Genomic DNA, 230,686 nt, shown 5'->3' on the forward strand with positions numbered 1-230,686 from the left:
CCCTGATCCTGGATGACATGCCCTGCATGGACAACGCTACGCTCCGCCGCGGGCGGCCTACGGTTCACTACCAGTATGGCGAACACGTGGCGATTCTGGCGGCGGTGGCGCTGCTCAGTCACGCTTTTTGCGTCATCTCCCGCACGCCTTCGCTGACCCACGAGGCAAAAGCGCGGGCGATTGCTGAGCTCTCTGCCTCCGTGGGGCATATGGGGCTGGTGCAGGGACAATTCCGCGATCTCAATGAGGCTCGCCAGAACCGAAACACCGATGAGATCCTCCTGACCAATGAGCTGAAAACCAGCAGCCTGTTTAACGCCACCCTGCAACTGGCGGCGATTGCGGCCGACGCGCCACCTCCGGTCAGCGAACGGTTGCGCTTTTTTGCCCGCGATCTCGGCCAGGCCTTCCAGCTGATTGATGACCTGACCGATGGCTCCAGTGCCAACGGCAAAGATCCGCATCAGGATAAAGACAAATCGACGCTGGTTGCCGTGCTCGGGGCAGAGAGTGTCTTCCTGCGGCTGCGCGAGCACGTGCGCAGCGCCGATCAGCATATTGCTACCGCCTGTCAGCCGGGAAATACCGCCCGCTACTATGTTCACATCTGGTTTGAAAAACAGCTGACGCTTATCAGCCAGAGCCTGTCATTATCCCTGTCGGAGTGTCAATGAGCAGCCTGTCGCAACGTAAAAGCGATCATCTCGATATCGTCCTTAACAGCACGCCCGGCGTAAAAAAGTGTACCAGCGGCTTTGAAAAATGGCGCTTCGGGCATTGCGCACTGCCCGAACTGCATCTTGATGAGATTGACCTCTCGACCCCGCTGTTTGGCCGAACCCTGAACGCGCCGCTGCTGATAAGCTCCATGACCGGCGGCACCCGCCGGGCGAGCCAGATAAACCAACACCTTGCCACCGCCGCCCAGACGCTGGGGCTGGCGATGGGGGTGGGCTCCCAGCGCGTGGCGCTGGAGAGTGACGCCAGGTATGGCCTGACGCGCGAACTCCGAGCCGTTGCCCCGGACATTGTGCTGATGGCGAACCTCGGCGCGGCGCAAATCGCGGGACCACAGGGGCTGGATTATGCCAAACGGGCCGTCGAGACCCTTGCGGCGGATGCGCTCATCATCCACCTTAACCCCCTGCAGGAGGCGCTGCAGCACGGCGGGGATCGCAACTGGTGCGGCGTCATCGATGCCATCCATCGCACCGTCGAGGCGCTGCATGTGCCGGTGGTGGTCAAAGAGGTGGGCAACGGGATTTCGGTACCGGTGGCCCGCAAGCTGGTCGCGGCAGGTGTGGCGATGCTGGATGTCGCCGGTGCCGGGGGCACCAGCTGGGCGGCGGTTGAGGGCGAACGCGCCGTTAATGCCCACGACCGGGCGGTGGCGATGGCCTTTGCCGACTGGGGGATCCCGACCGCAACGGCGCTCCAGGATCTGCATCAGGCGCTGCCCGATATGCCGCTGGTGGCCTCGGGCGGGATCGCCAACGGCATTGAGGTGGCAAAAGCGATCCGCTTAGGCGCAAGCCTGGTGGGGCAGGCGGCCGGCGTGCTGCAAAGCGCGTTAACCTCCAGCGAGGCGGTTATCGACCATTTTCAGGTGATTATCGACCAGCTGCGCGTCGCCTGCTTCTGCACCGGCAGTGCAAACCTGGCCCAGCTGCGTCAGGCCACGCTGGTGGCGCAAACGTAATGGCGCCAGCATGGGATATCATCTTAGCGGGCGGCGGACTGGCCAACGGGCTGATCGCCTTACGCCTGCGACAGCTACAGCCGGCGCTGCGCGTACTGCTTCTTGAGGCTGACAGTAAGCCTGGCGGGAATCACACCTGGTCTTTTCACGAGGGCGACATTACTCCGGAACAGCATCGCTGGGTTGCCCCGCTGGTGGCTCACCGCTGGCAGGGGTATGACGTCCGCTTTCCGGACCTGAACCGCACCCTTGCCGGGGACTATCTCAGCATCACCTCCGAACGTTTTGCCGAGGTGTTGACCGCGACCTGCGGCGACAATCTGCATACCCGCGTCGCAGTCACCGCGCTCACCCCGACGTCGGTGACGCTTGCTGACGGCACCACGCTCCAGGCCCGGGCGGTCATTGATGGTCGGGGCTACATGGCGGACAGGCATCTTACTACCGGCAGCCAGTCTTTCCTCGGCCAGCAGTGGCGTCTGAGCGAGCCCCATGGCCTGACCCGGCCCATCCTGATGGATGCCACGGTCAATCAGCAGGGCGGGTATCGCTTTGTCTACACGCTGCCGCTTTCCGCCACCGAACTCTTGATCGAAGATACTCACTACGTTGACGCCGCCCGACTGGATGCTGGCGTTGCGCGGCAAAACATCGCCGATTATGCCCGCGAGCAGTGCTGGGCGCTGGCGCATCTTGAGCGCGAAGAGCAGGGCGACCTCCCCATTATGCTGGCGGGCGATTTCCCGGCCTTCTGGCAGGGGCGAGACAAACAGCCCTGCAGCGGCCTGCGCGCCGGGCTGTTTCATGCCACCACCGGCTATTCTCTGCCTCACGCGGTGGCACTGGCCGAGGCTATTGCCGCAAGCGCGGATAGCAGCGCAGCCGCGCTTTTTTCCGTTATCCATCGCTACTCCCTGCGCCAGTGGCGCGAGCAGCGCTTTTTCCGCTCCCTCAACCGCATGCTCTTCCTGGCGGGGGATGCCGATAAGCGCTGGCAGGTGATGCAGCGGTTTTACTCTCTTAACGAAGGGCTGATTGCCCGCTTTTACGCCGGAAACATTACTCTGGCCGATAAAGCGCGGATCCTGGCAGGCAAGCCCCCGGTACCCGTCGGCGAAGCGATGCTCGCCATACTGAAACTCACTCCCCGGATGCGAGCGTTTCACCATGAATAAAACAGTGATTATTGGCGCCGGTTTTGGCGGATTAGCGCTGGCCATTCGGCTACAGGCGCAGGGCATCAACACGCTTCTGCTGGAGCAGCGGGATAAGCCCGGCGGACGCGCTTACGTTTATCACGACGAGGGATTCACCTTTGACGCCGGGCCGACGGTGATAACCGATCCCAGCGCCATCGAAGAGCTCTTTACCCTGGCCGGTAAACGCATGGTCGATTATGTCGAGCTGCTGCCGGTGACCCCGTTCTATCGCCTCTGCTGGGAGACGGGAGAAGTCTTTGATTACGACAACGTGCAGACCCGGCTGGAAGAGCAGATAAGACGATTTAACCCGCGCGATGTAGAGGGCTACCGCAAGTTTCACGCTTATTCGCGGGAGGTGTTTAACGAGGGCTATCTCAAGCTTGGCACGGTGCCGTTCCTCTCTTTTCGCGACATGCTTCGCGCCGGGCCGCAGCTTACCCGCCTTCAGGCCTGGCGCAGCGTCTACAGCATGGTCTCCCGCTTTATCGAGAACGAACAGTTGCGCCAGGCGTTCTCGTTTCATTCCCTGCTTGTGGGGGGCAATCCCTTCGCCACCTCGTCCATTTACACCCTGATCCACGCCCTTGAACGGGAGTGGGGCGTCTGGTTTGCCCGGGGCGGCACCGGGGCGCTGGTGCAGGGGCTGGTGAAGCTCTACCAGGATCTGGGCGGCGAGCTACAGTTGAATGCGGAGGTGACCCGGCTGCAGGCAGACGGCGATCGTATCAGCGCCGTCACGCTAAAAGATGGCCGGACGATCCCGGTCGCGGCGGTGGCCTCCAATGCCGACGTGGTGCATACCTATGAAAAGCTGCTGGGACATCATCCCACAGGGGCGGCGCGCGCGGCCTCGCTTAAGCGCAAACGGATGAGTAACTCCCTGTTTGTGCTCTATTTTGGCCTTAACAAGCAGCACGATCTGGCCCACCACACCGTCTGTTTCGGGCCGCGCTATAAAGCGCTTATCGACGAGATATTTAATAAAAACGCCCTGGCGGAGGATTTTTCCCTCTATCTGCATGCCCCCTGCGTCACCGACCCCTCCCTGGCCCCGCCGGGCTGCGGCAGCTACTACGTGTTAGCGCCTGTGCCGCATCTGGGGACGGCGGATCTCGACTGGGACGTTGAGGGGCCGCGCCTGCGTGACAGGATTTTTGCCTATCTCGAAGCCCACTACATGCCGGGGCTGCGCAGCCAGCTGGTGACCCACCGCATGTTTACCCCGTTTGATTTTCGTGACCAGCTTGGGGCGCATCTGGGCTCCGCCTTTTCGGTGGAACCGATCCTGCGCCAGAGCGCCTGGTTCCGGCCGCACAATCGCGACAGCCGCATCCCCAACCTCTACCTGGTCGGGGCGGGTACCCACCCAGGCGCCGGTATTCCCGGGGTGATCGGCTCGGCCAAAGCAACGGCAGGACTGATGCTGGAGGCGCTTTCCCGATGAACACAACCCTGATGGATCACGCCACCGACACCATCGCCGTGGGGTCAAAAAGTTTTGCCACCGCCGCAAAGCTGTTCGATCCCGCCACCCGGCGTAGCGTGCTGATGCTTTACGCCTGGTGCCGCTACTGCGACGACGTGATCGACGGGCAGGAGCTGGGGTTTAACGTCACTCCTGTAGAGCTCACCCCGGCAGAACAGCGTCTTGAGATGCTCAAACGCCAGACCCTGCGCGCCTGGGAGGGGGGCGAGATGCATGAACCCGCCTTTGCCGCCTTTCAGGAGGTGGCGCTGGGGCACAACATCCCGCTCCAGCTGGCTTACGATCATCTGGATGGCTTTGCCATGGATGTGCGCGAGACCCATTACGAGACCTTCGATGACACCCTGCAATACTGCTATCGCGTGGCGGGGGTGGTGGGGCTGATGATGGCGAGGGTGATGGGCGTGCGCGATGAAGCGGTGCTCGATCGCGCCTGCGATTTAGGCCTGGCGTTTCAGCTGACCAATATCGCCCGGGATATTGTCGAGGATGCCCGGGTTGGTCGATGCTATCTGCCGGCCCGGTGGCTGGCGGAGGCGGACATCGACCCGGCGGCAATGACCTCACCCCAGATGCGCCAACCCCTCGCGGGCATTGCCCAGAGGCTGGTGGCCGAAGCCGAACCTTACTATGCCTCTGCCCGGCAAGGTCTGGCCGGGCTACCGCTGCGATCCGCATGGGCAATTGCCTCGGCGCACGGGGTCTACCGTGAAATTGGCGTGAAGGTGAGCGCGGCGGGTGCCCGCGCCTGGGATAATCGACAGGGCACCAGTTCGGTGGAAAAATCGGGATTACTGCTAAAAGGCGCCTTGCTGGCGCTTACTTCTCGTTTTGCGACGCCGTCGCCGCGTCCGGCTCAGCTCTGGCAGCGTCCTCGCTAGCCGCGCGACGCGCCTTGCGCTGGCGTAACGTCGCCTGCAATTTTTCTACCGGCGGGGCATAGAGAAAACCAAAGGAGACGCAGTCCTCTTTGCCCCGCACCGCATGGTGCAGACGGTGCGCCAGATAGAGACGCTTGAGATAACCTTTGCGCGGGATATAGCGAAACGGCCAGCGCTGATGCACCAGCCCATCATGCACCATAAAGTAGAGCGCGCCGTAGGCCGTCATCCCGGCACCAATCCACTGCAGCGGCCACAGGCCCCACGTTCCCAGTGCAATCAGCACAATCGCCAGCACGGCGAATACCACGGCGTAAAGATCGTTCACCTCAAACCAGCCTGTGCGCGGCTCGTGGTGCGATTCATGCCATCCCCAACCCCAGCCGTGCATGATGTACTTGTGGGAAAGAGCGGCGACGAGTTCCATGGCGGCAACGGTTAAAAGCACGATCATTGTGTTGTACAACGCGAGCATTGGGGCTCCTTGGGCTCGGGAAAATTGATCTGGCTGATTAAGCGTAACACTTATTTGGAGCAAGGGTGGGGGCAAGCAATAAAGGGCTTTGCGAAAGGGCTGGTACAGGGTTTCAGGCAACAAAAAACCCATCAACCTTGAACCAAAACGGCGGGGTTGATGGGCTCCACAAATTGGGGACATCAAAGAAAAGCAGTGGCAATAGTTATGACTGACGTCTGGCAGAAAAGTTCTGCGCATAGCGAAAATTTTTTCGTCATTGCGCAAAAATTTTTTATCCCAGACCCGGCCAGATGATGATGATTAGCGTCCCCGCGAGGGTTAACAATACGTTAGCGATGGCATAGGTGCCCGCGTAGCCCAGCGCCGGAATGTTGCTGCGCGCGGTATCGCTGATGATTTCCATCGCAGGCGCACAGGTTCGCGCCCCCATCATGGCGCCAAACAGCATGGCGCGGTTCATACGCAGCACGTAGGCACCGAACAGGAAACAGATCACCACCGGCACCAGGCTGACGATCAGCCCTGCCACCAGCATCTGCCAGCCCACCGCGCCCAGGCTGTGGCCAATGCCGCTACCTGCGCTTAAGCCGACACCCGCCATAAACACCATCAGGCCAAACTCTTTCACCATGTTCAGCGCCCCCTGGGGGATATAGCCGAAGGTAGGGTGGTTGGCGCGCAGGAAGCCGAGCATGATCCCGGCGAACAGCAGGCCGGCAGCGTTGCCGATGCCAAAGCTGAAATTGCTGAACTGGAAGGTGATCATCCCGATCATCAGGCCGACGATAAAGAATGCGCAGAAGGCGAGCAGGTCGGTCACCTGGCTGTGAATGGAGATAAAGCCGATGCGGTCGGCAACGGTCTTCACGCGGCGCGTGTCGCCGCTCACCTGCAACACGTCGCCTTTGTTCAGCACGATGTTGTCATCGATAGGCATCTCGATCTGGCTGCGGATCACCCGGTTGAGGAAGCAGCCGTGGTCGGTCAGTTTAAGCTGTCCCAGGCGGCGGCCCACGGCGTTGTGGTTTTTCACCACGATCTCTTCGGTGACGATGCGCATGTCCAGCAGGTCGCGGTCGAAGACTTCTTTGCCGTTACGGAAGCTCGGGTCGAGACGGGCGTGCGCATCCGGATAACCCACCAGGGCGATATCGTCCCCCATCTGCAACACCGCGTCGCCGTCCGGGTTCGCCAGAATGCCGTTACGGCGGATGCGTTCGATATAGCAGCCGGTCTGGCGATAAATGCCCAGCTCGCGCAGGTTTTTACCGTCTGCCCAGGCCACCAGCTCCGGGCCGACACGGTAGGCGCGGATCACCGGGAGGTAGACTTTGCGTTTGCTGTCCGTATCCAGACCGCGTTCGCGGGCGATTTGCTGGGCGCTGGTCTGCAGATCCTGATGCTGTAACTTCGGCAGATAGCGAGCCCCCACGATCAGGCTCACCAGACCAATCAGATAGGTCAGGGCATAGCCAAGGCTGAGGTGATCTAACGCCATAGAGAGCTGGGCGTTATCCAGCCCCAGATGGCGCAGCGTATCTCCCGCGCCAACCAGCACCGGCGTGGAGGTCATCGAACCGGCCAGCATGCCCGCCGTCAGGCCGATATCCCAGCCAAACAGTTTGCCTAAGCCTAACGCAATCAGCAGGGCGCTGCCGACCATCACCAGCGCCAGCATCAGGTAATTTTTGCCGTCGCGGAAGAAAATAGAAAAAAAGTTAGGTCCGGCTTCAACACCGACGCAAAAAATAAACAGCATAAAGCCCAGATTAAGGGCATCCGTGTTAATACTGAAATGCTGCTGGCCTAATAATAACGAGACGACTAAAACGCCAATAGAATTACCAAGTTGGATTGATCCCAGGCGTAATTTACCCAGGCACAGGCCCAGCGCCAGTACCACAAATAATAGCAGGATGTAATTCCCGTTTAACAATTCTGCGACGTTTATGTTCACGAAGGATAACTTCTTGTTTACCAGTAAGTGGTTGAAGGGACAGGTGATTTAGGCTACTGTTTTCCCGGTGTTGAGGAGCGCTGCGGCTCCCGGCCGCACACTATAATATATATCGAATAATAATACCAAACTATTACTTTATTTATAACAGACAGCAACATCTGCTCGTGATTGCGTAACGACGCGCCGTTCAGGCATGGAATGCCATATAAACCATCTGATTGTGCGTCCAGTGGACGAAAAATGAATTTGCCCGCGCTGTAGGGGGACGATTTGAATATTAAACGTAACTGGTTTGGGGTGGCTTGCTGTTTTTTACTTTTCACCGGCGTGTGCATCTGCCTGACGTTCAACGTAAGGGGGGCATTTATTGCCGCCGGGCGTCCTGAGCTGGGATTATTGTTCTTCACCTTGCCCGGTGCTGCCGCCAGTTTTGTCTCCCGCGGAGGAGAGGTCATCCGGCCGCTGCTCGGCGCAATACTCGCCGCGCCCCTCTGTCTGGTGGTGATGCGTCTGGTCTTTATCCCTTCACGCACGATTGTGCAGGAGATGGCCTGGCTGTTAAGTGGGGTCTTCTGGTGTGCGTTGGGGGCGCTGTTCTTTCTGTTCGTGCGCCGGGCGCTGGAGAACCGCCGGGCAAGAATAAAAACGCCCTCAGAGTGAGGGCGAGAAAGGCTTACTGGGCAGCAAACAGCCCGAGGTGTGCTTTGGCATAGGCTTCAAAATCGGTAAAGCCGCCGATGTGGGTCTGATCGAGGAAGATCTGCGGTACGGTTTCAACCGGCTTACCGACGGTTTTTTCCAGATCGGCTTTGGTGATGCCTTCGGCATGAATGTCTACGTAGCGGTAGTTAAAATCATCACGCTCGGCGGTCAGTTTTTCTGCCAGATCTTTAGCGCGCACACAGTAAGGGCAGCCTGGACGTCCAAAAATTACTGCAAACATGTTCTCTCTCCTGAAACGAAGCCTGACGGCGAATGACGCTATATTGCCGATAACTATCGGTAATGAAAAGCAGGTTCTGCCTGTTACATTGATACCTCCAGGCTATGTTTCGCCAATTACAGCCGCCTTTTCTTTGCCTATACTGGCGATATTGTCATTAACGCCCGTACAGAGAGACCGCATGACGCCCGTAATTGATCTGCTTCGTTCCCACCGTTCCATTCGCCATTTTACCGATCAACCCATCAGCGATGCCCAGCGTGAGGCCATTCTTGCCGGCGCGCAGGGAACCTCCAGCTCCAGCTTCCTCCAGTGCAGCTCCATCATCCGCATCACCGATCCCGCGATGCGTGAACAGCTGGTGACCCTCACCGGCGGGCAGAAGCACGTGGCCGAGGCGGCGGAATTCTGGGTCTTCTGCGCCGACTTCAACCGCCATCTGCAAATTTGCCCCGAAGCACAGCTGGGACTCGCCGAGCAGCTCCTGTTGGGCGTGGTGGATACCGCAATGCTGGCGCAGAACGCCATGACCGCGGCGGAGTCGCTGGGGCTGGGTGGGGTTTACATTGGCGGCATCCGCAACAGCATTGAGGCGGTGACCGAGCTGCTGCAGCTGCCGAAGCATGTCCTGCCGCTGTTTGGCCTCTGCCTGGGCTGGCCTGCGGATAACCCGGACGTCAAGCCGCGCCTGCCTGCGGCGATGGTGATGCATGAAAACCACTACCAACCGGTCGATAAAGCGGTGCTGGCGCAGTACGACGAGGAGCTGGCGAACTACTACCTCAGCCGCGCGACCAATAACCGCCGCGACACCTGGAGCGACCATATCCGGCGCACCATTATCAAAGAAAATCGTCCGTTTATTCTCGACTATTTGCACAAACAGGGCTGGGCGACGCGATAAGTCCATTCATCCTGCGCCTGCCTGCGTGTATGATACGCAGGCTTTTACCAGATCATGTCTGAGAGGTGCAGGGTGAAAATTGCCATATTGTCCCGGGATGGAACGCTCTGGTCGTGTAAACGCCTGCGTGAAGCGGCGCAGCAGCGCGGCCATCTGGTGGAAATCCTCGATCCGCTGTCCTGCTATATGAATATCAGCCCGGCGGCATCTTCTATTCACTATAAAGGGCGCCAGCTGCCGCATTTTGACGCGGTTATTCCGCGCATTGGCTCGGCTATCACCTTTTATGGCACCGCCGCGCTGCGCCAGTTTGAGCTGCTCGGCAGTTATCCGCTGAATGAATCCGTGGCGATCACCCGGGCGCGTGACAAACTACGCTCCCTGCAACTGCTGGCCCGCCAGGGAATCGACCTGCCGATCACCGGTATTGCCCATTCGCCCGACGACACCCACGATCTGATCGAGATGGTCGGCGGCGCGCCATTGGTGGTTAAACTGGTTGAAGGCACCCAGGGCATTGGCGTGGTGCTGGCCGAAACCCGCCAGGCGGCAGAGAGCGTGGTGGATGCGTTTCGCGGCCTGAACGCGCACATTCTGGTGCAGGAGTACATTAAAGAGGCGAAAGGGCGCGATATTCGCTGCCTGGTGGTGGGCGATGAAGTGGTTGCGTCCATCGAGCGTCAGGCGAAAGAGGGCGATTTTCGCTCTAACCTGCATCGGGGCGGCGTAGCCCGGGTGGTGGAGATCACCCCACGCGAGCGGGAGATGGCCCTGCTGGCCGCCAGAACCCTGGGGCTGGACGTTGCCGGGGTCGATATCTTACGCGCCGACAGAGGGCCGCTGGTGATGGAAGTCAACGCCTCGCCAGGGCTGGAAGGCATTGAGAAAACCACCGGGATTGATATCGCCGGGAAGATGATCGGCTGGATTGAACGCCATGCCACGCCGGAGTTTTGCCTGAAAACGGGCGGATAACTGGCCTGCCGCGCCGTGTGGCCTGGGCCAGGCACTATTTTTTTGAAGGGGTTCCACCGTTATGGATTCACTTGTAGTACCGACACTTGATACGTTACGCCACTGGCTGGACAACATGGGCGTCAGCTTTTTTGAATGCGACACCTGCCAGGCGCTGCACCTGCCGCACATGCAAAACTTTGACGGCGTGTTCGATGCCAAGCTCGATCTGATCAATGACGTCATTCTTTTCTCCGCGCTGGCGGAGGTCAAACCCTCGGCGCTGCTGGCCTTAGCATCGGATTTGTCCGCCATCAATGCCAGTTCTTTGACGGTAAAAGCATTTCTCGATATACAGGATGATAATCTGCCAAAGCTGGTGGTTTGCCAGTCTTTATCCGCGTCCGTTGGGCTGACCTTCCCGCAGTTCGCGGCCTTTATCCAGCAGAGCGAAGAGCAGATCTCTATGGTGATGCTGGAAGCCAGCGCCCATCATCTGCTCTACAACGCCGAAGAGGGCGCTGAGCAGCCTGAATCTGCGGGCAATTTTCTGCACTAAAGCTGTCTGACATTTAGGCAGTCGCTGTTGTGGCGGCTGCATAACACCCGTTTTTCTGCTGACTTTAACCTTTCTTTAAAGAATTATTCACCGCCATCCCGCCAATTCGGCTTATCACATAGATACTTCTTGCATAAAAAATTGTTAAAAGGCGTTTTTTAATCTGAGCTATAGCTACGGAGACAAGCTACAGTTTATTCTTGCGATGCTGTTAAACGCGAGCAGATACAGCCACCTGAGTAACATCTTCTGCTACAGGCGGAGTGATAAATTATGCACGTTTCTTGCATAGGCTAAGAGTGTTCATTTTTAGTGCGTTTGTTAACGTGCTTTCAGAAGGATTAACGCTATGATCGCTTTAAATAAAAAATGGTTATCGGGTCTGGTTGCGGGCGCGCTGATGGCGGTCTCTGCAGGCTCGCTGGCGGCAGAGCAAAAAACGCTGCATATCTACAACTGGTCTGATTATATCGCCCCGGATACGGTGGCCAATTTTGAAAAAGAGACCGGGATTAAAGTCGTCTATGACGTCTTCGATTCTAACGAAGTGCTGGAAGGCAAACTGATGGCGGGCAGCACCGGCTTTGACCTGGTCGTACCGTCAGCCAGCTTCCTGGAACGTCAGCTCTCTGCGGGCGTGTTCCAGCCGCTGGATAAAAGCAAACTGCCGGACTGGAAAAACCTCGACCCTGAGCTGCTGAAGCTTATCGCCAAACACGATCCGGACAATAAATACGCCATGCCGTACATGTGGGCCACCACCGGCATTGGCTATAACGTCGAGAAAGTGAAACAGGTGCTGGGTGCCGATGCGCCGGTAAACAGCTGGGACCTGGTGCTGAAGCCAGAGAACCTCGAGAAGCTGAAAAGCTGCGGCGTGTCGTTCCTTGATGCGCCTGAAGAGATTTTTGCCACCGTCCTGAACTATCTCGGCAAAGATCCCAACAGCACCAAAGCGGATGACTACACCGGTCCGGCCACCGACCTGCTGCTGAAGCTGCGTCCAAATATCCGTTACTTCCACTCCTCCCAGTACATCAACGATCTGGCAAACGGCGATATCTGCGTAGCCATCGGTTGGGCAGGGGACGTGTGGCAGGCGGCGAACCGCGCGAAAGAGGCGAAAAACGGCGTGAATATCGCCTATTCAATCCCGAAAGAGGGGGCAATGGCCTTCTTTGACGTCTTCGCGATGCCAGCCGATGCAAAAAACAAAGAGGAAGCCTATCAGTTCCTGAACTATCTGCTGCGTCCGGAAGTTATCGCCCACATCTCTGACCACGTCTTCTATGCCAACGGCAACAAAGAGGCCACGAAACTTGTCAGCGCTGAAGTGCGTGATAACCCGGGGATCTACCCGCCGGCAGAGGTGCGCGCCAAGATGTTTACCCTGAGCGTGCAGGAGCCGAAAATTGACCGCGTCCGTACCCGGGCGTGGACGAAAGTGAAAAGCGGTAAATAACCGTTCGTCGTAGGCCGGGCAAGCGTAGCGCCCCCGGCAACAGGCGCACCGTTCTGGTGCGCCTGCACCATTTTGATTGATGCCGGAGAGCACCCCGTGAACGACGCGATCCCCCGCCCGCAGGCGAAAACCCGTAAAGCGCTGACCCCGCTGCTGGAAATCCGTAACCTGACCAAATCTTTTGATGGTCAGAATGCCGTGGATGATGTCAGCCTGACTATCTACAAAGGTGAAATTTTTGCTCTGCTTGGCGCATCTGGCTGCGGGAAATCGACCTTGCTGCGCATGCTCGCCGGGTTTGAACAGCCCAGCGCCGGGCAGATTATGCTGGATGGCGTCGACCTCTCCCGGGTGCCGCCCTATCAGCGCCCGATCAATATGATGTTCCAGTCTTATGCCCTCTTTCCGCACATGACCGTGGAGCAGAACATCGCCTTTGGCCTGAAGCAGGACAAACTGCCAAAAGCGGAAATCACCGCCCGCGTGGCCGAAATGCTGAGCCTGGTGCATATGCAGGAGTTTGCGAAGCGCAAGCCGCACCAGCTCTCCGGCGGCCAGCGTCAGCGCGTGGCCCTGGCCCGTAGCCTGGCGAAGCGGCCAAAGCTGCTGCTGCTCGATGAGCCGATGGGGGCGCTGGATAAAAAGCTGCGCGACCGTATGCAGCTGGAAGTGGTGGATATTCTCGAGCGCGTGGGCGTGACCTGCGTGATGGTAACCCACGACCAGGAAGAGGCGATGACCATGGCCGGGCGTATCGCCATCATGAACCGCGGCAAGTTCGTGCAGATTGGCGAGCCGGAAGAGATTTACGAGCACCCGACCACCCGCTACAGCGCCGAATTTATCGGCTCCATGAACGTATTTGAAGGGCTGCTGAAAAGCCGCGAAGAGGACGGGCTGGTGATTGACTCACCGGGGCTGATCCATCCCCTGAAAGTGGCGGCGGACAACTCGGTAGTGGATAACGTGCCGGTCTACGTGGCCCTGCGCCCGGAAAAAATCACCCTCTGCGAAGAGGCGCCCGCGGATGGCTACAACTTTGCCGTGGGGGAGGTGGTGCATATCGCCTACCTCGGCGATCTCTCCATCTACCATGTCCGCCTGAAGAGCGGGCAGATGATCAGTGCGCAATTGCAGAACACCTTCCGCTACCGCAAGGGGTTGCCAACCTGGGGTGACGAAGTGCGTCTGTGCTGGGAAGCCGATAGCTGCGTTGTGCTGACGGTATAAGGAAGGGCGATGAACAAACCTGAACCTGCGACCCGCGTAGCGGCGGGCATTGATACCAGCTGGCTGACCCGTATGCAAATGGCTCACGGGCGTAAGCTGGTGATTGCGCTGCCCTATCTGTGGCTGATCCTGCTGTTTCTGCTGCCGTTCCTGATTGTGTTCAAAATCAGCCTGGCGGAGATGGCGCGGGCGATCCCACCCTACAGCGATCTGCTGGAGTGGGGGGACAGTCAGCTGTCGATCATGCTTAACCTGGGCAACTTCCTGCAGCTGACCGAGGATCCACTCTATTTTGAGGCCTATCTGCAGTCGTTGCAGGTCGCGGCTATCTCGACGATCTGCTGTCTGCTGCTGGCCTATCCGCTGGCGTGGGCGGTGGCGCACAGCAAGCCCTCAACGCGTAATATTCTGCTGCTGCTGGTGATTTTACCCTCGTGGACCTCGTTTCTGATCCGCGTTTATGCCTGGATGGGGATCCTGAAAAACAACGGCGTGCTGAATAACGTTCTGCTCTGGCTCGGGGTTATCGACCAGCCGCTGACCATTCTGCACACCAATCTGGCGGTCTATATCGGCATTGTCTACGCCTATCTGCCGTTTATGGTGCTGCCTATCTACACCGCCCTGACGCGCATCGACTACTCGCTGGTGGAGGCGGCGCTGGATCTCGGTGCCCGTCCGATGAAAACCTTCTTCAGCGTGATAGTGCCGCTGACCAAAGGTGGGATTATCGCCGGGTCGATGCTGGTGTTTATCCCGGCGGTGGGGGAGTTTGTGATCCCGGAACTGCTCGGCGGCCCGGACAGCATCATGATTGGCCGCGTGCTCTGGCAGGAGTTCTTTAATAACCGCGACTGGCCGGTGGCCTCGGCGGTGGCGATCGTGATGTTGCTGCTGTTGATCGTGCCGATCATGTGGTTCCACAAGTACCAGCAGAAACAGATGGGAGATCACGGATGAACAATTTACCGGTAGTGCGCTCTCCGTGGCGGATCCTGATCCTGGTCCTCGGCTTTACCTTCCTCTATGCGCCGATGCTGATGCTGGTGATCTACTCCTTTAACAGCTCGAAGCTGGTGACGGTGTGGGCGGGCTGGTCAACGCGCTGGTACGGCGAGCTGTTCCGCGACGAGGCGATGATGAGCGCCGTGGGCCTGAGCCTGACCATTGCCGCCTGCGCGGCGACGATGGCGGCCATTCTGGGCACGATTGCCGCGGTGGTGATGGTGCGCTTTGGTCGTTTTCGCGGGGCCAACGGCTTCGCCTTTATGATCACTGCCCCGCTGGTGATGCCCGATGTCATCACCGGCCTGTCGCTGCTGCTGCTGTTTGTCGCCATGGGGCATGCCATCGGCTGGCCATCGGATCGTGGCATGCTCACCATCTGGCTGGCCCACGTCACCTTCTGTACCGCCTATGTGGCGGTGGTCATCTCCTCGCGCCTGCGCGAGCTGGACCACTCCATTGAAGAGGCGGCGATGGATCTCGGGGCGACGCCGCTGAAGGTCTTCTTCATCATCACCCTGCCGATGATCATGCCGGCAGTGATCTCCGGCTGGCTGCTGGCCTTTACCCTGTCGCTGGACGACCTGGTGATCGCCAGCTTTGTCTCCGGCCCGGGGGCCACCACGCTGCCGATGCTGGTCTTCTCCAGCGTGCGCATGGGGGTCAACCCGGAGATCAACGCCCTGGCGACGCTGATTCTCGGCGTGGTTGGCATCATCGGGCTGATTGCCTGGTATCTGATGGCGCGGTCTGAAAAACAGCGTCAGCGCGATATCCAGCGTGCAAGACGCGGCTGAAGCTCCTAAAATCTGCAAAGAAGCGAAATTAAGATGCCGCGTTATCGCGGCATCGTTTCATGGAAGACATCACGTTGGGATTTTTCACGAAAACAAGCCGTTCGCATGCCCGTCTGAACGTTCCTGCACTGGTGCAGGTGGCGGCGCTCGCCATTATCATGATCCGCTGCCTCGATGTGTTTATGATTTTCAATACGCTGGGGATGCGCGGGCTGAGCGAATTTGTTCACCGCAGCGTACAGACCTGGAGCCTGACGCTGGTCTTTTTCGCCAGCCTGATGCTGGTCTTTATCGAAATTTACTGCGCTTTTTCGCTGGTGAAAGGGCGTAACTGGGCGCGGATTATCTACCTGCTGACTCAGATCACCGCCACCGGCTATCTGTGGTCCGCCTCGCTGGGTTACGGCTATCCCGAGCTGTTCAGCATCCCTGGCGAGTCAAAGCGCGAGATTTTCCACACTCTGGTGATGCAAAAACTGCCCGACATTCTGGTGCTCGGCCTGCTGTTTGTGCCTGCGGCCAGCCGACGGTTTTTCCGTCTGCAATAACGTGTATAATCGCTGCCCCCAGACGTATTAAGGTTTCGTTATGCAGTGCGCACTCTATGATGCCGGTCGCTGTCGCTCCTGTCAGTGGATAGCGCAGCCGGTCTCTTCACAACTTTCCGCCAAAATGACCGATTTGCAGACGCTGCTCTCTGGCCTGCCGGTGGCGGAGTGGTGCGCGCCGGTCAGCGGGCCGGAACAGGCGTTTCGCAATAAAGCCAAAATGGTAGTCAGCGGCAGCGTCGAAAAACCGCTGCTCGGCATGCTGCACCGCGACGGCACCCCTGTCGATCTGACCGACTGCCCGCTCTATCCGGCCTCGTTCGCGCCGGTCTTTGCCGCCCTGAAACCCTTTATTGCCCGCGCGGGCCTGACGCCCTACAACGTGGAACGCAAGCGCGGCGAGTTAAAGTACATTCTGCTCACCGAAAGCCAGCTTGATGGCGGGATGATGCTGCGCTTTGTGCTGCGCTCTGAGGCCAAGCTGCCCCAGCTGCGCGCGGCGCTGCCGTGGCTAAAGGAACAGCTGCCGCAGCTGAAGGTGATTACCGCCAATATTCAGCCGGTGCATATGGCGATCATGGAAGGGGAAGAGGAGATCTTCCTCACCGACGCTCAGGCGCTGGCAGAGCGTTTTAACGACGTGCCGCTGTGGATCCGCCCGAAGAGCTTCTTCCAGACCAACCCGACCGTGGCAAGCGAGCTGTACGCCACCGCACGCGACTGGGTGCGTGGTCTGCCGGTTAACCATATGTGGGATCTCTTCTGCGGCGTCGGCGGCTTTGGCCTGCACTGCGCCACCCCGCAGATGCAGCTGACCGGGATTGAGATCTCCGCCGAGGCGATCGCCTGTGCCACTCAGTCCGCCGCGGAACTGGGGCTGACGAATCTGCACTTCCAGGCGCTCGATTCGACGCAGTTTGCCACCGGCCAGGGCAACGTGCCGGAGCTGGTGCTGGTAAACCCGCCGCGCCGCGGTATCGGTAGGGCGCTGTGTGACTACCTGAGCCAGATGGCGCCAGAGTTTATTATCTACTCCAGCTGCAACGCCCAGACGATGGCGAAAGACATTCGCGACCTGCCCGGTTACCGGATTGCGCGGGTGCAGCTGTTCGATATGTTCCCGCATACTGCACACTATGAAGTGCTGACGCTATTAGTTAAATCCTGAGACCTTGCCCGGCGGCGCTACGCTTGCACGGGCCTACGGTTTCCCAGGCCGGGTAAGGCGTAGCCGCCACCCGGCGACAATCTTAAACAAAATGTGAACGTTTCCCTCCCCGGAAATCGGGTAAGCTTTAGCAGTTAAGATTCAATAAGGCTGACCGATGAAGCACATCCTGCTGGTGGAGGACGACGGCGATATCGCCGCATTACTGCGCCTCAATTTAGAAGACGAAGGTTACGTGATTACCCATGAAGCGGACGGGGGCAGGGCGCAGCAGCTGCTCGGGCAACCTCACTGGGACGCGGTGATCCTCGATCTGATGCTGCCCAACGTTGACGGGCTGACCCTCTGTAGAACGATCCGCGCCCGGGACCACTACCTGCCGGTGATTATCATCAGCGCCCGCAGCAGCGAAACCGAGCGTATTCTGGGCCTGGAAACCGGGGCCGATGACTATCTGGCTAAACCCTTCTCGGTGCAGGAGCTGGTGGCGCGCATCCGGGCGCTGTTCCGTCGTCAGCAGGCGATGGGGCAGCAAACGTCCGGGCTGATTAATGCCCACGGCCTGACCATCGACCCGCTGGCCCGCAGCGTGCTGCTGCGCGGCGAGGTGGTTGACCTGACGCCGCGCGAGTTCGACTTACTTTACTTTTTTGCCCGCCATCCAGGCGAGGTCTTCTCCCGGCTCGCCCTGCTCGAACAGGTGTGGGGATACCAGCACGAAGGGTACGAGCACACCGTCAACACCCATATCAATCGTCTGCGGGTAAAAATTGAGAAAGATGCCGCCGAGCCGGAGATCATCCGCACCGTCTGGGGTAAAGGCTATCTGTTTGCGGAACGCCCGCTATGATCCGCCGTCTCACCCTGATCTTCATCCTCCTGCTGACAGGCTGTGCGGCGGTGGCCTGCGCGGTGCAGCTCTGGACCAGCATGCAGTATGGCAACGCCATGGTGCAGCGCCTCTCCGGCGGGCTGGCGCAGCACATTGCCCAGCGCGAAACCCTGCTGGATGCACACGGGCAGGTGGATCGCTCCCGTCTCAAGCCGCTGTTCGACAGGCTGATGACCTACAACCCCAGCGTGGAACTCTACATCCTCTCCCCGGACGGGCAGATCCTTGCCGATGCCGCGCCGCCGGGGCATATCAAACGCCAGCGCCTCGCCGTTGCGCCGGTACAGCAGTTCCTGAGCGGCGGGATGATGCCGGTCTACGGCGACGACCCGCGCAGCCTGACGGGAGAGAAGGTCTTTAGCGCCGTGCCGCTGCATCAGGACGGCGTGCTGCGCGGCTATCTCTACATCATTTTGCAGGGTGAAGAGCTGAACGCGCTGGCGGAACAGGCATGGCAGAAAACGCTCTGGAGCACGGTGCTCTGGTCGCTGCTGCTGGTGGCCCTTTTCGGCGCGCTGGCGGGCGGCCTGGTCTGGTACTGGGTGACCCGGCCGGTGAAGCAGTTAACCGACGAGGTGAGCGGCCTGGATCGCGAGAGTATGCACGTCATCAAGCAGCTTGCCACCCAGCCCATACAGACCGCGCCCTCTGATGAAGTGGCCCTGCTGCGCAACACCTTTATCGAACTGGCGCAGCAGATTGCCAGCCAGTGGGATCAGCTGGCCGACAGCGACCGGCAGCGCCGGGAGTTTATCGCCAATATCTCCCACGATCTGCGTACCCCGCTGACCGCGCTGCTGGGCTATCTGGAAACTTTGTCGCTGAAATCGGGTACGCTATCCGCAGAGGAGACGCAGCACTATCTCGCCATTGCCCTGCGTCAGGGGCATAAAGTGCGCCATCTGTCGCAGCAGCTGTTTGAGCTGGCGCGCCTTGAGCACGGCAGCATCAAGCCCCAGCGCGAGCGCTTTGCTATCGGGGAGCTCATCTCCGACGTGGCGCAAAAGTTTGACCTGGCGGTAGAGACGCGCAAGCTGCGGCTGCATATCGACGTGCCGCGCCAGCTGCTGATGATCAACGCCGATCTGTCGATGATCGAGCGGGTGGTCACCAATCTGCTGGATAACGCCATCCGGCATACGCCGCCGGGCGGTGAGATCGGGCTGAAGGTGTGGCTGGAGGGCGAGCAATTGCAGGTGGAAGTCAACGACAGCGGGCCGGGGGTGGATGAACACCTGCGCGCCGATCTCTTTATGCGGCCTTCAGCGCTGAGCCAGCAGGCGTCGCGGGATAATCGCGGCGGGCTGGGGCTGTTGATCGTCAAAAGAATGCTGGAACTGCACGGCGGGGGGATCAGGCTGATGGAGGCGGCGAAAGGGGCGCGTTTTCGCTTCTATGTGCCGTTATAAAAACGCCGGGTGGCGGCTTCGCCTGACCCGGCCTACAAAACCACAAACCGCACCATCCGTAGGCCCGGTAAGGCGTAGCCGCCACCGGGCATCAGACAGCACCATTCGCAGGCCGGGTAAGCATTAGCGCCACCCGGCAAAACAGGCTTACTGCGGGAACCACTGGCCGCTGATTTTCTGATACGTGCCGTCGGCTTTAATCGCTTTCAGGGCACCGTTCAGTTTCTCTACCAGGGCTTTGTTATCCGGACGAACTGCGATGCCCAGGCCGGTGCCGAAGTACTGCGGATCGGTCACTTTATCGGTGGCGGTACCCAGCTGCGGGTTGGTCTTCAGCCACTCGTTCACCACCGCGGTATCGCCAAACACGCCATCAATACGGCCATTTTTCAGGTCGATAATCGCATTCTGGTAGCTGTCATAGGCGACGGTTTTCACTTCCGGGTGCTTATCCTGGAGGTATTTCTGGTGCGTGGTGCCGTTTTCCATGCCGATACGCTTGCCTTTCAGCTGCTCAAAGGAGGTGTACTGGCCTTTTTTGGCAATCACCACCGCGGAGTTGGCGTAGTACGGCTCGGTGAAGGCGACCTGCTTGCTACGCTCCGGCGTGATATCCATGCCGGAGATCACCGCGTCATATTTTTTAAATTTCAGGGACGGGATCAGGCTGTCAAAGGCGTGGTTAGTAAAGGTGCACTCGGCCTGCATCTGCTTGCACAGCGCTTTCGCCAGGTCGATATCAAACCCGACAATCTGGTTGCTGGCATCCAGTGATTCGAACGGTGGATAGGTCGCAGAAACACCGAAGTTGATTTTATCGGCAGCAGAGGCGCCTGCGGCGAAGGTAGCGAGTAAAGCGGCCAGAACTAACTTTTTCATGATGAAGCTCCCGTCTGTCAATCTTGTCATTATGTGCCGTGTCTGCGGCTGGGAGTTACATTGCCACTTAATGAATTTATATGCAATAAAAATGATTAAATATTAATTGAAAAATAAAAAAGACGGGAAGGTTTATGGGCTTCCCGTCTTTCTTAAGTCAAACATATGCAGTTTTAATTGCGGCGTTCGAAGGCGAGGGCTCTGCGTTCAACCAGACGCATCAGCAGCGTCAGCAGGCCGTTGACGATGAGGTAGATAATACCTGCGGCGCCAAACACCATCACATCGTAGGTACGACCGTACAGCAGCTGTCCGTGGCCCATCACCTCCATCAGGGTGATGGTGTAGGCCAGTGACGTACTTTTAAACACCAGCACCACTTCGTTGGAATATGACGAGAGGGCGCGTTTAAAGGCGTAGGGCAGGAGGATCGCCAGCGTATCTTTCTTGCTCATCCCCAGCGCGCCGCAGGACTGCCACTGGCCGTCCGGAATGGCGCGGATCGCACCGTAGAAGAGCTGCGTGGTATAGGCGGCACTGTTCAGCGAGAGGGCGAGCAGGGCGCAGAGCCACGGCTCCGAGAGCAGATGCCACAGCACCGGATATTCCTGCAGCGTGGGGAACTGGCCCGGGCCGTAATAAATCAGGAAGATCTGCACCAGCAGCGGCGTGCCGGTAAACAGGGTGATATAGCCGCGCACAATCCACACCAGCACCGGCGTTTTGAGCGTCAGGATGATGGTAAAAATCAGCGCCAGGATCAGCGCCACGATAATCGAGGCCACCGTCAGCGTCAGGCTGGTATGCAGCCCTTTCATCAGTTCGGGTAAATACTCAAGCATCAGCCTGGTCTCCGTTCAAAACGCGTCGCACGCAGATCAATACGCTTGAGAATGTACTGACTGAGCAACGTGATCACCAGGTAGATGGCCGCCGCCACGATGTACCAGGTAAAAGGCTCCTGAGTACGGGTGGCAATGCTTTTGGTTTGCAGCATCAGGTCGTTAACGCTGATTAAGCTCACCAGCGCGGTATCTTTCAACAGCACCAGCCACTGGTTGCCGAGCCCCGGCAGGGCATGACGCCACATCTGCGGCATCACCAGACGGAAGAAAATGGCGGTTTTCGACAGCCCCAGCGCCTGACCAGACTCCCACTGTCCCACCGGCACCGCTTTCAGCGCGCCGCGCAGGGTTTGCGAGGCATAGGCGGAGTAGAGCAGGGAGAGGGCAATCACACCGCACAGGAACGGGCTGACGTCAAAGTTTTCAATCTGCATCTGAATCGGGATCTGCACCACGCCCAGATTGAGCGTAAAGCCGTCCGACAGCGTCAGCAGCAGCTGCGAGGAGCCAAAGTAAATAAACAGCACCACCAGAATTTCCGGCAGGCCGCGCAGCAGGGTCACCAGTGCTGAGCCGGCCCAGGCGACAGGTCGCCACTTAGCCGACTCCCACACGGCAAAGATCATCGCCAGCACCAGGCCGATGATCAGCGCACAAACGGCAAGGCCGACGGTCATCCCGGCGGCGCTTGCTAATGGAAAAATTTCGTTCATCAGATCTTACTTCTGGAACCATTTGTTGTAGATGGAATCGTAGGTGCCATCTTTCTTCACTTTTTCCAGCGCAGTGTTGAATTTCTGCTGCAGCTCGGTGTTGCCCTGACGAACAGCAATGCCAAGACCGGTGCCGAAGTAGTCTTTATCCGTCACTTTATCGCCCACCGCGGCCAGCTTGTCGTTCGCTTTCAGCCATTCGGTCACCACCGCGTTATCACCAAAGACGGCGTCGATACGGCCATTCTGCAGATCCAGACGGGCGTTCTGGTAGCTGTCGTAAGGCACGGTGGTGATTTCCGGGTGCTTATCCATGATGAATTTCTGGTGGGTGGTGCCGTTCTGCACGCCCACTTTCTTGCCTTTCAGCGCGTCGATAGAGGCATATTTACCCTTCTGACCGATGAACAGGGCGGAGTTCTCATAGTACGGCGTACTGAACAGAACCTGCTTCTCACGTTCCGGGGTGATGTCCATACCGGCCATCACCGCGTCGATACGACGGAATTTCAGGCTTGGGATCAGGCTGTCGAAAGACTGGTTGGAGAAGGTACAGGTGGCGTCGATCTCTTTACACAGGGCGTTGGCCAGATCCACGTCAAAGCCCACAATCTTGTTATTCGCATCCATAGACTCAAACGGAGGGTAGGAGGCTTCCGTGGCAAAACGGATGGTCTGTGCTGCGGTGGCAGAGAGGCTAACGCTGGCAAGCAGCGCGGCAATCACTATTTTTTTCATTGTCGTTCTCTCGGTTCGATTAGTGAGACAGATAATTTCTGAATGCATCGGTCTGCGGCTCGGCAAAGCAGCGCGCATCCCCTTGCTCCACAATATGACCGTTTTCCATATAGACCACACGGCTGGCGGTTTTACGCGCCACTTCCACCTCGTGAGTCACGATCACCTGGGTAATGTTGGTCTCCGCCAGCTCGCGAATGATACTGACGATCTGGGCAGTGATTTCCGGGTCGAGCGCGGCGGTGGGTTCATCAAACAGGAGAACCTGCGGCTCCATCATCAGGGCGCGGGCAATGGCCACACGCTGCTGCTGGCCCCCGGAAAGGTGCAGCGGATAACGGTCGCTGTAGGGCTTCAGGCGCAGACGTTCCAGCAGCTTCTCGGCACGTGCCAGCGCCTGCTCTTTTGACAGGCCCAGCACGCGGCACGGCGCTTCAATCAGGTTCTGCTGCACGGTGAGGTGCGGCCAGAGATTATATTGCTGAAAGACCATGCCGACATTCTGGCGCAGATCGCGGATCGCTTTCTCAGAAGGGGCTTTCGCAAAATTGAAGTGGTTGCCCGCAATATCCAGCGTACCGGAGCGGGGCATTTCAAGCAGATTAAGGACGCGAAGCAGCGAGCTTTTACCCGCGCCGCTGGGACCAAGCAGAACCAGCGTTTCGCCCTCAGGGCAATTCAGGGTGATGTCGAACAGCGCCTGGTGTGCGCCGTAAAAGCAGTTAATGCCGTTTAGTTGAATACTCATCGGGGCAGTCTTTACTCATCCAGGCAATCTATAGCAATTGAGGCCGCAAATAGTACCGTTGACAGAATAGTTATGCAATATAACTGCGTTAAAAGTTAAATATAAACCGTATCCATACCTAAACATAGCACAAAATAGCGGAAGGGCAGGTCGACGAGAATAAATGTCGGCATTCCTCGCGAAATGCCAGACATTTTACGGGGTTTTCCCCTGGTTAACGGTCTGAAACGCGCGCGTTTAGCGGTTTTCAATCGACTGGCGCAGGGTGCCAGCCGGGGCGTGGACAGTGCCGCCCAGGTAGCGCACGTCGTCGATAGCCCAGCACTGACCTTCCCGGATCATCAACACTTCATCCTGCCAGGTCTGGCTACCCTGCGTCAGCTTGACGCGCAGCGGAATATTTCGCGCATCGGTATTCGGGATGGTCGATGCGCTGGAGACTTCTGCTTTTTCAGGCGCGGTGGTGCGGCTGGAGAAAGGATCGTCTTTCAGCAGGTTACGGTGCTGCGGATCGCGGCTGGCATCGCTCAGCAGCTGGGCCAGGCCGTCGCTCAGGTAGGGGCGCAGGGCGGTGAGGTCATTGCTGCGGTGCGTAATGCTGTAGTCATAGAACTGTTGAGCCACGGCATCCGGCCCGCCGGTGATGCAGCTGCCGCTGCGGGTACCGATGTCCTTAAAGGCCGGGGTGACTGGCGTTGTGCAGGCGCTGAGCAGCAGCGCGCAAGGCACTAAAAGCGTCAAAGCAGAATAGCGCATGATGATTTCCTTATTAGGCTGCAATAATTAACTAACCTTTAAATCATAGCGTAACGAGCAGATAATGATTTTGTTCTTAACCGCTTAGGCCCTTAACCGCGCAAAGGAGATCAGGATGCAATTTTCAACCACCCCCACTCTGGAAGGACAACCCATCAGCGAATACTGCGGCGTGGTGACCGGGGAAGCCATACTCGGCGCCAACGTCTTCCGCGACTTTTTTGCCGGCATCCGCGATATCGTGGGTGGCCGCTCCGGCGCCTATGAGAAAGAGCTGCGTAAAGCCCGTGAAATTGCCTTCAGGGAGATGGGCGAGCAGGCGAAGGCGATGGGGGCTGACGCGGTAGTGGGGATCGATATCGATTACGAAACCGTCGGCAAAGATGCCAGCATGCTGATGGTTAGCGTCAGCGGTACGGCGGTGAAAACGCGCCGATGAAGCAGGCTTTTGCACCCCTCCTGCTGGCGCTGCTGCTGGCAGGCTGTGCGGCAGAAAAAGGGATTGTCGAGAAAGGGGCCTATGAGCTGGACACCCGGCGTCAGGCGCAGGCGGCCTATCCGCGTGTTAAGGTGCTGGTTATCCATTACACCGCCGACGATTTTGACAGCTCGCTGGCCACCCTGACCGATAAAAACGTCAGCTCCCACTATTTGATCCCGGCGATCCCGCCCCTGCATAAAGGAAAACCGCGGATCTGGCAGCTGGTGCCGGAGCGGGATCTGGCCTGGCATGCCGGCGTCAGCTTCTGGCGTGGCGCCACGCGTATTAATGACACCTCTATTGGCATTGAGCTGGAAAACCGCGGCTGGCAAAAAATTAACGGCCAGAAACGCTTTGTTCCCTTCGAACCGGCGCAGATCGCTGCCCTGATCCCACTGGCGAAAGATATTATCCAGCGTTACGACATCAAACCCCAGAACGTGGTCGCCCACGCGGACATCGCCCCGCAGCGCAAGGACGATCCCGGTCCGTTGTTCCCCTGGCAGGCGCTGGCGCAGCAGGGGATAGGCGCCTGGCCGGATCCGGCCCGGGTGGCGTTTTATCTGAACGGGCAACCGCCTTATCAACCCGCAGACAGTGCCACACTCCTCAGTTTATTATCTCGCTACGGATATGATGTTCCAGATAATATTTCGCCCGCACAACAAAAGCGCATTATTATGGCTTTTCAGATGCATTTCAGACCGCAATTATGGAATGGTGTTTCTGATAGAGAAACAATTGCTATCGCCGAAGCGTTACTTGAAAAATATGGCCAGGGATAAGCCTCGACTATCACTATTGAGGTAGTTTTCTCTGTATCGACCTTAAGATTAATCTTAGGTTCATTTGTGATTCATTTTTAGTTAATTGACTTAAAATTACCCGAATATAATATGTGCATATAGCTTGCTAACTATTAGGTAGAGCAAATATTATTTGATAGTCATTCTCAGCAAAATTATTTTGAATTATCTGTTGCGACGTTTCTGACGCAGTGGGCTGCTTTATCCATAAAAAAATTAAACAGGCATAATAATGTTAAACGTATACTGTAAAAATAATCGACCGAAAAAGGCGATTGACGCCCTTGTTGCCGCTACGGCGGATTATCCTGAAAAAACATTAAAAAAATGGCAGAAAATTATTACCGCCGATTCACAATATGTTCATGTGATGGTCAGCGGTGAAATCGAAATTCGTCGTAACTCTGACGAGTTAAGTATGTTTACCATGCGTCAGGCCGGATTTTTAGGCATCTCAGCCATCTATAACACCGCCTCCCGCATGTACGGTCTGGTACGCGATACCACCATCATTCGCACCATCAGACGTGATGAATTCGAACGTCTTATTAGCGAGAAAAACCTTTGGCCAGAATTCAGCCAGTACTTAATCTGGTATATCGACATACTGAGCAAGCGCGATGATATTCTGGTGGCCCGCAGTGCTTATTCTATAGTCCGGGAATTCCTCCTCGAAATTAATGACCTGATTGTTCATCAGAATCGTGATATTAACGTATATGACTATATTCAGGAATACACCAGCCTGGCGCGCAGCACCATTATTAAAATTCTCTCAGACCTGAAAAAAGGTCATTACATTGTGGTTGAAAAAGGCAAATTAATAAATATCACCAGCCTGCCTGAACGCTACTGATAACCATTACGAATATCTCCATGGGTTAACGCCTGTGGAGATTTTTTTCGCATCGATGCATCTATTTTTTCTGTTTTTAACGCTGCCGTCTGATTTATCACCCGATTCGTCGTCTCAGAATCATATTGCGTCTCATCAACCGGCGCATCCGGTATCTTTCCCTGCAAATAATCTTGCTGCTGCTCTTTCAGCGCCTCCATAAACCGTTCTTTTAGTGAATCGGCATCTGTTTCTTGCCGGGCGGTATGCGTATCGGGCAACGGTTCACTGGAAATGTCATTGTCCGGAGCCTGCTGCCAGTCTAATGACTTATCCATCATCAACGGATCGTCTGACGGTAGCGGTGGTGCGGCATACTCCGCAGCTTTTGGTTTCGGTTCCGGGAACGGTTTTGAGACATAAACATAATGCATCTCCGAAAGCTGCGTATCCGGTTGCGCCACGCTCACCGGTTTGGGGATCGGCGCCGGATGTCGAAGATTCCAGTAGAGATGGGCGTACAGCCCGGCAATCAAAATGGCCCCCACGCAGCATAAGCAGGCCAAAGTTCGGAAGGCGATCCTATGCAACGCGGGAAGGCGGTAAGAGAACCAGACCGCCTCGCCGGTATTAAAGCTGCGCTGGGCAGCGAGGCATATAGTAGACATTAGTGCGTTTTTCCTTGCGCCAGAACATGCGGTGCGGTGTCAGCGACCGGGGAGAGAACCGTCGGAATAGTGTTATTGGCCCGCATTAGCTGCATCAGCGTCTCTTCCCCCGGCATACCGTCAACGTTCAGCCTTGCCTGGGCCTGAAATTCGCGGGTGCGCTGCACCAGCGTCTGCGTCCAGGTGTGAGCATGGGTTTCGGGTTCATGCAGCGCCTGGCTGAGTTGTGTATCAATCCAGGCCAGATCCTGGCGGCTGCTGGCGGCGCCGACCATATCTTGTCCTGCCGGGGTCAGACGGTGCAATAACGTGTAATTCCCGGTGGCGTGGGCGTTAAACCAGCTGCGCTTCACCTGCCAGGTGCGATTATTCAGCAGCAGATCCAGCGAGTTTGCCCCAACGCGGGCTACCACCGCATAGTTCAGGTGATCGCCGGTTTTCAGTTCACTCACCCACGGATAGCCCTCTTTTTCCAGCGCCTGCAGCGAGGCGTTGCCCTGTTTACAGATGAGATTCACCCGGGCGGCATTCTGGCAAAGCGCCTCGTCCGTTGAGGGATCGTACCCCCACATGGTGTAGAGCTGATGCATGGCGTCCGGCGCATTCACCACCTCTTTATCAAGGGTCGGCAGAACCGGCGCCTGCGGTGTGCGGACTGTCTGTTTCCAGCTTGCCGGAACAGGCAGCGGCACGGGGAGTTTCGCTGTGATGGCGCCCGAGAAATACCATCCGCAGGCGGCAAACAGCACGCTGGCGAACAGGCCGACCGTCGCCAGGGTTTTGCGATGGGTGTTGCGCGGCAGCACTTCACCCGCCGCCAGACGTAAATGGCGTGGCCCCACGCCGGGCGCCCGTTCGGTCCAGGCCGCCAGTAGCGACAGGTGCGCCAGCGCGTTCAGCTGGCTCACCGATCCTCTGGTCAGGGCGTGCATCCGGCGTATGCGGGCAGGGGTAAAGGGGGACGTTTCCGCCCCATGCTCCTGCGATTGCGCCTCAACATAGCGCATCACTTCGCGACAGGTGAGCGGGCGCAAGGTATGGCGGGTATGCACCCGGGACGCCAGCCCAGAGCGCTTCATCAGACGCGCATCCTGATCAGGGGTACCGGTCAGGACCAGCGTCAACGACAGATCGCACTCCTGCGCCCGGGAGAGCAGCATGCCCAGCGCCTCCCAGCCGTTATCGCGCATCGCCTGAACGGCGGAGAGGGTCACGACCATGCCACTCGTTTTGCTGGCTGGGTATTTTTCGTGCCACTGGCGCAGTACCGCGTCAACAGCCTGAATTTTGTTGCTGGCCTCTTTGGTCTGGGCGCTGAGTTTATACAGCAGCCCCTTCGCGCTTAGCTTTGGAAAAGCGTTAACGGCAACCCCGGCGGAGGCGTTCGCCAGTAGGTGTCCGGTGAAGGTGTTGAGCAGTGCCTCGTCATCGCCAAACAGCGCCACAATCCCGGGCACGGTTGATTTCTCTGCCAGCATGCCGAAGACATCCTGATGATAGGCCGCAAAGAAACTGCCGCAGGGGCGGGCTGCGCTCCTGAAGGGGGGGCGGGTAAATTTAAAATGGCTGAGGAACATAACGCTTCACCGATCTATTTCATTGACCAAATGTCACCCGGGAAAGTAAGGGAAGCGCGGTAAAGGGTCAATTTTGCGTGAGGAGAAAAATAACCTGCGTCGACTGACTAACATCGGTTAATTATCTGGTCAATATTTTTCTGTATTATAGTTAGTGGCAAACCCGATGGAGCGGGAGGCACATCATTATTACTATTTCAGAGTTTTCAGGTGCAGCGCCAGGCTGCTAACTTCTGCATTGACTAAAAGGTCACTATTAAAAATGAAAATGCAGCTCTATTCCCGGTTTATTGCGCCATGCGTAATGTTTGTTCTGCTGATATTTAGCGGCCAGCAGGGATATGTCGTATTTAAAGCGTATAAAAAGGCGGCCAATTCCGACCCGAATAAGGCACCCGCGCTTTCCCGCATGCGACAGTCAGAGCAGGACTTTGCCCTTTTCCAGCCAGCGGTTAACCAACCCGTGGCACAGCAGGCGGCAAAAAAGAGCATTTCTGCCGAGGTGGACGGCATCATCAACAGCGACGAAGCGTGGCTCTCCTTCGCCGTTATCAAAACGCCTGTCGGGCAGAAGAGTCTGCGTGAAGGCGACCCGCTGCCCGGTTACAACGATGCCTACATTGATGAAATTAATCCCGATAACGTGGTGGTGAGTTACGAGGGCGAGCGGCAGGTGCTGGCGTTAAAACGCCCTGACTATTTCAAAGGCGACATCAATTCTTCGCCCGCACTGAAGCCTAAAGGCGATGCCGGGGCGGATAATGTCCATCTTGACGATTATCTGGTGCTGAAACCCTATATCGAAAAAGGGCAGCTCGAAGGCTATCAAATCAAGCCCAAAAATGCCTCTTCCTTTTTTAGCGCGAGCGGGCTGGAAAAGGGGGATGTGGTAGTGAAAGTGAATTCCGTCGATATGACGCGAGCGGAGCAGGCAAAAAGTATTATTGCCAGCTGGTCGAAAATGAGAGAAGCGGAAGTCGTAGTCAGACGCCACGCTCACCTTGAAAATATTCGGGTTAATGTATTAACCAATTAACAAGTGTAATGAGATGAAGAAATTTCCCTGGGCATGTCTCGCGCTGACTGCCGCCTCTTTTATTTCCAGTTCGGTGATGGCGGCGAACTTCAGCGCCAGTTTTAAGAACACCGATATTCGAGAATTTATCGATACGGTAGGGCGCAACCTTAATAAAACCATCCTGGTCGATCCCTCCGTGCAGGGCAACGTATCGGTTAAGACCTATAACGTGCTTACGGAAGAGGAATACTATCAGTTCTTCCTGAGCGTGCTGGATCTGTACGGTCTGTCGGTGATCCCGATGGATAACGGCATGGTGAAAGTGGTGCGTTCCACGGTGGCGCGTACCGCGGGCGTGCCGCTGGCGGACAGTCAGCATCCCGGCAAAGGCGATGAGATTATCACTCGCGTGGTGCGGATGGAAAATGTGCCGGTGCGTGAGCTGGCGCCGCTGCTGCGCCAGCTGAACGATGCCTCCGGCATGGGTAACGTGGTCCACTTTGAACCCTCTAACGTGCTGCTGCTGACCGGTAAAGCCTCGGTGGTGAACCGGCTGGTGGATCTGGTCCAGCGGGTCGATCGCTCCGGCATGCAGCGTCGCGAAATCGTACCGCTACGCTATGCCTCAGCCAAAGCGCTCTCCGATATGTTGAACAATCTCAACAACGAAGAGCAAAAAGGGCAGAACGCGCCGCAGCTGGCGACGAAAGTCGTTGCCGATGACGAGACCAACAGCCTGGTGATCAGCGGCTCGGAAGAGGCCCGCGCGCGCACCCGGTCGCTGGTAAGTGAGCTCGATCGGGAGCAGAACAACGAGGGCAATACCCGCGTTTTCTATCTGAAATATGCCAATGCCAGCAAAGTCGTGCCGGTGCTCACCGGCATTGGCGAACAGCTGAAAGACAAAGCGCCAGCGTCAAAAAGCAAAACGGCCTCCGCCAGCAGCGATCTGAATATCACTGCCGACGAGGCCACCAACTCACTGGTGATCACCGCCCAGCCTAACGTGATGAACTCGCTGGAAAAAGTGATCGACAAACTCGACATCCGCCGTCCGCAGGTGCTGGTAGAAGCGATCATTGCCGAAGTGCAGGACGGCAACGGCCTCGACCTTGGCGTGCAGTGGACCGGCAAACATGGCGGCGTGCAGTTTGGTGCCACCGGTCTGCCAATCAGCCAGATCAAGAACGGTACCATGAAAGGGACCAGCTTTACCGGTATGGCGACCGGCTTCTTTAACGGTGATTTTGGCGCGCTGATGACCGCCCTCTCTACTGACGGTAAAAACGACATTCTCTCAACCCCGAGTGTGGTCACCCTGGATAACAAAGAGGCGTCGTTCAACGTGGGTCAGGATGTGCCGGTCCTGTCCGGCTCGCAGACCACCAGCGGCGATAATGTCTTTAACTCGGTGGAGCGTAAGACGGTCGGTACCAAGCTGAAAATTATTCCGCAGATCAACGACGGTGACATCATCCACCTGAAGATTGAGCAGGAAGTTTCCAGCGTGGATGCCAGCGCGACGGAAGATGCCAGCCTCGGTCCAACCTTCAACACCCGTACCATCAATAACGAAGTGATGGTGCACAGTGGGCAGACGGTAGTGCTCGGCGGGTTAATGGAGAACGTCACCAAACAGAATGTCTCGAAAGTGCCGCTGCTGGGGGATCTTCCGCTGGTGGGACAGCTGTTCCGCTACACCTCCCAGGATACCTCGAAACGTAACCTGATGGTCTTTATCCATACCACCGTTCTGCGGGATGACGATAGCTACAGCGCCTCGTCGAAGGAAAAATATGACCAGATCCGCGCGCGCCAGCAGCAGCGCATGGAGGAGAAAAAGCTGGGCATTGTCTCTAACGATGACACAGCGGTGCTACCGGCCTATCCGTCTAAGGGCACTTCCGCCACTCCGGCCCCGCGCAATCCGTTTAAAGGGTAAGGGGGCGGGAGATGGATGAACTCACCAATGCCTTATGCACCAGCAGCTTTGCCAAGGATAACGGCGTCCTCTTTTATCAGGATCAGGTCTTTGTCCGCGATGACGCCCCGGCCTTTGCTCTGCTGGAGATGCGCCGGGTGCTGGCCCGTTCTTTTACGCCGGTTGTCCTGACGCCAGAGGCGTTTGACGAGATGCTGGCCAAAATCTGGCAGCAGAATAGCGGTGTCTCGCAGCAGCTGGTGGATGACATGGATGCCGATATCGATCTGATGGCGCTGACCGAGGAGATCCCGGATAACGAGGATCTGCTGGATAACGACGAAAACTCGCCGGTGATCCGCCTGATCAACGCCATTCTCGGCGAGGCGGTGAAAGACGGTGCCTCGGATATTCATATCGAAACCTTTGAGCGTACCCTGAGCATCCGCTTTCGCGTCGACGGCGTGCTGCGTCCAGTGCTGCAACCGGCGCGCAAGCTGGCGCCGCTGCTGGTGTCCCGTATCAAGGTGATGTCGAAGCTCGATATCGCCGAAAAACGGCTGCCGCAGGATGGGCGTATTTCGCTGCGTATCGGGCGTAAAGCGATCGACGTGCGTGTTTCCACCATCCCCTCGCAGTACGGCGAGCGGGTAGTGATGCGTCTGCTCGATAAAAGCAATCTCAAGCCGGACATTAACAAGCTGGGTCTGATCGACGAAGAGTTACAGCAGCTGAAGGGATTAATTGGCCGTCCGCATGGCATCATTCTGGTCACCGGCCCGACCGGTTCCGGGAAAAGTACCACCCTGTACGCCATTCTTTCGGCGCTGAACGCCCATGAACGCAACATCCTCACCGTTGAAGATCCCATCGAGTATGAGCTGGAAGGGGTGGGGCAAACCCAGGTTAACCCGCGCGTCGACATGACCTTTGCCCGCGGGCTGCGCGCCATACTGCGCCAGGACCCGGACGTGGTGATGATCGGTGAAATCCGTGACGGCGAAACCGCGCAGATTGCGGTGCAGGCGTCTCTCACTGGTCACCTGGTGATGTCCACGCTGCACACCAACAGCGCGGCAGGGGCCATCACCCGCCTGCGCGACATGGGCCTGGAGTCATTTTTAATCGGATCATCGTTGCTGGGTGTCATTGCCCAGCGTCTGGTGCGTCGGCTGTGTGTACACTGCCGGACCACCACTCCGCTGGACGCCAATGAAAAAGCGCTGTTCAGCTTTATGGAGGCGCCGCCGAAAGCGATCTACCGCGCGGTGGGCTGCGAACACTGCCGTCAGAGCGGGTATCAGGGGCGAGCCGGGATCCATGAATTCCTGGTGGTGGACAGCGCGATGCGCCGGGCCATTCACGAAGATAAAGATGAGATGTCCATCGAGACCGAACTCTTCAAACAGGCCTACAGCCTGCGTGAAAACGGCCTGCTGAAGGTGATTTCCGGCGTCACCTCCCTGGAAGAGGTCATGCGCGTCACCGCCGAGCGCGGGGGAGATGAATAATGGCGTGGTATGCGTGGACAGCCACCAGTGCGGCGGGGAAAACCCAGCGCGGCATCCTGCAGGCCGAGGGGCCGAAGCAGGTTCGCCAGACGTTGCGTGAGCAAAAGCTGATGCCGGTGAGCATTACGCCGACCCGCGAACCTGCGACAACCGGTAGCGCGCAGAAGGGGATCAAACTCTCCACCCCGGTGCTGTCGATGTTCACCCGTCAGCTGTCAACTCTGGTGAACGCCGCGCTGCCGCTGGAGAGCGCCCTGAAGGCGATTGCAAAGCAGTCGGAAGATAAAAAGCTGGCGGCGATGGTGACCGGGATCCGCGACAAAGTGGTGGAAGGGCACACGCTGTTTGACGCCTTCAGCCAGTTTCCGCGCACCTTCGACAAACTCTACTGCACCCTGGTGATGGCCGGGGAAAAAACCGGCCATCTCGGGGACGTGCTGGAAAAACTGGCGGAGTACAACGAGCAGCGCCAGAAGATGAAAAGCAAGCTCACCCAGGCGATGGTTTACCCCATCACCCTGACGGTGGTGGCGGTGGCGGTGATCTGCATCCTGCTGGTGGCGGTGGTGCCGCAGGTGATTGAGCAGTTTACCCATATGAAACAGCAACTGCCGATCACCACCCGCACGCTGATCGCGGTGAGTGATTTCCTGCAGGCGTATGGCCTCTATATCGGCGGCGGGCTGGTCACGGCATTTATCGGCTTTAAAAGCTGGCTTAAAAACGCCCGGAACCGCTTTGTCTGGCACCGCTGGCTGGTTAACGCCTCGCCAATCAAAAAACTGGTCTGCGCCATCAACAGCGCGCGCTATATCCGCACCCTCAGTATTTTGCAGGCCAGCAGCGTGCCGCTGCTTGAGGGGATGTATATCGCCATGGACGGGATTGAAAATCTGCACGCCCGCCAGGTGCTGGAACAGGCGGCGGACACCGTGCGCCAGGGAGCCTCGTTATATGCCGCCCTGGAGCAGGCGAGATTATTCCCGCCCACCATGCTGTACATGATTGCCTCCGGCGAAGAGAGCGGCGAGCTGGGTAACCTGATGGATCGCGCGGCCGAAAACCAGGAATCAGCATTACAGCATCGCATCACTTTAACGCTGTCGGTATTTGAACCGGCGCTGGTGGTCTCTATGGCGACCATTGTTCTGTTTATTGTGATGTCAATATTACAACCGCTTCTGCAACTTAATAATATGGTAGGTTAATTATGGCGATGAAACGAAAAAACCTGGCGGGCCAGGCGGGCTTTACTTTGCTCGAATTAATGGTGGTCATTGTTATTCTCGGCGTACTGGCCAGTATGGTGGTGCCGAATTTAATGGGAAATAAAGAGAAAGCGGATATCCAGAAAGCCACCAGCGATATTGTGGCGCTGGAAGGCTCGCTGGATATGTATAAGCTGGATAACCACCGTTATCCCACCACTGAACAGGGCCTGCAGGCGCTGGTCACCAAACCTGAAATCGCGCCAATCCCGAACGGCTACCGCGCCGACGGCTATATTCGCCGCCTGCCGCAGGATCCGTGGGGCAGTGATTACATTCTGGTCAGCCCGGGCGAACATGGCGCCGTTGACGTATTCTCCGCCGGTCCGGACGGCGAAGCCAATACCGCAGACGATATTACCAACTGGTCGCTCGATAAAAAATAATGAACAGGCAACGCGGCTTTACGCTGCTGGAAATTATTCTCGCGCTGGTGATATTCGCCAGCTGCGCCATGATGGTGGTCTCAACAATACCGTCGCGCAACGGCGCGGATATATTTGGTCAGCAATTAAAAGCCGTTGTTGAATATGGTTCCGACCGGGCGGTGATGGACGGAAATATTGTGGGCCTGGTGGTGACGCCGGATAAATATCAGCTGATGACGTTCAATGAAAAAAAGGGTGAACGCCGCTGGGTGCCGTTAGCGCAACGCCGTATCACTACCGGGGGCGACTTCCCTGAAGGGATGCACGTCTCGCTCACCCCGCAGCGTCTGGCCGCCACGCCTGACGCCGAGCCGCAGATCGTCTTTTTGCCGGACGGCGAGATGAGCCGTTTCACCCTGACATTACAGAGTGACGATAAACAACACCATTTCCGCGTGGTGTCGCAGGGCGCGGCACCGGTTACGGTAGAGAACGATGGCTAAACGAAATGCCTCGCAGCGCGGGATGACGCTGCTGGAGGTGATGGTCGCCCTGGTGATCTTCTCCACCGCCGCGCTGGCGTTAATGAACTCTGTCTCCCTGAACGTGCGCTTTACCCACGGTCTGGCGGATACCCTCCAGGCCAGCTGGGTCGCTGAGAATCTGCTCGCCGAAGCGCAGCTGACCAAGAGCGACTTCCCGGATGCAGGGCAGAAGGGGACGGAACTGATGGGCGGGCGCAACTGGAACTGGCGGATGCAGCGGGTGAAGGTTGCCGATAAGCGCTGGGCGGATGAGATCCTGGTCTATGCCGAAGGGGATGAGAGCCAGCCGGTGGTAGCGATGCGGGTACTGCCTCCGGGAGAGAAAAAATGAAGAAACGGCAAAGCCAACGCGGCTTTACGCTGCTGGAGATCATGATTGCGCTGACCATCTTTGCGGTGATCAGCACCCTCGCCTGGCAGATCCTCGACGGCGCGATGCGTACCAGCAATGCCACCGATCGCAACGCGTCCAGGCTCAATCAGATCCAGCGCGCCTGGAGCCTGCTGGAGCGTGATTTTTTTCAGCAGCAGGCCCGGGCACCGCGCAATGAACCCGACGTTTTTCGCCAGGATGATAACGCCATCGAACTGACCACCCTCAACGGGGTGAGCGGGCATGTTCAGCTGGAGCGGGTGCGCTGGCGGTTTGAGGATCACCGGCTGTGGCGCGATGTCTGGCCGACCATCGACAGCCCGGCAGGCGTAAAACCCGAAGTGGTGCCGATTGTCTCTGAGGTGAAATCCGCCCAGTGGCGATTTTTCAGCGGTTCATGGCAGAAGCCCTGGCGAGAGAGCGGGCATCAGCCAGACGGGGTCGAGTTGACCCTGACCATGGAGAGCGGCGACACCTGGCGCTGGGTCTTTACCACCCCAGGCGACATGCCGCAGCCGCAGATCGCCGTGAAAACGGCTGAAAAGCCCGAAGAGGCGAAGCCTGCGTCCGCTCCTGAACAAGCGCCAGCAACGGTACCGGAAAGTCAGCCATGAACAAAATGAATCAAAGCCAGCAGCGGGGCGTTGCGCTGCTGGTGGTGCTAATCCTGCTGGTGATGATGTCGGCCCTGGCGGCCAGAATCAGCCAACAGTTCAGCCGTAATTTACAGAAAACCCACTACCAGGTGAGCCAGCAGCAGCTGCGCTGGGCGATACAGCGCCAGGAGCAGGCGGTGAAGCAGCTGTTGCAGACCGCCGCCAGCGGCGAGAATCCGCTGGAGCCGGACGGTGAGTGGCATCAACCCCTTGAGACACAGGGGGAGTTTTACACGGTGGTGAGCCAGGTTGAGGACGCGCAGGACTGCTTTAACGTCAATAATCTGCTGACCGTGGAGCAGGCGGCAAAGGATCAGGCCACGTCAGCCATACCGGAGAAGTCCCGTAAGCAGCAGACGGTTGAACAACTGCTGGCCGACGCGGGTCTGGATCAGATCACCGCTGAGCAGGTCTATCAACAGCTGGTGGATTACCTGGACGGCGACAGCACCACGGCGAAAGGGGCCGCGGAGAGTGATGCCTGGGCAGGTGTGCAGCCCGCGCGGCTTCCGGCCAACCAGATGATGCGCAACATCAGCGAAATCAGGCTGCTGCCCGCGTTTCCGGCATCGGCCTATGCCAAAGTCAGCGCGCTACTGTGCGCCCTGCCGGATGCCAGCAGCAAGATCAACGTCAATACCCTCAAGCCTGAACAGGCAAAACTGCTGGCGGCGCTGTTTGCGGGAAAACTGAGGGAGGATGACGCCGCCCGGCTGCTCGCGTCGCGCCCGGAAGCGGGATGGGAAAACGTGGAGGCCTTCAGCAAGGCGCTGGAGCAAAACTTCCCCCAGCTGAAAGACGAGTTAACTCAGGTGGCTGAACAGGTAGCCGTCAACAGTCGCTACTTCCGGGTGAACTACACCGGCAACACCGATGATTTAACGCTGCGCGTGGTCAGTCAGCTTCAGGTTAACAGTGAAGCGGGCGAGATCGTAACCTGGCAGCGCCGTTACCGAATGATTGAATAATAAAAGCCGATACCGATGAAAAAGATACTTTTTGTACGTCCCGACAGCCGCGAGGACGGGACCATTGCATGGTGCGAATCCGGGAGCCAGCAGGTCAATACGCTCCACGGCATGGCGGCCCTGTCGACGCTTGCGGACCATCCGCTGGCGTCGCGCGTCTGTCTGCTGTTACCCGCCGGTGAGACGATCTTCCGCCACTTCTCCCTGCCAAAGAAAGGGCTCAGCGCCCAGGCGACGCCATTCTCGTGGATGGCCGAGGAGACGCTGATCGGTGACGTCGATGACCTGCACTGGACGGTGTTGAGCAAAAAAGGAGAGGAAGTGGATGCTGTCGCCATTGAGGGTCGGCGCTTGCGCAACTGGCTCACCCGCTTTGAGCAGGCCGGGCTGAAGGTCGTTCAGGCCCTGCCTGACGCCTGGCTGCTGCCGGTCGTGGAAGGCGGAAGCACGCTGGTTGCGCTGGATGAGAGCTACTGGCTGCGCTTTTCACCGGCCAGCGCCTGTGAAGCCGACGCCTCGCTGCTGCCGCTGCTGATGGCGAAATCTCAGCCGGGGATGGTGCGCTGCTATGGCGAGGCGCCTGCCGGAATTGCGGTGGATGAATCCTTACCCTGGCAGCACCCGTTAGTGCTGATCCAGCCGCAGTGGCAGAACTGCCGGGCCAATGTGCTGCACGGTGAGTTTCATCCCCGCGGCGCCCAGGGCGGTGCCTCCAAAGGCATGAAAGGGGCAATGGTTGCCCTGGCGCTGCTCAGCGTCGGATTGCTGCTGGGGCCGAGACTGGCGATGGCCCTGCTGCTGGTGCACCAGGAAAACCAGCTGCAACAGGAGATCGCCACGGTCTATCAGTATCATTTCCCCAGCCTTCGCCAGCAAAGCAATATTAAGTATCACTTTGGTCAGAACCTGAAGAAGGTTAACAAAGGCGTCTTTCTGCAAATGGCAGATCTGAACAAAGCGAAGCAGGCGGTTCCGGGTATAGAAATTAACCTGCTGGATTATGACGGTGCGCAAAACCGCTGGACGCTCAGCGCCAGCAGCCAGAACAGCGCATCGCTGCAGGCGTTCATTCAGCAGAGCAGTGCGGATTTCAACTTTTCGCTGCAGCCGGTTTCAACGGCCGCGCCCTTTACCGCCATGATCACGGGGAAACACAAATGAAAGAGCGTGTCGCACAGCTTAAAGCGCGGTATCAGAATTACTCTGCCCGTGAAAAGGTGCTGATGAAATTCTGTGCCGCGGCGCTGGGCTGCGCCGTCGTCTATTACGGCGGCATGGTTCCGCTGGATAATATGATTAAAAATAGCCAGTCAACGCTGAAGCGCCAGAGAGATACCCTTAACTGGATGCGTAGCGAAATCGATAAAAACCATCTCCAGGTGCAGCAATTAACAACCGACAATCCGCGTAGCATGGTGGAAAACAGCGCAAAGCAAATAAAGCTGCCGCTAAATGATGTGCGTCAGGAGGGGCAGACGTTATCGTTTATTGTGCCCCGGATGGAGATCAATGAGCTGAAGAACTGGTTGCGCGAAATTAACGCCACCTCAGGGATCAAACTGGAGAAAATAAAGCTGACTCCTGTCGACCACCAGCGTGACGTCAGGGCAGAGATCCAGCTTAGCTGGAAAAAAACGGCATGACGGCTTTCGTCCTGTTCAGAGAGAGCAGCCCGGGCCTGTTCAGCCTGATGAGCGCCGTTTTTGGCGCAATTATCGGCAGCTTTCTCGGCGTGGTAGCAGAGCGGATCCCGCCGATGCTGCTTGAAGATGAGGCCGGGATTAACTTACTCGTTCCGGGCTCGCACTGCCCGGCATGCCAGCATGATTTAGCCTGGTGGCAAAATATCCCACTGGTAAGCTGGTTGGCGCTACGCGGGCGCTGCCACTACTGCGGCAGCGCTATCCCGTTGCGTTTATGGTTACTTGAAGCCTTTACCTTCCTCTTTTTTGGCACCACCGCCTGGTCTATGCCAGACCTTGCCGGGCTCTTTTCCCTCTGGCTGTTGAGCGCCTTTTTGCTGCCGCTCGCCCTCATCGATGGGCGGCATCTGCTGCTGCCGGACTGCCTGACACAACCGCTGCTGTGGGCCGGGCTGCTGGTCCACCTTATCAGCCCGACGCTGCCCCTGCGCGATGCCATTATCGGCGCCGTGGCGGGCTACCTCTCTCTCTGGCTTGTCTACTGGACGTTTCGCCTGATAACCGGTCGCGAAGGTCTGGGTTACGGTGATTTCAAGCTGCTGGCCGCGCTGGGCGCCTGGTGCGGCTGGCAGGCGCTGCCTGATGTACTGTTACTGGCGTCGTTAACCGGCATTGCCGGACATCTCCTCTTTATTAAAGCGGATCAAAAAGCCGCGCACATTCCTTTTGGCCCGGCACTGGCGGCCGGAGGCGTTATTACCTTTATTTTGCAAAATTATTCACTCATCCCCTAATTAAATCTGTCAATTATATTTTGAGATTTTTTCGACAAGGGAAAGAGGTGAGTAATCATTTTTTTGCTAATACTATCTTCGTTATAAACCGCATGTGACGTTAATTTTATAATTAAGATTAACTGAAAATATTAAAAACATTTTAATTCATTATGTATTTAATTTTTTTTAAATCCATGTTGGTTTTATTTCATGTTTAAGGAAGACATGTTTTTTAAAGTTCACGTAGAGTTATTAGGATATGAAAATGAATTTCTTTAAGCCTAAATACCTGGCGCTTTTTGTTGCAGCGGCAACCAGCCCTGTATTTGCAGCCGTTCCAGGTGTGCCATCATTGACCAGCGGCAACGACAAGTTTGCTATTGTTGAAGTTGACCAGGCCGCGCAGGACTATAACTCTCTGGTAAAAGTTCACGATGGCGCAGACGTTAAAGTTGAGTGGAATGTCTGGAGTGGTGATGCTCCAACCTCGGCAAAAGTGCTGCTGGATGGTAAGGAAGTCTGGTCTGGCGCGAGCGGCGCGACAGGCTCCGCCACCTTTAAGGTGAAAAAAGGGGGCCGTTACCAGGAGCAGGTTCAGGTATGTAATGACAGCGGCTGTAGCACCAGCGCCAGCAAACTGATCATTGTGGCGGATACCGACGGTAGCCACCTGCTGCCATTAAACACCACGCTTCATGAGAACAACAAAGCGTTCGCCAAACATACCGATAAAGTGGTTGCGGCCTATTTCCCTGAGTGGGGCGTATACGACCGTAACTTCACCGTGGATAAAATCCCGGTTGCCAACCTGAACCACATTCTTTACGGCTTCATTCCAATTTGCGGTGGCGATGGCATTAACGATAGCGCTAAATCTTCCGGCGCGCTGGAATCCCTGAAACGCGCCTGTGCTGGCCGTCAGGACTACACCGTCGCCATTCATGACCCGTGGGCTGCGCTGCAAAAACCACAGCAAGGTGTGACCGGCTGGGACGAACCGTACAAAGGTAACTACGGCCAGCTGATGGCGATGAAAAAAGCCAATCCAAACCTGAAGATCCTGCCTTCTGTGGGCGGCTGGACCCTGTCCGATCCCTTCTTCCAGATGGACAACAAAGTGCTGCGCGACCGTTTCGTCGGCTCAGTTAAAGAGTTCCTGAAAACCTGGAAAGTGTTTGATGGCGTGGATATCGACTGGGAATTCCCGGGCGGCGGCGGCGAGAATGCCAAACTGGGCAACCCGCAGACCGACAAAGCCACCTATACCGCACTGATGCACGATCTGCGCGCCATGCTGAACGAGCTGTCTGCTGAGACTGGCCGTACTTACGAGCTGACCACCGCTATCGGCGCCGGTAGAGATAAGATTGAAGATGTCGATTACACCACTGCACAGCAGTACATCGACCATATCTTCCTGATGAGCTACGACTACTACGGCGCATGGAGTAACACCGAACTGGGTCACCAGGCGGCGCTGTACGGTGCTTCCTGGAAACCAGATACCAACTACACCACCGATAACGCCGTGAAAGCGATGCTGGACCAGAAAGTACAGCCGGGCAAAATCGTAGTGGGTGCGGCAATGTACGGTCGCGGCTGGACCGGCGTACACGGCTACACCGGCGACAATCCATTCACCGGCACCGCGACTGGCGCAATTCCGGGTACCTGGGAAGCGGGTATCATTGACTACCGCGTGATTGCCAATCAGATGAAAGGCAAGCCAGGCTGGGAGTACAAATATGACAGCGCGGCAGAAGCGCCTTACCTGTTCAACAAAGCCACCGGCGAGCTGGTGAGCTATGACGACGCCCGTTCGGTTGCGGCGAAAGGCAAGTACGTACTGGACAAAAACCTCGGCGGTCTGTTCGCATGGTCTATTGAATCCGATAACGGCGATATCCTGAACGCCATGAACGAAAGCCTGTTGGGCAACGGTTCCTCTTCTGACGAGCCAGCGAACACCAACCACGCGCCTGTGGCGACCGCTGCTGACCAGACCGTGACCGGTCCGGTGACCGTCACGCTGGATGGTTCTGCTTCTTCCGACCAGGATGGCGATGCGCTGACCTACAAGTGGACGCAGATTTCCGGAACCGCGGTGAATATCGCGAACAGCACCTCCGCGAAAGCCACCTTTAGCGTTCCGGCTGTGACCAGCGACCATACCCTGGCCTTCCGTCTGACCGTGACCGATACGAAAGGGCTCTCCAGCACCGTGAACGTCCAGGTCGTCAACAAAGCGCCTAAAGCGAACCAGGCTCCGGTGGTTAACCCAATGCAGGCCGTCACCCTGGAAGCGGGTCAGACGCAGTCCCTGCATGTCCAGGCATCCGATCCAGATGGCGATGCGCTGACCTATAGCTGGAGCGTACCGGCAGAGATGAATGCTACCGGTATCAATACCTCAAGCGTGCGCATCACTGCGCCGGAGGTGACCTCCGAGTCCAGCTACTCCCTGAGCGTAGTGGTCGGCGATGGCAAAGAGAGCGTGCACTCAACCGTGCAGGTTAACGTCACGCCAAAAGCGTCTGAGCCAGCCGATGATGTCACGCCGCCTGCGGATGACGTCACGCCACCAGCTGATGAAGATACTCCTCCGTCCGACGAAGGAGCAACCGGTAGCTGTGATAAGCCTGTCGATGCCAACGCCAGCAAATATGCTGCGTGGAGCAGCAGCAAGGTCTACAACACTGGCGATACCGTTAGCTTCGACCATCTGGTCTGGAAAGCTAAGTACTGGACTCAGGGCAACCAGCCTGGCTTTGGCGAGGGAGCATGGGAACTGGTCAGCAAAGTGAAGTTCAGCTGGCAACCCGAAATGGTTTATAACGGCGGCGACACGACCACTTATGAAGGTTTCGTTTACCGTGCGAAGTGGTGGACCCGTGGTGATAACCCAGCCAACAGCGATGTATGGGTGAAAGAAGGCGCAGCAGCAGACTGCAAATAATCGTCCTTCTCTGAGATGGCGGGCGCGATCTTTGCCCGCCATCAATGACCGCGCTTCACCGCGCGGTCAGTCCATCAGCGTCGGCCAGGTGAAGAGATGAAACGCGTTATTTTTCTGTTGTTGTTAATCAGTCAGGGGGCATTAGCCAACTGCTGGAATTCTGCCGGGAAATATTACCATGTCGATCCCTGGTTATTATTTGCCATTGCGGACGTGGAGTCCGGCCTCAATCCGAACGCGGTCGGTTATAACCACGACGGCTCCCGGGATGTCGGTCTGATGCAAATAAATAGTACGCATTTTGCTGAGCTGGAAAAAAAGGGCATTGATGAATACCGGTTAATAACGGAGCCCTGCACCTCTATTATGGTTGGCGCTTCTATTCTCTCCGGCATGATTAACGTTTACGGCTATAACTGGGAGGCGGTCGGCGCCTATAACGCGGAACTGAAACCGGAGAATTATCCCCAGCGCAGGATTTACGCCAGAAAAGTCTGGGCGAAATATCAAAGAATAAAACGGATGTCGCAGTACCGATAGTCAGTTTTTTTTGAAGAATATCTTACGAGTGTTCTTCAGAAAGAAAAGGTTGCTGTCCCGGATTTATTTATTAAAGGGTTAATACATAAATCGAGTTCGTATTGCTTATTATCGTTTTGAAAAGGAACAACGTAGATGAATAAAAGGACATTGCTGAGCATTCTGGTCGCGGGGGCGTGTGTTGCGCCAGTAATGGCACAGGCAAACATGCTCAAGGCGGAAAGCAGTGAACCCTACACGATAAAAGCCAGCGATCTGGCAAAAAAAGAGCAGGCGTTAACGGATTTTCCGCTGATGAAGTCGGTCAAGGCGACAATCCGCACCCTGGATAACGCCCTGGTGGAGCAGATTGAGCCGGGTAAGGCGACCAATCCAGATAACGTGAAGCGTGTTGAAAGCATTCTGAAGGAGAGCGACTGGGAGTATCTGTTCCCGCTGCGCGCCAAAGAGTACAGCTACAGCAACTTCCTGAAAGCGGTGAGTAAATTCCCGGCGCTGTGCGATACCTACACCGATGGCCGCGACAGCCTGGCGATTTGCCGTAAAGAGCTGGCGACCATGTTTGCACACTTCGCGCAGGAGACCGGCGGGCATGAATCCTGGCGTCCGGAAGCCGAATGGCGTCAGGCGCTGGTATACGTTCGCGAAATGGGCTGGAGCGAAGGCCAGAAGGGCGGCTATAACGGCGAATGCAACCCGGATGTCTGGCAGGGACAGACCTGGCCGTGCGGCAAAGACAAAGACGGCGATTTCCTGAGCTACTTTGGCCGCGGCGCCAAGCAGCTCTCCTACAACTATAACTACGGTCCGTTCTCGGAAGCGATGTTTGGCGACGTCCGCACGCTGCTGGACAAACCGGAGCTGGTTGCCGACACCTGGCTGAACCTGGCGAGCGCCATCTTCTTCTTCGCCTACCCGCAACCGCCGAAGCCGAGCATGCTGCAGGTCATCGACGGCACCTGGCAGCCAAACGATCACGACAAAGCTAACGGCCTGGTACCGGGCTTCGGCGTGACCACCCAGATCATTAACGGCGGCGTGGAATGTGGCGGCCCGACGGAAATTGCCCAGTCGGAAAACCGGATCAAATACTACAAAGAGTTCGCCAACTACCTGAAAGTGCCGGTTCCGGAAAATGAAGTCCTGGGCTGTGCCAACATGAAGCAGTTTGATGAAGGCGGCGCCGGTGCCCTGAAAATTTACTGGGAACAGGACTGGGGATGGAGCGCAGATACGCCGGACGGCAAAACCTACGCCTGTCAGCTGGTGGGTTATCAGACGCCATTCAGCGCCTTTAAAGAGGGCGATTACACCAAGTGCGTGCAGAAGTTCTTTAACGTGAATATCGTCAATGACGATGGCTCTGCGGTTAACCCGAGCGATAATACGCCTGCGGACAATACCCCGGCAGACAATACGCCAGCGGATAATACTCCGGCTGATAACACCCCGGCTGACAATACGCCAGCAGATGAGACGCCAGCTGTGACTAACCATGCGCCGGTTGCGGTCATTTCCGGCCCGGTTGGGGCGGTTGACGCGGGTGCCCAGGTCTCCCTGAGCGCGGAAGGCTCCACTGACGAAGATGGCAACAAACTGACCTACACCTGGCGTTCCCAGGACGGCCAGACCGTCTCCGGTGAAGACAAGGCGGTAGTGACCTTTACTGCGCCTGAGGCGGCAACGGCTCAGCAGATTGAAGTGAGCCTGACCGTCAGCGATGGCGAGCTGAGCGACACCACGACTTACCTGCTGAACGTGAAAGCGAAAGCGCAGACCCCGTCAGGTGACGAAGGCTCAGACACTTACGCGGCGTGGAGCGCCAACAACAAGTACAACGCAGGGGATATCGTGAACAACCACGGTAAACTCTTCCAGTGCAAGCCGTTCCCGTACAGCGGCTGGTGTAACAGCACCCCGGCTTACTATGAACCAGGCGTAGGCCTGGCATGGGCAGACGCCTGGACCGCGCTTTAATAGCAAAACGGCAACCTCAGGGATGCCGTTTTTTTCTCTGCCGCGCGCCGGGCTGTTAGCGATGTAACTTCCCGTGATCCCGCAGCCAGGCCGCGGTGCGCACAATCCCCTCATCCAGCGTCACCAGCGGCTTATAGCCCAGCTCGCTCTCAGCGCGTTGCGTATCGAGGGTAAAATCAAAGTTCAGTTTCGACACCCCGTAGTGCGTCAGCATCGGCTCTTTGGCAGCCTTATTGCCCAGCCGCTCCATGCTGCGGGCAATAATATCCAGCATCGGGTAGGGCACGGAGCGGATCCGGCAGTGAATGTTCAGCTCGTCGATCAGCTTTTGCACAATGCTGCGCAGCGAGCGTGGCTCGCCGTTGGTGATGTTGTATGCCCGGCCGGATGGCAGCCCGTCGCACTCACGCTGGCTGGCCAGCCACATGGCATGAATGGCATTGTCGTAATAGGTCATGTCCACCAGCGCATCCCCGCCGCGCGGCAACAACACGCTGCCGTAGTGGTGCATCATCTGCGCCAGGCGCGGAATAAACACTTTGTCGTGCGGGCCAAACAGGCTCTGCGGACGCAAAATGGTAAAACGGGTATGCGGGTTAGACTGCGCCAGCAGATCGATTACCTCTTCGCTGGCGGCTTTACTGCGGGCAAATTCGCAGGCGAAGCGCGCCGGACGGAAATCTTCCTGGATATCGCGATGGTGGTGATAGTCGAAATAGAGCGACGGCGAGGAGATATGCACGAAGTTGCGCACGCCCCAGGCCACAGCCCACTCACCCAGACGGCGGGTGGCGCGCACGTTTGCCAGGTCGAACGCTTCCTGGGTTCCCCAGGGTGAGGTAAAGCTGGAGCAGTGCCACAGCGTATCGATTCCGGCCAGCATCACTTTTGCCTGGGAAGAGACCAGTTCCGTCAGGTCGGCATGGACAAACTCTGCGCCCATTTTTTGCAGCAATTTACCCATCGCTTCATTACGACCGGTGGCCCGGACGCTGACGCCTTTATTGCGCAAAAACTCCACCGCATTGCGGCCTAAGCCGCTGGTGGCGCCGGTAACCAGTACCTTCATATCGATCCACTGTATTGAAAGAATTTCGTGCGCATTCTTCCGTGAATTACGACTGTATGCAATGGGAAACGTGAAAGATTCAGAGTTTTAATTACTCTTTTTCTCTGTTTTGTTCTGCCAGAAAAACAATACGCCGGGCCATTCCCCGGAAGATAAACAGGTGCGCCGGGATCATCAGCAGCCAGTAGAACAGACCTGGCATGCCGTGCGGATGCCACCAGGCGCGCACGTCCAGCTCCCGGTGGTCGCCTTTGTCCTTGAGCGTAAAGCACAACCGCCCGAGGCCGGGGGCTTTCATGCCAAACAGCAGCGCCAGCTGCTTTTCAGGTTCAACGATAATTACCTTCCAGCTGTCAACGGTATCGCCGGTTTGCAAATATGGCGCGGCCGGACGGCCTTTCGCCAGCTTATGCCCGACGAGCCGATCCATCATCGCCCGGGTTTGCCACAGCGCGTTGCCAAAGAAGTAGCGCTCTTTACCGCCGATCTGGTTCACCACTTCCCACAGGGCGCTGAGGCTGGCGGTGGTTTTCACCGTGCATCCGGCCTGTTTCGGGTAGTAACCATATTCCGGACGCCAGCGGGCGAACGCCTGGGCGTCGTAGCCCCAGTCGCTGGAGTTCACCAGCTTCTCCTCTTCTTTCAGCGTGTTACGAACCGCGTCATCGAAGGGGATCAGCGTTTGCGGGATCAGGTTGCGCAGCGCGCGATCGTCCGCCAGCAGATCGTGTTTCAGACCCTGGATTAACGCTTTGGCAATGGTCGGCGGCACGGAGGTAATCACATTTAAAAACCACACTGAGATCCAGCGGGTCGGGAAAGGAATGGGGATCAGCGGGCGACGACGGCCACTTACCCGCATAAAATGTTCAAACTGCTGCTGATAGCTCAACACCTCGGGTCCGGCGGCCTCCAGCACCCGGTGCTGCGTGGCCGGGTGGTTGAGGAGCTCCACCATATAGTGCAGCAGGTTCTCCAGCGCAATCGGCGTGGTGCGGGAGCGGACCCAGCGCGGCGGGGTCAGCACCGGCAGGTTATAGACCATATCGCGCATCACTTCGAAGGCGGCAGAACCGGCGCCAACGATGATCCCGGCCCGCAGTTCGGTAAGCGGGATCCCGGCGCTGCACAGAATATCGGCGGTAAGTTGCCGGGCGCGCAGATGGTCGGACTGCTCATGCGCCGGTGCCTGTAACGAACTGAGAAAGATAATCTGCTTAACCGGGTGTTCCAGCAGCACGTCGCGCACGTTCATCGCCACCTGGCGCTCGTGGGCGATAAAGTCACCCCCTTCGCCCATGCTGTGTACCAGATAGTAAAGGGTATCCACCCCCTCCAGCAGCGCCGCCAGCGTCTGCGGCCAGTTGAGGTCGATAGCATGGCAGGTGACGTGGGGCAGGGCCTGCTTTTGCAGACGCTCAATGCTGCGTGCCGCAGCCCGTACCTGATGCCCGTGTGCGCTCAGGGCGGCCACCAGATGTTGACCGATATACCCGCTGGCACCCAGCACCAGAATACGTTGCGGCACGTGGACTCCTTAGCGCTGCAAAAATGCCTGCCAGTGGGCAACCACTTCTGTCAGCTGCTCGCGGTTAACGTCGAGATGCATCACCAGACGCAGCACCGGCGAGGCGTTAATCAGCACGCCGCGCGCCTTCATAAACTCGCCTAATGCTGCGGCATGTTCCTCTCCGACGCGGACAAAGAGCATGTTGGTGTCGTGACGCATCACGTCGGCGCCGATCTCGCGCAGCTGCGCAGCCATCCACGCGGCGTTGTCGTGATCGTCCTTCAGGCGGGCTACGTTATTTTTCAGGGCGTACAGACCCGCCGCGGCGAGGATCCCGGCCTGGCGCATGCCGCCGCCGGTCATTTTGCGCCAGCGGTTGGCGCGCTTGATGTAGTCGGCGTTGCCCACCAGCAGGGAGCCCACCGGCGTGCCCAGCCCTTTGGAGAGACAAATGGTGAACGAGTCGCAATATTGCGTAATCGCTTTCAGCTCACAGCCATACTCCACCACAGCGTTGAAGATGCGCGCGCCGTCGACGTGCAGCCCCAGTTTACGCTCGCGGGTAAACTCCCACGCCGCTTTCAGGTAGTCGCGCGGCAGCACTTTGCCGTTATGGGTGTTTTCGAGGCTGAGCAGTCTGGTGCGGGCGAAGTGAATGTCGTCGGCTTTGATTTTAGCCGCCACCTTGTCCAGCGGCAGGGTGCCGTCTGCGGCGGCATCGATCGGCTGGGGCTGAATGCTGCCGAGCACCGCTGCGCCGCCCGCTTCGTACAGGTAGTTATGCGCTCCCTGGCCGACGATATACTCTTCGCCGCGCTCGCAGTGGCTGAGCAGGGCCACCAGGTTCGCCTGGGTGCCGGTGGGCAGGAACAGGGCGGCCTCGTGGCCGCTCAGTTCGGCGGCATAGCGCTGAAGTTCGTTAACGGTGGGGTCATCGCCATAGACGTCGTCCCCGACCGGCGCGGCCAGCATCTCCTTGAGCATGGCCTGCGTCGGGCGGGTTACGGTATCGCTACGTAAATCAATCATTTCACATCCCTATAGTTTAAAAGGTGATGTGAAATGTTTTACCTGAGCCAGTTGGTTTTTGCCAGCTCCAAAACTTCGTCACCGCGGCCACTGATAATGGCGCGCAGCATATAGAGACTAAAGCCCTTCGCCTGTTCCAGTTTGATCTGCGGCGGAATAGCCAGCTCCTCTTTGGCCACCACCACATCCACCAGCACCGGGCCGTCGGTGGCAAAGGCGCGCTGCAAGGCCTCATCCACCTCTGAGGCTTTCTCCACGCGAATACCGGTGATACCGCAGGCTTCGGCGATGGCGGCGAAGTTGGTGTCGTGCAGATCCGTACCGTCGGTCAGATAGCCGCCCGCTTTCATCTCCATCGCCACAAAGCCCAGCACGCTGTTGTTAAAGACGATGATTTTGATCGGCAGTTTCATCTGCGCCACTGAAAGGAAGTCGCCCATCAGCATGCTGAAGCCGCCGTCGCCGCACATCGCCACCACCTGACGGTCCGGCGCGGTGGCTTTCGCCCCCAGCGCCTGCGGCATGGCGTTGGCCATTGAGCCGTGGTTAAACGACCCCAGCAGGCGGCGCTTGCCGTTCATTTTCAGGTAACGCGCCGCCCAGACGGTGGGGGTACCTACGTCGCAGGTAAAGATGGCATCCTCGTCGGCGTAACGACTGATCTGCTGGGCCAGATACTGCGGGTGCAGCGCTTTATCGCTGGGTTTCGCCTTGTCATCCAGCCCTTTGCGGGCATCGCGATAATCGCTCAGGGCTTTATCCAGGAAGGTGCGATCGGTCTTCTCCTCCAGCAGCGGCATGAGTGCGCTCAGGGTCGCCTTGATGTCGCCCACCAGCGCCATATCCACTTTGCTGTGCGCCCCGATGCTGGCGGGGTTAATGTCGATCTGGATAATTTTGGCGTCGGTGGGGTAAAACGCGCGATAGGGGAACTGGGTCCCGAGCAGCACCAGGGTGTCGGCATTCATCATGGTGTGGAACCCGGAGGAGAAGCCAATTAGCCCGGTCATCCCCACGTCGTAGGGGCTATCGTATTCTACATGCTCTTTCCCGCGCAGGGCGTGAACAATCGGCGCCTTCAGGGTGCCGGCAAATTCCAGCAGTTCCTCGTGGGCTCCGGCGCAGCCGCTGCCGCACATCAGGGCGATGTTGCTGGAGTAGCGCAGCAGCTGGGCCAGTTTTTTCAGCTCCGCGTGGGCGGGCGTCACCACCGGCTGGGGCGCAGGATACCAGTGGGTGCTGGCACTTTCCGGCGCAGCCTGCAGCGCCACGTCGCCTGGCAGCACAATCACCGAAACGCCGCGCTTCAGAATGGCGTTGCGCATCGCCAGGGCCAGCACCTGGGGGATCTGCTCAGGGGAGGAGACCAGTTCACAGTAGTGGCTGCATTCACGGAACAGCTCCTGCGGATGCGTCTCCTGAAAATAGCCGCTGCCGATCTCGCTCGACGGAATGTGCGCGGCGATAGCCAGCACCGGGACATGATTACGGTGACAATCAAACAGACCGTTGATCAGGTGCAGGTTGCCAGGCCCGCACGAGCCCGCACAGACCGCCAGCTCTCCGGTCAGTTGGGCTTCGGCCCCGGCGGCGAACGCGGCGACCTCCTCATGGCGGGTCGGCATCCATTCGATGGTGCCCATTCGGTTCAGGCTGTCGCTCAGACCGTTGAGGGAATCCCCGGTAACACCCCAGATCCGTTTTACCCCGGCCTGTTCCAGCATTTTCGCAATATAGTTCGCCACGGTTTGTTTCATGGTAGTCCATCTCCTGAATGTGATAACGCTTTCAAGCTTAGATGAAACTGACCGGCATGCCCGCGGAATCCCCCTTATTAATAGTTGCTTTCACTGTGCAACATTTCGTCATATTGTGGTAGGAGTTTAGTTAAAAATGGAGTTAATTCAGATGGTTAAATCATTGTTACTTGCTGTTAATGAAACGCTAACGCACGAAGATTTCGGCAGATTGTTGCTGCGGCTGGCGGTGGGGGGATTGATGCTGTTTCATGGCCTGCATAAGGCTATCGACGGGGTCGGGGGGATTGCAGGCATGCTGGTGGCAAAAGGGCTGCCGGGCTTTATCGCCTGGGGCGTGCTGATGGGTGAAGTGGTGGCGCCGATCCTGATTATTCTCGGCATTCTCACCCGTCCGGCGGCGCTGATATTAGCGTTCACCATGGTGGTGGCGTGGCTGATGGTAGGCACCGGGAAAACCTTCGCGCTGGATGCGGTAGGGGCATGGGCGATTGAGAGTCTGGTCTATTTCTTTGTGGGGGCGCTGGCGGTGGCATTTTTGGGGGCAGGGCGGTTTGCGGTGGTCAGCGATCCGGCGTGGAAGTAATTCCTCTGCGGCGGTAATGCCGGGCGGCACTGCGTTTGCCCGGCCTACGGTTCGCGCTCTTTTGTAGGCCCGGCAAGCGTAGCGCCACCGGGCGTTTTTTCAGGCCAGCACCAGATCCCCCTGCGGATGGCAGGAGCAGGCCAGCACATAGCCTTCCGCCACTTCGGCATCCGTCAGCGTCATGGTGCTGGTAACGGTATAGTTCCCGTCCACCACTTTTGTTTTACAGCAGCCGCACACGCCTGCACGACAGGCAGCCACCACCGGCACGTTATTGCTCTCCAGCGCCTCCAGCAGCGTGCTGCCCACGCGGCCAAAGAAGGTTTGCGCAGGCTGCAGTTTGGTGATCTTCAACCCGTGGGTGGCGGCTTCCGCGACCGGGGTAAAGAACTGCTCTTTAAAGAAGCGGGTCACGCCCAGGGCCTTCACCTCTTCTTCAACGATTGCCATATAGGGCGCCGGACCACAGGTCATCACCGTGCGGGAGGCGATATCCGGTACGCTTTGCAGCAGTTCGCGACTCAGGCGACCGGCGACAAACCCCTCTGTGGCGTTGTTTTCCGCCACCAGGGTAACCGGGTAGTGACGCCATTCGTCTGCAAAAATGACATCCTGCGGCGAGCGCACGCTGAAGATCACCGCCACGTCAGCCTGCGGGCGATTCTTCGCCAGCCAGCGCCGCATCGACATCACCGGCGTGACGCCGCAGCCGGCGGCCAGCAGCAGGAATTTGTCGTCCGGCTTATCGTCGCAGGTAAAATCTCCCTGCGCGTCAGAGAGCCAGATATAATCCCCACGCTTCACCTCACCTGTCAGCCACTGTGAGCCCGCCCCCTCATCAATGCGACGAACCGTCAGCGTAATGTACTCGCTGATGCCCGGCGTCGAGGAGATCGTGTACGCCCGCAGCGTCTCTGCGGAGTGACGCACGCTGACCAGCGCATACTGCCCGGCACGGTAAGGATAATAGTCGTGACACAGCAGCGAAATCGTCCAGACATCCGGCGTTTCCTGATGGATGTGGTGAACCTGCATCCGCCATGGGCACTGATGGGTTGGCATCGTCATACTTTTACTCCTTACGCGCTCAGCAGTTGCTTCATATCTTCTTCAACGGTGGTCACGGAACGCAGACCGAACTTCTCGTTGAGAACCGCCAGCAGATCCGGGGTAAAGAAGCCAGGCGCCGTCGGGCCGGTGACGATATTTTTCACGCCCAGCGAGAGCAGGGTCAGCAGGATCACAATCGCTTTCTGCTCGAACCAGGAGAGCACCAGCGACAGCGGCAGATCGTTTACGCCGCAGCCCAGTTTTTCCGCCAGGGTGACCGCGAGGATGATGGCTGAGTAGGCATCGTTACACTGACCGGCATCGATCAGGCGCGGCAGCCCTTCGATATCGCCGAACTCCAGCTTGTTGAAGCGGTACTTACCGCAGGCCAGGGTCAGGATGAGGCAGTCGTCCGGCACGCTGGTGGCGAAGTCGGTGAAGTAGTTACGTTCCCCGCGCGCGCCGTCGCAGCCGCCCACCAGGAAGATGTGACGCAGTTTTTCGCGGCTCACCAGGTCAATCAGGGAATCCGCCGCACCCAGCAGGGTCTGGCGACCGAAACCGACGGTGATCAGGTGCGGAATTTCGCTGTAGGGGAAGCCCGCCATCTGCTGGGCCTGGGCAATCATCGGACCAAAATCGTCGCCTTCGAGGTGGCTCACGCCCGGCCAGCCGACGATGCTGCGGGTCCAGATGCGGTCATCGTAGGCACCCACCGTCGGGTCGATGATGCAGTTCGAGGTCATCACGATAGGGCCCGGGAAGCGGGCAAACTCCACCTGCTGATTCTGCCAGCCGCTGCCGTAGTTCCCGATCAGATGTTTGAATTTACGCAGTTCCGGGTAGCCGTGGGCGGGCAGCATCTCACCGTGGGTGTAGACGTTAACGCCGGTGCCGTCGGTCTGCTCCAGCAGGTTGTAGAGATCTTTCAGGTCATGACCGGAGATCAGGATGCATTTGCCTTCGGTCGCTTTGACGTTGACCTGCGTCGGGGTTGGGTGGCCATATTTGGTGGTTTCACCGGCATCCAGGATGCTCATCACTTTGAAGTTCATCTGGCCGATCTCCATGGAACACTCCAGCAGGGCGTTCATGTCTGAAGGCCAGGTACCGAGCCACGCCATAATTTTGTGGTACTGGGCGTAGATGTCGTTGTCGTACTGATCCAGAACGTGGGCGTGCTCCATATAGGCCGCGGCACCTTTCAGGCCATACAGGCAGAGCAGACGCAGGCCGAGAATGTTCTCGCCAATCGCCGCTTTGTCTTTGTTCGGGGTAAATTCAGCCGCCTGGCGCTGCAGATCGCCGAGGTCGTCGCTGACCAGTTGCAGGTCACCCATCGGGTTATCGACCTGAGCGCTGGCATCCACATTCAGGCACTGCGCTTTGAGGGCTTCACGCAGGGCGATGGCTTCGCGGGCGTAGCCCACAATGCGCGGGGAGTCGAAGTTCACGTTAGTCAGGGTAGAGAAAAACGCGCGCGGGGCGAAGTGATCAACGTAGTGGTCGATAATGCCATATTCCCGGGCTTTAACTGCCCAGGCGGATAAACCCTGCAGGGAGGCGATCAGTAAATCCTGCAGATCGGAGGTTTCTGCGGTTTTACCGCACATGCCCTGTGCGTAAGAGCAGCCGTTGCCAGCTGGGGTACGGATGGTTTGTTCACATTGCACACAAAACATAATCACACCTGTTAAAGTTATATTTGATATACATGTTTAAGATTATGCCTGTGGCGATACGGTGGGAAGCGCTTTCTGCCACAAAGTAGAGGGATATTGATTTAGCGCAATTTTGGCGGCAGCAGGCTACCGCCAAAGAAGTATCAGGCTGAGAAGAACGCCATCATGACGGGCACCAGCAGGCTTAAAATAAAGCCGTGAACGATGGCGGCAGGTACCATCTCCAGCCCGCCCGAGCGTTGCAGCACCGGCAGGGTGAAATCCATCGAGGTGGCACCGCACAGCCCCAGCGCCGTGGAACGACTGCGGCGCACCAGACCGGGGATCAGCATGATGGCGATCAGCTCGCGCCCCAGATCGTTAAAGAAGGCGGCGCTGCCAATGACCGGACCGAAAGACTCGGTTAACAGAATGCCGGAAAGCGAGTACCAGCCAAAACCGGAGGCCATCGCCAGGGCGGTATTCAGCGGCAGGTCGAGAATAAAGGCGTTAATCACCCCGCCAATCAGCGAACTGCCCACCACCACCACCGCCACTATCATGCCGCGACGGTTGAGAACGATCTGTTTTAGGGTCATGCCATTATTTCGCAGCTGAATACCAATAAGGAACAGCAGGAAGATCAGGGTATATTCACTGGCCTCGGTGGCGTGTTGTAAAAAAGAGAATCCTGTCAGCCCCAGCAGAAAACCGAGCACCACCACGCCGCATAATTTTAATGACTCCAGCGCCATGGCAATGCGTGAAGGCAATTTTTCCTGATGGTGATGATTTTTCCACGGAATAGCGCGCTCCAGCCAGAACAGGGCCGCGATATTACAGAGCAAAATAACGGCCATCGTAATAATGGAGTAGTGCAGGATAGAGAGCAGATTGGTGGCAAGATTATCGAGGAAGGCGAGGCTGATCCCCATAAAAAAGAGAATGACGTAGACAATTCCGCTCAAAAGTCGGTTGATCAGTTTTAACGCTGACAGCTGATGAAGAGGAATGAGATAGCCCACGATCAGTGGGAGCAGAATGATTAAGAGTCCTGAAAACATGAACAACCGGTCCTGTATATGAGTGGCGCTGTGACACTACCCAATTCAGACGGTTCAGTAAAGGTGAAAACAGTGCCGGGCGGCGCTTCGCTTGCCCGGCCTACGAAATGCTGTCCCGTAGGCCGGGTAAGGCGAAGCCATCACCCGGCGCCACAACGCGCGCACGCTTAATCGCGTTTTTCCAGCAGGGTGCGGTACAGCACGCCGCCAATAATACCGCCGATAATCGGCATCACCCAGAACAGCCACAGCTGTTGCAGCGCCCAGCCGCCCTGGAAGATGGCTACCGCTGTGCTGCGCGCCGGGTTAACAGAGGTGTTGGTCACCGGAATGCTGATCAGGTGGATCAGGGTCAGCGCCAGGCCAATCGCAATCGGCGCGAAACCGGCCGGGGCGTGCTTGTCCGTTGCGCCGTGGATCACCAGCAGGAAGCCCGCAGTCAGCACAATTTCAATCACGATGGCAGAGAGCATGGAGAAACCGCCCGGGGAGTGTTCGCCAAAGCCGTTTGAGGCAAAGCCGCTGGCCGCAGCATCAAAGCCCGCTTTACCGCTGGCAATAACATACAAAATAGCGGCAGCAATAATTCCACCAATGACCTGGGCAATAATATAGCCAGCAACCTCTTTTGCCGGAAAACGGCCGCCGGCCCACAATCCTAATGTTACCGCCGGGTTAAAGTGACCGCCGGAAATATGCCCCACGGCATACGCCATCGTTAAAACCGTTAAACCAAAGGCCAGCGAAACGCCGACAAAACCAATTCCCAGTTCCGGGAACCCTGCTGCCCGGACGGCGCTACCGCAGCCACCAAATACCAACCAGAATGTCCCAAAACATTCCGCTGCTAATTTTCTGAACATAACCACCTCAAAGAAAAAATGAGCGCAATCCTGCGCCATTGTTATTTATCGCCAAAACAAGCGACGATTTTTAAAACGCCACTATTCTAAAAATGAATATTCCCTCTCACCAGTTAAATAAATACGGTAAGTTTGATGTAGGGCAATGTGTTGCGCTTCCTTGCTAAATTATGGCGAGTAAAGCAGAGTTACATTTTCGGCAGCAAGAGTATGCGGCGGAAATCGTTATTACAAATGAAACTGTCTGGTTAAATTCTTAATTTTCCCTTCTGGCAATCATTATTCCGCCGACGATGGAGTGTCCGTCCGGGCCCGCTGGCGTTATACTCCTGATAACTTAAAGGAAAAAGTTCATTTCTCCCGGAGGGTACATGTTGCTAGAGCGTGTGGAAATCGTGGGGTTTCGCGGCATTAACCGTCTGTCGCTGATGCTTGAGCACAACAACGTGCTGATCGGAGAAAACGCCTGGGGTAAATCGAGCCTGCTGGACGCCCTGACGTTGCTGCTATCGCCGGAATCCAGTCTGTACCATTTTGTCCGGGAAGATTTCTGGTTCCCCCCCGGGGATCTGCAGGGGCGTGAACACCATCTGCATATTATCCTTACCTTTCGTGAAAGCGAGCCGGGGCGCCATCGCGTTCGCCGCTATCGTCCTCTTGCCGATTGCTGGGTGCCCTGTGATGATGGCTATCGGCGCATTTTTTATCGTCTGGAGGGTGAGCTTGCCACTGATGACAGTATGCTGACCCTGCGCGGTTTTCTCGATACTGACGGCCAGGTCCTGCCGCTGGAGGATATCGACGAGCGGGCGCGCCATCTGGTCCGTCTGATGCCGGTGCTGCGCCTGCGTGATGCCCGCTTTATGCGCCGCATTCGCAACGGTACCGTCCCCGACATGCCTGATGTGGAGGTCACCGCCCGGGAGCTGGACTATCTGGCCCGGGAACTGGTCGCCCGCCCGCAAAACCTGACCGACGGCCAGATCCGCCAGGGGCTGTCGGCAATGGTACAGCTGCTGGAGCACTACTTCTCCGAACAGGGCACCTCCCCGGTGCGCAACCGGCTGATGCGGCGGCGCTCCCATGACGAGCAACGCAGCTGGCGTTATCTCGATATCATCAACCGGATGATCGACCGTCCCGGCGGCCGCTCGCACCGGGTGATCCTGCTGGGGCTCTTCTCCACGTTGTTGCAGGCCAAAGGCACCGTCCGGCTGGACCGGGATGCCCGTCCGCTGCTGCTGGTGGAAGATCCCGAGACGCGCCTGCACCCAATCATGCTCTCGGTGGCCTGGCACCTGCTGAATCTGCTGCCGTTGCAGCGCATCACCACCACCAACTCCGGCGAACTGCTGTCGCTAACCCCGGTCGAGCACGTCTGCCGTCTGGTGCGTGAGTCGTCGCGCGTCTCGGCTTACCGCCTGGGTCCGGGGGGCATGAATGCGGAAGACAGTCGCCGTATCGCCTTCCATATTCGCTTCAACCGCGCCTCCTCGCTGTTTGCCCGCTGCTGGCTGCTGGTGGAAGGGGAGACCGAAACCTGGGTGATTAACGAGCTGGCCCGTCAGTGTGGGCACCACTTTGATGCCGAGGGCATCAAAGTAATCGAGTTTGCCCAGTCGGGCCTGAAACCGCTGATTAAATTTGCCCGGCGGATGGGCATCGAATGGCATGTGCTGGTGGATGGTGACGAAGCGGGTAAGAAATATGCCGCGACCGTGCGCGGGCTGATCAATAACGATCGGGAGGAGGAGCGCGAGCACCTGACGGCGCTGCCCGCCATGGACATGGAACACTTCATGTACCGGCAGGGCTTTGCCGATGTCTTTCACCGGGTGGCGATGATCCCGGACGACGTCCCGATGAACATGCGACGGGTGATCATGAAGGCCATTCACCGTTCCTCGAAACCCGATCTGGCGATTGAGGTGGCGATGGAGGCTGGTCGTCGCGGCGTGGAGGCGGTGCCCACGCTGTTACGGAAGATGTTCTCCCGCGTGCTGTGGCTGGCACGCGGGAGGGCGGACTAGCGGCGGGTCGCCTGGTTGACCTGATCGATCAGGCTGTCCAGCAGGGTAAACCGGCGGCGGTACTCGGCGCGTTTTTTGCTGGCGATCTCCTCCATCGGTTTGCGCGGCATGGCGAGCGGCAGCCTGAAGTTGCCCTCGCTGTCGCGCTCCCCGCCCAGCGACAGCCAGAAACTGTCGTAGTCGGCCAGCAGTTTCCCCTCTTTTTTCTTGCGATAGCGCCAGCTGCGATAAATATGGGTGCTGTTGCTGACGGCGATAATCTGCTCCACGGCCAGGGCGCTGCCGAGCGTCATGGCGGCTTCCACCAGCAAACGTTTCGGGAACAGGCCGTGACAGGCTTTGGTGGCGCTCTGAATCGCCTCGTGCGGCACAAAGGCTTTTGCCCCCTGCATCCCGCCGATAAACAGCGTCGGGGTGCCATTAACCTGACACAGCGTAAAGGTCATCTCCGCCAGCACCGTCTGCTGTTCGTCGCAAAACGCCAGCGTCGCTTCGCCCTCTTTATCGAGGAAGGCATCAGCGCACAGACGCAGGGTAAAGGCGCGATCGTCTTTCCCGGTCAGGGTCAGTAACGTGACCCCCTCCCGGGAGAGATAGCCGTTCATCAGCGCGGCCGGGAGCCGGCTCTGCAGGGTCTGATAGTGCCAGTTCAGCGCCTGGAGCGTTTGCTGGCGATTCATCGCCACCGAGAGCCACGGGCGATGCAGGCGGCAGGGCAGTCCCGGCTGGGCCTGTAACAGTTGCAGCAGTTGCGGCTGTTTTGTCAGGCTTGCCAGCAGACGTGCAGTGCTGAACGGCGTCATCAGCGAGCGCAGCATAAACTTGCGGCGATAGGCCGGATTACGCCAGGCAAGGCCGGGGGTTAATGTCCCGGAGGCCAGATGCTGAAATAGCTGCCAGGCTGATTTAGGTTGCTGCTGATGTGAATAAGATGACTCTGCGATGGAGGACATAATAGATCCCGGTCTTGTTGCCAGGCCTTTATTTCAGCAGGGGTTTTATCAACCTCTCCTCAACAACTTTCACGCGCCACGAAAAGCAGGGGTTTCGTTGAGGCGCGGTTTAGTTAGAATCAACAGTTATGTAAGCCGGAATTGCTATTTGGAATATTTATGAACTTAAAGGGAAAGCGCAGGAAGCTGTTTCTGCTGCTGGTGCTGATTGTACTGGTGGGTGGATTCTGGCTGTGGCGGGTGCTAAACGCACCGGTGCCGCAATATCAGACATTGATTGTCCGTCCGGGCGAGTTGCAGCAGAGCGTGCTGGCGACCGGCAAACTGGACGCGCTACGCAAGGTTGACGTGGGTGCCCAGGTCAGCGGCCAGTTGAAGACCCTATCGGTGGAGATTGGCGACAAGGTGAAAAAAGGGCAACTGCTGGGGGTTATCGACCCGGAGCAGGCCGAAAACCAGATCAAAGAGGTGGAAGCGACGCTGATGGAGCTGCGCGCCCAGCGCAGCCAGGCGGAAGCGGAGCGTAAGCTCGCCCAGGTGACCCTGAACCGTCAGCGGCAGCTGGCGACCACCCAGGCGATCTCGCAGCAGGATCTGGATACCTCGACCACCGAGCTGGCGGTGAAGCAGGCGCAGATTGGCACCATCGATGCGCAGATCAAACGCAACCAGGCCTCGCTGGACAGTGCCAAAACTAACCTCGAGTACACCCGCATCGTTGCGCCGATGGCCGGGGAAGTGACGCAGATTACGACCCTGCAGGGACAGACGGTTATCGCCGCCCAGCAGGCGCCGAACATCCTGACCCTGGCGGATATGGGTACCATGCTGGTGAAGGCGCAGGTTTCGGAAGCGGATGTGATCCACCTGAAGCCGGGGCAAAAAGCCTGGTTTACCGTGCTGGGGGACCCGCAAACCCGCTATGAAGGGGTGCTGAAGGATATTCTCCCGACGCCGGAGAAGGTCAACGACGCCATTTTCTATCACGCCCGGTTTGAAGTCCCCAACCCGCAGGGGGTGTTGCGCCTGGACATGACCGCCCAGGTGCATATTCAGCTCTCCGGGGTGAAAAACGTGCTGACCATTCCGCTGGCGGCGCTGGGCCAACCGGTAGGAGATAACCGCTATAACGTGAAGGTGCTGCGTAACGGTGAAATCCGCGAGCGTGAGGTGAGCCTCGGCTCGCGCAACGACACCGATGTGGTGGTGGTGAAAGGGCTGGAAGAGGGTGAAGAGGTGGTCATCAGCGAGAGCCAGCCGGGGGCGGCGAAATGACCGCCCTGCTGGAGCTGAATGATATCCGCCGCAGCTACCCCTCTGGCGACGGGCCGGTGGAGGTGCTGAAGGGCATCACCCTGCAGGTAGAGGCGGGGGAGATGGTGGCGATTGTCGGGGCGTCAGGCTCCGGTAAATCGACGCTGATGAATATTCTTGGCTGTCTGGATAAACCTACCAGCGGCACCTATCGCGTGGCGGGCACCGACGTCGCCACGCTGGACAGCGACGCGCTGGCCAAACTGCGTCGGGAACATTTCGGCTTTATCTTCCAGCGTTACCATCTGCTTTCGCATCTGAGCGCGGCGCAAAACGTCGAGGTGCCCGCGGTCTATGCTGGCGTAGAGCGCAAAAAACGCCTTGAGCGGGCGCAGGCGCTGCTTACCCGGCTGGGGCTGGGGGAGCGGGTGGATTATCAGCCGTCGCAGCTTTCCGGCGGCCAGCAGCAGCGGGTGAGTATCGCCCGGGCGCTGATGAACGGCGGGCAGGTGATCCTGGCGGATGAACCGACCGGGGCGCTGGACAGCCACTCCGGGGAAGAGGTGATGGCAATCCTGCACCAGCTGCGGGATCAGGGGCACACGGTGATTATTGTCACCCACGATCCGGAGGTGGCCTCCCAGGCCGGACGCATTGTCGAGATCCGCAACGGCGAGCTGGTCAGTAATCCGCCGCCCGCCCTCAATGCTACCCGGCGTCAGGAGGTGGCGTTACCGCCGCCGTCGGGCTGGCGGCAGTTTGCCAGCAGCTTTCGCGAAGCGCTGACCATGGCCTGGCTGGCGATGGCCGCCAACAAAATGCGCACCCTGCTGACCATGCTCGGCATTATCATCGGCATCGCCTCGGTGGTGTCGATTGTGGTGGTGGGCGACGCGGCCAAACAGCTGGTGCTGTCGGATATCCGCTCCATCGGCACCAATACCATTGACGTCTATCCCGGCAAAGATTTTGGCGATGACGAGCCGCAGTACCAGCAGGCGCTGAAGTATGACGATCTCACGGCCATTCAGAAGCAGCCGTGGGTTAACTCCGCTACCCCGGCGGTGTCCCAGAGCCTGCGTCTGCGCTATGCCAATATCGATGTGGCGGCCAGCGCCAACGGCGTCAGCGGCGACTATTTCAACGTCTACGGTATGACCTTCAGCGAAGGGGGCACCTTCAATGCAGAGCAGCTGGCAGGGCGGGCGCAGGTGGTGGTGCTCGACAGCAACGCCCGGCGACAGCTGTTCCCCAATAAAGCGAAGGTGGTGGGCGAGATCGTGCTGGTGGGGAATATGCCCGCAACGGTGATTGGCGTGGCGGAGGAGAAGCAGTCGATGTTTGGCAGCAGCAAGATTTTGCGCGTCTGGCTGCCTTACACCACCATCTCCGGGCGCATTATGGGGCAGTCGTGGCTTAACTCCATCACCGTCCGGGTGAAAGAGGGTTACGACAGCGCCCAGGCAGAGCAACAGCTTGAGCGCCTGTTGACCCTGCGCCACGGGAAGAAAGATTTCTTCACCTGGAACATGGACGGGCTCTTGAAAACGGCAGAAAAGACCACACGTACTCTTCAGCTCTTCCTCACGCTGGTGGCGATCATCTCCCTGCTGGTCGGGGGGATCGGGGTAATGAATATCATGCTGGTGTCGGTGACGGAGCGGACGCGTGAAATCGGCATCAGGATGGCGGTGGGCGCCCGGGCCAGCGATGTGCTGCAACAGTTTTTGATTGAAGCGGTGCTGGTCTGTCTGGTGGGCGGCGCGCTGGGGATTACGCTCTCGCTGCTCATCGCCTTTACGCTGCAGCTGTTTTTACCCGGCTGGGAAATTGGTTTTTCACCGATGGCGCTGCTAACTGCCTTCCTCTGTTCTACCTTTACCGGGGTACTGTTTGGCTGGTTGCCGGCCAGAAACGCCGCGCGATTAGATCCGGTGGATGCGTTAGCCCGGGAGTGAATCTGTTGCCGGGTGGCGGCTACGCCTTACCCGGCCTACGAAATCCGTAGGCCCGCGCAAGCGCAGCGCCGCCGGGCAGCAGACCGCACGGCAGCCCACAAATAAAAATGCCAGCGCGTCGGGCTGGCATTTTGAGTGCGGGGTGTACACAATGAAACAGAGGGCTATGCCACCACTTCTGCTTCGATGGGCACAATAACGCTGGCATGATTGCCTTTTGGCCCAAGGTGTACATCGAACCGGACGGCCTGCCCGGCTTTCAGCGTTCTGTATCCATCCATCTGAATGGTGGAGTAATGTGCGAAAATGTCTTCGCCGCCGCCTTCAGGGCAGATAAAACCAAACCCTTTGGCGTTGTTGAACCACTTAACTGTACCCGTTTCCATGCTTCGACATCCTTCGTAAATCTTATTGAGTTAGATGTAATGAACCGGTGGTGAAGTGGGGGCTGTTCAAAACCTCGCCAACTCACGCCTGTTCAATTTAGATAAACCAAAGGGATCGTCAAGCCTTTGCCGGGTAAGGAAGGTGAAAAATGCGTCAAAATTTGAAGCAGTTAACGCTATTGAACGGTATTGTGACAGACATCGCGGATGGCAATAATAGATATAGGTTATCTGACATCTAAGGTAGATTCAGGTTATGTATAGCCCCCCGTCAGCATCACTGAGACACGCGACCGGAGACCGTAAACGAAGATGACGACTGACAATGGGTAAGACGAACGACTGGCTCGATTTCGATAAGTTGGCGGAAGATGAAGTGCGCGACGCGCTAAAACCGCCATCTATGTATAAAGTTATGTTAATGAACGATGATTACACGCCGATGGAATTTGTTATTGACGTGCTACAAAAGTTCTTTTCTTATGATGTTGAACGTGCAACGCAACTGATGCTTACGGTTCACTATCATGGCAAAGCCATCTGCGGTGTCTATACCGCTGAAGTCGCCGAAACCAAGGTGGCAATGGTGAACCAGTATGCAAGGGAGAACGAGCATCCGTTGCTGTGTACGCTGGAAAAAGCCTGAATAAGGCAATGAAAATTGGGGGAGGTGCCTATGCTCAATCAAGAACTGGAACTCAGTTTAAACATGGCTTTCGCCAGAGCGCGTGAGCACCGACATGAGTTCATGACGGTCGAGCACCTGCTGCTTGCACTGCTCAGTAACCCATCCGCCCGCGAAGCGCTTGAAGCCTGCTCCGTGGATCTGGTGGCGCTGCGTCAGGAACTTGAAGCCTTCATCGAACAGACCACACCTGTACTGCCCGTCAGTGAAGAGGAGCGCGACACGCAGCCGACGCTCAGCTTCCAGCGTGTACTCCAGCGTGCGGTATTTCACGTCCAGTCCTCCGGACGTAGCGAAGTCACCGGTGCAAACGTGCTGGTTGCCATCTTCAGCGAGCAGGAGTCGCAAGCCGCCTACCTGCTGCGCAAACACGAAGTCAGCCGCCTCGATGTGGTGAACTTTATCTCTCACGGAACGCGAAAAGACGAATCGAATCCGTCTTCGGATTCCAGCCATCAGGTCAACAGCGAAGAGCAGGCAGGCGGGGAGGAACGTATGGAAAACTTCACCACCAATCTTAACCAGCTTGCCCGTGTTGGCGGTATCGACCCGCTGATAGGCCGCGATAAAGAGCTGGAACGGGCGATTCAGGTGCTGTGCCGCCGCCGCAAGAATAACCCACTGCTGGTGGGGGAGTCTGGCGTCGGTAAAACCGCCATTGCCGAAGGGCTGGCCTGGCGCATCGTGCAGGGCGACGTCCCGGAAGTGATCGCCGACTGCACCATCTATTCGCTGGATATCGGTTCCCTGTTGGCCGGCACCAAATACCGCGGTGATTTTGAAAAACGTTTCAAAGCGCTGCTGAAACAGCTGGAGCAGGATACCAACAGCATCCTGTTTATCGACGAGATCCATACCATCATCGGCGCCGGTGCGGCATCGGGTGGTCAGGTGGATGCCGCTAACCTGATTAAACCGCTGCTCTCCAGCGGTAAGATCCGGGTAATAGGTTCAACCACCTATCAGGAGTTCAGCAATATTTTCGAAAAAGATCGTGCCCTGGCGCGTCGCTTCCAGAAAATCGATATTACTGAACCGTCGGTAGAAGAAACGGTGCAGATCATCAACGGCCTGAAGCCGAAGTACGAGGCGCACCATGATGTGCGTTATACCGCGAAAGCGGTGCGTGCGGCGGTGGAGCTGGCGGTGAAATACATTAACGATCGCCACCTGCCGGATAAAGCGATTGATGTGATCGACGAAGCGGGCGCGCGTGCGCGTCTGATGCCGGTCAGCAAGCGTAAGAAAACGGTCAACGTGGCGGATATCGAATCCGTGGTGGCCCGCATCGCGCGTATCCCTGAGAAGAGTGTTTCTCAGAGCGACCGCGATACGCTGAAAAACCTTGGCGATCGCCTGAAAATGCTGGTCTTTGGGCAGGATAAAGCCATTGAGGCCTTAACCGAAGCCATTAAGATGGCCCGCGCCGGGCTGGGGCATGAGCACAAACCTGTCGGTTCTTTCCTGTTCGCCGGCCCGACCGGGGTGGGGAAAACCGAGGTGACGGTTCAGCTCTCCAAAGCGCTGGGCATAGAGCTACTGCGCTTCGATATGTCCGAGTATATGGAGCGCCACACCGTCAGCCGTCTGATCGGTGCGCCTCCAGGCTATGTGGGCTTTGACCAGGGCGGCCTGCTCACCGACGCGGTGATCAAGCATCCGCACGCGGTACTGCTGCTCGATGAGATCGAGAAAGCGCACCCGGACGTGTTCAACATCCTGCTGCAGGTGATGGATAACGGGACGCTGACCGATAACAACGGGCGCAAGGCGGACTTCCGCAACGTGGTGCTGGTGATGACCACCAACGCCGGGGTGCGTGAAACCGAGCGTAAATCCATCGGCCTGATCCACCAGGATAACAGCACCGATGCGATGGAAGAGATCAAGAAGGTCTTTACGCCGGAGTTCCGTAACCGTCTGGACAACATTATCTGGTTCGATCATCTCTCTACCGAGGTGATTCATCAGGTGGTGGATAAGTTCATCGTCGAGCTGCAGGTTCAGCTGGATCAGAAAGGGGTCTCTCTGGAAGTGAGCCAGGAAGCCCGCAACTGGCTGGCAGAGAAAGGCTACGATCGTGCGATGGGTGCCCGTCCGATGGCGCGTGTGATTCAGGACAACCTGAAGAAACCGTTGGCTAACGAGCTGCTGTTTGGTTCGCTTGTGGACGGCGGCCAGGTGACAGTGGCACTGGATCAGGCGAAGAATGAGCTGACGTATGATTTCCAGAGTGCGGCGAAACATAAGCCGGAGGCGGCTCACTAACGCTGTTATGTGATGATAAAAACCGGGCAAATGCCCGGTTTTTTTATGGTTTTTTAGTCGTTGTAGGCCCGTGCAAGCGCAGCGCCGCCGGGCGATGCACGGTGGGTGAGAACATGTGGCGGCTGTGATGGTTCCGTTCACCTTGCGTTCGCTGCTTCTCTGTAAACCACGTCACCGGTGAACGTGTCAGGGGGGCTCGCCGCCGCCCCCTGACCACCCCGGCTCCCGGCCAGGAAAATCGCCGCTTCGCGGTCCCCTCGGCTTTTTCCCTTCGGCTTTCGGGTCGGGGGCGATCCTACATCCATGTAGGTCGCCCCCTCTCGGCGCGTCCATGCGCCTCGCCCCGGCCTGCGGTCAACGCCTCAGCGATTTTCAGCCGGACCAGGGTGCCGCTGTGAGTAGAGGGTCTGTCTCTGGCTTTTGTGTTGCTGTAGGGGGGATGAAAATTTTGCGAGGCGTTATCCATAATTTAATTATGGGTATTGCTGGATAAAACCACAGTAATAGAATGGCGATGCACCTGCAAAATCAGGTGCCAGGATTGGCGTCCTGAACAAACTTCGGAAATGGTGTTGCATGCGCAACATTAGCGGTTTCGTTCACTCTTTTGAAAGCTGCGGATATAATCCGCATGCTCAGATTATGGTGGGCTGGGCCAGGGCTTCTTTGAAGCGCCGATTTTCCGAGGGTAGTCGGTACGCCAACCTGGTTCAGTCCACCGCCTGAGTTGGCGTTCGGGTGGTCAGCAAAAAATTACTTTCGGAGATTATGATTATGGATAATAACACCATCACCCAGCTTTACAGCGAACTCGAACTGTCTACCCCCGATCTCTCCACCCTTGCCGCGCGCTGCAACCTGCTCACCGAAATCCTGGTCGATTGCGACTCGCTGCCGCAAACGCAGCCTGTCTGCCGCTGCCTGGCGGCCTACCTTGATGCATTCAGCGCTGAGCTGGCAAAATCCATGACCGACTTTCGCGTGCTGGATGAGAACGATATCCCGCCCGTGCACAAACAGGAGTGGCTGCTGGACAGCACCGAAGCCCAGTGCGATTACTGCCGGGCCTTAAACCATGTGCTGCTGGTGTCGCATTTCGACCGCGAGATGCTCCCGCACCTTACCGGGCTGCTGCATGATATTGCGCATACCATGCTGGCGGATCTGACCGTAGTGCGTATCCACTGATACGGGCGGGGCATAAAAAAAGGCCGGGATAACCCGGCCTTTATTATTCTTTGTACGCCATTGCAGGCGAAATACTCTTAGCGACTACGGAAGACAATGCGGCCTTTGCTCAGGTCGTACGGGGTCAGCTCAACAGTCACTTTGTCGCCCGTCAGAATACGGATATAGTTCTTACGCATTTTACCGGAGATATGCGCGGTAACGACGTGACCGTTTTCCAGTTCTACGCGAAACATGGTGTTAGGCAACGTTTCCAGAACGGTACCCTGCATTTCAATATTGTCTTCTTTGGCCATCTAATCCTCTGGGGTATCACTACCAAGTTTTGAACCGGCAAGATAATGCCGAAATTCCTCAATTAAGTAAAGATTTGTGCGTTTAAAACGCAACAAAGCAGTTTCAGCGTATTGCCCGGACGTCACGGTTCAACCGTACGAAAAGCGCATACGTAAAGGGGAGGTGGCAGGATAAACGATAGGGCGTTATCGGATGCGAACTATTCCCAAACGGCGGCGGGGCAACAGGCAGAACCTACTCTGCGGCAGAATTATAGCACCTTGAGGAAAAATATGCGGAAAACATTTATCCCTGAGGCGTAAATAACGTCGTCGGCACCCAGAAATTTTGCGGTAATTTTTGCATGCGCAGGGTCGCCAGCTGCGCCAGATATTCATGACGCGAGATCTCCACGACACCCAGAGAGGCGGTATGTTCGTTCAGCACCTGGCAGTCAACTAACTTGCCGCCGCTGCGGGCAAAGCGTTCGCAGAAGACCAGCAACGCGGTTTTCGAGGCGTTAACCGCGCGGCTGAACATCGACTCGCCGCAAAACAGCGTGCCCTGCGCCACGCCGTACATGCCGCCCACCAGTTCATCCTTATCATCCCATACCTCAATCGAATGGGCGTAGCCCAGCTCGTGCAGGCGATGGTAGGCGACGATCACCTCGGGCGTGATCCAGGTTCCTTCAAAGCGATCGCTGGCGCAGCCCTCGATCACCTGACCAAACGCATGGTTGAGGGTGACGCGATAAGGGGAGCGAGCGTGAAAACGCTTCATGCTGCGGCTGATATGAAACTCCGCAGGCCAGAGAACGGCGCGGGGGTCGGGCGACCACCATAAGATGGGATCGCCGGGAGAGAACCACGGAAAAATCCCCCGCTGGTAGGCCATCAGTAAACGCGACGGACTCAGATCGCCGCCCAGGGCCAGCAAACCATTAGGTTCACGCAGCGCCCCTTCCGGAGAAGGGAACGCAAGAGAGTGACGAGAGAGCTGGACCAGGCGCATGACAACAAAACTCCAGTACGCAAAGTGGGGATCGGTTCAAATATAGACTACAGACGTTGTTTGAACTGGTAGTAGCGGCCCTGTTTTGCCAACAGTTCAGCGTGATTACCTTGCTCAATAATTTGTCCGTTGTCCATCACAATAATTTGATCGAAATCCGCCAGGCCGCGCAGACGGTGCGTCACCATCAGCACGGTTTTGTCCTGCATCTCTTTTTTCAGTAAATCAAGGATTTGCCGCTCGGTAGTGGCGTCCAGCCCTTCGGTTGGTTCATCCAGCAGCATCAGCGGCGCATTGTGAAGCAGCGCACGCGCAATGGCCAGGCGGCGCAGCTCGCCGCCGGATAACTGACGGCCGCCTTCGCCAAGCCAGCTGTTGAGCCCTTCATCTTCCAGTAGCTTGTGCAGACCTACTTTTTCCAGCATCCCGCGTAATGCTTCATCGGCAGCGCCGGGCGCGGCTAACAGCAGGTTATCGCGCAGGGTGGCGCTGAAAAGATGAACCCGCTGGGGCACCACGCTTACCGTTTTGCGCAGCGCAGTCTCGCTCATCTGCACCAGAGGCGTGTCGTTAAACAGGATCTGACCCTGCGCCGGGTCCCATGCTCTGGTCAGCAGCTGCAGCAGTGTCGATTTACCGCAGCCTGTGCGACCCAGCACCGCCACATGGGCGCCCGCGGGGATCGTCAGGTTAATGTGGTCCAGCGCGGGCTGCGCCTGACCTTCATAGGCAAAACTGACATCCGAAAGGCACAGGGCCAGCTGCTCAGGGACCGCTGATGCGGTCGTACTGAACTGCACTTCCGGCTGCTGGCCGGTAATTTGGGTGATACGCAGCGCGGAGGCCACCACCTGGCCCAGGTGCTGAAAGGCACCGGTCACCGGCGCCAGGGCTTCAAACGCCGCCAGCGCACAGAAGACAAACAGGGCGATTAACGGGCCTGGCTGCGCGTTATCGCCCACGCCGCCGGAAGCCATCCACAGCATCGCCATGACTGCGCCTCCGCCAATTAACAGCATCAGCGCCTGGGAGAGGGCCGTGAGTTCCGACTGCTTGCGCTGGGCTTCGTGCCAGTTCAGCTCGGTATTTTCCATCTGCACGCGGTAGCGGCGGCTGGCACCAAAGATCGTCAGCTCCGCTTGACCCTGTAGCCAGCCCGTCAGCTGCTGGCGATACTCGCCCCGCAGACGCGTCAGCTTTTCACCGGTCGGTTTTCCGGCGCGGTAAAACAGCGGGGGTAAGATAAAGAGCGTTGCGAGCATGATCCCGCCGAGCACCAGCGCAATGTGAACGTCCAGCAGGCACAGCCCCAGGGTTACCACCACAATGACCACCAGGGCGCCCACCAGCGGAGAGATCACGCGCAAATAGAGGTGATCGAGGGTATCCACGTCGGCGACGACGCGGTTAAGCAGTTCCCCCTGGCGATAGCGTGCCAGTCCGGCAGGGGAGAGGGGGAGCAGCTTGCTGAAGGTGGTAACGCGCAGGTGTTGCAGCACGCGGAAGGTCGCGTCATGGCTGACCAGACGTTCAAAGTAGCGCCCGGCGGTACGGGTGATGGCCGTACCGCGCACCCCGGCGGCGGGCAACATATAGTTGAAGCTGTAGAGCCCGGCAAAACCGGCGACCGCCGAGGCAGAGAGGAACCAGCCGGAGAGCGTCAACAGGCCGATACTCGCCAGCAGGGTGACGATCGCCAGCACCACGCCCAGCGTCAACATCCATTTGTGGCGCATATAAAGCGCCAGATAAGGCAGTAAAGCGCGCATCAAATCTCCTCCTGACGGTTTGCCAGCAGGGCCGCAAACGGCCCCTGTGCCGCCGCGAGCGTGGCGTAATCGCCCTGCTCAACAAGCTGACCATTGTCCATGACCCAGATCTGATCCCACCGGGAGATGCCCTCCAGCTGGTGCGTCACCATCAGCGTGGTTTGCTGCTGCGAGGCGGCATCCAGCGCCAGCATCACGCGCTGTTCACTGTGCGCATCCAGGCTGGCGGCAGGCTCATCCAGAAGTAAAAGCTGACACGGGTTAAGCAGGGCGCGGGCCACGGCAATGCGCTGCGCCTGGCCGACGGAAAGCCCCGCCGACTGATCGCCCACCACCGTGTCCACGCCGTTCGGCAGCAGGGGCAGGAATTCGCTAACCCAGGCACGGTCGAGCACCGACTGCAGCTCCTCTTCGCTGGCATCCGGGCGCGCCAGCAGCACGTTTTCCCGCAGCGTGGCCGCAGGGAGCTGCGGGTTCTGTCCTACCCAGCTTAAGTGGGTGCGCCACTCGTCAGGATCGAGCGCTGAGAGCTCGGCCTGGTTGATCCGCAGCGAGCCGCTGTAGGCCATAAAGCCAGATAATGCATTCAGCAGGGAGCTTTTACCGGAGCCGCTGGTGCCAACCAGCACCACGCGCTGGCCTGCCGCGAGGGTGAAGGTTAATGGCCCCACCAGCACCTTACCTTCCGGCGACAGTACGCAGAAATTCTCTGCTTCAATACTGACTGGTCGGGTGGTGTTCAGGGTCACGTCGCCACGCTGCGGATGAGCCAGCGGCGTTTCAAGGAAGGTTTTCAGGCTGTCGGCGGCGCCCACGGCCTGCGCTTTCGCATGATAGAAAGTGCCCAGATCGCGCAGCGGCTGGAAAAATTCCGGCGCCAGAATTAACGCCAGAAAGCCTGCAAAAAGGGTCACGGCGGTACCGTAATGACCGAAATCAAGGGCGCCCAGGTAGGAGAAACCGAAGTAGACGGCAACCAGCGCAATCGACAGTGAGGTGAAGAACTCCAGCACCCCGGAGGATAAAAATGCCAGGCGTAACACTTCCATGGTGCGCTGACGGAAATCCTGGGAGGCGTGGCGGATGTTGTCGGTTTCGGCTTCACCGCGACCAAAAATACGCAGCGTTTCCATGCCGCGCAGACGGTCAAGGAAGTGGCCGCTGAGACGTCCGAGCGCCAGGAAATTGCGGCGGTTGGCGTCGGCAGCCCCCATACCGACCATCGCCATAAAGAGCGGGATCAGCGGGGCGGTACCCAGCAGGATCAGCGCGGCGACCCAGTTATAAGGAAAAATCGCGAGCACGATCAGCAGGGGAACGAAAGCCGCCAGCGCCATCTGGGGCAGATAGCGGGCGTAGTAGTCGTGCATGTCATCGATCTGTTCGAGGATCAGCGTCGCCCAGCTTCCGGCGGGCTTGCCCTGGATCCAGGCAGGTCCGGCCTCCTGTAGCCTGTCCAGCACCTGGCGGCGAATTTCATAGCGAATGTTCTGCCCGGCGTGGAAGCCCACGCGCTCGCGCAACCAGACCACCCAGGCACGCAGAATAAAGACCAGAATCAACACAATGAAAGGCAGTAACAGCGCCTCGCGCGGGATATTTTCCATAATCATATGGTTAAGAATGCGGGCCAGAAGCCATGCCTGGCCGACAATCAACAGTCCGCTGATAAACCCTAAAAGACGGGAAATATTCAGCCAGCGGCGGGAAATAACGCTTTGCTTTTTCAGCCAGCGAGTTAACTCTTGTTGACGGGTTTTTTCCATTGCGTGCTTTGCAGGTGATGTTATTAGGTATTGGGCACGGCAATGTTACAACGCAGAGACGATAAAGGCGACTTATCGCCGCCTTTTTTACGTTTGTTGCTGATTTGTAAAAATTATTTACTCTGATCGGCCAGTCCGTCGAGATATCGTTCTGCATCCAGCGCGGCCATACAACCGGTGCCCGCAGAGGTGATCGCCTGACGATAAATGTGGTCCATCACGTCGCCCGCAGCGAACACGCCCGGGATGCTGGTCTGGGTAGCGTTGCCGTGAATACCTGACTGCACTTTGATGTAGCCGTTCTCCAGCTCAAGCTGGCCGTCGAAGATAGCGGTGTTCGGGCTGTGGCCGATGGCAACAAACAGACCTGCCACTTCCAGCGTTTCAACGTTGTCGGTGTTCTGGGTGTCACGGATACGCAGGCCCGCCACGCCCATCTGATCGCCGGTCACTTCTTCCAGCGTGCGGTGGGTGTGCAGCACGATGTTGCCGCTGGCCACTTTGTCCATCAGACGTTTGATCAGGATCTTTTCCGCGCGGAAAGTATCACGGCGGTGAATGAGGTGCACTTCAGAGGCGATATTCGCCAGATAGAGTGCCTCTTCAACCGCGGTATTGCCGCCGCCGATGACCGCCACCTTCTGGTTGCGATAGAAGAAACCGTCGCAGGTTGCACAGGCAGATACGCCGCGACCTTTGAACTCCTCTTCAGAAGGCAGACCCAGATAGCGGGCAGAGGCGCCGGTAGCGATGATCAGCGCGTCGCAGGTGTACTCCGCGTTGTCACCGGTCAGGCGGAACGGACGGTTTTGCAGATCGACCTTGTTGATGTGGTCAAAAATGATTTCGGTATCAAATTTGGCGGCATGCTCGTGCATGCGCTCCATCAGCAGCGGCCCGGTCAGGCCTTCAGGATCGCCTGGCCAGTTTTCTACTTCGGTGGTGGTGGTCAGCTGACCGCCTTTTTCCATGCCCGTAATCAGTACCGGTTGCAGGTTAGCGCGTGCAGCGTAGACCGCTGCGGTGTATCCCGCAGGTCCAGAACCAAGAATTAGCAGCTTACTGTGTTTGGCCGTGCCCATGAGATCCTCATTGTTGTTGGCAGACATTTTCCTGGATTGTAGGGAATTTGTTGGCGTAAAAAAAGGGCGCAGCGATTTTGTTAACGATGTGTGTGATAGAAAGGGCCAATCAACGAGAGGTAAGAAAAGGTGATTTTATAACAATAATCATAGGTAATCGGTCGAAACGACGGCGATAAAATGAGGATTAATCGCCGGACGTAATGAATATCCGGCATGTTGTACTAAAAATCGATGTTTTGCTTTGACAATCCCCTGCGCTTTTGCGAAAACATTCAAGGAAGAAAAAAAATGGTCTTTGTGTAACGCATAGTCATGCACAAAATCACCATTTTTACCGGGTCAGCGAAATCTACGCATGGTGTGGACAGATGCCATACGTGATGTTGATGGCCGCCTCTGGGCAACGGTCTTCATACCACATAACCCCAATCGGATCGCGCAAACTATAAAACAGGCGATGCGATTAACCGCGGGGAAAGACTCTGAACAGTGAAGTGCACAGGGTCCTGGCAGGAGTTAGGGAAGGAATACAGAGAGACAATAATAATGGTAGATAGCAAGAAGCGCCCTGGCAAAGATCTCGACCGCATCGATCGTAACATTCTTAATGAACTGCAAAAGGATGGGCGTATTTCCAACGTCGAGCTTTCAAAACGTGTGGGACTTTCCCCGACGCCATGCCTTGAGCGTGTGCGCCGACTGGAAAGACAGGGTTTTATTCAGGGCTATACAGCGCTGCTGAACCCGCATTATCTGGATGCCTCACTTCTGGTATTTGTTGAGATTACTCTGAATCGTGGTGCGCCGGATGTGTTTGAGCAATTTAATGCCGCCGTACAAAAACTTGAAGAAATTCAAGAGTGTCATCTGGTTTCCGGGGATTTCGACTACCTGTTGAAAACCCGCGTGCCTGATATGTCCGCCTACCGTAAGCTGCTGGGCGAAACCCTGCTGCGACTGCCTGGTGTGAACGACACCCGTACCTATGTGGTAATGGAAGAAGTCAAACAGAGCAATCGTCTGGTTATTAAGACGCGCTAATACGGAACAGGTGCAATATCAGCGTACTTTGATTACACTCCTGGTAATCCATACAGCAACAGTGTCGGGCTCCCCGGCACTGTTGTCCGTTTAGCACTCAGGCAGGAATTGCCTGATACCTGGAGAGCCTTTCTTGAGCCAGGAATATACTGAAGACAAAGAAGTCAATTTAACCAAGCTTAGCAGTGGGCGCCGACTCCTTGAGGCGTTACTGATCCTTGTTGCCCTTTTTGCCGTCTGGTTGATGGCAGCCTTACTCAGTTTCAACCCCTCCGATCCCAGCTGGTCACAAACCGCATGGCATGAGCCTATCCATAATTTAGGCGGCGTACCGGGGGCATGGCTGGCGGACACGCTGTTCTTTATCTTTGGCATAATGGCGTACACCCTTCCCGTCATTATTATTGGCGGCTGCTGGTTTGCCTGGCGCCATCGCCAGAACGATGACTACATCGACTATTTTGCTGTCTCGCTGCGCCTGATTGGTGCGCTGGCTTTAATCCTCACCTCCTGCGGCCTGGCGGCGATTAATGCCGACGACATCTGGTATTTTGCCTCCGGCGGCGTGATTGGCAGCCTGCTGAGCACCGCGCTACAGCCGATGCTGCACAGCAGCGGTGGTACTCTGGCGCTGCTCTGCGTCTGGGGGGCGGGGCTGACGCTGTTTACCGGCTGGTCCTGGGTCACCATCGCCGAGAAAATCGGCAGCGTGATCCTCAATATCCTGACCTTTGCCAGCAACCGTACCCGTCGCGACGATACCTGGGTTAACGACGAAGAGTACGAAGATGATTACGAAGACGCGGAGCCGAGCGCTGAGCGTCGTGAATCTCGCCGCGCCCGCATTATGCGCGGGGCGCTGGCGCGCCGTAAGCGTGTGGCAGAGAAATTCGCCAATCCATTAGGCCGCAAAACCGATGCGGCATTGTTCTCCGGCAAACGGATGGATGACGAAGAAGAGGTGGCTTATAGTGCCCGTGGTGTTGCCGCCGATCCGGATGATGTGTTGTTCTCCGGTAATCGTGCGCTGCCGTCCGATTATGATGAGTTCGATCCGCTGCTCAACGGTCACTCAGTAGCTGAGCCCCTTGCTGCCGCTGCCGCCGCAACCACGGCAACCCAGGCCTTTGCTGCGCCGGTTGAACCGGTCACTCCGACGCCTTCTGTGCCAGAGATGCCGCTGCAGCAACATGCGGTTGAATGGCAAGCGGAACCTGCATCGCCGATCCCTGCGCCGGAGCCGGAACCGTATGTCGCCGCGGCACCGCAGGAGTGGCAACCGCCTTATCAGCCTGAACCTGTCTATGCGCAGCCGCAGTATGAGCCGCCGCAGCAGCCTGCCTATCAGCCTGAACCTGTTTATCAGCCTGAAACTGTTTATCAGCCAGAGCCGGTCTATCAGCCGGAGCCTGTTATCACCCCGCCGGTTGTCGAAGAGCCGCCGGTTGAAGAGGTGAAACCGTCCCGTCCGCCGCTTTACTATTTCGAAGAGGTGGAAGAAAAACGTGCCCGGGAACGCGAGCAGCTTGCGGCCTGGTATCAGCCGGTGCCCGAGGCGGCACAAGAGCCAGCCCCGATTAAGGCCGCTGAAACCCCGACGATTCCGGTTCCCGCTGTGGAACCCGCCTCCGCCGTTGCACCTGTTGCCGCAAGCGTGCAGCAGGCAACAAGCGCAGGCGCCGCGGCGGCCAGCGCTGCCGCGCCGTTATTCAGCCTGGCAACCGGCGGCGCACCGCGTCCGCAGGTAAAAGAGGGGATTGGTCCGCAGTTACCGCGCCCTAATCGCGTACGTGTTCCGACCCGCCGTGAACTGGCCTCGTATGGCATCAAGCTGCCTTCCCAACGAATGGCCGAAGAGAAAGCGCGTGAAGCCGGACGTCAGCCGTATGATGAACACTACGACGACGAGGCCGATGAAATGCAGCAGCAGGAGGAGCTGGCCCGCCAGTTCGCTCAGCAGCAACAGCAGCGGTATGGTGGTGATGAGCATCAGGTCCAGCCACAGTCCTTTGAAACGCAGGATGACGAAGATAGTGCCGCCGAAGCGGAGCTGGCTCGCCAGTTCGCCGCCACGCAGCAGCAGCGTTATTCCGGTGAGCAACCGACAGGGGCTAATCCGTTCTCGCTGGCGGACTTTGAATTCTCGCCAATGAAAGATCTGGTGGATGATACGCCGAGTGAGCCGCTGTTCACGCCGGGCGTGATGCCGGAAGCCGAGCCGCCGCGTCAGGCGGTTACGCCGCCACAGCCGCAGCAGCCCGTTCAGCCACAACATGTTGCACAACCGCAGCAGCCAGTTCAGCCGCAGCAGTATGCACAACCGCAGCAGCCTGTTCAGCCGCAGCAGTATGCACAACCGCAGCAGCCTGTTCAGCCGCAGCAGTATGCACAGCCTCAACAGTCCGTGCAGCCGCAGCAGCCTGTACAGCCTCAGCAGTATGCGCAGCCGCAACAGCCGGTGCAGCCACAGCAGCCAGCCGCTCAGCCTCAGCAGAGCCTGATCCATCCGCTGTTGATGCGCAATGGCGACAGCCGCCCACTGCAAAAGCCAACCACGCCGCTGCCGTCGCTGGATCTGTTAACGCCGCCGCCAACGGAAGTCGAGCCGGTCGATACCTTTGCCCTGGAGCAGATGGCTCGTCTGGTTGAGGCGCGTCTGGCCGACTTCCGTATTAAAGCGGATGTGGTGAACTATTCTCCTGGGCCGGTGATCACCCGCTTCGAGCTGAACCTGGCGCCGGGTGTTAAAGCCGCGCGTATTTCCAATCTCTCCCGTGACCTGGCGCGTTCGCTGTCGACCGTGGCTGTGCGCGTGGTTGAGGTGATCCCAGGCAAACCCTATGTCGGTCTGGAGCTGCCGAACAAAAAACGCCAGACCGTTTACCTGCGTGAAGTGCTTGATAACGCCAAGTTCCGCGATAACCCGTCGCCACTGAGCGTGGTGCTGGGTAAAGACATCGCGGGTGAGCCGGTGGTGGCCGATCTGGCTAAAATGCCGCACCTGCTGGTGGCGGGTACCACCGGTTCCGGTAAATCTGTCGGCGTTAACGCCATGATCCTCAGCATGCTCTATAAAGCGCAGCCGGAAGATGTGCGTTTCATCATGATCGACCCGAAAATGCTGGAGCTGTCGGTCTACGAAGGCATCCCGCATCTGCTGACCGAAGTCGTGACCGACATGAAAGATGCTGCCAATGCCCTGCGCTGGAGCGTCAACGAGATGGAGCGTCGTTACAAGCTGATGTCTGCGCTGGGCGTGCGTAACCTCGCCGGGTATAACGAGATCATCGCCGAAGCGGCGAAAATGGGCCGTCCAATTCCGGATCCGTACTGGAAACCGGGCGACAGTATGGACGCCGAACATCCGGTGCTGGAAAAACTGCCGTATATCGTGGTGCTGGTGGATGAATTTGCTGACCTGATGATGACCGTCGGCAAGAAAGTGGAAGAGCTCATCGCCCGCCTGGCGCAAAAAGCCCGTGCGGCAGGGATCCATCTGGTGCTGGCGACCCAGCGTCCGTCGGTGGATGTGATCACCGGCCTGATTAAAGCTAACATCCCGACCCGTATCGCCTTTACCGTGTCGAGTAAAATCGACTCCCGTACCATCCTTGACCAGGGGGGCGCGGAATCGCTGCTCGGTATGGGGGATATGCTCTATTCCGGGCCGAACTCGACTTCGCCGGTGCGTGTTCACGGGGCGTTTGTTCGTGACCAGGAAGTGCATGCCGTGGTGCAGGACTGGAAAGCGCGCGGTCGCCCGCAATATGTCGAAGGCATTACCTCTGACAGCGAAAGCGAAGGCGGCGGCGGTGGCGGCTTTGACGGCGGCGAAGAGCTGGATCCGCTATTCGATCAGGCTGTTAACTTCGTTACCGAGAAACGTAAAGCCTCTATCTCCGGCGTACAACGCCAGTTCCGCATCGGCTATAACCGGGCGGCGCGCATTATTGAGCAGATGGAAGCGCAGGGCATCGTCAGCGAGCAGGGACATAACGGCAACCGTGAAGTGCTGGCCCCGCCACCGTTTGAATAACGGCCTCGATTGCAAAGATGGGTAAAGCTGCAAAAATTAAGCATTTTCTTCTGTCGCCTGCCTGCGGGCAGGTCCAGAATAGTGACAGAAACCCCCATTTCGGGAAGACGCTTTGTAAGGATAAACAATGAAAAAAATCGCAATCACCTGTGCATTACTCACTGGCTTTGTGGCAAGTAGCGTCTGGGCTGATGCCGCCAGCGACCTGAAAAGCCGCCTGGATAAAGTGAGCAGCTTCCATGCCAGCTTCACGCAGAAAGTGACTGACGGCAGCGGCAACGCGGTGCAGGAAGGCCAGGGTGACTTGTGGGTTAAACGTCCGAATCTCTTTAACTGGCATATGACCCAGCCGGACGAAAGTATCCTTGTCTCCGACGGTAAAACCCTGTGGTTCTTTAACCCGTTTGTTGAGCAGGCCACCGCCACCTGGCTGAATGATGCCACCAGCAACACGCCGTTTATGCTGATCGCCCGTAACCAGTCCAGCGACTGGCAGCAGTACAACATCAAACAGAGCGGCGATGAGTTTGTGCTGACCCCGAAAGGCAGCACGGGCAACCTGAAACAGTTCACCATCAACGTGAGCAGCAACGGCACCATCAATCAATTCAGCGCCGTGGAGCAGGACGATCAGCGCAGCAGCTATCAGCTGAAATCCCAGCAGAACGGTGCCGTCGATGCATCGAAATTCACCTTTACCCCGCCGAAGGGCGTAACGGTGGACGATCAACGTAATAAGTAAGAGGCGTGAGTGAGCAACCTGTCGCTCGATTTTTCAGATAATGCGTTTCAACCTCTGGCCGCCCGTATGCGGCCAGAAAATTTAGCGCAGTATATCGGTCAGCAGCATCTGCTGGCCGCGGGCAAGCCCTTGCCACGCGCGATTGAGGCCGGGCATCTGCACTCGATGATCCTCTGGGGGCCACCGGGCACCGGTAAAACGACCCTGGCGGAAGTGATCGCCCGCTATGCTGATGCAGATGTCGAGCGCATCTCCGCCGTCACCTCCGGCGTGAAAGAGATCCGCGAAGCCATCGAACGGGCGCGGCAGAACCGCAATGCCGGACGCCGCACGATCCTGTTTGTTGACGAAGTCCACCGCTTCAATAAAAGCCAGCAGGATGCCTTCCTGCCGCATATTGAAGACGGCACCATCACCTTTATCGGCGCCACCACGGAAAACCCCTCGTTTGAACTGAACTCGGCGCTGCTGTCCCGCGCCCGTGTCTATCTGCTGAAATCGTTAACCACCGATGATATCGAGCAGGTGCTGACGCAGGCGATGACCGACAAGGCCCGGGGCTACGGCGGCCAGGATATCGTGCTGCCTGACGAGACGCGTCGCGCCATTGCCGAGCTGGTTAACGGTGATGCGCGCCGGGCGCTGAATACCCTGGAGATGATGGCCGATATGGCCGAAACCGACGACAGCGGCAAGCGGGTATTGCTCCCGGCGCTGCTGACCGAAATCGCCGGTGAACGTAGCGCGCGTTTTGATAATAAAGGCGATCGTTTTTACGATCTGATCTCGGCGCTACACAAATCAGTGCGCGGCAGTGCGCCCGATGCCGCGCTTTACTGGTATGCGCGCATTATCACTGCCGGAGGCGATCCGCTGTATGTCGCCCGCCGCTGTCTGGCGATTGCCTCCGAAGATGTCGGTAACGCCGATCCGCGCGCCATGCAGGTGGCACTTTCCGCCTGGGACTGCTTTACCCGTGTCGGACCTGCCGAAGGCGAACGCGCCATTGCCCAGGCCATTGTCTATCTGGCCTGCGCACCCAAAAGTAATGCTGTCTATACCGCCTTCAAAGCGGCGATGTCCGATGCCCGCGAACGTCCTGATTACGATGTTCCAGTCCATCTGCGCAACGCGCCGACCAAACTGATGAAAGAGATGGGTTACGGTGAGGCGTATCGCTATGCCCACGACGAGCCCAACGCCTACGCCGCCGGGGAGGAGTATTTCCCGCAGGAAATGGCACAAACACGCTACTATCACCCGACAAACAGAGGCCTTGAGGGTAAGATTGGCGAAAAGCTCGCCTGGCTTGCCGGACAGGATCAAAATAGCCCTATAAAACGCTACCGTTAGGGCTATCGTTGCGGTAATGTTGGCAATTGTATCCTTGTGACCGCAGGCTGTGGTCACATTTCCTATTTTAATTCGATAAGCACAGGATAAGCATGCTCGATCCCAATCTGCTGCGTAATGAGCCAGACGCAGTCGCTGAAAAACTGGCACGCCGGGGCTATAAACTGGATGTAGATAAGCTGCGCGCTCTTGAAGAGCGTCGTAAAGTTCTGCAGGTACAAACAGAAAACTTGCAGGCAGAGCGTAACTCTCGATCGAAATCCATCGGCCAGGCGAAAGCGCGCGGGGAAGACATTGAGCCATTACGCCTGGAAGTGAACAAGCTGGGTGAAGAACTGGATCAGGCGAAAGCCGAGCTGGACGTTCTTCAGGCCGAAATTCGTGAAATCGCGCTGGCGATCCCGAATACCCCTGACGACAGTGTTCCTGTCGGTAAAGACGAAAACGACAACGTCGAAGTGAAACGCTGGGGCACGCCTCGCGAGTTCGACTTCGAGGTTCGCGATCACGTTACGCTGGGCGAAATGCACGCGGGGCTCGATTTTGCCGCTGCCGTTAAGCTGACCGGTTCCCGCTTTGTGGTGATGAAAGGTCAGATAGCCCATCTGCACCGCGCGCTGGCCCAGTTCATGCTGGATCTGCACACCGAGCAGCACGGCTACAGCGAAACCTACGTACCGTATCTGGTGAACCACGATACGCTGTATGGTACCGGCCAGCTGCCGAAATTTGCCGGCGATCTGTTCCACACCCGTCCACTGGATGAAGAAGCCGACAGCAGCAACTACGCGCTGATCCCAACGGCAGAAGTGCCGCTGACCAACCTTGTGCGCGATGAGATCATCGACGAAGACGATCTGCCGATCAAACTGACGGCGCACTCTCCATGCTTCCGTTCTGAAGCGGGCTCTTATGGCCGTGATACCCGCGGTCTGATCCGTATGCACCAGTTCGACAAAGTCGAAATGGTGCAGATCGTGCGTCCGGAAGAGTCCATGGCGGCGCTGGAAGAGATGACCGGTCACGCGGAAAAAGTGCTGGAGCTGCTGGGTCTGCCGTACCGCCGCGTGGCGCTGTGTACCGGTGACATGGGCTTTGGCGCCTGCAAAACCTTCGACCTCGAAGTGTGGGTACCGGCGCAGGGAACCTACCGTGAAATCTCCTCCTGCTCTAACGTAGGCGATTTCCAGGCGCGCCGCATGCAGGCTCGCTGCCGCAGCAAATCCGACAAGAAAACCCGTCTGGTGCACACCCTGAACGGCTCCGGTCTGGCAGTGGGACGTACGCTGGTCGCGGTGCTGGAAAACTACCAGCAGGCGGACGGCCGTATCGAAATTCCTGAAGTGCTGCGTCCGTATATGAAAGGCCAGCAGTACATCGGTTAAATTGTTTTTAAGTAAAAAGCGCCTGCGGGCGCTTTTTTTATGCCCCGGTTTTGATGTCAGGCAATATCCCCTCCCTCTAAAGTAGTAATACTTTCCAAACAGTTGGTTAGCGTAAACGTCTGCTAACGCACGGTATCTTTATATAAAAAACTATATAGCGGTTGTTACCGCACCTTTGAACTTTGTGAGCAATCAAAGTGAGAGTCTATGAAAATGAAAACGCCTGAAGCTCTGCTGGCTGCTGAGGTGAGTCGACGTGGATTGATGAAAACCACGGCGATTGGCGGCCTGGCTGTTGCCAGTAGCGCATTCACATTGCCTTTTTCACGTCTGGCATCGGCTGCACAAGCCACTGAGACCGTTAAACCTGATGAGAAAGTGGTCTGGAGCGCCTGCACGGTAAACTGCGGCAGCCGCTGTCCACTGCGCATGCATGTCGTTGACGGTGAAATTAAATATGTTGAGACCGACAATACCGGGGACGATAACTACGAAGGATTACATCAGGTTCGCGCCTGCCTGCGCGGCCGCTCAATGCGCCGTCGTGTCTATAACCCGGATCGCCTGAAGCAGCCGATGAAGCGCGTGGGTAAACGCGGCGAAGGCAAGTTCGAACCCATCAGCTGGGAAGAGGCCTTTAACACCATCGCCGGTACGATGCAGCGTCTGATTAAAGATTACGGTAACGAATCTATCTATCTGAACTACGGCACCGGCACCCTCGGCGGCACCATGACCCGCTCCTGGCCGCCGGGAAAAACCCTGATCGCCCGTCTGATGAACTGCTGCGGGGGATACCTTAACCATTACGGTGACTACTCAACCGCACAAATTGCCGCTGGCCTGAACTACACCTATGGCGGGTGGGCAGATGGCAACAGCCCGTCGGATATCGAAAACAGCAAGCTGGTGGTCCTGTTCGGCAATAACCCTGGCGAAACGCGCATGAGCGGCGGCGGGGTAACGTACTACGTCGAACAGGCGCGGGAAAAATCGCAAGCCCGGATGATCGTCATTGACCCGCGCTATACCGACACCGGGGCAGGGCGCGAAGATGAGTGGATCCCCATCCGTCCTGGCACCGATGCAGCGCTGATCTCTGCCCTGGCGTGGGTGATGATCACTGAAAACCTCGTCGACCAGCCTTTCCTCGACAAATATTGCGTCGGCTACGACGAAAAAACGCTGCCGGAAGGGGCACCGGCGAACGGCCACTATAAAGCCTATATTCTCGGCCAGGGCAATGACGGCATCGCCAAAACCCCGGCCTGGGCCGCGGCCATCACCGGCATTCCCGAGGCGCGCATCATTAAACTGGCACGTGAAATTGCCGGGGCGAAGCCTGCCTTTATCTCTCAGGGCTGGGGGCCGCAGCGTCATGCGAATGGCGAACTGGTCTCCCGCGCTATCGCCATGCTGGCCATTTTGACCGGCAATGTGGGGATTAACGGTGGCAACAGCGGCGCGCGTGAAGGCTCATATTCACTGCCCTTTGTACGCATGCCGACCCTGGAAAACCCGGTTAAGACCAGCATCTCAATGTTTATGTGGACCGATGCCATCGAGCGCGGCCCGGAAATGACCGCCACCCGTGATGGGGTACGCGGCAAAGATAAACTCGACGTGCCAATTAAAATGGTCTGGAACTACGCCGGGAACTGCCTGATCAACCAGCATTCGCAGATCAACCGTACCCATGAGATCCTGCAGGATGATAAAAAATGCGAGCTGATTGTGGTGGTGGACTGCCATATGACTTCCTCGGCGAAGTATGCCGACATTTTGCTGCCAGACTGCACCGCCTCTGAACAGATGGATTTCGCCCTTGATGCCTCCTGCGGCAATATGTCGTATGTGATTTTTGCGGACCAGGCGATCAAACCGCGCTTCGGCTGCAAAACCATCTATGAGATGACCACAGAGCTGGCGAAACGTATGGGCGTTGAGCAACAGTTCACCGAGGGACGCACCCAGGAAGGGTGGATGCGCCACCTGTACGAGCAGTCCCGTGAGGCCATCCCGGAGTTGCCGTCATTTGATGAATTCCGCCAGCAAGGCATGTTCAAAAAGCGTGACCCGGAAGGGCACCACGTGGCGTATAAAGCCTTCCGTGCCGATCCTGTTGCCAATCCGCTGACCACCCCGTCAGGCAAAATTGAGATCTATTCCGCTGAACTGGCGCAGATTGCCGCGACGTGGGAGCTTGAGAAAGACGATGTGATCGATCCACTCCCGGTTTACAGCCCGGGCTTCGAAAACTACGACGATCCGCAGGTCAAATCCTTCCCGCTGCAGTTGACCGGCTTCCACTACAAGGCGCGTACGCACTCTACCTACGGTAACGTTGATGTCCTTAAGGCGGCCTGCCGTCAGGAGATGTGGATCAATCCGCTGGATGCTAAGGCCCGCGGGATCGCCAACGGCGACCGGGTACGGATCTTTAACAGTCGTGGCGAAGTGCACATTGAAGCCAAAGTGACGCCGCGTATTCTGCCGGGCGTCGTCGCGCTAGGTGAAGGCGCCTGGTACAACCCGGACGCCAACCGCGTCGATCAGGCTGGCTGCATTAACGTGCTCACCACGCAACGCCCGTCGCCGCTGGCGAAAGGCAATCCGTCTCACAGTAACCTTGTTCAGGTTGAAAAGGCGTAAGGAGTAGCCGATGACCACTCAGTATGGATTTTTTTATTGATTCCAGCCGCTGCACCGGGTGTAAAACCTGCGAGCTGGCCTGTAAAGACTATAAGGATCTGACGCCGGATGTCAGCTTCCGCCGCATCTACGAGTACGCAGGCGGTGACTGGCAGGAGGACAACGGCGTCTGGCATCAGAACGTCTTTGCCTACTATCTCTCTATTGCCTGCAACCACTGCGAAGATCCCGCCTGTACCAAGGTGTGCCCGAGCGGCGCGATGCACAAGCGCGACGACGGTTTTGTCGTGGTGAATGAAGATGTCTGCATCGGCTGTCGTTACTGCCATATGGCCTGCCCATACGGCGCACCGCAGTACAACGCCGCCAAAGGCCATATGACCAAGTGCGACGGCTGCCATGACCGCGTGGCGGAAGGCAAAAAGCCAATTTGCGTGGAGTCCTGCCCGCTACGGGCGCTGGATTTCGGTCCGATTGCCGAGCTGCGCCAGAAGTACGGCAAGCTGGCTGCGGTCGCGCCGCTGCCGTCTGCGCACTTTACGAAGCCGAGTATCGTCATTAAACCCAATGCCAACAGCCGACCAACGGGTGATACCACCGGCTATCTGGCCAATCCAAAGGAGGTGTGAGATGGGAAGCGGATGGCATGAATGGCCGTTAATGATTTTTACCGTCTTAGGACAGTGCGTGGCGGGCGGTTTTATTGTGCTCGCGCTGGCGCTGTTAAAAGGTGATCTGAAGGCTGAACAACAGCAGCGTCTGGTGCTGAGTATGTTTGGCCTGTGGGTGCTGATGGGCATCGGCTTTATCGCCTCCACGCTGCACCTGGGCTCGCCGATGCGCGCGTTCAACTCCCTCAACCGTGTGGGGGCCTCATCCCTCAGCAATGAGATTGCCAGCGGGGCGATCTTCTTTGCTGTTGGTGGTCTGGGCTGGCTGCTGGCCGCGATGAAGAAGCTGCCTGCCGGGCTGCGCAGCCTGTGGCTGATTGTTACTATGGTGCTGGGCGTGGTGTTCGTCTGGATGATGGTTCGGGTCTATAACACGATCGACACCGTGCCGACCTGGTACAGCGTCTGGACCCCAATGAGCTTCTTCCTGACGATGTTTATCGGCGGGCCTCTGCTGGGTTTCCTGCTGCTGCGCGTGGCGGGTGTGGATGGCTGGGCCATGCGTTTGCTGCCCGTCGTCTCCCTGCTGGCGCTGGTGGTGAGCGCCATCGTTGCCCTGATGCAGGGGGCGGAACTCGCAACCATCAGCAGCTCCATTCAGCAGGCGTCAGCCCTCGTGCCGGATTACGGCTCGCTGATGGCCTGGCGCGTGGTGCTGTTAGCGGTCGCGCTGGCCTGCTGGATTGTACCGCAGCTTAAAGGCTATCAACCTGCGTTACCGATATTGTCGCTGGCATTTGTGCTGGTGCTGGCGGGCGAATTACTGGGGCGCGGCGTCTTTTACGGTCTGCATATGACTGTTGGGATGGCTGTCGCCAGTTAACGCTGATTTTTGTTATATAAAGCCGGGACATAGTGCCCGGTTTTTTTATTTTCGATCATGAAATTTTTCTTCTGTCGTTTGGCTTTAAGTTTGTCGGTACATAAATAAAAACAAACACATAACTATTATTGATAGCCACCATTCCATTAGCAGGATGAGTTTTTTCAATCGACAGGGACCTTATCGTGCTTGCGGCTCAAGAGGGTGGATTGACTTTGTTTTTGCCAGTGGCATGATGCGCACGAAATCTGAACTTCCTCACGGTTTTTAATCCATGTCGACCTATACCCGGCCAGTGCTCCTGTTGCTCTGTGGCCTGCTTTTGCTGACCCTCGCGATCGCGGTGTTAAACACGCTCGTCCCGCTGTGGCTCGCCCATGAAAATCTACCGACCTGGCAGGTTGGCATGGTCAGCTCGTCCTTTTTTACCGGCAACCTGCTGGGAACATTAATGACGGGAAGCCTGATCAAACGCTTTGGCTTTAACCGCAGCTACTATCTGGCGTCGCTTATTTTTGCTGCCGGCTGTGCCGGGCTGGGGCTGATGGTGGGCTTCTGGAGCTGGATGGTCTGGCGCTTTATTGCCGGCGTAGGCTGCGCCATGATCTGGGTGGTCGTGGAAAGCGCCCTGATGTGCAGCGGTACCTCCCGCAACCGCGGTCGCCTGCTGGCGGCCTATATGATGGTCTATTATGTCGGGACCGTGCTGGGCCAGTTGATGGTCAGCAAGCTTCCGACCGACCTGATGAGCGTCCTGCCGTGGGTGACGGGCATGGTGCTGGCCGCGATTCTGCCGCTGCTCTTTACGCGCATTGTGAACCAGAGCAGCGAGCATCAGGAAGCGACCCACGTCTGGCCGATGCTGAGACTGCGCCAGGCGCGTCTGGGCGTTAATGGCTGCATCATCTCCGGGATTGTGCTGGGTTCGCTGTATGGTCTGATGCCGCTCTATCTCAACCATCAGGGGGTCAGTGATTCCGGGATCGGTTTCTGGATGGCGGTGATGGTCAGCGCCGGGATTGTCGGGCAATGGCCGGTGGGGCGTCTTGCCGACCGCTTCGGGCGTCTGCTGGTGCTGCGCGTACAGGTCTTCGTGGTGATCATGGGGTGCTTTGCCATGCTCAGTAATGCCGCCATGGCGCCTGCACTGTTTATTCTGGGCGCGGCTGGCTTTACCCTCTATCCGGTGGCGATGGCCTGGGCCTGTGAAAAAGTGGAGCATCATCAGCTGGTGGCGATGAACCAGGCGCTGCTGCTGAGTTACACCATCGGCAGTTTGCTGGGCCCGACCTTTACTGCCATGCTGATGCAGAACTATTCTGACAATCTGCTGTTTATAATGATCGCCAGCGTGTCGTTTATTTATCTCTTAATGTTGCTGCGCAAGGCGGGCGAACACCCGACGCCAGTGGCGCATGCCTGAACAAATAAAAGCCTGTCGATGACAGGCTTTTTTGTCTTTGTCACATCTAAGAGTTTTACGCATTGTTTGTTTATCATGCCAGGCGATAATTCAGAGGCGTTCTTCCACTAAAAGGCAGCGATTATGTCTACTCGTCGTTTTACCACTACCGCGCTGGCAGTAGTGTTGTCTTTATCATTTGCAACTGCACCTGTTATGGCTAATCCAGGCAATGGGAATGGAAATGGCCACGGCAATGGCGGCGGGCAAGGTAATAGCGGTAATCATGGTAACGGAAATTCCGGGAAGGGGAATTCCGATAATCATGGTAATAAACAAAATAACGGTAACCACACTTCCGGCAAATCCAATAAAAGCGTAAGAGAGGATGTGGATGCACGTGTCAGTTACGATCATGCCCGTCATCTGGCACTGAACTATGGCTTAACAGGTTATGACTCACTGCCGCCGGGGATTGCGAAAAACCTCGCCCGCGGTAAACCTCTGCCGCCGGGAATTGCGAAAAAGAGTGTACCGGCTTCAATGTTAGGTCAATTGCCTTCTTACCCTGGTTATGAATGGCGGGTAGTCGGCAAGGATCTGGTGTTAATTGCGCTGAGTACGGCAATTGTGACGACCATTATTAATGGTGTCTTTGACTAATAAATAGAACGCCCGGTAAAAACCGGGCGTTTTGCTAATACATGACCTTGTGACCGTACTGCTCCAGAATGCCTTTTACGCGTTCCATGGTCTCTTTCTTCGGCGGCTTCACGCCATCAAGTTTGTATTCTTCGCCCATCGCCACCCATTTATGCTTGCCCAGCTCGTGATACGGCAGCAATTCAATTTTCTCGACATTGCCCATATCACGCGTGAACCCACCCAGACGGTGGGCAGAGTCATCATCATCTGACCAGCCTGGAACGACGACATAACGGATCCAGGTTTTAATGCCTTTGGCGGAGATGTATTTTGCGAACTCCAGAGTGCGATGGTTCGAGACCCCCACCAGGTTCTGGTGAATTTCATCGTTCATCTGCTTGAGATCGAGCATCACCAGATCGGTCACTTCCAGCAGTTCGTCGATCACCGGATCGTAGCGACGGACAAAGCCATTGGTATCCAGACAGGTATGAATACCCTCTTTACGGCAGGCGCGGAACCAGTCGCGCACAAACTCGGCCTGCAGGATCGCTTCCCCGCCAGATGCGGTTACGCCGCCGCCAGAGGCGTTCATAAAGTGGCGATAGGTCACCACTTCTTTCATTAATTCTTCAACGGTGACCTCTTTGCCGCCGTGGGTATCCCATGTATCGCGGTTATGGCAATACATGCAGCGCATCAGGCAGCCCTGGAAGAAGGTAATAAAACGGATGCCCGGGCCATCGACGGTACCACAGGACTCAAAGGAGTGGATGCGACCAATAGTTGACATTGCGGTGATATCTCCAGGTTCGGCCCTTCCGGGGCCTGTGTATGTGCACAACTCGTTGGCTGTGTCGAGTCTGTTTTGGCTGTTATCCATTTATTATAGATAGCGGGCAAAAGAGACTGCGGAGCGGGGGGTGTTAAAAAGGCCCCACTTGCGTGGAGCCTTTATTGTACGCCTATTACTGCGCGATTTCAGTCAAATCCACTTACATGGACTGAGTGAAAGTACGGGTAATAACGTCTTTCTGCTGCTCTTTAGTCAGCGAGTTAAAACGTACTGCGTAGCCAGATACACGGATGGTCAGCTGCGGATATTTTTCCGGGTGTTCCATCGCATCGAGCAGCATTTCACGGTTCATAACGTTCACGTTCAGGTGCTGACCACCTTCGATGGACGCTTCATGATGGAAGTAACCGTCCATCAGACCCGCGAGGTTGGTTTTACGCACTTCGTCATCTTTACCCAGCGCATTTGGAACGATAGAGAAGGTGTAAGAGATACCATCTTTAGCGTAAGCAAACGGCAGTTTTGCAACGGAGGTCAGAGAGGCAACAGCACCTTTCTGGTCACGGCCGTGCATTGGGTTAGCACCTGGTCCGAATGGCGCGCCAGCACGACGACCGTCTGGGGTGTTACCGGTTTTCTTACCATACACAACGTTAGAGGTGATGGTCAGAACAGACTGAGTCGGGATAGCGTTACGGTAAGTAGTGAGTTTCTGAATTTTCTTCATGAAACGTTCTACCAGGTCAACCGCCATGTCATCAACGCGAGCGTCGTTGTTACCAAACTGCGGATATTCGCCTTCGATTTCGAAGTCGATAGCCAGACCGTCTTCGTCACGAATTGGTTTAACTTTCGCATATTTGATAGCAGACAGGGAGTCAGCCGCAACGGACAGGCCTGCGATACCACATGCCATGGTGCGCACGACGTCACGGTCATGCAGCGCCATCAGAGAGGCTTCGTAGCTGTACTTGTCGTGCATGTAGTGAATGACGTTCAGCGCGGTGACATACTGTTTAGCCAGCCAGTCCATGAAGTGATCCATGCGATCCATGACTTCGTCATAGTTCAGCACGTCGCCTTTGATCGGCTCAGACTTAGGACCAACCTGCATTTTTAGTTTTTCATCAACGCCGCCGTTGATTGCGTACAGCATGGTTTTCGCCAGGTTTGCACGCGCACCGAAGAACTGCATTTGTTTACCAACAACCATTGGGCTTACGCAGCAAGCGATAGCGTAGTCATCGTTGTTGAAGTCAGGACGCATCAGATCATCGTTCTCATACTGCAGAGAAGAGGTGTCGATGGAGACTTTAGCGGCGAATTTCTTGAAATTCAGCGGCAGTTTTTCAGACCACAGAACGGTGATGTTCGGCTCCGGAGACGGCCCCATGGTGTACAGGGTGTTCAGGAAGCGGAAGCTGTTTTTGGTTACCAGAGTACGGCCATCTACGCCCATACCACCGATGGATTCCGTTGCCCAGATTGGGTCACCAGAGAACAGCTCATCATATTCTGGGGTACGCAGAAAGCGAACCATACGCAGTTTCATGACCAGGTGGTCAATCATTTCCTGAGCGTCTTGTTCGTTGATTTTGCCTGCTTTCAGGTCACGTTCGATGTATGCATCCAGGAAGGTGGATACACGACCGAAGGACATTGCTGCACCGTTCTGAGACTTAACCGCAGCCAGGTAACCGAAGTAGGTCCACTGGATCGCTTCCTGAGCGTTGGTTGCAGGGCCGGAGATATCGCAACCGTATTTCGCTGCCATCTCTTTGATCTGACCCAGCGCGCGGTGCTGTTCAGCAATCTCTTCACGCAGACGGATAGTGGCTTCCAGGTTTACGCCATTTTCCAGGTCGGACTGCAGAGACTGGAACTGGGCGTATTTGTCTTTCATCAGGAAGTCGATACCGTACAGCGCAACGCGACGGTAGTCACCGATGATACGGCCACGGCCATAGGCATCTGGCAGGCCGGTCAGGACGCCAGATTTACGGCAGTTCAGGATGTCTTTGGTATAAACGTCAAACACGCCCTGGTTGTGGGTTTTGCGGTATTCGGTGAAGATTTTTTTCAGCATTGGGTCCAGCTCGCGATTGTACGCTTTGCAGGAACCTTCAACCATTTTAATACCACCGAACGGGATAATCGCACGTTTCAGTGGCGCTTCAGTTTGCAGACCAACAATCTTCTCGAGGGACTTGTTGATATAACCCGCGTCGTGAGAAGTGATGGTGGACGCGATGGAGGTGTCGAAATCAACAGGCGCGTGAGTGCGGTTTTCCTGCTTAACGCCTTCCATAACGCTATCCCACAGGGCAGTGGTTGCGTCGGTGGCACCGGCCAGGAAGGATTCGTCACCTTCATATGGGGTGTAGTTTTTCTGGATGAAGTCACGAACGTTGACTTCATTCTGCCAATCACCTTTGGCAAAACCTTCCCATGCTGTGGCTAACTTTTCATTAAGTTCGGACATGTAACACCTACCTTCTTAAGTGGATTTTTTATTTACTGCCTGAGACAACCGTTAATGATGGTTATCGCCACGCAGGTAAATGACCCAGTATGTCAACCCAACCAGCAGACCACCGCCGATAATGTTCCCGATTGTGACCGGGATCAGGTTATCAGTAATGAAGTTCATAACGGTCAGGTGAGAGAAATTCTCCGGGCTTGAACCAACTGCGGTCCAGAACTCCGGGCTGGCAAAGTCACGGATTACGATACCGAAAGGGATCATAAACATGTTTGCAATGCTGTGTTCAAAGCCGCTGGCAACGAACATGGCGACAGGCAGAACCATGATCATCGCTTTATCCATCAGGCTGCGACCGGAGTAACTCATCCAGACCGCCAGGCAGACCATCAGGTTCGCCAGGATGCCAAGGGCAACGGCTTCAATAAATGTATGGTGCATTTTATGGTCGGCGGTTTGCAGGACATTCAGGCCCCAGCCGCCGTTGGCTGTCATATACTCCCCGGACAACCACATCAACAGAACAAAGAGTAGGGCACCAATCAGGTTACCGATATAAACGTTGATCCAGTTTTTGGCCAGTTGACCCCAGGTGATTCTGCCGCTGGCTTTCGCCACGACGATAAGCACCGTCGAGGTAAAGAGATCGGCGCCGCAAATGACGCAGAGAATCAGGCCCAGCGAGAAACAGATGCCACCAATCAGCTTGGCAATACCGTAAGGCATCGCGGCGGTACCGGTGGTCGCAGTGATATAGAAAACGAAGGCGATGGAGATGAACACGCCGGCGGTAATCGCCAAGAAGAACGTCGTCATCGGTTGTTTCGTTGCTTTATAGACACCCGCTTCTTCGGCAACTTTTGCCATTGCAGCTGGGAGTAAAAGATCAAAAGGGTTGTCAGCTTTCACACTAACTCTCTCTTTATTAAGTCGGCGACGAGATACTAACAAAGCATTATAGAAGAGAAATTGATGTAGATCATATCTCGCCTGGCTTATAGGCCCGCAAAGTGCGTGGTTTTACAGCAAATACGGAGTAAGTTTTTGATTATCCTGATAAAAATAAATTTTAAAAGTTACAAAATGAGTTGATTTTTTTCTCCTGACGCTTACTCCGACAGTTAATTAAAATGGAGTATTTCATATAAAAAGTAACAATAACTGTCAGGCCGCTATTATTATAGCTACCAATATTTAACTTAATTATTACAACCAAAGATTTATTACCGTAAAAATAAAACGGGGCAATAAAATTGCCCCGTAATATAACGTAGGTGATTGTATTCGCCTACTGTTTGTAATGGTATGTAACGTTATTTAGCCCAGTACGCGCTTTTTGCTTTCTGCAATTTCTCATAGGCTTTCAGCAAGGACTGGTGCGCAGGGAAGGCTTTCAGATCGCTGTCCACCGCCTGCAAGCCATAGAACGGCGCTTCGCCGCTCAGGGCCGCGCTGGCATTCTCTACCGCTTCGGCGCCGTACATACGGGTAAAGGCATTGAGGTACTGCAGCGGCTGACGCTCTTCTTCCTGCGCCAGCAACAGCAGGGTCTGCAGGCAACGGTAGTAGTTTGCACGCTCCGCGCTGAATACCGAGGCGTTGAACTCGATGGTCCATTCGGTCCAGATCAGCGCCTGTTCCAGATCGCCGCCTGCCAGCGCCAGCATCGCCTTCAGCTCGCCAATACGCAGGGTATACCAGCCGTTGTCTTTGCCCGTCGCCAGCCCCAGCAGCTCGCGTACGCGGGTGAAGTCGTCATGACCTTCGTCGTCCAGCTGGGTAATAAGGTTCAGGTAGTCCTCTTTCTCCCATGCGCTCTCCGGCAGCGCCAGCAGGGTTTCGCGCAGATGGCTGCCCATGCTGTTATTGGCCAGCCACAGATCTTCTACCGGATAGATGTCGGACATGCCCGGCACCAGAATACGGCAGGCGTAGACGCCCAGATGTTCATAATCGGCGATGTACACTTCCTGCCCTTCGGCAGTGAAGATAGCCATCAGCGTGGCGAACTCTTCTTCTGTGGTGCCGGAGAAGCTCCAGTCAACAAACGGATAATCCGCGTCCTGCTTAAACAGATCCCAGGAGATAGAGCCGCTGGAGTCGATGAAGTGCGTTTCCAGGTTGGCATGTTCCGCCACTTCTTCGTCATCAAACGTCGGCGGAGTGAAGACATCGAGATCTTTCAGGCTACGGCCCTGCAGCAGTTCCGTGACGGTACGCTCCAGCGCTACGCCAAAGTCCGGGTGCGCCCCGAAGGAGGCGAAGCAGGTGCCGTTCGCCGGGTTGAACAGCACCACGCAGATAACCGGATACTTCCCGCCCAGCGAGCCGTCATAGGCGAAGATTGGGAAACCTTCTGCTTCCAGTTTGGCAATGGACTCCACCACGCCCGGGTAGCGGGCCAGCACATCAGCCGGGATCTCCGGCAGGCTGATAGATTCCGCGATAATGCGGTTTTTAATATGGCGCTCAAAGACTTCGGACAGACCCTGAACACGCGCTTCGTTGCGGGTGTTACCGGCTGACATGCCGTTGGAGACATACAGGTTGCCGACGATGTTCATCGGAATATAGACGGTTTGCTCATCAGACTGGCGGGTAAACGGCAGGGCGCAGATACCGCGATCTTCATTACCTGACTGCAAATCAACCAGCATGCTGGCGGTCAGTTGATTCTCCAGATCGTAAAACGCACGCAGGCGATCGTCGAGGATCCCTTCCGGCAGTTCGTCATCTTCGGTCAGCGGGAACCATTTTTCATTTGGATAGTGAACAAACGGGCCATTCGCCACGGTCTCGCCCAGCCAGAAATCGGCAAAGAAATAGTTAGTGGACAGACGTTCAAAATACTCACCCAGCGCAGAGGCCAGCGCCGCTTTTTTGGTTGCACCTTTGCCATTGGTAAAGCACAGCGCGCACTCTTTATCGCGAATATGCACAGACCAGACGTGGGGAACCGGGTTGAGCCAGGAGGCCTCTTCGATGTTAAAGCCCAGGTCGGTCAGTTTTTGCTGGAAGCGAGCGATGGAATCTTCCAGGGCGGCGTCTTTGCCGGGGATAAACGTTTGAGTCATGGGGATCACTTATATCGTACGGAAAGCGCGCAATGATACGGGTTTTGCATGACAGGCGCTATCTCCCCGGCGGTTTCGGCGAAAATAAAAGGCTGGGCTATGCTTATATTCAGTAACCTACTGTAAAGGAATATAAAAAATGAAAGCATTCGATCTTCAACGAATGGCCTTTGATAAAGTACCCGTTGAGTTTTTAGGCGAGGTCGCGCTGCGAAGTCTCTACACCTTTGTACTGGTTTTCCTGTTCCTCAAACTTACCGGACGACGCGGCGTGCGCCAGATGTCGCTCTTCGAAGTGTTAATCATTCTGACCCTGGGGTCGGCGGCGGGGGACGTGGCATTTTATGACGATGTGCCGATGATTCCCGTCTTTGTTGTTTTCATCACCCTGGCGTTGCTCTACCGGCTGGTGATGTGGCTGATGTCGAAAAGTGAAAAGCTGGAAGACCTGCTTGAGGGCAAACCGGTCGCCATTGTCGAAGAGGGCAAGCTGGCCTGGGAAAAAGTAAAGCGCGCCAACATGACCGAGTTTGAGTTCTTTATGGAACTGCGGGTGAGCGGCGTCGAACAGCTTGGGCAGGTTAAGCTTGCCATTATGGAGACCAACGGGCAGATAAGCGTTTACTTTTATGACGATGAGCAGGTCAAGCCCGGGCTGTGCATATTGCCGGATGAATTTGTGGAACGTTTTATGACGATACCGGAAGTCGGCGAATATGCCTGTCGGCGTTGCGGTCATGTTCAGACTCTACAGGCCGGGGCGCATCAATTATGTCCACTTTGTACGAATCCGGAATGGACGAAGGTTAGCTGGGCCAAACGCATCACCTGACAGCAATTTTGTCGGTTTTGTGACAGCCCGCTGGCAGAATGTATTGTGTGATGGCGGGCACATTTTCCGGGGCATGAGTTTTAGACATTGCGGCGCGTGTCACTGAATGATAAAACCGATATCCACAGTTATTACTTATGGCTTTATAGCGTGGTGAGGGGAAATGGCTCAGGTCTTTAATTTTAGTTCAGGTCCGGCAATGTTACCGGCGGATGTGCTCAAACAGGCTCAACAGGAGCTGTGCGACTGGAACGGTCTTGGCACGTCGGTAATGGAAGTCAGTCACCGTGGTAAAGAGTTTATTCAGGTGGCGGAAGAGGCAGAAGCAGATTTTCGTTTCCTGCTGAATATCCCCTCAAATTACAAAGTATTATTCTGTCACGGCGGCGGTCGCGGTCAGTTCGCCGGTATTCCGCTGAACCTGCTGGGCGACAAAACCACCGCCGACTATGTTGATGCCGGTTACTGGGCTGCCAGCGCGGTAAAAGAAGCGCACAAATACTGCTCTCCGAACGTGATTGATGCCAAAGTCACCGTTGACGGCTTACGCGCGGTAAAACCGATGAGCGAATGGCAGCTCTCCCGCGATGCGGCCTATCTGCACTACTGCCCAAATGAAACCATCGACGGCATCGCCATCCACGAAGAGCCAAACTTTGGCGAGGATGTGGTCGTCACGGCGGACTTCTCCTCCACCATTCTCTCTTCGCCGCTGGATGTCAGCCGCTACGGCGTGATCTACGCTGGCGCGCAGAAAAACATCGGCCCGGCCGGCCTGACCCTGGTGATCGTGCGCGAAGATCTGCTGGGTAAAGCGCACAAATCCTGCCCGTCGATTCTGGACTACAGCGTGCTGAACGATAACGACTCCATGTTCAACACCCCGCCGACCTTTGCCTGGTATCTCTCTGGCCTGGTCTTTAAATGGCTGAAAAACAACGGCGGCGTGGCGCAGATGGATAAGATCAATCAGCAGAAATCTGAGCTGCTCTACAGCGTCATCGACGGCAGCGACTTCTATCGCAACGACGTCGCCAAAGCGAACCGTTCCCGCATGAACGTGCCGTTCCAGCTGGCCGACAGCAATCTCGATAAGCTGTTCCTCGAAGAGTCCTTCGCTGCTGGTCTGCATGCGCTGAAAGGTCACCGCGTGGTTGGCGGCATGCGCGCCTCCATCTATAACGCCATGCCGCTCGAAGGCGTTAAGGCGTTGACCGACTTCATGACTGACTTCGAACGTCGCCACGGTTAATCACGCCCCTGTTCACCCCCGTAGCCTCGCTGCGGGGTTTTTATTATGTTGAATTGAGACTTAAATTTCATGGAATCCCTGACGTTACACCCTATCGCGCGGGTAGATGGCACCATTAATCTGCCTGGTTCAAAAAGTGTCTCGAACCGCGCCTTGCTGCTGGCTGCGCTGGCAAACGGCACCACTGTTCTCACTAACCTGCTGGACAGCGATGACGTTCGCCATATGCTTAATGCGCTGAAAGCGTTGGGAGTCCACTATACCCTGTCTGCGGATCGTACCCGTTGTGAAGTGACGGGCAATGCCGGTGCGCTGCACTCCGCCGACGCGCTGGAGCTCTTCCTCGGCAACGCCGGCACGGCTATGCGCCCGCTGGCGGCAGCCCTGTGTCTGGGCAGTAATGACATCGTGCTGACGGGCGAGCCGCGCATGAAAGAGCGCCCGATTGGTCATCTGGTTGATGCGCTGCGTCAGGGCGGCGCGCAGATTGACTATCTGGAGCAGGAAAACTATCCGCCGCTGCGTCTGCGTGGAGGTTTTACCGGCGGTGAAGTGGCGGTGGACGGCAGCGTTTCCAGCCAGTTCCTGACCGCGTTGTTGATGACCGCACCGCTGGCGCCACAAAACACCACTATCACCATTAAAGGCGAGCTGGTTTCCAAACCCTATATCGATATCACGCTGCACCTGATGAAGACCTTTGGCGTTGAGGTGGAAAACCACAGTTACCAGCGTTTCGTGGTGCGCGGCGGGCAGCAGTACCAGACACCGGGCAATTACCTGGTAGAAGGCGATGCCTCGTCGGCCTCTTACTTCCTGGCGGCGGGTGCCATTAAAGGCGGTACCGTTAAAGTGACCGGTATTGGTCGCAACAGCGTGCAGGGCGACATTCGCTTTGCTGATGTGCTGGAGAAGATGGGCGCCGTGGTGACCTGGGGCGATGACTACATCTCCTGCACCCGCGGGGAGCTGAACGCCATTGATATGGACATGAACCACATTCCTGACGCGGCGATGACCATTGCCACAGCGGCGCTGTTTGCCAAAGGCACCACCACGCTGCGCAACATCTACAACTGGCGTGTGAAAGAGACTGATCGCCTGTTTGCCATGGCAACCGAGCTGCGTAAAGTGGGTGCGGAAGTGGAAGAGGGCGAGGACTATATCCGCGTAACGCCTCCGGCCAGGCTACAGGCGGCGGAAATTGGCACCTATAACGATCACCGTATGGCGATGTGCTTCTCGCTGGTGGCGCTCTCCGATACGCCGGTCACCATCCTTGACCCGAAATGTACCGCGAAAACGTTCCCCGACTACTTCGAACAGCTGGCGCGTATTAGCACTTCTGCATGATATCGCGACGCCGCATCACCTGATGCGGCGTTTCCTTACGCTTCCTGACATCATCATCGTCCATTTCTTCTACACTCAGCTTCAAACATTTCGTAATTTGCACGCAAAGGTAACAGTTGTGCACGTTGACGCGTATAATGCGCGGCGTTTACACATCGGTATGCCTAAATTAAGGAGAAAAAGATGACGGCAATTGCCCCGGTAATCACCATTGACGGGCCGAGTGGCGCAGGTAAAGGCACGCTATGCAAAGCCATGGCGGAAGCACTGCAATGGCATCTTTTAGATTCGGGCGCAATCTATCGTGTGCTGGCGCTGGCTGCCTTGCATCATCATGTCGATGTCGCCTCTGAAGAGGCGCTGGTGCCGCTGGCCGCCCATCTGGATGTACGTTTCATCTCCACCAACGGCAACCTGGAAGTGATCCTTGAAGGGGAAGATGTCAGCGCTGAGATCCGCACCCAGGAAGTGGCGAACGCTGCCTCTCAGGTCGCGGCTTTCCCACGCGTACGCGAGGCGCTTTTACGTCGCCAGCGCGCGTTCCGCGACGCCCCGGGCCTGATCGCTGACGGACGCGACATGGGAACCGTGGTTTTCCCTGATGCGCCGGTGAAAATTTTCCTTGACGCTTCCTCGGAGGAGCGCGCGCAGCGCCGTATGCTGCAGTTGCAGGAAAAGGGCTTTAGTGTTAACTTTGAACGTCTTTTGTCTGAGATAAAAGAGCGTGACGATCGCGACCGTAATCGCGCCGTTGCACCGCTTGTTCCCGCAGATGATGCATTAGTTCTGGATTCTACCAGTTTAACTATTGAGCAAGTGATTGAAAAAGCGCTACAATATGCGCGCCAGAAATTGGCTCTCGCGTAATCGCGACCGATTTAGCAGTACCCCCGCTGCAATGGATTGACGGCGGGTATGTGAAACAACCCCATCCGGCACGGAGCCAGGTGGACGTTAATATTAACCTGAAGATTAAACATGACTGAATCTTTTGCTCAACTGTTTGAAGAATCCTTAAAAGAAATCGAAACCCGTCCGGGTTCCATCGTTCGTGGCGTTGTTGTTGCTATCGACAAAGATATCGTACTGGTTGACGCCGGTCTGAAATCTGAGTCTGCCATCCCGGCAGAGCAGTTCAAAAACGCCCAGGGCGAGCTGGAAATCCAGGTTGGTGACGAAGTTGACGTTGCTCTGGATGCAGTAGAAGACGGCTTCGGTGAAACCCTGCTGTCCCGTGAGAAAGCTAAACGTCACGAAGCTTGGATCACGCTGGAAAAAGCTTACGAAGAAGCTGAAACTGTGGTCGGTGTTATCAACGGCAAAGTTAAAGGCGGCTTCACTGTTGAGCTGAATGGTATTCGTGCGTTCCTGCCAGGTTCACTGGTAGACGTTCGTCCAGTTCGTGACACCCTGCACCTGGAAGGCAAAGAGCTTGAGTTCAAAGTAATCAAGCTGGACCAGAAGCGTAACAACGTTGTTGTTTCCCGTCGTGCCGTTATCGAATCCGAAAACAGCGCAGAACGCGATCAGCTGCTGGAAAACCTGCAGGAAGGCATGGAAGTCAAAGGTATCGTTAAGAACCTCACTGACTACGGCGCATTCGTTGACCTGGGCGGCGTTGATGGCCTGCTGCACATCACCGACATGGCGTGGAAACGCGTTAAGCACCCAAGCGAAATCGTGAACGTGGGCGACGAAATCACTGTTAAAGTGCTGAAGTTCGACCGCGAGCGTACTCGTGTATCCCTCGGCCTGAAACAGCTGGGCGAAGATCCATGGGTAGCTATCGCTAAACGTTACCCAGAAGGTACTAAACTGACTGGTCGCGTTACCAACCTGACCGACTACGGCTGCTTCGTTGAAATCGAAGAAGGCGTTGAAGGCCTGGTTCACGTTTCCGAAATGGACTGGACCAACAAAAACATCCACCCATCCAAAGTTGTTAACGTTGGTGATGTAGTGGAAGTTATGGTTCTGGATATCGACGAAGAACGTCGTCGTATCTCCCTGGGCCTGAAGCAGTGCAAAAACAACCCATGGCAGCAGTTCGCGGAAACCCACAACAAGGGCGACCGTGTTGAAGGTAAAATCAAGTCTATCACTGACTTCGGTATCTTCATCGGCCTGGACGGCGGCATCGACGGCCTGGTTCACCTGTCTGACATCTCCTGGAACGTTGCAGGCGAAGAAGCAGTACGTGAATACAAAAAAGGCGACGAAATCGCAGCAGTTGTTCTGCAGGTTGACGCAGAGCGTGAGCGTATCTCCCTGGGCGTTAAACAGCTCGCAGAAGATCCGTTCAACAACTGGGTTGCACTGAACAAGAAAGGCGCAATCGTAAACGGTAAAGTGACTGCAGTTGACGCGAAAGGCGCAACCGTAGAGCTGGCTGACGGCGTTGAAGGTTACCTGCGCGCTTCTGAAGCTTCACGTGACCGCGTTGAAGATGCAACTCTGGTTCTGAGCGTAGGCGACGACGTTGAAGCTAAATTCACCGGCGTTGATCGTAAGAACCGTGCAATCAGCCTGTCTGTTCGTGCTAAAGACGAAGCTGATGAGAAAGATGCAATCGCAACTGTTAACAAACAGGAAGATGCAAACTTCTCTAACAACGCAATGGCTGAAGCTTTCAAAGCAGCTAAAGGCGAATAAGTTACTCGTAGAGTGACTTGACAGATTGCAGAATTCGTCCTGTAATCAATAACAAAGGGCGGCTACGGCCGCCCTTGTTTAAGCTGTTTAGCTAATTGGTTTGAAGGAACCGGAGGAATCATGACCAAGTCAGAATTGATTGAAAGACTTGCCAGCCAGCAATCGCATATACCTGCGAAAGCAGTGGAAGATGCCGTAAAAGAGATGCTGGAGCATATGGCTACCACTCTTGCACAGGGCGAGCGCATTGAAATCCGCGGTTTCGGTAGTTTTTCTCTGCACTATCGTGCTCCACGTACCGGGCGTAACCCGAAGACTGGTGACAAAGTAGAGCTGGAAGGTAAATACGTTCCGCACTTTAAGCCGGGTAAAGAGCTGCGCGATCGCGCCAATATTTACGGCAACTGAGTTTCGCCTGCGGGCAAAACTGAGTGACCACAAGAAAAGCACCTGCGGGTGCTTTTTTTGTTTTTCTCCTTTTTATCCGGAAGCTACGCCGCAAATTGCACGGCTTTTTGCTGCATGCCGTCGATTTATGCCAGCCTGCGTCGCAACCGCCTGATTTCACACCTGACAGACGTAACGTCTGAACGCACACTGCCCTGACACAGGGAGGTGTAAATGCGTTTAACGTCGTTAGCGACATGTCTGATCCTGGCTATCCTGCCGCTTCTGTGGCTGCCCGCTCTGCCAGCGCTGCCGTTTATCCAGGCCATAGCGGTTGCCGGATTTCTGCTCGCCTTAATTCGTCATAACGTGGCCCGCTACAGTGGTTTCTGGCTGCTCTTCTTCGCCTGGGGAGCGCTGGCCGCGCAAAGTGCGGTCTGGCCAATGCAGCATCTGACCCGGGGTCCGCAGAAAGCGGAGATAGAGATCGTAGCGGTTGAAAACGACGCGGCCTATCGGGCCCGTATTACCCAGCTCAACGGCAAAGCGATGGTGCCAGTAGTAGGCGTCACGCTGTATGGCAACACGCTGCCGCAACCGGGCTGCGCCGGGCAGCGGTGGTCGATGACCTTATCGTTACGCGCCGTTCATGGGCAACTCAACGATGGCGGGTTCGATTCCCAGCGCTATGCCCTGGCACAGCATCAGCCCCTGACCGGGCGTTTTACCCATGCCGATGTAACAGATGCTCGCTGTAGCTTACGCGCCCGCTATCTCACCTCGCTGATGGCCACACTTTCTCCCTATACCCAGGGGCCGGTTCTGCTGGGGCTGGGGATGGGAGAGCGGCTGGCGGTAACGCCAGAGATAAAAAATCTGATGCGGGAAACCGGCACCGGGCATCTGATGGCGATCTCGGGTTTGCACATAGCCCTGGCGGCGTCGGTTGTCTGGCTGCTGGTGCGGGGCATACAGTTTTTCATTCCGGGGCGTTGGGTAAGCTGGCGAGCCCCGCTGGTGGCAGGGTTCTGCTTTGCCGCCTTTTACGCCTGGCTTACCGGAATGCAGCCTCCTGCGTTGCGTACCGTCGTCTCACTGGGCGCTTGCCTGGCGTTGCAATTGAGCGGTCGTCTCTGGTCGCCCTGGCAGGTATGGCGCGTCTGCATTGCTGCCATTTTACTGGCCGATCCGCTGGCCGTGCTGTCGCACAGTCTTTTACTGTCCGCTTTTGCCGTGGCGGTGCTGATTTTCTGGTATCAGTGGGTGCCTGCTCCGCGCTTTTCTGGCCCGTGGGTCGTCAGGGCCGTGGTTAGCTTGCTGCACCTGCAGCTTGGCATGCTGTTGCTGTTGCTGCCGGTACAGATTGTCGTCTTCCATGGTTTCAGCCTCTCTTCACTGGTCGCGAATCTGGTGGCGGTGCCGCTGGTAACCTTTATTTCGGTGCCGTTGATCTTATTGGGAATGGGGCTGCATCTCTGGAGGTGGCCGGGGGCGGAAAATATGGTCTGGACGCTGGCGGATGGCTCACTGTCGCTGCTGTTCAGATTTTTAACCGCGCTGCCTGACGGTTGGATCCCGGTCGATAAACGCTGGCTGTGGCTGACCCTGCTGCCCTGGGCCGCCATTGTCGCCTGGCGTCTGCGCGGGGCGCGTACCTGTCCGGTGGTCTGTGTCTCGGCACTGGTGCTGGCAAGTAGTCCGCTATGGCGGGCTGATAAAACCGAGGGCTGGGCGGTGCATATGCTGGATGTCGGACAGGGGCTGGCAATGGTGATCGAGCGGCAGGGGAGAGCGATCCTTTATGACACCGGCCCCGCCTGGACGGGCGGGGACAGTGCGCAACAGCTGATCATTCCCTGGTTACGGTGGCACCATTTACGCCCGGAGGGGGTGATTATCAGCCACGAACACCTCGACCATATCGGCGGGCTGGTATCGCTACGTAAGGCGTGGCCGTCTATGTGGATAAGAAGCCCGCTGCGCTGGGCCGGGCATGGCCCGTGTGTGCGCGGAGAGCGCTGGCAGTGGCGAGGGCTGACCTTCAGCGCACACTGGCCCCTCGCCAACAAACCGCAGCGCGGCAATAACGGTTCCTGCGTGGTTAAAGTTGAGGACGGTACCCATAGCGTGTTGTTAACCTGCGATATTGAAGCGAAGGGAGAAAAAGCGATGCTCAGTCGTCACTGGCAATATCTTGCGTCTACACTTATCCAGGTGCCGCACCATGGCAGTAATACCTCCTCGTCACTCCCTCTGGTGCAGCGCGTGGGTGGGCAGATCGCTCTGGTGTCTGCCTCCCGCTATAACGCGTGGCGACTGCCTTCGTTTAAAGTGGCTCGCCGCTACCAAAAGGAGGGGTATCGCTGGCTAACAACACCCCGACTGGGACAACTTACCGTTTCTTTTTCGCAACATGGCTGGCAAATCCATAGCTTACGGGATCAAATTTTGCCCCGTTGGTATCATCAGTGGTTTGGCGCGCCCGGAGATAACGGGTAGAATATGCGGCTATTTCAACAAATGCTGGTTTTTTGAATGCATAACGACAAAGATCTCTCCACGTGGCAGACCTTCCGCCGACTCTGGCCGGTGATTGCACCCTTCAGAACGGGCCTAATCGTGGCGGGCGTAGCGTTAATCCTCAACGCAGCCAGCGATACCTTCATGTTATCGCTCCTCAAACCGTTACTGGACGACGGTTTTGGTAAAACGGATCGCTCAGTGTTGCTATGGATGCCGCTGGTGGTTATCGGCCTGATGATTTTACGCGGCATCACCAGCTATATCTCCAGCTACTGCCTCTCCTGGGTTTCGGGCAAAGTGGTGATGACCATGCGCCGCCGCCTGTTCAGCCATATGATGGGCATGCCGGTCGCGTTTTTTGACAAGCAGTCGACCGGCACTCTGCTGTCGCGCATTACTTACGACTCCGAGCAGGTGGCTTCCTCCTCCTCCAGCGCGCTGATCACCGTTGTGCGTGAAGGGGCGTCGATTATTGGTCTGTTCGCCCTGATGTTCTGGTACAGCTGGCAGCTGTCGCTGATCCTGATTGTGCTGGCGCCGATTGTGTCGATTGCGATCCGCGTCGTCTCGAAGCGTTTCCGCAGCATCAGTAAGAACATGCAGAACACGATGGGGCAGGTGACCACCAGCGCCGAGCAGATGCTGAAAGGCCACAAAGAGGTGCTGATTTTTGGCGGCCAGGAGCTCGAAACCAAGCGCTTCGATAAGGTCAGCAATAAGATGCGTCTGCAGGGGATGAAGATGGTGTCTGCTTCTTCCATCTCCGATCCGATCATTCAGCTTATCGCCTCCCTGGCGCTGGCGTTTGTGCTCTATGCCGCCAGCTTCCCGAGCGTGATGGAAACCCTCACCGCCGGTACCATTACCGTGGTCTTCTCGTCGATGATTGCCCTGATGCGCCCGCTGAAATCGTTAACCAACGTTAACGCCCAGTTCCAGCGCGGGATGGCAGCCTGCCAGACGCTGTTTGCGATCCTTGATTCCGAACAGGAAAAAGACGAAGGCAAACGCGTGATTGAGCGCTCAACCGGCGACGTGGAGTTCCGCAATGTGACCTTTACCTATCCGGGTCGTGATACGCCTGCTCTGCGCAATATCAATCTGAAAATTCCGGCAGGCAAGACCGTGGCCCTGGTGGGCCGTTCTGGCTCGGGTAAATCGACCATCGCCAGCCTGATCACCCGCTTCTACGATATTGATGAGGGTGAGATCCTGATTGATGGCCACGATCTGCGCGAGTACACCCTGCGGTCGCTGCGTAATCAGGTCGCGCTGGTCTCCCAGAATGTGCACCTGTTCAACGACACCGTGGCTAATAACATCGCCTATGCCCGGAATGAAGAGTACAGCCGTGAGCAGATCGAAGCGGCGGCGCGGATGGCCTACGCCATGGACTTCATCAATAAGATGGATAACGGCCTGGATACCATTATCGGTGAAAACGGTGTCCTGCTCTCCGGCGGTCAGCGCCAGCGTATCGCTATTGCGCGCGCGCTGCTGCGTGACAGCCCAATCCTGATCCTCGATGAAGCCACCTCGGCGCTGGATACCGAGTCCGAACGCGCTATCCAGTCTGCGCTGGATGAGCTGCAGAAGAACCGTACCTCACTGGTGATTGCCCACCGCCTGTCGACGATTGAAAAAGCCGACGAAATCGTGGTGGTGGAAGATGGCTACATCGTCGAACGGGGCAGCCACGCCGACCTGCTGGCGCACCAGGGCGTATATGCTCAGCTTCATAAAATGCAGTTTGGCGAATGATCGCTCGTATCTGGTCCGGTGAGTCTCCGCTCTGGCGGTTGCTGTTGCCGCTCTCCTGGCTGTATGGCCTGGTCAGCGGCCTGATCCGCCTGAGTTATAAAGTGGGGCTCAAACGGGCCTGGCGCGCGCCGGTGCCGGTGGTGGTGGTAGGCAATCTCACCGCTGGCGGTAACGGTAAAACGCCGGTGGTGATCTGGCTGGTGGAACAACTGACAAAACGCGGGATTCGCGTGGGGGTCGTCTCCCGGGGATATGGCGGCAAGGCGGAGCGCTATCCGTTGCTGCTGACCGCGCAAACCACCACGGCGCAAGCGGGGGATGAACCGGTGCTAATCTTTCAGCGTACCGGAGTGCCGGTAGCGGTTTCGCCGGTGCGCAGCGAGGCGGTGCAGGCTCTGCTGAACCAGACGGATGTCCAGATCGTGATTACTGACGACGGACTACAGCACTACGCGCTGGCCCGGGATAAAGAGATCGTGGTGATTGATGGCGTCCGCCGCTTTGGTAACGGCTGGTGGTTACCTGCCGGACCGATGCGCGAGCGCGCGTCGCGTTTGCGGTCCGTGGATGCGGTTATCGTCAATGGTGGTACGGCGCAGGCGGGGGAGATACCGATGCAGCTGCACCCAGGACTTGCCGTGAATCTTCTGACCGGCGAACGGCGCGACGTTGCTGAGCTTAACTATCTGGTGGCGATGGCCGGTATCGGTCATCCTCCGCGCTTTTTCTCTACCCTCGAAGCCTGCGGCGCAAAACTTCAGCGTAGCGTGCCGCTGGCCGACCACCAGGCGCTGAGCCTGGAGCAGGTTGCGGCGTTTACTGGGCCTGGTCAGACGTTGATCATGACCGAAAAAGATGCGGTGAAATGCCGCGCCTTTGCCCGGGATAACTGGTGGTATTTACCGGTTGATGCCCAACTGCAGGGTGAACAGCCTGAACAACTGCTCCAGGCGCTTATCGCCCTTGCTGGGCAGGTAAAAGAGGTTTCGCCCGCGCACTAACTGACAGGAAAAGGCATGGCTTTACCGCAACTCACGCTTTCAGCCGCACGTCATCTGCATCTTGCCGCCCAGGGGCTTTTGAAAAAGCCCCGTCGTCGCGCCCGACCCGCCGATATTCTTACCACCATCAAGCGCATGTCGCTGCTCCAGATCGACACCATCAATATCGTCGCCCGCAGTCCTTACCTGGTGCTCTTCAGCCGTCTCGGCCCCTATTCACCCGACTGGCTGGATAACGCCCTGCGTCAGGGAGAGTTGATGGAGTACTGGGCGCACGAGGCGTGTTTCCTGCCGCGCAGCGACTTTGCGCTGGTGCGTCACAGAATGCTCGCGCCCGATAAAATGGGCTGGAAATATAGTCAGGCCTGGATGCAGGAACATGCGGATGAAATAGAAAAGCTTATCGCCCATATTCAGGAGAAAGGCCCTGTCCGTTCCGCCGATTTTGAACATCCCCACAAAGGAACGAGCGGATGGTGGGAGTGGAAGCCGCATAAACGCCATCTTGAGGGATTATTCACCGCTGGCAAGGTGATGGTGGTCGAAAGGCGTAACTTTCAGCGCGTTTACGATCTCACGCATCGGGTGATGCCCCAGTGGGATGACAGCCGGGATATGCTGACCCAGGCGGCGGCAGAGGCCATAATGCTGGAAAACAGCGCCCGCAGCTTAGGCATTTTCCGCCCCCAGTGGTTGGCCGACTATTACCGCCTGCGTCAGCCCGCGTTGGCTCCCTTGCTTGAGCGCTGGCAGGCGCAGCAGCAGGTGGTCCGCGTCGAGGTGGAGACGCTGGGGGAGATGTGGCTGCATGCCGATCTGCTGCCTTTGCTTAACGAAGCGCAGGAAGGGAAGCTCACCGCAACCCATAGCGCCGTTCTCTCACCCTTCGATCCGGTGGTCTGGGATCGCAAGCGTGCGGAACAGCTCTTTAACTTCAGCTACCGGCTGGAGTGTTATACCCCGGCGCCGAAACGCCAGTACGGCTATTTCGTTCTGCCGCTGTTGCATAGAGGGCAACTGGTAGGGCGGATGGATGCCAGGATGGACCGCAAAACCGGCGAGCTACAGGTTATCGCCCTTTATCTTGAAGAGGGTGTTCGGATAAGCGTCGCGCTGGAGAAAGGGCTCGCCACGGCAATCAGTGATTTTGCGGGCTGGCAGGGGGCGACACGCATCGCGCTGGGCCATCTTCCTGACGGACTTTTTCACGCCTGTCGAACGGGCTGGGAAATAGACGCGGTCTGAAAAAGGAATATGGTAAACTTTACCGATTATTGATACGGAGGAACTATGGATCACCGTTTACTGGAAATTATTGCCTGCCCGGTGTGCAACGGCAAACTCTACTACAGCCAGGATAAGCAGGAGCTGATTTGCAAAGTGGATAGCCTTGCCTTCCCTCTGCGCGACGGCATTCCCGTCCTGCTGGAAACCGAAGCCCGCGCCCTGGCGCCAGAAGAGAGCAAACCATGAGTTTTGTTGTCATTATTCCGGCGCGCTTTGCCTCCACGCGTCTGCCGGGTAAACCGCTGGTCGATATCAACGGCAAGCCGATGATCGTGCATGTGCTTGAACGTGCCCGTGAGTCCGGCGCGGAGCGGATCATTGTCGCCACCGATCATGAAGAGGTGGCGCGTGCGGTCGAAGCGGCGGGCGGCGAAGTCTGCATGACCCGCGCCGATCACCAGTCCGGCACTGAGCGCCTGGCCGAAGTGGTGGAAAAATGCGGTTTCAGCGACGACACGGTGATTGTTAACGTCCAGGGCGATGAGCCGATGATCCCGGCGGTCATTATTCGTCAGGTGGCGGAAAACCTGGCCCAGCGTCAGGTGGGTATGGCGACGCTGGCCGTGCCGGTTCATAGCGCAGAAGAGGCATTCAACCCTAATGCGGTGAAGGTGGTACTGGACGCTGAAGGCTATGCGCTCTATTTCTCCCGCGCCACCATCCCCTGGGATCGCGATCGCTTTGCCGAATCCCGGGATAACATTGGTGACGGCATCCTGCGTCATCTGGGTATTTATGGCTATCGTGCAGGCTTTATCCGCCGTTATGTCAACTGGCAGCCGAGCCCGCTGGAGAACATCGAAATGCTCGAGCAGCTGCGCGTGCTGTGGTACGGCGAAAAGATCCACGTCGCTGTCGCGCATAAGGTCCCGGGCACAGGCGTCGATACGCCAGAAGATCTGGCCCGCGTTCGCGCTGAACTTCGCTAATCCCCGCCATCCCCTCTTTTGAGGGGATTTTTTTGTCTCAATTTTCTGAATTTCTGCTACAGAATCTTCTCATGAGGGTGACATCCGCCTGCCAGACGCTCATTATAAAAGCAGTAGTCTTAATGGGGGTAATCTCAAATGGAACAGCTGCGAGCCGAACTCAGCCATCTGCTGGGTGAAAAACTGAGCCGTCTGGAATGTGTGCATGAAAAGGCGGATACCACGCTATGGTCGCTGTACGACAGCCAGGGAAACCCCATGCCGTTACTGGCGCGAAGCTTCTCTTCACCGGATGTGGCCCGACAGCTGGCGTGGAAAATCTCCATGCTGGCCCGCAGCGGCACGGTAAGAATGCCGACCGTTTATGGCGTGATGACCCACGAAGAACATCCGGGCCCGGATGTCCTGCTGATTGAGCGTCTGCGCGGTGTCCCGGTGGAAGCGCCAGCCCGCACGCCTGAACGCTGGGAGCAGCTAAAAGATCAGATAGTTGAAGCGCTGCTGGCCTGGCACCGGCTGGACAGCGGAGGGCTGGTCGGCTCGGTGGACAGCACCCAGGAAAATCTCTGGCCCCTCTGGTACCGCCAGCGGGTCGAGGTGCTGTGGGGGACGCTAAACCAGTATCACAACACCGGCCTGACCATGCAGGATAAACGGATCCTGTTTCGTACCCGCGAGTGCCTGCCCACCCTGTTTGAAGGATTCAATGACAACAGCGTGCTGATCCACGGTAATTTTACGCTGCGCAGTATGCTCAAAGATCCCCGCAGCGATCAGCTGCTGGCGATGGTCGGGCCCGGCGTGATGCTGTGGGCCCCCCGGGAGTATGAACTGTTTCGCCTGAGCGAGAGCGGGCAGGCGGAGGATTTACTCTGGCACTACCTGCGGCGCGCGCCGGTCTCAGAGTCGTTCCTCTGGCGGCGCTGGCTCTATACGCTGTGGGACGAAGTGGCGCAGCTGGTGAATACCGGGCATTTTAGCCGCGCCAACTTCGATCTGGCCTCGAAATCACTGCTTCCCTGGCTCGCCTGACAGGCCCTTCAGCCACTGCCAGACGCGCCCAAGCGTTTCATAGCCCACGCGATCGCTGTGCATCAGCCATACCGGGGACGGAATGATCCGTTCCCAGGGGTTAAGCGGGGCGCTAATCGCCAGCTGGTTCGCGGGCGCGGGTAGAGGATGGAGACCCTGGCGTTCAAAGAAGATCATCGCCCGCGGTAAATGAGAGGCTGAGGTCACCAGCAGGAACGGCGCATCGCCTATCGCCTGCTTCACCGCGGCGGCTTCCTCTTCGGTATCCTTTGGACTGTCGAGAGTGATGATCGCCTCGCGCGGCACGCCCAGCGACTGCGCCACGCGCGCGCCCGCTTCGGCGGTACTCACCGGATTGCTTTGTGCTGCCGCCCCGGTGAAGATCATCTTCGACCCGGGATTTGCCAGCCACAGCCGCATGCCTTCATTGAGGCGCGGCAGGCTGTTATTGATCAGATTGGAGCTGGGAGCCCATTGTGGATCCCAGGTGTAGCCCCCGCCGAGCACCACGATGTACTTAACCTTCTCATTTCCCTGCCAGGTGGGGTATTTGTCTTCGACCGGGCGTAACAGCCCATCCGCGACCGGCTGCAGGCTCAGCAGCGTCAGCGCCAGCCAGCCTGCCGTAACCAAAATTTTGCCGCTTTTCTGATGGCGGCTGAACCATAGCAACCCCAGCCCCAGTGCGATACACAGCAGAAGAAGAGGGAGGGGAAGCATCATGCCGCCAATATATTTTTTTAGGGTGAAAAGCATCCTTTCTGGCTCCTTTTTTAACCATATAGCTGATGATTGTCAGCGATATTACACCAGAGAGGTTCATTCTCCGCCCGGCTGTGACAAAATAGCGGTTTTGTTGTGAGTGGGTGGAGCTCTCCCAATGCGGGATCGCAATTTTGATGACATCGCGGAAAAGTTTGCCCGCAATATTTACGGCACGACTAAAGGCCGTCTGCGGCAGACGATCCTCTGGCAGGATCTGGACATCCTGCTGGATGGGTTTGGCGACAAGAAACTGCGTGTCCTCGACGCTGGCGGCGGTGAAGGCCAGACGGCGATAAAAATGGCTGAGCGTGGGCACCACGTTATCCTCTGCGATCTCTCCGCTGAAATGATCGCCCGCGCTGAACAGGCCGCGGTGGAGAAAGGTGTGAGCGATAACATGCAATTTATACATTGTGCCGCTCAGGAGATTGCTCAACATTTGGAAAGCCCGGTTGATCTGATATTGTCTCATGCGGTGCTGGAATGGGTAGCCGAACCCCAGGCGCTGCTGAAGACGCTCTGGTCGATACTGCGCCCCGGCGGCGCGCTGTCGCTGATGTTTTACAACGCTAACGGCCTGTTAATGCGTAATGTGCTGGTGGGTAATTTCGGTTATGTACAGCAGGGTATGTACAAGAAGAAACGCCGTACGCTGTCACCGGACTTTCCGCGCGACCCGCAGCAGGTTTATGGCTGGCTGGAAACTTCCGGCTGGCAGATTACCGGGAAAACCGGCATCAGGGTGTTTCATGATTATCTGCGTGATAAACAGAAGCAGCATGAGTGCTTTGACGCCCTGACAGAATTAGAGACGCGGTACTGTCGCCAGGAGCCTTATATTAGCCTTGGCCGCTACATTCACGTCACCGCGCGCAAGCCGCAGAGCAAGGATAACTTATGAGTGAATTTTCCCAGACAGTCCCCGAACTGGTTGCCTGGGCCCGAAAAAACGATTTCTCCCTCTCGCTGCCGGTAGACAGACTCTCTTTTCTGCTGGCGGTCGCCACGCTGAACAGCGAACGGCTGGATGGAGAAATGAGCGAGGGCGAACTGGTGGATGCGTTCCGCCATGTCAGTGATGCGTTTGAGCAAACCAGCGAAACCATTAATGTGCGTGCCAATAACGCGATTAACGATATGGTGCGTCAACGTCTGCTGAACCGCTTTACCAGCGAGCTGGCAGAAGGGAATGCCATCTATCGTCTGACGCCACTGGGCATCGGCATTACCGACTACTACATTCGCCAGCGCGAATTCTCGACCCTGCGCCTCTCGATGCAGCTCTCCATTGTGGCGGGCGAACTGAAGCGTGCAGCCGATGCCGCAGATGAGGGCGGTGACGAGTTCCACTGGCACCGTAACGTCTATGCGCCGCTGAAATATTCAGTAGCCGAGATTTTCGACAGCATCGATTTGACGCAGCGCATCATGGATGAGCAGCAGCAGCTGGTGAAGGACGACATCGCCCAGCTTCTGAACAAAGACTGGCGGGCGGCAATCTCCAGCTGTGAAATGCTGCTGTCAGAAACCTCCGGCACCCTGCGTGAACTGCAGGATACGCTGGAGGCTGCGGGCGACAAGCTGCAGGCCAACCTGCTGCGCATTCAGGATGCCACCCTGGCCCAGGACAATCTGCATTTTGTCGATCGCCTGGTCTTCGATCTGCAGAGCAAGCTGGACCGTATTATCAGCTGGGGCCAGCAGGCGATTGACCTGTGGATCGGCTATGACCGCCACGTGCATAAATTTATCCGAACCGCTATCGATATGGATAAAAACCGCGTGTTTGCCCAGCGTCTGCGCCAGTCGGTACAGACCTATTTCGATGCCCCGTGGGCGCTGACCTACGCAAGCGCTGACCGCCTGCTCGATATGCGTGACGAAGAGATGAGCCTGCGCGACGAAGAGGTCACCGGCGAGCTGCCAGCCGATCTGGAATATGAAGAGTTTAACGAAATACGGGAACAGCTTGCCGCGATGATCGAGGAGCAACTGGCGATCTTCAAAACCAAAAACAAACCACTCGATCTCGGTCTGGTGGTGCGCGACTACCTCGCACAATACCCGCGTGCCCGCCATTTCGATATCGCCCGCATCGTGGTCGATCAGGCGGTACGCCTGGGCGTCGCGCAAGCAGATTTCACCGGCCTGCCGCCGAAGTGGCAGCCGATCAACGATTACGGAGCCAAGGTACAGGCGCATGTCATTGACAAATATTGAACACGTGATGCCAGTTAAGCTGGCCCAGGCGCTGGCAAATCCGATCTTTCCGGCGCTGGACAGCCAGCTGCGTGCCGGTCGTCACATTGGTCTCGACGAGCTGGATAATCACGCTTTTTTAATGGATTTTCAGGAGTACCTGGAAGAGTTTTACGCCCGCTATAACGTGGAGCTGATCCGCGCGCCGGAGGGGTTCTTCTATCTGCGCCCGCGCTCCACCACGCTTATCCCGCGCTCGGTGCTCTCCGAGCTGGACATGATGGTCGGCAAAATTCTCTGCTATCTCTACCTCAGCCCGGAGCGTCTGGCGAACGAAGGCATCTTCACCCAGCAGGAGCTCTATGACGAGCTGATGACCCTGGCGGACGAAGGCAAGCTGCTGAAGCTGGTAAACAACCGCTCCACCGGCTCGGACGTGGACCGTCAGAAGTTACAGGAAAAAGTGCGCTCCTCCCTGAACCGTCTGCGCCGTCTGGGGATGGTGTGGTTTATGGGCCATGACAGCAGCAAATTCCGCATCACTGAATCTGTGTTCCGCTTCGGTGCCGACGTGCGCGTGGGCGATGACGCCCGCGAAGCGCAGCTGCGCATGATCCGTGATGGCGAAGCGATGCCGGTGGAAAACCATCTGCAGCTCAATGACGAGCATGAAGACAATCAGCCGGATAGCGGGGAGGAAGAATAATGATTGAACGCGGTAAATTTCGCTCACTGACGCTGGTTAACTGGAACGGTTTCTTTGCCCGCACCTTTGATCTCGATGAGCTGGTGACCACGCTCTCGGGCGGTAACGGGGCAGGGAAATCCACCACCATGGCGGCCTTCGTCACGGCGCTGATCCCGGACTTAACCCTGCTGCACTTCCGTAACACCACCGAAGCTGGCGCGACCAGCGGTTCCCGCGATAAGGGTCTGCACGGTAAGCTGAAGGCGGGTGTCTGTTACTCCGTGCTGGACGTGATCAACTCCCGCCATCAGCGCGTGGTGGTTGGCGTCCGCTTGCAGCAGGTCGCCGGTCGCGACCGTAAAGTGGATATCAAACCGTTCGCCATTCAGGGGCTGCCAACCTCCGTTCAGCCCACCGCGCTATTGACGGAAACCCTGAACGAACGCCAGGCGCGCGTACTGACGCTGCAGGAGCTGAAAGACAAGCTGGAAGCCATCGAAGGCGTGCAGTTTAAGCAGTTCAACTCCATCACCGAATACCACTCGCTGATGTTCGATCTGGGCATCGTCGCCCGTCGTCTGCGCTCTGCCTCGGACCGCAGTAAATATTATCGTCTGATCGAAGCCTCGCTCTACGGCGGGATCTCCAGCGCCATTACCCGCTCCCTGCGTGATTACCTGTTACCGGAAAACAGCGGTGTGCGTAAGGCGTTCCAGGACATGGAAGCGGCGCTGCGTGAAAACCGTATGACGCTGGAAGCCATTCGCGTCACGCAGTCTGACCGTGACCTGTTCAAGCACCTGATCAGCGAAGCCACCAACTATGTGGCGGCGGACTACATGCGCCACGCCAACGAGCGCCGCATTCATCTCGATCAGGCTCTCGAGTATCGCCGTGAGCTCTTCACCTCCCGCCAGCAGCTGGCCTCTGAGCAGTACAAGCACGTCGAGATGGCCCGCGAGCTGTCCGAGCATAACGGGGCAGAAGGGGATCTGGAGGCCGACTATCAGGCCGCCAGCGATCACCTGAACCTGGTGCAGACCGCGCTGCGTCAGCAGGAAAAAATCGAGCGCTACGAAGCGGATCTCGATGAACTGCAAATTCGTCTGGAAGAGCAGAACGAAGTGGTGGCGGAAGCTGCCGACAAGCAGGAAGAGAACGAAGCCCGGGCCGAAGCCGCCGAGCTGGAAGTGGATGAGCTGAAAAGCCAGCTTGCTGACTATCAGCAGGCGCTCGACGTCCAGCAAACCCGCGCCATTCAGTACAATCAGGCGTTGCAGGCGCTGGAACGTGCAAAAGCGCTTTGCCACCTGCCGGACCTGACGCCAGAGAGCGCGGATCAGTGGCTGGAGACTTTCCAGGCCAAAGAGCAGGAAGCTACAGAAAAACTGCTGAATCTCGAGCAGAAAATGAGCGTGGCGCAAACTGCGCACAGCCAGTTTGAACAGGCATACCAGCTGGTGGCCGCGATTAACGGCCCGCTGGCGCGCGCCGAAGCGTGGGAAGTGGCCCGCGAGCTGCTGCGTGATGGCGTTAACCAGCGCCACCTGGCGGAACAGGTTCAGCCGCTGCGTATGCGCCTGAACGAGCTGGAGCAGCGCCTGCGTGAACAGCAGGAGGCGGAACGCCTGCTGGCTGAGTTCTGCAAGCGTCAGGGTAAACGGGTCGATATTGACGATCTGGAAAGCCTGCATCAGGAGCTGGAAGCCCGTATCGCGTCGCTGTCCGACAGCGTATCCAGTGCCAGTGAACAGCGTATGGCGCTGCGTCAGGAGATGGAGCAGCTACAGTCGCGTATTCAGACGCTGATGCAGCGCGCCCCAGTCTGGCTGGCCGCCCAGAGCAGCCTCAGCCAGCTCAGCGAGCAGTGTGGCGAAACCTTCGAATCCAGCCAGGAGGTCACGGAGTATCTGCAGCAGCTGCTGGAGCGTGAACGCGAAGCAATTGTTGAACGTGACGAAGTGGGTGCGCGTAAGCGCGCCGTCGACGACGAAATCGAACGTTTAAGCCAGCCGGGTGGTGCGGAAGATGCCCGTCTGAACACCCTTGCAGAGCGTTTTGGCGGCGTGCTGCTGTCAGAGATTTATGACGACGTCAGCCTGGAAGATGCCCCGTACTACTCGGCGCTGTATGGTCCATCCCGCCACGCGATTGTGGTGCCGGATCTGTCGCTGATCGCGGACCAGCTCGAAGGGCTGGAAGATTGCCCGGAAGATCTCTATCTGATCGAAGGGGATCCGCAGTCGTTCGATGACAGCGTCTTTGGCGTCGACGAGCTGGAAAAAGCGGTGGTGGTGAAAATCGCCGATCGCCAGTGGCGCTATTCGCGCTTCCCGGCGCTGCCGCTGTTTGGCCGCGCGGCCCGTGAAAGCCGTATTGAGAGCCTGCATACCGAGCGTGAAGCGCTGTCAGAACGTTTTGCGACGCTCTCGTTCGACGTGCAAAAAACCCAGCGTCTGCACCAGGCGTTCAGCCGCTTTATCGGCAGCCATCTGGCCGTGGCCTTTGAGGCCGATCCGGAAGCCGAGATCCGCAAGTTCACCACCCGTCGTACCGAGCTTGAACGCGCGATTTCAGCCCACGAAAATGATAACCAGCAGAGCCGCCTCCAGTTCGAGCAGGCTAAAGAGGGCGTCGCTGCCCTTAACCGCATTCTGCCGCGCCTGAACCTGCTGGCAGATGACACCCTCGCCGATCGGGTGGATGAGATCCAGGAGCGTCTCGACGAAGCGCAGGAAGCCGCGCGCTTTGTCCAGCAGTACGGCAATCAGCTGGCGAAGCTGGAGCCGATGGTCTCAGTGCTGCAGAGCGACCCGGAACAGTTCGAACAGCTGAAAGAAGATTATGCCTGGTCCCAGCAGGTCCAGCGCGAAGCGCGTCAGCAGGCGTTTGCCCTGACCGAAGTTTCCCAGCGCCGGGCGCACTTCAGCTACTCCGACTCGGCGGAGATGCTGAACGGCAACAGCGACCTGAACGAGAAGCTGCGCCAGCGTCTGGAGCAGGCGGAAATGGAGCGTACCCGCGCCCGTGAGGCGATGCGTAGCCATGCCGCGCAGCTGAACCAGTACAATCAGGTGCTGGCGTCGCTGAAAAGCTCGTTTGATACCAAGAAAGAGCTGCTGACCGACCTGCATAAAGAGCTGCAGGATATCGGCGTGCGGGCCGACAGCGGGGCGGAGGAGCGGGCGCGCATTCGTCGCGACGAACTCCATGCCCAGCTCAGCAATAACCGTGCCCGCCGCAACCAGCTGGAAAAAGCGCTCACCTTCTGTGAAGCGGAGATGGACAACCTGACCCGCCGTCTGCGCAAGCTGGAACGTGACTACCACGAGAAGCGCGAGCAGGTGGTGACCGCCAAAGCGGGCTGGTGCGCCGTGATGCGAATGGTGAAAGACAATGGTGTTGAACGCCGTCTGCACCGCCGCGAGCTGGCCTATCTCTCCGGCGATGAGCTGCGTTCTATGTCGGATAAGGCGCTGGGTGCGCTGCGTCTGGCGGTGGCGGATAACGAACACCTGCGCGATGTGCTGCGCATGTCGGAAGATCCGAAGCGCCCTGAGCGCAAAATTCAGTTCTTCGTGGCGGTCTATCAGCACCTGCGCGAGCGTATTCGCCAGGATATTATTCGCACCGATGACCCGGTTGAAGCCATTGAACAGATGGAGATTGAACTGGGCCGTCTGACGGAAGAGCTGACCTCACGTGAGCAGAAGCTGGCGATCAGCTCCCGCAGCGTGGCCAATATCATCCGTAAGACGATCCAGCGCGAGCAGAACCGTATTCGTCAGTTGAACCAGGGGCTGCAGAGCGTCTCCTTCGGTCAGGTTAACAGCGTGCGGCTGAACGTCAACGTGCGTGAAGCCCACGCCACGCTGCTTGACGTGCTGGCCGAGCAGCACGAGCAGCATCAGGATCTGTTCAACAGCAACCGCCTGACCTTCTCCGAAGCGCTGGCGAAGCTGTATCAGCGTCTGAACCCGCAGATCGACATGGGCCAGCGCACGCCGCAGACCATCGGTGAGGAGCTGCTGGACTACCGTAACTATCTCGAGATGGAAGTGGAAGTTAACCGTGGTTCTGACGGCTGGCTGCGCGCGGAATCGGGCGCCCTGTCGACCGGGGAAGCGATCGGTACCGGGATGTCGATTCTGGTGATGGTGGTCCAGAGCTGGGAAGATGAATCCCGCCGTCTGCGCGGCAAGGATATCTCTCCATGCCGCCTGCTGTTCCTTGATGAGGCGGCGCGTCTGGATGCCCGTTCGATCGCCACGCTGTTTGAGCTGTGCGATCGTCTGGATATGCAGCTGATTATCGCGGCGCCGGAAAATATCAGTCCGGAGAAAGGCACCACCTATAAACTGGTGCGTAAGGTCTATCAGAACAGCGAGCATGTCCACGTTGTGGGTCTGCGCGGCTTTGCCCCGCAGCCGCCTGAGTCCTTGCCCGGAACGGCTGACGCCTCCTGAGGAATCTGAAAATTAGCGATGGCGGCCCCCGGGCCGCCTTTTTTTATTCCTTGAGCTTGTACTGGCGGCTGCGTTAACTTTAAACTTCTTTACATAAGGTAAGGCTGGTGCCGGTCTGCCTTTCTATAATGAAGTGAAGCCCCGGTGATGAGGGCGTGACGTATAGCAAACAGGGGGCAAGGGATGTTGCTGAATAATATGTATGGTCGTCAGCTGTCGGCACTCAGTTTGTGTTTGACGGTGTTAGTTGCTCCGCTGTTTAGTGCGCGGGCGGATGAGCCCGAGCTGGTTCCTGTCGATAGCTCCGCCACGGTGGGCGCGCAACCGACTGCGCTGTCCCAGCCGCTTGAACAATCGCCTGCCACCGCCATAATGGCCGGTATCCGGCCGCTGCCTGCGGATATCAATGCAGAGCAACGCCGTCAGGAATTGCTTGCGGCGCTGCCTGCCGGCTACACCCCGGCCTATCTCAATCAACTTACGCTGCTGTATGCCGCGCGTGACATGAAGCCGATGTGGGACGATCGTGAAGCCGTGCGCGCGTTCCAGCAGCAGCTGGCTGAAGTCGCCATCGCCGGATTTCAGCCGCAGTTTACTGCCTGGGTCGAGTTGCTGACCCAGCCTGCCGTCACCGGAATGGCGCGTGACGTGGTGCTATCGGATGCGATGATGGGCTATCTGCAGTTTGTGGCGGGGATCCCGGTCAACGGCAACCGCTGGCTCTACAGCAATAAGCCTTACAAGCTGGCGACACCGCCGCTGTCGGTGATTAACCAGTGGCAGCTGGCGCTGGATAACGGCACGGTGCCGCACTTCATTGCCGGGCTGGCCCCGACGCATCCGCAATATGCTGTGATGCACCAGTCGCTGCTGGAGCTGGTGGCTGACACGCAGCCCTGGCCCCAGATCCAGAGTACCGCTAAGCTGAGCCCGGGGCAGTGGAGCAGCGACGTACCCGCGTTGCGAGAAATCCTCAAACGTTCCGGCGTGATTGACGGCGGGCCGAAAATTGCCCTGCCGGGTGACGATCCGCAAAGCGTGGTCGTCAGTCCATCGGCTCCGTCTGTCGAAAAGAAGAAGTCTGTTTCCAGCAAGCCGGCCTCCTATGACCGCAGCCTGGTTGAAGCGGTAAAAGCCTTCCAGACCAGCCAGGGGCTGGGCGCTGATGGCGTTATCGGCCAGGCGACGCGTGAGGCGCTAAACATGACTCCTGCGCAGCGTGCCGGGGTGCTGGCGTTGAATATCCAGCGCCTGCGTTTGTTGCCCGGAACACTCTCGACGGGCATCATGGTGAATATCCCGGCCTTTTCGCTGGTCTATTACCAGAATGGCAGCGAAGTGCTGGCCTCCCGCGTGATTGTGGGCCGCCCGGATCGTAAAACGCCGATGATGAGTAGCGCGCTGAATAATGTGGTGGTTAACCCGCCGTGGAATGTGCCGCCGACGCTGGCGCGCAAAGATATTTTGCCGAAGGTGTGGAATGACCCGGGTTATCTTGAACGCCATAACTATACCGTGCTGCGCGGCTGGAACAGTAAAGAGCCGATAGATCCGTGGCAAGTCGACTGGGCGACCATCACGCCGGCGAATTTACCCTTCCGTTTCCAGCAGGCACCGGGTGCACACAACTCGCTGGGTCGGTATAAATTCAATATGCCAAGCTCGGATGCCATCTATCTGCACGATACGCCGAACCACAACCTGTTCCAGAAAGATGCGCGTGCGCTCAGCTCCGGTTGTGTGCGCGTCAATAAAGCGTCAGAACTGGCAAATATGTTGTTACAGGATGCAGGCTGGAACGACACACGTATCTCGGATGCGCTGAAGCAGGGTGACACGCGATATGTGAATATCCGCCAGAATATTCCGGTTAATCTGTACTATCTTACCGCCTTCGTCGGCAAAGACGGTCGAACGCAGTACCGTACAGATATTTACAATTATGATGAGACTGCCCGGTCCAACACACAAATTCTGCCCAAAGCAGAGCAATTGATCAGATAAATGAAGAAGTTCGGAAAATTCCGGTAGTCTAAGTGGGAAAATAAACGGGGTCTTGCGGTTGCAAGCCCCGTCTTTCCTGGGTTGTGGTGCCTTGACGATGACAGGTTTGCCCGGTAATGTGCCCTTCGTGCGCTGTAAAGCATCTATACGATAACATTGACCTGTAGACCTGATTACCATGGACAAATTCGACGCTAATCGCCGTAAGTTGTTGGCGTTAGGTGGCATTGCGCTGGGCGCGGCCATCTTACCTACGCCATCATTTGCCACGCTCTCTACCCCTCGACCACGTATTTTGACGCTTAATAACCTGCACACAGGTGAGTCAATCAAAGCTGAGTTTTTTGACGGTCGGGGCTATATTCAGGATGAATTAGCCAGGCTGAATCACTTTTTCCGTGATTTCCGCGCCAATAAAGTAAAAACCATCGATCCGGGATTATTTGACCAGCTTTACCGCCTGCAGGGTTTGCTTGGCACCCGCAAACCGGTACAGCTCATTTCCGGCTATCGCTCCCTTGATACCAATAATGAATTGCGTGCCCACAGCCGCGGTGTAGCCAAAAAGAGCTATCACACCAAAGGGCAGGCGATGGATTTTCATATTGAAGGCATTTCGTTAGCCAATGTTCGCAAAGCTGCGTTATCTATGCGCGCAGGTGGTGTAGGATATTACCCACGTAGCAACTTTGTGCATATTGATACCGGGCCATTGCGGCACTGGTAATAACAAATCAGGAGCAGTATGAACTATCGTATTATTCCGGTCACCGCCTTCTCCCAGAACTGTTCGCTTATCTGGTGTGAACAAACCAAACTGGCAGCCCTGGTCGATCCCGGTGGCGATGCAGAGAAGATCAAACAGGAAGTCGCTGCCGCTGGCGTGACCTTAATGCAGATCCTGTTGACCCACGGCCATCTCGATCACGTGGGGGCGGCGGCTGAACTGGCACAGCATTATGGCGTGCCGGTGATTGGCCCGGAAAAAGAAGATGAGTTCTGGCTGCAGGGATTGCCGGCGCAAAGCCGCATGTTTGGCCTTGATGAATGTCTTCCTCTGACGCCGGATCGCTGGCTGAATGAGGGCGAGAGCGTCAACGTGGGCAATGTGACATTACAGGTCTTGCATTGTCCAGGGCATACTCCAGGCCATATTGTTTTCTTTGATGACCAGTCGCGCCTGCTGATTTCCGGTGATGTGATCTTTAAAGGCGGCGTAGGGCGCAGTGATTTCCCCCGGGGCGATCACGGCCAGCTGATCCGCTCGATCAAAGAGAAGTTATTACCGCTGGGCGACGATGTGACCTTTATTTCAGGTCATGGCCCGATGTCTACCCTGGGATACGAACGGCTGCACAACCCATTCCTGCAGGATGAACTGCCGGTCTGGTAATCACAATTAAAAAAGCCTGCTTTAAGCAGGCTTTTTTAATTGCCCGGTGGCGCTACGCTTACCGGGCCTACACGTAGGCCGGGCAAACGCAGTGCGCCCGGCTTAGCGTTTTTACAGCACTGCGACAATCGCTTCGCACAGTGGCGCCATGTTATCCGGCGTCATCCCCGCCACGTTAACACGACCTGATGCCACCGCATAGACGCCAAACTCTTCGCGCAGACGCAGAACCTGCTCTTTGGTCAGGCCGCTGAATGAGAACATGCCATTCTGTTTGATGATAAAGCTGAAGTCGCGATCAGCCCCTTTTTCTGCCAGGGTGTTCACAAACAGCTGACGCATGCGCTGAATACGCTGACGCATGTCGTTCAGTTCCTGCTCCCAGATAGCGCGCAGGGCGTCATTACTGAGGATAGTCGCCACTACAGACGCACCGTGAGCCGGCGGGTTAGAGTAGTTAGCACGAATAACGGATTTCATCTGGCTGAACGCACGGTCAACGGTCTGCTCATCAGACGCCACCAGCGTACAGGCACCAACGCGCTCATTGTAGAGGCCGAAGTTCTTGGAGTAAGAGCTGGCAACAATCAGCTCTTTATGGACTGCTGCGAAAGCGCGCAGGCCTTCTGCATCTTCTTCCAGACCACGGGCAAAGCCCTGATACGCGAAGTCGAACAGCGGCAGCCAGCCTTTTTCTACGGAGAGTTTCGCCAGCTGTTCCCACTGCTCCAGCGTCGGATCAATGCCGGTTGGGTTATGGCAGCAGCCGTGGAACAGCACCACATCGCCCGCCTGCGCTTCGCTCAGGCTGGCCAGCAGGCCGTCGAAGTCCAGAGAGTGGTTGGCCGCGTCGTAGTAAGCATATTCACGCACTTCCAGACCCGCAGAGTTAAAGACGCTCTTGTGGTTCGGCCAGCTCGGATTGCTCACCCAGACGGTTTTTACGCTGGTGTTTTTGGCAAGGAAATCCGCTGCCACGCGCAGTGCGCCAGTACCGCCAGGGGTCTGTGCCGTGCGGGCACGTTTATCGCTGACAATCGCGCTGCCTTTGCCGAAGAGCAGTTCCTGGGTGCAACGACCAAATTCCGGAATACCGTCGATGCCGAGGTAGTTTTTGGTATTTTCATTTTCCAGCAGATACTGCTCAGCTTTTTTTACGCTGGTCAGTACCGGGGTCTTGCCGGTCTCATCTTTATAGACACCAATACCCAGGTTAATTTTCCCGGGGCGGTCATCGGCACGAAACAGATCGGCCAGGCCCAGAATAGGGTCGGCAGGGGCGGCGGTAATGTTCTCAAACATGACGAAGTTCCATTGTGGTTACGGAAGTGAAATCCGCTATCAGGTTAACGATAGTTCTACAAAATGCCAACCGTTTGCTACAAAAAGCGTGCGGCTTTTCAAAAGTCGCCATTTTTTGCTTTCAGGCATAAAAAAACAGGGCCGAAGCCCTGTTTTTTAGACATATAACAAAGTGGTGTACTGATTAGAACTGGTAAACGATACCTACACCCGCCTGGTCGTCGGTAGACAGGCCAGTTGCTTCGGTGTAGTTGTTGTCGTCCAGCAGGTTGAAGCGGTACGCAGCGTACACGTTCATGTTCTTGTTGAAGTAGTACCAGGTACCCACTTCTACGTATTTCACCAGGTCAGCATCGCCGCCGGAGAAACCGTTACGACCAGTCAGATCTTTACCTTTGGACTGTACGTAACCCACGGATGGACGCAGACCGAAGTCGAACTGGTACTGAACCACAGCTTCAACGTTCTGAGTCTTGTTCGCGAACTCGCCGTCGTTTTCACGGGTCATGTTCTGAGATTCGCCGTACATTACTGCTGCGTACAGGTTGTTTGCATCATATTTCAGGGAGGTTGCCCAGCCTTCAGCACGTTCGCCTTTATTGTCTGCACTCTGCGCAGTAGAGCGGTCAGAGTTAGAGTAGGCTGCGGTTACGTTGAAGCCTTCAGCGAAGTCATAGCCCAGAGAGTAGCTGCCGCCGTCGCCGTTCTGACGGCTGATGGTGTGGCCAGACTCGTTTTTACCCTGATACTGCAGACCTACTGCCAGGCCGTCAACCAGACCGAAGAAGTCAGAGTTACGGTAGGTAGCCAGACCGGTGCTACGTGCGGTCATGAAGTTGTCGGTTGCCGCCAGGGAGTCACCGCCCCAGATAACGAACATATCGGTAGAAGCCAGCGCATCGTAGAACACGCCGTAGTTACGACCGTAGTCGAATGAACCGTAGTCACCAGCTTTCAGGCCTGCGAATGCCAGACGGGTCTTGGTGCCCTGAGCGCCTTCCTGGGAAGAAGCGTCCATGTTGTATTCCCACTGACCGTAACCGGCCAGCTGGTCATTAATCTGAGTTTCACCTTTGAAGCCGATACGCGCATAGGTGGTATCACCGTTGTTGGTGTCACCGTTGGTGGTCCAGATGTGCTCACCTACAGCTTTACCGTAGAAGTCCAGCTTGTTAGCGTTTTTGTTATAGATTTCTGCTGCGTTAGCTGCACCGGCTGCCAGCAGGGCAGGGATAACCACTGCCAGGATATTGCGCTTCATCATTATTTATTACCCTCATTGGTTTTTTTATGACACTCGCCACTGCCGTCAATAAATTCTGTCAATAAATATTTCCGGAACTATTGATGAGAGTTTGGTGTCTTTATGTGTCTGACAGGCAACTTTCCATTCAAATAGCGGTTTCGCTAGCCTGAAAGTGCTACAAACATAAAAAATCGGTTACAATAAGAAAATATGTGTAACTAAATGTGAATTTTAAGGAACTTTGTGAGGCACCTCAAAGTTCAGAGTTGAATGGCTAAATTTAAAGCTTCACATATTCTATCTATATGAATTGCTTATCTTAATTTCAGATAATGACTTTTTTTATGATCCGAAGCATTAGCGAACAATTTTTCTTATTTCTGGAGATGGACGTCTGGATAGCCGGGAGTTTGTGCGAAAAATGTGCTAATGCTTAAGAAAGATATTAGGCGCAATAAGAATAGGGTTTATTTTTTATTCAAAGATGTTTCATGGAAATAAAGCGTAACACTGTAGAGGATCTGGCGGGGTTGCGCTTTAAAGATGCTGACTTTCAACTGACACAAGTTGACACGGCAGGATAAAATAATGGCCAGCATAGCTGGCCATTGAGTATTACGGGATTAGAACGTTGCGCTGCGCGGAGTACGCGGGAAAGGAATAACATCACGCACGTTCTGAACACCGGTGACATAGGCAATCAGACGCTCAAAGCCGAGCCCGAAACCGGAGTGCGGCACGGTGCCATAGCGACGTAAATCGCGATACCACCAGTAGTCCTCTTTGTTGAGGCCCATTTCAGCCATACGCGCATCCAGCACATCCAGACGCTCTTCACGCTGAGAACCCCCGATGATTTCACCGATGCCCGGCGCCAGCACGTCCATCGCGGCAACGGTTTTGCCATCTTCGTTAAGGCGCATATAGAACGCCTTAATGTCTTTCGGATAGTTTTTAACTACTACTGGCGCCTTGAAGTGTTTCTCGGCCAGGTAACGTTCATGCTCGGAAGCCAGATCAACGCCCCAGTAAACCGGGTTCTCGAACTTCTCACCGCATTTCTCGAGGATCGCGACGGCATCGGTGTAATCCACCTGCGCAAAGTCAGCAGAGACGAAACGCTCCAGACGGGCAATCGCATCGCTGTCGACGCGCTCGGCGAAGAATTTCATGTCGTCTGCACGCTCGGTGAGCACGGCCTTGAAGACATACTTCAGCATCGCTTCTGCCAGGCCCGCAACATCATTGAGATCGGCGAAGGCCACTTCTGGCTCCAGCATCCAGAATTCTGCCAGGTGGCGGCTGGTGTTGGAGTTTTCAGCACGGAAGGTCGGGCCGAAAGTGTAGATCTTAGACAGCGCACAGGCGTAGGTTTCGCCGTTCAGCTGGCCAGACACGGTCAGGAAGGCCTCTTTACCAAAGAAATCTTTGTCGTAATCCACTTTGCCTTCTGGCGTGCGCGGCAGGTTTTCCATATCCAGCGTGGAGACGCGGAACATCTCGCCTGCGCCTTCGGTATCAGAGGCGGTGATAAGCGGCGTGGAGACCCAGAAGAAACCCTGCTCGTCGAAGAAGCGGTGCAGCGCCTGTGCAAGCGTATGACGAACGCGGGCCACGGCACCAATCATGTTGGTACGCGGGCGCAGGTGAGCCACTTCGCGCAGATACTCGATGCTGTGGCGTTTTGCCGCCATCGGGTAGGTATCTGGATCTTCAACCCAGCCGGTCACTTCAATGGAGGTGGCCTGCAGTTCATAGCTCTGACCCTGGCCCTGAGAAGCCACGATTTTACCGGTGACGACAACGGAGCAACCCGTGGTCAGACGCAGCACTTCCTGATTGTAATTGGGCAGAGAATTATTAATTACGGCCTGTACAGGATCAAAGCAGGAACCGTCATAGACGGCGAGGAATGAAAAGCCAGCTTTTGAATCTCGGCGGGTACGCACCCATCCGCGCACGGTGACTTCGCTGTCAACGGCTACGCGGCCCTGGAGTACGTCGGCTACAGGCACAACGCTCATAATAGTCTCTCTATGTTGTCCAAAAATAAAATCTGTATCCCCCTAAACAGGGGGATATCTATGTTACCTGGCATCCGCCATCAGACAAGCAGATTTCGCAATCATAAGAGAAGAAATAGGAAATAAATAAGAGAAGGGAGCGCGGCAGGCTCCCCGAAGAGATTAGCTGGCGATTTTTACCTGAGGCAGGTCGAACGCTTTGCGCAGTGCCCGCACGAAGGCTTTGTCATGACAAATGGTTTTGCCCGGGCTGTCGGAGAGCTTCGCCACCGGCTTGCCGTTACATTCCACCAGCTTAATCACGATATTCAGCGGTTTTACCTGCGGAATATCGCAGGTCAGACGGGTGCCGATCCCAAAGGCCAGATTTACGCGCGAGGAGAAGTGTCGGTACAGGCCTACCGCTTTTGGCAGGTCGAGATTATCTGAGAAGACCAGCACTTTGCTCATCGGGTCGATGCCCAGCTTTTGATAATGGGCAATCGCTTTCTCACCCCACTCCAGCGGATCCCCGGAGTCATGGCGTAGCCCCTGATAGGCGTTGGCGAACTCAGGCCCGAAATCGCGCAGGAAGGCGTCCATGGTAATACAGTCGGTTAAGGCGATGCCGAGCTGCGCCGGATACTCTGTAAGCCAGGCGGCCAGCGCCGCACGCTGGCTGGTCGCCAGCTCCGGACTGATCTGCTGATGCGCCTGGAACCACTCGTGCGCCTGGGTGCCCATTGGGGTCAGGTTCAGACGGCGGGCCAGATCGTAATTGCTGGTGCCGACAAACCACGGCTCCTGCTGCAAACGCTCGACAATGGCCTGTTGCACCTCGCGGGAGAAACGGCGACGGGTGCCAAAATCCATCAGACGGAAACGCGACATATCCAGCGAGTCGGTCAGCCGGGCAAAATCAACCAGCTTCTGTTCCAGCGTCGTCAGAGCCAGCTCAACGCTCGCCTCCGGTGAACGGAAGCGGTGCACCAGCTCGCTGATTACCGCCAGCAGGGGCACTTCCCACATGATCACTTCCCGCCACGGACCTTCAAGGCGAATATGTAGCTTGCCATTATCGTTGCTGATGTTGACCTGTTTCGGGTCGTAGCGGAAATTGCGCAGCCACTGAAGGTAATCTTCTTTAAAGAAGGGCAGGCTGGAAAGCCACTGGAATTCATCATCCTGCAGACGAAGATGCTGCATTGCGTCGACTTGCTCACGGATGGCGTCAGCATAGATCCCCAGCAAATCGTCACCACGGCAGCGGAATTCAGCCGCGACCTGTACGTCGTGGTATTGGTGGAAAACGGCTTGCTGCATATGCAGTTTGTACGCGTCGGTATCCAGCAGCGTATGCAGAACAGGAGAAGCGAATTGAGTCATAGGTGCGCAGTAGCATCCTCTCACGGGAGCGTTTAGTACAATAAACGACTAATGAAACCGCTGGAGTATACCTTGTTTAGCGATTTATTGAACCCCGATCACACCATAAGCCTGGTTCAGGGTCGAGAGCATTTCGTGCCGCGTGTTATAAAAATGTAGCAAATAGAGTGTTTGTGACTGAAAAGATGAACATTCTGCATAGCGCGATTTAGACAACAGGAATAGACTGGTTCGTTATTCGACAAACGATGCAAAAGGTTTTCTATGACACAACAGCCTCAAGCCAAATACCGCCACGACTACCGTGCGCCGGATTACCTGATTAGCGATATCGATCTGACTTTTGACCTGGATGCCACAAAAACCGTTGTGACGGCGGTAAGCCAGGTGACGCGTCACAACGCCACGGCGGTGCCGCTGCGTCTTGACGGCGAAGACCTGACCTTAGTGTCGGTGCAGGTAAATGACACCCCATGGACCGACTATAAAGAAGAAGATAACCAGCTGGTGCTGGATAACCTGCCGGAACGTTTTACGTTACGCATCGTTAACGAGATTAGCCCGGCGTCTAACACCGCACTGGAGGGGTTATACCAGTCGGGCGTGGCGCTCTGCACCCAGTGTGAAGCTGAAGGTTTCCGTCACATCACCTGGTATCTTGACCGCCCGGATGTACTGGCCCGCTTTACCACCAAAATCATCGCCGATAAAGCCACCTATCCGTTCCTGCTCTCCAACGGCAACCGCGTGGGCGAGGGCGAGCTGGAAAATGGCCGTCACTGGGTGCAGTGGCAGGATCCGTTCCCGAAACCGTGCTACCTGTTTGCGCTGGTGGCGGGTGATTTTGACGTTCTGCGCGACACCTTCACCACCCGTTCAGGCCGTGAAGTGGCGCTGGAGCTGTTTGTCGATCGCGGCAACCTCGACCGCGCCCCGTGGGCGATGACCTCGCTTATCAACTCCATGAAGTGGGATGAAGAGCGTTTCGGTCTCGAGTATGACCTCAACATCTATATGATCGTCGCCGTCGACTTCTTCAATATGGGTGCGATGGAGAACAAGGGCCTCAACGTCTTTAACTCCAAATATGTGCTGGCGCGTACCGATACCGCCACCGATAAAGACTACCTCGATATCGAGCGCGTCATCGGCCACGAGTATTTCCATAACTGGACCGGCAACCGTGTCACCTGCCGTGACTGGTTCCAGCTGAGCCTGAAAGAGGGCTTAACCGTCTTCCGCGATCAGGAGTTCAGCTCCGATCTCGGCTCGCGGGCGGTGAACCGCATCAATAACGTGCGCACCATGCGCGGCCTGCAGTTTGCCGAAGACGCCAGCCCAATGGCGCACCCGATCCGCCCGGATAAAGTGATTGAGATGAACAACTTCTACACCCTGACGGTGTATGAAAAGGGTTCTGAAATTATTCGTATGATCCACACCCTTCTGGGCGAAGAGAATTTCCAGAAAGGGATGCAGCTCTATTTCGAACGCCATGACGGCAGCGCCGCCACCTGCGACGATTTCGTTCAGGCGATGGAAGATGCCTCTAACATCGATCTCTCTCACTTCCGCCGCTGGTACAGCCAGGCCGGTACGCCGATCGTGACCGTTAAAGACGACTACAACCCGGAAACCGAGCAGTACACCCTGACCATCAGCCAGCGCACGCCGCCAACGGCTGAACAGGAAGAGAAGCATCCGCTGCATATTCCGTTCGCCATTGAGCTGTACGATAACGAAGGCAAGGTGATCCCGCTGCAAAAAGGCGGCCATCCGGTGCATAACGTATTGAACGTGACTCAGGCCGAGCAGACCTTCATCTTTGATAACGTCTATTTCCAGCCGGTACCTGCGCTGCTGTGCGAATTCTCCGCGCCGGTTAAGCTGGAGTACAAGTGGAGCGATCAGCAGCTGACCTTCCTGATGCGTCATGCACGCAATGACTTCTCCCGCTGGGATGCGGCGCAGAGCCTGCTGGCGACCTATATCAAGCTGAACGTCAATCGTCATCAGCAGGGGCAGCCGCTGTCGGTACCGGCGCATGTTGCCGACGCCTTCCGCGCCATTCTGTTAGATGAGAAGATCGATCCGGCGCTGGCGGCTGAAATCCTTACCCTGCCGTCGGTAAACGAAATCGCCGAGCTGTTTGAGATTATCGATCCGATCGCTATCGCGACGGTGCGTGAGGCCCTGACCCGTACCCTGGCAACCGAGCTGGCGGATGAGTTCCTGGCGGTCTACAACCACCACAAACTGGACGCCTATCGGGTTGAGCATGCCGATATTGGCAAACGCTCACTGCGTAACACCTGCCTGCGCTACCTGGCATTTGGGGAGACGGCGCTCGCCGATGAACTGGTCAGCAAGCAGTATCACACGGCCGACAACATGACCGATGCGCTGGCTGCGCTGGCTGCCAGCGTTGCCGCAGAGCTGCCGTGCCGTGATGCCCTGATGCAGGAATATGACGACAAATGGCATCAGGATGGTCTGGTAATGGACAAGTGGTTCATTCTGCAGTCCACCAGCCCGGCGGCGGATGTGGTGAACAAGGTGCGCAGCCTGCTCAATCACCGTTCGTTCACTCTCAGCAACCCGAACCGCGTCCGTTCCCTGATTGGCGCCTTTGCCAGCAGCAACCCGGCCGCCTTCCATGCGGAAGATGGCAGCGGCTACCAGTTTATGGTGGAGATGCTGACCGAGCTCAACAGCCGTAACCCGCAGGTAGCGTCGCGTCTGATTGAGCCGCTGATCCGTCTGAAACGCTACGATGAGAAGCGTCAGGCGAAGATGCGTGCCGCGCTGGAGCAGCTGAAAGGGCTGGAGAACCTCTCCGGCGATCTCTACGAGAAGATCAGCAAGGCGCTGGCCTGACAGAAAGCCGGGTCCGGCCTGGGTTCTGTTTTGTAGGCCGGGTAAGGCGAAGCCGCCACCCGGCAGTGCTGTGCGGCCTGATGCCCGGTGGCGCTACGCTTACCGGGCCTACGGTTACCCTCCCTCTCCCTGTGGGAGAGGGTCAGGGTGAGGGCATCAGGCATTAGCCGTAATCAACTGCCGCTCCGTTACCCCACGCTTCATCACCCGATCCAGGACCTCCGCTTCCAGCTCCGCCAGCCGTGCCGAACCCACCCGGCGAGGGCGAGGAAGGTCAATCGTCAGATCCAGCCCAATCTTGCCCTCCTCAATGAGCAGTACCCGGTCCGCCATGGCCACGGCTTCGCTCACATCGTGGGTCACCAACAGCACCGTAAAGCCGTGCTCCTGCCATAACGAGACGATAAGCTCCTGCATCTCAATCCGCGTCAGGGCGTCCAGCGCCCCCAGCGGCTCATCCAGCAGCAACAGCCCCGGGCGATGGATCAGCGCTCTGGCCAGCGCCACGCGCTGTTTCTGTCCCCCTGACAGGGCGGCAGGCCACTCCCCGGCGCGATTGTCCAGCCCGACGGCGACCAGCGCCTGTAATGCCTGCGCTTTCCAGTCGCCTTTCAGCCCCAACCCCACGTTATCGATTACCGGTTTCCACGGCAGCAGTCGGGCATCCTGGAACATCATCCGGGTATCGTCCTGGATCTCCGCCAGCGGGGTGTTCCCGGCCAGCAGTTCGCCGCTGTTTGGCGCTTCCAGCCCGGCCAACAGGCGCAGCAGGGTGCTTTTGCCACCGCCGCTGCGGCCCACCACCGCCACGAATTGCCCGGCGGGAATATGCAGCTCCAGTTCGTTCAGAATGGTGTTTTCGCCGTAGCGTTTGGTCACGCCATTGAGCAACAGCGGCGTCCCCTGGTTTAAGCGAGCTGTATTCATGCATGTGCCTCCTTTATCGCGTAGGCCGGATTCCAGCGCAGCCAGCGGCGTTCCAGCCACTGGGCGCTGACATCCGCCAGTTTGCCGAGCAGGGCGTAGAGAACGATGGCCACCACGACCACGTCGGTCTGCAGGAATTCGCGGGCGTTCATCGCCAGGTAGCCGATACCCGAGTTGGCGGAGATGGTTTCCGCCACAATTAACGTCAGCCACATCAGACCGAGGGCGAAGCGCACGCCGACCATAATGGAGGGGAGGGCGCCCGGCAGGATAACCTGGATAAACAGGGCGAAGCCGGACAAACCGTAGCTGCGCGCCATCTCCACCAGCCCGCGATCGATATTACGGATGCCGTGCCAGGTGTTGATATAGACCGGGAAGAGCGTGCCGAGGGCGACGAGAAAAATCTTCGCCGTCTCATCGATACCAAACCAGAGGATCACCAGCGGGATCAGCGCCAGATGTGGCACGTTGCGCAGCATCTGAATCGAGGTGTCCAGCAGACGCTCACCCCAGCGGGAGAGGCCGCTGATCAGCCCCAGCGTCAGGCCAATCGACCCGCCAATGGAAAAACCAATCACCGCGCGCCAGGCGCTGATCGCCAGATGCTGCCACAGCTCGCCGCTGGCGCTCAGCGACCAGAACGCCTCCACAACGCCCTCCGGCGACGGCAGGATGCGGCTGGAGAGCCAGCCCACGGAGGAGGCCAGTTGCCAGATAAGCACAATGCCTGCGGGAAGCAGCCAGGGTGCAATGCGCAGCAGCCATTTTCGGGAAGAATGAGCCATGCGTTCTCCTTAGCTCTGGGCGACTTTACGCGGAATAAATTCGTTGGCGACCGCTTCGCCCTGCTGCAACAGCTGCTGCGGCTGCGAGATCTCCGGAATGGCGACATCCAGATGCGGGAACAGCAGTTCACCCACCTTGTACGCCTCCTCCAGATGCGGATAACCGGAGAGAATAAAGCTGTCGATACCGAGGTCAGCGTACTCATTAATGCGCGCCGCCACGGTCGGGCCATCCCCCACCAGGGCGGTACCTGCGCCGCCGCGCACCAGGCCGACGCCCGCCCACAGGTTCGGGCTGATCTCCAGATTCTCTCTTTTACCGTTGTGCAGGGAGGCCATTCGGTGTTGCCCCACGGAGTCGGTGCGGGCAAAGGCGGCCTGCGCTTTGGCAATGGTGTCATCGTCCAGATGCGAAATCAGGCGGTCGGCGGCCTGCCACGCCTCTTCAGTGGTTTCGCGCACAATCACATGCAGACGAATACCGAAGCGGACTTTACGACCCAACGCCGCGGCTTTGGCGCGCACCTGTTCGATTTTCTCTTTTACCAGCGCCGGCGGCTCGCCCCAGGTGAGGTAGAGATCCACCTGCTCGGCGGCCAGATCCTGGGCAACGTCCGATGAACCGCCAAAATAGAGCGGTGGACGCGGCTGCTGGATCGGCGGGAAGTAGAGTTTCGCGTCACGCACATGGATATGCTTGCCCTCGAAGGTGACGTTCTCCCCCTCCAGCAGACGACGCCAGACCTGAGTGAATTCCGCGGAGGCTTCGTACCGCGCGGTGTGATCCAAAAAGACGCCATCTCCCGCCAGCTCCTGCGGATCGCTGCCGGTCACCAGGTTAAACAGGGCGCGGCCATTCGACAGACGGTCGAGGGTCGCGGCCTGGCGTGCGGCCACCGTCGGGGAGGTCACACTGGGACGCAGGGCCACCAGAAACTTCAGGCGTTGGGTCACCGGGATCATCGACGCCGCCACCAGCCACGCATCCTCGCAGGAACGACCTGTCGGGATCAGCACCCCGGTAAAACCAATCCGATCGGCGGCCTGGGCGATCTGCTGGAGATAAGCATGATCCACCGGACGAGCACCCTCGTCGGTGCCAAGGTAATGACCGTCGCCGTGGGTAGGTAAAAACCAGAACAGATTCAGACTCATGATTTATCTCCTTTCGAGGCAGTGGGCTGCCAGATGCGGTCGCGAATAACGATTTTTTTCGGTACCAGATGGTTGTCGTAAAACAGGTCGGCGGTTTGCTGCTGTAACACGGCGATTTTCGCATCCACCGGTTTGATGACGGTTGGCGGGCGATGGTCAAGGTAGGTAGCAATGACCGGCTCCGGCAGACCCATCGATTTTGCCAGCAGGGCGATACTGGCCTGACGCTGGCTCTGGGTGAGGGCGTCCGCTTCGCTAAAGGTATCCAGCACGCCCTGAATAAAGGCACCGTTCTTCTCGGCATAGGGGCGTGCGGCAAGGTAGAAAGAGCCGGTCTGTTTCAGGGTTTCGCCATCTTTCAGTACTCTCACACCCCCCTGCAGCAGCACCGCAGAGTAGTAAGGGTCCCAGATAGCCCAGGCATCGACATTCTGTTGCTGGAAAGCGGCGCGGGCATCCGACGGGGAGAGGTAGACCGGCTGAATATCCTGAAAGGTCAGGCCAGCCTGCTGGAGCGCGCGCAGTAAAAGGTTGTGGGAGCTGGAGCCTTTCTGGAAAGCCACTTTGTGGCCTTTCAGATCCGCCACGCTCTTAATCGGGCTATTTTCAGGCACCAGGATCACTTCGGCTTTCGGTTTTGGCGGCTCAACGCCGACGTAAAGCAGATCCGCGCCGGCGGCCTGGGCGAAAATTGGCGGGATATCGCCCGTGCTGCCGAGATCGATACTGCCTACGTTCAGCGCCTCCAGCATCTGCGGGCCGGCCGGGAACTCGACCCAGGAGAATTTGGTGTCCGGGTAGCGTTTTTCCAGCAGCTGATGGCTTTTCGCCAGCACCATACTGACGCTGCCTTTCTGATAGCCAATACGCAGATTGTCGGGTGCGGGCTCAGCGCCATGCGCCAGGGCGGAGAGAGCCACCAGACCTGCCAGACTCAGGCGTGCGAGGGATTTAAACATGGGCGACTCCTTTCTGAAGACCAAAGGCTGGAACCTGCACGTCGCGGCGATGCAGCGCCTGCCAGAAGGTCTCCAGCGCGCTGTCGAGGCGGGTTTGCAGGTTTGGGGTAAAGTGCGGCTTGTGCTGGTAATCGATGACCTGAGAATCATCGGCAAAGACGCCGTGCAGGATCTCCTGGGCTTTCAGGGCGTTGAGCACCGGTTTCAGGGCGTAATCCACCGCCAGCAGGTGGGCCACAGTGCCGCCCGTCGCCAGCGGCAGGACGACTTTGCCCTCTAACGCGCGCTCCGGCAGCAGATCCAGCAGGGTTTTCAGGGCACCGGAGAACGAGGCTTTATAGATCGGCGTGGCGACGATCAGCCCATCGGCCTCTTTTAACTGTTCATTCAGCGCCTTCAGCGCAGGGCTGTCGAAGCGGGCATAGAGCAGATCTTCCGGGGCAAAATTTTGTAGATTCCAGTGGAACACCTCCACATCCAGAGAGGTAAGCTGCTCCCGGGCGTACTCCAGCAGTGCGCTGGAGCGGGAAGGGAATCGCGGACTGCCGGCCAACGTAATGACGCGCATAGATGCTCCTTATAACCAATTATTCGCTTTTATCTAACATTGATAACATTTGTTGGCAGTGTGGCACCGCTGGCTTATTCCGCTAAATGATTTATCCGCAAGATAAATGCCGAAAATTGAATAAAGGAGGAGTGAAAAGTAAACGATTGCGCGGCACGGGGCTTTTTTTGCCTCAGGTCAATTCCCTTTCCCGCTGCGATCGCAGATAATACGCCCCCGGTTTGCACACCGGGAATCCAGGAGAGTTCATGTACTACCCCTTCGTTCGTAAAGCCCTTTTCCAGCTCGATCCTGAGCGCGCTCATGAATTAACATTCCAGCAGTTACGCCGTATTACGGGAACCCCGCTCGAAGCGCTGGTGCGCCAGAAAGTGATGGATAAGCCGGTCACCTGTATGGGGTTAACCTTTAAAAACCCATTGGGTCTGGCGGCAGGGCTGGATAAAAATGGCGAGTGCATTGATGCACTGGGTGCGATGGGCTTCGGCTCCATCGAAATTGGTACCGTCACACCGCGTCCGCAACCGGGTAACGACAAGCCACGCCTGTTCCGCCTGGTAGAAGCCGAGGGGCTGATTAACCGCATGGGGTTTAATAATCTCGGTGTCGATCATCTCGTTGAAAATGTGAAAAAGGCCCATTTCGACGGTGTATTAGGCATTAATATCGGCAAAAATAAAGACACGCCGGTCGAGCAGGGCAAAGATGACTACCTGATCTGCATGGAGAAAGTCTACGCTTATGCCGGATATATTGCGGTGAATATCTCCTCGCCTAACACGCCAGGTCTGCGTACCCTGCAATACGGCGAAGCGCTGGACGACTTATTAACCGCCATCAAAAATAAGCAAAATGAACTCCAGGCGACGCACCATAAATATGTGCCGGTCGCCGTTAAAATTGCGCCGGATCTGAGTGAAGAAGAGCTGATTCAGGTGGCCGACAGTTTAGTTCGTCATAATATTGATGGTGTTATCGCTACCAATACCACGCTCGACCGCACTTTAGTTCAGGGGATGAAGCACTGCGATGAAATGGGTGGCTTGAGCGGACGCCCGGTGCAGTTAAAAAGCACCGAAATAATTCGTCGTCTGTCGCAGGAATTAAATGGCCGCTTACCGATTATTGGGGTTGGCGGGATTGATTCAGTCATCGCCGCCCGTGAAAAAATGGCTGCTGGCGCTTCGCTTGTTCAGATATATTCCGGCTTTATTTTTAAAGGTCCGCCGCTGATTAAAGAAATCGTTAATCACCTCTAACCTTTTAGCATGACTGACAACCAGGGCTTTATTTCCAGCTCTGGTTGTTTTATATTCCCGGACTGTTGCTTTATTAGACATAGTAGTCTTTGATTACTGAGGTTAAAAAAACGAAGCGGCAATAAGGACTTTCTTACGACAGGACGTTTCGGGCACGGGAGAGACAGATGCGAATTAAACCTGACGATAACTGGCGCTGGTATTTCTGCGAAGAGCACGATCGTATGATGCTCGATCTGGCCAATGGTATGCTGTTTCGTTCGCGTTTTGCCCGCCGGATGTTAACCCCGGACGCCTTTGCCGATACCGGTTTTTGCGTCGATGATGCCGCACTCTATTTCTCTTTTGAAGAGAAGTGCCGTGACCTGGAACTGTCGAAAGAGCAGCGTGCTGAACTGGTGCTCAATGCGCTGGTGGCGATCCGCTTCCTCAAACCCCAGATGCCAAAAAGCTGGCACTTTCTCGCCCACGGTGAACGCTGGACGCCGGTTATCGGTGATGCCGCCTGTGTCAGCCTGAGCGAAAATGGTGAGCAGGTGAATTTGCTGGTGGTGGAGCCGGGCGACAACGCTGCGCTCTGTTTACTGGCGCAGCCCGCGGTGACCATTGCCGGGCGCACCATGCAGTTGGGCGACCCGATTAAAGTGATGAATGACAGGCTGAAACCGCAACCGGTCAGCTTCAGCCTGGAACAGGCCGTTTAAGCCTCGAGTTGTAACGACGTTTTCGGTACGCAGCTACAGCACAGGATTGTGCCGTCGCTGCCAATGGCCGATTTCTTCAGCGCGCTCACTTCCCCCTCAACCAGCGTAATGCGACAGCATCCGCAAATCCCCGCACGGCAGGAGTAGGGCACGCGAATCCCGGCCTGTTCAAGCTGCTCCAGCAACACCTGCTGATTGTTACCGCGAATGGTCTGCCCCTGCCACTGGATGGTCACCGCCGTTGCAGGCTGCACTTCCACGTCGCTGGCCTCTTCTTCGGCGCCTGCACCGTAGAGACGGCCCGGGGCGGTCGAGAGGATCTCCACCTCGTCGCCCACGCGGATCACTCCGCTGGAGCGCGGGATCAGGTTCTGGCCGAAATCGACATCACCATTATCCTGCGCGGTGCGGAAAGATTGCAGGGTTTTTAGCGGTTCGCCAGCCGGGTGTTTCTGCCCTTTCTCCGGGCTGACGGTGGTAAAGATGCAGCGGCTGCAGGGTTTCACCACGTCAAAAATGACCTCGCCGATGCGGATCACTTTCCAGGTGTCCTCTTCCCAGGCGGCAGCGCCTGTCACCACCAGGTTCGGGCGGAACTGCTCCATCTGCACGCTGGCCGGGCAGCGCTGTTGCAGGTCGCGCAGCGAGGCTTCGTTTGTGAGCAGATACGGGAATCCGTCGGCAAAAGAGAGCGGCACCGCGGCAAACTTAGCCACGCGTCGCGTCAGCTCCGGCCCAACCCAGCGGAGCTGAACCGGGCGGGAAAAGAATTCGCTCAGCCAGCGGTTGATCGCGTCCGGGGCGATACGGGCGGTAAAGTGGTTGCCCCAGACTTCGGTGGGCGCATCCGCTGGCGCAAAATCGCTGAAACGGACGATACTACTGGAACCATCCGGCGCAGTCAGATGGAGACCATCCTGAACCGGCGCCGGGATGAAGCGAACCATTTGCGGGAACTGGCGTGCGGTAATAAATGTGCCATCCAGCTCTGTGACCATAAAAATGCGATCAAAGGCAAAACCGCTGACATCGGCAAGGGCATGCGTGAGCCCAATACCGCGCATGGATTTAACCGGATGAATGAAAAGCCTGGATAACGTCGCCACGGCGCAGCCCTCAAATGAAAATAAGCCCTCAACTTTATGACATAGAGCCCAGATTGGCTATAATGCGCAGCAATTTTCTTAGAGTAAAAGTGACGATATGAATTCTCTGTTTGCCAGTACGGCCCGTGGGCTGGAAGAGCTGTTAAAAACTGAACTGGAAAATCTGGGCGCGCAAGAGTGCCAGGTGGTTCAGGGTGGTGTCCATTTTCAGGGCGACACGCGGCTTATTTACCAGAGCCTGATGTGGAGCCGCCTGGCCTCACGCATCATGTTGCCGATGAGAGAGTGCAAGGTTTATAGCGATCTCGATCTTTATATTGGCGTGCAGACTATCGACTGGACAGAGATTTTTGCCCCAGGCGCCACTTTTGCCGTGCACTTCAGCGGCCTGAACGATGAGATCCGTAACAGCCAGTACGGGGCGCTGAAGGTCAAAGATGCCATCGTCGACTGTTTCACGCGCAAAAATCTGGAGCGTCCGAACGTCGATCGTGAAAATCCGGACCTGCGCATCAACGTTCGCCTGAATAAAGAAGTTGCCAGCATTGCGCTGGATCTGTGTGGCGAAGGCCTGCACCAGCGCGGCTACCGCGATCGTGCCGGTATTGCGCCGATCAAAGAGAACCTGGCGGCCGCCATCGTGATGCGTTCCGGCTGGCTGCCGGGTACGCCGTTGCTCGATCCGATGTGTGGTTCCGGTACCCTGCTTATCGAAGCGGCGATGCTGGCAACCGACCGCGCGCCTGGCCTGCATCGCGGCGCGTGGGGCTTTAAGGGCTGGGCTCAGCACGACGAGGCCATCTGGCAGGAGGTAAAAGCCGAAGCCCAGACGCGCGCACGTGCCGGGCTGGCAGCCTATGAATCCCGCTTCTATGGTTCTGACAGCGACGCCCGCGTCATTGAACGCGCGCGCAGCAACGCCCGCCGCGCCGGGATCGGCGAGCTGATCGCCTTTGAGGTTAAAGACGTTTCCCAGCTCACCAATCCGCTGCCAAAAGGCCCGTACGGCACGGTAATCAGCAACCCGCCTTACGGCGAACGTCTGGACAGCGAGCCTGCGCTGATTGCCCTGCATAGCCTGCTGGGGCGCACCATGAAGGATCTGTTTGGCGGCTGGAACCTCTCTTTGTTCAGCGCCTCCCCTGAGCTGTTGAGCTGCCTGCAACTGCGCGCCGAGCGCCAGTTCAAGGCCAAAAACGGTCCGCTGGACTGTGTGCAGAAAAATTACCATCTGGCCGAGAAAGAGGCGGACAGCAAACCTGCCACCATCGCGGAAGATTACGCCAACCGCCTGCGCAAGAACCTGAAGAAATTTGAAAAATGGGCGAAGCAGGAAGGCATTGAATGTTATCGCCTGTATGACGCCGATCTGCCGGAATACAACGTGGCGGTCGATCGCTACGCCGACTGGGTGGTTGTGCAGGAGTATGCCCCGCCTAAAACCGTCGATCCGCAGAAAGCCCGTCAGCGTATGCTTGATATTATTGCCGCGACCATCAGCGTGCTGAATATTGCGCCAAACAAACTGATCCTTAAAACCCGTGAGCGTCAGAAGGGTAAAAACCAGTATGAGAAGATGAACAGCAAGGGCGAGTTTATCGAAGTAGGCGAATACAACGCGCGCCTGTGGGTGAACCTCACCGACTATCTCGATACCGGGCTGTTCCTCGACCACCGCATTGCCCGCCGCATGCTGGGCCAGATGAGTAAAGGTAAAGACTTCCTGAACCTCTTCTCCTATACCGGCAGCGCCAGCGTACATGCCGGCCTGGGCGGTGCGCGTACCACTACCACCGTGGATATGTCCCGCACCTATCTGGAGTGGGCGGAGCGCAACCTGCGCCTTAACGGCCTGACCGGCCGCGCGCACCGCCTGTTGCAGGCTGACGTGCTGGGCTGGCTGCGTGAAACCGAAGAGCAGTTCGATCTGATCTTTATCGATCCGCCGACCTTCTCTAACTCCAAACGCATGGAAGAGTCTTTCGATGTCCAGCGCGACCATATTGCGCTGATGAAAGATCTCAAACGTATGCTGCGTAAAGGCGGCACGATCATGTTCTCGAACAACAAACGCGGTTTCCGCATGGATCATGAAGGGCTGGAAAAGCTGGGGCTGAAAGCACAAGAGATCAGTCAAAAAACCCTGTCCCAGGATTTTGCCCGTAACCGTCAGATCCATAACTGCTGGCTGATTACCGCGGTCTGAAAGGAAAAGTAAATGTCATTAATTAGTATGCATGGGGCGTGGCTGTCGTTCAGCGACGCGCCGCTTCTCGATAATGCTGAGCTGCATATCGAAGATAACGAACGTGTCTGTCTGGTGGGGCGTAATGGCGCCGGAAAATCGACGCTGATGAAGATCCTCAACCGCGAGCAGGGGCTGGATGACGGGCGCATTATTTACGAACAGGATCTGGTTGTGGCGCGTCTGCAGCAGGATCCGCCGCGCAACGTTCAGGGCAGCGTCTACGATTTTGTCGCCGAAGGCATCGAAGAGCAGGCCGAATACCTGAAGCGCTACCACGAGATCTCACATCTGGTGATGACCGATCCCAGCACCAAAAACCTGAATGAGATGGCGCGCCTGCAGGAGCTGCTGGATCATCATGGCCTGTGGCAGCTGGAAAACCGCATCAACGAAGTGCTGGCGCAGTTAGGTCTGGAAGCGGACATGCCGCTGGCCTCTCTTTCTGGCGGCTGGCTGCGTAAGGCGGCGCTGGGCCGGGCGCTGGTCAGCGGGCCGAAAGTGCTGCTGCTTGATGAGCCGACCAACCACCTGGATATCGAAACCATTGACTGGCTGGAAGGGTTCCTGAAAACCTTCAACGGCACCATCATCTTCATCTCTCATGACCGTTCGTTTATCCGCAATATGGCGACCCGTATTGTCGATCTCGATCGCGGCAAGCTGGTGACCTATCCGGGGGATTACGACACCTATCTGCTGGAAAAAGAGGAAAACCTGCGGGTAGAGGAGCTGCAAAATGCAGAGTTCGACCGCAAGCTGGCGCAGGAAGAGGTGTGGATCCGTCAGGGCATTAAAGCGCGTCGTACCCGTAATGAAGGCCGCGTCCGTGCCCTGAAAGCGATGCGCCGCGAGCGCAGCGAACGCCGCGAGGTGATGGGCAGCGCGAAGATGCAGGTCGAAGAGGCGAGCCGTTCAGGCAAAATCGTCTTTGAGATGGAGAACGTCAACTACCAGGTCGACGGCAAGGTGCTGGTGAAGGACTTCTCCGCCCAGGTGCAGCGCGGCGACAAAATCGCCCTTATCGGCCCGAACGGCTGCGGTAAGACCACGCTGCTGAAGCTGATGCTGGATCAACTTAAGGCAGATAGCGGCCGCATCCACTGCGGTACCAAGCTCGAAGTGGCGTACTTCGACCAGCACCGCGCTGAGCTGGATCCGGATAAAACGGTGATGGACAACCTCGCCGAAGGCAAGCAGGAAGTGATGGTGAACGGTAAGCCGCGCCACGTGCTGGGCTATCTGCAGGACTTCCTGTTCCATCCAAAACGGGCGATGACCCCGGTGCGCGCCCTCTCTGGTGGGGAGCGTAACCGCCTGTTACTGGCGCGTTTGTTCCTGAAACCCAGCAACCTGCTTATTCTTGACGAACCGACCAACGATCTTGACGTTGAAACGCTGGAACTTCTGGAAGAACTGATTGATAGTTATCAGGGAACTGTGATGCTGGTCAGCCACGATCGTCAGTTCGTGGATAACACCGTCACCGAATGCTGGATCTTCGAAGGCCAGGGGCGAATTGGTCAGTATGTGGGCGGTTATCACGATGCCCGTGGGCAGCAGGCACAATCGCAGGCGACAAAACAGTCAAAAGCGAAGGTGGAAGCGGAAGTTGCTGTTCCAAAAGCAGAAAATAGCAAACGCACCACGGCCAAATTAAGCTATAACCTTCAGCGCGAACTGGAAGGCTTGCCGCAGCGTCTGGAAGAGCTCGAAGCCAGTCTGGAAAGTTTGCAGGCTCAGGTGGCAGACGCGTCATTCTTCAGCCAGCCGCATGACTATACTCAAAAAGTTCTGGCCGATATGGCCCAGGCTGAGCAGGCGCTGGAAGAGGCATTTGAACGCTGGGAATATCTTGAGGCTCTGAAAAACGGCGCATAAGTTAAACATGGAGCCAGTATGTGTGAACATCACCATGCCGACCGGCATATTTTATGCTCACAGTGCGATATGCTCGTGGCGCTTCCGGTGCTCGAGCATGGCCACAAAGCGGCATGCCCGCGCTGCGGGACAACGCTGACAACAGAGTGGGATGCGCCGCGGCAGCGTCCTACTGCTTATGCCATTGCTGCGTTGTTTATGCTCTTTCTCTCCAATCTTTTCCCCTTTATTAATATGAAGGTGGGGGGGATCACCAGCGAAGTCCATTTGCTGGAGATACCCCGCGTGATGTTCTCAGAGAATTACGCCAGTCTGGGAACATTCTTTTTACTTTTCGTCCAGATCGTTCCGGCGTTTTGCCTGGTGGTTATCTTACTGCTCGTGAACCGGGCGCATATGCCCGGAGCACTGAAAATCAGGCTGGCGCGGATCCTGTTCCAGTTGAAAAGCTGGGGGATGGCGGAGATTTTCTTAGCCGGTATTCTGGTGAGCTTTGTTAAGCTGATGGCCTACGGCGATATCGGCATTGGCAGCAGTTTTATTCCCTGGTGCCTGTTCTGTATCCTGCAACTACGCGCGTTTCAGTGCGTGGATCGCCGTTGGGCATGGGACGATATCGCTCCTGCGCCCGTATTGCCGCAAACGCTGCAACCCGGTGTGCCGGGAATCAACCAAAATTTGCGCTTATGCGCCTGCTGCACAGCGATCCTTCCTGCCGACCAGTATGTCTGCCCACGTTGCGCAACAAAAGGGCATGTGCGGCGTAAAAACAGTCTTCAGTGGACCATGGCACTGCTTATTACCTCCATGATCCTCTATCTCCCGGCCAACATTCTGCCGATTATGATTACCGACCTGCTGGGCGATAGAATGCCATCGACTATCATGGCCGGGGTTGTACTGCTATGGAGTGAAGGCTCCTATCCGGTTGCGCTGGTGATCTTTATCGCCAGTATTATGGTTCCCACGCTCAAAATGATTGCGATTGCCTGGCTCTGCTGGGATGCCAAAGGACACGGCAAGCGTGACAGCGAGCGGATGCATCTGATCTATGAAGTCGTAGAGTTTGTCGGGCGCTGGTCAATGATTGACGTCTTTGTGATTGCCGTCCTCTCTGCGCTGGTGCGTATAGGCGGATTAATGAGTATCTATCCCGCCATCGGAGCGGTGATGTTTGCATTGGTCGTGATTATGACCATGTTTGCGGCCATGACTTTCGACCCTCGGTTATCCTGGGATCGTGAGTCAGCGTCGAGCCATGAGGATGAATAAAAGCATGGAAAAGAGAAGCGGAGAGGCGAAAGTGCAGAAGGTCAGAAACTGGTCGCCGGTGTGGATTTTCCCCATCGTGACTGCCCTGATCGGTGCCTGGATCTTGTTTTATCATTACAGCCATCAGGGTCCGGAAGTGACGTTAATCACCACCAACGCCGAGGGCATTGAGGGCGGTAAAACCACCATCAAAAGCCGCAGCGTGGATGTGGGGGTCGTCGAAAGCGCGACCCTGACTGACGACCTGACACACGTAGAGATCAAAGCCCGTCTCCACGCTGGCATGGAGAAGCTGCTACACGGCGACTCGGTGTTCTGGGTGGTGAAACCGCAGGTGGGCCGTGAAGGCATCAGCGGTCTGGGTACGTTGTTATCCGGGGCATATATTGAACTGCAACCGGGCAAAAAGGGCGTCCAGCCAGCGGAATATCAACTTCTGGACTCACCGCCGCTGGCGCCACCCGATGCGAAGGGGATCCGCGTCATCCTCGACAGTAAAAAAGCGGGCCAGCTGAGTCCGGGCGATCCGGTATTGTTCCGCGGTTATCGCGTGGGTTCCGTTGAAACCAGCACGTTTGACACCCAAAAACGCACCATCAGTTACCAGCTGTTTATCAATGCGCCTAACGATCGCCTGGTGACCAGCAACGTGCGTTTCTGGAAAGACAGCGGTATCGCCGTGGACTTAACCTCAGCCGGTATGCGCGTCGAAATGGGCTCACTCTCTACGCTCTTCGGCGGTGGCGTCAGTTTTGACGTGCCGGAAGGGCTGGATCAGGGCCAGCCGGTGGCGCAGCACACGGCATTCAAGCTCTATGACGATCAGAGAAGCATTCAGGATTCGCTCTATACCGACCATATCGACTACCTGATGTTCTTCAAAGATTCTGTCCGCGGTCTGCAGCCGGGCGCGCCGGTTGAATTCCGCGGTATCCGTCTCGGAACCGTCGCTAAGGTGCCGTTCTTTGCGCCGGGTATGCGCCAGGTGCTGGATGATGACTACCGTATTCCGGTGCTGATCCGCATTGAGCCGGAGCGTCTGATTAATCAGGTTGGCGATACGCCGGACATTGCTCAGCATATCGACGGGCTGATGAAGCGCGGCCTGCGCGGCTCGCTCAAAACCGGTAATCTGGTGACCGGGGCGCTGTATGTGGATATGGACTTCTTCCCGAAAGAGCCGCCGCTAAAAGCGATCCGCGAGTTTGGCGGGTATAAAATTATCCCGACCGTTAGTGGTGGCCTGGCGCAGATCCAACAGCGTCTGATGGAAACGCTGGATAAGATCAACAACCTGCCGCTCAATCCGATGATTCAGCAGGCCACCAACACGCTTAGTGAAAGCCAGGCGACGATGCGCCGACTGCAGGCCACGCTGGATAATCTCAACAAGCTCACCGCCAGCCAGTCGATGCAGCAGCTGCCGCAGGACATGCAGAAGACGCTGCGTGAACTGAACCGCAGTATGCAGGGCTTCCAGCCGGGCTCCGCGGCATATAACAAGATGGTGGCGGATATGCAGCGCCTCGATCAGGTTCTGCGTGAGCTCCAGCCGGTACTGAAAACGCTGAATACCAAGAGCAATGCGCTGGTATTCGAAGCAAAAGAGAAAAAGGACCCTGAGCCGAAGGGGGCTAAGTAATGAAAAAATGGCTAATCATCACCGCAGTGGCGCTTCTGACCGCCTGTAGCGCATCAGAGAACAAGAGCTATTATCAGCTGCCGCTGGCAGCGCAGGCGGGCGGGCAAACGACGGCCAGCCAGGGGAACCGCCTGCTGTGGGTCGAACAGGTAGCGGTCCCTGATTATCTCGCCGGTAATGGCGTGGTCTATCAGACCAGCGATGTACAGTACGTCATCGCCAGCAACAATCTATGGGCCAGCCCGCTGGATCAGCAGCTGCGTAACACGCTGGTCGCCAACCTTGGCAGCCAACTGCCGGGATGGGTGGTAGCCTCGCAGCCGCTGGGAAGCGACCAGGATACGCTTAACGTCAATGTCACTGGCTTCCACGGGCGCTATGATGGCAGGGTGATCGTCAGCGGGGAGTGGCTGCTGAACCATCAGGGTCAGCTGATCAAACGACCTTTCCATCTGGAGCTGATCCAGCAGAAAGATGGTTACGATGAGATGGTAAAAGTGCTGGCCCAGGGCTGGGCGCAGGAGTCTGCCAGCATTGCGAGAGAGATCTCCCGACTGCCATAAGTAAAATTCATCGCACGGAGCCGCACTTAGCTTGATGCTAATTGCGGCTTTTTTTTCGTTTGCCCCTCAGGCGGTTACTTGTGCCGTGTCACAATTTTTGTACAAATGAACTTTTGTGTAGCTCACATTTATGACACTGGCGTGAATTTTGCGCATTGACGCTCGGCGGTAATCAGGGTATTCGTTATCTGTGATTGCACATTTTGTAATCACTGTTTTCTTTTCCACCAGATCAAATAATGAGGGAAACGAGGCATGAAGAGACAGAAACGAGATCGCCTTGAAAGGGCTCATCAACGTGGTTATCAGGCTGGCATCGCCGGACGTTCAAAAGAAATGTGTCCCTATCAGACCTTGAATCAGAGGTCACAATGGTTAGGGGGCTGGCGAGAAGCCATCGGAGACAGGGCAGTACTTGCTTGATAGCGTCTCTTTAAAAAAAGAAACCTCCGCACTGCGGAGGTTTCGCCTTTATATGCTCTGGTAAAAGCAACAATCAGAATGCGGAGGTGTCCTGGAACAGACCCACTTTCAGGTCGTTCGCGGTGTAGATCAGACGCCCGTCGACCAGCACTTCGCCATCCGCCAGGCCCATAATCAGGCGACGGTTAACAATGCGTTTGAAGTGAATACGGTAGGTAACTTTTTTCGCGGTCGGCAGAACCTGACCGGTGAATTTCACTTCACCCACGCCCAGCGCGCGGCCTTTGCCTTCGCCACCCAGCCAGCCGAGGTAGAAGCCAACCAGCTGCCACATCGCGTCCAGACCCAGGCAGCCTGGCATCACCGGATCGCCAATAAAGTGGCAACCAAAGAACCACAGGTCCGGGTTGATATCGAGCTCTGCTTCTACGTAACCCTTATCGAAGTTGCCGCCGGTTTCCGTCATCTTCACGACACGGTCCATCATCAGCATGTTCGGGGCCGGTAACTGCGGGCCTTTCGCGCCAAACAGTTCACCGCGACCAGAGGCAAGAAGATCTTCTTTTGTATAGGATTCGCGTTTATCTACCATGTTCTCAGTATGCCTTATTTTAGTGAAGGACGCAGGATAGCTAACACGTGTACGCTGAACAAGTCCGATCAGTTTGGCGTGAACCAGTTCAACCAGCGTAACGGCCAAGGATAACGGTGGCGCGCTTCCTGTTGCGTTGCCTGCGCAATTCGTTCCTGGATAGTCTGCATCAGTGTGGTTTGCCCCTCGGCGTCCCACTCCAGGTTTGTCAGTAAGGGTAGCGCATCTGTAATGTCTTCGATGGCCCAGAGGCTGAATTGTTCCTCTTCTACCGCCTTCAGCAGTTCCTGACTGAGGCTGAGATGACGCACGTTCGGAAGAGGAATGATCACACCCTGTTTACCGCTCAGCCCACGCTGCTGGCAAACGGTAAAGAAGCCCTCGATCTTCTCATTCAGACCGCCGACCGGCTGCGCGCGACCAAACTGGTCCACGGAACCGGTGATCGCAATGCTCTGATTCACCGGCACATCGGCCAGGGCGCTGATGAGGGCACACAGCTCTGCCATCGACGCACTGTCGCCATCCACTTCGCTGTAGGACTGCTCGAAGGTCAGCGAGGCGGTGAAGGGGATCTGCTGCTCGAGCTGCAGTTCCGACATCAGGAAGGCCTGCATGATCATCATGCCCTTGGCGTGAATATTCCCGCCCAGCTCGGCTTTGCGTTCGACATCGATAAACTCACCGTCGCCGATATGCACGACGCAGCTGATACGCGACGGCTCGCCAAAGGCGCGCGGGTGGCCAGGGAATTCAATTACCGACAGAGCGTTGATCTGCCCGACGCGTTCGCCTTCGGTTTCAACCAGGATCTGCTCAAGCAGGATCTCATCCTGCATGCGATCGGCAAGATAGCCTTCACGCCATTCGCGCTGCACCAGCATCTGGGAGAGCTGTTCGCCGGTGACCGTATCGTCTTCGGTCATGGCTGCGGCTTCACGCAGCTGTTTGCCAAGCCAGAGAGGACAAAGCGGCAGAGTCTCCTGATCGCCGGTATAGCGGACCGCTTCGCGGATCAGCACCGGCCAGGCATCGGCAGCAGGCGTTGGCAGCTGCGCACGCTGGCAGACGGCGTAAACCCACTGCAGCCATTGCTGCATATCTTCAGCATCCGCAATCTGGGTACTCTCTTCAAACTCGCTGTAGACCACCTGGTCGGCCAGTTCGGGTTCCATCTCCTGGAAATCCGCCAGCGCTTCGCGATCGCCGATGAGCACCACTTTCAGGGTGAGCGGCATAGAGGGCACAGCGACCGGAAGAGGGCGCGACTCGTCGTAGGCCACCCAATCGAAGCGCTGCTGGCTAACGCTGTTTTTCAGGCGCATCCACAGAAGCGGCTGAGCAAGCAGCGTGCGCAGGGAGATAACCAGCACGCCGCCGTTTGCCTGATGAACCAGACCGGGGTGCAGGGTAAGTTCACCGTTAAACTGGCGCAGACAGCCGAACAGCTGCTCTGCTTCTGTCCAGCCCGCCTGGACGATGTTGCCGGTGACAGCAAAACGGCTATCGGGTACGGTGGCGGGTTCAAAGGTAACGGTATGCCCATCGATGCGGTACTCACCACCAAAGACCGTTCCGGCTTCTGGCTGCAGCTGCCGCATGGCATCTGCCAGAAGATTCAGATACTCCACTTCGTCTGGCGCTTTCAACAACATGAATGGTGAGGTAGCCCATGGGCTTAACACCTGCTCCAGCGCGTAATGCAAACGGGGCTGAGTGTCGCTGAGGATGTATTCGTCTTCTTTCGCGAGATCTGGCTGTGCAAACAGTTCCTGATAACTGTCGGTATCCGGAACAAGGTCACGCCATGCAAGTTTCGTAATGGTCAAAGTTGATGTTTTTTAGTCAGAAGTAAAACGATGGAGTATACCGTAAGGCGCAGGCTCTGCACATGAGGGAATCGGGGTTTCCGGGCAGGAATGCGTCACCGCGTGTCACAGGATATGATTTCTTTTCAGCAGATTGCTAAAAAACTGATATTCTGAACACAGTTACACGGTCACACTGAGATCGCAATGAAATATCAACAACTGGAAAATCTCGAAAGCGGCTGGAAATGGAAGTATCTGGTCAAAAAACACCGTGAAGGGGAGTTGATCACCTGCTACCTCGAAGCCAGTGCTGCAAAAGAAGCTGTAGATTTATTGCTGACCCTCGAAAATGAACCCATTCTGGTCAATGGCTGGATTGAAAAGCATATTAATCCTGCCTTACTGAACCGAATGAAGCAGACTATCCGTGCGCGGCGCAAACGGCACTTTAATGCTGAGCATCAACATACCCGTAAAAAGTCGATTGATCTGGAGTTCATGGTCTGGCAGCGTCTGGCCGGGCTCGCCCAGCGACGGGGGAAAACCTTGTCAGAAACCATCGTACAGCTGATTGAAGATGCGGAACATAAAGAGAAGTACGCCAGTCAGATGTCGACCCTGAAAACCGATCTCCAGGCGCTGCTGGCCGGTAAAAAGTAGCGTTTTACTTTATTCAGGCAATAAAAAACCCCGCAACATGGCGGGGTTTTTTGTCAGACGATAACTTATGCCGCTGGCTGAGTTACAACGTCTTTGATGCCTTTAACTTCGATCTCTACGCGACGATCTGGAGCCAGGCAGTCGATCAGTGCAGCGCGAGCTTTCACGTTGTCACAGGTAGAACCGGTAACTGGGTTAGATTCGCCCATACCACGTGGGGAGATCTTGTTAGCCGGGATACCTTTAGAGATCAGGTAGTCAACAACGGACTGAGCACGTTTCTCAGACAGACCCTGGTTGTAAGCGTCAGAACCGATACGGTCGGTGAAGCCCAGAACCACTACGGAACCATCTTTAGGATCCAGGTTGCTCAGCTGGGTGTACAGCTGATCCAGTGCCTGCTGACCTTCTGGTTTCAGGGTTGCTTTGTTGAAGTTGAACAGAACGTCAGACTTCAGAGTGAAGTGCTTGGTCTGTACTTCTGGAGCCGGTGCTGGAGCTGGAGCAACGATTGGCGCTGCTTCTTCCTGCTGGCCGAAACGGTAGGAAACACCCACACTCAGCATGCCGTTGTCTGGACGAACACCAACGGTGTTGCCGTCGCCGATGTTGTTAACCCACTGGTATTCCAGACGGGTAGCAACGTCACGGGTCATAGCCCACTCAACGCCACCAGCGAATACTGGGGAGACGCCGGTGTCATGGTCGTCGCCAGCGATGCTGTTGCTGGAGTCTGCACGCCATACCATGCCGCCCAGACGGGTGTAGATGTCTACAGCGTCATTTACTGGGTAGCCCAGTTTAGCAGTCAGCTGAACGCCCTGAGCTTTGAATGCGCCGTTAACGTTGTCGCCTTTGTAAGGCATACGGCCCAGCCAGTCGTAACCCATTTCGAAGCCAACGTACGGGTTAACCTGATAACCACCGAACGCGCCTGCGCCCAGCTGGCTTTCATGAGTTGGACCGTCGTTGTTCAGAGCGTCGTTATACCAACCAGTGTCATGGAACTGAGACCAGCCCAGTTTACCACCAGCGTACCAGGTATTATCTTTCGGAGCGGCCTGCGCTACGGTAGCGAAACCAGCCAGTGCCACTGCAATCGCGATAGCTGTCTTTTTCATTTTTTGCGCCTCGTTATCATCCAAAAATCGCCATGAGAATCTCAATGAGAGTCACGGTTAAATCCTTCACCGGGGGGCGGGGACAAAGAGTAAACCTACCGATATCTTCGGCTTAGGCCGAGCACCCCTGGCGATGTAAAGTCTACAACGTACCTGAAAACTTACAAGTGTGAACTCTGTCAGGCATATGAAAAAAAAAGTTTTGTATACACAATATTTAACATTTATTGCGCAATTTAAGGCGTGCTAAAATGAAGAAAGCCGCGGCAGACAAGACTTTTCGCGGCTTTTTTATAGAGAACCAACGGCGTACAGAGGGCGCAAAAAAAATTCCAGGAATACTCTTATTTTTACTTAATGATACAAATTGGAGTGAATTTTTAGCCCAGAAAGGTGTCCGTTGCCCAGAGCATTCATTCGAATGGGACGCATTATGAAGCCGAGCGCATTACCTTCTTCGGCGGCTTCAGCCAGACGATGTTGCTCCGTTTCCGTCAACTCGTGCGTAAACCAACCGATCACGACGCTGTAATTTCCGGTACGTAACGCCCTCACCATTGAATCTACAGTATGGCATGGATCCATCTGGCTTATCTGCATCACTTTTGTGAGCGGCAAGCCGGCGGACTGCACCCATTCCCGGCTCAATTTCTGCTGCGGCGTAAGCCACAGCTGCCAGCGCGACTGCTGACCAAGCTGCTGTAACAGTGGCAGCAATAACAGCTGCGTCATCATGGGCTGGTCTTCACGGTAGAGCACTTCACTAATCAGCCCGGTGGAAACAGGCGCAGTGGAATTCAGCGCGCTTTTACCTGCGGTAGAAGAGAAAGTAGTTGAACGGTTTGCATAGCCTGAAGAGTACATAATCAATCCAGCCCTGTAGTTACTGTATGGATATACAGTAACCCCTGTGCGACTAAAGATCAACCTCATTTTCGGAAAGCTCCTCGCAAATTTGGTTTGTAATTCAGTCGTATTGAAAAATCAGCTTGCCGTTCAATCATAAGTTACCTATTTTTTGGCTAACGGATCCGTTAACAAGCGACTTCATCATTACTCCATGATTTAAAAGGGAAATATCATGAAAAAGTTATCGTATGAACGGATCTATCAATCAGCAGAATACCTGTCTCCTCTGGGCGAGGTTCAGTATCGTGCCCTGTTTGGCGGTTACACTCTGGCGGTAGATGACACGGTATTTGCCATGGTGTCGGAAGGGGAGTTATACCTGCGGGCCTATGAAGAGAGTGCACCCTACTGCGTAAAGCATGCCTCGTCTTTCCTGACGCTGGTGAAGCGGGGGCGGCCGGTGTTGTTAAACTATTTTCGCGTCGATGAAGGACTCTGGCAGGATCGCGAAACGCTTCTGCAGCTCTCGTCGTTTGCGCTGGAGGCGGCGCGGCGGGAGCGCTGCGAACGCTACAAGCGCGAGAGGCTGAAAGATTTACCCAATCTCACCTTTCAGCTGGAGATCCTGCTCTATGAAGCGGGCATCACCAATGAAGAGGCATTACGTGAGCTGGGAGCAGAACAGTGCTGGCTGAAGATCAGAGCGCTGAACAAGCACCTCAGTTACAAGGTGCTGTTTGCGCTGGAAGGGGCGATCACCGGGCTCCACGTCGCTGCGCTCCCGGAAGTCAGACGCCAGGAGCTGGTGGAGTGGTACAAAAAGCTGCCGGTTGAGACGCCCGTCACTCCGGCAGTTGATTAACGTGCTGTTGTAGATGGCAAATTTCTGGCAGCAACGCGATGAGCAGACCAATCTGCTGCAGCACCAGAGGCGCCTTGCTCTCTGCGCCTGGCTCAATATGTGAAATGCGTTGCGCCAGTTCGCTTAGCGCCTGTTGAACACGAGGCTCATCCGCCGGACGTTGATGAAGCGCATCATCAACATAGCAGACCGCATCGTCGAGCAACCCCAGGATTGCGGGGTTGTTGAGCCGCTCGCGGTGTGCGCCCAACGCGGCGATGTAGCTGGTAAAAGTATGGTTCAGGCACAGCAAACGGAATGCGATTTCACGAGTTTCTGCGGTTGCCCGCGGCTCCGTGGACATATTCGACACCACAGAAGCCAGCTCCGCGTCGCGGTTATAGGCGTCACGCCGGGCTATACGGTACGCCAGACGGTTATCGCGCCCCTGGTGATACTGCTCAAGGATGGCATCGAGATAACGGCAGTTAGCATTCATCGCCTGATCCAGCACCCGAGGCAGATTACGGAACCGCCAGTCTGGCCAGATGAAACTCACTGCAGCCCAGGCAATGGCGCAGCCAATTAACGTATCAATGACGCGCGGCAAAGCTACCTCAAAGCCTTCCCCAAGCAGGTTAAAGCAGAGCAGCACCAGCAGGGTGATAAACATGGTGGCGTGGGCATATTGCACATTGCGAAACGCAAAAAACAGCACGCCGGTGATCACAATTAAGATCAGCTGGCCTTCCAGCGAAGGGACAAAGTAAAGGATGGGTAACCCGACAGCGACCCCTACCAGGGTGCCGAGAATACGCAGCGCCAGCCGATGGCGGGTGGCGTTGTAGTTGGGCTGACAGACAAAGAGGCTGGTAAGCAAAATCCAGTAGCCGTGATTAAGCCCGGTTATCTGTATAAAAGCATAACCAATACAGAGCACCAGCGACATCCTCACCGCATGGCGAAACAGCGCCGATTCCGGAGAAAAATGACGACTTAAACGCAGCCAGATATCGCTAAACCCATGCAGACTGTCATCCGCAAGCTGGTTATTCACATCATTACCGGGTGTTGCCAGCGCCTGCTCAGATTCGATGGTGGCGAGCTGGGCATCTATGGCGCGTAAGTTATTTAACAGAAAACCCAGCGCTTTCATCTGCTCAGCAGAGGTGCCGCTGGCCTGAACGCGGTCGAGCGCTGCATCCAGGTGGGTAAACGCCCGTTCAAATCGCGGATCGTGCTGATAAGGGGTGCGCAGCAGAATGGAGCGCGACAGCTGCTGGCAGGCTTGCGACTGCATGGACAACAGACGCTGGAAGCGGAACATCACGTCGCTGTAGCGAAACTTTTCGCGCAGATCGGCGTACTGAATATGCGATGAGCTGGCGCGCTCGTGGATATCCTGCGCCACAAAGTAATAATGTAAGGTTCGGCGGGTGCCGCGCTGACCGCGATCGCCGCGTAAACGGGTGAGTAACGATGCTTTGGTCTGGTTTAGTGTGGTCACCAGTTGCCCGTTCGCCAGGGCCAGATCGTACAGCGGTGCCTGGCCATCATCTTCAATATCCGGATCGAAGAGCCGGGACTTTAATTCCAGATAGTGGGCCAGCTGCTCATAGCTGCGGGCCAGATTATCCTGCAACGGGCGAATGGGAAAAATAAGATGCCCGGCGAGCGTCAGCAGGTTATACCAGACCGCGCCCAGCAACAGCAGCACCGGCTGTTGATACCACTGGTCATACAGCGACACCCCCAGCATGGTATAGATGGCAATAAGCAGCGCGCCAAAGGCGATGGTGGCGTAGCGCTGGCCCAGCCCACCCAGCAGAATAAAGACGCTGGTGGAGAGCGTCAGCCCAATCGCGAAAAACCATGGCCACGGGAAGAGCAGCTCAACCGATGCAGAGGCGATAAAAAAGCAGATCAGGGTGATAACCAGATTGCGCAGCCGACCGGTAAGGCGATCGTCCAGGTCGGCCAGCGCACCGGCAACCACCCCCAGCGTCAGCGGGATGGTCAGCTTTACTTCGCCCAGCCACCAGGGCAGGGCGGTGCTGCCACACAGGGCAATAAAGATCCGGGCATTGTAGAGCCAGGCGCTGTTCAGGGTGTAGCGGCGAAGCAGGGGGCTTAGCATGGGCGCGCGGAGTCCTTGTTACGGAAAACGACGGCGGGCGTTGGCTTCCCGCGCGGCGCGGGCCACTTCCACCGGCACAACCCGGCGTCCGACCGGCCATAGAGCGATGGCGGCAATTTTGAAATTGGCGATCCCGACGGGGATGCCAATCAGGGTCAGGCACTGGGCGATCCCCGCCGCAATATGCATCACACACAGCCACCAGCCGAAAAAGATCAGCCACAGAATATTGAGCAGCGTTCCGCCGGTGTTCATCAGCGTACTTTTACTGTCAGGCTCCAGTTCATCCACGTGAACCGCTTCGTTACCGTAAGGCACCAGCGAGAGTTTGGTGATTTCCCAGCAGGAGCGCGTCAGCGGCAGGGTGAAGATCAGCACCACGCTGACCAGCGTCGCCAGCAGCCAGGAGAGGGTAGTGACAAAACCACCCAGCACAAAATTCAAAATATTCAGAACGGTACGCATAAAACCTCAATTCTTGCCGTAATGTTGAAGCCCTGCTGATTGTAACGTTTTTTTGCGCTGGAGCACCTGAAAACTGGCAGTTAAACTGTTATGCAATTATTCACGTCGTGGATCAGGCTGGACATGGAACTGAAAGCAACATCGTTAGGCAAGCGCCTGGCACAACATCCGTACGACAAAGTCGTTCTGCTCAACGCCGGGGTCAAGGTCTCAGGCGAACGTCATGAATATCTCATCCCTTTCAACCAGCTATTGGCCATTCACTGCAAACGCGGCCTGGTCTGGGGGGAGCTGGAGTTTGTTCTGCCCGATGAAAAAGTGGTCCGTCTGCATGGCACCGAGTGGGCGGAAACCCAGCGTTTTCACCACCATCTGAACACGCTCTGGCAGCAGTGGAGTGCTGAAATGAGTGAGGTGGCGGCGCAGGTCCTGCAAAACGCGCTGAATGACATTGCCGCAACAAATGAGCAAAACAGCTGGCTGACGCGGGAAAAAACGCTCGGTTTGCAGCAAAAAATTCGCCAGGCGTTACAGGCCTTGCCATTGTCCGTCTCACGGCTCGACGAGTTTGATAACTGCCGGGAAGCCTGGCGTCAGTGTCAGGCCTGGCTGGAAGACATTGACCAGAGCAGGCTGGCGCACAATCAGGCGTGGACCGACGCCATGCTCAGCCAGTATGCCGACTTTTTTGCCGGTATTGAGTCTTCCCCCCTCAATCCGGCCCAGGCCCGGGCGGTGGTCAATGGCGAGTCGTCGCTGCTGGTGCTGGCCGGTGCCGGTAGTGGCAAAACCTCGGTGCTGGTGGCCAGGGCAGGCTGGCTGCTGACCCGCAATGAAGCCTCTGCCGATCAGATTTTACTCCTGGCCTTTGGCCGTAAGGCGGCCCAGGAGATGGATGAGCGGATCGAGGCGCGGCTGCATACCCGCGACATTACCGCCCGAACCTTCCACTCCCTTGCCCTGCACATCATTCAGCAGGGGAGTAAAAAGGTGCCCGTGGTCAGCGAGCTTGAAAATGACACCGCGGCGCGGCAGAAGCTATTTATCGATGCCTGGCAGCAGCAGTGTAGCGAGAAAAAAGCGCAGGCCAAAGGCTGGCGCCAGTGGCTGGAAGAGGAGCTGAACTGGGACGTGCCGGAGGGCAGTTTCTGGCAAAACGAGAAGCTGGCGCGCCGACTGGCACCCCGGCTCGATCGCTGGGTAAGCCTGATGCGCATGCACGGTGGCGCTCAGGCAGAGATGATTGCCGGCGCCCCTGAAGAGGTGCAGGCGCTGTTTTCAAAGCGGGTGAAGTTGATGGCACCGCTGCTTAAGGCGTGGAAAGCTGCCCTGAAAGCAGAAAACGCCGTTGATTTTTCCGGCCTGATTCATCAGGCGATCGTTATTCTGGAAAAAGGTCGTTTTATCAGCCCCTGGAAACACATACTGGTGGATGAGTTTCAGGATATCTCCCCTCAGCGTGCGGCGCTGCTGGCGGCGCTGCGGGCACAGAACAAGCACACCACTCTGTTCGCCGTGGGGGACGACTGGCAGGCGATCTATCGCTTCAGCGGCGCGCAGCTGTCGCTGACTACCGCGTTTCATCACTACTTTGGCGAAGGCGATCGCTGCGATCTCGACACGACTTACCGGTTCAATAACCGGATCGGTGAGATTGCCAACCGCTTTATCCAACAGAACCCGCATCAGCTGGCAAAACCGCTGAACAGCCTCTCGGCAGGGGACAAAAAAGCGGTCACGCTGCTGGCAGACGATCAGCTTGATGCCCTGTTGGATAAGCTCAGCGGTTACGCCAGACCGGAGGAGCGCATTCTGGTGCTGGCGCGCTATCACCATCTCAAGCCCGCCAGCCTGGAGAAAGCCGCGACCCGCTGGCCAAAGTTGCAGCTGGATTTTATGACCATCCACGCCAGCAAGGGGCAGCAGGCGGACTATGTCATCGTCGTGGGGTTACAGGAAGGAAGCGACGGTTTCCCGGCGCCTGCGCGCGAATCGGTCATGGAGCAGGCTCTGCTGCCTGTGACTGAAGACTTTCCCGATGCCGAAGAGCGGCGATTGTTATATGTGGCGATGACCCGCGCCCGCCACCGGGTCTGGTTGCTGTTCAATAAACAGCAGCCGTCACGCTTTGTGGAGATGTTGAAAAACATCGATGTGCCGGTGGCACGGAAACCGTAGGCCGGGTAAGGCGAAGCCGCCACCCGGCAGGGCGGGCATTTACTTCAGACGTTCAGCCAGATAGCGCTGATAATCCGGGATCAGGATCTCCACCGGCGAGTTGAACTGTGGGGATTCGATAATAAAGTCCGCCGTCGACAGGTTAGTGGCGACCGGAATATTCCACACCGTTGCCAGACGCAACAGAGCTTTTACGTCCGGATCGTGCGGTACTGCATTGAGCGGGTCCCAGAAGAAGATCAGCACATCAATCTTTCCTTCCGAAATCTGGGCGCCCACCTGCTGATCGCCCCCCATAGGGCCGCTCAGCATGGCATTCACCTGCAGCCCGGTCTCACGATGGATCAGGTTGCCGGTTGTTCCGGTGGCCGAAAGCTGATGTTGTCCCAGCAGGGATTTATGGCGCTGAACCCAGTTGAGCAGCATCTGTTTGCAGTGATCGTGCGCGACAAGGGCGATATGTTTGCGTTCCGGCAGTGTGCGGGTTGTGAGTTCCATAGTCTCTATCCGTTAGTTAACTGGCTACAGATTACTGGAAGCACCTGACGCTGCAAGAGAAAGGGATAAAAAATGCGGCTCAGGACGAGGGTTGTTGCTTCGCCCATTGCAGGAAACGGCTTCGGGTCTCGGGATCGGCCTGGGCAAACCAGTATTTCAGGCGCTGCTCCGTCATGCTCTGGGATTGCGGTGGCGGCATATCCAGTTCAGACACGCCGGACAAGAGCGTGCTGTCATCCGCCATGGTGGTAGAAAACTGCGGTATCGAGGCGCTCTGCCCGGCTTTGTTATAGCGCTCGGTATCGTACTCGTAATTGACGCCGTTCGGCGTATTGGTGATCGCCAGAATATCCAGCTTGACCGGAATCGGGGTCGCGTCACCATCCAGCAATTCGATTTGCGGTGATTTATCAAAAAGTTGTGACTCTTTTTCTGTTTCCAGCCGCGGAAGGCTAAAATTAACCTGACTGATCCGCTGGGTGTTAAAGCTGGCGACCAGAGGAGGGGAGATATAGATGCGCTCCTCGTGATTGCCAAGGCGAATGGTTTTTTCTACCCGGAAGACAATCTGATGCGGACCGTTGTCGAGCTCTATGCTATCGGCGCCGCGCAGCAGGGAACTGGAGACTTTTTTGCCATCAAGTACCAGCAGGTCGATGTCTGTAGAGAGCCGCAGCGTTGTGGCGAAAACGCAAACCGGCATGAGCAGCGCAAACAGACTCCAGGCAATGCCGGTTTTCATAGAGAGCCCTCTTAAAAGACATGCGTCTTGAATAATGTATCAAAATTTTTCGTTAATCATATTTACTAACATATAGACAGGGTCCGGCAATTTGCCCTCATACAGACGTATGGGATGAGAAGATACTTAACGGCGTTGATACCCGGTTTGAACGAGCCAGGAGGAGATAAATGAAAGAGAACAACATAGCTGACATCCTTACCACCACCCGAACCATTGCGTTGGTAGGGGCGAGTGATAAGCCCGATCGCCCAAGTTATCGGGTGATGAAATACCTGCTCGACCAGGGCTACCACGTGATCCCGGTATCACCAAAAGTGGCAGGTAAAACATTGCTGGGCCAGCAGGGATACGGCACCCTGGCGGAAGTCCCGGAAAAAATCGATATGGTGGATGTGTTCCGCAACTCTGAAGCGGCCTGGGGGGTGGCGCAGGAAGCCATTGCGGTCGGGGCGAAAACGTTGTGGCTACAGCTCGGGGTAATCAATGAACAGGCGGCGGTGTTGGCACGGGATGCAGGCCTGAATGTGGTGATGGATCGCTGCCCGGCCATTGAGATCCCACGTCTCGGGATGGCGAAGTAATAAAAAACCCGGTCAGCCGTGGGCTACCGGGTTTTCATTAGTTACGCAGGCGCGGCGCCTGCAACTGTTTGCGGATCGTTTGCGCCAGTTCATCCATCGATGGCTGTTCAGGATGTTCATCCTGCTGTTCGCTACTTAACTGGGCTTCGGCAAGATAGGTATGCACGGCCTGGCCATCGTCATCTTCCATCACCACGTGGTACCAGGGCGCGGCGCGGAGTTCTGCATTCACCGCCAGCTCATCCACTGACGGCTCGTCGAGAGAATATTCCGGGTCGATATCCACGACCACACCCAGATAACCTAACAGGGAATGGCGGACCTGCTGGCCGATACCGAATTTGCTGGCATTCATAGTCACCTCCCGGGAAACGTTACTTACACTATAGGTGTGGGCAACATTCCACTTTTCAAGTTACATGATGCGACAGGCAAATCCTTTCAGATACAGCCCTTCCGGATAGGTAGCGATCACCGGATGATCGGCCGCCTGACGGAACTGCTCTATAAATTGTACATCACGACCAGCATCTACAGCGGCATCCGCGATAATTTTCTGGAATAATTCGGTGGTCATCAGGCCGGAACAGGAGAAGGTCAGCAACACTCCGCCCGGGTTAAGCAGCTGGATGGCGAGCATATTAATGTCTTTATACCCACGGCAGGCGCCCATCAGCTGGTTTTTATTTTCCACGAACTTCGGCGGATCCATGACGATCACGTCAAACGTCTCGCCCTGGTCGCGGTATTTGCGCAGCAGCTTAAAGACGTCATCGCGCACAAACTCAGCTTTACTGAGATCCAGCTTGTTCAGCTCGACGTTCTGCTTCGCCACGTCCAGCGCTTCCTGGGACGTATCCACGCTCACCACCTGACGACATCCGCCCATCAGCGCCGAAACCGCAAAACCGCCGGTATAGGAGAAGCAGTTCAGCACGCGCTTGTCGGCAACGTACTGGCGTGTTGCCAGACGGCTGTCGCGCTGATCGAGGTAGTAACCGGTTTTGTGGCCGCCCTGAATATCCACCAGCAGTTTCATGCCGTGCTCTTCGATAGGCAGCAGGGCAGGTGGCAGTTCGCCCGTTACCGGACCCTGGGTCAGTTCCATGCCCTCTTTTTTACGCACCGCGACGTCGCTGCGATCGTAAATGGCACACTCAGGGAACAGCGTCAGCAGCGCGCTGATTAACGCCGCGCGTTGATACTCCGCCCCCGCGCTTAGCAGCTGCAGCACCAGGAAATTGCCAAAACGGTCGATGGTCACGCCTGGCAGACCGTCGGATTCACCGGCGATCAGACGATAGCTGTCCAGCCCGTCGCGTTTTGCCAGCCAGTCGCGCCACTGCTGCGCCTGCTGCAGGCGACGGACAAAGAAGTCGATATCGATGGATTCATCTTTATCAAACGTCCAGACGCGCGCCCGGATCTGGGACGCAGGCGAGTATGCGCCGCGCGCTAACCATTTACCCTGGTGGTCAACGATATCGATGGTTTCACCGAGGCTGGCTTTGCCTTCCATACAGGCAACTGCACCGGAGAAGACCCAGGGATGGCGGCGCAGCAATGATTTCTCGCGCCCTTTGGCTAACACTAAACGTACACTCATAATTTTCTGTTCTGTCGATTCCAGGGAAATGGCGCGTAGAGTAGCACAGATGGTCAGTGGCAATCATCTGCGGACACTATTGAGCGTTTCGGCACATTTTAAAATCGCTCAGGCACATTATGAATTCGTCGTGAGCTTTACAGTGAGGTTTCCGGTTCAGCAAAAGGAAACCACAATGAAAAAGCACATTGCCATCGCCGTCATTACGCTGGCGACAATCAGTTTTACTGCGTCTGCGGCGTTGCCGTTTAGTCTCAGCAGTCAGGATATCGCCGATGGCCACCCCTTAACGCAACAGCAGGTTTTTACTGGCTTTGGCTGCAAGGGAGGAAATGCCTCGCCACAGCTGGCCTGGCAGCATCCCCCGGCTGGCACAAAAAGTTTTGCCATCACGGCCTACGATCCAGCCGCCCCCACGGGCAGCGGCTGGTGGCACTGGACCCTGGTCAATCTTCCCGCTCACACGCTGAGCCTGCCCGCTGGCGCCGGAAAAACGGACAGCGATAAATTACCCGCAGGGGCGGTGCAGGGGCGGAACGATTTCGGGTATGCTGGCTTTGGTGGGGCGTGTCCGCCGGAAGGGGATAAACCGCACCCCTATCAGTTCACCGTCTGGGCGCTGAATGTGGATAAACTGCCAATCGACAGTAATGCCAGCGGCGCGCTGGTCGGTTTCATGCTCAACAGCCATGTACTGGTTAAAGCGCAATTAACCGCAACATACGCACGATAAAAGGTGGTCCGGTGCAGGATTTTCATTTTCAACATAATCATCTGACAGCGGCTGAGGTCAATGCCAGCAAGATGCATCGCCTGCACCACGTAAAGCTTTTTTACCCGGCCATTTGCCATATTACACACGGCAGCAAGGTGATTATTCAGGATGAGCGGCGCTTAGTGGCGACGCCGGATGAGCTAATCATTATTCCGGCGAATACCCCAATGGAGATCATTAATCAGCCCGCGCAGGAGCTGTTTCATTCCGATCTGCTGCTGTTATCCCCCGACATTATCGCCGAGTTTAAAACGCGCTACCTGCAATCCTGGCCGCGCGCCAGAACGGACTCGTTGTGTGCTCCGCTCAGCGAAGGGCTGGTCTTTATGTGGAGCAATCTGCTGCATGCGGTGCGGCACGGTTTTCCGGAAGAGCTGCAAAAGCATCAGGCCTTCGGGCTCCTGCTGGCGCTGCTGCATGATGGGGTGGCAGGGCCGCTGCTTATCGAGAGAAATATCAATCTTACCGAGCAGGTACGGCATTTCATCATGGTGTCGCCCGGTAAGGCATGGACCGCGCAGGAGATCGCCAGCCGTCTGGCCGTAAGCGTACCCACCTTGCGCCGACGCTTACGGGAAGAGTCGCAAAGTTTTCGCCAGATTGTGGAGGAGGTACGCATGGCGGTAGCGCTCTCGCAGCTACAGTCGACCCGCCTGCCCATCGGCGAGATCGCCATGCAGTGCGGGTACCTGTCCAGCTCGCGTTTCACGGCCCGTTTCCGCCAGCATTACGGCTGTTTGCCCAAAACGCTACGCTAAACCTGGAGCCATAATTTGCTATTCTTTGGGTTCAGGTCAGGCATGGATAAGGGGAGGGAGTATGGCAAATGTCTGCATCATCGCGTGGATTCACGGCACGGTTCAGGGTGTGGGCTTTCGTTACAGCACGCAGCGAGAAGCCACGGAGCTGGGGCTGACCGGTTACGCGCGTAATATGGATGACGGAAGCGTCGAAGTGGTGGCCTGCGGCGAGGCGGAACAGGTCGATAAACTGCTCGCCTGGCTTAAGGCGGGCGGGCCGCGCATTGCACGGGTTGAAAAGGTTCTGTCAGAACCGCATCAACCCGGCCGGGAATACGTGAACTTCGGTATTCGCTATTAAATGCACTTCACGGGCTTAGGCAGACCGGCGATTTTGGTTGCCTGTTTTGCCGGGCCTTTCGGGAACAGACGATAGAGGTAGCGGCTGTTGCCTTTCTCCTCGCCATACTTATTGGCCATCGCTTTCACCAGCATGCGGATGGCGGGAGAGGTGTTAAATTCCAGATAGAATTCGCGCACAAAGCGCACCACTTCCCAGTGCTCTGGCGTCAGGGCAATAGACTCTTTTTCGGCGATAATCGCCGCCAGCCCTTCGCTCCACTGGCTGGTCTCTTTCAGATAGCCTTCGCTATCGGTCTCAATCTCTTTACCTTCAAAGTTCAGCATAATCATCACGGAATTATCGAAAACCGCGACAGTTTACCAAAAAAGAAAGCCCCGCATAAGCGGGGCTGGTTATAGAGCACTGTCGGTTAATCGCGGCTGGCGAAGCCCAGGATGCTCAACAGGCTGACGAAGATGTTGTACAGCGATACATACAGGCTCACGGTAGCGCGGATGTAGTTCGTCTCACCGCCATGAATGATGTTGCTGGTTTCCATCAGGATCGCCCCGGAGGAGATCAGGATGAACACGGCGCTGATAGCCAGGTGCAGAGCTGGCAGCTGCAGGAAGATGTTCGCCACCATACCGATCAGCACCACCACGATGCCCGCCATCAGCATACCGCCAAGGAAAGACACGTCCTTGCGGGTGGTCAGCACATAGGCAGAACAGCAGAAGAAGACCAGTGCTGTCCCCCCCAGCGCCAGGCCGATCAGATCGCCCATACCGGCAGACAGGTAGGTGTTAAGCATTGGCCCCAGGATGTAGCCCAGGAAACCGGTGAAGGCGAACGCCGACAAAATACCTACCGGCTTGTTAGCCGTTTTGTAGGTCAGGAACATCAGACCATACATACCGACCAGGGTCAGGATCAGCCCCGGCGATGGCAGCATCAGTACGGTGCTGGCGGTGGCCGTCAGCGCGGAGAAGGCCAGCGTCAGGCTGAGCATAAAGTAGGTATTGCGCAGCACCTTGTGGGTGCTGAGCAGCGATGTGCGGTCGCGTGAAGAACTAATAATACGATCCATGAGTCACTCTCTTATGACAGATGTAATTGACGGCAAGAATAGAAAACGACGCGCCGGTTATAAAATGGTTTTACCCATCTTTACTCAGCATCTTAGGTATTGAGGTAGCATGAAATGTTTCGCAATGCGCTCAATGCAGCACGAACCCCGGTTTGTCAGGATTAATCAGATCAAGCTCTTATAGGTCACTGAAATATATTGCCTTATTCCAGCCCCAGCGCTAAGAGTTATTTTGCATCGTCAAAACTAAACTATAAGGCGAAGGACATGAAACCCTCATCACAAGCAACATTTACCCTCTCTTTACTGACGGCAGGCATCCTGTGCGCAAGCACAACGGCGTTCGCCGCCAGTGTACCGGCAGGAACAGAGCTGGCAGAGAAGCAGGAACTGGTCAGGAATAATGGCAATGAGCCGGCATCGCTCGATCCGCATAAAGTCGAAAGCGATGTCGAATTCAATATTATCAGCGATATATTCGACGGGCTGGTAAGCGTCTCGCCGCAAGGTGAGATCCAGCCGCGGCTGGCCGAGAAATGGGAGAACAAAGACAACACCGTCTGGACCTTCCATCTCCGTCCGGGGATTACCTGGAGTGACGGTACAGCGATTACTGCCCAGGACGTAGTCTGGAGCTGGCAGCGGCTGGTGGACCCCAAAACCGTCTCGCCGTATGCCAGCTTCCCAGGCAACATGCATATGGTCAACGCCACCGATATCGCCGAGGGGAAAAAAGCCCCTGATACCCTGGGGGTGAAGGCGCTGAACGACACCACTCTGGAAGTGACGCTGGATCAGCCCAACGCGGCATTTCTTGCCATGCTGGCGCACCCGTCGCTGGTGCCGGTGGATAAGGTCCTGATTGGTCGCTACGGCGATAAATGGTCCAGGCCGGAGCACTTTGTTGGCAGCGGGGCCTATACCCTCAAGCAGTGGGTGGTCAACGAGCGGATCGTCGCCGAGCGCAACCCGCGCTACTGGGACAATGCCCATACGGTGATCAACAAGGTGACTTATCTGCCCATCACCTCCGAAGCCGCCGACGTGAACCGCTACAGGGCGGGTGAAATCGATATCGCTTATACGCTGCCTATCAACCAGTTCGCGCAGCTGCAAAAAACGCTGGGCAAAGAGGTGGATGTTTCCCCGCAGCTGGCAACCTACTACTACCAGTTCAATACCTCCCGGCCGCCGTTTAACGATCCGCGCGTGCGCAAGGCGCTGAACCTGGCGCTGGATAAAGAGATTATTGCCGGGAAGGTGCTGGGGCAGGGGCAACGTCCGGCCTGGGTGATTAGCCAGCCGGATATCGGCGGGGTGAAACTGAAAAATCCGGATTACGCCAGCTGGCCGATGGATAAACGCATCGCCGAAGCGAAAAAACTGCTGAACGAAGCAGGCTTTAACGACGGCCACCCGCTCAGCTTTAATCTCCTGTATAACACCTCGGAGTCACACCAGCGGATTGCCATTGCCGTCAGCTCGATGTGGAAGAAAAACCTCGGCGTGGAGGCGAAGCTGCAAAACCAGGAGTGGAAAACGATGCTGGACACCATGCATACCCACAACTTTGACGCGGTGCGCTACGCCTGGATCGCCGATTTCGACGATGCGGCGACTTTCCTGAATAACTTCCGTACCGGTGACAGTCAGAACACCAGCCAGTACAGTAATGCGGCCTATGACGAGGCGCTGGCTAATGCCGCGAAGGCGAAAACCACCGCCGAGCGCGGGGCATTTTACCAGCAGGCCGAAGATCTGCTGGCGCGGGATGTCCCGGCTATTCCGGTCTATCACTACGTGCGCACCCATCTGGTGAAGCCGTGGGTGGGCGGATTTACGCCGGATAAGCTGGGGTACTACTTCACCAAAGATATGTATGTCAAAAAACACTGAGCAGTCAGCGCGTGATTTTGTGCTGATAAAATGGTCAGGGTGTTGGCTATTCAACCGATTAACCGCATTTTGACTATTTTTCAGGCGAACGATCGCGGGCACGCTTTACAGGGCGCAAGGAGCTGTTTATAGTTCGCCTCATTCTGGAAGTGTGGCCGAGCGGTTGAAGGCACCGGTCTTGAAAACCGGCGACCCGAAAGGGTTCCAGAGTTCGAATCTCTGCGCTTCCGCCAGATTAGATAAGCCCTGCGATAGCAATATCGCGGGGCTTTTTCTTTTGTCGTTTTACCTGTCCGATGACATTATGTCAGCCAACTAAAGACCCGATCTCAATAAATTAAACCCAGTAATCACAAGGAGATAATCCGATGACAATGTCATCAGCACCTGCATAAGCAGCGTAAATTTGCTAACCTCAAAGAGGTGATTCCTCACATCCGGATTAATGGAATAGATAAAATATGAGTGAAAATAACACCATCCCCCAGAAGTCTGAAAGCAAGATTAACAAAGCGGTATTCTATACATCTGCTTTGTTAATTTTCCTTCTCGTTGCTTTTGCAGCGATTTTTCCTGACGTAGCTGACAAAAATTTTAAACTGCTACAGCAGCAAATATTCACCAACGCCAGCTGGTTCTACATCCTGGCGGTCGCGCTGATCTTACTCAGCGTGACCTTCCTGGGGTTGTCGCGCTACGGCGATATCAAACTTGGCCCCGATCATGCCCAGCCCGATTTCAGCTATCACTCCTGGTTTGCCATGCTCTTTTCAGCGGGTATGGGGATCGGCCTGATGTTCTTCGGCGTGGCCGAGCCGGTTATGCACTATCTCTCTCCACCGGTAGGTACGCCCGAGACCGTCACCGCCGCGAAAGAGGCGATGCGGCTGACCTTCTTCCACTGGGGGCTTCATGCATGGGCTATCTACGCCATTGTGGCGCTAATCCTGGCCTTTTTCAGCTACCGGCACGGCCTGCCTCTGACGTTGCGCTCGGCGCTTTATCCCATTATTGGCGACAAAATTCATGGTCCGATAGGCCATGCCGTTGATATTTTTGCCGTTATCGGTACCGTTTTTGGGGTGGCGACCTCGCTGGGTTATGGCGTGCTGCAGGTGAACGCCGGGCTCAATCATCTCTTCGGGGTGCCCATCAACGAAACGGTGCAGGTTATCCTGATCGTGGTCATCACCGGGCTCGCGACAATTTCCGTGGTCTCCGGGCTAGACAAAGGCATTCGTATCCTGTCCGAGCTTAACCTGGGGCTGGCGTTACTGCTGCTGGCGCTGGTACTGTGCCTGGGGCCCACCGTGCTGCTGCTGAAATCCTTCGTGGAAAACACCGGCGGCTATCTCTCCGAGCTGGTGAGTAAGACGTTCAACCTTTACGCCTACGAGCCAAAATCCAGCAACTGGCTGGGTGGCTGGACGCTGCTCTACTGGGGCTGGTGGCTCTCCTGGTCACCGTTTGTCGGGATGTTTATCGCCCGCGTCTCCCGCGGCAGAACCATCCGTGAATTCGTCACCGGCGTGCTATTTGTTCCCGCGGGCTTCACGCTGATGTGGATGACCGTCTTCGGCAACAGCGCGATCAATCTCATCATGCGCGAGGGGGCAACCGATCTGGCGAATACGGTGCAGCAGGACGTTGCGCTGGCGCTCTTCAACTTCCTTGAGCACTTCCCGTTCTCGTCTGTGCTGTCGTTTATCGCCATGGCGATGGTCATCGTCTTCTTTGTCACCTCGGCCGACTCCGGGGCGATGGTGGTGGATACGCTGGCATCCGGCGGCGAGGCCAATACTCCCGTCTGGCAGCGCATTTTCTGGGCCGCGCTGATGGGCGTGGTGGCGATTGCGCTGCTGCTCGCGGGTGGGTTAAGCGCGCTGCAAACCGTCACCATCGCCAGCGCGTTACCGTTTTCCATCATCCTGCTGATTTCCATCTACGGGCTGCTCAAAGCGCTGCGTCGGGATTTAACCAAACGCGAGAGCCTGAGCATGGCGACCATTGCGCCGACCGCGGCCCGCAATCCTATTCCGTGGCAGCGTCGTTTACGCAACATTGCCTATCTGCCAAAACGATCGCTGGTGAAACGCTTTATGGACGAAGTCATCAAACCGGCGATGATCCTCGTGCAGGAGGAGTTGAGCAAGCAGGGCACGGTGAGCCGAATCAGCGATGCCTCCGACGATCGTATTCGTCTTGAGGTGGACTTAGGCAACGAACTGAACTTCCTCTATGAGGTGAGGCTGCGGGGCTATAACTCTCCGACCTTTGCCCTGTCGGCGATAGACAACGACGAACAGCAGGCGGAGCAACACCGATACTATCGTGCGGAAGTCTACCTCAAAGAAGGGGGACAGAATTACGACGTGATGAGCTGGAACCAGGAGCAGCTGATCAACGATATTCTCGACCAGTACGAAAAGCATCTGCACTTCCTGCATCTGGTTCGTTAACATCATTATGCCGCCTCCTCAGGCGGCATTTTTTATGCCCAACTACGCGGCTATGCCGTGTTTGCACGCCCCCTTTAAAATCCTTCTTCTATACTCAGTTACGTTTAGTGATCTATGCCGCTGTTTTTCTTACTGCCTGAGTTTTTCGCTATTGCCCATGCAAGTCGCAGCCGCATAAATCCACGAGCCTGAATTATTGGTTAATTTTGTTTTGATAGGGGGAGTTCCTGGTATGTTACATTCTCAATCCTCCCGCGCTGGCACGATATTGCTGCTGCTGGCTGCGGTCATTGGCGTCGCGGTGGCGTTATACGCCTGGCTGACGCCTCTTACCGGCGTTACCGATACCATCGGTGCGCTGGGCGTCGCCATTGCCAGCGCGGTACTGGCGGTACTGACCTTGATGTTACGTGCCGCATCTGGTCGTGGGGCGCGTATCTTTCTGGTTATCGTCACCCTCGTGGTACTCATTGGTATTGGGTTCGCCGCCGCGCTGCTGCACCAGTACATCATTACTGCAGCGATGGTGGTCGGCCTGATTGGTCTGATTATGCTGAGCAGCAAGCCCGTTCACCACAATACCCGCGTCAGAGCCTGAGGAGTCCCACCCGTGTATAACGATAAACACTACCCCTTTATGAAAGTCAGCATGACGGCGCTGGCGCTGCTGATCGCGCCACTCTCTGTGCAGGCGCAGGAGAAAGCCACTGAGGCCTCTCAGGGAACGCAAGAAGAGCTCAACGTGGATGCAGCGGATCAGCAGGCGCCGGGAACCACCAAAACCACCGATGAAGCCTCTACCGGGCAGAGTGAGGGACAAAAAGTGGCTTCGGCTGAGCAACCAGCGACCCCGCTGGTGCCCTCTGCCGCCACCTGGGACAGCTTCCACGGACAGCTTAACGCGCAGAAATACAGCCCGTTGACCCAGATCACGGCGGAGAACGTCGGTAAATTGACCAAAATCTGGGAGTTCCATACCGGCGACGTGTCGGATGGTAAAGGCGACACCCCTGCAACCGTCTGGTCAGCAACGCCCATTTTTGCTAACGAGACGCTCTATATCGGTACCCCTTTCGATCGCCTGATTGCGCTGGATCCGGGCACCGGGAAAGAGAAGTGGCACTACGACACGAAGTCTTCGCGTAAAGCGCTAACCCAGCCGGTGCTGAAAAACCGCGGCGTCTCCTACTGGCAGGCCAAAGAGCCGGTCGCCGGTGAAGCCTGTCAGAAGATCGTCTATATGGGCACCGTGGACGGCAAGCTCTTTGCGCTGGATGCCGATTCAGGCAAACCCTGTACCGGTTTTGCGGACAACGGCGTGCTGGATGTGAATCAGTGGAACACCGTTAACGCCAAATTCCCGCTCTCCATCCTGCAACCGCCAACGGTGGTGGGTAACCACCTGCTGGTGGGCTGGGCCGGCAAAGACTGGGCTTATGCCGAAGCACCTCCGGGCACCGTATTTTCTATCAATGCCCAGACCGGCGAGCGGGAATGGTCCTTCGAGGCGATCCCGGAAGAGATTCGCCAGCGCACCGGGACGGCCAACGTCTGGACGCACATGTCTGCCGACGAGGCCAACGGCCTGGTTTATCTGCCGGTCTCCTCTCCGTCGCCTAACTACTGGGGCGGTAACCGTGTAGATGCGATCCCGCTTGGCACCTCGACAACCGCGCTGGATATCAATACCGGTAAAGTGGTCTGGTCCCGCCAGTGGGTGCATCACGACGTGTGGGATTACGATATCAACTCCGCGCCAACGCTGATGGATATCACCGTAGACGGCAAGCAGATCCCGGCTCTGGTTCAGGCCACCAAGCAGGGCTTCCTGTTTGTGGTTAACCGCCTGACGGGGGAGGACGTCTGGCCTATCGAGGAGCGTCCGGTGCCGCAGGGCGACGGTTCAGTGCAGGGGGAAAAACTTTCGCCAACCCAGCCGTTCCCGACCAAACCTGCGCCGCTGCTCGATCAGTCGAAAAAGCCGGAGATCTGGAAGCTGGCCGATATGGTGGGTGCCGGTCAATGTTCCCGCCTGTGGGATAACCTGACCTATGAGGGGATGTACACACCGCCTACCGCCAAAGGCGAGGGGGCGCTGACCTATCCGGACAGCGCCGGTGGCGTGCAGTGGGGCGGGGTGGCGTTCGATCCGAATAAGCAGATCGCTATCGTCAACACCTCGCATATCGTGCAGTACGTGAAGCTCTACAGCCGCGAAGATTACGATAAAGCCGATAAAACTGCCGGTAACGAGAGCGGCTTTGCACCGCAGGAAGGCGCGCCTTACGGCATGCGTCTGCTGGTGGCCAATAACTGGCTGGGCATGCCGTGCTGGAAACCACCGTTTGGTGAGATCGTCGCGCTGGATATGCATACGGGTGACGTGAAGTGGCGTCGTCCGGTTGGCGCCTCGCAGCAGTACGGCTTCTTTATGCCGGAAAGCTGGGGCTCCCCAACCATCGGCGGACCGGCTATCACCGCGGGTGGCGTGATCTTCATCGGTGCCTCTATGGACGCCAAAGTACGCGCTTATTCCGTGGAAAGCGGTGAAGAGCTATGGTCCGATCAGGTTGAAGCCCCGGCTGTGGCGAACCCGTCGGTCTATGAGTACAAAGGGCGTCAGTATGTGGCGTTTGTCGCGGGCGGGAATACGATCCTGAAGGATCAGGTAGGCGACCAGGTTGTCGTTTACGCCCTGCCTGAATAATTCCTCGACGCGCAATGTCATCATAATGGGGCCTGCGGGCCCCTTTTTATATTCACTGCTCGCTCAATCTGGGCACTGACTCGCCAGCCATTGTCCGACAATGGGCCATAATGTTTCCGCACAGCGCGTGCGGAAAAACCCCATATGCCCCACGCCGGGCAGGCAAAATCCGCATGACGGATCTCGCGGCGGTCGATTTTTGCGTTTTTGACCGGCTCTATCAGGCGCGTAATGGCCTCAGGATTAGCCCACGGATCGTCGTCAAACCCCATAACCATCAGAGGGAGCCTGACCTCAGCCGCTCTTCGACGCGCATCCCAGTCAGGATCGTCGTAGAAGTAACCCGGCATGGCGCTCCAGCGCCCCCACTGCCGCATGACAGGCGCCGGTAAATCTTCTCCCAGCCCGAGGCGTTTTGCCGGCATATAACCAAATATACGGCAGAGGAGTGGACCGAGAACGCGCAGCAAGCACCAGACGCGCACTTTTTCCGCCGTCTGTTTTATGGAGCGGGTCACCCCGGCGTGGGATGCCACAATGACCGCAGCCTGAAGATGCCGGGTAGCCGTCGACAGCAGAACGGCGTGCCCACCCACGCTGTGCCCAACAGCCAGCAGGCTAAGATCGGGGAAACGTGACCTGGCCCAGGCCGTAATGCAGCCCACATCCTGTTCGATCCAGTCTGACATGGAGACATTGCAGCTGCGGAGCATCCCCGACGTTGAACGACCTGTACCCCGAAAGTCATAGGTCAGGACGCTGAATCCATACTCGTAAAGATACTCAGCAAAACGCTGATAAAATTCCTGCACAACCGCTGTCGCGGGGTGAAGGATAACCAGCGCGCGGGCATCTTCTCTCTCCCAAAGCGTGGCAGCGAGAGAGTCGCCTTCATTTAGCGGTATCATCATTGAATGCATAGGTAAACCTTGGTTGAGTGGTCATACCAGTTATGAATTAAAGACAATAGCCGCTTCTGATGTGTCTGGCGATTTTTTCTTGTCTGGAATTTGACGGTTGTCAGCAGAAGATGATGCGTGCGGGGTTGTACAAAAGGCGAACACATTCAATTTCCTGAATTTTTTGCTTTACATAACCACCAGAGATGTTTATAGTGCGCCTCACTCTGGAAGCGTGGCCGAGCGGTTGAAGGCACCGGTCTTGAAAACCGGCGACCCGAAAGGGTTCTAGAGTTCGAATCTCTACGCTTCCGCCAAATTTAAAAACCCTGCGATAGCAATATCGCAGGGTTTTTTGCTTTTGTGCTTTTTCAGCAAAAGTTGACGTCTTCTGCGCAACTTATTTCCCTGGTTGAAGGTAAGCGCTGTCATAAATTTTATCGATACGTGATTTTGCCACTAACATCATTTTCATCGAAACATGATTGATCTAACATAAAATTATCTACTCTGCGGACGTGAGGCGAAGTGCTACATTGAATGATAAAAAGAAAAGCACCATCAAAGATGTCGCTGCTTTAGCCGAAGTATCAATCGGTGTTGTCTCCCGTGTATTGAATCCCGGAACCGGTTCAGTTTCCGAACGTACCCGGCAGCGGATTATCGCTGCCATGCAAACCCTAAGTTACACCCCGCAGAGCGCCGCGCGTGAACTCAAGACAAACCTGAACAATACCATCGGCTTGGTTGTGGCCGACATCAGTAACGACTTTTTCTCTGAAATTTCGGATCTCATTGTACGGCGCGCTCGCGAAATGGCGATGAACGTCATCCTGGTCACGACGCAGGAAGATCCCTTGCTTGAGCGGGAAAGCCTGGAAATGTTGATGCAAAAGCGGGTCAAAGCCATCATCGCAACGCCGACAAGCGCTAATAAGGATATGTGGCAATCGATCAGTAACATGGGGATAGCGATCGTGTTTATCGATCGCTATCTGGAGGATTTTACAGGCGCCAGTGTTATTGGGTTTAACAATGAAACCTCTGCTCGCCAGGCGACCTCTTATCTGGTCGAGCAAGGCCATCGGCGTATTGGGTGGATAAGTGGGCCCCTCAATACATCCACTTCTTTGCAAAGACTGGAAGGTTACAAGAAAGGTCTGCAGGCGCAGGGAATTGAATGTAATAAACAGCTTATCGCAGTGAAGAATTTTCGCGATCCACTCGCCAGCCAGTCGCTTGATGAATTGCTGTCGCTTGCAGATCCACCGACAGCAATCATTATTGGCAATACGTCAATCGCACCGGTCATCATGTCGCGGATCCGCGAGCTAAAATTGGCTGTGCCCGATGACCTTTCCGTCATCGTTTATCATGACAGTCACTGGAGTCGTCTACTGAGCCCGTCCATTAGCGTTATAAAACATCCCCTTGAAGAACTGGCCAGTAAAGCACTGTTGAGTTTATCCAGTGAACAGCAAAAACCCTGCGAACTGGATAGCATATTAGTTAAAAGAGAAAGTGTTTCCAGGATTAAATAGCCACATTATTTAAACGCTGAATTTGCTTAATAATGGCGCAATGATCCAGGTCACCCTCTCCGGCATCAATCATCTGGCTGAAGAGTTGATTCACTGTTTCTGTTAACGGTAGGGTCAAATTAAGCTGCTTCGCCAGTGCTACAGCACTGCGCGTGTCTTTAAGCTGCCACTTTGCAGCGCCCCGAGCTTTAAAGTCCCCTTTAACCATGCGTTCGCCCTGGTGTTGCAACAATGTGGAATCTGCAAACCCGCCTAGTAGGGCTTCGCGCACTTTTTCTGGATCGGCACCGCCGCGTTGCGCGAGAGTAAAAGCTTCTGACAATAAACTTAAGGTTCCGGCGACAATAATCTGGTTTGCAAGTTTGGTGAGCTGACCGGCTCCAACTTCTCCGACATGCGTGACTTTCCCCAGGTGTGATAGCAAAGGACGAAGGCTATCAATGAGCTGCCTGTTTCCTCCCGCCATTAAGGATAATGAACCTTTCTCTGCGCCTGTTGTTCCGCCGGAAACAGGGAGATCGACATAGTGGGCCTGAACACTATGGGCCTTACGCGCTTGTTCAACCACAATGTCCGGCGACAGGGTACTCATCATGAGGATGATTGTATCTGGACCAATGTACTGAAGTGAGTCGTGATTGAATATCACCTCATCGCACGCTGTTGCATCACTTAACAAACAGATGATGAGCTCACTGTCAGCCAGTAACTGCGAAGCAGATTGTTCGATCTTTACGCCAGCGCTTGCCAGTTGCAGCGCTTTTTCTTGCGACCTGTTCCACACCGTGACCGAATATCCGGCAGCGACAAGTCGACGCGCCACTGGTTGTCCCATCAACCCCGTACCCAACAAGCCAATACGCATTTCGCTTTTCATTTGTCCTCCTGATATACCCGCAACAGTAGCCGTTGCGGGTATCACCCTGTTTATAATCCCGCAAGATTGACCATTTGCTTGCGCAATTCGACGATATCCAGATTGTTGTCAAAATGAACATCGGAGAAACGAATCGCCTTATCTTTTGCGACATCCTTCACCAGTCGGACATGATGGGCCAGCCCCATTGGCAAAAAATCTTGTGCCACACTGATGCTGGCTGGCAAGGCATTGGCCCAGACAGTAAACCCGCCTTCACCATCCAGCATCTCACCCGCTTTGAGATCGCGTTTTGCCGTTGCAACCGCATCGCCCCGGAAACTTAATGCTGTCCCGGTAGCTTCTCCTCGTAATACCGCGGAGAGAATACTGATGCTGGTTTCCAGACCAATCAGATGGAAAGGGCGCCACATCGACGCGTACCAGCCGCTTGGGTCGGTCAGTAATCCGTACTGTTTGAAACAGGCCCGGCTGTATTCATCCCGGGCTTTAAATGTCACGAAAACGCCGTAGCGGATATTGTTAAGCACCTCACGTCCGTCAGGCTCCTGACTGGCTGCGATATCCACAAGCCCACTGCGACCCAGGCGCCCGCCATCAGATGCCGGTGAGAAGACCCGCGCCAGGTCATGCACCCCGGCAGGGGGAAATTCCAGTCCGTTATCGGGACAGTCTAATCCGGTTGCGTTGGCGACAGCCGCCATCTCAATGGCCGCTTTAGTACCATCGGTAAACGAGTTGTACATTTTTGGGTTAAAGTCCCCGGCAGCAACTTCTTCGTCAGACCAGCCAAAGAATCCCCAGACGGTATCCGGTGTGGAGTAGCGGTATCGCGGTTCGTAATTCATCCCTTTACCTGCGGCAACGATTTCAAAGCCACAGGCTTTAGCCCAGTCAACCAGTTCACAAATGATCGCCGGTTGATCACCATAAGCCATGCTGTAAATCACCCCGTTCTGGCGCGCACGTTCCGCTATCAAAGGCCCGCACAACACGTCGGCTTCCACATTTACCATCACCACGTGTTTTCCATTTTCGACCGCATGGAGAGCGTGACGAGTGCCGGCCAGAGGATGTCCCGTCGCTTCAACTATGCAATGGATTTGCTCACACCGGATCAGCTGTTCTGCATCCTCAACGACGCAGGTTGTGCCTTCGCGTAAAGCTGCTTCGATGTTATGCGCCTGATACTGCGATTCTGGCCATCCCACACGCGCCAGGGCATCACGGGCTTTCGGGACATCCAGGTCTGCAACGGCCACCACATGCAGCCCTTCCAGGTGTCGCAGTTGGGCAAGTACCATCGAACCAAATTTGCCGGCGCCGATAATGCCCACACGAACAGGCTGTGCTGAACCCGATTTTGCGGCACAGGCACGCTCAGCTAACAATGCTGCTAAGTTCATTTTCTTCTCCTTTAAGGGGGATGGATTAACGCCAGCCAGCAATCTGACGGCGATTTCTGCTCATGAGATAAATCAGCAACGGCGAGAACAAAACCAGGACAGCTAACAGATAGAGACCGCTCTGTGATTTACCGGAAATCGAGATAACGAGGCCAACCAGGAAGGGCCCGAAGAACCCACCAATATTGCCAATTGAGTTAATCAGTGCCATGCCACCGGCACAGCCTCGGCTGGTAAGAAAGGATGCTGGAAGGGTATAAAACGTCGGCACGCATGACAGCATACCCACCGTCGAAAGCGTTAACCCCACCATGGATATCACGGGTGAGTCGCTGATAGCGGCGACCACAAATCCGACAGAAAAGAGCAGCGATGGAAGAATAAAATGCCAGGTTCGCTCATTGGTTTTATCAGAGTGATTCGACCACCAACACATCACCACCGCGCCTGCGATATAGGGAATCGTACCCAGCATGCCGACAACAGTATCAGAGTAATCGAAGCGCTTGATAAACTGCGGCATCCAGAAACCGAGGCCTGTGAGACCAATGACGGTAAAGAAATAGGCCATCCCCAGCAGCCAGACTCGTCGGTCTTTGATCATTTCCCTGAAACCGGAGTGTCCGGCGGACAAGGTCGCCTGTTGGTCTTTTTCCATCAGGTCCTGATAAGCCTGACGCTCTTCGGGTTTAAGCCAGGACGCTTTGGACGGTTTATCGGTAAGATAAAGAAAAACCACAACGGATAAGATGACAGGCGGGCAGCCTTCAATTAAAAATAGCCACTGCCAACTCTCCAGCCCCCCAACATTATGGAAATTATCGAGAATATAACCCGAGATCGGATTGGCGATAATAGCAGCCAGCGGAACACCCAAATAGTAAATGGAGAAGACCTTAGCCAGCTCCCTTTTGGGAAACCAGGTTGTGAGATAGAAAACAATACCTGGCGCCAGTCCCGCCTCGGCCACGCCCAGTAAAAAGCGCAGGATACTAAGCGTCACCACGCCTTGTGCAAACGCCATCGCCATGGAAATAATGCCCCATGTGATCATGATTCGGGCTAACCAGAAGCGTGCACCGTATCGTTCCAGCAGCACATTGCTGGGAATTTCAAACAGAATATAACCGAAGGAGAATATCCCCACAGCAAATCCAAAATGTTCAGGCGTTAACCCCAGGGATTGATTCATGGTTAACGCGGCCATGCCGATATTTGAGCGATCTATAAACGCAAGCAGATACATCAGCAGTATCAGGGGCATCAGCCGAAATTTGGCTTTTTTTATCGCCCCCCTTGCCAGCGATGAAATTTCTGTTTGGCCTGGCTCAGGCGTAACACTCACACCGGCCAGCGTACTATCGAACTCTTCTACGTGTTTCATGATGTATCCCAGTAGCGTTTAACCCACTGAAAATCACGGAAAATGCATGAATACCGCGACAGTTTTATGAAAAAGTAAAACGTTTTACTTTTTCAAGAGTTTTACGACTGATACAGAAACAGTCAAGAGATGCGCGGGGAAAGTTAATAAATTGTGACTAGGTTAACGAGTTGTAAATGATCATGCTTTCAGACGGGGAAGGATACCCGTGATGCCACGGGTATCCGAAACATCAGGACTTAAACAGGTTCTTCAGGGTGTGCGGCTGGCAACGAAGATACTGTTCCGGCGCATGGACCTGGGCGCCCAGCGCCGCTGCCGCATGCCATGGCCAGCGCGGGTTATAGAGTGCGCCGCGGGCGATGGCAATAAAATCAGCATCCCCGCTGGCTACGATGGATTCCGCATGCTCGGGCTCGGTAATTAATCCCACCGCCACCACCGGAATATTTACCGCAGCTTTCACCGCCCTTGCCAGCGGCACCTGATAGCCCGGATAGACCTCAATCTTCTGATCCGGATGCAGACCGCCGCTGGAGACATGGATCACGTCAACGCCACGCGCTTCCAGCATTCTGGAGAACTCGACCGCTTCTTCAAGGTTAAATCCGCCTTCCACCCAGTCCGTCCCGGAGATACGCACGCTGATGGCTCTCTCCGCCGGGAAGGCTTCCCGCACCGCGTCGACAATTTCCAGTGGGAACCGGGCTCTGTTTTCCAGCGAACCGCCGTAATTATCCGTGCGCTGATTAGAGAGCGGCGATAAAAACTGATGGAGCAGATAGCCGTGGGCGGCGTGGATCTGGATCAGATCGATATTCAGTCTGGCAGCACGTTTTGCGGCCTCAGCGAACTGGTTGCGGATTTCGGCTAAGCCCTCGCTGTCGAGAGCGGTTGGCGGGACATAGCCCTCGTTGTAAGGCACTGCAGAAGGGGCTAACGTCTGCCAGCCCCCTTGCTGGTCGGGTGGGATTTGCTGCCCCCGATGATCCCACGGCTTGTGCGTTGACGCTTTTCTGCCCGCGTGGGCCAGCTGGATGCCAACAGGAATATCTGACCACTTACGCAGGGTATCCAGCACCCGGCCCATCGCTTCCTCGGTTTTGTCATCGTAGAGCCCGACGTCAGCGTAGGTAATGCGGCCTTCCGGGGAGACGGCTGCCGCCTCAATGGTAAGCAGACCCGCACCGGAAAGGGCCAGTTGCCCCAGATGAAGGGTATGCCAGTCATTCATGCAGCCCTCTTCGGCAGAATACTGACACATGGGGGCGATCACGATGCGATTGTCGAGTTCAAGATTGCGGATACGTAACGGTGTAAACAGCTTGGGTTGAGACATACATGTCACTCCAGATTGCAGCGTTAGAAACAGGGGAGGGCGATTTTTACCCTTATATATTCATCAACATAACGCAGAGATAACGATAACTGAACCTGCCGTTTATGCAAAAGTCCGCTGCGTCAGACGCAACGCTTTAATGATTACGCTATTCACTTTGCGACGTTGCTGAAAGATGCGCCATCAGAAAATCGACAATCACTTTCACTTTTTTGCTGTTCCTGCGGGTGGGGTGTGCCGTGAGTATGTGGCGGGAGGCGCGATGCGCGCCGTGACATGGGCGGCTTTATTGTTGCTCCAGATAATGGCAGTAAAACATGGTGCGGGCTTTATTTAAAAACCTGTCCAGAGCATTCGAAATAAAACTTCAGTTGTCTGTATAGGTATTTTAAAGTAAACATTAATATTCGATTTTTGTTTATTGGTTCGTTATAAGATTTATCTTAATATTAATTTCACTGCTAGTTTTCCTCATGGGTATAATTGCAAAGGTAGCCAATTTATAGGGCTGAATGTTATTTTTATGTGGCCATTTCTCACCATGATAGTGCAATAAAATACAAAAATATTAAGATTAATCAATGATATCAATGTTGACATGTCAACATTGCCGGGACGGCTAGTTTGCGCAGCAGATCCCCGGTTGTTTTTTAGGGTGACGGGAAATATTATTTTCTGTGCGTAGGTGTATTAAACGCATTTTATTATTTTATAAAGGGCGATTAATCAGGAGAGTAATGCATTCTGGTTAACCAGTAGCGGCATTCTGTTTAAAGGGAAACGCAGAAGGGATGAATATCATGACCGAAGGGCATCGGTCCACCTCATCATGAATAACAAGTAAAGTTGAGCGTAATAATGAAAGATCAAATTCGCGTAGCTGCAATTCTGGCGGGCGCGCTGGCCTCTGGTGCCGCATTTTCTAATAATATGACCACGAATCCGGGTGCTGCCGCGGGTACGCAAAACACCGGCGGGATCGTGGAGTTCAGCGGTGAAATCGTCGACGCCTCCTGCAATATCACTACCAAAAGCAAAGACGTGCAGGTTGACCTGGGGAAATGGGGCGCAAGCTATTTCACCGCAGCAGGCACCGAAACGACTAAAACCCCTTTCAAAATTGAGGTAGATAACTGTCCGGCATCGGTGACGACGGTTGCCGTGCTGTTCGATGGTCAAAAAGATGCCCTTGATGCCACCCTGCTGGCGGTGGCCGGTGGAGCGAAAGGTGTGGGTATTAAATTGTATAACAACGGCGCTTCCAGCTCTCAGGTTGCCCTGGGGACGGTTTCAGCGAGCGTTCCGGTAGCCTCCGGTAAAGCCACGGTGCCCTTTTTTGCCGACTACGTCTCCACGGAGAAGACCGTCACCCCGGGTGCGGCTAATGGCGTTGCAAACTTCCTGATGGTTTATAACTGATCCCCGCATGAGCAGGCCCTGCGCCTGTTCATTTTCTTTTTTGTCCAATGGTATCTGCACGATGAAACAGCTTCTTGCCGCTGTGATGACCGCTTTTCTTCTGGTCTGCGCCACCGCTCAGGCCGGGGTAGTGATGGGCGGAACCCGCGTGATCTATGAGGAAGGGAAACGCGAAGCCACCATTACGGTGACGAACATGGATACCCGTGTTCCCTACCTGGTGCAGTCGTGGGTTGAAAACCAGGCCGCAGACGATAAACGCCCGGTGCCTTTTGTGGTTACGCCGCCGCTCTTTCGCCTCGATCCTGAGCAGGAGAACGTCCTGCGGATCAGCTTCACCGGGGGCGCATTGCCTACAGACCGGGAGTCAGTGTACTGGCTGTGCGTGAAAAACATCGCCCCGACGCAAAAAGCGGCGTCCAACAAGCTCCAGATCAACGTGAAATCGAAGTTCAAGCTCTTCTGGCGGCCAAAAGGGCTGGGCGAGGCCAAAGACGCCTGGCAGAAGCTGACCTTTACCCGGCAGGGTAACCGGCTGGTGGCCCATAACCCGACGCCGTTTTATGTCTCCCTCTACAGCCTGACGGTCGGCGGAAAAGCGATCCCCGAACCGGGCATGATCGCGCCTAAGAGCAGCCAGATATGGACGGGGGTCGGCACCGGGCAGGTGACGTGGCGCGCCATTAACGACTCTGGCGGTATCACTGACGCCGCGCAGCAGTAACCGGGGGCGAGGGTGAAAACGAACACTTCACGCCGCGACGGTGCGTTACTGCTGGCAACGCTCCCCACTGCGCTGTTGATGATCTCGAGGCCCGGGGTGGTGCGGGCAGAAGATTACTTCGATCCGGCGGCGCTGGAACTGAGCTCTGCGCAGCAAAAAACCGCCGATCTGCACTATTTTGCCACCGCAGGCGGGCAGCAGCCCGGCACCTGGCCGGTCACCATCTGGGTCAATGACCAGCAGGTCAGCGAGGGGAATATCACCTTCGTGGAGGAGAATGGTACCCTTGTGCCAGTGCTGACGGCGGCCCAGCTGGCGGAATATGGCGTCAACGTTAGCGCGTTCTCCTCATTTGAACGCCTGCACGACGGGGAAACCTTCACCCGTATCGGCCAGTACATCCCGGATGCCAGCAGCCGGTTCGACTTCCCGACCCAGCGGCTGAACCTGAGTATTCCCCAGGCGGCAATGAACGTTCAGCGCGAGGGGTATATTGATCCCGCACGCTGGGATGAGGGGATACCGGCGGTGTTTGTCGACTACACGCTCTCCGGCGCGCAAACCGGGCAATCCACCCATAACGGGCGCTCCACCTTCCTCAACCTGCGCAGCGGGGTGAACCTCGGGCCGTGGCGGCTGCGCAACACCTCGTCCATGCAGTACGACTCCACCCGGCGCTGGCAGTCGCTCAGTACATACCTGCAACGGGACGTCGCCCCGCTGAAAAGCCAGCTGCGGATTGGGGATACCTACACCAGCGGGGAGGTGTTTGACAGCGTGCAGTTTCGCGGCGTCCAGCTGATGTCAAATGAAGAGATGCTCCCGGACAGCCTGCGCGGTTTTGCTCCGGTGATCCGCGGCGTCGCCCACAGTAACGCCAAAGTGACCATCTCCCAGCATGGCTATGTGATCTACGAAACCTACGTCTCCCCGGGGGCGTTTGCCATTAAGGATCTCTATCCGACCGCGCAGAGCGGCGACCTGGAGGTCAACGTGAAGGAGAGCGACGGTTCGGAGCGCACCTTTACCCAGCCGTTCTCGTCCGTGCCGTTTATGCTGCGGGAGGAGCGGGTAAAATACAGCCTCAGCGCCGGGCGATTTCACCCAGGCCACGATGAGAGCCGCACCCCGGCGTTTATCCAGAGCACGCTGTTTTACGGTTTACCGGCAGCCTTTACCCTGTCTGGCGGCACGCAACTGGCCGATGATTATTACGCGCTGGCCCTCGGGGTGGGGCATAGCTTAGGGAAGCTGGGCTCGCTGGGTACCGACGTGACGCTGGCAGACACCACAACCCCCTCCGGCAAGCGCTACCGCGGCCACTCCCTGCGGGCGCAGTATCAGAAAAGTTTTGCCCGGGCGGGCACCTCGTTCAGCCTCGCCAGCTACCGCTACTCCTCCAGCGGGTTTTACGACTTCAGTGAGGCGATGAGGCTGGAGCAACGTTACGGGCTGGTGGATAACAAACGCACCCGGGAAGAGGTTGCCATCAGCCAGACCCTCGGCGAGGTGGGTAACCTGTCGTTGTCCGCTTACGTTCAGGATTACTGGCACAACCAGAGCAGCGACAAAACGCTCCATGCCGGCTTTTACAGCGCCTGGAAAGGGATCTCCTGGGGGCTGGGCTACTACTATACCCAGTCCAGCGGACACAATAATCCCGATCGCTCCTGGTCCTTCAATATCACCATTCCGCTGGGTGGTTCGCTTGCCAGCAGTTCAGTGAGCTACACCACCTCGTCGGATAATCGCGGCTATACCTCGCACCAGGTGTCGATGTATGGCTCGGTGCCGAAGAGCCCGAATCTTTACTACGCCGTGCAGCAGGGCTACGCCAGCCAGGGGCAGGGGAGTAACAGCGGCGCATCCCTCGACTACCACGGCGGCTATGGGCAGGCGCAGCTGGGTTACCGACACGATCGCGACAGCAGCCAGCTCACCTGGGGAGCGTCGGGCTCCATCGTTGCGCACCCGCATGGCATCACATTGGGGCAGAGTCTGGGGGACAGCTTTGCCATCGTGCGTGCGCCGGGGGCGATCAACGTGGCTGTTCAGAACGGCAGCAACGTTCATACCGACTGGCGGGGTTACGCGGTGGTGCCTGCGCTGACGGCCTGGCACAAAAACGTCATTACCCTTGATACCGAATCGATGACCAGCGACACCGACGTAGAACAGTTCGGCGCGACGGTGATCCCCGGCGGTGGGGCGGTGGTCGAGGCAAACTTCCGGACCCATATCGGCCATCGCGTGCTGTTTACCCTGCATGACCGTTCGGGGCCAGTGCCGTTTGGCGCCAGCGCCCAGCTGGCAGGCGATCGCAATGCCGCCACCGGCATGGTGGCCGACGGCGGAATGGTCTACCTGAGCGGTATTCCGGATACCGGCACCCTGGAGGTGAACTGGAATGACAAAGGGGAAGCCCACCGCTGCACGCTGCCTTTCCACATCGCCGCCGACCAGCCGGATGCGGTGAAGCGTATCGAGGCAGCCTGTTTATCACAATGAGGATATTAACCATGCGGTTAGTCTGTTTACTTATGACGGTCGCCGGGCTGTTCAGCCCTGGCGTATGGGCGGCAGCCTGCAATGGCGATACCGGCCAGATGACCATCAACGTTCAGAACATCAAGTATCTCCCTTCGCTGCGTAACAACACCCAGATGACCAGCATCATGGCCGACAGCGGCAGCGGGTTTCGTTTTAGCTGCGATCAGGAGGCCCGGCAGGCCGGGGCAATAGCGGTGAAATATGAACAGGAGCGCACCGGGAATGAGACCTTTATCAATGGCCGAATGGTGTTTGAGTCGGCCATTCCGGGTATCGGCTATGCCCTGGGCTTCCAGTGTAGCGGCGGGCCGATCCACTACCTGGACGGCTCCGGTATGCATGAGACGCAGGTCTGTAACAGCAGCGAAAACCCCGCGCTGCTGCACCAGGAACATATCGTGGTGAAGGCGTTTATCACCTTCTTTAAAACCGGTGACGTCAGCCTCGTCAGCGGCAACCACGCCAACGCTTCGCCGTTGGGGGCGGTCGGTAAACTCTATGTCGATATTCCCGGCTCAGGCACAACCGGCACGCCCATCAGCGCCGACCTGACGGCGATGAACGTGGATATCGGCGCGGTGGGCAGTTGTAATGTCACCACCCCGACCATTTTTGTCGATTTAGGCAAGGTTAACCGCGCCGATTTTAAAGGGGTGGGGCAGACGGCGGGGACGGCGAAGAGATTGACCATTCCGGTCTATTGTTCGCAGCCAGCGCAGATCAAAATTGGCTTTTTTGGCACGCCAGCCGCCACCGGCATCACCGATACGCTGGCCATTACCCCGTCGCCGTCGAGCGCCAGCGGCGTGGGGGTCAGGCTGAGCTACGGCAATAATGGCGCCAGTGCGCCGGTCGCGGGCACTGCCCTGCACATCAACGAGGCCGGAAACCTGCCGGGTCTGGGACAGGTGACCGCGACAAATGCCGCCAGCGCCCAGCCTTTCCACTTTGTTGCCCAGCTGGTACAGACTGACCCGACCGTGACGGCGGGGTGGGCAAACACCACTGCCACCTTTGCGCTGGAGTATAACTAGCCTTCTGCGAACGGGCGTCGGTTCACGCGTGCCCGTTTTACATCTTCCCGTCAGGCCTGCAAAATAGCGCTCTCACTTTTCGCTAAAGATCATAACGATGAAAAAATCCCTGCTCTGTATGCTCCTCGTTTGCCTGTCTGGTTCCGCTCTCGCCGCCACCCCGGAGGAGGCGCTGGTCGCGGAGGCGGTGAACCCCACCATGACCGCGTTGATGCACGACCAGTCGATCCCAGGCATGGCCGTTGCGGTCATCTATAAGGGCCAGACCTATTTCTTCACTCAAGGGCTGGCGGATGTCGCCGGGAAAAAGCCCGTCACCCGGCAAACCTTGTTTGAGCTGGGCTCGGTGAGCAAAACCTTTACCGGGGTGCTCGGCGGCGATGCGGTGGCGCGCGGGGAGATTGCCCTCAACGATCCGGCCAGCAACTACTGGCCCGCGCTGTCAGGCAAGCAGTGGCAGGGCATCAGCCTCCTCCATCTGGCGACCTACACCGCAGGGGGACTCCCGCTCCAGGTGCCGGAGAGCGTGACCGATGCCGCAGCGCTGCAAACGTACTATCAGACCTGGCAGCCAGCATGGACGCCGGGTACTAAACGCCTCTACGCCAATGCCAGCATCGGCCTGTTCGGCGCCCTGGCGGTCAAGCCCTCAAAGATGAGTTTCGAGCAGGCGCTCACCCGCCGGGTGCTGGAACCGCTGAAGCTGAGCCACACCTGGGTAACCGTACCGGCAAGCGAACAAGCGAACTATGCCTGGGGTTACCGGGACGGTAAGGCGGTGCACGTCTCGCCAGGGATGCTCGATGCCGAAGCCTACGGGGTAAAAACCTCCATCGTGGATATGGCAGGCTGGCTACAGGCCAACCTGCAACCGGACAGCATTAAAGACGCATCGCTGAAAAAAGGGGTGGAGATTGCCCAGTCACGCTACTGGCAGGTAGGCGAGATGTATCAGGGGCTGGGCTGGGAGATGCTCAACTGGCCGGTCTCCTCCCGGACGCTGGAGCAGGGGGCGGATAATAAATATGCCCTGGCTGCCCACGATGCCACGGCTATCGCGCCTCCACAGCCGCCGGTGCAAGCCTCATGGGTACATAAAACCGGCTCGACCGGCGGATTTGGCAGCTACATCGCCTTTATCCCGGAGAAGAACCTCGGCATTGTGATGCTGGCGAATAAAAGTTACCCCAACAGCGAGCGGGTCAAGGCTGCGTACCGCATTCTTGCAGCATTACAGTAAGGTTTATGCCCTGAAAGGCCCGGCAAGCGTAGCGCTGCCGGGCCTGTAAAGTGGCAGAAACAAACTTCAACAGGTAAACGCCATCTCCTTTGCCAGCAGGAACGGACGCAGATAACCCACGGTATTCGACAGCGGGATCACCTCATCCGCCAGATTGATATTTAACACCTCGCGAATGTATGCCCGGCGGCTGGCAATCCGCGCCCACAGTTCCGGGTACGCCGCCTGAATTTTCTCCTGCAAGGCCTGGTCCGCCAGAGCGACGCTCTCCTCAGCGCTCACGCCGGTATAGCCGGAAACAGAGGGGATGATATCGAGTTGCAGGATCATGCCGCTTTTTAGCGTCTCGGCAGAGCCCGGGTAGATGGGGGAGGACATCCACTCCTCGTCGGCGCTAAGGTGCCCGGGATTAAGATGCCAGCCATACTGCGCTTTATTGAGCACCTGTTCGATATGGGCATACAGCTCGCCGCCCGGCATGCCGATTTTAATCTGCTCAAGCCAGCTGGCGATGGCGGCAAAATAGGGTTTCGCCACCCGATCCAGATAATCTTTCTGGCCGTCCGGCAGCTCGCTCTCGTCAGCAATCACAAATCCGGTCCGGCTGGACAGCCCACCCTTAAACCCGGTGGTCAGCGACAGCGGCTGCCCGCGCACCAGCTTTTTATAGGTGGGGTAAAAGTTTGCCTTCTCAAAGCGCTGCCCGGCGGCGGCAATGGTCACCACCGTCTGATACTGCCCCTCTGCCGCCAGCCGCGCCCCCAGCTCGGTTTCGCGGATCCCCGGCTCCACTGCGTTCATGGCGTTCAGGATGCAGGTCGAGGCCAGGTTCGCGCCATATTCATAATGCGCGATTTCATTCTCGTTGTTGGTGATGCGGGCGCCGTTTTCGCCGCCGATAAACAGGTGTGTGGCGTTCTCAAGCGACGCATCGGTGCTGTTTTTCAGCGCCTCGACGATAAAATAAGGGAGATCGAAAAGCTGCCTGTTATCCGCTCCGGCTGCGGTAAACATCTTCCAGCCCACCACCCCGATTCGGTCATATGCATGCAGACCCGCTTCGCGAAACAGCGACTCCAGCGAGGTTTCATTATCCATCGGCTGATTGGGCAGCGAGAAATACGGGCAGTGTTTGAGGGTAACCGGAATGCGGGAATGGCGGGCCATCTTGAGATTTTCATTGCCGAGGATCGCCGTCGCCGCGCCGCTCTTTTCCAGAATCAGCAGACCCTCCTCAAAGCGCGGCACAAACCCGGTCAGATACTCAAAGTTGCTGCCGTGTTCTTTGTCGGCATAGATCACCAGGGCATCATAGCCCGCCTCGTTGATGCGGGCCAGCACCCTGTTTTTGCGCTCAAGCAGGGTGGCATCGGTAAGCAATACCGGAGCCACATCGGTGAAAGTACGCGGAGCAGGAATGGTCTGCAGCTGGATCATGATTTCTCTCGTCATCAGAAGGCGGGTCAGGCGCTTTTTTGCGCATGAACCCGCACGGTGGAGGCAGGCGCGTTCATCAGCTTATTTGCCGGACGCACCGGGCGACGCACCAGCTCCCCCTGGCAGTTAGGGCAGCGATGATTAAGGTGGGTGTCGGCGCAGGTCGCGCAGAAGGTGCACTCAAAGGAGCAGATCCGCGCGTCCAGATCATCAGGAGGCAGGTCACGATCGCACCATTCGCAGTTCGGGCGGAGTTCAAGCATGGTTCTTATCCTGTTGGGTTAGTGGCCTTTTTTTACTATGCCAGAGAGTAAAAAAAGCCGCGACAGCATAATAGTAACGTGACGCGGGGAGCGTTAACTCCCCTGTTGCACGCTTCTGAAATCGTCAGGGGTATCGATATCAACAATAATTTCCGGGCGATCGAGGGCCACGCACTGGTGTTTACCCTCCATCAGGGCCTGGCGCATGCTGCGGATAGCCGGACGGGAGATCGCCTGTTGCAGGCTGCCGCGATCAATCAAAACAGGGTGGCCGGGCGTACCGTGATAGTACGGCAGGATCGCCCCCCCGGTGCGTAATGCCCAAAGTTGGCGGTAAATCTCCCCGTCCAGGCAGGGCAGATCGCCGGGGGTAATAAAACAGTAATCCGTGCTCACCGCCCGGGCACCGGTTATCACCGAACTGACCAGTCCGTTTTCATAATCGGGATTATGAACCAGGGTGACATTTTCCCGGTGCTGATATCGCGCCTGTAGCTCCTGGGCGCGAAAACCGGTGACGAGAATAATGCGCGAGCAAAACTGCAGGGCGTTGTTGATACTGGCATCCAGAAGGGTTCCCTCGCGCCAGGGTAACATCATTTTCCACGTCCCCATGCGGGAGGAGAGTCCTGCGGCAGTAATAATACAGTCGACCGGCATTGTCTTATCCCTTTATCAACGTGAGAGAAGGTAAAGAGAAAATATACCGCAAATTTCGGGATTTAACGCGCTGACCGTCGCCTGCTAAAACGCCCCTCTGAGCCAGAGGGGCGATCCGCGCAATCCTCAGCGCGTCAGGTAGCGGGGGGCGGGTACGCCGGTGCGGGCGCTGGCAAACAGCGCCAGGCGCGCCTCTTCGTAGCGCGTCCACAGGGTTTCATCGTGCATCGGCGGGATAGTGATCAGCTCACCCTGGTCGAGCCCCGCCAGCGCCGCATCCACCATATTGTCGGTGGTCATCACCGACCCGGCGGGCAGATCGTCGGCGCTGATGCCGGACAGCTCCCAAATCTCCGTGGCCGTGGCTGCGGGCAATACCGCCTGGATACGCACCTGGCTGTCGGCAAACTCCTCCTGTAATCCGCGCGTAAAATTCAGCACCCAGGCTTTGGTGGCGCTGTAGAGCGCGCTGCCCGCCCGGGCATGGATCGACAGTACCGAGGCGATATTAATCAGGGTACCGCGGTTGTTTTGCGCCAGACGCGGCAGCAGGGCATAAGTGAGACGCATCAGCGCCGTGGTGTTGAGCATATTGATCGCCTGATGCTGCGCCACATCTCCCGCGAGGAACGGCGCCATCTGCGCAGTACCGGCATTGTTGATCAGGGTGTCGATAGCGGCGTTGTTGCGCAACATCTCTTCCACGGCGCGGATCCCGCTTTCATCGGTAAGATCCGCCGTCAGGGGGGTGACCTTTACCCCATAGCGCTGCCTGAGCTGTTCCGCCAGCGCCAGCAGACGCGCCTCCCGGCGGGCCACCAGCACCAGATCGTAACCGCGAGCGGCGAGACGGTCGGCGTAGACCGCGCCAATGCCGGAAGATGCGCCTGTAATTAAAGCTGTTGAACGTTGCGTAGTCATTGTCGTACCTCGTAATGGGAGATAGTGGTTTTAATATGAAACTAAATAAACTGTGCGCCATTTGGTTTTATTATGCAACCAAGTCAGCGAATTTTTTTGATCCCTGCGTTGGGCGGTGGAGATGCGCGTCCGCAAAAGTGCGGTTTTACAGTAAAGTAAATAGACAAACTCACGATCCCACCGTCGGTCCGGAACGGTCTCTCTCAGGAAGGGTATGAAAAAGCTGTTGCTGGTTCTCTTTGTCTTAACTGCATTTGCAGCGAACTCCATTCTTTGCCGCGTAGCCCTGAAGAATGGCCATGCCGATCCTGAAACCTTCAGCATGCTGAGATTACTGGGGGGAGCGGCAGTGCTGTTTGTCTGGCATCTGGCGCGGGGAAGGCTGCAAGAGATACGCTGGAAAATTATCGACGCCCTGCTGTTGTGCGCCTATGTCCTGTTTTTCTCGCTGGCGTATGTTCAGCTCAATACGGCGACAGGCGCATTGCTGCTGTTTGGCGCAGTCCAGGTCTGTATGATCGGCTGGAGCGTGGTAAAAGGCGAGAGACTGAGCGGCTATAAGGCCTGCGGGATACTCATTGCCGTAGGGGGCATTATTACATTACTGCTTCCTGGGGCGGCCGCGCCTCCGCTTGCGGCGGCCATTACGATGGTAGCCTCTGGCTTCGCGTGGGGCGCCTATTCGCTGCGCGGCAAAAATATCCAGGCTGCGGCGGGAACAACGAGCGGTAATTTCATCCTCAGCCTGCCGGTTATTCTCCTCCTGAGCCTGGTACGACAGACGCCAGTCCATATTGACGCCAGCGGCATTATCCTGGCCCTGCTTTCCGGCGGGCTGGCATCTGGCGTTGCCTACGTGCTCTGGTATGCCCTGGTCACCACGCTCTCTTCAGCAACCGCCAGCACCCTGCAGCTGAGCGTTCCGTGTATCGCGGCGGCAGGCGGCGTGTTATTTCTTGGTGAGGTACCGGATCTGCGGATGTTGCTTTGCACGCTGGCGGTGCTGGCCGGAATAGCACTGGTTATCGCCGCTGATAACAAGAAGCGGCAGCAGCCGGAAAAAAACGGTTTCTGAACGGGAAGGAGGTCATCATTCTCCCGCTGTCATCTCGCTTCTACTGAGCAGGGATAAAAAATAAAACCTTTATATTCTTGTGTGTTTAATTGCATTATATAAGTGGGTAGATTATTTTTTGTACAGATTCAATAAAATTTGCTCTAAATGAAATAAATGTACAGACTTTAGTTAATCATTTTTATAAGAAGGAAAATTTAACTTATTGATTTTAATGATTTATTGTATAAACGGTTTTGTTGCTGCAATAATAGGCAAGGAGCATATATTAATAGCACGTTAACTAAATTATAATTCTTTCATATCCGGCAGATAGGTGAGGTTAGTATGCGGTTTATTGTCATGTTCTTAAGCGTTGTGGTTGCCACCCATGCCTGGGCAGGTGAACTGCCCAAACCCGCCGGTAAAGCCCTTTTAACCCTGTCCGGTAATATACAAAATACAAACGAAGACGGGAAAGCCGTTTTCGATGTCGCCAGCCTTGAGAAACTCGGGATGGTCAGTTTCCAGACTACTTCACCCTGGTATAATGGGCGCACAACCTTTACGGGCGTGCCGCTGCAAAAGCTTATGGATTACGTTGGGGCAAAAGGCACCGTTGCTAAGGTCATTGCGCTCAATGACTACACCACCGTTATCCCGCTCAGTGATTTTAAAAAATACAACGTTATCCTTGCCTTGAAAGTCAACGGTGAATACATGCGTATCCGTGACAAAGGCCCGTTATTCATTGTGTATCCCTATGACAGTCTGCACGAACTGAATAATCAAATTTATTATTCACGATCGGCATGGCAGGTCAGCAAAATGAATATTGAGTAGGAGTTCAGAAGCGCAACATGAACAGGATACTGGCGGGCATCATTTTTTTCCTTTTTATCTCTACGGGATATATCTCTTTCCTTGTGCACGAGAGGCAACAAGAGTTACAAAAACTGACGCACTATACGGACTCATGGTCCGCAGCTCAGCTGGTATCAGAATTTTATCGATTCGAATCAACGCTCGGTCTTTACGCCAACGGTATTGACGCTTTGACGATTGACGACGTGCGCCTGCGTCTTGACATTATGCTCAGCCAGAGCGGTTTAATGAAAGAAGGTGATTTGGGGCGCTATATTGCCAGCAATAAAGCGCACCATGAACTGGCGGTAAATATAGAAAATATTCTCAAAGATCTGGACGCTAACCTTGAGAAAATGGACCGTCCAGCGCTCCAGACCTACCTGATTAAAATGCACCTGCTTGATGCCCCCTTAAGCCGCCTGTCATCCAGTGCGTTAGACAATGATATTAACTCGATCAATAAAGCTAATCTCAAAATACAAACGTTATATTATATTTATTCAGCGGCTTCTCTACTGTTAATCATTTTGAGTGCCATTCTTGGCGTGCTGATATTCTTCCAGAACAGAAATATTCTGACGGCGCATCTTCAGGTCAAAAGCCTTGCTGAAGAGCTGCAAAAATCTAAGGAGAAACTGCAAATCCAGAATACACGGCTGGAATATGACGTTTACCATGACTCGTTGACAGGCATGAATAACCGCCAGTTTTTCTGGGAAAATATAAAGAAAATCATTCAGGTGGCGGAAAAAAATAATGAATCTGTGACCGTCATGCTGTTTGATCTGGACCGCTTCAAGGAGATCAATGATACCTACGGTCATGATGTTGGCGATATGCTGCTGCGCCAGATCTCCGAACGCCTGATTGCCATGAGCCTGACGACCGATACCCTTTATCGCTTAGGCGGGGATGAGTTTGCCTTTCTCTCGAGCGGTTTGACAGAGAGTAGCGCCGTTTCGCGCGCGCAAAAAATATGTGCTTCTATCAACCAGCCGTACACCATTTATAACACCATCATTAATATCGCCACCTGTGTCGGCATTGTTATCTCGGACACGGAGCGCCGCTCCGACTTTCTCTATAAATTTGCCGATCTGGCCCTGTTTGAAGCCAAAAAAGAGGGCCCCGGACAGATAAAAGTCTTCCGGCCGATCATGTTACAAAAGCTGCAGGAGAGCAGAACCCTTGAGCACGATCTGGCGATGGCCTTAGCGAATAAAGAATTCGTGGTTTATTATCAGCCCATTGTCGATTCGTTCAGCCGGGAAATTTACAGCTATGAAGCCCTTGTTCGCTGGGTGCATCCATTAAAGGGGCTTCTGTCGCCGGACAGCTTTATTCCCGTTGCGGAAAAGACAGGCATGATTAATGAGCTGGGAAGGTCGGTGCTTGAACTCGCCTGCCGGGAAGCGGCGACCTGGGCGGTTCCGGCAAAAATCTCGGTAAATGTTTCGCCTATCCAGCTCAGCAGCAAAGCCTTTGCCGGCATCGTGCTCTCCATTCTCGAAGAGACAGGGCTTGCGGCCGATCGTCTGGAGCTGGAGGTGACGGAATCCTCTCTCTTTACCGATAACGATACTCCGCTCAATACCCTCAACACGCTCAGAGCCCGTGGCGTGCAAATCTCCATTGATGATTTTGGTACGGGGTATTCTTCCCTTTCGCGGCTGAGCAAGCTCGCCTTCGATAAAATTAAAATCGATAAATCCTTTGTCCATTCGATCTCTGACCAGGATGATGCCCTGACCATCATCAAACTGATTACCGGGATGGCGAAGTCCCTTAATATGAAGGCGGTTGCCGAAGGGGTCGAAACGCAGGAACAGCTGGAAAGTCTCCAGGCGCTGGGTTGCGATCTCGCGCAGGGTTATCTGTTTGGTAAACCGCAGCCGGGAATCGATGGCAGGATCCGCAACGGATAAATCGCGTGGCCGGATGAAGGCGTGGTGAAAAAAGAAAAAAACATAAATGCCCGTCAGGGCATTTATGTTTTAAAAAGCGATTAATGGAAGAACAGTGCAATCAGGATAATGATTGGAATAGGTACGCCTAAAAAGAAGAGTAATAGTGAGCGCATTTTAAACCTCCTGCTTAATTAAGAATTATAAATCACGTTGACGACCACCGAAGGTCGCACACAGGCTGGCAACGAAAGCACCGGCCAGCAGCGCAATAAATGTCCAGAGCATCAGATAGCTTGTGGTTTTACGTGCGGCATCAGCAGCTTGCTGCGCTTTCTCCTTCGTTTCTTTTAATTTAGCCTGGGCTTTGTCATAGGTGGTTTGTACACGCTGTTCAGCTTCTTGCTGACTGATACCGGTCTTTTGTGCAATCAGTTGGGCGACATACTGACGATCTTCCGGCGGTAAGGTACCGGTGGAAATGCTGTTGGCAAAAATACCGGTCACTTCACTTACCTGCGCAGGCGTTAATGGCTCAGCAGGTGCGGCTGGCGTGGCGGGAGCAGGTGCAGCGGTTGGATCAGCAGGATCGGTAGCACCGTTTGCCGGTGTGGCAGGGTTACTGGCCCTGAACATCGAATTCACAAAATAGTCCATGGATGAACCCGGCGCCTCAGACGAACTGTTCGCCATACCCGCCGCGCCAGCTGCTGTGGCCGTCGCAGCCCCGCCGGCAACGGTACCCACGACTTTAGCGCCGCCACCAATAAGGGCGCCCACGGTGCTTGTAAACAGCGCCGCAGAAACCAGTGCAGCGACAGCCCAGGTTAAAAACCCGTGGGCAGTATCGCGGAAGTAGACTTCATCGGTACGGGTATCGACCCATTTGGTACGCAGTCGCCCGGCTAAATAGCCGCCCATGCCAGACGCCACGATTTGCGTGAACGTCAGCCAGGCGATGGCAGCAATGCCCACCGTGCCGGCGTCGAGCCCGCGGTTTTCCCAGGGTGAAATCGTTGTCAGGCCCAGCCCGGTGCCCAGCATTAGCAAAATTAACGACAGGGATGCCGCTGCCGCTGCGCCGGCAAAGATGGCGCCCCATGATACGGCACTGCTGTTCGTCGTGGGCAGGGGCAGCCGCGAATCGGGATAGGTTGTGTTAACCGTGGCGTGTTCATGAATGTGAGTCATAGCTGTTGTCCTTTAATTAATCTTTGCGTTCGGAACCAGGAACTGATTGAAAAACAGGAAACATTATCAACGTGAACGTTTAAGCCCTTCAGGGACCGGATGATGTCATTTATAACGAGGAAGGCTGTAAAACTGACCGAAATAAAAAACAAAAATCAACGATCTAAGAATAGTTGATAATTTTGCGCCGGACGGCTTTTCAGATTTAAAAATCCGTTACCGCTTCGGATAACGGATTTTATAATAAGTCTTGTCGTCGTCAGGCGCGTCAAAATAAAGGCAACAGAATTAGGCTACGCCGGTACCGCCGTCAGAGCACCAGACCTGACCGGAAGCATAGGAACACTCTTCAGATGCCAGCAGAACATACAGCGGTGCAATCTCCACGGGCTGACCCGGTCTGCCCAGCGGCGTATCTGCCCCGAACTGCTGCACCTTCTCCTGCGGCTGACCACCGCTTGACTGCAACGGCGTCCAGTAAGGGCCCGGCGCCACGGCATTCACGCGGATCCCTTTCGGCCCAAGCTGTTTTGCCAGTGATTTGGTAAACGCCACGTTACAGGCTTTGGTCTGGGCGTAATCGAGCAGGATTTCGCTGGGCTTAAAGGCCTGAACCGAAGAGGTATTGATAATCACCGCGCCTTCCGTCAGGTGACGCAGGGCGGCGCGGGTGATCCAGAAGGGGGCATAAACGTTGGTTTTGAAGGTCGCGTCGAAAGCGGCGGTGGTCAGATCTTCAATGGATTCGCAGAACTGCTGTCTACCCGCATTGTTGACTAGAATATCGAGCCCGCCGAGCTCCGTCACGGCGCGCTCAACCAGTGTCTCACAGAACGACTCCACCCGAATATCACCCGGGATCGCGACAGCTTTGCGTCCTTCCGCCTGAATCAGGGCAATAACGGCTGCCGCATCGGACTCCTCTTCCGGCAGATAGCCTATGGCCACGTCTGCCCCTTCACGGGCGTAGGCAATCGCCACCGCGCGACCAATCCCGGAATCGCCGCCGGTAATCAGCGCTTTTTTACCAGAAAGTCTGCCCGAGCCGGTATAACTCGTCTCGCCATGATCGGGGATTGGCTTCATCTCTGACGCCAGTCCGGGCATTTGCTGCGGCTGTTCCACAAACGGGGGTTGTGGGTAGTTTTTTGAAGTGGTGTTTCCTGATGTCATCCCGACCTCCTTTATCAATGAATTTAAAGCGTAGCCACTGTGACGGAACGCACCTTTCTGGAAGGGATAATTCAGATTATTCTTCTTCTGGATATATTTTTGATTTTATCTTCACTTTGTAAGGCTATTAAACACGCGCCCCCTTTTTTGGCTGCAAGCATGAGGGCGGATGAGATTATTTCTGCTGTCGTTTACGGGTAATACCGGAAATGAAGCGTCTGAGATGTTTTTTAGGTGAGCGCCTGCGTGTGGCGTTGATTTTTGCCGGATCGACGACGACCTTATTCGCTTCCGGGAGGATCGGCTTTTGGCTGCCCGAGCGATATTGCCAGAGGGCGCCTGAATCGCCATGAATAAACAACGCGCATGACAGGAGGAGGGGAAATAAGATCTTCTTCATCGTCTTTAGCCTCTCTCCTGAACGAGCATGCAAGCAGGGCAGAGTTTCCGGCGATCCTCTGCCCGCTGTGCTACCTTATTTCTCTATCATCTGGATAATCTGATCCCGGTTGATCGCATGTTCATTTCCCGCGATATCTTCATAAGTAATGAGGCCATTATCATCATCAACTTCGGGTTTGCCGTGAGTAATAATCATCTCACCATTTTTCTTCTGTAAAACATAATCGCTTGAACATCCGGCGACGGTGAGGCTCAATAGCACCAGGCTAATGACAGCCACAACTTTCTTCATTACAACTCCTTATTTACTCAAGCCTGTCACAGGCACAATGATGCCGCACGCTAGGGAAGGTGCGAACAAGTTCCTGATATGAGATCATCATATTCATCCGGAGCGCATCCCAGAGGGACATCATGAGCCATCAACTCACCTTCGCCGATAGTGAATTCAGCACTAAGCGCCGTCAGACCCGAAAAGAGATTTTCCTCTCCCGCATGGAGCAGATTCTGCCATGGCAGAATATGACCGCTGTCATCGAGCCGTTTTATCCCAAGGCGGGCAATGGCCGACGGCCCTATCCGCTGGAGACCATGCTGCGTATTCACTGCATGCAGCATTGGTACAACCTGAGCGACGGTGCCATGGAAGATGCCCTGTACGAAATCGCCTCCATGCGCCTGTTTGCCCGATTATCCCTGGATAGCGCCCTGCCGGATCGCACCACCATCATGAATTTCCGCCACCTGCTCGAGCAGCATCAACTGGCCCGTCAATTGTTCAAGACCATCAATCGCTGGCTGGCCGAAGCAGGCGTCATGATGACCCAAGGCACTTTGGTGGATGCCACCATCATTGAGGCACCCAGCTCTACCAAGAACAAAGAGCAGCAACGCGATCCGGAGATGCATCAGACCAAGAAAGGCAATCAGTGGCACTTTGGCATGAAGGCCCACATTGGTGTCGATGCCAAGAGTGGCCTGACCCACAGCCTAGTCACCACCGCGGCCAACGAGCATGACCTCAATCAGCTGGGTAATCTGCTTCATGGAGAGGAGCAATTTGTCTCAGCCGATGCCGGCTACCAAGGAGCGCCACAGCGCGAGGAGCTGGCCGAGGTGGATGTGGACTGGCTGATCGCCGAGCGTCCCGGCAAGGTAAAAACCTTGAAGCAGCATCCGCGCAAGAACAAAACGGCCATCAACATCGAATACATGAAAGCCAGCATCCGTGCCAAGGTGGAGCACCCGTTTCGCATCATCAAGCGGCAGTTCGGCTTCGTGAAAGCCAGATACAAGGGGCTGCTGAAAAACGATAACCAACTGGCGATGTTATTCACCCTGGCCAACCTGTTTCGGGTGGACCAAATGATACGTCAGTGGGAGAGATCTCAGTAAAAACCGGAAATAACGCCAGAAATGGTGGAAAAAATAGCCTAAATAGGCTGATTCGATGTGTTTGCGGGAAAAAAATCGGCCCAGATCCGCGAAATTTTAATCAGCGAGTCAGCTTGGGAAGAAATGACCTGCTTATTCGCACCTTCCCTAGTTAAATTGCGTCAGAAGCAGTGCAGCATAAATCACGAACATGAAAAAGAGCGTACCGATAACGACGCGGCGTTCGAGAACCAAACTATTTTTTTCAGAACTCTTTTCTGGTTTATTTAACATGATTACCTCTTTTCGTTAGCCCACCATTACCCCTGAAACCCTTACCGGTAGGTTATATTTGTGGGTATGTTGTAAGAAGTTTTCTACTTGTGCAGCAGAGTCGTTCCATTCGTAGGCCTTATTAAGTAAGGCATATTTCCCGGTGCCAAAACGATGGTAGGGAAGTAATTCGATAAATTTGAACGCAGGACGGTGCCAGGTCAGGGAATGTATCAGCATGAACAATTTTTCAGCCTGTTCGGGGCTATCGTTAAAGTCTGGAATAACGGGGATACGGATAACGATCTGTCGATCTCCCTGCAATAATCTTTCAAGGTTACGCAGGATGATCTTATTACTCACCCCGGTATAGCGTTTATGCTGCTCGTCATCGGCGCTTTTCAGGTCAAAGAGAATCAGATCGCAAACCGATGCGATCTGTTTTACGGCGCGCCAAGGGGCGTACCCGGCGGTTTCAATTGCCGTGTGAATATCCTCTGCGCTAATTTTTTGCATGAGTTGTCTGGCAAACTCGGGCTGAGTGCACACTTCACCCCCGCTGAGGGTGATGCCGCCCCCGGATTGACGAAACCAGGTTTCATCCGCCATGACGCGGTTAAAAACGGCCTCTGAGGTCAGTTTTTCCCCTGTCACATTAAGTGCACCAGCCGGGCAGCTCTCTTCGCATCGCCTGCAACCCTGACACTGACGCGAGCGATCAAGCGTGTGCACACCGTCCACCCAACGATGTACGCCGGCTGGGCAGTGCAGGGCACATTTTCCACAGTGAAGGCAGCGCTCAGCATGCCAGAAGATCTCGCAGCCAGGGTTGAGCCCTTCCGGGTTGGCGCACCAGCGGCAGCGCATCTGGCAGCCTTTCAGAAACACAACGCTGCGAATACCCGGTCCGTCATGCAGCGAAAACCGCTGAATATGTGTTATCCAGCCGGATGCCGGCTCAGAAGCGACGTTGAGTGGTTCGGCTGATGATCTCATCCTGCACCTCTTTACTTAATTCAACGAAAAAGGCGCTGTATCCTGCGACACGGATCATCAGGTTGCGGTACTCCGCCGGGTTTTGCTGCGCCTTCAGCAGCGTTTCATCATCCAGGTAGCTGAACTGCAACTGGGCATTTCCCAGGATACTGGCTGTCCGCAGCAGATGGATAAGGCTGTTTTGCCCTTCCGGCGTTTCCAGCATGCCGTACATAAGCTTGATGTTATGGACCATGCCGATATCCATCTCTTCAACATTGATTCGGCTGACCGAGTTGATGATCGCGGTGGGGCCCAGATAATCTGTCTGCTGGGCAGGGCTTATTCCATCCGCCAGCGGCTTGCCCGCAAGGCGACCGGATGGAAGGGCGCCGGTTATTAGCCCAAACGGCGTATTGTTCGAGATGGAGAGCGTGCCGAATGCAAAAGGTGCATACAGCATCCGATACTGACGATGCTCCTTTTCCAGAAAGTGCACGCTTTCACGGGCCATCTCATCCACGTCGGCAATGTCGTTACCGTATTTCGGCACCCGCAGGCATGCAGTAAGGAGCGCCTCATAACCGACAAAATTATGGTCGAGCGCGTCAACAAGCTCTTGCAGCGTGAAGCGGGAGGTTTCAAATACCAGCCTCCTGATGACCATCAGAGAGTTCACGAAGTTGGCAAGCCCCGTCCAGATAAGACCCGGCCCCGCATTCAGAAACGCGCCGCCCTGGGTGACATCCTTCGCGGTGGCCATACAGCCCTCGATGAGGCTCGACATCAGCGGTTTTCTGGCATGATCCGCATGCAGTTTTTGTACGATGAGCGTGACCTGCGCGGCCTTTCTGACCATAGCGGATAACTGGGCCATAACCGCACGTTTGACATCTTCATAGCAGTGGAACTGCGACACCTCGCCGGTGCGGGGGCCTGTCTGCTTCCCGGCGCGCGAGCGGCCGTTATGCAGCGCCATCTCGATCGCTGCGGTGAAGGTGGTATAACCCACCGAGGTCCACTGGTACATTTTCCCTGCTTTCTGTGGCTCGACGCAGCCCATCAGACAGTAGTCCCGGGCATCTTCATAGCTGAACCCTTTATGCAGCATCATGCGAATATGCGCATCATCGAAATGGCACGCCGGAAACCCCATTCCGCCGCGCACCACATCCACCACCTTGCGCACAAAGGACTGCGGCGACTGATTGTGAATTCGCACGGCCAGGCCCGGTTGATAAATTTTTAATCGCGCGGAGCAGTCCATAATGAGCAGCGTGAGCGGATTGGTGGCATCGCCGCCTTCACGCTTCTGCCCGCCGACCACGAGGTTGATAAAGGGCTGATACCCGGCGAAGTACATCGCCGTCGATTCGCTGCAAATCCACAGGGTTTCCGCCATCTTGATCAGCCAGCAGCAAAGCAGCTCTTCAGCCTGGGCATGCGTTAAGGTTCCGTCCCTGAGCTCGCGCTCCAGCAACGGCCAGAGATATTGATCGACGCGGCCAAGGGAGATCCCGGTCTGATTCTCTTCCAGCATAAACAGCGAATGCACGAACCAGATAGCCTGCAGGGCATCGTAAAAATGCTGCGGAGGATGTTCAGGGACACGCTCGCAAATCGTGGCAATCTGCAGCAGTTCTTCCCGGCGAAGGGGGCGGGTCTCGGCTCCGGCCAGCTGGCGCAGATAACGCGCATAGCGCCGGGTGTAAGCCATCACGCCGTCACAGGCGTGCTGCACGGCGGTATAAAAATTAAACGCCTCGATGCCGTCGGAGGTAGCGGGATCGAGGGCGGCCAGGTGCGCGGCTGCCTCATCCCGTATTCCCTTTATCCCTTTGGTCAGCAGAATATTGTCGTAGCCCGGGCAAGCGTCACCGCCGCCGTTTTGGGTTTTAATCGTGACGTCGCATATCGCATCGTCATGACACCACTCCCACAGCCCGACGGTTTTTAGCTGCGTCTCCGCCATCTCATCCAGAGAGCGGCCTTGCCAGTAAGGAAATACCTCTTCCCGCAGGAGACGTTTCGTCTCGTCGTCAATCTGGTAAGGATCCTGGGCCCGGAAAGGGAGGTTATCCAGCTCGTCGGCCACCCAGCGCCAGTTTATTTCCGGCGAAACTTCACCCCCGCGCGCGCCGCCCGCAGGGTGGCTGACGATAAGCTCGTTTTCGGCGACATATAAAGGCGCGTTCTCGCAGGCATGACGAAACGCTAACGCCCTGAGCAGAATATTATCCATTCCCGGATTGGCCTGATAAACCCGGGTGACGCTGACAGCCCGATGGGCAGAAATAAAGGGCTTCGCCTGTAAAAAGGCGTCGCGCAGCCGTTCCACACGCGATGGAAGGGGTTTGCTATTCATACTGTCGATCCTTTAAAACGCAATCACGATGAGTCCGGCGACGATGCAGCCGATCCCCACCTTTTCCAGGGCGCTGCTGCGCAGTTGATAAAAGATGCTGCTCAGGAGTGAAATCATCACAATGCCGGTTCCTGACCAGGCCGCTTAGGCGACAACCGGTGAAATCCAGCCCATCAGCATCGACAGGGCAAAAAAGGCTGTCGCGTAACAGATCAGGCAGAGAACCGTTATCAGCGTATTTTTGAATGTATTGGTTTGCGGCAGCATTAAGGTGGCAATCACTTCCATTGAGACGGAAATAAAAAGCCAGAAAAAGCCAAATAAAATATTAACCATTTAAAACCACACTGTTATCTTTTTTGTTTGATAGCAAGGTTGAGAATTAATGTGCCAATAATAACCATGCACACACCTATCCACGAATCCTGTGTCAGGGTGAAATCAAAGTAACGGGTTTGTATAAAGGTAATACTAATGATCCCGACCGCAGACCAGATAGCATAGGCCACACCTATATGAATCCGCCTCAGGGCGAGAGATAAAAAATAGTAGCTAACGCCATAACAGATAATGGCCAGTACGCCAGCGGAGATAATTTTAAAACTGTCAGAAAGCGATAATAATGTTGTCGCGACGATTTCAATGGATACGGCAGCAATAAGCGCAGTAACGCACCTGGTTAAAGTCATTGGATTATCCTTGGTTATAAGTCACCAATAGTGTTTGGTTCAGGTAACAGGATGCCGGGCAGAATTTAATCCGCTTATTCTATTCTCGGTGAATTAAATGAATACTTTTAAATAGCTCTGTTTAAATAATAAATATCCCCTCAAGGACCAGACAGGCCTCGCCCGTCAGCGTCACGCGGCCCGTATCGTTAATATGGCAGATCAACTCTCCTTTACGGCTGCCGCCCTGTTGTGCATGGAGCGTTTTTTTCGCCAGCTTATCGCTCCACAGCGGGGCCAGAAAGGTATGCGCCGAGCCGGTAACGGGATCTTCATTGACGCCCACCTGGGGCCCAAACCAGCGGGAGCGAAAATCAAACTGACGAGAAGGCGCCGTCACGACCACGCCGCGGGTGTTGAATTTCGCCAGGGCGGTGAAATCTGGCGTTAAGCCGTCGAGTTGCGCTTCGTCATCCATGACCACGATCAGATCGGAGGCCTGCCAGATTTCAGTCGCCCCGGCAACGATGCCAAGTGCTGACAAAAGCCCGTCCGGGGCCGCAATCCTGCGGGGGGTGACGAGGGGAAAATCCATCGAGAATTTTCCATTATCCGAGGTAACGGTCAGCTCACCGCTGCGGGTGGAAAAACGAACCGTCTTGCCCGACTCTTCATGGCGCAGAAGCACACTGGCTGCGGCAAGCGTCGCATGACCGCAAAGGTCGACTTCAACGGCAGGGGTAAACCAGCGAAGGGCGTAATCGTGGCCCTGCTTAACAACAAACGCCGTTTCGGAGAGATTATTCTCGCTGGCTATACGCTGTAACAGCGCATCCTCCGGCCACGCTTCCAGCAGACAAACCGCTGCGGGATTACCCGTAAACGGCCCCTGAGAGAAAGCATCCACCTGGTAAAAAGGAATGCGTTGCGGATAACTATTTTTCATTCATCACCTCAAGATCGTTATAAACCGTATAACGTGTCACACCCAGCGCCTGGGCCGCATGTTGCACGCCCCCCCTCATTTTAAAAATGCCTTTATCGCGCATCTCCGCAACGATTTTAAGGCGTTGCGTTTTCTGAATTTTCTTTCCGGTAACGGTATGTTTTTCAATAATTTCCTGAATTGATTGCTCAACAAGGCCACCCAGGTTGAGATCGGCTGCATCCGTTTCGGCAGGCGCGGTGGCCATGATGATGTCGAGACTTTTGCGAATGTGTTCATACGGCGAGGTGTCGACATTAATGCAGAAAGCCATCAGCGGATGGCCGTCATCGCTGTAGTAGATGGTGGAGGCGCTGTTGAGGATCTTCTCCGAGGCGGTCACGGTTTTATAATCTTTAACCGTCAAGGACTTACGTCCCTCGTTTTTACCGAGCAACAGGGCAAATCCCTTATCTTTCTCGGGGCCAGATAACAGGTGGTCGCCTTTACGTCTGCCGCTGACATGCCCGTTAATGATTTTGACAATCGAGCATTCGGGCGTGGTGAGATTGTGTAAAACGGCTTCCTGATTGGCGGAGAGCGTACCCGCCAGCGCCTCCATGGCGGCTTCCAGTGGCCCGGAAATTAGCTCAATCTGTTCTGCATATTCTGACTTCATCATTTTTCCTTCGTCTGGGTCATTGTCAGGGCCACGAGTTTACCATTTGCCACCCGAACCTTCGCCTCTGTAGGGGAGAATGGGCTGGCAGTCTTAAATTATACTCATAATGTTTAATTATCAACAAAAAGTTGATTTATGGTTTTTGCAGGGGTAAATTCACCGCCACTGATGGCGGGCTTCCTTCCCGGGAGCCTCTGAAAAGTGGGAACTAGTATGAAAATCATTGGACTGATAGCGTTAGCGGGTATCCTGACGGCGTGCAGTGTTATCCATCCCTTTGGTGATGCGACGGTGTATCAGGTCTATTCGGTCTCTTCTCACCCGGGGCTGGTGGGGCGCTACCACTGTATGCGGGATGCCTTGTCGGCAGAGGGCTATGGCGTTGAGGTGATTTATCCTGAGGCGGATACCCCTAACTTTTTTGATATCAGCAAAGCGCAGCAGCGGATCGCTCAGGTAGATATGTACCATGTGCGCGGGTCAGAAGAGATCAATATCACGCTCATAGCCGGGGCAAAAACAGATCTCCGTACCCTGGATGACATCATGCAACCCTGTGTAAGAGGGTAATAAGCTGAGGGAAACGCTAATAATGATGGGGCAATATGTTAGGATAAATAATCAGGCGCGAATAAGAGAGAGGGAGAGGCATGATAAGAAAAAACAGGATCGTTGTGGAATATTCATTATCAGCACTGGAACGTACTAAAGCGGGCAAGCTCATCAACGATCATAAAAAAGAACACCTCAAACCTTACGGTTCTCTTTTTCTCATTCATAAGGCTGCGGTCTCTGTTTTAGCGGTGGCGGCCTTATTTAATTTTATCACCCTGTTGCAGTTAAGCCTGCAAACTGCCCCCGACGGTGATTTTCTCGCCAGAGCAAAAATGTTCAGTATCGCGCTGCTCGTGCTGTTTGGCGTCGGGTTGGCGCTGTTCAAACTCTATGATGTAGTTATGAATAAGGTCATGCAAAAGCAGCAGCAGGCTGAGCAGGAAGACGAGGAGACTTTACAGAAAGTGAAGCTCAACCGCTTCTTTATTGAAATTATCACTAACACCGCCAGCGTTAAAATCTATTGGGAAAAAGTGAAGGAAAGCTACAGAAAAGGGGGTTTTATTTTTATCCATATGCGGAGTGATAATTGTGTGGTGATACCCGAGAGAGTATTTGCCTCAGCAAACGAAGCCGCGGACGTGTTTGACTTTATCAACGCGCAGATAGCGCAAAATAGATAATCGATGACAACCCAACAGCAGTTCAGCTTTGCCACCCGCCCGCTGGTGCCTTTTGCCCATGATTACACCCATGGCGAAACGGAGCCCTGGCACAGCCATAGCTGCGCCCAGCTTCTGCATACCCTCAGCGGAGTGGTGCGGGTAGAGACCGGGCAGGGGATCTGGATTGTACCGCCGGGGCGAGGCGTCTGGCTGCCTGCCGGGACGCAGCACCGGCTGCTGATCACCGGTGACGTGGCGGCCCGGACGCTCTTTATCGATCCCTTCGCCCGGGCGGATTTACCCTCAGTCTGCCAGGTTGTGCAAATCTCCACCCTGCTGCGCGAGCTGATCGTCGCCTCGCTGCAACTGCCGGAAAGCTACGCCGCGGGCAGCCGGGCGGAGCGCATTTACGAGCTGATCCTCGATGAAATCAGGGGGATCGGCGTGCTGCCGTTTAACCTGCCGGAACCCCAGGCCCCCGCGCTGCTGGCCCTGTGCCGCCAGATCCAGGCCGAGCCGGGAACAAAATGGACGACGGCGCTGGCAGCAAAAACGCTCAATATTAGTGAACGCACCCTGCTGCGGCACTTTCGCCAGCAGACCGGGCTGGCCTTCAGCGAATGGTTGCGCCGGGCGCGGCTGATGGAGGCGCTGAACCGCCTCGCGCAGGGGCAATCGGTGCTACGGGTGGCGCTGGACCTCGGTTATGAGAGTCACAGCGCCTTTAGCGCCATGTTCCGCCGCACGCTCGGCGTGGCGCCGAGCGACTACTTCCCGCCCGAGGCGCTCTCCGGCAACGCATTCAGCAAAGCCTGAAGCGACGCCCGGGAAACATCGTTGTCGATGCCCGTTCCCCAGCGGCTGGCTCCCTGCTTAAAGCTGCAGCGGATATAGGCCGCCGAGCGGCTTTCGCTGCACCTGCCGAGGGTATGCTCGTGATAATCCTCAATGGCGAAGGCCAGATGAAAACTGGCTTTTATCGCGCTGGCGGCGGCAGAGAGCAGGCCGTTGCCGTTCCCCTCCAGGATCACAATCCCGTCGACGGTCTGGACGCGGGCCCACAGCAGCAGCCCGCCGTCGGCCTGGCTTTCGGTTCGGTAATCCAGCAGCTGCCGTGGGGCGTGCTGATGCGGCCCATACAGCTCGCGATAAAGCTGCCACAACGCACTTAGCGTCATCTCGGTACCTTCCCGATCGGTGTGCGCCTGAACGTGGCGGCTAAAGTCCTGTTGCAGGGCCCGGGGCAGCGCCAGGCCATGATTTTGCTCCAGCATCCACGCCGCGCCGCTTTTGCCGGACTGACTGTTAACGCGGATCACCGCCTCATAGCTACAGCCGATATCTTCCGGATCCACCGGGAGATAGGGCATCTCCCAGCGCGGGGAGAGGGACTGTTCCCGGGCGTGAAACCCTTTTTTAATGGCATCCTGATGCGAGCCAGAGAAGGCGGTAAAGGCCAGCTTACCGGCGTAAGGATGGCGGGGATGCACCGGCAGCTGGTTGCACTGTTCCACAAGTTCCACCACCTGCTTCATATCGCTGAAATCGAGCTGCGGCGAAATCCCCTGGCTGTAGAGATTCATCGCCAGGGTCACCAGACAGACGTTCCCGGTGCGCTCCCCGTTACCGAACAGGCAACCTTCCACCCGGTCGGCACCCGCCAGCAGGGCGAGCTCGGCGCTGGCAACGCCGCTGCCGCGATCGTTATGGGGATGGACGCTGATGCAGACCTCGCTCCGACGGGAGAAGTGGCGGCAGAAATACTCGATCTGATCGGCATAGACGTTGGGGGTGTTGACCTCCACCGTGGCAGGCAGGTTGACGATCATGGGCCGTTCGGCAGAGGGTTCCCAGACATCCGCCACCGCCTCGCAGATGTGCAGGGCAAACTCCGGTTCGGTAAAGCAGAAGGTTTCCGGCGAATACTCATAGGTCCAGCGCGTCTGCGGGTTGGTCTCGCACAGCGCACGTATCTGCCGCGTGGCGCTGACCGCCAGCTGGACAATCTCCTCCTGGCTCTGGCGAAAGACCAGCTGGCGGAACAGCGGCGCAGTGGCGTTATAGAGATGCACCGTGGCGCGTTTTGCCCCGTCGAGGGAAGCGAAGGTGCGCTCAATCAGATCGCTGCGGGCCTGGGTAAGCACCTGAATGGTGACATCATCCGGGATGCGCTGCTCCTCAATCAGCTGGCGGACAAACTGGAAGTCCGTTTCGGAGGCGGAGGGGAACGCCACCTCAATCTCCTTGAAGCCGCATTTGATCAACTGCTCCCAGAAGCGCAGCTTGCGGGGGATATCCATCGGTTCGGCCAGCGCCTGGTTGCCGTCGCGCAGGTCGGTTGAGAGCCAGCGCGGGGCGTGGGTCAGCCTCTTATCAGGCCACTGACGGTCGGGTAACGAAATGGGGGCATAGGCCACGTACTTTTGCGAAGGGTTGCGCAACATAGGGGTTCTCCAGGTGATGTTCTGTTTTTATCCTGGCGAAGAACGGAGCAGGGTACTGGCGCAAAACTGACAACCTGTGGCGAGGATCCGCCATTTATTTCACTCCGAGCAGAGCCTGCTCCATCAGTTGCGCCAGCAGGGCCTGCGCCCGTGGTTCTGCCTCGCTGCCGTGCTGTTCGAGGGTGATCCCCAGCCTGCCCGGCGTGGGCAGCACGCTTCCCGCCGCCCGCAGGCTGGCAGGCATCCCGATCCGGGTCCGCAGCGTCACGCCGAGCCCGGCCTGCACCGCCGCCCAGATCCCGCTCAGGCTGTGGCTGACAAAGACCACCCGCCAGGGGATGCCCGCCCGGTTCAGGCAGTCGATGGCGTGGGTGCGCATCAGGCAGGGGGTGTCGAACATCACCAGCGGCAGGGGCTCGCCCCGGGCAAGCAGGGAACGGATCTCCATCTCCGGAGGCTGGATCCACACCATCTGGCTCTGGCCGATCGACCGTCCCTTGCGTGGCTCGCTCTCGTTCTGCCACAGCAGCACCATATCCAGGGCGTGATCGTCAAAGGCGTTGAGCAGCGCCCGGTTGCGATCCACTCTGGCAACGATCCGCACTCCCGGATGGTGGCGTCTGAATTCGCCCAGAATGCCCGGCATCAGCGACTCACCAAAATCCTCCTGCATGCCGATGCGGATCTCCGCCTGCAGCAGCTCGCCTTTCAGCGCAAACTGCACCTCGTCATTCAGCGCCAGCATGCGGCGGGCGTAGCTCATGACGATCTCTCCGTTGCGGGTCAGCGTCAGGCCACGGCCCTTTTTCATCACCAGCTCTGCACCGCACTGCTGCTCCAGCTTTTTGAGCTGGGCGCTCACCGCCGAGGTGGAGCGGCAGAGATGGGTGGCGGCCAGGGCAAAGCTGCCGCACTCAATGCCGGTGACAAAACTGCGCAGCGCATCGAGGTCGAGCGTCGGAGGGAGCTTGTTCATAAATGTCCTGAAATACGGGATGGTGGTGCAAATATAATTTGATTTTCAGGATGAAACTATGGGGCCAGAATCGCCTTACTGTCAATGCGGAGAGAACATCATGGCCACATCCCTTACTTCTGAAACCCTGAGCCGCGTCGCGCCGAAACTGGCCGAGCTGAGCAAGGAGGTGCTGTTCAATGACATCTGGAAACGCGACGCGCTCTCCCCGCGGGATCGCAGCCTCATCACCCTGGGCGCGCTGACGGCGCTGGGGCGTGTACAGCAACTGCCCTGGCATATCGACTTTGCCCAGCAAAACGGCCTGACCCGGGAGGAAATTACCGAAGTGTTCACCCACCTGGCGTTCTACGCCGGCTGGCCTGCGGCGGTCTCCGCCCTCGGCTGCCTGGAAGAGGAGTAACCCGATGCCCTTTACACGTGTCTCCCTGCGGCCGGGGTACAGCGACGCGCAGATAGCGCAGATCTCCGACCTCCTCCAGCAGAGCCTGGAGGCAGAATTCGCGGTTCCGCCGGGGGACCGCTTCCAGATTTTTGAGGAGATCCCGGCCACGCGGCACCTGTTCGATCGCCACTATAAAAGCGGCGGGCGCAGCGACAAATTTATTCAGTTTCACATTCTGGCGGGCAAGCCCCGCACCGCTGCGCAAAAGCAAAATCTCTGCCGCAGGCTGTGTGAAGAGCTGCACAGGACGCTGGCTATTCACCCGGATGACGTCATGGTGATGATCCAGTTCAATACCGCCTAAGAGTGGAGCTTTAGTCGGGGAAGGATGCTGTCTGAGGAGGGGTTATGATCGTTATGCAATATCGCTTCACGCTGCCAGCCGACTACGATATGACCATTATTGATCGGCGTATTGCGGAGCATGGCGCGAAGCTGAACGGCTTTCCCGGCCTGCTGTTTAAGGCATTCCTTGTTGCCAGACGCGATGCCGCTTTTAGCGTGGAAAACCGCTATGCGCCGCTCTACGTCTGGAAGAGTGCCGCCGGGATGACGCAGTTTTTACAGAGCCCCGGTTTTCGCAGGTTGACGGAGGATTTTGGCTGGCCGCAGATCGACACCTGGCTGGCGCTGCGCCTGCCGGCTGTGGCTGAGGTGAAAAGTGCCGCCTGGCTATCGATTGCCCGCGAGACGATCCCCGCGCACAGCGACCTGTCGGCACTGCAACTGCATGCCCCGCTTTGCGGGTGGGATGTCAGCCGCTGGCAACTGTTGCAGGTAAATTTTGGCGAGACGCCGCAGGAGGGGAGGGAGAATTACCGGGTTGCGTATGTGGCGAGTGAGGACATACGTTAAGCCCTCCACCGTTGATCAGGCTTAACTCTTGATACAAGGTGTCCGGCGAACCGGGCACCTGTTTTTTTCCTTTCAAGGCTCGCTATTTCGGATGGACATAAAAGAATAGATGCTAAGGCGCTGGACGCTGGAAGGGCAAAATGCCGGTTACATATGGGATTTGCCCAGGATGGAGCGGCCTCAAAAGCATTCAAACAATGCCCATCTATCCAGGATAATAGAATTCGATTCTGATGCCGCTCGGTTCGTAACACATCATATGCATTGATGGCCCCTCCCGGATTAAAGTGGGTTCAAATTCGATTTCAATCTGATTCGCCTTTAACAGGTCAACAAGCCTGAACAGATCCACTTTATTTTCGACCCGTAAAGCTAAGTGATGAAGTCCGACATTGGTTTTACGATTAAATGTAATGGGCTCATCGGTTTGTGTTTTCCATAGCGTGATGGTCAGCGCATCATCTCTTACGAAGATAGCGGGATAATCTTCACGTCGTTTCACTTCCTCCCAGCCCAATATATTGGTAAAAAACGCAGCGCTTTCTTCAAGCTTAGATACGGCTAAGCCGATATGTTGCACACCAGCAGTAACAGCCATCGTTGTGTTCTCCAGAGAAAGTGTTTTAGCCAACGCTTACATCACCCATCGGTGAAGAGGTCTGGCGGATGTGGCGGTCAAGGAAGACCCGAATATCAGACCCTATCTCTCTGGCGTGCGTTTCAAGGGCAAAGTGGCCCGTGTCGTAGAAGCGGATTTCCGCGTCTGGCAGATCGCGTTTCCAGGCTTCAGCGCCCGCCGCCATGAAAAAGGGATCGTGTTTACCCCACACGGCCAATAAGGGGGGCTGATGCTGACGAAAATAGTGCTGAAACAGAGGATACATCTTCACGTTTGAGGCGTAATCCAGTAACAGGTCAAGCTGAATCTCGGCATTACCAGGCCGTAATACCTGCATTCCTTCAAGGGAATAACCATCGGGTGAAACCAGGCTTTGATCGGCAACACCTTCCAGATATTGCCATTTGATTGAAGCCGGGGTCGGAAACTCACGCAGCGCATGCCGGTTTTCAGGCGTGGGCTCGCGCCAGTATCTCTGAATGGGTTCCCAGGCCTCGCCCAGGCCCTCTTCGTAGGCATTGCCATTCTGGGAAATAAGCGCTGTCACACGCTCCGGATGGGCTAATGCCAGCCGCCATCCGACAGGGGCACCGTAGTCATGAACCATCAGCGCATAGCGGTTGAGATTAAGTGCTTCGGTAAACCGGTCAATGGTTTCCGCGAGCTGGTCAAAGGTATAAGCGTATTCACCGCGCGCTGGCGCCTCGGTAAAACCGAAGGCCGGCAAATCTGGCGCGATTAAGTGATAACGATCCGCCAGCTGGGCAAAAAGATCCCGAAACATAAATGATGAGCCCGCGAAGCCGTGAAGTAACAACAATACAGGCGATGCCGGATCGCCGGCCTCACGGTAGAAAACGTTAACATCACCTGCCTGTTTATAGCGGTAATGCACCGGCGTAGCGGGAGCAGATAAATCCGTAGTGGAAGAGATCATGATAAGCCTCATGTAACCTTTAAAGTGGTTATTTGAAGGTTACATGTAAATTTGGTAACCTGTCAAAATGATTTTATGAGTTACGGAGCGGTATGGAATTTAAACCACCTTCTTCTCAGCCCCTCTTCCTGGCTGACAACCTTGCGCTGGATTTTATTAACAGTGAATACGGGACAGGGGATGAACGGCACGACTGTTTTGAAGACGATACCCGCGTCATCGACTGGCTGGTGATAGCGGGGCTTGTGCCGAAAGGTACTAAGGCACCTGATGGGCTCGTGGCGGAAGCCCGGCAGCTGCGCGATGCCGCCAGGGCAGTCGTGCATGCCGCGATGAAGTCCGTTGCGGCTGACCTGACGGTGATTAACCACGTACTCCAGGCGGGGCGTCCTGAGACGACTCTGCAGTGGGACAAAGAGACGCAGCGATACCGGATTACTGTTCGGCCGGAGGTGCTCAGCCCCGCAGGCCTGCTCTGGCCTGTTGCGGATGCGTTGGTGAAACTCATCGCTGACGATAAGTTTGAATACGTGCGGCAATGTGAAGCGCATAACTGTATTTTGCTGTTTCATGATTTGAGTAAATCCCATCGCCGCCGCTGGTGCAGTATGGCGACGTGCGGCAATCGCATGAAGGTAGCGGCATTCCGGAACAGGAAAAATTCGTAGCGATTCTGGACGAAAAGAGAATTGACTGAGGAGAACGATCGTTCTACCATTACTCTATGAACAAAAATACGACTGACACACGAGAAAAAATCCTCGCGTCCGCTGAAGAACTCATTTACCAGAACGGCATCCATGCCACCGGTATGGACCTTCTGGTGAAGACCTCAGGTGTGGCCCGGAAAAGCATCTATCGCTATTTCGCGAACAAAGACGAAGTGGCGGCTGCCGCGCTGAACGCGCGGGATGTCCGCTGGATGGAGTGGTTCAGGAGCGAGTGCGACAAAGGGGACACGCCGCAGGAACGTATCCTGAATATGTTCACCGTGCTTAAAGGCTGGTTTGAGTCGGAAGGATACCGCGGGTGTGCATTCATCAATACCGCCGGGGAAGTGGGGGACAGTGCCGATCCCATCCGGCAGATTGCCAGGCTGCATAAACAGAAAATACTGGATTACGCTCTTGAGCTAACCGGGCAACTGAATATTGAGCACGCTTCAGCCCTGGCAAGGCAATTGCTGTTATTGATTGAAGGCGCTATAACCGTATCACGCGTCATGGGCGAATACAGCGCCGCCGATGATGCAAAAGATATTGCTCAGTTATTACTGAAACAGGTCTCGTAAAAGAGACCTGAACTCACAGGGAAACAGACACTGAAACAGAAATAATTCATCCTCATACCTTTCACACTTATATTCTGTTTTTATGAACAGGATATAAAATTTCATAAAATATCTCCTCCCTTGTCGGATATTAATTCCCGACGCTATTCCCTGCCGCCTTTTTTCTATTCTGACCGGGTGCGATTTTCGTACCTCAAAGGCCATAAAATTAAGATGCTATAATCATATCCTATTGTATATAAAAGTATTTTGTCGGCTTGCTTGTAAGGGGACGGTAAAATAATTATATCGATAATGACATTTTTTATTTTTTTAATCATTTTACAGACTCGCGCTTGACGAGGTAGAACGATCGTTCTACCATGAATGCATGGACAACAAGAACCCTCTGGTAAATGGATATTGGCGCGACGGCATTTTGCAAAACTGCCATGAATGAAAAGGACGTTAAATAACAGGGGAATTAGTCTATATGTCTATATCGAAAAGGCGTTTTAACCCTCTCTGCCAATTTACAGGAGTCTTAACCATGTCTGATGCACAAATTCGCCCTCCACTGCCTCCGTTTACGCTTGAATCAGCCATTGAAAAAGTCAGGCTTGCTGAAGATGGCTGGAATAGCCGCGACGCTGAAAAAGTCGCGCTGGCCTATTCTCTGGATACCAAATGGCGTAATCGCGCAGAATTTGCGAATAATCGCGAAGAAGCCAAAGGCTTCCTTGAGCGCAAATGGAAAAAAGAACTTGAGTATCGCCTGATTAAAGAATTATGGGCATTTGGCGGCAACCGCATTGCCGTCCGTTACGCTTATGAATGGCGCGATGATTCCGGTAACTGGTTCCGCTCTTATGGAAATGAGAACTGGGAATTTGGCGAAGATGGCCTGATGCAGCGCCGTTTCGCCTGTATCAACGATATGCCTATCAAGGAAAGCGAACGTAAATTCCACTGGCCGCTGGGGCGTCGTCCTGACGATCATCCGGGGTTATCGGAACTGGGTCTTTAACGTCCCGATTGATTCCGCAATGCCCGGCGACTCTCCTGTCGGGCATTTGTGTTGTTTCTCTCACGTTATTTCGTCTGCGGATACTTCGCCACCACCTCACCTGGCTCCAGCTCCCGCCCATCGCTCGCCACCATCGTGAGCTTGCGTAGCGGCTGGCGATCCCGCGCGTCCACCAGCACCGTACCGGTATCCCCCTCGGCAAACAGGTGTTCATTTCCCCACTGGGAGAGCGCCAGCAGCACGGTTTGCAGCTCGCGGCCTTTTGCGGTCAGCACATACTCCTGCCAGGCGCTGCCGTCGGAGGCGGGTTGCAGCGTCAGTATGCCTTCGTCCACCAGTAGCTTTAGTCGGGTCGCCAGCATGTTTTTGGCGATGCCGAGGCTTTTCTGAAACTCACCAAAACGCGTTATGCCGCTCAGGGCATCACGCACAATCAGCAGGGACCACCAGTCGCCGATAATATCCAGCGAGCGGGCGACAGGGCAGGGGCTCTCTTCGAGGCGGGTACGTTTCACGGTCTCTCCTTATCAGCGGTAAGTTTAATTATAAAACCAATTACCCCGGCGCACAAAGCAAGCTGTCACTTTGCGGGCAGGCTCCAGGTAATTCGTCACAGATCTGTCACACTGTTAACGACAATAAACAGGTGAGGAATTAGGGATGAGAAAAGCACTAATCGCTGTCGCCGTGGCGGGCACCATCGGGCTCTCTGGCGGCGTTCAGGCGCAAACCGCGCCGGAAGGGTATCAGCTGGAACAGGTTCTAATCATGAGCCGTCATAACCTGCGTGCGCCGCTGGCCAATAACGGCAGCGTGCTGGAACAGTCGACCCCGGAAAAATGGCCAGAGTGGGATGTGCCTGGCGGGCAGCTCACCACCAAAGGTGGGGTGCTGGAAGTCTACATGGGGCACTACATGCGTGAATGGCTGGCAGAGCAGGGGCTGGTGACCGCCGGGGAGTGTCCGGCAGCGAACAGCGTCTATGCCTATGCCAACAGTCTGCAACGCACGGTGGCGACCGCGCAGTTCTTCATTACCGGCGCGTTCCCGGGGTGCGATGTGCCGGTGCACCATCAGGAACAGATGGGCACCATGGACCCCACGTTTAACCCGGTGATCACCGACAACTCCCCGGAATTCCGCGAAAAAGCGCTACAGGCGATGAACAAAGAACGTCAGGGGATGCAGCTTGACGAGAGCTACAAACTGCTGGAGCAGATGACCGACTACAAACAGTCTCCGTCCTGCAAAGAGAAACAGGTCTGCTCCCTGACGGACGCGAAAGACACCTACAGCGCCGAGTACCAGAAAGAGCCTGGGGTATCCGGTCCGCTGAAGGTGGGTAACTCGCTGGTGGACGCCTTCACGTTGCAGTATTACGAAGGCTTCCCGCTGGATCAGGTGGCGTGGGGCGAGATCAAAACCGACCAGCAGTGGCGGGTGCTCTCTCAGCTAAAAAATGGCTATCAGGATTCGCTTTTTACCTCGGCAGAGGTGGCGCGTAACGTGGCGAAACCGCTGGTGAAATATATCGATAACGCGCTGGTCACCGACCGGACGAAAGCGCCGAAAATCACCGTGCTGGTGGGGCATGACTCTAACATTGCCTCCCTGCTGAAGGCGCTGGATTTTAAACCCTATCAGCTGCACGGCCAGTATGAGCGCACACCCATTGGCGGCAAGATCGTCTTCCAGCGCTGGCACGACAAAACCGGCAATCGCGATCTGATGAAAATTGAGTATGTCTATCAGAGTACCGAGCAGCTGCGTAATGCCCAGGTGCTGACGTTAGAAGCCCCGGCCCAGCGCGTTACCCTGGAGCTGAACGGCTGTCCGGTGGATGCGAATGGATTCTGCCCGGTGGAGAGCTTTAATAAGGTATTGAATACCGCGGCGCAGTAAGTTCAGCCCCTCTCCCTGAAGGGGAGAGGGGCTGAAATGTCCGGTGGCGCTTCGCTTACCCGACCTACAAAATCCAACTCTGGTTCCGAATCCCGTAGGCCTGATAAGCGTAGCGCCATCAGGCGTTTTTTGTCCGCACGATTATCAGACGTTTTTACGCTCAATGGTCTGCTCGCCCCAGAACAGCGAGTCTTTGTCGGTTTTTTGGAAGGCTAACATCAGAACTTCATCATTACCTTCTTCCCAGATTTTCTCTGCCAGTTTTTCGTCATATTTTGCGACTTCAAAAATCGCCTCAGCGATCTCCGGTGACGTATTACGTAAACGCGCAAATTCCCCGACGCGATGTGCTTTAGCTTCTTGAGTTGGCATAGTAATCCTCCTGTTGAGAGTTAACCTTTCAGTTTAGCAGCCAGGCCGGCGACATATTCACCCTGATAGCGGGCAATGTTCAGTTCTGCTTCCGAAGGCTGACGTGAACCGTCGCCCCCGGCAATTGTTGTTGCGCCATAGGGCGTACCGCCACGGAGCTGCGAGAGATCAAACAGTTCCGGGGTGCCGTAGCCGATGGGCACAATCACCATCCCATGGTGCGCAAGGGTGGTCCAGGTTGAGGTGATGGTCTGCTCTTGTCCGCCACCGGTGCCGGTGGAGCTGAACACGCTGGCGACTTTGCCGAGTAACGCATTTTTGGCCCACAGTCCCCCGGTCTGGTCGAGGAAGGTACGCATCTGGCCGGCCATATTGCCGAAGCGCGTCGGGGTACCAAAGATGATTGCATCGTAATCGCCCAGCTCCTGCGGCGAAGCTACCGGCGCCTCCTGCGCTTTACCGCCCGCTTTGGCAAAAGCTTCTGCCTGCATGGTTTCCGGTACGCGTTTGATCACCACCTCAACCCCCTCGATTTTCCTGGCGCCTTCCGCAACTGCATGAGCCATGGTTTCGATGTGTCCGTACATGGAATAGTAGAGCACCAGAATTTTCGTCATTTCGCTTCACTCCTCGCATGATTTTTTCGGTCAGCGGCATGCTGCCGTTATTTAAAGATATGACGTGACAGCGAGACTGCAAATCTGGACACCATTTATTTGATTTTAAACAACAAAGGATGGCGGGCTTTCTTCGTAGCAAAATGAAACATTTTCAGCAGAGCAAATTTTCGGAATGATAAGAAAGGCTTATGGTTTCTTTTCGGCAGGCTTCATACAAAAGGCTGATATCGTATTGCAGGATATTACGATTCGCTGGCTGAATGCGCCTGCTCCACTAAGCTTAAGTTCACGCGGCGCAGTTAAAGACTCTTTTTTAGCGTCGTCAGGTGGAAGAATTCGCTTTCGCTGAATACAGAATTAAATCTTATGTTTTTAACTCTGGAGGTCCGACATGGCAAACCATCGTGGTGGGTCAGGTAATTTTGCAGAAGACCGTGAAAGAGCATCAGAAGCAGGACGTAAAGGTGGCCAGCAGAGCGGGGGTAATTTCAAAAATGACCCTCAGCGCGCATCCGAAGCTGGCAAAAAAGGGGGCAAAAATAGCCATGGCGGCAACAAGAGCAGTTAAGTTGCAGCCGTCTGAAGTAGGGGGCTTTTGACCTCTGGCACCCCCGCCGCCGGGATCCCCGGCGGTTTTTTTATGCCTGTTATTGAAGTGTTATCAAATTCCTTTCACACTAGCGGATTCACTTTTTGTGCTGGTGCCCCATGTCTCTCTCCCGTTATGCCTTTTCGATCAAACCGCAGGAAGCGATCCTGATCCTTATCACCATGTTCTGGGGTGGGACCTTTCTTGCCGTACAGTACGCCGTCACGCAGAGCGGCCCTTTCTTCTTTGTCGGCCTGCGTTTTGCCACGGCTGCGTTGGCGGTGGCGCTCATTTCGCTTAAAACCCTGCGCGGCCTGACCCTGACCGAACTGAAAGCGGGGCTGGCGATCGGGGTGGCGATCGCGATGGGCTACAGCCTGCAAACCTGGGGATTACAAACTATTCCCAGCAGTAAATCGGCGTTTATTACCGCCATGTATGTCCCGCTGGTGCCGCTGTTGCAGTGGCTCTGCCTGCGCCGCATGCCGGGAATGATGTCCTGCATCGGCATAGTGCTGGCTTTTATCGGGCTGATCCTGCTGGCAGGGCCGGAAGATAACCTGCTGGCGCTCGGGCCTGGAGAGATGATCACCCTGGTGGGCGCGGTGGCGATTGCCGCCGAGATCATCCTCATCAGCGCCTGGGCCGGAAAGGTGGACGTCAAGCGCGTCACCGTTGTGCAGCTGGCGACCGCCTCGCTGGTGGCGTTTCTGACCATGATCCCGGCCGGGGAACCGGTTCCGCCGATGTCGGCAGGGCTGTGGATGGTGGCCCTTGGGCTGGGGATTTTCAGCGCCATTATTCAGGTGACCATGAACTGGGCCCAGCGCAGCGTCTCGCCCACCCGGGCGACGGTAATTTATACCGGGGAGCCGGTGTGGGCGGGGATCTTTGGCCGTCTGGCCGGGGAGCGCCTGCCGCTGCTCGCCCTGCTGGGGGGCGCCTTTATCATCGCGGGCGTGCTGGTGAGTGAGCTGAAGCTGAAAAGAAAAAAGAAGGCGCTGCCGGACGACAGCGCCACGCTGGATCAATCCTGAGTCGCCACTGTGCCCTGCGTCACCCCCGCCATCCGGCGGCTGAGCAGGGCGTTAAGGGCAATCGCGCCAAAGGTGGCCGTGCCGATCCCGCCCAGGGTGAAGCCGCCGAGCGAAAGGGCAAAATCCCCTGCGCCCAGCACCAGCGTTACGGCGACCATAATCAGGTTGCCATTCTGGCTGAGATCAACATGGTTCTGCACCCAGATCCGCGCCCCGGCCACCGCAATCAGGCCAAACACCACAATCGACGCACCGCCAATCACCGGCCCCGGGATGGTGTGGATCAAGGCACCGAATTTAGGTGAAAAGCCGAGCAGCACGGCAATCACCGCTGCCGCCACGAACACCAGCGTTGAGTAGACCTTGGTGACCGCCATCACGCCGATGTTCTCGGCATAGGTGGTCACGCCGCTGCCGCCCACCGAACCTGACAGCATGGTCGCCAGCCCGTCTCCCACAAATGCCCTCCCCATATAGGGGTCCATATTGCGTCCGGTCATGCCGGCCACCGCTTTCAAATGGCCGAGGTTTTCCGCCACCAGGATCACCGCCACCGGGGCAATCAGCATTATCGCCTGGCCGTCAAAGGTGGGCGAGGTGAGCTGCGGAAGACCAAACCACGCCGCCTGGGCGACCTGGGTAAAATCCACCGGCTTGCCAAGACCAAACACGCTGGTCAGCAGGGCGTAGAGCAGGCAGGCGAAGATCAGCCCCACCAGGATCAGCAGCCGCTGGATCATCCCCCGGGTAAATACCGCCACCAGGCCGATGCAGAGCACCGTCATTACCGCCATCCAGCTGTCAAAGGCGGAGCCGGAAACCCCTTTGACGGCGATGGGTGCCAGGTTGAGGCCAATCGCCATCACCACTGCTCCGGTGACCACCGGTGGCATCAGCCGTTCGATCCAGCGGGTGCCCAGCTTCATCACCACCAGACCCACCGCGGTGTAGAGTGCCCCGCAGGCGATGATCCCGCCCAGCGCCACGCTCAGCTGAGGGTTTACCCCCTGGCCGGAAAAGCCGGTGGCGGCAATCACCACCCCGACGAAGGCGGCGCTGGAGCCGAGATAGCTTGGCACCCGTCCGCCGGTGATGAAAAAGAAGAGCAGGGTGCCAATGCCCGACATCAGAATGGACAGGTTAGGATCCAGCCCCATCAGAATGGGCATCAGCACCGTGGCGCCAAACATCGCCACCGCATGCTGCACCCCCATCACCGCGGTTTGCGCCAGCGGGAGACGTTCATCCGGCGCGACCACGCCGCTATCAGAGGAGGTCGATTTCAACTGCCAGTGAGGAAAACCGAATAGTGCCATCAGCTGCTCCTTAAGGAGGATTAACAGGCGGGTCGCATCAGCGCGTGGTAGCCGCGGTCAAACCACACCAGGCCCTGGGGCACCGGGTGGCGGGTTATTGCAACGATCTCGCAAAACAGAATGTCGTGGGTGCCGACGCTCACCACTTGGCTAATGCGGCAGTCGAACGAGGCCAGCGCCTCGTCGAGACGTGGACAGCCTGTGGCACCCGTCTGCCAGCCTGCTGCGGCAAAGCGGTCGGCCATCGGGGTTTTGCCGCCAAACAGATTCGAGAGGGACTCCTGCCCGGCGCTCAGGGTGTTGACGCACAGGGTGCGGTTGTTGTTAAACACTGGCCACACCGAGGCGCTACGATTCAGGCACACCAGCAGCGTTGGCGGCGAGTCGGTCACGCTGCACACCGCGCTGGCAGTAAAGCCCGCCTGTCCGGCCGGGCCGTCGGTGGTGATGATATTGACCGCTGCGCCCAGACAGGCCATGGCATCACGAAACGTTTGTTTATCGATATTCATGGTGGCTCCTTATGCCAGCCCGCAGGCGTCTTCAAAACTCAGGCGGGGCAGTCGTCCGTAGAGTTTGCGGGTATCGCCGTAGCCAATGTTGATCAGCAGATTGCTTTTCAGGTTGCTGCCGGTGAAGAAGGCCGCGTCCACTTTTTCGCGGTCAAAGCCGGACATCGGCCCGGTGTCCAGCCCCAGCGCCCGACAGGCGACAATCAGATAGGCCGCCTGCATCGTGCTGTTGCGAAAGGCGGTCTCCTCGGCGAGCTGTGGGCTGGCGGTAAACCAGCTCCGGGCATCGCCGTGGGGGAACAGCTCCGGCAGACGCTCGTAAAACTGGCTGTCCCAGGCAACGATAACCGTCACCGGGGCGGTGAGGGTCTTTTGCAGGTTGCCGCTGGAGAGGGCCGGGCGCAGCTTCTCTTTGCCTTCCGGGGTACGGATAAAGACCATCCGCGCCGGAGAGCAGTTGGCGGAGGTGGGCCCCCACTTCATCAGGTCATAGATTTCGCGCAGCGTCTCGTCGCTGACCGGACGATCCAGCCAGCCGTTATGGGTCCGCGCCTCGGTAAACAGCGCATGCTGCGCCGTCGGGGTGATGGCTTCACTCATGGCAACTCCTTCAGTAAACGTTCGTGGCGGTGCAGCAGGCTGGCGAGCCCGTTTTGCAGCAGGGCGTTAAACGCCTCCGGCTCGGTCACGTTGCAGGCGTGCCCGCCCCGGGGCATCACGGTAAGCAGGCTGCCGGGCAGGGCGGCATGCAGCTCTGCCGAACAGACCGAGGGCACCAGCAGATCGTCGGCGGCGCAAAGTATCTGCACCGGGCAGTGAATGCGCGCCGTCTGGCGGCTGAAATCGGCCCGCTTCAGGGCATTGAGCCTGCGCAGCAGGGTGCTTTTGCCCTGGAAGTGGGCCAGGGCCAGCGCCTCTTCGGCCTCCATGCGCGGCTGGCGGGCCGCCATCCAGTCGGCGGGATAGAGAAAGAGCGGCTGGGCTTCCACCCACGCCTGCGCCCCTCCGGCATGCAGCAGCCGCTCGCGGATCTGGAAGCAGCGGCGGGTATGCGGATTCAGCGTCAGCCAGCCGTTAACGCATATCAGGGCACCGATCGCCTGCGGGTGATCCACTGCCAGCTGCAGGCCGATTAGCGCCCCCAGGGCATGGCCCACCACGCTGAACCGCGCGATCCCTGCGAGAGAGAGCGCCTGCCACAGCTCGTCGGCCATCGCTGCCAGGGTGTAATCTTCCGGCAGCTCGCCGGGGTTATTGCCGGTGCCGCGCTGGTCGTAGCAGACCACCTGATACCCTTGCTCAAGGTCGGCGAGCTGGGGCAGCCAGTAGCTGCCGCTGCCCCCCAGTCCGGCGATCAGCACCACAACCGGCGCGTCCGCAAAGGGCGGCGGTGAAATGGAAAGATTCATGGCAACCTCACCGGCCAATGTGGGCGATAGTGGCGATCTCCACCAGCGCCTCGGGTTTCACCAGCCCGCACTGAATGCAGAAGCGCGCCGGTTTATCGCCGGGGAAAAATTCAGCGTAGATCTCGTTAATCGCGGCGTAGTTTTTCCAGTCGGTAATAAAGATGCTGTTGAAGGTCACGTCCGCCATGGTCCCGCCCGCCGTTTCGATAACGCGCTGGATGATCTGCAGCACGTGGCGGGTTTGCGCCTTTGGGTCATCGGGAAACACCACGTTGTTATCCGCGTCGAACGGCAGGGTGCCCGAGACGTAAATCACCCCGTCCGCCAGGGTGCCGGGGACGAAGGGGGCAATCGGCGTGCTGGTCCCCTGGGGGATAATCACAGATTTCGGCATAGGGTAGCTCCTCAGGCGATACGGGCATAAGCGGCAGGGGAAAGGGCGTCGCAGAAGGTGGCGACGTCAGTAACCCAGCCAAAAAAGGTTTCGATGTTGAACAGCGCAGCCTGCTGGGCAAATGCCGGCCCCGCCTGGTGGGTGGCGTCTTCCAGCACCACGCCGAAGTACTCCAGGAAGAAGCCGTCGCGCAGGGTGGACTCCACGCAGACGTTGGTGGCGATGCCGGTAAAGATCAGGTGGCGGATGCCGCGGCTGCGCAAAATGCTGTCGAGCGGGGTGTTGAAAAAGCCGCTGTAGCGCGGTTTCGGCAGCACGATGTCCCCCGGCTCCGGCACCAGGTCATTCACCAGCTGGTAATCCCAGCCGCCTTTCGCCAGCAGCTTGCCGTGCAGCTCCGGGCGCTGGCGCATGGTTTTCAGCGCGTTCGATTTGTGGAAGTTGGGCGAGCCAGGGCCCCCCGCCTCCACATACGCTTCATCCCAGCCGTTCTGGAACCAGATAATCAGCATCCCGGCCTTGCGGGCGGCGGCCACCGCGGTGCGGATATTCTCGATCACCGGCCGGGTGGCGGAGACGTCAAACCCGGCGAGGTCGAGATAGCCGCCAGGGCTGGCGTAGGCGTTCTGCATATCCACCACGATCAGCGCGCTCTGCTGGGCGTCAAAGGTGATGGCTTCCGGGCGTGCGGGCAGAGTGGTCATCACGCGACCTCCTTTGTCATAACCGGAATATGGGCGCGGCACTGCATCAGCGGCTGGATGCGCTCGCCAAACGTTTCAATCCCGGCAATAAAGTCATCAAAGGTCAGCAGCACCCCTTCGGCACCCGGCACGCTGGCTACCTCATCAAGCATCCGCGCCACGCTGGCATAAGAGCCGACCAGGGTGCCCATGTTGATATTCACCGCCGAGGTCGGGTCGGCCATCTGCCGCACGTTGGTGTCGGCCCCGGAGCGGGTGTCCTTCTGGCTCTGCTCGCTGAGCCAGCTCAGGGCCTCGTCGTCGGCCCCGGCTTTGTAGTGCTCCCACTTCGCCCGCGCCGCCTCGTCGGTCTCGTCGGCAATGACCATAAACAGCACATAGGAGCCGACATCGCGCCCGGTTTTTTCAGCGGCCTGTTTCATGCGCGCAGCGGTAGGGGCAAAGGCCGTTGGGGTGTTAACCCCTTTGCCGAAGCAGAAGTTGAAGTCGGCATATTTCGCCGAGAAGTCCATCCCGGCATCGCTCTGCCCGGCGCAGATCACCTTCATCGGCACCGACGGCTGGGGGCTGACGCGGCAGTCGTTCATGGTGAAGAACTCACCTTTGAAGTCGCTCTTGCCGGTGCCCCACAGATCCCGCAGGACCTGCACATACTCGGTGAGGTAGTCATAGCGCTTCGAAAAATAGTCATCTCCCGGCCAGAGCCCCATCTGCTCATACTCCGGCTTCTGCCAGCCGGTGACGAGGTTAACGCCAAAGCGTCCGCCGGAGATGGTGTCGATGGTGGAGGCCATCCGCGCCACGATGGCCGGAGGCAGGGTCAGGGTGGCGGCGGTAGCGTAGATCTGGATGCGGGAGGTGACCGCCGCCAGCCCCGCCATCAGGGTGAAGGACTCCAGGTTGTGATCCCAGAATTCGGTTTTCCCGCCGAAGCCGCGCAGCTTAATCATCGACAGGGCAAAATCGAAGTGATAGTGCTCTGCCTTCTGCACGATGGCTTTGTTCAGCTCAAAAGTCGGCATGTACTGCGGCGCGTGGGTAGAGATCAACCAGCCGTTATTGCCAATGGGAACGAATACGCCAATTTTCATCACGAACCTCTCTTCATCTCAGCTTGGGGGTGAAAGTCAGACGTGGCGCTGCATCCTGCATCTCCTGTTCAGCCGCGTAGTCTCGGTTTTGCAAAGGGAGTGCCAGTTTTGAAATCTGTAATGTTATTAGTGTGTTAAGAAATGGTTGATGAATTGCTGGTGATAAAAGTGGACTGTCTGGTCAAAATAGTTGCACACAAAGCAGGCAGTCGTGCGCGGTGGCGGTGCAGATTGTCGTGGTAAGGCAGGGGTTTTGTTATGCTGGGAGCTGATCAACACGGAGTGAGCAAATGGCACAAGGCGCAGTGAAGACAGGCGGTAAACGTTCGCAGGCGGTGAGCGCGAAGAAACAGGCGATCCTTGCGGCGGCGCTGGAGACCTTTTCGCAGTTTGGCATCCACGGCACCCGGCTGGAGCAGGTGGCGGAGCTGGCGGGGGTGTCAAAAACCAATCTGCTCTACTACTTTCCCTCGAAAGAGGCGCTGTACGTCTCCGTTCTGCAACAGATCCTCGATATCTGGCTGGCCCCGCTGAAGGCGTTTCGCGAGGAGCTCACCCCGCTGGTGGCGATCCAGCAGTATATCCGCCTCAAGCTGGAGGTCTCCCGGGACTATCCTCAGGCGTCGCGACTGTTCTGTCTGGAGATGCTGCAGGGGGCACCGCTGCTGAAAACGGTGCTGAGCGGGGATATGAAATCGCTGGTGGATGAGAAGTCAGCGATCATTGCCGGGTGGGTCGCCACCGGCAGACTGGCCCCGGTCGATCCACACCATCTGATCTTTATGATCTGGGCCGCCACCCAGCACTACGCGGACTTTTCCGCCCAGGTGGAGGCGGTGACGGGCAAGACGCTCAAGGATGACGACTTTTTCCACAGCACGGTGGAGAACGTGGAGCGGATGATTATCGAAGGGATCCGGGTGCGTTAATTCCCCGGGGGCAGCGGGCAGCTTAAATCGCCCTCTTCACACTGCATCAGCGTGGCCAGATAGGCTTCCCGTTCGTTGGTTTTATCCGCCAGACACTGGTTCACAATCATCGGCTGAATGGAGCCGCCTTGAGTGCCGGAGCCGATAAAGGCGCAGTCAGCATCGCGCAGGGCGATCCACGCCTGTTGCGCCTTTTTCAGCAGCTCACGCTGGGGGGCGTCGGCGCGCTTGATGGCTGCCTGATACGTCTGGTTCAGGGTTTTATCCGCGGCCTGATACTGCTGCGCGGTGCAGCTGTTCATCTCCGCCTGGGTGCTGGCGTTGGCGCACTCATCCGCCAGCGCGCTGGTGCTCAGCAGTAACGCGGCACCGGCGATAAAAGCTCGTTTCATCTTTCCCTCCCTATAAAAAAGCCGGATGCGCTGTGCTTATCCGGCCTACAAAAACAGAATGTCACCTCTGTAGCCCCGGTAAGCGTAGCGCCACCGGGGAGAGATTGCACGCTTAACCGATGGTCATCAGGCTGGCGTTACCCCCTGCTGCGGCGGTGTTCACGCTGAGCGAACGCTCCACGTACAGACGCTCCAGCTGCAGGTTGGTTTCACCCCGGGCGAAGCCCTGCACGGAGACAATCGCCCCGCTGCGGGCCGCAACCTGCTCGCACAGCTCGCGCAGCTGGTCGGAATCACCGTGATAGATCACCGCGTCGAACGGCTGGCTGGTCAGCACATCAGCTTTGGCGAAACGAATCCGTTCCGTCACCGCCTTCGGCAGCTGCTTCGCCAGGTCACGGTGCAGGCTATCTTCCGGCCACAGCACTTCACACCCGGTCGCCATCGCCGCCGCCAGCTGGATCAGCGCATCCTGCTCGTTATCCGCCACGCACAGCACACGCTCGCGCGGCATCAGCGTCCAGGTGTTGCGCTCGCCCGTTGGCCCTGGCAATACGCGCTGGGTACCGGCCTGAGCCAGCTCGCCATACTCCTGACACAGCTCGCGCAGTTCAGGACGTTTTTCCGCCCACGCTTTTAATGCTTCCAGCGGCTGGGTCAGCACCGTTTTCACCTGGGTGTCTACCGCGTACTGCGCATCCTGACGCGCCAGGGTGACGCCCAGCGCATTGGCCGGACGGTTAGCCAGCAGGCGATAGAGGTACATTGGACCACCGGCTTTCGGACCGGTGCCCGACAGCCCTTCGCCGCCGAACGGCTGCACGCCGACCACGGCGCCGACCATGTTGCGGTTCACGTAGAGGTTGCCGACGTTGGCGCTGCCGGTCACCTGGGCGATGGTTTCATCGATGCGGGTATGCACTCCCAGGGTCAGACCGTAGCCGGAGGCGTTGATCTGCGCGATCAGCTGGTCGAGGTTGTTACGGTTGTAACGCACCACGTGCAGCACCGGGCCAAACACCTCTTTCTTCAGTTCATCGAAGCTCGCCAGTTCAATCAGGGTTGGCGCCACAAAGGTGCCGCTGGTCCACTCGCGGGCATCTTCGCTGTTCTCACGCACCGCCTGGTAGACCGGACGGCCTTTCGCACGCATCGCCTGGATGTGGTTTTCGATGTTGGCTTTCGCTTCGGCGTCGATCACCGGGCCAATGTCGGTGGTCAGACGGCCCGGGTTGCCCATCCGGCACTCCGCCATCGCGCCACGCAGCATTTTCAGGGTGTGATCGGCCACTTCGTCCTGCACGCAGAGTACGCGCAGGGCAGAGCAGCGCTGTCCGGCACTGTCGAAGGCCGAAGCCACCACATCCACCACCACCTGCTCGGTGAGGGCGGAGGAGTCGACGATCATCGCGTTCATACCGCCAGTTTCCGCAATCAGCGGCGTTGGACGGCCCTGGGCATCCAGACGGGTTGCGATGTTGCGCTGCAACAGGGAGGCCACTTCGGTGGAGCCGGTGAACATTACGCCGCGCACGCGGTTGTCGGCGGTGAGTTTGGCACCCACGGTCTCGCCGCGGCCCGGCAGCAGCTGCACGACGCCCGCAGGGACACCCGCTTCCAGCAGGATATTGATCCCCTGAGCGGCAATCAGCGGGGTCTGTTCCGCCGGTTTGGCCAGCACGCTGTTACCCGCGGCAAGGGCGGCGGCAATCTGGCCGGTGAAGATCGCCAGCGGGAAGTTCCACGGGCTGATACAGACCACCGGCCCCAGTGGGCGATGGGTTTCGTTGTCGAAATCGTCACGCACCTGACCGGCATAGTAGTGCAGGAAGTCAACGGCCTCGCGCACTTCGGCGATGGCGTTGCTGAAGGTTTTACCCGCCTCACGCACCAGAATGCCAATCAGCTGCTGCATCTGATCTTCCATCAGCACCGCAGCGCGCTCCAGAATGGCTGCACGCTCCTGCGGCGGGGTGGCGAACCAGATCGGCGCATTGTTCACCGCGCTGTCGAGAGCCAGATCCACTTCCTCTTCGGTCGCTTCGCGGACAAAGCCGACAATGTCTTTCGGTTCGGCCGGGTTGATCACCGGCTGCATTTCGCCATTGCTGACCGGCTGCTCCAGGATCGGTTTCGCCTGCCATTTTTGCAGGGCGCTGTTGAGCAGCGACGAGGAGAGCGATGCCAGACGGTGTTCGTTCGCCAGATCGAGGCCCGCGGAGTTGATGCGGCCATTGCCGTACAGCTCACGCGGCAGGGCAATCTTCGGATGGGGCAGACCAACCTGACCCTCCTGGGCGGCCAGCTTTTCCACCGCCTGTACCGGGTCGGCCACCAGCTCATCCAGCGGCAGGGTGGCATCGGCGATGCGGTTAACGAAGGAGGTGTTGGCCCCGTTCTCCAGCAGACGACGCACCAGGTACGCCAGCAGCGTTTCGTGAGTACCGACCGGGGCGTAGATACGGCACGGACGATTCAGTTTACCCTCGGACACTTTACCGGTGACCTGCTCGTACAGCGGCTCACCCATGCCGTGCAGGCACTGGAACTCGTACTGGCCCGGATAATAGTTCTGACCGGCCAGCTGGTAGATGGCCGCCAGGGTGTGGGCGTTGTGGGTGGCGAACTGCGGATAGATCAGGTTCGGCACGCCGAGCAGCTTTTTGGCACAGGCGAGGTAGGAGACGTCGGTGTAGACCTTGCGGGTATAGACCGGATAACCCTCCAGACCCTCCATCTGCGCGCGTTTGATCTCGCTGTCCCAGTAGGCGCCCTTCACCAGACGGATCATCAGGCGGCGACGGCTGCGGGTGGCGAGATCAATCAGGTAATCAATGACGAACGGGCAGCGTTTCTGGTAGGCCTGAATGACAAAGCCAATCCCGTTCCAGCCCGCCAGCTCCGGCTCGAAGCAGAGTTTTTCCAGCAGATCGAGGGAGATCTCCAGGCGGTCGGCCTCTTCGGCGTCGATGTTGATCCCGATGTCATACTGGCGCGCCAGCAGGGTCAGGGATTTCAGGCGTGGATAGAGCTCTTCCATCACCCGGTCGTACTGGGCGCGGCTGTAGCGCGGGTGCAGGGCGGAGAGCTTGATGGAGATCCCCGGGCCTTCATAAATGCCGCGACCGTTGGAGGCTTTACCGATGGCGTGGATCGCCTGCTGGTAAGAAACCAGATAGGCCTGCGCGTCGGCGGCGGTCAGCGCCGCTTCGCCCAGCATGTCATAGGAGTAGCGGAAGCCCTTATCTTCCAGCTTGCGGGCGTTAGCCAGCGCTTCGGCGATGGTTTCGCCGGTGACGAACTGCTCGCCCATCAGGCGCATCGCCATGTCCACGCCTTTACGGATCAGCGGTTCACCGCTCTTGCCGATAATGCGGTTCAGAGAGCGGGAGAGGCTCGCTTCGTTGTGGGTGGAGACCAGACGGCCAGTAAACAGCAGGCCCCAGGTGGCGGCGTTAACGAACAGCGACGGGCTGCGGCCAATGTGTGAATGCCAGTTACCGTTGCTGATCTTGTCGCGGATCAGCGCGTCACGGGTCGCTTTGTCCGGGATACGCAGCAGCGCTTCCGCCAGGCACATTAACGCCACGCCCTCCTGGGAGGAGAGGGAGAACTCCTGCAGCAGGCTCTGCACCATGCCGGCGCGCCCGGAGGCCGTTTTCTGGTTACGCAGTTTTTCGGCAAGCTGATACGCGAGGCTGTGGGCCTGGGAGGCAACTGGCTCCGGCAGACGCGCCTGTTCCAGCAGCATCGGCACGGCGTCGGTCTCGGCGCGACGGTAAGCGGCGGTAATGGCCGCGCGGCTCACCGACTGGGGCAGGATCTGCTCGGCAAATTCAAGGAACGGCTGGTGGACCTCTTCGATCGCCTCGGCGCTATCGTCGCTCTCGTTGGCGGCACCGGCCAGCAGGGCAGGCAGCTCTGGCAGGACGTCGTCGCTCTCCAGTTTTTCCAGATAGTTAAAGATAGCCTGCTTGATTAACCAGTGTGGCGTGCGGTCAATTCGGGTCGCAGCCGATTTAATCCGTTCGCGGGTCGCATCATCCAGCTTAACCCCCATGGTGGTCATGCCCATGCCAAAAACTCCTGTGATTCAGTAGCGCTAGTGTAGTTAACGTGAAATATCCACTATGTTGCAACTTTGTGCAACCACGTTAAATGTGACCCGGTTTGCAAGCTGGAAAATGAATGGAATGTTACGTGATAGTTAACCGCAAAAAAGTTGTGGATTTTAGCGATCAACCCTGGTTTCATGCGGCGCTTAACACTTTTTGCAGGTGCAACCTCAAAAAACGTGAGCGAGTGCAACCTCCAGGAATCTGGTGTGAAACCGGGGATGAAATTCATGTAAATGCAGTGTTAAATCATTTGTGTCATGGAGGCGCATACGGCAGGATACGCGCGGCCAACAGAAACACACATCATCACCCTCTCGTTCCGGGGGTGTAATAAAGACGGTCAAAAAGGCTGTCGAACATCTTTGCGGAGTATTTAAATGGCAATTAGCACACCGATGCTGGTGACATTTCTTATCTATATTTTTGGCATGATCCTGATAGGGTTCCTTGCGTGGCGTTCTACCAAGAACTTTGACGACTACATCCTCGGCGGGCGAAGCCTTGGGCCGTTCGTGACGGCGCTCTCTGCGGGCGCGTCGGATATGAGCGGCTGGCTGCTGATGGGGCTGCCGGGCGCCATCTTTATCTCCGGTATTTCAGAAAGCTGGATCGCCATCGGTCTGACGCTGGGGGCATGGATTAACTGGAAGCTGGTGGCCGGGCGTCTGCGCGTACACACCGAAGCTAACAACAACGCCCTGACCCTGCCGGACTACTTCACCGGCCGTTTCGAAGATAACAGCCGCATCCTGCGTATTATCTCCGCGTTAGTTATTCTGCTGTTCTTCACCATCTACTGTGCCTCCGGCATCGTGGCAGGCGCGCGCCTGTTCGAAAGCACCTTCGGCATGAGCTATGAAACCGCACTGTGGGCGGGCGCGGCGGCGACCATCCTCTACACCTTCGTAGGCGGGTTCCTGGCCGTCAGCTGGACCGATACCGTGCAGGCCAGCCTGATGATTTTTGCCCTGATCCTGACCCCGGTGATTGTGATCCTGTCGGTAGGCGGCCTGGGTGACTCCCTGGCGGTGATTCAGCAGAAGAGCATCGAAAACGTCGATATGCTGAAAGGGCTGAACTTTGTTGCCATCGTGTCGCTGATGGGCTGGGGGCTGGGTTACTTCGGTCAGCCGCACATCCTGGCGCGCTTTATGGCGGCGGATTCGCACCACACCATCGTCCATGCCCGTCGTATCAGTATGGCGTGGATGATCCTCTGCCTGGGCGGCGCCTGTGCGGTGGGCTTCTTCGGTATCGCCTACTTCAACAACAACCCGTCGCTGGCAGGTGCAGTAAACCAGAACGCCGAGCGTGTGTTTATCGAGCTGGCGCAGGTGCTGTTTAACCCGTGGATCGCCGGTATTCTGCTCTCCGCTATTCTGGCGGCGGTGATGTCCACCCTGAGCTGCCAGCTGCTGGTCTGCTCCAGTGCCATCACGGAAGATCTCTACAAAGCCTTCCTGCGTAAGGGCGCCAGCCAGAAAGAGCTGGTGTGGGTCGGTCGCTTTATGGTGCTGGTGGTGGCGCTGGTCGCCATCGCGCTGGCGTCAAACCCGGAAAACCGCGTGCTGGGTCTGGTGAGCTACGCCTGGGCGGGCTTTGGTGCCGCCTTTGGTCCGGTGGTGCTGTTCTCCGTGATGTGGTCCCGCATGACTCGCAATGGCGCCCTGGCGGGGATGATCATCGGTGCGGTTACCGTTATCGTCTGGAAGCAGTTCGCCTGGCTGGGCCTGTATGAAATCATTCCGGGCTTTATCTTCGGCAGCATCGGGATCGTGGTCTTCAGCCTGATGGGTAAAGCCCCCTCTACCTCAATGCAGAAACGCTTTGCGGAAGCCGACGCCCAGTACCACACCACCGCGCCAACGAAGTTGCAGGCGCAGTAAGTGACAGACACGCTATAAGCCGGGCTTGCCCGGCTTTTTTTATTGCTAATTTCCGTGATTTACGCTGATATCGCAGGGCAAATTACAATGAGGATAGCGAAGAATGAGACTTAAAAACGGGCTTGTGGCAGGCGCGATTTTACTGCTGGCAGGCTGTAATGCCCCCTCACACAGCACCGCGGACAACACCTGCAAAGCCGATAACCAGATGCAGCAAACCACCCTCTTTTTCGGCCTGAACCGTCCGACAGGGGAGGCGATCACCGGCCAGGAGTGGCAGCAGTTTGTGGATCAGGACGTGACGCCGCGTTTTCGTGATGGCTTAACGGTATTTGATGCCCGCGGGCAGTGGCTGGGTAACGACGGAAAAGTGGCGCGTGAGTCGAGTAAGGCGCTGATGCTGATCCACGGTAAAGATGCGCAAAGTGAGAGCAATATCGAGGCGCTGCGCGGGATCTATAAAACGCGCTTCGCCCAGGAGTCGGTGATGCGCGTTGACCAGCCGGTGTGCGTGCAGTTCTGATAAGACCGGGTGCGGCCTGTTTGCCGGGTGGCGCTAGCGCTTACCCGGCCTACTTATCCTGTAAGCCCGCGCAAGCGCAGCGTCGCCGGGCAACAAACTACAACACTAACCCCGCAAAGCTCGCCGACAACAGACTCACCAGCGTCGCGCCATACACCAGACGCAGACCGAAGCGCGACACCACGTTGCCCTGCTTCTCATTCAGCCCTTTAATCGCCCCGGCGACAATGCCAATAGAGGCAAAGTTAGCGAAGGAGACCAGGAACACCGACAGAATGCCCAGCCCGCGCGGGGTCATCTCTGCGGCAATCTTTTGCAGCTCGATCATCGCCACGAACTCGTTCGCCACCAGTTTAGTCGCCATAATGCCGCCCGCGTGCAGGGCATCGCTCAGCGGAATACCCACCAGCCAGGCCAGGGGATAGAAGACATAGCCCAGAATCTGCTGGAAGCTCAAGCCAAACAGGCTGGAGAAGAGGGCGTTGACGGCGCTGATCAGGGCAATAAAGCCAATCAGCATCGCCAGAATTATCATCGCCACTTTGAAGCCAGCCAGAATATATTCCCCCAGCATCTCAAAGAAACTCTGGGACTCATGCATCTTCTCCAGCTTAATTTCCGGCTCCGCTTCCGGGCGGGTCGGGTTAATCACCGTGAGGATGATAAAGGTGCTGAACATATTCAGGATTAGCGCCGCGACCACATATTTTGCTTCCAGCATCGTCATATAGGCGCCGACGATGGAGAGCGACACGGTGGACATGGCGGTGGCCGCCATGGTGAACAGACGACGCGAGGAGAGATCGCCCAGCACCCCTTTGTAAGCAATAAAGTTTTCCGACTGGCCCAGCGTCAGGGAGCTGATGGCGTTAAACGACTCCAGCTTGCCCATGCCGTTCACTTTCGACAGCAGGGTGCCGACTACGCGAATTATCACCGGCAGAATACGCCAGTGTTGCAGAATGCCGATCAGTGCGGAAATAAAAATAATCGGGCACAACACTCCAAGGAAAATAAATGCCAGCCCTTTTTCTCCCATCCCGCCAAAGACAAAGTTGGTCCCTTCGGCGGCATATTTCAGCAAAGATTCAAAGAAGCCCGAGACATACTGAATAACAAACAGGCCGCTTTCGGCATGGAGGAAAAAGAACGCCAGCGCAATCTCAATGACAATGAGTTGAATGACGTAGCGAATACGGACGTTGCGGCGGTCGAAGCTCACCAGCCAGGCCAGCGCAAGGATAACCACCAGCGCCAGCAAGAAGTGCAGAAATTGATACATAGTTGATTTTCAGCAGATTAATGAGGCGCATATTTAGCCACAGCCTGCTGTAAGCGTAAATGGGCATTTACGTTATAACTTATTCACCTTTTAGTCACTTATGTGACTATTTTCCCGGTACGGGTTTACATCCTGTCATCAAAATGCAGCATATTTCGCTTGTATTTCTTATTGCCGTAATGATAATCACTATCACAAGAATTTACCTTTCTTTGCATCAGTTGACGGCGAAAAACATTTAAGGTGTCGCATGTTTGTTCCATTCCTCATTATGTTACGTGAAGGGCTCGAAGCAGCCTTAATTGTCAGTCTTATCGCCAGCTATCTGAAACGTACCCAGCGGGGCCGCTGGATCGGCGTGATGTGGATTGGCGTCTTCCTTGCTGCCGCCCTCTGCCTGGGCCTGGGCATTGCCATCAACGAAACCACCGGTGAATTCCCGCAAAAAGAGCAGGAGCTGTTTGAAGGGATCGTGGCCCTTATTGCGGTGGTGATCCTCACCTGGATGGTCTTCTGGATGCGTAAAGTGTCCCGTAACGTCAAAGTCCAGCTGGAGCAGGCGGTGGACAGCGCGCTGGCGAAGGGCAAGAGTCACGGCTGGGCACTGATCATGATGGTCTTTTTCGCCGTGGCGCGTGAAGGGCTGGAGTCGGTCTTCTTCCTGCTGGCCGCCTTCCAGCAGGATGTTGGGATCTGGCCGCCACTGGGCGCGGTGCTGGGCCTGGCGACCGCGGTGGTGCTCGGTTTCCTGCTCTACTGGGGCGGCATTCGTCTCAATCTGGGCGCCTTCTTCAAATGGACCAGCCTGTTTATTCTGCTGGTGGCCGCCGGACTGGCCGCGGGAGCGATCCGCGCCTTCCATGAGGCGGGCCTGTGGAACCACTTCCAGGAGGTGGCGTTCGATCTCAGTAACGTCCTCTCTACCCATTCGCTGACCGGCACCCTGCTGGAGGGGATCTTTGGCTATCAGGAGACGCCGAGCGTCAGCGAAGTGGCGGTGTACTTTATCTATCTTATTCCGGCGCTGGCGCTGTTCTTTATGCCATCGCGCCCCAGCGCTCAGCCGTCGCGTACTGCGCCCTGAAGTGCTCATTGTAGTTACAACATACTCTAAAAGGTTAAGGGAAAAGTCATGGCAATCCACTTTCGTCGCAGTGCATTACAGGCTGGCGTGGCAGCGCTGATCGCTTCTGCATTCGCCGCACAGGCCGCGGATGTTCCACAGGTAAAAGTTACCGTCAATGATAAACAGTGTGAGCCGATGACCATCACGGTCAATAGCGGTAAAACGCAGTTCATCATCCAGAACCACAGCCAGAAAGCGCTTGAGTGGGAGATCCTGAAAGGGGTGATGGTGGTGGAAGAGCGGGAAAACATCGCGCCGGGCTTTAGCCAGAAGATGACCGCCAACCTTGAGCCGGGCGAATACGACATGACCTGCGGCCTGCTGACCAACCCGAAAGGCAAGCTGATCGTGAAAGGTGCCGCCACCGCCGATGCCGCCAAAGGCGACGCGCTGTTGAGCCTCGGCGATGCCATTACCGCCTATAAAGCGTACGTCACTCAAGAGACCGCGGATCTGGTCGCGGGTACCAAAGCCTTTACCGACGCGGTGAAAGCGGGCGATATGGAAAAAGCGAAATCCCTCTATGCGCCGACCCGTCAGCACTACGAGCGTATCGAGCCGATTGCCGAGCTCTTCTCGGATCTCGATGGCAGCATTGACGCCCGTGAAGACGATTACGAGCAGAAAGCCGCCGATCCGAAATTCACCGGTTTCCACCGCCTGGAGAAAGCGCTGTTTGGCGACAACTCCACCAAAGGGATGGAGCAGTACGCGGAGCAGCTGAACAGCGACGTGCTGGAGCTGCAAAAACGCA

At 56.5% G+C, this 230,686-nt stretch carries 207 protein-coding genes, 2 tRNA genes and 2 pseudogenes (2 of these 211 running past the window's edge); 122 read left to right on the forward strand and 89 right to left on the reverse strand.

The features are described from left to right. The 5 genes in view from C2U54_RS12105 to crtB are tightly spaced (each overlapping or abutting the next) and all read left to right on the forward strand, a layout consistent with a single transcriptional unit that may run on beyond the window. Positions 1–674 carry the 3' portion of a polyprenyl synthetase family protein gene (locus C2U54_RS12105; RefSeq protein WP_103178847.1) on the forward strand. 247 nt of this gene lie to the left of the window's left edge, so the window shows 674 of its 921 coding nt (coding positions 248–921); its start codon lies off the left edge, out of view; its stop codon occupies positions 672–674. Further along, positions 671–1,699, forward strand: coding sequence for a type 2 isopentenyl-diphosphate Delta-isomerase (fni, locus tag C2U54_RS12110; RefSeq protein ID WP_103178848.1), 1,029 nt, complete (start codon positions 671–673; stop codon positions 1,697–1,699). The genes C2U54_RS12105 and fni overlap by 4 nt, the downstream gene beginning before the upstream one ends. Beyond that, positions 1,699–2,874 (forward strand): lycopene beta-cyclase CrtY, encoded by a 1,176-nt coding sequence (gene crtY / locus C2U54_RS12115; RefSeq protein WP_103178849.1) that lies wholly within the window; start codon positions 1,699–1,701, stop codon positions 2,872–2,874. The genes fni and crtY overlap by 1 nt, the downstream gene beginning before the upstream one ends. Continuing rightward, positions 2,867–4,345 (forward strand): phytoene desaturase, encoded by a 1,479-nt coding sequence (locus C2U54_RS12120; protein ID WP_103178850.1) that lies wholly within the window; start codon positions 2,867–2,869, stop codon positions 4,343–4,345. The genes crtY and C2U54_RS12120 overlap by 8 nt, the downstream gene beginning before the upstream one ends. Then, positions 4,342–5,268: a 15-cis-phytoene synthase CrtB gene (gene crtB / locus C2U54_RS12125; protein ID WP_103178851.1), complete on the forward strand. Its 927-nt coding sequence runs from the start codon at positions 4,342–4,344 to the stop codon at positions 5,266–5,268. The genes C2U54_RS12120 and crtB overlap by 4 nt, the downstream gene beginning before the upstream one ends. On the opposite strand, the gene C2U54_RS12130 is transcribed toward crtB, so the two are convergent. Then, a complete protein-coding gene (locus C2U54_RS12130; protein WP_103178852.1) occupies positions 5,207–5,743 on the reverse strand; it encodes a sterol desaturase family protein in 537 nt (178 codons plus the stop codon). The genes crtB and C2U54_RS12130 overlap by 62 nt on opposite strands. A gap of 274 nt (positions 5,744–6,017) precedes the next feature. After that, positions 6,018–7,703 (reverse strand): aspartate:alanine antiporter, encoded by a 1,686-nt coding sequence (locus tag C2U54_RS12135; RefSeq protein WP_103178853.1) that lies wholly within the window; start codon positions 7,701–7,703, stop codon positions 6,018–6,020. Positions 7,704–7,976: 273 nt separating this feature from the next. On the opposite strand from C2U54_RS12135, the gene C2U54_RS12140 reads away from it, so the two are divergent. Continuing rightward, entirely contained in the window at positions 7,977–8,366 is a 390-nt protein-coding gene (locus C2U54_RS12140) for an inner membrane protein YbjM (RefSeq protein ID WP_103178854.1), read from the forward strand. Positions 8,367–8,379: 13 nt separating this feature from the next. On the opposite strand, the gene C2U54_RS12145 is transcribed toward C2U54_RS12140, so the two are convergent. Beyond that, positions 8,380–8,649, reverse strand: coding sequence for a GrxA family glutaredoxin (locus tag C2U54_RS12145; protein WP_103178855.1), 270 nt, complete (start codon positions 8,647–8,649; stop codon positions 8,380–8,382). Between the two features lie 181 nt (positions 8,650–8,830). Between C2U54_RS12145 and nfsA the strand changes: the two genes are divergently transcribed. The 11 genes from nfsA to C2U54_RS12200 all read left to right on the forward strand — a co-directional run bounded on the left by nfsA (position 8,831) and on the right by C2U54_RS12200 (position 19,577). Next, complete coding sequence (nfsA, locus tag C2U54_RS12150) at positions 8,831–9,553, forward strand: oxygen-insensitive NADPH nitroreductase (RefSeq protein ID WP_103178856.1); 723 nt, start codon at positions 8,831–8,833, stop codon at positions 9,551–9,553. 72 nt (positions 9,554–9,625) lie between these two features. Further along, a complete protein-coding gene (gene rimK, locus C2U54_RS12155) occupies positions 9,626–10,528 on the forward strand; it encodes a 30S ribosomal protein S6--L-glutamate ligase (protein WP_103178857.1) in 903 nt (300 codons plus the stop codon). A 61-nt stretch (positions 10,529–10,589) separates the two neighbouring features. Beyond that, positions 10,590–11,066 carry a YbjN domain-containing protein gene (locus C2U54_RS12160; protein ID WP_103178858.1) on the forward strand — a complete coding sequence of 159 codons (477 nt, stop codon included), beginning with the start codon at positions 10,590–10,592 and terminating at the stop codon, positions 11,064–11,066. A gap of 349 nt (positions 11,067–11,415) precedes the next feature. Continuing rightward, a complete protein-coding gene (gene potF, locus C2U54_RS12165) occupies positions 11,416–12,528 on the forward strand; it encodes a spermidine/putrescine ABC transporter substrate-binding protein PotF (protein WP_103178859.1) in 1,113 nt (370 codons plus the stop codon). Between the two features lie 96 nt (positions 12,529–12,624). Beyond that, positions 12,625–13,758: a putrescine ABC transporter ATP-binding subunit PotG gene (gene potG, locus C2U54_RS12170; protein ID WP_103178860.1), complete on the forward strand. Its 1,134-nt coding sequence runs from the start codon at positions 12,625–12,627 to the stop codon at positions 13,756–13,758. 9 nt (positions 13,759–13,767) lie between these two features. Next, positions 13,768–14,718 (forward strand): putrescine ABC transporter permease PotH, encoded by a 951-nt coding sequence (gene potH, locus C2U54_RS12175; RefSeq protein ID WP_103178861.1) that lies wholly within the window; start codon positions 13,768–13,770, stop codon positions 14,716–14,718. Further along, positions 14,715–15,560 carry a putrescine ABC transporter permease PotI gene (gene potI / locus C2U54_RS12180; RefSeq protein WP_103178862.1) on the forward strand — a complete coding sequence of 282 codons (846 nt, stop codon included), beginning with the start codon at positions 14,715–14,717 and terminating at the stop codon, positions 15,558–15,560. Before potH ends, potI begins: the two co-directional genes overlap by 4 nt. A 59-nt stretch (positions 15,561–15,619) precedes the next feature. Next, entirely contained in the window at positions 15,620–16,108 is a 489-nt protein-coding gene (locus C2U54_RS12185; protein ID WP_103178863.1) for a YbjO family protein, read from the forward strand. Positions 16,109–16,148: 40 nt separating this feature from the next. Further along, complete coding sequence (gene rlmC / locus C2U54_RS12190; protein ID WP_103178864.1) at positions 16,149–17,276, forward strand: 23S rRNA (uracil(747)-C(5))-methyltransferase RlmC; 1,128 nt, start codon at positions 16,149–16,151, stop codon at positions 17,274–17,276. A gap of 157 nt (positions 17,277–17,433) precedes the next feature. Then, the gene (locus C2U54_RS12195; RefSeq protein WP_103178865.1) at positions 17,434–18,126 is read left to right on the forward strand and encodes a response regulator transcription factor; all 693 of its coding nucleotides are present in this window, start codon (positions 17,434–17,436) and stop codon (positions 18,124–18,126) included. Further along, entirely contained in the window at positions 18,123–19,577 is a 1,455-nt protein-coding gene (locus C2U54_RS12200) for a sensor histidine kinase (protein WP_103178866.1), read from the forward strand. The genes C2U54_RS12195 and C2U54_RS12200 overlap by 4 nt, the downstream gene beginning before the upstream one ends. Before the next feature lie 147 nt (positions 19,578–19,724). On the opposite strand, the gene artJ is transcribed toward C2U54_RS12200, so the two are convergent. The 6 genes from artJ to C2U54_RS12230 form a co-directional block, all read right to left on the reverse strand. Continuing rightward, entirely contained in the window at positions 19,725–20,456 is a 732-nt protein-coding gene (gene artJ, locus C2U54_RS12205) for an arginine ABC transporter substrate-binding protein ArtJ (RefSeq protein WP_103178867.1), read from the reverse strand. Positions 20,457–20,629: 173 nt separating this feature from the next. Further along, complete coding sequence (gene artM, locus C2U54_RS12210) at positions 20,630–21,298, reverse strand: arginine ABC transporter permease ArtM (protein WP_039029540.1); 669 nt, start codon at positions 21,296–21,298, stop codon at positions 20,630–20,632. Continuing rightward, positions 21,298–22,014 (reverse strand): arginine ABC transporter permease ArtQ, encoded by a 717-nt coding sequence (gene artQ / locus C2U54_RS12215; protein ID WP_103178868.1) that lies wholly within the window; start codon positions 22,012–22,014, stop codon positions 21,298–21,300. Before artQ ends, artM begins: the two co-directional genes overlap by 1 nt. Before the next feature lie 6 nt (positions 22,015–22,020). After that, the gene (artI, locus tag C2U54_RS12220) at positions 22,021–22,752 is read right to left on the reverse strand and encodes an arginine ABC transporter substrate-binding protein ArtI (RefSeq protein WP_103178869.1); all 732 of its coding nucleotides are present in this window, start codon (positions 22,750–22,752) and stop codon (positions 22,021–22,023) included. Positions 22,753–22,771: 19 nt separating this feature from the next. After that, a complete protein-coding gene (gene artP, locus C2U54_RS12225; RefSeq protein ID WP_039029538.1) occupies positions 22,772–23,500 on the reverse strand; it encodes an arginine ABC transporter ATP-binding protein ArtP in 729 nt (242 codons plus the stop codon). A 237-nt stretch (positions 23,501–23,737) separates the two neighbouring features. After that, on the reverse strand, positions 23,738–24,256 hold the full coding sequence (locus C2U54_RS12230; protein WP_103178870.1) for a lipoprotein: 519 nt from the start codon (positions 24,254–24,256) through the stop codon (positions 23,738–23,740). 115 nt (positions 24,257–24,371) lie between these two features. Here C2U54_RS12230 and C2U54_RS12235 point away from each other — a divergent pair, with 115 nt between their 5' ends. The 3 genes from C2U54_RS12235 to C2U54_RS12245 all read left to right on the forward strand — a co-directional run bounded on the left by C2U54_RS12235 (position 24,372) and on the right by C2U54_RS12245 (position 26,399). Continuing rightward, on the forward strand, positions 24,372–24,695 hold the full coding sequence (locus tag C2U54_RS12235; RefSeq protein ID WP_103178871.1) for a heavy metal-binding domain-containing protein: 324 nt from the start codon (positions 24,372–24,374) through the stop codon (positions 24,693–24,695). Further along, positions 24,692–25,522, forward strand: a complete 831-nt coding sequence (locus C2U54_RS12240; RefSeq protein ID WP_103178872.1) for an N-acetylmuramoyl-L-alanine amidase — start codon at positions 24,692–24,694, stop codon at positions 25,520–25,522. Before C2U54_RS12235 ends, C2U54_RS12240 begins: the two co-directional genes overlap by 4 nt. A 253-nt stretch (positions 25,523–25,775) precedes the next feature. After that, on the forward strand, positions 25,776–26,399 hold the full coding sequence (locus tag C2U54_RS12245; protein ID WP_103178873.1) for a helix-turn-helix domain-containing protein: 624 nt from the start codon (positions 25,776–25,778) through the stop codon (positions 26,397–26,399). On the opposite strand, the gene C2U54_RS12250 is transcribed toward C2U54_RS12245, so the two are convergent. Together C2U54_RS12250 and C2U54_RS12255 are read right to left on the reverse strand one after the other, a co-directional pair. Beyond that, a complete protein-coding gene (locus C2U54_RS12250; RefSeq protein ID WP_197431837.1) occupies positions 26,393–27,046 on the reverse strand; it encodes a hypothetical protein in 654 nt (217 codons plus the stop codon). The two genes, C2U54_RS12245 and C2U54_RS12250, sit on opposite strands and share 7 nt — an antisense overlap. Next, entirely contained in the window at positions 27,046–28,623 is a 1,578-nt protein-coding gene (locus C2U54_RS12255; protein ID WP_103178874.1) for an ExeA family protein, read from the reverse strand. The genes C2U54_RS12250 and C2U54_RS12255 overlap by 1 nt, the downstream gene beginning before the upstream one ends. Before the next feature lie 304 nt (positions 28,624–28,927). Between C2U54_RS12255 and gspC the strand changes: the two genes are divergently transcribed. The 15 genes from gspC (at position 28,928) to C2U54_RS12330 (ending at position 45,143) form a co-directional block, all read left to right on the forward strand. Further along, the gene (gspC, locus tag C2U54_RS12260; protein ID WP_103181054.1) at positions 28,928–29,659 is read left to right on the forward strand and encodes a type II secretion system protein GspC; all 732 of its coding nucleotides are present in this window, start codon (positions 28,928–28,930) and stop codon (positions 29,657–29,659) included. 13 nt (positions 29,660–29,672) lie between these two features. After that, positions 29,673–31,583: a type II secretion system secretin GspD gene (gspD, locus tag C2U54_RS12265; RefSeq protein WP_103178875.1), complete on the forward strand. Its 1,911-nt coding sequence runs from the start codon at positions 29,673–29,675 to the stop codon at positions 31,581–31,583. An 11-nt stretch (positions 31,584–31,594) separates the two neighbouring features. Beyond that, a complete protein-coding gene (gene gspE / locus C2U54_RS12270) occupies positions 31,595–33,073 on the forward strand; it encodes a type II secretion system ATPase GspE (RefSeq protein WP_103178876.1) in 1,479 nt (492 codons plus the stop codon). Continuing rightward, positions 33,073–34,281: a type II secretion system inner membrane protein GspF gene (gene gspF, locus C2U54_RS12275; RefSeq protein WP_103178877.1), complete on the forward strand. Its 1,209-nt coding sequence runs from the start codon at positions 33,073–33,075 to the stop codon at positions 34,279–34,281. The genes gspE and gspF overlap by 1 nt, the downstream gene beginning before the upstream one ends. A gap of 2 nt (positions 34,282–34,283) precedes the next feature. Further along, the gene (gene gspG, locus C2U54_RS12280; RefSeq protein WP_103178878.1) at positions 34,284–34,727 is read left to right on the forward strand and encodes a type II secretion system major pseudopilin GspG; all 444 of its coding nucleotides are present in this window, start codon (positions 34,284–34,286) and stop codon (positions 34,725–34,727) included. After that, positions 34,727–35,212, forward strand: coding sequence for a type II secretion system minor pseudopilin GspH (gene gspH / locus C2U54_RS12285; RefSeq protein WP_103178879.1), 486 nt, complete (start codon positions 34,727–34,729; stop codon positions 35,210–35,212). Before gspG ends, gspH begins: the two co-directional genes overlap by 1 nt. Further along, positions 35,205–35,585, forward strand: coding sequence for a type II secretion system minor pseudopilin GspI (gene gspI, locus C2U54_RS12290; RefSeq protein WP_103178880.1), 381 nt, complete (start codon positions 35,205–35,207; stop codon positions 35,583–35,585). Before gspH ends, gspI begins: the two co-directional genes overlap by 8 nt. Next, complete coding sequence (gspJ, locus tag C2U54_RS12295; RefSeq protein ID WP_103178881.1) at positions 35,582–36,241, forward strand: type II secretion system minor pseudopilin GspJ; 660 nt, start codon at positions 35,582–35,584, stop codon at positions 36,239–36,241. Before gspI ends, gspJ begins: the two co-directional genes overlap by 4 nt. Then, positions 36,238–37,251 carry a type II secretion system minor pseudopilin GspK gene (gene gspK / locus C2U54_RS12300; RefSeq protein ID WP_103178882.1) on the forward strand — a complete coding sequence of 338 codons (1,014 nt, stop codon included), beginning with the start codon at positions 36,238–36,240 and terminating at the stop codon, positions 37,249–37,251. Before gspJ ends, gspK begins: the two co-directional genes overlap by 4 nt. Positions 37,252–37,266: 15 nt before the next feature. Continuing rightward, positions 37,267–38,412, forward strand: coding sequence for a type II secretion system protein GspL (gene gspL / locus C2U54_RS12305; RefSeq protein WP_103178883.1), 1,146 nt, complete (start codon positions 37,267–37,269; stop codon positions 38,410–38,412). Further along, positions 38,409–38,894 (forward strand): type II secretion system protein GspM, encoded by a 486-nt coding sequence (gene gspM, locus C2U54_RS12310; RefSeq protein ID WP_103178884.1) that lies wholly within the window; start codon positions 38,409–38,411, stop codon positions 38,892–38,894. The genes gspL and gspM overlap by 4 nt, the downstream gene beginning before the upstream one ends. After that, positions 38,891–39,688 carry a prepilin peptidase gene (locus C2U54_RS12315; protein ID WP_103178885.1) on the forward strand — a complete coding sequence of 266 codons (798 nt, stop codon included), beginning with the start codon at positions 38,891–38,893 and terminating at the stop codon, positions 39,686–39,688. The genes gspM and C2U54_RS12315 overlap by 4 nt, the downstream gene beginning before the upstream one ends. 247 nt (positions 39,689–39,935) lie before the next feature. Then, positions 39,936–42,626, forward strand: a complete 2,691-nt coding sequence (locus C2U54_RS12320) for a glycosyl hydrolase family 18 protein (protein ID WP_103181055.1) — start codon at positions 39,936–39,938, stop codon at positions 42,624–42,626. Between the two features lie 96 nt (positions 42,627–42,722). Continuing rightward, on the forward strand, positions 42,723–43,166 hold the full coding sequence (iagB, locus tag C2U54_RS12325) for a type III secretion system invasion protein IagB (protein WP_103178886.1): 444 nt from the start codon (positions 42,723–42,725) through the stop codon (positions 43,164–43,166). A 135-nt stretch (positions 43,167–43,301) separates the two neighbouring features. After that, complete coding sequence (locus C2U54_RS12330; RefSeq protein WP_103178887.1) at positions 43,302–45,143, forward strand: glycoside hydrolase family 19 protein; 1,842 nt, start codon at positions 43,302–43,304, stop codon at positions 45,141–45,143. A 55-nt stretch (positions 45,144–45,198) separates the two neighbouring features. Here C2U54_RS12330 and C2U54_RS12335 read toward each other — a convergent pair whose 3' ends face one another. From C2U54_RS12335 to poxB, 4 genes are all read right to left on the reverse strand, one after another. Further along, positions 45,199–46,212, reverse strand: coding sequence for an NAD-dependent epimerase/dehydratase family protein (locus C2U54_RS12335; protein ID WP_103178888.1), 1,014 nt, complete (start codon positions 46,210–46,212; stop codon positions 45,199–45,201). Between the two features lie 91 nt (positions 46,213–46,303). Next, a complete protein-coding gene (locus C2U54_RS12340; protein ID WP_103178889.1) occupies positions 46,304–47,740 on the reverse strand; it encodes an SDR family oxidoreductase in 1,437 nt (478 codons plus the stop codon). 9 nt (positions 47,741–47,749) lie between these two features. Continuing rightward, complete coding sequence (gene ltaE, locus C2U54_RS12345) at positions 47,750–48,751, reverse strand: low-specificity L-threonine aldolase (protein ID WP_103178890.1); 1,002 nt, start codon at positions 48,749–48,751, stop codon at positions 47,750–47,752. A gap of 38 nt (positions 48,752–48,789) precedes the next feature. Further along, positions 48,790–50,508: a ubiquinone-dependent pyruvate dehydrogenase gene (gene poxB, locus C2U54_RS12350; RefSeq protein ID WP_103178891.1), complete on the reverse strand. Its 1,719-nt coding sequence runs from the start codon at positions 50,506–50,508 to the stop codon at positions 48,790–48,792. 151 nt (positions 50,509–50,659) lie between these two features. On the opposite strand from poxB, the gene C2U54_RS12355 reads away from it, so the two are divergent. Beyond that, the gene (locus C2U54_RS12355; protein ID WP_103178892.1) at positions 50,660–51,094 is read left to right on the forward strand and encodes a DoxX family protein; all 435 of its coding nucleotides are present in this window, start codon (positions 50,660–50,662) and stop codon (positions 51,092–51,094) included. A 99-nt stretch (positions 51,095–51,193) separates the two neighbouring features. Here the strand turns inward: C2U54_RS12355 and hcr are convergent, their stop codons facing one another. The 4 genes from hcr to aqpZ all read right to left on the reverse strand — a co-directional run bounded on the left by hcr (position 51,194) and on the right by aqpZ (position 55,732). After that, positions 51,194–52,162, reverse strand: a complete 969-nt coding sequence (gene hcr / locus C2U54_RS12360; RefSeq protein ID WP_103178893.1) for an NADH oxidoreductase — start codon at positions 52,160–52,162, stop codon at positions 51,194–51,196. An 11-nt stretch (positions 52,163–52,173) separates the two neighbouring features. Then, complete coding sequence (gene hcp / locus C2U54_RS12365) at positions 52,174–53,826, reverse strand: hydroxylamine reductase (RefSeq protein ID WP_103178894.1); 1,653 nt, start codon at positions 53,824–53,826, stop codon at positions 52,174–52,176. A 143-nt stretch (positions 53,827–53,969) separates the two neighbouring features. Continuing rightward, entirely contained in the window at positions 53,970–54,869 is a 900-nt protein-coding gene (locus C2U54_RS12370; protein WP_103178895.1) for a lysine exporter LysO family protein, read from the reverse strand. A gap of 167 nt (positions 54,870–55,036) precedes the next feature. Next, positions 55,037–55,732 (reverse strand): aquaporin Z, encoded by a 696-nt coding sequence (gene aqpZ, locus C2U54_RS12375; RefSeq protein ID WP_103181056.1) that lies wholly within the window; start codon positions 55,730–55,732, stop codon positions 55,037–55,039. 371 nt (positions 55,733–56,103) lie between these two features. On the opposite strand from aqpZ, the gene C2U54_RS12380 reads away from it, so the two are divergent. After that, positions 56,104–57,762, forward strand: a complete 1,659-nt coding sequence (locus tag C2U54_RS12380; protein ID WP_103178896.1) for an ATP-dependent endonuclease — start codon at positions 56,104–56,106, stop codon at positions 57,760–57,762. On the opposite strand, the gene C2U54_RS12385 is transcribed toward C2U54_RS12380, so the two are convergent. Further along, positions 57,759–58,715, reverse strand: a complete 957-nt coding sequence (locus C2U54_RS12385) for a VirK/YbjX family protein (RefSeq protein ID WP_103178897.1) — start codon at positions 58,713–58,715, stop codon at positions 57,759–57,761. The genes C2U54_RS12380 and C2U54_RS12385 overlap by 4 nt on opposite strands. Positions 58,716–58,874: 159 nt before the next feature. Between C2U54_RS12385 and macA the strand changes: the two genes are divergently transcribed. After that, a complete protein-coding gene (gene macA / locus C2U54_RS12390) occupies positions 58,875–59,990 on the forward strand; it encodes a macrolide transporter subunit MacA (protein ID WP_103178898.1) in 1,116 nt (371 codons plus the stop codon). After that, on the forward strand, positions 59,987–61,927 hold the full coding sequence (gene macB / locus C2U54_RS12395; RefSeq protein ID WP_103178899.1) for a macrolide ABC transporter ATP-binding protein/permease MacB: 1,941 nt from the start codon (positions 59,987–59,989) through the stop codon (positions 61,925–61,927). The genes macA and macB overlap by 4 nt, the downstream gene beginning before the upstream one ends. Positions 61,928–62,091: 164 nt before the next feature. Here the strand turns inward: macB and cspD are convergent, their stop codons facing one another. Continuing rightward, positions 62,092–62,313 (reverse strand): cold shock-like protein CspD, encoded by a 222-nt coding sequence (gene cspD, locus C2U54_RS12400; RefSeq protein WP_032617324.1) that lies wholly within the window; start codon positions 62,311–62,313, stop codon positions 62,092–62,094. Between the two features lie 325 nt (positions 62,314–62,638). Here cspD and clpS point away from each other — a divergent pair, with 325 nt between their 5' ends. The 3 genes from clpS (at position 62,639) to C2U54_RS12420 (ending at position 66,454) form a co-directional block, all read left to right on the forward strand. Then, the gene (clpS, locus tag C2U54_RS12405; RefSeq protein WP_103178900.1) at positions 62,639–62,959 is read left to right on the forward strand and encodes an ATP-dependent Clp protease adapter ClpS; all 321 of its coding nucleotides are present in this window, start codon (positions 62,639–62,641) and stop codon (positions 62,957–62,959) included. A gap of 30 nt (positions 62,960–62,989) precedes the next feature. Further along, entirely contained in the window at positions 62,990–65,266 is a 2,277-nt protein-coding gene (clpA, locus tag C2U54_RS12410; RefSeq protein ID WP_103178901.1) for an ATP-dependent Clp protease ATP-binding subunit ClpA, read from the forward strand. 774 nt (positions 65,267–66,040) lie between these two features. Continuing rightward, positions 66,041–66,454, forward strand: a complete 414-nt coding sequence (locus C2U54_RS12420) for a hypothetical protein (RefSeq protein WP_103181057.1) — start codon at positions 66,041–66,043, stop codon at positions 66,452–66,454. Between the two features lie 77 nt (positions 66,455–66,531). Here the strand turns inward: C2U54_RS12420 and infA are convergent, their stop codons facing one another. The 5 genes from infA to trxB form a co-directional block, all read right to left on the reverse strand. Beyond that, a complete protein-coding gene (gene infA / locus C2U54_RS12425) occupies positions 66,532–66,750 on the reverse strand; it encodes a translation initiation factor IF-1 (protein WP_001040187.1) in 219 nt (72 codons plus the stop codon). 286 nt (positions 66,751–67,036) lie between these two features. Further along, on the reverse strand, positions 67,037–67,744 hold the full coding sequence (aat, locus tag C2U54_RS12430; RefSeq protein WP_103178902.1) for a leucyl/phenylalanyl-tRNA--protein transferase: 708 nt from the start codon (positions 67,742–67,744) through the stop codon (positions 67,037–67,039). A gap of 47 nt (positions 67,745–67,791) precedes the next feature. Continuing rightward, on the reverse strand, positions 67,792–69,513 hold the full coding sequence (gene cydC / locus C2U54_RS12435) for a heme ABC transporter ATP-binding protein/permease CydC (RefSeq protein ID WP_103178903.1): 1,722 nt from the start codon (positions 69,511–69,513) through the stop codon (positions 67,792–67,794). Next, complete coding sequence (cydD, locus tag C2U54_RS12440) at positions 69,513–71,279, reverse strand: heme ABC transporter permease/ATP-binding protein CydD (RefSeq protein WP_103178904.1); 1,767 nt, start codon at positions 71,277–71,279, stop codon at positions 69,513–69,515. Before cydD ends, cydC begins: the two co-directional genes overlap by 1 nt. Before the next feature lie 113 nt (positions 71,280–71,392). Beyond that, positions 71,393–72,361 (reverse strand): thioredoxin-disulfide reductase, encoded by a 969-nt coding sequence (trxB, locus tag C2U54_RS12445; RefSeq protein ID WP_103178905.1) that lies wholly within the window; start codon positions 72,359–72,361, stop codon positions 71,393–71,395. Positions 72,362–72,910: 549 nt separating this feature from the next. On the opposite strand from trxB, the gene lrp reads away from it, so the two are divergent. From lrp to C2U54_RS12500, 10 genes and pseudogenes are all read left to right on the forward strand, one after another. Then, a complete protein-coding gene (lrp, locus tag C2U54_RS12455) occupies positions 72,911–73,405 on the forward strand; it encodes a leucine-responsive transcriptional regulator Lrp (protein WP_000228469.1) in 495 nt (164 codons plus the stop codon). A 133-nt stretch (positions 73,406–73,538) separates the two neighbouring features. Continuing rightward, positions 73,539–77,441, forward strand: coding sequence for a DNA translocase FtsK (gene ftsK, locus C2U54_RS12460; RefSeq protein ID WP_103178906.1), 3,903 nt, complete (start codon positions 73,539–73,541; stop codon positions 77,439–77,441). Positions 77,442–77,568: 127 nt separating this feature from the next. Continuing rightward, on the forward strand, positions 77,569–78,183 hold the full coding sequence (lolA, locus tag C2U54_RS12465; protein ID WP_103178907.1) for an outer membrane lipoprotein chaperone LolA: 615 nt from the start codon (positions 77,569–77,571) through the stop codon (positions 78,181–78,183). Between the two features lie 9 nt (positions 78,184–78,192). Beyond that, positions 78,193–79,536: a replication-associated recombination protein RarA gene (gene rarA, locus C2U54_RS12470; protein ID WP_103178908.1), complete on the forward strand. Its 1,344-nt coding sequence runs from the start codon at positions 78,193–78,195 to the stop codon at positions 79,534–79,536. 92 nt (positions 79,537–79,628) lie between these two features. Beyond that, entirely contained in the window at positions 79,629–80,921 is a 1,293-nt protein-coding gene (gene serS / locus C2U54_RS12475; protein ID WP_103178909.1) for a serine--tRNA ligase, read from the forward strand. 207 nt (positions 80,922–81,128) lie between these two features. Further along, on the forward strand, positions 81,129–83,573 hold the full coding sequence (dmsA, locus tag C2U54_RS12480; RefSeq protein ID WP_103178910.1) for a dimethylsulfoxide reductase subunit A: 2,445 nt from the start codon (positions 81,129–81,131) through the stop codon (positions 83,571–83,573). Positions 83,574–83,583: 10 nt separating this feature from the next. After that, positions 83,584–84,202: pseudogene (locus tag C2U54_RS12485) on the forward strand (DMSO/selenate family reductase complex B subunit). A 1-nt stretch (position 84,203) separates the two neighbouring features. Then, complete coding sequence (locus C2U54_RS12490; RefSeq protein ID WP_103178911.1) at positions 84,204–85,067, forward strand: dimethyl sulfoxide reductase anchor subunit family protein; 864 nt, start codon at positions 84,204–84,206, stop codon at positions 85,065–85,067. Between the two features lie 274 nt (positions 85,068–85,341). Continuing rightward, positions 85,342–86,490 carry an MFS transporter gene (locus C2U54_RS12495; RefSeq protein WP_103178912.1) on the forward strand — a complete coding sequence of 383 codons (1,149 nt, stop codon included), beginning with the start codon at positions 85,342–85,344 and terminating at the stop codon, positions 86,488–86,490. 123 nt (positions 86,491–86,613) lie between these two features. Next, a complete protein-coding gene (locus tag C2U54_RS12500) occupies positions 86,614–87,132 on the forward strand; it encodes an anti-virulence regulator CigR family protein (protein WP_103178913.1) in 519 nt (172 codons plus the stop codon). A gap of 34 nt (positions 87,133–87,166) precedes the next feature. On the opposite strand, the gene pflA is transcribed toward C2U54_RS12500, so the two are convergent. The 4 genes from pflA to ycaO all read right to left on the reverse strand — a co-directional run bounded on the left by pflA (position 87,167) and on the right by ycaO (position 93,466). Next, positions 87,167–87,907: a pyruvate formate lyase 1-activating protein gene (gene pflA / locus C2U54_RS12505; RefSeq protein WP_103178914.1), complete on the reverse strand. Its 741-nt coding sequence runs from the start codon at positions 87,905–87,907 to the stop codon at positions 87,167–87,169. Positions 87,908–88,109: 202 nt separating this feature from the next. After that, entirely contained in the window at positions 88,110–90,392 is a 2,283-nt protein-coding gene (gene pflB, locus C2U54_RS12510; protein WP_103178915.1) for a formate C-acetyltransferase, read from the reverse strand. A gap of 51 nt (positions 90,393–90,443) precedes the next feature. Beyond that, positions 90,444–91,301, reverse strand: a complete 858-nt coding sequence (gene focA, locus C2U54_RS12515) for a formate transporter FocA (RefSeq protein WP_139156327.1) — start codon at positions 91,299–91,301, stop codon at positions 90,444–90,446. Between the two features lie 404 nt (positions 91,302–91,705). After that, positions 91,706–93,466 (reverse strand): 30S ribosomal protein S12 methylthiotransferase accessory factor YcaO, encoded by a 1,761-nt coding sequence (gene ycaO, locus C2U54_RS12520; RefSeq protein ID WP_103178917.1) that lies wholly within the window; start codon positions 93,464–93,466, stop codon positions 91,706–91,708. A gap of 139 nt (positions 93,467–93,605) precedes the next feature. On the opposite strand from ycaO, the gene C2U54_RS12525 reads away from it, so the two are divergent. From C2U54_RS12525 to C2U54_RS12585, 13 genes are all read left to right on the forward strand, one after another. Next, positions 93,606–94,298: a DUF421 domain-containing protein gene (locus tag C2U54_RS12525; protein ID WP_103178918.1), complete on the forward strand. Its 693-nt coding sequence runs from the start codon at positions 93,606–93,608 to the stop codon at positions 94,296–94,298. A 163-nt stretch (positions 94,299–94,461) separates the two neighbouring features. Continuing rightward, positions 94,462–95,550, forward strand: a complete 1,089-nt coding sequence (gene serC, locus C2U54_RS12530) for a 3-phosphoserine/phosphohydroxythreonine transaminase (RefSeq protein ID WP_103178919.1) — start codon at positions 94,462–94,464, stop codon at positions 95,548–95,550. 69 nt (positions 95,551–95,619) lie between these two features. Further along, on the forward strand, positions 95,620–96,903 hold the full coding sequence (aroA, locus tag C2U54_RS12535; RefSeq protein ID WP_103178920.1) for a 3-phosphoshikimate 1-carboxyvinyltransferase: 1,284 nt from the start codon (positions 95,620–95,622) through the stop codon (positions 96,901–96,903). A 183-nt stretch (positions 96,904–97,086) separates the two neighbouring features. Then, positions 97,087–97,770 carry a (d)CMP kinase gene (gene cmk / locus C2U54_RS12540; protein ID WP_103178921.1) on the forward strand — a complete coding sequence of 228 codons (684 nt, stop codon included), beginning with the start codon at positions 97,087–97,089 and terminating at the stop codon, positions 97,768–97,770. A 111-nt stretch (positions 97,771–97,881) separates the two neighbouring features. Continuing rightward, a complete protein-coding gene (gene rpsA / locus C2U54_RS12545; protein ID WP_032617357.1) occupies positions 97,882–99,555 on the forward strand; it encodes a 30S ribosomal protein S1 in 1,674 nt (557 codons plus the stop codon). 120 nt (positions 99,556–99,675) lie between these two features. Next, entirely contained in the window at positions 99,676–99,963 is a 288-nt protein-coding gene (ihfB, locus tag C2U54_RS12550) for an integration host factor subunit beta (RefSeq protein ID WP_039029484.1), read from the forward strand. A 213-nt stretch (positions 99,964–100,176) separates the two neighbouring features. Beyond that, positions 100,177–102,441 carry a ComEC family protein gene (locus C2U54_RS12555; RefSeq protein WP_103178922.1) on the forward strand — a complete coding sequence of 755 codons (2,265 nt, stop codon included), beginning with the start codon at positions 100,177–100,179 and terminating at the stop codon, positions 102,439–102,441. A 36-nt stretch (positions 102,442–102,477) separates the two neighbouring features. Further along, positions 102,478–104,226: a lipid A ABC transporter ATP-binding protein/permease MsbA gene (gene msbA / locus C2U54_RS12560; RefSeq protein ID WP_103178923.1), complete on the forward strand. Its 1,749-nt coding sequence runs from the start codon at positions 102,478–102,480 to the stop codon at positions 104,224–104,226. Then, positions 104,223–105,227, forward strand: coding sequence for a tetraacyldisaccharide 4'-kinase (gene lpxK, locus C2U54_RS12565; protein WP_103178924.1), 1,005 nt, complete (start codon positions 104,223–104,225; stop codon positions 105,225–105,227). The genes msbA and lpxK overlap by 4 nt, the downstream gene beginning before the upstream one ends. Positions 105,228–105,242: 15 nt before the next feature. Next, positions 105,243–106,472 (forward strand): winged helix-turn-helix domain-containing protein, encoded by a 1,230-nt coding sequence (locus C2U54_RS12570; RefSeq protein WP_103178925.1) that lies wholly within the window; start codon positions 105,243–105,245, stop codon positions 106,470–106,472. A 45-nt stretch (positions 106,473–106,517) separates the two neighbouring features. Next, positions 106,518–106,700 (forward strand): protein YcaR, encoded by a 183-nt coding sequence (gene ycaR / locus C2U54_RS12575; RefSeq protein ID WP_103178926.1) that lies wholly within the window; start codon positions 106,518–106,520, stop codon positions 106,698–106,700. Beyond that, a complete protein-coding gene (kdsB, locus tag C2U54_RS12580) occupies positions 106,697–107,443 on the forward strand; it encodes a 3-deoxy-manno-octulosonate cytidylyltransferase (RefSeq protein ID WP_103178927.1) in 747 nt (248 codons plus the stop codon). Before ycaR ends, kdsB begins: the two co-directional genes overlap by 4 nt. Before the next feature lie 138 nt (positions 107,444–107,581). Beyond that, positions 107,582–108,475 (forward strand): YcbJ family phosphotransferase, encoded by an 894-nt coding sequence (locus C2U54_RS12585; RefSeq protein ID WP_103178928.1) that lies wholly within the window; start codon positions 107,582–107,584, stop codon positions 108,473–108,475. Here the strand turns inward: C2U54_RS12585 and elyC are convergent. Next, positions 108,452–109,231 (reverse strand): envelope biogenesis factor ElyC, encoded by a 780-nt coding sequence (gene elyC / locus C2U54_RS12590; RefSeq protein ID WP_103178929.1) that lies wholly within the window; start codon positions 109,229–109,231, stop codon positions 108,452–108,454. The two genes, C2U54_RS12585 and elyC, sit on opposite strands and share 24 nt — an antisense overlap. 124 nt (positions 109,232–109,355) lie before the next feature. Between elyC and cmoM the strand changes: the two genes are divergently transcribed. From cmoM to C2U54_RS12630, 7 genes are all read left to right on the forward strand, one after another. Next, positions 109,356–110,141, forward strand: a complete 786-nt coding sequence (cmoM, locus tag C2U54_RS12595) for a tRNA uridine 5-oxyacetic acid(34) methyltransferase CmoM (RefSeq protein ID WP_103178930.1) — start codon at positions 109,356–109,358, stop codon at positions 110,139–110,141. Then, positions 110,138–111,460: a chromosome partition protein MukF gene (gene mukF, locus C2U54_RS12600; RefSeq protein WP_103178931.1), complete on the forward strand. Its 1,323-nt coding sequence runs from the start codon at positions 110,138–110,140 to the stop codon at positions 111,458–111,460. The genes cmoM and mukF overlap by 4 nt, the downstream gene beginning before the upstream one ends. Next, entirely contained in the window at positions 111,441–112,145 is a 705-nt protein-coding gene (gene mukE / locus C2U54_RS12605) for a chromosome partition protein MukE (protein ID WP_103178932.1), read from the forward strand. The genes mukF and mukE overlap by 20 nt, the downstream gene beginning before the upstream one ends. Then, positions 112,145–116,593 carry a chromosome partition protein MukB gene (mukB, locus tag C2U54_RS12610; RefSeq protein WP_103178933.1) on the forward strand — a complete coding sequence of 1,483 codons (4,449 nt, stop codon included), beginning with the start codon at positions 112,145–112,147 and terminating at the stop codon, positions 116,591–116,593. The genes mukE and mukB overlap by 1 nt, the downstream gene beginning before the upstream one ends. Before the next feature lie 183 nt (positions 116,594–116,776). Beyond that, on the forward strand, positions 116,777–118,597 hold the full coding sequence (gene ldtD / locus C2U54_RS12615; RefSeq protein WP_103178934.1) for a L,D-transpeptidase: 1,821 nt from the start codon (positions 116,777–116,779) through the stop codon (positions 118,595–118,597). A 178-nt stretch (positions 118,598–118,775) separates the two neighbouring features. Further along, positions 118,776–119,324 carry a YcbK family protein gene (locus tag C2U54_RS12625; RefSeq protein ID WP_103178935.1) on the forward strand — a complete coding sequence of 183 codons (549 nt, stop codon included), beginning with the start codon at positions 118,776–118,778 and terminating at the stop codon, positions 119,322–119,324. Between the two features lie 18 nt (positions 119,325–119,342). Continuing rightward, the gene (locus C2U54_RS12630) at positions 119,343–119,990 is read left to right on the forward strand and encodes an MBL fold metallo-hydrolase (protein ID WP_103178936.1); all 648 of its coding nucleotides are present in this window, start codon (positions 119,343–119,345) and stop codon (positions 119,988–119,990) included. A 111-nt stretch (positions 119,991–120,101) separates the two neighbouring features. On the opposite strand, the gene C2U54_RS12635 is transcribed toward C2U54_RS12630, so the two are convergent. The 4 genes from C2U54_RS12635 to pncB form a co-directional block, all read right to left on the reverse strand. Further along, a complete protein-coding gene (locus C2U54_RS12635; RefSeq protein ID WP_103178937.1) occupies positions 120,102–121,292 on the reverse strand; it encodes an amino acid aminotransferase in 1,191 nt (396 codons plus the stop codon). Between the two features lie 184 nt (positions 121,293–121,476). Continuing rightward, a complete protein-coding gene (locus C2U54_RS12640; protein WP_103178938.1) occupies positions 121,477–122,556 on the reverse strand; it encodes a porin in 1,080 nt (359 codons plus the stop codon). 605 nt (positions 122,557–123,161) lie between these two features. Next, entirely contained in the window at positions 123,162–124,562 is a 1,401-nt protein-coding gene (gene asnS / locus C2U54_RS12650) for an asparagine--tRNA ligase (protein WP_103178939.1), read from the reverse strand. Positions 124,563–124,724: 162 nt separating this feature from the next. Then, positions 124,725–125,927, reverse strand: coding sequence for a nicotinate phosphoribosyltransferase (gene pncB / locus C2U54_RS12655; RefSeq protein ID WP_103178940.1), 1,203 nt, complete (start codon positions 125,925–125,927; stop codon positions 124,725–124,727). Between the two features lie 264 nt (positions 125,928–126,191). On the opposite strand from pncB, the gene pepN reads away from it, so the two are divergent. Further along, the gene (pepN, locus tag C2U54_RS12660; RefSeq protein WP_103178941.1) at positions 126,192–128,804 is read left to right on the forward strand and encodes an aminopeptidase N; all 2,613 of its coding nucleotides are present in this window, start codon (positions 126,192–126,194) and stop codon (positions 128,802–128,804) included. A 156-nt stretch (positions 128,805–128,960) separates the two neighbouring features. Here the strand turns inward: pepN and ssuB are convergent, their stop codons facing one another. The 5 genes from ssuB to ssuE are packed head-to-tail and all read right to left on the reverse strand — an operon-like array spanning position 128,961 to position 133,201. Further along, complete coding sequence (gene ssuB, locus C2U54_RS12665; RefSeq protein WP_103178942.1) at positions 128,961–129,731, reverse strand: aliphatic sulfonates ABC transporter ATP-binding protein; 771 nt, start codon at positions 129,729–129,731, stop codon at positions 128,961–128,963. Beyond that, a complete protein-coding gene (gene ssuC / locus C2U54_RS12670; protein ID WP_103178943.1) occupies positions 129,728–130,519 on the reverse strand; it encodes an aliphatic sulfonate ABC transporter permease SsuC in 792 nt (263 codons plus the stop codon). Before ssuC ends, ssuB begins: the two co-directional genes overlap by 4 nt. A 9-nt stretch (positions 130,520–130,528) precedes the next feature. Continuing rightward, positions 130,529–131,674, reverse strand: a complete 1,146-nt coding sequence (gene ssuD, locus C2U54_RS12675) for an FMNH2-dependent alkanesulfonate monooxygenase (protein ID WP_103178944.1) — start codon at positions 131,672–131,674, stop codon at positions 130,529–130,531. Next, positions 131,671–132,633: a sulfonate ABC transporter substrate-binding protein gene (locus C2U54_RS12680; RefSeq protein ID WP_103178945.1), complete on the reverse strand. Its 963-nt coding sequence runs from the start codon at positions 132,631–132,633 to the stop codon at positions 131,671–131,673. Before C2U54_RS12680 ends, ssuD begins: the two co-directional genes overlap by 4 nt. Next, positions 132,626–133,201 carry an NADPH-dependent FMN reductase gene (gene ssuE, locus C2U54_RS12685; protein WP_103178946.1) on the reverse strand — a complete coding sequence of 192 codons (576 nt, stop codon included), beginning with the start codon at positions 133,199–133,201 and terminating at the stop codon, positions 132,626–132,628. The genes C2U54_RS12680 and ssuE overlap by 8 nt, the downstream gene beginning before the upstream one ends. Before the next feature lie 248 nt (positions 133,202–133,449). On the opposite strand from ssuE, the gene pyrD reads away from it, so the two are divergent. Beyond that, positions 133,450–134,460, forward strand: a complete 1,011-nt coding sequence (gene pyrD / locus C2U54_RS12690) for a quinone-dependent dihydroorotate dehydrogenase (RefSeq protein ID WP_103178947.1) — start codon at positions 133,450–133,452, stop codon at positions 134,458–134,460. 167 nt (positions 134,461–134,627) lie between these two features. Beyond that, the gene (gene zapC, locus C2U54_RS12695; RefSeq protein ID WP_103178948.1) at positions 134,628–135,164 is read left to right on the forward strand and encodes a cell division protein ZapC; all 537 of its coding nucleotides are present in this window, start codon (positions 134,628–134,630) and stop codon (positions 135,162–135,164) included. Here the strand turns inward: zapC and C2U54_RS12700 are convergent. Next, positions 135,161–136,270: a YcbX family protein gene (locus C2U54_RS12700; RefSeq protein WP_103178949.1), complete on the reverse strand. Its 1,110-nt coding sequence runs from the start codon at positions 136,268–136,270 to the stop codon at positions 135,161–135,163. The genes zapC and C2U54_RS12700 overlap by 4 nt on opposite strands. Before the next feature lie 97 nt (positions 136,271–136,367). Between C2U54_RS12700 and rlmKL the strand changes: the two genes are divergently transcribed. From rlmKL to rmf, 6 genes are all read left to right on the forward strand, one after another. Then, a complete protein-coding gene (rlmKL, locus tag C2U54_RS12705; protein ID WP_103178950.1) occupies positions 136,368–138,476 on the forward strand; it encodes a bifunctional 23S rRNA (guanine(2069)-N(7))-methyltransferase RlmK/23S rRNA (guanine(2445)-N(2))-methyltransferase RlmL in 2,109 nt (702 codons plus the stop codon). Between the two features lie 12 nt (positions 138,477–138,488). Next, on the forward strand, positions 138,489–140,396 hold the full coding sequence (locus C2U54_RS12710; protein WP_103178951.1) for an ABC transporter ATP-binding protein: 1,908 nt from the start codon (positions 138,489–138,491) through the stop codon (positions 140,394–140,396). Between the two features lie 18 nt (positions 140,397–140,414). Then, entirely contained in the window at positions 140,415–141,668 is a 1,254-nt protein-coding gene (gene pqiA / locus C2U54_RS12715; RefSeq protein ID WP_103178952.1) for a membrane integrity-associated transporter subunit PqiA, read from the forward strand. Between the two features lie 4 nt (positions 141,669–141,672). After that, the gene (pqiB, locus tag C2U54_RS12720) at positions 141,673–143,310 is read left to right on the forward strand and encodes an intermembrane transport protein PqiB (RefSeq protein WP_103181058.1); all 1,638 of its coding nucleotides are present in this window, start codon (positions 141,673–141,675) and stop codon (positions 143,308–143,310) included. Then, the gene (pqiC, locus tag C2U54_RS12725; RefSeq protein WP_103178953.1) at positions 143,310–143,873 is read left to right on the forward strand and encodes a membrane integrity-associated transporter subunit PqiC; all 564 of its coding nucleotides are present in this window, start codon (positions 143,310–143,312) and stop codon (positions 143,871–143,873) included. Before pqiB ends, pqiC begins: the two co-directional genes overlap by 1 nt. Before the next feature lie 255 nt (positions 143,874–144,128). Beyond that, positions 144,129–144,296 (forward strand): ribosome modulation factor, encoded by a 168-nt coding sequence (rmf, locus tag C2U54_RS12735; protein ID WP_010429337.1) that lies wholly within the window; start codon positions 144,129–144,131, stop codon positions 144,294–144,296. A gap of 73 nt (positions 144,297–144,369) precedes the next feature. On the opposite strand, the gene fabA is transcribed toward rmf, so the two are convergent. Further along, positions 144,370–144,888 (reverse strand): bifunctional 3-hydroxydecanoyl-ACP dehydratase/trans-2-decenoyl-ACP isomerase, encoded by a 519-nt coding sequence (gene fabA, locus C2U54_RS12740; RefSeq protein WP_000227926.1) that lies wholly within the window; start codon positions 144,886–144,888, stop codon positions 144,370–144,372. 68 nt (positions 144,889–144,956) lie between these two features. Next, on the reverse strand, positions 144,957–146,717 hold the full coding sequence (locus tag C2U54_RS12745) for an AAA family ATPase (protein ID WP_103178955.1): 1,761 nt from the start codon (positions 146,715–146,717) through the stop codon (positions 144,957–144,959). A gap of 186 nt (positions 146,718–146,903) precedes the next feature. Here C2U54_RS12745 and matP point away from each other — a divergent pair, with 186 nt between their 5' ends. Further along, complete coding sequence (matP, locus tag C2U54_RS12750; RefSeq protein WP_103178956.1) at positions 146,904–147,359, forward strand: macrodomain Ter protein MatP; 456 nt, start codon at positions 146,904–146,906, stop codon at positions 147,357–147,359. Between the two features lie 65 nt (positions 147,360–147,424). On the opposite strand, the gene ompA is transcribed toward matP, so the two are convergent. Together ompA and sulA are read right to left on the reverse strand one after the other, a co-directional pair. Then, positions 147,425–148,480, reverse strand: coding sequence for a porin OmpA (gene ompA / locus C2U54_RS12755; protein ID WP_103181059.1), 1,056 nt, complete (start codon positions 148,478–148,480; stop codon positions 147,425–147,427). 354 nt (positions 148,481–148,834) lie between these two features. Then, a complete protein-coding gene (sulA, locus tag C2U54_RS12760; RefSeq protein ID WP_103178957.1) occupies positions 148,835–149,344 on the reverse strand; it encodes an SOS-induced cell division inhibitor SulA in 510 nt (169 codons plus the stop codon). Between the two features lie 217 nt (positions 149,345–149,561). Between sulA and C2U54_RS12765 the strand changes: the two genes are divergently transcribed. Beyond that, entirely contained in the window at positions 149,562–150,191 is a 630-nt protein-coding gene (locus tag C2U54_RS12765; protein WP_103178958.1) for a TfoX/Sxy family DNA transformation protein, read from the forward strand. Here C2U54_RS12765 and yccS read toward each other — a convergent pair. Both yccS and C2U54_RS12775 read right to left on the reverse strand, forming a co-directional pair. Beyond that, positions 150,172–152,307: a YccS family putative transporter gene (gene yccS, locus C2U54_RS12770; protein ID WP_103178959.1), complete on the reverse strand. Its 2,136-nt coding sequence runs from the start codon at positions 152,305–152,307 to the stop codon at positions 150,172–150,174. The two genes, C2U54_RS12765 and yccS, sit on opposite strands and share 20 nt — an antisense overlap. An 18-nt stretch (positions 152,308–152,325) precedes the next feature. After that, positions 152,326–152,772 carry a YccF domain-containing protein gene (locus C2U54_RS12775; RefSeq protein WP_103178960.1) on the reverse strand — a complete coding sequence of 149 codons (447 nt, stop codon included), beginning with the start codon at positions 152,770–152,772 and terminating at the stop codon, positions 152,326–152,328. Between the two features lie 123 nt (positions 152,773–152,895). Between C2U54_RS12775 and helD the strand changes: the two genes are divergently transcribed. Further along, positions 152,896–154,950 (forward strand): DNA helicase IV, encoded by a 2,055-nt coding sequence (gene helD / locus C2U54_RS12780; RefSeq protein WP_103178961.1) that lies wholly within the window; start codon positions 152,896–152,898, stop codon positions 154,948–154,950. 39 nt (positions 154,951–154,989) lie between these two features. Here the strand turns inward: helD and mgsA are convergent, their stop codons facing one another. Continuing rightward, positions 154,990–155,448 carry a methylglyoxal synthase gene (mgsA, locus tag C2U54_RS12785; RefSeq protein ID WP_103178962.1) on the reverse strand — a complete coding sequence of 153 codons (459 nt, stop codon included), beginning with the start codon at positions 155,446–155,448 and terminating at the stop codon, positions 154,990–154,992. 79 nt (positions 155,449–155,527) lie between these two features. Then, positions 155,528–156,190 carry a curli synthesis inhibitor gene (gene csgI, locus C2U54_RS12790; RefSeq protein ID WP_103178963.1) on the reverse strand — a complete coding sequence of 221 codons (663 nt, stop codon included), beginning with the start codon at positions 156,188–156,190 and terminating at the stop codon, positions 155,528–155,530. Positions 156,191–156,360: 170 nt separating this feature from the next. On the opposite strand from csgI, the gene C2U54_RS12795 reads away from it, so the two are divergent. After that, positions 156,361–156,774 carry a CoA-binding protein gene (locus C2U54_RS12795; protein WP_103178964.1) on the forward strand — a complete coding sequence of 138 codons (414 nt, stop codon included), beginning with the start codon at positions 156,361–156,363 and terminating at the stop codon, positions 156,772–156,774. A 37-nt stretch (positions 156,775–156,811) separates the two neighbouring features. Here C2U54_RS12795 and hspQ read toward each other — a convergent pair whose 3' ends face one another. Then, a complete protein-coding gene (gene hspQ, locus C2U54_RS12800) occupies positions 156,812–157,129 on the reverse strand; it encodes a heat shock protein HspQ (RefSeq protein ID WP_103178965.1) in 318 nt (105 codons plus the stop codon). A 60-nt stretch (positions 157,130–157,189) separates the two neighbouring features. Next, complete coding sequence (gene rlmI, locus C2U54_RS12805; protein ID WP_103178966.1) at positions 157,190–158,380, reverse strand: 23S rRNA (cytosine(1962)-C(5))-methyltransferase RlmI; 1,191 nt, start codon at positions 158,378–158,380, stop codon at positions 157,190–157,192. Between the two features lie 175 nt (positions 158,381–158,555). On the opposite strand from rlmI, the gene C2U54_RS12810 reads away from it, so the two are divergent. The 3 genes from C2U54_RS12810 to yccX all read left to right on the forward strand — a co-directional run bounded on the left by C2U54_RS12810 (position 158,556) and on the right by yccX (position 160,256). After that, the gene (locus C2U54_RS12810; protein WP_103178967.1) at positions 158,556–159,113 is read left to right on the forward strand and encodes a kinase inhibitor; all 558 of its coding nucleotides are present in this window, start codon (positions 158,556–158,558) and stop codon (positions 159,111–159,113) included. A gap of 71 nt (positions 159,114–159,184) precedes the next feature. Continuing rightward, positions 159,185–159,913 carry a helix-turn-helix transcriptional regulator gene (locus C2U54_RS12815; RefSeq protein WP_371816550.1) on the forward strand — a complete coding sequence of 243 codons (729 nt, stop codon included), beginning with the start codon at positions 159,185–159,187 and terminating at the stop codon, positions 159,911–159,913. Positions 159,914–159,974: 61 nt separating this feature from the next. Continuing rightward, positions 159,975–160,256: an acylphosphatase gene (yccX, locus tag C2U54_RS12820; RefSeq protein ID WP_103178969.1), complete on the forward strand. Its 282-nt coding sequence runs from the start codon at positions 159,975–159,977 to the stop codon at positions 160,254–160,256. Here the strand turns inward: yccX and tusE are convergent. After that, positions 160,253–160,582 carry a sulfurtransferase TusE gene (gene tusE, locus C2U54_RS12825; RefSeq protein WP_103181060.1) on the reverse strand — a complete coding sequence of 110 codons (330 nt, stop codon included), beginning with the start codon at positions 160,580–160,582 and terminating at the stop codon, positions 160,253–160,255. The genes yccX and tusE overlap by 4 nt on opposite strands. An 86-nt stretch (positions 160,583–160,668) precedes the next feature. After that, positions 160,669–161,328, reverse strand: coding sequence for an FtsH protease modulator YccA (gene yccA / locus C2U54_RS12830; protein ID WP_103178970.1), 660 nt, complete (start codon positions 161,326–161,328; stop codon positions 160,669–160,671). A gap of 267 nt (positions 161,329–161,595) precedes the next feature. On the opposite strand from yccA, the gene C2U54_RS12835 reads away from it, so the two are divergent. The 5 genes from C2U54_RS12835 to C2U54_RS12855 all read left to right on the forward strand — a co-directional run bounded on the left by C2U54_RS12835 (position 161,596) and on the right by C2U54_RS12855 (position 168,390). Beyond that, a complete protein-coding gene (locus C2U54_RS12835; RefSeq protein WP_103178971.1) occupies positions 161,596–163,224 on the forward strand; it encodes an ABC transporter substrate-binding protein in 1,629 nt (542 codons plus the stop codon). A 145-nt stretch (positions 163,225–163,369) separates the two neighbouring features. After that, a tRNA-Ser gene (locus C2U54_RS12840) sits at positions 163,370–163,457 on the forward strand. Positions 163,458–163,685: 228 nt separating this feature from the next. Further along, a complete protein-coding gene (locus tag C2U54_RS12845) occupies positions 163,686–165,683 on the forward strand; it encodes a BCCT family transporter (protein WP_103178972.1) in 1,998 nt (665 codons plus the stop codon). Between the two features lie 232 nt (positions 165,684–165,915). Continuing rightward, complete coding sequence (locus C2U54_RS12850) at positions 165,916–166,281, forward strand: hypothetical protein (RefSeq protein WP_103178973.1); 366 nt, start codon at positions 165,916–165,918, stop codon at positions 166,279–166,281. A 12-nt stretch (positions 166,282–166,293) separates the two neighbouring features. Beyond that, the gene (locus C2U54_RS12855) at positions 166,294–168,390 is read left to right on the forward strand and encodes a pyrroloquinoline quinone-dependent dehydrogenase (RefSeq protein ID WP_103178974.1); all 2,097 of its coding nucleotides are present in this window, start codon (positions 166,294–166,296) and stop codon (positions 168,388–168,390) included. A 63-nt stretch (positions 168,391–168,453) separates the two neighbouring features. On the opposite strand, the pseudogene C2U54_RS12860 reads toward C2U54_RS12855, so the two are convergent. Further along, positions 168,454–169,310: pseudogene (locus C2U54_RS12860) on the reverse strand (alpha/beta hydrolase family protein). A 208-nt stretch (positions 169,311–169,518) separates the two neighbouring features. On the opposite strand from C2U54_RS12860, the gene C2U54_RS12865 reads away from it, so the two are divergent. Together C2U54_RS12865 and C2U54_RS12870 are read left to right on the forward strand one after the other, a co-directional pair. After that, positions 169,519–169,606, forward strand: a tRNA-Ser gene (locus C2U54_RS12865). A 219-nt stretch (positions 169,607–169,825) separates the two neighbouring features. Beyond that, on the forward strand, positions 169,826–170,830 hold the full coding sequence (locus C2U54_RS12870) for a LacI family DNA-binding transcriptional regulator (protein WP_139156328.1): 1,005 nt from the start codon (positions 169,826–169,828) through the stop codon (positions 170,828–170,830). Here C2U54_RS12870 and C2U54_RS12875 read toward each other — a convergent pair. From C2U54_RS12875 to C2U54_RS12890, 4 genes are all read right to left on the reverse strand, one after another. Next, complete coding sequence (locus tag C2U54_RS12875; protein WP_103178976.1) at positions 170,823–171,707, reverse strand: NAD(P)-dependent oxidoreductase; 885 nt, start codon at positions 171,705–171,707, stop codon at positions 170,823–170,825. The two genes, C2U54_RS12870 and C2U54_RS12875, sit on opposite strands and share 8 nt — an antisense overlap. A gap of 50 nt (positions 171,708–171,757) precedes the next feature. Next, positions 171,758–173,113 carry an NAD(P)H-dependent oxidoreductase gene (locus C2U54_RS12880; protein WP_103178977.1) on the reverse strand — a complete coding sequence of 452 codons (1,356 nt, stop codon included), beginning with the start codon at positions 173,111–173,113 and terminating at the stop codon, positions 171,758–171,760. Between the two features lie 25 nt (positions 173,114–173,138). Next, the gene (locus tag C2U54_RS12885; protein WP_103178978.1) at positions 173,139–174,497 is read right to left on the reverse strand and encodes an MFS transporter; all 1,359 of its coding nucleotides are present in this window, start codon (positions 174,495–174,497) and stop codon (positions 173,139–173,141) included. A 232-nt stretch (positions 174,498–174,729) separates the two neighbouring features. Further along, complete coding sequence (locus C2U54_RS12890) at positions 174,730–175,836, reverse strand: NADH:flavin oxidoreductase/NADH oxidase (protein ID WP_103178979.1); 1,107 nt, start codon at positions 175,834–175,836, stop codon at positions 174,730–174,732. Between the two features lie 175 nt (positions 175,837–176,011). Here C2U54_RS12890 and C2U54_RS27460 point away from each other — a divergent pair, with 175 nt between their 5' ends. From C2U54_RS27460 to ampC, 6 genes are all read left to right on the forward strand, one after another. Next, entirely contained in the window at positions 176,012–176,173 is a 162-nt protein-coding gene (locus C2U54_RS27460) for a hypothetical protein (RefSeq protein WP_158251051.1), read from the forward strand. A gap of 521 nt (positions 176,174–176,694) precedes the next feature. Beyond that, positions 176,695–177,255 (forward strand): fimbrial protein, encoded by a 561-nt coding sequence (locus C2U54_RS12895; RefSeq protein ID WP_103178980.1) that lies wholly within the window; start codon positions 176,695–176,697, stop codon positions 177,253–177,255. Between the two features lie 61 nt (positions 177,256–177,316). Next, positions 177,317–177,979: a fimbrial biogenesis chaperone gene (locus tag C2U54_RS12900; protein ID WP_103178981.1), complete on the forward strand. Its 663-nt coding sequence runs from the start codon at positions 177,317–177,319 to the stop codon at positions 177,977–177,979. 78 nt (positions 177,980–178,057) lie between these two features. Next, a complete protein-coding gene (locus tag C2U54_RS12905; protein ID WP_103181061.1) occupies positions 178,058–180,487 on the forward strand; it encodes a fimbria/pilus outer membrane usher protein in 2,430 nt (809 codons plus the stop codon). Between the two features lie 11 nt (positions 180,488–180,498). Continuing rightward, positions 180,499–181,563: a fimbrial protein gene (locus C2U54_RS12910; protein ID WP_103178982.1), complete on the forward strand. Its 1,065-nt coding sequence runs from the start codon at positions 180,499–180,501 to the stop codon at positions 181,561–181,563. 97 nt (positions 181,564–181,660) lie between these two features. After that, entirely contained in the window at positions 181,661–182,803 is a 1,143-nt protein-coding gene (gene ampC / locus C2U54_RS12915) for a CMY2/MIR/ACT/EC family class C beta-lactamase (RefSeq protein ID WP_103178983.1), read from the forward strand. 66 nt (positions 182,804–182,869) lie between these two features. Here the strand turns inward: ampC and C2U54_RS12920 are convergent, their stop codons facing one another. The 4 genes from C2U54_RS12920 to C2U54_RS12935 form a co-directional block, all read right to left on the reverse strand. Next, complete coding sequence (locus C2U54_RS12920; protein ID WP_233210470.1) at positions 182,870–184,240, reverse strand: M24 family metallopeptidase; 1,371 nt, start codon at positions 184,238–184,240, stop codon at positions 182,870–182,872. 26 nt (positions 184,241–184,266) lie between these two features. Continuing rightward, positions 184,267–184,503, reverse strand: coding sequence for a DUF1272 domain-containing protein (locus tag C2U54_RS12925; protein ID WP_103178985.1), 237 nt, complete (start codon positions 184,501–184,503; stop codon positions 184,267–184,269). A 93-nt stretch (positions 184,504–184,596) separates the two neighbouring features. Further along, complete coding sequence (locus C2U54_RS12930; protein WP_103178986.1) at positions 184,597–185,163, reverse strand: NTP transferase domain-containing protein; 567 nt, start codon at positions 185,161–185,163, stop codon at positions 184,597–184,599. A 126-nt stretch (positions 185,164–185,289) separates the two neighbouring features. After that, entirely contained in the window at positions 185,290–186,084 is a 795-nt protein-coding gene (locus C2U54_RS12935) for an SDR family NAD(P)-dependent oxidoreductase (protein ID WP_103178987.1), read from the reverse strand. Positions 186,085–186,298: 214 nt separating this feature from the next. Between C2U54_RS12935 and C2U54_RS12940 the strand changes: the two genes are divergently transcribed. From C2U54_RS12940 to C2U54_RS12950, 3 genes are all read left to right on the forward strand, one after another. Then, positions 186,299–187,159: a DMT family transporter gene (locus C2U54_RS12940; protein ID WP_103178988.1), complete on the forward strand. Its 861-nt coding sequence runs from the start codon at positions 186,299–186,301 to the stop codon at positions 187,157–187,159. A gap of 327 nt (positions 187,160–187,486) precedes the next feature. Further along, positions 187,487–187,981, forward strand: a complete 495-nt coding sequence (locus C2U54_RS12945; RefSeq protein ID WP_103178989.1) for a molybdopterin-dependent oxidoreductase — start codon at positions 187,487–187,489, stop codon at positions 187,979–187,981. Positions 187,982–187,998: 17 nt separating this feature from the next. Continuing rightward, complete coding sequence (locus C2U54_RS12950) at positions 187,999–189,930, forward strand: putative bifunctional diguanylate cyclase/phosphodiesterase (RefSeq protein ID WP_103178990.1); 1,932 nt, start codon at positions 187,999–188,001, stop codon at positions 189,928–189,930. Positions 189,931–190,110: 180 nt separating this feature from the next. On the opposite strand, the gene C2U54_RS12955 is transcribed toward C2U54_RS12950, so the two are convergent. The 4 genes from C2U54_RS12955 to C2U54_RS12970 all read right to left on the reverse strand — a co-directional run bounded on the left by C2U54_RS12955 (position 190,111) and on the right by C2U54_RS12970 (position 192,967). Then, positions 190,111–191,100: a hypothetical protein gene (locus C2U54_RS12955; protein ID WP_103178991.1), complete on the reverse strand. Its 990-nt coding sequence runs from the start codon at positions 191,098–191,100 to the stop codon at positions 190,111–190,113. A 288-nt stretch (positions 191,101–191,388) separates the two neighbouring features. Beyond that, complete coding sequence (locus tag C2U54_RS12960; protein ID WP_103178992.1) at positions 191,389–192,273, reverse strand: SDR family oxidoreductase; 885 nt, start codon at positions 192,271–192,273, stop codon at positions 191,389–191,391. Positions 192,274–192,448: 175 nt separating this feature from the next. Then, the gene (locus tag C2U54_RS12965) at positions 192,449–192,673 is read right to left on the reverse strand and encodes a hypothetical protein (protein WP_103178993.1); all 225 of its coding nucleotides are present in this window, start codon (positions 192,671–192,673) and stop codon (positions 192,449–192,451) included. 75 nt (positions 192,674–192,748) lie between these two features. Beyond that, positions 192,749–192,967, reverse strand: a complete 219-nt coding sequence (locus tag C2U54_RS12970) for a YgdI/YgdR family lipoprotein (protein WP_103178994.1) — start codon at positions 192,965–192,967, stop codon at positions 192,749–192,751. A 122-nt stretch (positions 192,968–193,089) separates the two neighbouring features. On the opposite strand from C2U54_RS12970, the gene C2U54_RS12975 reads away from it, so the two are divergent. Beyond that, positions 193,090–194,070, forward strand: coding sequence for an IS5-like element ISKpn26 family transposase (locus C2U54_RS12975; RefSeq protein WP_000019441.1), 981 nt, complete (start codon positions 193,090–193,092; stop codon positions 194,068–194,070). A gap of 288 nt (positions 194,071–194,358) precedes the next feature. On the opposite strand, the gene C2U54_RS12985 is transcribed toward C2U54_RS12975, so the two are convergent. The 6 genes from C2U54_RS12985 to C2U54_RS13010 all read right to left on the reverse strand — a co-directional run bounded on the left by C2U54_RS12985 (position 194,359) and on the right by C2U54_RS13010 (position 199,937). Next, positions 194,359–195,318: a glycyl-radical enzyme activating protein gene (locus C2U54_RS12985; RefSeq protein ID WP_103178995.1), complete on the reverse strand. Its 960-nt coding sequence runs from the start codon at positions 195,316–195,318 to the stop codon at positions 194,359–194,361. Further along, positions 195,281–197,662 (reverse strand): choline trimethylamine-lyase, encoded by a 2,382-nt coding sequence (cutC, locus tag C2U54_RS12990; RefSeq protein WP_103178996.1) that lies wholly within the window; start codon positions 197,660–197,662, stop codon positions 195,281–195,283. The genes C2U54_RS12985 and cutC overlap by 38 nt, the downstream gene beginning before the upstream one ends. Positions 197,663–197,806: 144 nt before the next feature. Continuing rightward, a complete protein-coding gene (locus tag C2U54_RS12995) occupies positions 197,807–197,998 on the reverse strand; it encodes an SMR family transporter (protein WP_103178997.1) in 192 nt (63 codons plus the stop codon). 14 nt (positions 197,999–198,012) lie between these two features. Beyond that, positions 198,013–198,351 carry a DMT family transporter gene (locus C2U54_RS13000; protein ID WP_103178998.1) on the reverse strand — a complete coding sequence of 113 codons (339 nt, stop codon included), beginning with the start codon at positions 198,349–198,351 and terminating at the stop codon, positions 198,013–198,015. A gap of 121 nt (positions 198,352–198,472) precedes the next feature. Further along, positions 198,473–199,276 (reverse strand): PhzF family phenazine biosynthesis protein, encoded by an 804-nt coding sequence (locus tag C2U54_RS13005; RefSeq protein WP_103178999.1) that lies wholly within the window; start codon positions 199,274–199,276, stop codon positions 198,473–198,475. Continuing rightward, positions 199,266–199,937, reverse strand: coding sequence for a helix-turn-helix transcriptional regulator (locus C2U54_RS13010; protein WP_231736601.1), 672 nt, complete (start codon positions 199,935–199,937; stop codon positions 199,266–199,268). Before C2U54_RS13010 ends, C2U54_RS13005 begins: the two co-directional genes overlap by 11 nt. Before the next feature lie 213 nt (positions 199,938–200,150). Between C2U54_RS13010 and C2U54_RS13015 the strand changes: the two genes are divergently transcribed. From C2U54_RS13015 to C2U54_RS13025, 3 genes are all read left to right on the forward strand, one after another. Beyond that, the gene (locus C2U54_RS13015) at positions 200,151–200,507 is read left to right on the forward strand and encodes a hypothetical protein (RefSeq protein WP_103179001.1); all 357 of its coding nucleotides are present in this window, start codon (positions 200,151–200,153) and stop codon (positions 200,505–200,507) included. Positions 200,508–200,611: 104 nt separating this feature from the next. Further along, entirely contained in the window at positions 200,612–201,175 is a 564-nt protein-coding gene (locus C2U54_RS13020) for a YcxB family protein (RefSeq protein ID WP_233210503.1), read from the forward strand. Positions 201,176–201,178: 3 nt separating this feature from the next. Further along, entirely contained in the window at positions 201,179–201,973 is a 795-nt protein-coding gene (locus C2U54_RS13025) for an AraC family transcriptional regulator (RefSeq protein ID WP_103179002.1), read from the forward strand. On the opposite strand, the gene leuA is transcribed toward C2U54_RS13025, so the two are convergent. Next, positions 201,925–203,601 carry a 2-isopropylmalate synthase gene (gene leuA, locus C2U54_RS13030; protein WP_103179003.1) on the reverse strand — a complete coding sequence of 559 codons (1,677 nt, stop codon included), beginning with the start codon at positions 203,599–203,601 and terminating at the stop codon, positions 201,925–201,927. The two genes, C2U54_RS13025 and leuA, sit on opposite strands and share 49 nt — an antisense overlap. Positions 203,602–203,695: 94 nt before the next feature. After that, a complete protein-coding gene (locus tag C2U54_RS13035; protein WP_103179004.1) occupies positions 203,696–204,577 on the reverse strand; it encodes a LysR substrate-binding domain-containing protein in 882 nt (293 codons plus the stop codon). 100 nt (positions 204,578–204,677) lie between these two features. Here C2U54_RS13035 and C2U54_RS13040 point away from each other — a divergent pair, with 100 nt between their 5' ends. From C2U54_RS13040 to C2U54_RS13050, 3 genes are read left to right on the forward strand one after another with little or no spacing between them, the layout of a single operon-like run. Beyond that, entirely contained in the window at positions 204,678–204,980 is a 303-nt protein-coding gene (locus C2U54_RS13040; RefSeq protein ID WP_103179005.1) for a carboxymuconolactone decarboxylase family protein, read from the forward strand. 4 nt (positions 204,981–204,984) lie between these two features. Beyond that, positions 204,985–205,326, forward strand: a complete 342-nt coding sequence (locus C2U54_RS13045; protein ID WP_103179006.1) for a tautomerase family protein — start codon at positions 204,985–204,987, stop codon at positions 205,324–205,326. Between the two features lie 44 nt (positions 205,327–205,370). Then, the gene (locus C2U54_RS13050) at positions 205,371–205,877 is read left to right on the forward strand and encodes a DUF4865 family protein (RefSeq protein WP_103179007.1); all 507 of its coding nucleotides are present in this window, start codon (positions 205,371–205,373) and stop codon (positions 205,875–205,877) included. Positions 205,878–206,082: 205 nt separating this feature from the next. On the opposite strand, the gene C2U54_RS13055 is transcribed toward C2U54_RS13050, so the two are convergent. Together C2U54_RS13055 and C2U54_RS13060 are read right to left on the reverse strand one after the other, a co-directional pair. Then, a complete protein-coding gene (locus tag C2U54_RS13055) occupies positions 206,083–206,475 on the reverse strand; it encodes a VOC family protein (RefSeq protein ID WP_103179008.1) in 393 nt (130 codons plus the stop codon). A gap of 25 nt (positions 206,476–206,500) precedes the next feature. Then, the gene (locus C2U54_RS13060; protein WP_103179009.1) at positions 206,501–207,433 is read right to left on the reverse strand and encodes an alpha/beta fold hydrolase; all 933 of its coding nucleotides are present in this window, start codon (positions 207,431–207,433) and stop codon (positions 206,501–206,503) included. Positions 207,434–207,525: 92 nt separating this feature from the next. On the opposite strand from C2U54_RS13060, the gene C2U54_RS13065 reads away from it, so the two are divergent. The 3 genes from C2U54_RS13065 to C2U54_RS13075 all read left to right on the forward strand — a co-directional run bounded on the left by C2U54_RS13065 (position 207,526) and on the right by C2U54_RS13075 (position 209,730). Then, a complete protein-coding gene (locus tag C2U54_RS13065; protein WP_103179010.1) occupies positions 207,526–208,101 on the forward strand; it encodes a CGNR zinc finger domain-containing protein in 576 nt (191 codons plus the stop codon). A 56-nt stretch (positions 208,102–208,157) separates the two neighbouring features. Further along, positions 208,158–208,724, forward strand: coding sequence for a TetR/AcrR family transcriptional regulator (locus C2U54_RS13070; protein WP_103179011.1), 567 nt, complete (start codon positions 208,158–208,160; stop codon positions 208,722–208,724). A 529-nt stretch (positions 208,725–209,253) separates the two neighbouring features. Continuing rightward, complete coding sequence (locus C2U54_RS13075; protein WP_103179012.1) at positions 209,254–209,730, forward strand: nuclear transport factor 2 family protein; 477 nt, start codon at positions 209,254–209,256, stop codon at positions 209,728–209,730. A gap of 65 nt (positions 209,731–209,795) precedes the next feature. Here the strand turns inward: C2U54_RS13075 and C2U54_RS13080 are convergent, their stop codons facing one another. Continuing rightward, the gene (locus C2U54_RS13080) at positions 209,796–210,245 is read right to left on the reverse strand and encodes a winged helix-turn-helix transcriptional regulator (RefSeq protein WP_103179013.1); all 450 of its coding nucleotides are present in this window, start codon (positions 210,243–210,245) and stop codon (positions 209,796–209,798) included. 145 nt (positions 210,246–210,390) lie between these two features. Between C2U54_RS13080 and agp the strand changes: the two genes are divergently transcribed. Then, positions 210,391–211,632, forward strand: coding sequence for a bifunctional glucose-1-phosphatase/inositol phosphatase (gene agp / locus C2U54_RS13085; protein ID WP_103179014.1), 1,242 nt, complete (start codon positions 210,391–210,393; stop codon positions 211,630–211,632). Between the two features lie 144 nt (positions 211,633–211,776). Here agp and C2U54_RS13090 read toward each other — a convergent pair whose 3' ends face one another. Continuing rightward, positions 211,777–212,004: a YccJ family protein gene (locus C2U54_RS13090; RefSeq protein WP_103179015.1), complete on the reverse strand. Its 228-nt coding sequence runs from the start codon at positions 212,002–212,004 to the stop codon at positions 211,777–211,779. Positions 212,005–212,024: 20 nt separating this feature from the next. Next, a complete protein-coding gene (gene wrbA, locus C2U54_RS13095) occupies positions 212,025–212,621 on the reverse strand; it encodes an NAD(P)H:quinone oxidoreductase (protein ID WP_103179016.1) in 597 nt (198 codons plus the stop codon). Positions 212,622–213,015: 394 nt separating this feature from the next. On the opposite strand from wrbA, the gene C2U54_RS13100 reads away from it, so the two are divergent. Then, on the forward strand, positions 213,016–213,192 hold the full coding sequence (locus C2U54_RS13100; RefSeq protein WP_032617468.1) for a general stress protein: 177 nt from the start codon (positions 213,016–213,018) through the stop codon (positions 213,190–213,192). A gap of 140 nt (positions 213,193–213,332) precedes the next feature. Further along, entirely contained in the window at positions 213,333–214,250 is a 918-nt protein-coding gene (locus tag C2U54_RS13105) for a DMT family transporter (RefSeq protein ID WP_103179017.1), read from the forward strand. Here C2U54_RS13105 and rutG read toward each other — a convergent pair. The 7 genes from rutG to rutA are packed head-to-tail and all read right to left on the reverse strand — an operon-like array spanning position 214,241 to position 219,676. After that, positions 214,241–215,566 carry a pyrimidine utilization transport protein G gene (gene rutG, locus C2U54_RS13110; protein ID WP_103179018.1) on the reverse strand — a complete coding sequence of 442 codons (1,326 nt, stop codon included), beginning with the start codon at positions 215,564–215,566 and terminating at the stop codon, positions 214,241–214,243. The genes C2U54_RS13105 and rutG overlap by 10 nt on opposite strands. Before the next feature lie 20 nt (positions 215,567–215,586). Further along, positions 215,587–216,078 (reverse strand): NADH-dependent FMN reductase RutF, encoded by a 492-nt coding sequence (rutF, locus tag C2U54_RS13115; protein WP_103179019.1) that lies wholly within the window; start codon positions 216,076–216,078, stop codon positions 215,587–215,589. A gap of 9 nt (positions 216,079–216,087) precedes the next feature. Continuing rightward, entirely contained in the window at positions 216,088–216,678 is a 591-nt protein-coding gene (locus C2U54_RS13120; protein WP_103179020.1) for a malonic semialdehyde reductase, read from the reverse strand. Beyond that, on the reverse strand, positions 216,675–217,487 hold the full coding sequence (gene rutD / locus C2U54_RS13125; RefSeq protein WP_103179021.1) for a pyrimidine utilization protein D: 813 nt from the start codon (positions 217,485–217,487) through the stop codon (positions 216,675–216,677). Before rutD ends, C2U54_RS13120 begins: the two co-directional genes overlap by 4 nt. A gap of 7 nt (positions 217,488–217,494) precedes the next feature. Beyond that, positions 217,495–217,881, reverse strand: a complete 387-nt coding sequence (gene rutC / locus C2U54_RS13130) for a pyrimidine utilization protein C (RefSeq protein WP_103179022.1) — start codon at positions 217,879–217,881, stop codon at positions 217,495–217,497. A gap of 11 nt (positions 217,882–217,892) precedes the next feature. Beyond that, positions 217,893–218,585, reverse strand: a complete 693-nt coding sequence (gene rutB, locus C2U54_RS13135; protein ID WP_103179023.1) for a pyrimidine utilization protein B — start codon at positions 218,583–218,585, stop codon at positions 217,893–217,895. Beyond that, positions 218,585–219,676 (reverse strand): pyrimidine utilization protein A, encoded by a 1,092-nt coding sequence (rutA, locus tag C2U54_RS13140; RefSeq protein WP_103179024.1) that lies wholly within the window; start codon positions 219,674–219,676, stop codon positions 218,585–218,587. Before rutA ends, rutB begins: the two co-directional genes overlap by 1 nt. Positions 219,677–219,966: 290 nt before the next feature. On the opposite strand from rutA, the gene rutR reads away from it, so the two are divergent. Beyond that, on the forward strand, positions 219,967–220,605 hold the full coding sequence (gene rutR, locus C2U54_RS13145; protein WP_103179025.1) for an HTH-type transcriptional regulator RutR: 639 nt from the start codon (positions 219,967–219,969) through the stop codon (positions 220,603–220,605). Here the strand turns inward: rutR and C2U54_RS13150 are convergent. After that, entirely contained in the window at positions 220,602–220,997 is a 396-nt protein-coding gene (locus C2U54_RS13150; protein ID WP_103179026.1) for a lysozyme inhibitor LprI family protein, read from the reverse strand. The two genes, rutR and C2U54_RS13150, sit on opposite strands and share 4 nt — an antisense overlap. A gap of 112 nt (positions 220,998–221,109) precedes the next feature. Beyond that, positions 221,110–225,072, reverse strand: a complete 3,963-nt coding sequence (gene putA / locus C2U54_RS13155) for a trifunctional transcriptional regulator/proline dehydrogenase/L-glutamate gamma-semialdehyde dehydrogenase (RefSeq protein ID WP_103179027.1) — start codon at positions 225,070–225,072, stop codon at positions 221,110–221,112. Between the two features lie 420 nt (positions 225,073–225,492). On the opposite strand from putA, the gene putP reads away from it, so the two are divergent. Both putP and C2U54_RS13165 read left to right on the forward strand, forming a co-directional pair. After that, positions 225,493–227,001: a sodium/proline symporter PutP gene (putP, locus tag C2U54_RS13160; RefSeq protein WP_103179028.1), complete on the forward strand. Its 1,509-nt coding sequence runs from the start codon at positions 225,493–225,495 to the stop codon at positions 226,999–227,001. Between the two features lie 103 nt (positions 227,002–227,104). Then, complete coding sequence (locus C2U54_RS13165; protein WP_103179029.1) at positions 227,105–227,524, forward strand: DUF3574 domain-containing protein; 420 nt, start codon at positions 227,105–227,107, stop codon at positions 227,522–227,524. Between the two features lie 97 nt (positions 227,525–227,621). Here C2U54_RS13165 and C2U54_RS13170 read toward each other — a convergent pair whose 3' ends face one another. Continuing rightward, the gene (locus C2U54_RS13170; RefSeq protein ID WP_103179030.1) at positions 227,622–228,806 is read right to left on the reverse strand and encodes a NupC/NupG family nucleoside CNT transporter; all 1,185 of its coding nucleotides are present in this window, start codon (positions 228,804–228,806) and stop codon (positions 227,622–227,624) included. Between the two features lie 250 nt (positions 228,807–229,056). Between C2U54_RS13170 and efeU the strand changes: the two genes are divergently transcribed. Together efeU and efeO are read left to right on the forward strand one after the other, a co-directional pair. After that, complete coding sequence (gene efeU, locus C2U54_RS13180) at positions 229,057–229,890, forward strand: iron uptake transporter permease EfeU (protein ID WP_103179032.1); 834 nt, start codon at positions 229,057–229,059, stop codon at positions 229,888–229,890. Positions 229,891–229,938: 48 nt separating this feature from the next. Beyond that, a protein-coding gene (gene efeO, locus C2U54_RS13185; RefSeq protein WP_103179033.1) for an iron uptake system protein EfeO crosses the window boundary here: on the forward strand, positions 229,939–230,686 show its 5' portion. 380 nt of this gene lie beyond the right edge of the window; 748 of the gene's 1,128 nt are visible here — the first part of the coding sequence; it begins with the start codon at positions 229,939–229,941; the stop codon falls past the right edge of the window.

The organism is Leclercia sp. LSNIH1, from assembly GCF_002902985.1.
Taxonomy (GTDB): Bacteria; Pseudomonadota; Gammaproteobacteria; order Enterobacterales; family Enterobacteriaceae; genus Enterobacter.

Excerpts from the sequence above, each read along its gene's own strand:
- gspH (WP_103178879.1), top strand. The coding sequence starts at position 34,727 with ATGAACAGGCAACGCGGCTTTACGCTGCTGGAAATTATTCTCGCGCTG.
- C2U54_RS12355 (WP_103178892.1), top strand. The coding sequence starts at position 50,660 with ATGGTTAAATCATTGTTACTTGCTGTTAATGAAACGCTAACGCACGAA.
- rutD (WP_103179021.1), bottom strand. The coding sequence starts at position 217,487 with ATGAATCTTTCCATTTCACCGCCGCCCTTTGCGGACGCGCCGGTTGTG.
- ycaR (WP_103178926.1), top strand. The coding sequence starts at position 106,518 with ATGGATCACCGTTTACTGGAAATTATTGCCTGCCCGGTGTGCAACGGC.
- ssuB (WP_103178942.1), bottom strand. The coding sequence starts at position 129,731 with ATGAATACAGCTCGCTTAAACCAGGGGACGCCGCTGTTGCTCAATGGC.
- C2U54_RS12710 (WP_103178951.1), top strand. The coding sequence starts at position 138,489 with ATGTCATTAATTAGTATGCATGGGGCGTGGCTGTCGTTCAGCGACGCG.
- C2U54_RS13045 (WP_103179006.1), top strand. The coding sequence starts at position 204,985 with ATGCCCTTTACACGTGTCTCCCTGCGGCCGGGGTACAGCGACGCGCAG.
- rutC (WP_103179022.1), bottom strand. The coding sequence starts at position 217,881 with ATGCCGAAATCTGTGATTATCCCCCAGGGGACCAGCACGCCGATTGCC.
- artM (WP_039029540.1), bottom strand. The coding sequence starts at position 21,298 with ATGCTTGAGTATTTACCCGAACTGATGAAAGGGCTGCATACCAGCCTG.
- rutR (WP_103179025.1), top strand. The coding sequence starts at position 219,967 with ATGGCACAAGGCGCAGTGAAGACAGGCGGTAAACGTTCGCAGGCGGTG.
- C2U54_RS13150 (WP_103179026.1), bottom strand. The coding sequence starts at position 220,997 with ATGAAACGAGCTTTTATCGCCGGTGCCGCGTTACTGCTGAGCACCAGC.
- C2U54_RS12315 (WP_103178885.1), top strand. The coding sequence starts at position 38,891 with ATGACGGCTTTCGTCCTGTTCAGAGAGAGCAGCCCGGGCCTGTTCAGC.
- C2U54_RS13015 (WP_103179001.1), top strand. The coding sequence starts at position 200,151 with ATGAAAATCATTGGACTGATAGCGTTAGCGGGTATCCTGACGGCGTGC.
- C2U54_RS12905 (WP_103181061.1), top strand. The coding sequence starts at position 178,058 with ATGATCTCGAGGCCCGGGGTGGTGCGGGCAGAAGATTACTTCGATCCG.
- C2U54_RS13120 (WP_103179020.1), bottom strand. The coding sequence starts at position 216,678 with ATGAGTGAAGCCATCACCCCGACGGCGCAGCATGCGCTGTTTACCGAG.
- C2U54_RS13165 (WP_103179029.1), top strand. The coding sequence starts at position 227,105 with ATGAGACTTAAAAACGGGCTTGTGGCAGGCGCGATTTTACTGCTGGCA.
- C2U54_RS12640 (WP_103178938.1), bottom strand. The coding sequence starts at position 122,556 with ATGATGAAGCGCAATATCCTGGCAGTGGTTATCCCTGCCCTGCTGGCA.
- C2U54_RS12965 (WP_103178993.1), bottom strand. The coding sequence starts at position 192,673 with ATGAAGAAGATCTTATTTCCCCTCCTCCTGTCATGCGCGTTGTTTATT.
- C2U54_RS13065 (WP_103179010.1), top strand. The coding sequence starts at position 207,526 with ATGGAATTTAAACCACCTTCTTCTCAGCCCCTCTTCCTGGCTGACAAC.
- yccS (WP_103178959.1), bottom strand. The coding sequence starts at position 152,307 with ATGCTAAGCCCCCTGCTTCGCCGCTACACCCTGAACAGCGCCTGGCTC.
- C2U54_RS12525 (WP_103178918.1), top strand. The coding sequence starts at position 93,606 with ATGAAAGCATTCGATCTTCAACGAATGGCCTTTGATAAAGTACCCGTT.
- gspL (WP_103178883.1), top strand. The coding sequence starts at position 37,267 with ATGAAAAAGATACTTTTTGTACGTCCCGACAGCCGCGAGGACGGGACC.
- potI (WP_103178862.1), top strand. The coding sequence starts at position 14,715 with ATGAACAATTTACCGGTAGTGCGCTCTCCGTGGCGGATCCTGATCCTG.
- efeU (WP_103179032.1), top strand. The coding sequence starts at position 229,057 with ATGTTTGTTCCATTCCTCATTATGTTACGTGAAGGGCTCGAAGCAGCC.
- C2U54_RS12680 (WP_103178945.1), bottom strand. The coding sequence starts at position 132,633 with ATGTTTAAATCCCTCGCACGCCTGAGTCTGGCAGGTCTGGTGGCTCTC.
- agp (WP_103179014.1), top strand. The coding sequence starts at position 210,391 with ATGAGAAAAGCACTAATCGCTGTCGCCGTGGCGGGCACCATCGGGCTC.
- mukB (WP_103178933.1), top strand. The coding sequence starts at position 112,145 with ATGATTGAACGCGGTAAATTTCGCTCACTGACGCTGGTTAACTGGAAC.
- ihfB (WP_039029484.1), top strand. The coding sequence starts at position 99,676 with ATGACCAAGTCAGAATTGATTGAAAGACTTGCCAGCCAGCAATCGCAT.
- clpS (WP_103178900.1), top strand. The coding sequence starts at position 62,639 with ATGGGTAAGACGAACGACTGGCTCGATTTCGATAAGTTGGCGGAAGAT.
- C2U54_RS12195 (WP_103178865.1), top strand. The coding sequence starts at position 17,434 with ATGAAGCACATCCTGCTGGTGGAGGACGACGGCGATATCGCCGCATTA.
- C2U54_RS12330 (WP_103178887.1), top strand. The coding sequence starts at position 43,302 with ATGAATAAAAGGACATTGCTGAGCATTCTGGTCGCGGGGGCGTGTGTT.
- rutF (WP_103179019.1), bottom strand. The coding sequence starts at position 216,078 with ATGAATATCGATAAACAAACGTTTCGTGATGCCATGGCCTGTCTGGGC.
- lolA (WP_103178907.1), top strand. The coding sequence starts at position 77,569 with ATGAAAAAAATCGCAATCACCTGTGCATTACTCACTGGCTTTGTGGCA.
- C2U54_RS12910 (WP_103178982.1), top strand. The coding sequence starts at position 180,499 with ATGCGGTTAGTCTGTTTACTTATGACGGTCGCCGGGCTGTTCAGCCCT.
- sulA (WP_103178957.1), bottom strand. The coding sequence starts at position 149,344 with ATGTACTCTTCAGGCTATGCAAACCGTTCAACTACTTTCTCTTCTACC.
- lrp (WP_000228469.1), top strand. The coding sequence starts at position 72,911 with ATGGTAGATAGCAAGAAGCGCCCTGGCAAAGATCTCGACCGCATCGAT.
- C2U54_RS13025 (WP_103179002.1), top strand. The coding sequence starts at position 201,179 with ATGACAACCCAACAGCAGTTCAGCTTTGCCACCCGCCCGCTGGTGCCT.
- pflA (WP_103178914.1), bottom strand. The coding sequence starts at position 87,907 with ATGTCAACTATTGGTCGCATCCACTCCTTTGAGTCCTGTGGTACCGTC.
- C2U54_RS12235 (WP_103178871.1), top strand. The coding sequence starts at position 24,372 with ATGCAATTTTCAACCACCCCCACTCTGGAAGGACAACCCATCAGCGAA.
- cydD (WP_103178904.1), bottom strand. The coding sequence starts at position 71,279 with ATGGAAAAAACCCGTCAACAAGAGTTAACTCGCTGGCTGAAAAAGCAA.
- C2U54_RS12900 (WP_103178981.1), top strand. The coding sequence starts at position 177,317 with ATGAAACAGCTTCTTGCCGCTGTGATGACCGCTTTTCTTCTGGTCTGC.
- cutC (WP_103178996.1), bottom strand. The coding sequence starts at position 197,662 with ATGAATAGCAAACCCCTTCCATCGCGTGTGGAACGGCTGCGCGACGCC.
- C2U54_RS12835 (WP_103178971.1), top strand. The coding sequence starts at position 161,596 with ATGAAACCCTCATCACAAGCAACATTTACCCTCTCTTTACTGACGGCA.
- C2U54_RS12500 (WP_103178913.1), top strand. The coding sequence starts at position 86,614 with ATGTCTACTCGTCGTTTTACCACTACCGCGCTGGCAGTAGTGTTGTCT.
- wrbA (WP_103179016.1), bottom strand. The coding sequence starts at position 212,621 with ATGACGAAAATTCTGGTGCTCTACTATTCCATGTACGGACACATCGAA.
- C2U54_RS12630 (WP_103178936.1), top strand. The coding sequence starts at position 119,343 with ATGAACTATCGTATTATTCCGGTCACCGCCTTCTCCCAGAACTGTTCG.
- C2U54_RS12945 (WP_103178989.1), top strand. The coding sequence starts at position 187,487 with ATGCGGTTTATTGTCATGTTCTTAAGCGTTGTGGTTGCCACCCATGCC.
- gspK (WP_103178882.1), top strand. The coding sequence starts at position 36,238 with ATGAACAAAATGAATCAAAGCCAGCAGCGGGGCGTTGCGCTGCTGGTG.
- gspM (WP_103178884.1), top strand. The coding sequence starts at position 38,409 with ATGAAAGAGCGTGTCGCACAGCTTAAAGCGCGGTATCAGAATTACTCT.
- C2U54_RS12240 (WP_103178872.1), top strand. The coding sequence starts at position 24,692 with ATGAAGCAGGCTTTTGCACCCCTCCTGCTGGCGCTGCTGCTGGCAGGC.
- C2U54_RS12130 (WP_103178852.1), bottom strand. The coding sequence starts at position 5,743 with ATGCTCGCGTTGTACAACACAATGATCGTGCTTTTAACCGTTGCCGCC.
- C2U54_RS13060 (WP_103179009.1), bottom strand. The coding sequence starts at position 207,433 with ATGATCTCTTCCACTACGGATTTATCTGCTCCCGCTACGCCGGTGCAT.
- C2U54_RS12200 (WP_103178866.1), top strand. The coding sequence starts at position 18,123 with ATGATCCGCCGTCTCACCCTGATCTTCATCCTCCTGCTGACAGGCTGT.
- fni (WP_103178848.1), top strand. The coding sequence starts at position 671 with ATGAGCAGCCTGTCGCAACGTAAAAGCGATCATCTCGATATCGTCCTT.
- C2U54_RS12845 (WP_103178972.1), top strand. The coding sequence starts at position 163,686 with ATGAGTGAAAATAACACCATCCCCCAGAAGTCTGAAAGCAAGATTAAC.
- mukE (WP_103178932.1), top strand. The coding sequence starts at position 111,441 with ATGTCATTGACAAATATTGAACACGTGATGCCAGTTAAGCTGGCCCAG.
- yccA (WP_103178970.1), bottom strand. The coding sequence starts at position 161,328 with ATGGATCGTATTATTAGTTCTTCACGCGACCGCACATCGCTGCTCAGC.
- C2U54_RS12555 (WP_103178922.1), top strand. The coding sequence starts at position 100,177 with ATGCGTTTAACGTCGTTAGCGACATGTCTGATCCTGGCTATCCTGCCG.
- cmoM (WP_103178930.1), top strand. The coding sequence starts at position 109,356 with ATGCGGGATCGCAATTTTGATGACATCGCGGAAAAGTTTGCCCGCAAT.
- C2U54_RS12925 (WP_103178985.1), bottom strand. The coding sequence starts at position 184,503 with ATGCTTGAACTCCGCCCGAACTGCGAATGGTGCGATCGTGACCTGCCT.
- ampC (WP_103178983.1), top strand. The coding sequence starts at position 181,661 with ATGAAAAAATCCCTGCTCTGTATGCTCCTCGTTTGCCTGTCTGGTTCC.
- C2U54_RS12920 (WP_233210470.1), bottom strand. The coding sequence starts at position 184,240 with ATGATCCAGCTGCAGACCATTCCTGCTCCGCGTACTTTCACCGATGTG.
- helD (WP_103178961.1), top strand. The coding sequence starts at position 152,896 with ATGGAACTGAAAGCAACATCGTTAGGCAAGCGCCTGGCACAACATCCG.
- C2U54_RS12940 (WP_103178988.1), top strand. The coding sequence starts at position 186,299 with ATGAAAAAGCTGTTGCTGGTTCTCTTTGTCTTAACTGCATTTGCAGCG.
- serS (WP_103178909.1), top strand. The coding sequence starts at position 79,629 with ATGCTCGATCCCAATCTGCTGCGTAATGAGCCAGACGCAGTCGCTGAA.
- C2U54_RS12935 (WP_103178987.1), bottom strand. The coding sequence starts at position 186,084 with ATGACTACGCAACGTTCAACAGCTTTAATTACAGGCGCATCTTCCGGC.
- gspG (WP_103178878.1), top strand. The coding sequence starts at position 34,284 with ATGGCGATGAAACGAAAAAACCTGGCGGGCCAGGCGGGCTTTACTTTG.
- pqiB (WP_103181058.1), top strand. The coding sequence starts at position 141,673 with ATGGAAAAGAGAAGCGGAGAGGCGAAAGTGCAGAAGGTCAGAAACTGG.
- C2U54_RS12245 (WP_103178873.1), top strand. The coding sequence starts at position 25,776 with ATGTTAAACGTATACTGTAAAAATAATCGACCGAAAAAGGCGATTGAC.
- C2U54_RS12960 (WP_103178992.1), bottom strand. The coding sequence starts at position 192,273 with ATGACATCAGGAAACACCACTTCAAAAAACTACCCACAACCCCCGTTT.
- leuA (WP_103179003.1), bottom strand. The coding sequence starts at position 203,601 with ATGTTGCGCAACCCTTCGCAAAAGTACGTGGCCTATGCCCCCATTTCG.
- C2U54_RS12255 (WP_103178874.1), bottom strand. The coding sequence starts at position 28,623 with ATGTTCCTCAGCCATTTTAAATTTACCCGCCCCCCCTTCAGGAGCGCA.
- trxB (WP_103178905.1), bottom strand. The coding sequence starts at position 72,361 with ATGGGCACGGCCAAACACAGTAAGCTGCTAATTCTTGGTTCTGGACCT.
- C2U54_RS12250 (WP_197431837.1), bottom strand. The coding sequence starts at position 27,046 with ATGTCTACTATATGCCTCGCTGCCCAGCGCAGCTTTAATACCGGCGAG.
- C2U54_RS12230 (WP_103178870.1), bottom strand. The coding sequence starts at position 24,256 with ATGCGCTATTCTGCTTTGACGCTTTTAGTGCCTTGCGCGCTGCTGCTC.
- artQ (WP_103178868.1), bottom strand. The coding sequence starts at position 22,014 with ATGAACGAAATTTTTCCATTAGCAAGCGCCGCCGGGATGACCGTCGGC.
- C2U54_RS12850 (WP_103178973.1), top strand. The coding sequence starts at position 165,916 with ATGTTACATTCTCAATCCTCCCGCGCTGGCACGATATTGCTGCTGCTG.
- C2U54_RS12995 (WP_103178997.1), bottom strand. The coding sequence starts at position 197,998 with ATGGTTAATATTTTATTTGGCTTTTTCTGGCTTTTTATTTCCGTCTCA.
- potH (WP_103178861.1), top strand. The coding sequence starts at position 13,768 with ATGAACAAACCTGAACCTGCGACCCGCGTAGCGGCGGGCATTGATACC.
- artJ (WP_103178867.1), bottom strand. The coding sequence starts at position 20,456 with ATGAAAAAGTTAGTTCTGGCCGCTTTACTCGCTACCTTCGCCGCAGGC.
- C2U54_RS12625 (WP_103178935.1), top strand. The coding sequence starts at position 118,776 with ATGGACAAATTCGACGCTAATCGCCGTAAGTTGTTGGCGTTAGGTGGC.
- C2U54_RS12370 (WP_103178895.1), bottom strand. The coding sequence starts at position 54,869 with ATGTTTTCAGGACTCTTAATCATTCTGCTCCCACTGATCGTGGGCTAT.
- C2U54_RS12885 (WP_103178978.1), bottom strand. The coding sequence starts at position 174,497 with ATGAAACACGTAGAAGAGTTCGATAGTACGCTGGCCGGTGTGAGTGTT.
- pyrD (WP_103178947.1), top strand. The coding sequence starts at position 133,450 with ATGTACTACCCCTTCGTTCGTAAAGCCCTTTTCCAGCTCGATCCTGAG.
- C2U54_RS13090 (WP_103179015.1), bottom strand. The coding sequence starts at position 212,004 with ATGCCAACTCAAGAAGCTAAAGCACATCGCGTCGGGGAATTTGCGCGT.
- hspQ (WP_103178965.1), bottom strand. The coding sequence starts at position 157,129 with ATGAATGCCAGCAAATTCGGTATCGGCCAGCAGGTCCGCCATTCCCTG.
- dmsA (WP_103178910.1), top strand. The coding sequence starts at position 81,129 with ATGAAAATGAAAACGCCTGAAGCTCTGCTGGCTGCTGAGGTGAGTCGA.
- C2U54_RS12775 (WP_103178960.1), bottom strand. The coding sequence starts at position 152,772 with ATGCGTACCGTTCTGAATATTTTGAATTTTGTGCTGGGTGGTTTTGTC.
- clpA (WP_103178901.1), top strand. The coding sequence starts at position 62,990 with ATGCTCAATCAAGAACTGGAACTCAGTTTAAACATGGCTTTCGCCAGA.
- serC (WP_103178919.1), top strand. The coding sequence starts at position 94,462 with ATGGCTCAGGTCTTTAATTTTAGTTCAGGTCCGGCAATGTTACCGGCG.
- C2U54_RS12385 (WP_103178897.1), bottom strand. The coding sequence starts at position 58,715 with ATGTCCTCCATCGCAGAGTCATCTTATTCACATCAGCAGCAACCTAAA.
- C2U54_RS13055 (WP_103179008.1), bottom strand. The coding sequence starts at position 206,475 with ATGGCTGTTACTGCTGGTGTGCAACATATCGGCTTAGCCGTATCTAAG.
- kdsB (WP_103178927.1), top strand. The coding sequence starts at position 106,697 with ATGAGTTTTGTTGTCATTATTCCGGCGCGCTTTGCCTCCACGCGTCTG.
- yccX (WP_103178969.1), top strand. The coding sequence starts at position 159,975 with ATGGCAAATGTCTGCATCATCGCGTGGATTCACGGCACGGTTCAGGGT.
- gspC (WP_103181054.1), top strand. The coding sequence starts at position 28,928 with ATGTTTGTTCTGCTGATATTTAGCGGCCAGCAGGGATATGTCGTATTT.
- crtB (WP_103178851.1), top strand. The coding sequence starts at position 4,342 with ATGAACACAACCCTGATGGATCACGCCACCGACACCATCGCCGTGGGG.
- lpxK (WP_103178924.1), top strand. The coding sequence starts at position 104,223 with ATGATCGCTCGTATCTGGTCCGGTGAGTCTCCGCTCTGGCGGTTGCTG.
- pepN (WP_103178941.1), top strand. The coding sequence starts at position 126,192 with ATGACACAACAGCCTCAAGCCAAATACCGCCACGACTACCGTGCGCCG.
- gspI (WP_103178880.1), top strand. The coding sequence starts at position 35,205 with ATGGCTAAACGAAATGCCTCGCAGCGCGGGATGACGCTGCTGGAGGTG.
- C2U54_RS13105 (WP_103179017.1), top strand. The coding sequence starts at position 213,333 with ATGTCTCTCTCCCGTTATGCCTTTTCGATCAAACCGCAGGAAGCGATC.
- infA (WP_001040187.1), bottom strand. The coding sequence starts at position 66,750 with ATGGCCAAAGAAGACAATATTGAAATGCAGGGTACCGTTCTGGAAACG.
- pqiA (WP_103178952.1), top strand. The coding sequence starts at position 140,415 with ATGTGTGAACATCACCATGCCGACCGGCATATTTTATGCTCACAGTGC.
- hcp (WP_103178894.1), bottom strand. The coding sequence starts at position 53,826 with ATGTTTTGTGTGCAATGTGAACAAACCATCCGTACCCCAGCTGGCAAC.
- rutG (WP_103179018.1), bottom strand. The coding sequence starts at position 215,566 with ATGGCACTATTCGGTTTTCCTCACTGGCAGTTGAAATCGACCTCCTCT.
- rpsA (WP_032617357.1), top strand. The coding sequence starts at position 97,882 with ATGACTGAATCTTTTGCTCAACTGTTTGAAGAATCCTTAAAAGAAATC.
- ompA (WP_103181059.1), bottom strand. The coding sequence starts at position 148,480 with ATGAAAAAGACAGCTATCGCGATTGCAGTGGCACTGGCTGGTTTCGCT.
- ltaE (WP_103178890.1), bottom strand. The coding sequence starts at position 48,751 with ATGATTGATTTACGTAGCGATACCGTAACCCGCCCGACGCAGGCCATG.
- rlmKL (WP_103178950.1), top strand. The coding sequence starts at position 136,368 with ATGAATTCTCTGTTTGCCAGTACGGCCCGTGGGCTGGAAGAGCTGTTA.
- C2U54_RS13040 (WP_103179005.1), top strand. The coding sequence starts at position 204,678 with ATGGCCACATCCCTTACTTCTGAAACCCTGAGCCGCGTCGCGCCGAAA.
- poxB (WP_103178891.1), bottom strand. The coding sequence starts at position 50,508 with ATGAAACAAACCGTGGCGAACTATATTGCGAAAATGCTGGAACAGGCC.
- msbA (WP_103178923.1), top strand. The coding sequence starts at position 102,478 with ATGCATAACGACAAAGATCTCTCCACGTGGCAGACCTTCCGCCGACTC.
- C2U54_RS12765 (WP_103178958.1), top strand. The coding sequence starts at position 149,562 with ATGAAAAAGTTATCGTATGAACGGATCTATCAATCAGCAGAATACCTG.
- artI (WP_103178869.1), bottom strand. The coding sequence starts at position 22,752 with ATGAAAAAAATAGTGATTGCCGCGCTGCTTGCCAGCGTTAGCCTCTCT.
- C2U54_RS13070 (WP_103179011.1), top strand. The coding sequence starts at position 208,158 with ATGAACAAAAATACGACTGACACACGAGAAAAAATCCTCGCGTCCGCT.
- ycaO (WP_103178917.1), bottom strand. The coding sequence starts at position 93,466 with ATGACTCAAACGTTTATCCCCGGCAAAGACGCCGCCCTGGAAGATTCC.
- nfsA (WP_103178856.1), top strand. The coding sequence starts at position 8,831 with ATGACGCCCGTAATTGATCTGCTTCGTTCCCACCGTTCCATTCGCCAT.
- C2U54_RS12880 (WP_103178977.1), bottom strand. The coding sequence starts at position 173,113 with ATGAACTTAGCAGCATTGTTAGCTGAGCGTGCCTGTGCCGCAAAATCG.
- tusE (WP_103181060.1), bottom strand. The coding sequence starts at position 160,582 with ATGCTGAACTTTGAAGGTAAAGAGATTGAGACCGATAGCGAAGGCTAT.
- csgI (WP_103178963.1), bottom strand. The coding sequence starts at position 156,190 with ATGAAAACCGGCATTGCCTGGAGTCTGTTTGCGCTGCTCATGCCGGTT.
- C2U54_RS12970 (WP_103178994.1), bottom strand. The coding sequence starts at position 192,967 with ATGAAGAAAGTTGTGGCTGTCATTAGCCTGGTGCTATTGAGCCTCACC.
- cydC (WP_103178903.1), bottom strand. The coding sequence starts at position 69,513 with ATGCGCGCTTTACTGCCTTATCTGGCGCTTTATATGCGCCACAAATGG.
- C2U54_RS13075 (WP_103179012.1), top strand. The coding sequence starts at position 209,254 with ATGTCTGATGCACAAATTCGCCCTCCACTGCCTCCGTTTACGCTTGAA.
- putA (WP_103179027.1), bottom strand. The coding sequence starts at position 225,072 with ATGGGCATGACCACCATGGGGGTTAAGCTGGATGATGCGACCCGCGAA.
- C2U54_RS12335 (WP_103178888.1), bottom strand. The coding sequence starts at position 46,212 with ATGAAGGTACTGGTTACCGGCGCCACCAGCGGCTTAGGCCGCAATGCG.
- C2U54_RS12930 (WP_103178986.1), bottom strand. The coding sequence starts at position 185,163 with ATGCCGGTCGACTGTATTATTACTGCCGCAGGACTCTCCTCCCGCATG.
- C2U54_RS12420 (WP_103181057.1), top strand. The coding sequence starts at position 66,041 with ATGGATAATAACACCATCACCCAGCTTTACAGCGAACTCGAACTGTCT.
- C2U54_RS13010 (WP_231736601.1), bottom strand. The coding sequence starts at position 199,937 with ATGATGAAGTCAGAATATGCAGAACAGATTGAGCTAATTTCCGGGCCA.
- pflB (WP_103178915.1), bottom strand. The coding sequence starts at position 90,392 with ATGTCCGAACTTAATGAAAAGTTAGCCACAGCATGGGAAGGTTTTGCC.
- C2U54_RS12950 (WP_103178990.1), top strand. The coding sequence starts at position 187,999 with ATGAACAGGATACTGGCGGGCATCATTTTTTTCCTTTTTATCTCTACG.
- C2U54_RS12320 (WP_103181055.1), top strand. The coding sequence starts at position 39,936 with ATGAATTTCTTTAAGCCTAAATACCTGGCGCTTTTTGTTGCAGCGGCA.
- C2U54_RS12635 (WP_103178937.1), bottom strand. The coding sequence starts at position 121,292 with ATGTTTGAGAACATTACCGCCGCCCCTGCCGACCCTATTCTGGGCCTG.
- C2U54_RS12895 (WP_103178980.1), top strand. The coding sequence starts at position 176,695 with ATGAAAGATCAAATTCGCGTAGCTGCAATTCTGGCGGGCGCGCTGGCC.
- gspD (WP_103178875.1), top strand. The coding sequence starts at position 29,673 with ATGAAGAAATTTCCCTGGGCATGTCTCGCGCTGACTGCCGCCTCTTTT.
- C2U54_RS12570 (WP_103178925.1), top strand. The coding sequence starts at position 105,243 with ATGGCTTTACCGCAACTCACGCTTTCAGCCGCACGTCATCTGCATCTT.
- crtY (WP_103178849.1), top strand. The coding sequence starts at position 1,699 with ATGGCGCCAGCATGGGATATCATCTTAGCGGGCGGCGGACTGGCCAAC.
- C2U54_RS12585 (WP_103178928.1), top strand. The coding sequence starts at position 107,582 with ATGGAACAGCTGCGAGCCGAACTCAGCCATCTGCTGGGTGAAAAACTG.
- gspF (WP_103178877.1), top strand. The coding sequence starts at position 33,073 with ATGGCGTGGTATGCGTGGACAGCCACCAGTGCGGCGGGGAAAACCCAG.
- potF (WP_103178859.1), top strand. The coding sequence starts at position 11,416 with ATGATCGCTTTAAATAAAAAATGGTTATCGGGTCTGGTTGCGGGCGCG.
- macA (WP_103178898.1), top strand. The coding sequence starts at position 58,875 with ATGAACTTAAAGGGAAAGCGCAGGAAGCTGTTTCTGCTGCTGGTGCTG.
- C2U54_RS12145 (WP_103178855.1), bottom strand. The coding sequence starts at position 8,649 with ATGTTTGCAGTAATTTTTGGACGTCCAGGCTGCCCTTACTGTGTGCGC.
- ssuE (WP_103178946.1), bottom strand. The coding sequence starts at position 133,201 with ATGCGCGTCATTACGTTGGCCGGCAGTCCGCGATTCCCTTCCCGCTCC.
- aat (WP_103178902.1), bottom strand. The coding sequence starts at position 67,744 with ATGCGCCTGGTCCAGCTCTCTCGTCACTCTCTTGCGTTCCCTTCTCCG.
- zapC (WP_103178948.1), top strand. The coding sequence starts at position 134,628 with ATGCGAATTAAACCTGACGATAACTGGCGCTGGTATTTCTGCGAAGAG.
- gspE (WP_103178876.1), top strand. The coding sequence starts at position 31,595 with ATGGATGAACTCACCAATGCCTTATGCACCAGCAGCTTTGCCAAGGAT.
- gspJ (WP_103178881.1), top strand. The coding sequence starts at position 35,582 with ATGAAGAAACGGCAAAGCCAACGCGGCTTTACGCTGCTGGAGATCATG.
- ssuD (WP_103178944.1), bottom strand. The coding sequence starts at position 131,674 with ATGAGTCTGAATCTGTTCTGGTTTTTACCTACCCACGGCGACGGTCAT.
- macB (WP_103178899.1), top strand. The coding sequence starts at position 59,987 with ATGACCGCCCTGCTGGAGCTGAATGATATCCGCCGCAGCTACCCCTCT.
- rmf (WP_010429337.1), top strand. The coding sequence starts at position 144,129 with ATGAAGAGACAGAAACGAGATCGCCTTGAAAGGGCTCATCAACGTGGT.
- C2U54_RS13170 (WP_103179030.1), bottom strand. The coding sequence starts at position 228,806 with ATGTATCAATTTCTGCACTTCTTGCTGGCGCTGGTGGTTATCCTTGCG.
- ssuC (WP_103178943.1), bottom strand. The coding sequence starts at position 130,519 with ATGGCTCATTCTTCCCGAAAATGGCTGCTGCGCATTGCACCCTGGCTG.
- pncB (WP_103178940.1), bottom strand. The coding sequence starts at position 125,927 with ATGACTCAATTCGCTTCTCCTGTTCTGCATACGCTGCTGGATACCGAC.
- pqiC (WP_103178953.1), top strand. The coding sequence starts at position 143,310 with ATGAAAAAATGGCTAATCATCACCGCAGTGGCGCTTCTGACCGCCTGT.
- elyC (WP_103178929.1), bottom strand. The coding sequence starts at position 109,231 with ATGCTTTTCACCCTAAAAAAATATATTGGCGGCATGATGCTTCCCCTC.
- C2U54_RS12985 (WP_103178995.1), bottom strand. The coding sequence starts at position 195,318 with ATGAGATCATCAGCCGAACCACTCAACGTCGCTTCTGAGCCGGCATCC.
- putP (WP_103179028.1), top strand. The coding sequence starts at position 225,493 with ATGGCAATTAGCACACCGATGCTGGTGACATTTCTTATCTATATTTTT.
- C2U54_RS13000 (WP_103178998.1), bottom strand. The coding sequence starts at position 198,351 with ATGACTTTAACCAGGTGCGTTACTGCGCTTATTGCTGCCGTATCCATT.
- aqpZ (WP_103181056.1), bottom strand. The coding sequence starts at position 55,732 with ATGTTCAGAAAATTAGCAGCGGAATGTTTTGGGACATTCTGGTTGGTA.
- ldtD (WP_103178934.1), top strand. The coding sequence starts at position 116,777 with ATGTTGCTGAATAATATGTATGGTCGTCAGCTGTCGGCACTCAGTTTG.
- C2U54_RS12975 (WP_000019441.1), top strand. The coding sequence starts at position 193,090 with ATGAGCCATCAACTCACCTTCGCCGATAGTGAATTCAGCACTAAGCGC.
- C2U54_RS12810 (WP_103178967.1), top strand. The coding sequence starts at position 158,556 with ATGAAAAAGCACATTGCCATCGCCGTCATTACGCTGGCGACAATCAGT.
- mgsA (WP_103178962.1), bottom strand. The coding sequence starts at position 155,448 with ATGGAACTCACAACCCGCACACTGCCGGAACGCAAACATATCGCCCTT.
- C2U54_RS12185 (WP_103178863.1), top strand. The coding sequence starts at position 15,620 with ATGGAAGACATCACGTTGGGATTTTTCACGAAAACAAGCCGTTCGCAT.
- rlmC (WP_103178864.1), top strand. The coding sequence starts at position 16,149 with ATGCAGTGCGCACTCTATGATGCCGGTCGCTGTCGCTCCTGTCAGTGG.
- C2U54_RS12875 (WP_103178976.1), bottom strand. The coding sequence starts at position 171,707 with ATGAAAAGCGAAATGCGTATTGGCTTGTTGGGTACGGGGTTGATGGGA.
- artP (WP_039029538.1), bottom strand. The coding sequence starts at position 23,500 with ATGAGTATTCAACTAAACGGCATTAACTGCTTTTACGGCGCACACCAG.
- C2U54_RS27460 (WP_158251051.1), top strand. The coding sequence starts at position 176,012 with ATGCGCCATCAGAAAATCGACAATCACTTTCACTTTTTTGCTGTTCCT.
- C2U54_RS12495 (WP_103178912.1), top strand. The coding sequence starts at position 85,342 with ATGTCGACCTATACCCGGCCAGTGCTCCTGTTGCTCTGTGGCCTGCTT.
- C2U54_RS13005 (WP_103178999.1), bottom strand. The coding sequence starts at position 199,276 with ATGAAAAATAGTTATCCGCAACGCATTCCTTTTTACCAGGTGGATGCT.
- C2U54_RS12795 (WP_103178964.1), top strand. The coding sequence starts at position 156,361 with ATGAAAGAGAACAACATAGCTGACATCCTTACCACCACCCGAACCATT.
- C2U54_RS12955 (WP_103178991.1), bottom strand. The coding sequence starts at position 191,100 with ATGACTCACATTCATGAACACGCCACGGTTAACACAACCTATCCCGAT.
- C2U54_RS13035 (WP_103179004.1), bottom strand. The coding sequence starts at position 204,577 with ATGAACAAGCTCCCTCCGACGCTCGACCTCGATGCGCTGCGCAGTTTT.
- C2U54_RS12160 (WP_103178858.1), top strand. The coding sequence starts at position 10,590 with ATGGATTCACTTGTAGTACCGACACTTGATACGTTACGCCACTGGCTG.
- cspD (WP_032617324.1), bottom strand. The coding sequence starts at position 62,313 with ATGGAAACGGGTACAGTTAAGTGGTTCAACAACGCCAAAGGGTTTGGT.
- matP (WP_103178956.1), top strand. The coding sequence starts at position 146,904 with ATGAAATATCAACAACTGGAAAATCTCGAAAGCGGCTGGAAATGGAAG.
- hcr (WP_103178893.1), bottom strand. The coding sequence starts at position 52,162 with ATGACGATGCCAACCCATCAGTGCCCATGGCGGATGCAGGTTCACCAC.
- rutB (WP_103179023.1), bottom strand. The coding sequence starts at position 218,585 with ATGACCACTCTGCCCGCACGCCCGGAAGCCATCACCTTTGACGCCCAG.
- fabA (WP_000227926.1), bottom strand. The coding sequence starts at position 144,888 with ATGGTAGATAAACGCGAATCCTATACAAAAGAAGATCTTCTTGCCTCT.
- mukF (WP_103178931.1), top strand. The coding sequence starts at position 110,138 with ATGAGTGAATTTTCCCAGACAGTCCCCGAACTGGTTGCCTGGGCCCGA.
- rlmI (WP_103178966.1), bottom strand. The coding sequence starts at position 158,380 with ATGAGTGTACGTTTAGTGTTAGCCAAAGGGCGCGAGAAATCATTGCTG.
- C2U54_RS13050 (WP_103179007.1), top strand. The coding sequence starts at position 205,371 with ATGATCGTTATGCAATATCGCTTCACGCTGCCAGCCGACTACGATATG.
- C2U54_RS12890 (WP_103178979.1), bottom strand. The coding sequence starts at position 175,836 with ATGTCTCAACCCAAGCTGTTTACACCGTTACGTATCCGCAATCTTGAA.
- C2U54_RS12120 (WP_103178850.1), top strand. The coding sequence starts at position 2,867 with ATGAATAAAACAGTGATTATTGGCGCCGGTTTTGGCGGATTAGCGCTG.
- C2U54_RS12490 (WP_103178911.1), top strand. The coding sequence starts at position 84,204 with ATGGGAAGCGGATGGCATGAATGGCCGTTAATGATTTTTACCGTCTTA.
- cmk (WP_103178921.1), top strand. The coding sequence starts at position 97,087 with ATGACGGCAATTGCCCCGGTAATCACCATTGACGGGCCGAGTGGCGCA.
- C2U54_RS13100 (WP_032617468.1), top strand. The coding sequence starts at position 213,016 with ATGGCAAACCATCGTGGTGGGTCAGGTAATTTTGCAGAAGACCGTGAA.
- asnS (WP_103178939.1), bottom strand. The coding sequence starts at position 124,562 with ATGAGCGTTGTGCCTGTAGCCGACGTACTCCAGGGCCGCGTAGCCGTT.
- aroA (WP_103178920.1), top strand. The coding sequence starts at position 95,620 with ATGGAATCCCTGACGTTACACCCTATCGCGCGGGTAGATGGCACCATT.
- rutA (WP_103179024.1), bottom strand. The coding sequence starts at position 219,676 with ATGAAAATTGGCGTATTCGTTCCCATTGGCAATAACGGCTGGTTGATC.
- iagB (WP_103178886.1), top strand. The coding sequence starts at position 42,723 with ATGAAACGCGTTATTTTTCTGTTGTTGTTAATCAGTCAGGGGGCATTA.
- C2U54_RS12380 (WP_103178896.1), top strand. The coding sequence starts at position 56,104 with ATGTTGCTAGAGCGTGTGGAAATCGTGGGGTTTCGCGGCATTAACCGT.
- C2U54_RS12815 (WP_371816550.1), top strand. The coding sequence starts at position 159,185 with ATGCATCGCCTGCACCACGTAAAGCTTTTTTACCCGGCCATTTGCCAT.